At 74.9% G+C, this 227,183-nt stretch carries 198 protein-coding genes, 1 tRNA gene, 3 rRNA genes and 3 pseudogenes (2 of these 205 only partly in view); 111 read left to right on the forward strand and 94 right to left on the reverse strand.

The features are described from left to right. From ACN20G_RS25015 to ACN20G_RS25035, 5 genes are all read right to left on the reverse strand, one after another. On the reverse strand, nucleotides 1–171 hold the start of the coding sequence (locus ACN20G_RS25015; RefSeq protein WP_424215061.1) for a helix-turn-helix domain-containing protein. Its footprint begins 399 nt before the window's first position; 171 of the gene's 570 nt are visible here — the first part of the coding sequence; it begins with the start codon at nucleotides 169–171; the stop codon falls past the left edge of the window. A gap of 96 nt (nucleotides 172–267) precedes the next feature. After that, entirely contained in the window at nucleotides 268–1,092 is an 825-nt protein-coding gene (locus tag ACN20G_RS25020; protein ID WP_424215062.1) for a DUF1295 domain-containing protein, read from the reverse strand. Beyond that, nucleotides 1,089–2,402, reverse strand: a complete 1,314-nt coding sequence (locus ACN20G_RS25025) for a class I SAM-dependent methyltransferase (protein WP_424215673.1) — start codon at nucleotides 2,400–2,402, stop codon at nucleotides 1,089–1,091. The genes ACN20G_RS25020 and ACN20G_RS25025 overlap by 4 nt, the downstream gene beginning before the upstream one ends. A gap of 32 nt (nucleotides 2,403–2,434) precedes the next feature. Continuing rightward, nucleotides 2,435–3,244: a DUF1365 domain-containing protein gene (locus ACN20G_RS25030; RefSeq protein ID WP_424215063.1), complete on the reverse strand. Its 810-nt coding sequence runs from the start codon at nucleotides 3,242–3,244 to the stop codon at nucleotides 2,435–2,437. Further along, entirely contained in the window at nucleotides 3,241–4,554 is a 1,314-nt protein-coding gene (locus ACN20G_RS25035; protein WP_424215064.1) for an NAD(P)/FAD-dependent oxidoreductase, read from the reverse strand. The genes ACN20G_RS25030 and ACN20G_RS25035 overlap by 4 nt, the downstream gene beginning before the upstream one ends. A gap of 271 nt (nucleotides 4,555–4,825) precedes the next feature. Here ACN20G_RS25035 and ACN20G_RS25040 point away from each other — a divergent pair, with 271 nt between their 5' ends. The 3 genes from ACN20G_RS25040 (at nucleotide 4,826) to ACN20G_RS25050 (ending at nucleotide 8,901) form a co-directional block, all read left to right on the forward strand. Next, the gene (locus ACN20G_RS25040) at nucleotides 4,826–6,367 is read left to right on the forward strand and encodes an SDR family oxidoreductase (protein ID WP_424215065.1); all 1,542 of its coding nucleotides are present in this window, start codon (nucleotides 4,826–4,828) and stop codon (nucleotides 6,365–6,367) included. A 97-nt stretch (nucleotides 6,368–6,464) separates the two neighbouring features. Continuing rightward, the gene (locus ACN20G_RS25045; protein WP_424215066.1) at nucleotides 6,465–7,838 is read left to right on the forward strand and encodes a cryptochrome/photolyase family protein; all 1,374 of its coding nucleotides are present in this window, start codon (nucleotides 6,465–6,467) and stop codon (nucleotides 7,836–7,838) included. A 40-nt stretch (nucleotides 7,839–7,878) separates the two neighbouring features. Continuing rightward, nucleotides 7,879–8,901 (forward strand): MerR family transcriptional regulator, encoded by a 1,023-nt coding sequence (locus ACN20G_RS25050; protein ID WP_424215067.1) that lies wholly within the window; start codon nucleotides 7,879–7,881, stop codon nucleotides 8,899–8,901. 24 nt (nucleotides 8,902–8,925) lie between these two features. Here ACN20G_RS25050 and ACN20G_RS25055 read toward each other — a convergent pair whose 3' ends face one another. Then, nucleotides 8,926–9,534 carry an RNA polymerase sigma factor gene (locus ACN20G_RS25055; protein ID WP_424215068.1) on the reverse strand — a complete coding sequence of 203 codons (609 nt, stop codon included), beginning with the start codon at nucleotides 9,532–9,534 and terminating at the stop codon, nucleotides 8,926–8,928. Between the two features lie 59 nt (nucleotides 9,535–9,593). Continuing rightward, on the reverse strand, nucleotides 9,594–10,112 hold the full coding sequence (locus tag ACN20G_RS25060; protein WP_424215069.1) for a hypothetical protein: 519 nt from the start codon (nucleotides 10,110–10,112) through the stop codon (nucleotides 9,594–9,596). A gap of 323 nt (nucleotides 10,113–10,435) precedes the next feature. Between ACN20G_RS25060 and ACN20G_RS25065 the strand changes: the two genes are divergently transcribed. The 6 genes from ACN20G_RS25065 to ACN20G_RS25090 all read left to right on the forward strand — a co-directional run bounded on the left by ACN20G_RS25065 (nucleotide 10,436) and on the right by ACN20G_RS25090 (nucleotide 17,663). Further along, nucleotides 10,436–11,755: a sugar ABC transporter substrate-binding protein gene (locus tag ACN20G_RS25065; RefSeq protein ID WP_424215070.1), complete on the forward strand. Its 1,320-nt coding sequence runs from the start codon at nucleotides 10,436–10,438 to the stop codon at nucleotides 11,753–11,755. Between the two features lie 5 nt (nucleotides 11,756–11,760). Beyond that, the gene (locus ACN20G_RS25070; protein WP_424215071.1) at nucleotides 11,761–13,398 is read left to right on the forward strand and encodes an ABC transporter permease subunit; all 1,638 of its coding nucleotides are present in this window, start codon (nucleotides 11,761–11,763) and stop codon (nucleotides 13,396–13,398) included. Next, nucleotides 13,398–14,312: a sugar ABC transporter permease gene (locus ACN20G_RS25075; protein ID WP_424215072.1), complete on the forward strand. Its 915-nt coding sequence runs from the start codon at nucleotides 13,398–13,400 to the stop codon at nucleotides 14,310–14,312. The genes ACN20G_RS25070 and ACN20G_RS25075 overlap by 1 nt, the downstream gene beginning before the upstream one ends. A gap of 56 nt (nucleotides 14,313–14,368) precedes the next feature. Further along, nucleotides 14,369–16,000: an alpha-amylase family glycosyl hydrolase gene (locus ACN20G_RS25080; protein WP_424215073.1), complete on the forward strand. Its 1,632-nt coding sequence runs from the start codon at nucleotides 14,369–14,371 to the stop codon at nucleotides 15,998–16,000. Between the two features lie 210 nt (nucleotides 16,001–16,210). Next, nucleotides 16,211–16,801 (forward strand): hypothetical protein, encoded by a 591-nt coding sequence (locus ACN20G_RS25085; protein ID WP_424215074.1) that lies wholly within the window; start codon nucleotides 16,211–16,213, stop codon nucleotides 16,799–16,801. Between the two features lie 52 nt (nucleotides 16,802–16,853). Continuing rightward, nucleotides 16,854–17,663 (forward strand): hypothetical protein, encoded by an 810-nt coding sequence (locus ACN20G_RS25090; protein WP_424215075.1) that lies wholly within the window; start codon nucleotides 16,854–16,856, stop codon nucleotides 17,661–17,663. 4 nt (nucleotides 17,664–17,667) lie between these two features. On the opposite strand, the gene ACN20G_RS25095 is transcribed toward ACN20G_RS25090, so the two are convergent. The 5 genes from ACN20G_RS25095 to ACN20G_RS25115 all read right to left on the reverse strand — a co-directional run bounded on the left by ACN20G_RS25095 (nucleotide 17,668) and on the right by ACN20G_RS25115 (nucleotide 22,440). Continuing rightward, nucleotides 17,668–18,714: a PHP domain-containing protein gene (locus tag ACN20G_RS25095; RefSeq protein ID WP_424215076.1), complete on the reverse strand. Its 1,047-nt coding sequence runs from the start codon at nucleotides 18,712–18,714 to the stop codon at nucleotides 17,668–17,670. A gap of 68 nt (nucleotides 18,715–18,782) precedes the next feature. After that, nucleotides 18,783–19,757: a M56 family metallopeptidase gene (locus tag ACN20G_RS25100; RefSeq protein WP_424215077.1), complete on the reverse strand. Its 975-nt coding sequence runs from the start codon at nucleotides 19,755–19,757 to the stop codon at nucleotides 18,783–18,785. 4 nt (nucleotides 19,758–19,761) lie between these two features. Beyond that, nucleotides 19,762–20,181: a BlaI/MecI/CopY family transcriptional regulator gene (locus tag ACN20G_RS25105; protein ID WP_424215078.1), complete on the reverse strand. Its 420-nt coding sequence runs from the start codon at nucleotides 20,179–20,181 to the stop codon at nucleotides 19,762–19,764. A gap of 94 nt (nucleotides 20,182–20,275) precedes the next feature. Next, entirely contained in the window at nucleotides 20,276–20,863 is a 588-nt protein-coding gene (locus ACN20G_RS25110) for a hypothetical protein (RefSeq protein ID WP_424215079.1), read from the reverse strand. Nucleotides 20,864–21,078: 215 nt separating this feature from the next. After that, nucleotides 21,079–22,440 carry an FAD-dependent oxidoreductase gene (locus ACN20G_RS25115; protein WP_424215080.1) on the reverse strand — a complete coding sequence of 454 codons (1,362 nt, stop codon included), beginning with the start codon at nucleotides 22,438–22,440 and terminating at the stop codon, nucleotides 21,079–21,081. 405 nt (nucleotides 22,441–22,845) lie between these two features. Between ACN20G_RS25115 and ACN20G_RS25120 the strand changes: the two genes are divergently transcribed. Beyond that, a complete protein-coding gene (locus ACN20G_RS25120) occupies nucleotides 22,846–24,348 on the forward strand; it encodes an FUSC family protein (protein WP_424215674.1) in 1,503 nt (500 codons plus the stop codon). An 82-nt stretch (nucleotides 24,349–24,430) separates the two neighbouring features. On the opposite strand, the gene ACN20G_RS25125 is transcribed toward ACN20G_RS25120, so the two are convergent. Then, complete coding sequence (locus ACN20G_RS25125; RefSeq protein ID WP_424215081.1) at nucleotides 24,431–25,282, reverse strand: LysR family substrate-binding domain-containing protein; 852 nt, start codon at nucleotides 25,280–25,282, stop codon at nucleotides 24,431–24,433. A gap of 137 nt (nucleotides 25,283–25,419) precedes the next feature. Here ACN20G_RS25125 and ACN20G_RS25130 point away from each other — a divergent pair, with 137 nt between their 5' ends. Beyond that, entirely contained in the window at nucleotides 25,420–25,854 is a 435-nt protein-coding gene (locus ACN20G_RS25130; protein WP_424215082.1) for a DUF5997 family protein, read from the forward strand. Nucleotides 25,855–25,964: 110 nt separating this feature from the next. Here ACN20G_RS25130 and ACN20G_RS25135 read toward each other — a convergent pair whose 3' ends face one another. After that, a complete protein-coding gene (locus ACN20G_RS25135) occupies nucleotides 25,965–28,298 on the reverse strand; it encodes a HelD family protein (protein WP_424215083.1) in 2,334 nt (777 codons plus the stop codon). Between the two features lie 340 nt (nucleotides 28,299–28,638). Here ACN20G_RS25135 and ACN20G_RS25140 point away from each other — a divergent pair, with 340 nt between their 5' ends. Next, a complete protein-coding gene (locus ACN20G_RS25140) occupies nucleotides 28,639–29,781 on the forward strand; it encodes a nitric oxide synthase oxygenase (RefSeq protein ID WP_424215084.1) in 1,143 nt (380 codons plus the stop codon). A gap of 111 nt (nucleotides 29,782–29,892) precedes the next feature. After that, nucleotides 29,893–30,990 (forward strand): lactonase family protein, encoded by a 1,098-nt coding sequence (locus tag ACN20G_RS25145; protein WP_424215085.1) that lies wholly within the window; start codon nucleotides 29,893–29,895, stop codon nucleotides 30,988–30,990. 104 nt (nucleotides 30,991–31,094) lie between these two features. On the opposite strand, the gene ACN20G_RS25150 is transcribed toward ACN20G_RS25145, so the two are convergent. From ACN20G_RS25150 to ACN20G_RS25160, 3 genes are all read right to left on the reverse strand, one after another. Beyond that, nucleotides 31,095–32,015, reverse strand: coding sequence for a sirohydrochlorin chelatase (locus tag ACN20G_RS25150; RefSeq protein ID WP_424215086.1), 921 nt, complete (start codon nucleotides 32,013–32,015; stop codon nucleotides 31,095–31,097). Nucleotides 32,016–32,221: 206 nt separating this feature from the next. Then, the gene (locus ACN20G_RS25155; RefSeq protein ID WP_424215087.1) at nucleotides 32,222–32,914 is read right to left on the reverse strand and encodes a uracil-DNA glycosylase; all 693 of its coding nucleotides are present in this window, start codon (nucleotides 32,912–32,914) and stop codon (nucleotides 32,222–32,224) included. A gap of 85 nt (nucleotides 32,915–32,999) precedes the next feature. Next, on the reverse strand, nucleotides 33,000–34,088 hold the full coding sequence (locus ACN20G_RS25160) for a WD40/YVTN/BNR-like repeat-containing protein (protein ID WP_424215088.1): 1,089 nt from the start codon (nucleotides 34,086–34,088) through the stop codon (nucleotides 33,000–33,002). 230 nt (nucleotides 34,089–34,318) lie between these two features. Between ACN20G_RS25160 and ACN20G_RS25165 the strand changes: the two genes are divergently transcribed. Further along, nucleotides 34,319–35,398: an NADH:flavin oxidoreductase/NADH oxidase gene (locus tag ACN20G_RS25165; RefSeq protein ID WP_424215089.1), complete on the forward strand. Its 1,080-nt coding sequence runs from the start codon at nucleotides 34,319–34,321 to the stop codon at nucleotides 35,396–35,398. A gap of 100 nt (nucleotides 35,399–35,498) precedes the next feature. Next, nucleotides 35,499–35,861 carry an ArsR/SmtB family transcription factor gene (locus ACN20G_RS25170; protein WP_424215090.1) on the forward strand — a complete coding sequence of 121 codons (363 nt, stop codon included), beginning with the start codon at nucleotides 35,499–35,501 and terminating at the stop codon, nucleotides 35,859–35,861. 26 nt (nucleotides 35,862–35,887) lie between these two features. On the opposite strand, the gene ACN20G_RS25175 is transcribed toward ACN20G_RS25170, so the two are convergent. Beyond that, complete coding sequence (locus ACN20G_RS25175; protein WP_424215091.1) at nucleotides 35,888–37,270, reverse strand: FAD-dependent oxidoreductase; 1,383 nt, start codon at nucleotides 37,268–37,270, stop codon at nucleotides 35,888–35,890. A 125-nt stretch (nucleotides 37,271–37,395) separates the two neighbouring features. On the opposite strand from ACN20G_RS25175, the gene ACN20G_RS25180 reads away from it, so the two are divergent. Beyond that, a complete protein-coding gene (locus ACN20G_RS25180) occupies nucleotides 37,396–37,791 on the forward strand; it encodes an Mth938-like domain-containing protein (RefSeq protein ID WP_424215092.1) in 396 nt (131 codons plus the stop codon). Nucleotide 37,792: 1 nt separating this feature from the next. Here ACN20G_RS25180 and ACN20G_RS25185 read toward each other — a convergent pair whose 3' ends face one another. The 4 genes from ACN20G_RS25185 to ACN20G_RS25200 all read right to left on the reverse strand — a co-directional run bounded on the left by ACN20G_RS25185 (nucleotide 37,793) and on the right by ACN20G_RS25200 (nucleotide 40,985). Further along, nucleotides 37,793–38,404, reverse strand: a complete 612-nt coding sequence (locus ACN20G_RS25185; protein WP_424215093.1) for a TetR/AcrR family transcriptional regulator — start codon at nucleotides 38,402–38,404, stop codon at nucleotides 37,793–37,795. 126 nt (nucleotides 38,405–38,530) lie between these two features. After that, nucleotides 38,531–39,253, reverse strand: coding sequence for a phosphatase PAP2 family protein (locus ACN20G_RS25190; protein ID WP_424215094.1), 723 nt, complete (start codon nucleotides 39,251–39,253; stop codon nucleotides 38,531–38,533). Between the two features lie 45 nt (nucleotides 39,254–39,298). Then, nucleotides 39,299–40,234 carry a M56 family metallopeptidase gene (locus tag ACN20G_RS25195; RefSeq protein WP_424215095.1) on the reverse strand — a complete coding sequence of 312 codons (936 nt, stop codon included), beginning with the start codon at nucleotides 40,232–40,234 and terminating at the stop codon, nucleotides 39,299–39,301. A 94-nt stretch (nucleotides 40,235–40,328) separates the two neighbouring features. Then, nucleotides 40,329–40,985 (reverse strand): DUF5134 domain-containing protein, encoded by a 657-nt coding sequence (locus ACN20G_RS25200; RefSeq protein ID WP_424215096.1) that lies wholly within the window; start codon nucleotides 40,983–40,985, stop codon nucleotides 40,329–40,331. Between the two features lie 195 nt (nucleotides 40,986–41,180). Between ACN20G_RS25200 and ACN20G_RS25205 the strand changes: the two genes are divergently transcribed. Beyond that, complete coding sequence (locus tag ACN20G_RS25205; protein WP_424215097.1) at nucleotides 41,181–41,723, forward strand: GNAT family N-acetyltransferase; 543 nt, start codon at nucleotides 41,181–41,183, stop codon at nucleotides 41,721–41,723. A gap of 14 nt (nucleotides 41,724–41,737) precedes the next feature. Here the strand turns inward: ACN20G_RS25205 and ACN20G_RS25210 are convergent, their stop codons facing one another. Next, nucleotides 41,738–42,322 carry a PadR family transcriptional regulator gene (locus ACN20G_RS25210; protein WP_424215098.1) on the reverse strand — a complete coding sequence of 195 codons (585 nt, stop codon included), beginning with the start codon at nucleotides 42,320–42,322 and terminating at the stop codon, nucleotides 41,738–41,740. Between the two features lie 67 nt (nucleotides 42,323–42,389). Here ACN20G_RS25210 and ACN20G_RS25215 point away from each other — a divergent pair, with 67 nt between their 5' ends. The 5 genes from ACN20G_RS25215 to ACN20G_RS25235 all read left to right on the forward strand — a co-directional run bounded on the left by ACN20G_RS25215 (nucleotide 42,390) and on the right by ACN20G_RS25235 (nucleotide 48,017). Beyond that, entirely contained in the window at nucleotides 42,390–43,511 is a 1,122-nt protein-coding gene (locus ACN20G_RS25215) for an LLM class flavin-dependent oxidoreductase (protein WP_424215099.1), read from the forward strand. Nucleotides 43,512–43,591: 80 nt separating this feature from the next. Further along, nucleotides 43,592–44,668, forward strand: coding sequence for an alpha/beta hydrolase (locus tag ACN20G_RS25220; protein ID WP_424215100.1), 1,077 nt, complete (start codon nucleotides 43,592–43,594; stop codon nucleotides 44,666–44,668). A gap of 81 nt (nucleotides 44,669–44,749) precedes the next feature. Then, nucleotides 44,750–46,147, forward strand: coding sequence for a DUF6421 family protein (locus ACN20G_RS25225; RefSeq protein ID WP_424215101.1), 1,398 nt, complete (start codon nucleotides 44,750–44,752; stop codon nucleotides 46,145–46,147). Nucleotides 46,148–46,188: 41 nt separating this feature from the next. Continuing rightward, nucleotides 46,189–46,947: an SDR family NAD(P)-dependent oxidoreductase gene (locus ACN20G_RS25230; RefSeq protein WP_424215675.1), complete on the forward strand. Its 759-nt coding sequence runs from the start codon at nucleotides 46,189–46,191 to the stop codon at nucleotides 46,945–46,947. Continuing rightward, a complete protein-coding gene (locus ACN20G_RS25235; protein ID WP_424215102.1) occupies nucleotides 46,926–48,017 on the forward strand; it encodes a threonine aldolase family protein in 1,092 nt (363 codons plus the stop codon). The genes ACN20G_RS25230 and ACN20G_RS25235 overlap by 22 nt, the downstream gene beginning before the upstream one ends. 90 nt (nucleotides 48,018–48,107) lie before the next feature. Here the strand turns inward: ACN20G_RS25235 and ACN20G_RS25240 are convergent, their stop codons facing one another. Further along, complete coding sequence (locus ACN20G_RS25240; RefSeq protein ID WP_424215103.1) at nucleotides 48,108–48,836, reverse strand: lysophospholipid acyltransferase family protein; 729 nt, start codon at nucleotides 48,834–48,836, stop codon at nucleotides 48,108–48,110. A 266-nt stretch (nucleotides 48,837–49,102) separates the two neighbouring features. Between ACN20G_RS25240 and ACN20G_RS25245 the strand changes: the two genes are divergently transcribed. The 6 genes from ACN20G_RS25245 (at nucleotide 49,103) to ACN20G_RS25270 (ending at nucleotide 53,744) form a co-directional block, all read left to right on the forward strand. After that, a complete protein-coding gene (locus ACN20G_RS25245) occupies nucleotides 49,103–49,474 on the forward strand; it encodes a TlpA family protein disulfide reductase (RefSeq protein ID WP_424215104.1) in 372 nt (123 codons plus the stop codon). A 77-nt stretch (nucleotides 49,475–49,551) separates the two neighbouring features. Further along, nucleotides 49,552–49,686 (forward strand): hypothetical protein, encoded by a 135-nt coding sequence (locus ACN20G_RS25250; protein WP_424215105.1) that lies wholly within the window; start codon nucleotides 49,552–49,554, stop codon nucleotides 49,684–49,686. Further along, nucleotides 49,683–50,267, forward strand: coding sequence for a flavin reductase family protein (locus ACN20G_RS25255; protein WP_424215106.1), 585 nt, complete (start codon nucleotides 49,683–49,685; stop codon nucleotides 50,265–50,267). The genes ACN20G_RS25250 and ACN20G_RS25255 overlap by 4 nt, the downstream gene beginning before the upstream one ends. A gap of 201 nt (nucleotides 50,268–50,468) precedes the next feature. Beyond that, entirely contained in the window at nucleotides 50,469–51,254 is a 786-nt protein-coding gene (locus ACN20G_RS25260) for an electron transfer flavoprotein subunit beta/FixA family protein (RefSeq protein ID WP_424215107.1), read from the forward strand. A gap of 64 nt (nucleotides 51,255–51,318) precedes the next feature. Continuing rightward, nucleotides 51,319–52,281 (forward strand): electron transfer flavoprotein subunit alpha/FixB family protein, encoded by a 963-nt coding sequence (locus tag ACN20G_RS25265; RefSeq protein WP_424215108.1) that lies wholly within the window; start codon nucleotides 51,319–51,321, stop codon nucleotides 52,279–52,281. Between the two features lie 164 nt (nucleotides 52,282–52,445). Continuing rightward, on the forward strand, nucleotides 52,446–53,744 hold the full coding sequence (locus ACN20G_RS25270; RefSeq protein ID WP_424215109.1) for a DUF6986 family protein: 1,299 nt from the start codon (nucleotides 52,446–52,448) through the stop codon (nucleotides 53,742–53,744). A 107-nt stretch (nucleotides 53,745–53,851) separates the two neighbouring features. Here the strand turns inward: ACN20G_RS25270 and ACN20G_RS25275 are convergent, their stop codons facing one another. Further along, nucleotides 53,852–54,838 (reverse strand): LacI family DNA-binding transcriptional regulator, encoded by a 987-nt coding sequence (locus ACN20G_RS25275; RefSeq protein WP_424215110.1) that lies wholly within the window; start codon nucleotides 54,836–54,838, stop codon nucleotides 53,852–53,854. A 281-nt stretch (nucleotides 54,839–55,119) separates the two neighbouring features. Between ACN20G_RS25275 and ACN20G_RS25280 the strand changes: the two genes are divergently transcribed. Beyond that, on the forward strand, nucleotides 55,120–56,118 hold the full coding sequence (locus ACN20G_RS25280; protein WP_424215111.1) for an NUDIX domain-containing protein: 999 nt from the start codon (nucleotides 55,120–55,122) through the stop codon (nucleotides 56,116–56,118). Between the two features lie 65 nt (nucleotides 56,119–56,183). Here ACN20G_RS25280 and ACN20G_RS25285 read toward each other — a convergent pair whose 3' ends face one another. Next, on the reverse strand, nucleotides 56,184–57,548 hold the full coding sequence (locus ACN20G_RS25285) for a dipeptidase (RefSeq protein ID WP_424215112.1): 1,365 nt from the start codon (nucleotides 57,546–57,548) through the stop codon (nucleotides 56,184–56,186). A 286-nt stretch (nucleotides 57,549–57,834) separates the two neighbouring features. Here ACN20G_RS25285 and ACN20G_RS25290 point away from each other — a divergent pair, with 286 nt between their 5' ends. After that, nucleotides 57,835–59,034 carry a geranylgeranyl reductase family protein gene (locus ACN20G_RS25290; protein WP_424215676.1) on the forward strand — a complete coding sequence of 400 codons (1,200 nt, stop codon included), beginning with the start codon at nucleotides 57,835–57,837 and terminating at the stop codon, nucleotides 59,032–59,034. Between the two features lie 342 nt (nucleotides 59,035–59,376). Then, nucleotides 59,377–60,348, forward strand: a complete 972-nt coding sequence (locus ACN20G_RS25295; protein ID WP_424215113.1) for a spherulation-specific family 4 protein — start codon at nucleotides 59,377–59,379, stop codon at nucleotides 60,346–60,348. 4 nt (nucleotides 60,349–60,352) lie between these two features. Here the strand turns inward: ACN20G_RS25295 and ACN20G_RS25300 are convergent, their stop codons facing one another. After that, nucleotides 60,353–60,637: a DUF6332 family protein gene (locus ACN20G_RS25300; RefSeq protein WP_424215114.1), complete on the reverse strand. Its 285-nt coding sequence runs from the start codon at nucleotides 60,635–60,637 to the stop codon at nucleotides 60,353–60,355. A gap of 58 nt (nucleotides 60,638–60,695) precedes the next feature. Here ACN20G_RS25300 and ACN20G_RS25305 point away from each other — a divergent pair, with 58 nt between their 5' ends. Together ACN20G_RS25305 and ACN20G_RS25310 are read left to right on the forward strand one after the other, a co-directional pair. Further along, a complete protein-coding gene (locus tag ACN20G_RS25305; RefSeq protein ID WP_424215115.1) occupies nucleotides 60,696–61,391 on the forward strand; it encodes an alpha-ketoglutarate-dependent dioxygenase AlkB family protein in 696 nt (231 codons plus the stop codon). A gap of 42 nt (nucleotides 61,392–61,433) precedes the next feature. Then, the gene (locus ACN20G_RS25310) at nucleotides 61,434–62,729 is read left to right on the forward strand and encodes an ROK family protein (protein WP_424215116.1); all 1,296 of its coding nucleotides are present in this window, start codon (nucleotides 61,434–61,436) and stop codon (nucleotides 62,727–62,729) included. 18 nt (nucleotides 62,730–62,747) lie between these two features. Here ACN20G_RS25310 and ACN20G_RS25315 read toward each other — a convergent pair whose 3' ends face one another. Further along, complete coding sequence (locus tag ACN20G_RS25315) at nucleotides 62,748–63,206, reverse strand: ATP-binding protein (RefSeq protein ID WP_424215117.1); 459 nt, start codon at nucleotides 63,204–63,206, stop codon at nucleotides 62,748–62,750. A 206-nt stretch (nucleotides 63,207–63,412) separates the two neighbouring features. On the opposite strand from ACN20G_RS25315, the gene ACN20G_RS25320 reads away from it, so the two are divergent. After that, nucleotides 63,413–64,531, forward strand: a complete 1,119-nt coding sequence (locus ACN20G_RS25320) for a PLP-dependent cysteine synthase family protein (RefSeq protein ID WP_424215118.1) — start codon at nucleotides 63,413–63,415, stop codon at nucleotides 64,529–64,531. A 299-nt stretch (nucleotides 64,532–64,830) separates the two neighbouring features. Beyond that, nucleotides 64,831–65,850, forward strand: a complete 1,020-nt coding sequence (locus tag ACN20G_RS25325) for an acyltransferase family protein (RefSeq protein ID WP_424215119.1) — start codon at nucleotides 64,831–64,833, stop codon at nucleotides 65,848–65,850. A 9-nt stretch (nucleotides 65,851–65,859) separates the two neighbouring features. Here ACN20G_RS25325 and ACN20G_RS25330 read toward each other — a convergent pair whose 3' ends face one another. From ACN20G_RS25330 to ACN20G_RS25355, 6 genes are all read right to left on the reverse strand, one after another. Continuing rightward, entirely contained in the window at nucleotides 65,860–66,381 is a 522-nt protein-coding gene (locus ACN20G_RS25330; protein WP_424215120.1) for an SRPBCC family protein, read from the reverse strand. 79 nt (nucleotides 66,382–66,460) lie between these two features. After that, nucleotides 66,461–68,992, reverse strand: a complete 2,532-nt coding sequence (locus tag ACN20G_RS25335) for a right-handed parallel beta-helix repeat-containing protein (RefSeq protein WP_424215121.1) — start codon at nucleotides 68,990–68,992, stop codon at nucleotides 66,461–66,463. Between the two features lie 190 nt (nucleotides 68,993–69,182). After that, complete coding sequence (locus ACN20G_RS25340; RefSeq protein ID WP_424215122.1) at nucleotides 69,183–69,806, reverse strand: Rv1733c family protein; 624 nt, start codon at nucleotides 69,804–69,806, stop codon at nucleotides 69,183–69,185. A gap of 125 nt (nucleotides 69,807–69,931) precedes the next feature. Further along, nucleotides 69,932–70,810: an MOSC domain-containing protein gene (locus ACN20G_RS25345; RefSeq protein ID WP_424215123.1), complete on the reverse strand. Its 879-nt coding sequence runs from the start codon at nucleotides 70,808–70,810 to the stop codon at nucleotides 69,932–69,934. A gap of 54 nt (nucleotides 70,811–70,864) precedes the next feature. Continuing rightward, nucleotides 70,865–71,485, reverse strand: coding sequence for a DUF6643 family protein (locus ACN20G_RS25350; RefSeq protein WP_424215124.1), 621 nt, complete (start codon nucleotides 71,483–71,485; stop codon nucleotides 70,865–70,867). Nucleotides 71,486–71,671: 186 nt separating this feature from the next. Further along, nucleotides 71,672–72,895 carry a glycosyltransferase gene (locus ACN20G_RS25355; protein ID WP_424215125.1) on the reverse strand — a complete coding sequence of 408 codons (1,224 nt, stop codon included), beginning with the start codon at nucleotides 72,893–72,895 and terminating at the stop codon, nucleotides 71,672–71,674. 100 nt (nucleotides 72,896–72,995) lie between these two features. Between ACN20G_RS25355 and ACN20G_RS25360 the strand changes: the two genes are divergently transcribed. The 5 genes from ACN20G_RS25360 to ACN20G_RS25380 all read left to right on the forward strand — a co-directional run bounded on the left by ACN20G_RS25360 (nucleotide 72,996) and on the right by ACN20G_RS25380 (nucleotide 79,651). After that, nucleotides 72,996–73,802 (forward strand): glutamate racemase, encoded by an 807-nt coding sequence (locus tag ACN20G_RS25360; RefSeq protein ID WP_424215126.1) that lies wholly within the window; start codon nucleotides 72,996–72,998, stop codon nucleotides 73,800–73,802. Between the two features lie 646 nt (nucleotides 73,803–74,448). After that, nucleotides 74,449–75,972, forward strand: a 16S ribosomal RNA gene (locus ACN20G_RS25365). Nucleotides 75,973–76,257: 285 nt separating this feature from the next. Beyond that, nucleotides 76,258–79,377: ribosomal RNA gene (locus ACN20G_RS25370) — 23S ribosomal RNA — on the forward strand. A 76-nt stretch (nucleotides 79,378–79,453) separates the two neighbouring features. Further along, nucleotides 79,454–79,570: ribosomal RNA gene (gene rrf / locus ACN20G_RS25375) — 5S ribosomal RNA — on the forward strand. The 16S, 23S and 5S rRNA genes sit together here with 1 tRNA gene alongside, the layout of an rRNA operon. 5 nt (nucleotides 79,571–79,575) lie before the next feature. After that, nucleotides 79,576–79,651: transfer RNA gene (locus ACN20G_RS25380), tRNA-Thr, on the forward strand. Nucleotides 79,652–79,693: 42 nt separating this feature from the next. On the opposite strand, the gene ACN20G_RS25385 is transcribed toward ACN20G_RS25380, so the two are convergent. Further along, on the reverse strand, nucleotides 79,694–80,272 hold the full coding sequence (locus ACN20G_RS25385; protein WP_424215127.1) for a TetR/AcrR family transcriptional regulator: 579 nt from the start codon (nucleotides 80,270–80,272) through the stop codon (nucleotides 79,694–79,696). Nucleotides 80,273–80,358: 86 nt separating this feature from the next. On the opposite strand from ACN20G_RS25385, the gene ACN20G_RS25390 reads away from it, so the two are divergent. The 4 genes from ACN20G_RS25390 (at nucleotide 80,359) to ACN20G_RS25405 (ending at nucleotide 84,174) form a co-directional block, all read left to right on the forward strand. Continuing rightward, nucleotides 80,359–81,444 carry an FAD-dependent oxidoreductase gene (locus ACN20G_RS25390; RefSeq protein ID WP_424215128.1) on the forward strand — a complete coding sequence of 362 codons (1,086 nt, stop codon included), beginning with the start codon at nucleotides 80,359–80,361 and terminating at the stop codon, nucleotides 81,442–81,444. 70 nt (nucleotides 81,445–81,514) lie between these two features. Further along, nucleotides 81,515–82,042, forward strand: a complete 528-nt coding sequence (locus ACN20G_RS25395) for a hypothetical protein (protein ID WP_424215129.1) — start codon at nucleotides 81,515–81,517, stop codon at nucleotides 82,040–82,042. A gap of 31 nt (nucleotides 82,043–82,073) precedes the next feature. After that, a complete protein-coding gene (gene lnt / locus ACN20G_RS25400; RefSeq protein ID WP_424215130.1) occupies nucleotides 82,074–83,678 on the forward strand; it encodes an apolipoprotein N-acyltransferase in 1,605 nt (534 codons plus the stop codon). Nucleotides 83,679–83,688: 10 nt separating this feature from the next. Then, nucleotides 83,689–84,174 carry an NUDIX hydrolase gene (locus ACN20G_RS25405; RefSeq protein ID WP_424215131.1) on the forward strand — a complete coding sequence of 162 codons (486 nt, stop codon included), beginning with the start codon at nucleotides 83,689–83,691 and terminating at the stop codon, nucleotides 84,172–84,174. Between the two features lies 1 nt (nucleotide 84,175). Here ACN20G_RS25405 and ACN20G_RS25410 read toward each other — a convergent pair whose 3' ends face one another. Together ACN20G_RS25410 and ACN20G_RS25415 are read right to left on the reverse strand one after the other, a co-directional pair. Next, the gene (locus ACN20G_RS25410; protein WP_424215132.1) at nucleotides 84,176–84,958 is read right to left on the reverse strand and encodes a trypsin-like serine peptidase; all 783 of its coding nucleotides are present in this window, start codon (nucleotides 84,956–84,958) and stop codon (nucleotides 84,176–84,178) included. A 73-nt stretch (nucleotides 84,959–85,031) separates the two neighbouring features. Next, a complete protein-coding gene (locus tag ACN20G_RS25415; protein WP_424215133.1) occupies nucleotides 85,032–86,570 on the reverse strand; it encodes a glycosyltransferase family 39 protein in 1,539 nt (512 codons plus the stop codon). A 355-nt stretch (nucleotides 86,571–86,925) separates the two neighbouring features. Here ACN20G_RS25415 and ACN20G_RS25420 point away from each other — a divergent pair, with 355 nt between their 5' ends. After that, nucleotides 86,926–87,258, forward strand: a complete 333-nt coding sequence (locus tag ACN20G_RS25420; RefSeq protein WP_424215134.1) for a DUF6191 domain-containing protein — start codon at nucleotides 86,926–86,928, stop codon at nucleotides 87,256–87,258. Further along, nucleotides 87,255–87,788 (forward strand): N-acetyltransferase family protein, encoded by a 534-nt coding sequence (locus tag ACN20G_RS25425; RefSeq protein ID WP_424215135.1) that lies wholly within the window; start codon nucleotides 87,255–87,257, stop codon nucleotides 87,786–87,788. The genes ACN20G_RS25420 and ACN20G_RS25425 overlap by 4 nt, the downstream gene beginning before the upstream one ends. Before the next feature lie 5 nt (nucleotides 87,789–87,793). Here the strand turns inward: ACN20G_RS25425 and ACN20G_RS25430 are convergent, their stop codons facing one another. From ACN20G_RS25430 to ACN20G_RS25450, 5 genes are all read right to left on the reverse strand, one after another. Then, nucleotides 87,794–88,555, reverse strand: a complete 762-nt coding sequence (locus ACN20G_RS25430) for a hypothetical protein (RefSeq protein ID WP_424215136.1) — start codon at nucleotides 88,553–88,555, stop codon at nucleotides 87,794–87,796. Beyond that, nucleotides 88,552–90,225 carry a serine/threonine-protein kinase gene (locus tag ACN20G_RS25435; RefSeq protein ID WP_424215137.1) on the reverse strand — a complete coding sequence of 558 codons (1,674 nt, stop codon included), beginning with the start codon at nucleotides 90,223–90,225 and terminating at the stop codon, nucleotides 88,552–88,554. The genes ACN20G_RS25430 and ACN20G_RS25435 overlap by 4 nt, the downstream gene beginning before the upstream one ends. Before the next feature lie 123 nt (nucleotides 90,226–90,348). Next, the gene (locus tag ACN20G_RS25440) at nucleotides 90,349–91,593 is read right to left on the reverse strand and encodes a Tm-1-like ATP-binding domain-containing protein (RefSeq protein ID WP_424215138.1); all 1,245 of its coding nucleotides are present in this window, start codon (nucleotides 91,591–91,593) and stop codon (nucleotides 90,349–90,351) included. 58 nt (nucleotides 91,594–91,651) lie between these two features. Continuing rightward, entirely contained in the window at nucleotides 91,652–92,182 is a 531-nt protein-coding gene (locus ACN20G_RS25445; protein ID WP_424215139.1) for an NUDIX domain-containing protein, read from the reverse strand. A gap of 43 nt (nucleotides 92,183–92,225) precedes the next feature. After that, nucleotides 92,226–93,299 carry a cation diffusion facilitator family transporter gene (locus ACN20G_RS25450; protein ID WP_424215140.1) on the reverse strand — a complete coding sequence of 358 codons (1,074 nt, stop codon included), beginning with the start codon at nucleotides 93,297–93,299 and terminating at the stop codon, nucleotides 92,226–92,228. A 154-nt stretch (nucleotides 93,300–93,453) separates the two neighbouring features. On the opposite strand from ACN20G_RS25450, the gene ACN20G_RS25455 reads away from it, so the two are divergent. From ACN20G_RS25455 to ACN20G_RS25465, 3 genes are all read left to right on the forward strand, one after another. Then, a complete protein-coding gene (locus ACN20G_RS25455; protein WP_424215141.1) occupies nucleotides 93,454–95,832 on the forward strand; it encodes an FHA domain-containing protein in 2,379 nt (792 codons plus the stop codon). Between the two features lie 5 nt (nucleotides 95,833–95,837). Further along, on the forward strand, nucleotides 95,838–96,587 hold the full coding sequence (locus ACN20G_RS25460) for a hypothetical protein (protein ID WP_424215142.1): 750 nt from the start codon (nucleotides 95,838–95,840) through the stop codon (nucleotides 96,585–96,587). A gap of 86 nt (nucleotides 96,588–96,673) precedes the next feature. Next, nucleotides 96,674–97,684 carry a serine/threonine-protein kinase gene (locus tag ACN20G_RS25465; RefSeq protein ID WP_424215677.1) on the forward strand — a complete coding sequence of 337 codons (1,011 nt, stop codon included), beginning with the start codon at nucleotides 96,674–96,676 and terminating at the stop codon, nucleotides 97,682–97,684. A gap of 18 nt (nucleotides 97,685–97,702) precedes the next feature. Here the strand turns inward: ACN20G_RS25465 and ACN20G_RS25470 are convergent, their stop codons facing one another. Then, entirely contained in the window at nucleotides 97,703–98,995 is a 1,293-nt protein-coding gene (locus tag ACN20G_RS25470) for a streptophobe family protein (protein ID WP_424215143.1), read from the reverse strand. A gap of 116 nt (nucleotides 98,996–99,111) precedes the next feature. On the opposite strand from ACN20G_RS25470, the pseudogene ACN20G_RS25475 reads away from it, so the two are divergent. Together ACN20G_RS25475 and ACN20G_RS25480 are read left to right on the forward strand one after the other, a co-directional pair. Beyond that, a pseudogene (locus ACN20G_RS25475) lies at nucleotides 99,112–100,452 on the forward strand (DUF6777 domain-containing protein); the annotation flags it as partial. Between the two features lie 398 nt (nucleotides 100,453–100,850). Beyond that, on the forward strand, nucleotides 100,851–102,995 hold the full coding sequence (locus ACN20G_RS25480) for a SpoIIE family protein phosphatase (RefSeq protein WP_424215144.1): 2,145 nt from the start codon (nucleotides 100,851–100,853) through the stop codon (nucleotides 102,993–102,995). On the opposite strand, the gene ACN20G_RS25485 is transcribed toward ACN20G_RS25480, so the two are convergent. The 3 genes from ACN20G_RS25485 to ACN20G_RS25495 form a co-directional block, all read right to left on the reverse strand. Then, nucleotides 102,985–104,994, reverse strand: coding sequence for an ABC transporter permease (locus ACN20G_RS25485; protein WP_424215145.1), 2,010 nt, complete (start codon nucleotides 104,992–104,994; stop codon nucleotides 102,985–102,987). The genes ACN20G_RS25480 and ACN20G_RS25485 overlap by 11 nt on opposite strands. 217 nt (nucleotides 104,995–105,211) lie before the next feature. Then, nucleotides 105,212–106,042, reverse strand: a complete 831-nt coding sequence (gene modA / locus ACN20G_RS25490) for a molybdate ABC transporter substrate-binding protein (protein WP_424215146.1) — start codon at nucleotides 106,040–106,042, stop codon at nucleotides 105,212–105,214. A 125-nt stretch (nucleotides 106,043–106,167) separates the two neighbouring features. Further along, nucleotides 106,168–106,563 carry a TOBE domain-containing protein gene (locus tag ACN20G_RS25495; protein WP_424215147.1) on the reverse strand — a complete coding sequence of 132 codons (396 nt, stop codon included), beginning with the start codon at nucleotides 106,561–106,563 and terminating at the stop codon, nucleotides 106,168–106,170. Nucleotides 106,564–106,722: 159 nt separating this feature from the next. On the opposite strand from ACN20G_RS25495, the gene ACN20G_RS25500 reads away from it, so the two are divergent. Then, a complete protein-coding gene (locus tag ACN20G_RS25500) occupies nucleotides 106,723–107,124 on the forward strand; it encodes an RNA-binding S4 domain-containing protein (protein WP_424215148.1) in 402 nt (133 codons plus the stop codon). A gap of 59 nt (nucleotides 107,125–107,183) precedes the next feature. Here the strand turns inward: ACN20G_RS25500 and ACN20G_RS25505 are convergent, their stop codons facing one another. From ACN20G_RS25505 to dhaK, 3 genes are read right to left on the reverse strand one after another with little or no spacing between them, the layout of a single operon-like run. After that, nucleotides 107,184–107,594: a PTS-dependent dihydroxyacetone kinase phosphotransferase subunit DhaM gene (locus tag ACN20G_RS25505; protein WP_424215149.1), complete on the reverse strand. Its 411-nt coding sequence runs from the start codon at nucleotides 107,592–107,594 to the stop codon at nucleotides 107,184–107,186. Further along, nucleotides 107,591–108,226, reverse strand: a complete 636-nt coding sequence (gene dhaL, locus ACN20G_RS25510) for a dihydroxyacetone kinase subunit DhaL (protein WP_424215678.1) — start codon at nucleotides 108,224–108,226, stop codon at nucleotides 107,591–107,593. The genes ACN20G_RS25505 and dhaL overlap by 4 nt, the downstream gene beginning before the upstream one ends. A gap of 5 nt (nucleotides 108,227–108,231) precedes the next feature. Then, the gene (gene dhaK, locus ACN20G_RS25515; RefSeq protein ID WP_424215150.1) at nucleotides 108,232–109,230 is read right to left on the reverse strand and encodes a dihydroxyacetone kinase subunit DhaK; all 999 of its coding nucleotides are present in this window, start codon (nucleotides 109,228–109,230) and stop codon (nucleotides 108,232–108,234) included. A 264-nt stretch (nucleotides 109,231–109,494) separates the two neighbouring features. Between dhaK and ACN20G_RS25520 the strand changes: the two are divergent. After that, nucleotides 109,495–110,166, forward strand: a pseudogene (locus ACN20G_RS25520) (NADPH-dependent F420 reductase); the annotation flags it as partial. Between the two features lie 67 nt (nucleotides 110,167–110,233). Here ACN20G_RS25520 and ACN20G_RS25525 read toward each other — a convergent pair. Then, nucleotides 110,234–111,814 (reverse strand): MFS transporter, encoded by a 1,581-nt coding sequence (locus ACN20G_RS25525; protein ID WP_424215151.1) that lies wholly within the window; start codon nucleotides 111,812–111,814, stop codon nucleotides 110,234–110,236. 255 nt (nucleotides 111,815–112,069) lie between these two features. Here ACN20G_RS25525 and ACN20G_RS25530 point away from each other — a divergent pair, with 255 nt between their 5' ends. The 5 genes from ACN20G_RS25530 to ACN20G_RS25550 all read left to right on the forward strand — a co-directional run bounded on the left by ACN20G_RS25530 (nucleotide 112,070) and on the right by ACN20G_RS25550 (nucleotide 117,970). Continuing rightward, nucleotides 112,070–113,203: a GNAT family N-acetyltransferase gene (locus ACN20G_RS25530; protein ID WP_424215152.1), complete on the forward strand. Its 1,134-nt coding sequence runs from the start codon at nucleotides 112,070–112,072 to the stop codon at nucleotides 113,201–113,203. Nucleotides 113,204–113,296: 93 nt separating this feature from the next. Continuing rightward, nucleotides 113,297–114,508, forward strand: coding sequence for an RNA ligase (locus ACN20G_RS25535; RefSeq protein WP_424215153.1), 1,212 nt, complete (start codon nucleotides 113,297–113,299; stop codon nucleotides 114,506–114,508). A gap of 5 nt (nucleotides 114,509–114,513) precedes the next feature. Then, a complete protein-coding gene (locus tag ACN20G_RS25540; protein WP_424215154.1) occupies nucleotides 114,514–115,443 on the forward strand; it encodes an AAA family ATPase in 930 nt (309 codons plus the stop codon). Between the two features lie 89 nt (nucleotides 115,444–115,532). Beyond that, a complete protein-coding gene (locus ACN20G_RS25545) occupies nucleotides 115,533–117,110 on the forward strand; it encodes a hypothetical protein (RefSeq protein ID WP_424215155.1) in 1,578 nt (525 codons plus the stop codon). Nucleotides 117,111–117,382: 272 nt separating this feature from the next. Continuing rightward, the gene (locus tag ACN20G_RS25550) at nucleotides 117,383–117,970 is read left to right on the forward strand and encodes a TMEM165/GDT1 family protein (RefSeq protein WP_424215156.1); all 588 of its coding nucleotides are present in this window, start codon (nucleotides 117,383–117,385) and stop codon (nucleotides 117,968–117,970) included. Between the two features lie 26 nt (nucleotides 117,971–117,996). Here the strand turns inward: ACN20G_RS25550 and ACN20G_RS25555 are convergent, their stop codons facing one another. Both ACN20G_RS25555 and ACN20G_RS25560 read right to left on the reverse strand, forming a co-directional pair. Further along, nucleotides 117,997–118,317 carry a hypothetical protein gene (locus ACN20G_RS25555; protein WP_424215157.1) on the reverse strand — a complete coding sequence of 107 codons (321 nt, stop codon included), beginning with the start codon at nucleotides 118,315–118,317 and terminating at the stop codon, nucleotides 117,997–117,999. 23 nt (nucleotides 118,318–118,340) lie between these two features. Further along, nucleotides 118,341–119,681: an STM4012 family radical SAM protein gene (locus ACN20G_RS25560; protein ID WP_424215158.1), complete on the reverse strand. Its 1,341-nt coding sequence runs from the start codon at nucleotides 119,679–119,681 to the stop codon at nucleotides 118,341–118,343. Nucleotides 119,682–119,998: 317 nt separating this feature from the next. Here ACN20G_RS25560 and ACN20G_RS25565 point away from each other — a divergent pair, with 317 nt between their 5' ends. The 4 genes from ACN20G_RS25565 to ACN20G_RS25580 all read left to right on the forward strand — a co-directional run bounded on the left by ACN20G_RS25565 (nucleotide 119,999) and on the right by ACN20G_RS25580 (nucleotide 123,637). Beyond that, nucleotides 119,999–120,226, forward strand: coding sequence for a FeoA family protein (locus ACN20G_RS25565; RefSeq protein ID WP_424215159.1), 228 nt, complete (start codon nucleotides 119,999–120,001; stop codon nucleotides 120,224–120,226). Continuing rightward, on the forward strand, nucleotides 120,223–122,400 hold the full coding sequence (gene feoB / locus ACN20G_RS25570; protein ID WP_424215160.1) for a ferrous iron transporter B: 2,178 nt from the start codon (nucleotides 120,223–120,225) through the stop codon (nucleotides 122,398–122,400). The genes ACN20G_RS25565 and feoB overlap by 4 nt, the downstream gene beginning before the upstream one ends. Then, nucleotides 122,397–122,723, forward strand: coding sequence for a hypothetical protein (locus ACN20G_RS25575; protein ID WP_424215161.1), 327 nt, complete (start codon nucleotides 122,397–122,399; stop codon nucleotides 122,721–122,723). Before feoB ends, ACN20G_RS25575 begins: the two co-directional genes overlap by 4 nt. A gap of 161 nt (nucleotides 122,724–122,884) precedes the next feature. Continuing rightward, nucleotides 122,885–123,637: a class I SAM-dependent methyltransferase gene (locus tag ACN20G_RS25580; protein ID WP_424215162.1), complete on the forward strand. Its 753-nt coding sequence runs from the start codon at nucleotides 122,885–122,887 to the stop codon at nucleotides 123,635–123,637. A gap of 21 nt (nucleotides 123,638–123,658) precedes the next feature. On the opposite strand, the gene ACN20G_RS25585 is transcribed toward ACN20G_RS25580, so the two are convergent. After that, on the reverse strand, nucleotides 123,659–124,615 hold the full coding sequence (locus tag ACN20G_RS25585) for an alpha/beta hydrolase fold domain-containing protein (RefSeq protein ID WP_424215163.1): 957 nt from the start codon (nucleotides 124,613–124,615) through the stop codon (nucleotides 123,659–123,661). Between the two features lie 193 nt (nucleotides 124,616–124,808). On the opposite strand from ACN20G_RS25585, the gene tdh reads away from it, so the two are divergent. Together tdh and ACN20G_RS25595 are read left to right on the forward strand one after the other, a co-directional pair. Next, nucleotides 124,809–125,837 (forward strand): L-threonine 3-dehydrogenase, encoded by a 1,029-nt coding sequence (gene tdh, locus ACN20G_RS25590; protein WP_424215164.1) that lies wholly within the window; start codon nucleotides 124,809–124,811, stop codon nucleotides 125,835–125,837. Nucleotides 125,838–125,944: 107 nt separating this feature from the next. Continuing rightward, entirely contained in the window at nucleotides 125,945–127,147 is a 1,203-nt protein-coding gene (locus ACN20G_RS25595) for a glycine C-acetyltransferase (RefSeq protein ID WP_424215165.1), read from the forward strand. 22 nt (nucleotides 127,148–127,169) lie between these two features. On the opposite strand, the gene ACN20G_RS25600 is transcribed toward ACN20G_RS25595, so the two are convergent. Next, nucleotides 127,170–127,841: an MSMEG_1061 family FMN-dependent PPOX-type flavoprotein gene (locus tag ACN20G_RS25600; RefSeq protein ID WP_424215166.1), complete on the reverse strand. Its 672-nt coding sequence runs from the start codon at nucleotides 127,839–127,841 to the stop codon at nucleotides 127,170–127,172. Nucleotides 127,842–127,911: 70 nt separating this feature from the next. Here ACN20G_RS25600 and ACN20G_RS25605 point away from each other — a divergent pair, with 70 nt between their 5' ends. The 3 genes from ACN20G_RS25605 (at nucleotide 127,912) to ACN20G_RS25615 (ending at nucleotide 130,710) form a co-directional block, all read left to right on the forward strand. Next, nucleotides 127,912–128,826 carry a LysR family transcriptional regulator gene (locus tag ACN20G_RS25605; protein ID WP_424215167.1) on the forward strand — a complete coding sequence of 305 codons (915 nt, stop codon included), beginning with the start codon at nucleotides 127,912–127,914 and terminating at the stop codon, nucleotides 128,824–128,826. A gap of 142 nt (nucleotides 128,827–128,968) precedes the next feature. Beyond that, nucleotides 128,969–129,877 (forward strand): SIS domain-containing protein, encoded by a 909-nt coding sequence (locus tag ACN20G_RS25610; RefSeq protein WP_424215168.1) that lies wholly within the window; start codon nucleotides 128,969–128,971, stop codon nucleotides 129,875–129,877. Continuing rightward, a complete protein-coding gene (locus ACN20G_RS25615; protein ID WP_424215169.1) occupies nucleotides 129,874–130,710 on the forward strand; it encodes a class II fructose-bisphosphate aldolase in 837 nt (278 codons plus the stop codon). The genes ACN20G_RS25610 and ACN20G_RS25615 overlap by 4 nt, the downstream gene beginning before the upstream one ends. 77 nt (nucleotides 130,711–130,787) lie before the next feature. On the opposite strand, the gene ACN20G_RS25620 is transcribed toward ACN20G_RS25615, so the two are convergent. After that, the gene (locus tag ACN20G_RS25620; protein ID WP_424215170.1) at nucleotides 130,788–132,089 is read right to left on the reverse strand and encodes a sulfite oxidase; all 1,302 of its coding nucleotides are present in this window, start codon (nucleotides 132,087–132,089) and stop codon (nucleotides 130,788–130,790) included. Between the two features lie 245 nt (nucleotides 132,090–132,334). On the opposite strand from ACN20G_RS25620, the gene ACN20G_RS25625 reads away from it, so the two are divergent. Continuing rightward, nucleotides 132,335–133,510: an LLM class flavin-dependent oxidoreductase gene (locus ACN20G_RS25625; protein WP_424215171.1), complete on the forward strand. Its 1,176-nt coding sequence runs from the start codon at nucleotides 132,335–132,337 to the stop codon at nucleotides 133,508–133,510. Then, a complete protein-coding gene (locus ACN20G_RS25630; protein WP_424215172.1) occupies nucleotides 133,507–134,601 on the forward strand; it encodes a zinc-binding dehydrogenase in 1,095 nt (364 codons plus the stop codon). The genes ACN20G_RS25625 and ACN20G_RS25630 overlap by 4 nt, the downstream gene beginning before the upstream one ends. Here ACN20G_RS25630 and ACN20G_RS25635 read toward each other — a convergent pair. Further along, complete coding sequence (locus ACN20G_RS25635) at nucleotides 134,552–135,088, reverse strand: GNAT family N-acetyltransferase (RefSeq protein ID WP_424215173.1); 537 nt, start codon at nucleotides 135,086–135,088, stop codon at nucleotides 134,552–134,554. The two genes, ACN20G_RS25630 and ACN20G_RS25635, sit on opposite strands and share 50 nt — an antisense overlap. A 189-nt stretch (nucleotides 135,089–135,277) precedes the next feature. On the opposite strand from ACN20G_RS25635, the gene ACN20G_RS25640 reads away from it, so the two are divergent. From ACN20G_RS25640 to ACN20G_RS25655, 4 genes are all read left to right on the forward strand, one after another. Then, a complete protein-coding gene (locus ACN20G_RS25640; RefSeq protein WP_424215174.1) occupies nucleotides 135,278–136,468 on the forward strand; it encodes an acyl-CoA dehydrogenase family protein in 1,191 nt (396 codons plus the stop codon). A 113-nt stretch (nucleotides 136,469–136,581) separates the two neighbouring features. Then, nucleotides 136,582–137,568 carry an oxygenase MpaB family protein gene (locus tag ACN20G_RS25645; protein ID WP_424215175.1) on the forward strand — a complete coding sequence of 329 codons (987 nt, stop codon included), beginning with the start codon at nucleotides 136,582–136,584 and terminating at the stop codon, nucleotides 137,566–137,568. Beyond that, nucleotides 137,550–139,775: a protein kinase domain-containing protein gene (locus tag ACN20G_RS25650; RefSeq protein WP_424215176.1), complete on the forward strand. Its 2,226-nt coding sequence runs from the start codon at nucleotides 137,550–137,552 to the stop codon at nucleotides 139,773–139,775. The genes ACN20G_RS25645 and ACN20G_RS25650 overlap by 19 nt, the downstream gene beginning before the upstream one ends. A gap of 103 nt (nucleotides 139,776–139,878) precedes the next feature. Next, entirely contained in the window at nucleotides 139,879–140,274 is a 396-nt protein-coding gene (locus tag ACN20G_RS25655) for a hypothetical protein (protein ID WP_424215177.1), read from the forward strand. A 25-nt stretch (nucleotides 140,275–140,299) separates the two neighbouring features. Here ACN20G_RS25655 and ACN20G_RS25660 read toward each other — a convergent pair whose 3' ends face one another. Further along, a complete protein-coding gene (locus ACN20G_RS25660; RefSeq protein ID WP_424215178.1) occupies nucleotides 140,300–142,207 on the reverse strand; it encodes a serine hydrolase in 1,908 nt (635 codons plus the stop codon). Nucleotides 142,208–142,354: 147 nt separating this feature from the next. Here ACN20G_RS25660 and ACN20G_RS25665 point away from each other — a divergent pair, with 147 nt between their 5' ends. From ACN20G_RS25665 to ACN20G_RS25675, 3 genes are all read left to right on the forward strand, one after another. Beyond that, nucleotides 142,355–143,476: an NAD(P)H-dependent flavin oxidoreductase gene (locus tag ACN20G_RS25665; RefSeq protein WP_424215179.1), complete on the forward strand. Its 1,122-nt coding sequence runs from the start codon at nucleotides 142,355–142,357 to the stop codon at nucleotides 143,474–143,476. Next, entirely contained in the window at nucleotides 143,473–145,038 is a 1,566-nt protein-coding gene (locus ACN20G_RS25670) for an acyl-CoA synthetase (protein WP_424215180.1), read from the forward strand. Before ACN20G_RS25665 ends, ACN20G_RS25670 begins: the two co-directional genes overlap by 4 nt. A gap of 271 nt (nucleotides 145,039–145,309) precedes the next feature. After that, on the forward strand, nucleotides 145,310–146,434 hold the full coding sequence (locus ACN20G_RS25675; protein WP_424215181.1) for a calcium:proton antiporter: 1,125 nt from the start codon (nucleotides 145,310–145,312) through the stop codon (nucleotides 146,432–146,434). 85 nt (nucleotides 146,435–146,519) lie between these two features. Here ACN20G_RS25675 and ACN20G_RS25680 read toward each other — a convergent pair whose 3' ends face one another. After that, entirely contained in the window at nucleotides 146,520–149,012 is a 2,493-nt protein-coding gene (locus tag ACN20G_RS25680; RefSeq protein WP_424215182.1) for a penicillin acylase family protein, read from the reverse strand. A gap of 167 nt (nucleotides 149,013–149,179) precedes the next feature. Here ACN20G_RS25680 and ACN20G_RS25685 point away from each other — a divergent pair, with 167 nt between their 5' ends. After that, the gene (locus ACN20G_RS25685) at nucleotides 149,180–150,697 is read left to right on the forward strand and encodes a fatty acyl-CoA synthetase (protein ID WP_424215183.1); all 1,518 of its coding nucleotides are present in this window, start codon (nucleotides 149,180–149,182) and stop codon (nucleotides 150,695–150,697) included. Between the two features lie 13 nt (nucleotides 150,698–150,710). On the opposite strand, the gene ACN20G_RS25690 is transcribed toward ACN20G_RS25685, so the two are convergent. From ACN20G_RS25690 to ACN20G_RS25700, 3 genes are all read right to left on the reverse strand, one after another. Continuing rightward, nucleotides 150,711–151,478, reverse strand: a complete 768-nt coding sequence (locus tag ACN20G_RS25690; RefSeq protein WP_424215184.1) for a ribonuclease BN — start codon at nucleotides 151,476–151,478, stop codon at nucleotides 150,711–150,713. Nucleotides 151,479–151,582: 104 nt separating this feature from the next. Continuing rightward, entirely contained in the window at nucleotides 151,583–152,965 is a 1,383-nt protein-coding gene (locus tag ACN20G_RS25695; RefSeq protein ID WP_424215185.1) for an AMP-binding protein, read from the reverse strand. Nucleotides 152,966–153,094: 129 nt separating this feature from the next. Continuing rightward, nucleotides 153,095–154,726, reverse strand: a complete 1,632-nt coding sequence (locus ACN20G_RS25700; protein WP_424215186.1) for an acyl-CoA synthetase — start codon at nucleotides 154,724–154,726, stop codon at nucleotides 153,095–153,097. Nucleotides 154,727–154,901: 175 nt separating this feature from the next. Here ACN20G_RS25700 and ACN20G_RS25705 point away from each other — a divergent pair, with 175 nt between their 5' ends. From ACN20G_RS25705 to ACN20G_RS25740, 8 genes are all read left to right on the forward strand, one after another. Then, the gene (locus ACN20G_RS25705; protein ID WP_424215187.1) at nucleotides 154,902–155,705 is read left to right on the forward strand and encodes a crotonase/enoyl-CoA hydratase family protein; all 804 of its coding nucleotides are present in this window, start codon (nucleotides 154,902–154,904) and stop codon (nucleotides 155,703–155,705) included. Between the two features lie 36 nt (nucleotides 155,706–155,741). Beyond that, the gene (locus ACN20G_RS25710; RefSeq protein WP_424215188.1) at nucleotides 155,742–156,731 is read left to right on the forward strand and encodes a Zn-ribbon domain-containing OB-fold protein; all 990 of its coding nucleotides are present in this window, start codon (nucleotides 155,742–155,744) and stop codon (nucleotides 156,729–156,731) included. Further along, nucleotides 156,731–157,813 carry a thiolase domain-containing protein gene (locus ACN20G_RS25715; RefSeq protein WP_424215189.1) on the forward strand — a complete coding sequence of 361 codons (1,083 nt, stop codon included), beginning with the start codon at nucleotides 156,731–156,733 and terminating at the stop codon, nucleotides 157,811–157,813. Before ACN20G_RS25710 ends, ACN20G_RS25715 begins: the two co-directional genes overlap by 1 nt. After that, complete coding sequence (locus ACN20G_RS25720) at nucleotides 157,810–158,976, forward strand: thiolase domain-containing protein (protein ID WP_424215190.1); 1,167 nt, start codon at nucleotides 157,810–157,812, stop codon at nucleotides 158,974–158,976. Before ACN20G_RS25715 ends, ACN20G_RS25720 begins: the two co-directional genes overlap by 4 nt. Before the next feature lie 148 nt (nucleotides 158,977–159,124). Continuing rightward, complete coding sequence (locus ACN20G_RS25725) at nucleotides 159,125–159,379, forward strand: DUF397 domain-containing protein (RefSeq protein ID WP_424215679.1); 255 nt, start codon at nucleotides 159,125–159,127, stop codon at nucleotides 159,377–159,379. Nucleotides 159,380–159,720: 341 nt separating this feature from the next. Continuing rightward, nucleotides 159,721–162,606: an ATP-binding protein gene (locus ACN20G_RS25730; protein ID WP_424215191.1), complete on the forward strand. Its 2,886-nt coding sequence runs from the start codon at nucleotides 159,721–159,723 to the stop codon at nucleotides 162,604–162,606. Further along, nucleotides 162,603–162,974: an NTP pyrophosphohydrolase gene (locus tag ACN20G_RS25735; protein WP_424215192.1), complete on the forward strand. Its 372-nt coding sequence runs from the start codon at nucleotides 162,603–162,605 to the stop codon at nucleotides 162,972–162,974. The genes ACN20G_RS25730 and ACN20G_RS25735 overlap by 4 nt, the downstream gene beginning before the upstream one ends. A 79-nt stretch (nucleotides 162,975–163,053) precedes the next feature. Further along, nucleotides 163,054–163,554: a hypothetical protein gene (locus ACN20G_RS25740; protein WP_424215193.1), complete on the forward strand. Its 501-nt coding sequence runs from the start codon at nucleotides 163,054–163,056 to the stop codon at nucleotides 163,552–163,554. 193 nt (nucleotides 163,555–163,747) lie between these two features. On the opposite strand, the gene ACN20G_RS25745 is transcribed toward ACN20G_RS25740, so the two are convergent. Then, nucleotides 163,748–164,872, reverse strand: a complete 1,125-nt coding sequence (locus tag ACN20G_RS25745; protein WP_424215194.1) for an aminoglycoside phosphotransferase family protein — start codon at nucleotides 164,870–164,872, stop codon at nucleotides 163,748–163,750. Between the two features lie 235 nt (nucleotides 164,873–165,107). Between ACN20G_RS25745 and ACN20G_RS25750 the strand changes: the two genes are divergently transcribed. Further along, nucleotides 165,108–166,595 carry a hypothetical protein gene (locus tag ACN20G_RS25750; RefSeq protein ID WP_424215195.1) on the forward strand — a complete coding sequence of 496 codons (1,488 nt, stop codon included), beginning with the start codon at nucleotides 165,108–165,110 and terminating at the stop codon, nucleotides 166,593–166,595. 95 nt (nucleotides 166,596–166,690) lie between these two features. Here the strand turns inward: ACN20G_RS25750 and ACN20G_RS25755 are convergent, their stop codons facing one another. Beyond that, the gene (locus ACN20G_RS25755) at nucleotides 166,691–168,166 is read right to left on the reverse strand and encodes a PP2C family protein-serine/threonine phosphatase (RefSeq protein ID WP_424215196.1); all 1,476 of its coding nucleotides are present in this window, start codon (nucleotides 168,164–168,166) and stop codon (nucleotides 166,691–166,693) included. A gap of 294 nt (nucleotides 168,167–168,460) precedes the next feature. On the opposite strand from ACN20G_RS25755, the gene ACN20G_RS25760 reads away from it, so the two are divergent. The 4 genes from ACN20G_RS25760 (at nucleotide 168,461) to ACN20G_RS25775 (ending at nucleotide 173,559) form a co-directional block, all read left to right on the forward strand. Next, the gene (locus ACN20G_RS25760) at nucleotides 168,461–168,685 is read left to right on the forward strand and encodes a hypothetical protein (RefSeq protein WP_424215197.1); all 225 of its coding nucleotides are present in this window, start codon (nucleotides 168,461–168,463) and stop codon (nucleotides 168,683–168,685) included. Nucleotides 168,686–168,790: 105 nt separating this feature from the next. After that, a complete protein-coding gene (locus ACN20G_RS25765; RefSeq protein ID WP_424215198.1) occupies nucleotides 168,791–171,046 on the forward strand; it encodes a molybdopterin cofactor-binding domain-containing protein in 2,256 nt (751 codons plus the stop codon). A 23-nt stretch (nucleotides 171,047–171,069) separates the two neighbouring features. Then, entirely contained in the window at nucleotides 171,070–171,540 is a 471-nt protein-coding gene (locus tag ACN20G_RS25770; RefSeq protein ID WP_424215199.1) for a (2Fe-2S)-binding protein, read from the forward strand. 72 nt (nucleotides 171,541–171,612) lie between these two features. Then, nucleotides 171,613–173,559, forward strand: a complete 1,947-nt coding sequence (locus tag ACN20G_RS25775) for an APC family permease (RefSeq protein ID WP_424215200.1) — start codon at nucleotides 171,613–171,615, stop codon at nucleotides 173,557–173,559. On the opposite strand, the gene ACN20G_RS25780 is transcribed toward ACN20G_RS25775, so the two are convergent. Continuing rightward, nucleotides 173,560–174,261 carry a response regulator gene (locus tag ACN20G_RS25780; RefSeq protein ID WP_424215680.1) on the reverse strand — a complete coding sequence of 234 codons (702 nt, stop codon included), beginning with the start codon at nucleotides 174,259–174,261 and terminating at the stop codon, nucleotides 173,560–173,562. Next, nucleotides 174,261–175,532, reverse strand: a complete 1,272-nt coding sequence (locus ACN20G_RS25785; RefSeq protein WP_424215201.1) for a histidine kinase — start codon at nucleotides 175,530–175,532, stop codon at nucleotides 174,261–174,263. The genes ACN20G_RS25780 and ACN20G_RS25785 overlap by 1 nt, the downstream gene beginning before the upstream one ends. 168 nt (nucleotides 175,533–175,700) lie before the next feature. Between ACN20G_RS25785 and ACN20G_RS25790 the strand changes: the two genes are divergently transcribed. Then, complete coding sequence (locus tag ACN20G_RS25790) at nucleotides 175,701–175,943, forward strand: hypothetical protein (RefSeq protein ID WP_424215202.1); 243 nt, start codon at nucleotides 175,701–175,703, stop codon at nucleotides 175,941–175,943. Here ACN20G_RS25790 and ACN20G_RS25795 read toward each other — a convergent pair. Further along, nucleotides 175,868–176,218 (reverse strand): LysR family transcriptional regulator, encoded by a 351-nt coding sequence (locus ACN20G_RS25795; protein ID WP_424215203.1) that lies wholly within the window; start codon nucleotides 176,216–176,218, stop codon nucleotides 175,868–175,870. The genes ACN20G_RS25790 and ACN20G_RS25795 overlap by 76 nt on opposite strands. 101 nt (nucleotides 176,219–176,319) lie before the next feature. Here ACN20G_RS25795 and ACN20G_RS25800 point away from each other — a divergent pair. The 6 genes and pseudogenes from ACN20G_RS25800 to ACN20G_RS25825 form a co-directional block, all read left to right on the forward strand. Next, nucleotides 176,320–176,577: pseudogene (locus ACN20G_RS25800) on the forward strand (helix-turn-helix domain-containing protein); the annotation flags it as partial. 233 nt (nucleotides 176,578–176,810) lie between these two features. Next, on the forward strand, nucleotides 176,811–177,248 hold the full coding sequence (locus tag ACN20G_RS25805) for a hypothetical protein (protein ID WP_424215204.1): 438 nt from the start codon (nucleotides 176,811–176,813) through the stop codon (nucleotides 177,246–177,248). Next, on the forward strand, nucleotides 177,245–178,036 hold the full coding sequence (locus ACN20G_RS25810) for a transcriptional regulator (protein ID WP_424215205.1): 792 nt from the start codon (nucleotides 177,245–177,247) through the stop codon (nucleotides 178,034–178,036). Before ACN20G_RS25805 ends, ACN20G_RS25810 begins: the two co-directional genes overlap by 4 nt. Nucleotides 178,037–178,101: 65 nt before the next feature. Then, on the forward strand, nucleotides 178,102–178,518 hold the full coding sequence (locus ACN20G_RS25815) for a roadblock/LC7 domain-containing protein (RefSeq protein WP_424215206.1): 417 nt from the start codon (nucleotides 178,102–178,104) through the stop codon (nucleotides 178,516–178,518). Nucleotides 178,519–178,570: 52 nt separating this feature from the next. Continuing rightward, nucleotides 178,571–178,945, forward strand: a complete 375-nt coding sequence (locus tag ACN20G_RS25820; protein ID WP_424215207.1) for a hypothetical protein — start codon at nucleotides 178,571–178,573, stop codon at nucleotides 178,943–178,945. 147 nt (nucleotides 178,946–179,092) lie between these two features. Beyond that, on the forward strand, nucleotides 179,093–179,584 hold the full coding sequence (locus tag ACN20G_RS25825; RefSeq protein ID WP_424215681.1) for a VOC family protein: 492 nt from the start codon (nucleotides 179,093–179,095) through the stop codon (nucleotides 179,582–179,584). A gap of 45 nt (nucleotides 179,585–179,629) precedes the next feature. Here ACN20G_RS25825 and ACN20G_RS25830 read toward each other — a convergent pair whose 3' ends face one another. Beyond that, nucleotides 179,630–180,358, reverse strand: a complete 729-nt coding sequence (locus ACN20G_RS25830) for an SIR2 family NAD-dependent protein deacylase (RefSeq protein WP_424215208.1) — start codon at nucleotides 180,356–180,358, stop codon at nucleotides 179,630–179,632. A 184-nt stretch (nucleotides 180,359–180,542) separates the two neighbouring features. Between ACN20G_RS25830 and ACN20G_RS25835 the strand changes: the two genes are divergently transcribed. Then, entirely contained in the window at nucleotides 180,543–180,797 is a 255-nt protein-coding gene (locus ACN20G_RS25835; protein WP_424215209.1) for a hypothetical protein, read from the forward strand. A gap of 200 nt (nucleotides 180,798–180,997) precedes the next feature. Here the strand turns inward: ACN20G_RS25835 and ACN20G_RS25840 are convergent, their stop codons facing one another. From ACN20G_RS25840 to ACN20G_RS25850, 3 genes are all read right to left on the reverse strand, one after another. Next, entirely contained in the window at nucleotides 180,998–181,477 is a 480-nt protein-coding gene (locus tag ACN20G_RS25840; RefSeq protein ID WP_424215210.1) for a subtilase-type protease inhibitor, read from the reverse strand. 233 nt (nucleotides 181,478–181,710) lie between these two features. Next, nucleotides 181,711–182,175 (reverse strand): Crp/Fnr family transcriptional regulator, encoded by a 465-nt coding sequence (locus tag ACN20G_RS25845; protein ID WP_424215211.1) that lies wholly within the window; start codon nucleotides 182,173–182,175, stop codon nucleotides 181,711–181,713. 186 nt (nucleotides 182,176–182,361) lie between these two features. Further along, nucleotides 182,362–183,348, reverse strand: a complete 987-nt coding sequence (locus ACN20G_RS25850) for a PfkB family carbohydrate kinase (protein WP_424215682.1) — start codon at nucleotides 183,346–183,348, stop codon at nucleotides 182,362–182,364. A 512-nt stretch (nucleotides 183,349–183,860) separates the two neighbouring features. Between ACN20G_RS25850 and ACN20G_RS25855 the strand changes: the two genes are divergently transcribed. Beyond that, entirely contained in the window at nucleotides 183,861–184,934 is a 1,074-nt protein-coding gene (locus ACN20G_RS25855; protein WP_424215212.1) for a methyltransferase, read from the forward strand. On the opposite strand, the gene ACN20G_RS25860 is transcribed toward ACN20G_RS25855, so the two are convergent. Further along, complete coding sequence (locus tag ACN20G_RS25860) at nucleotides 184,931–185,458, reverse strand: NUDIX domain-containing protein (protein WP_424215213.1); 528 nt, start codon at nucleotides 185,456–185,458, stop codon at nucleotides 184,931–184,933. The genes ACN20G_RS25855 and ACN20G_RS25860 overlap by 4 nt on opposite strands. Before the next feature lie 47 nt (nucleotides 185,459–185,505). Then, entirely contained in the window at nucleotides 185,506–186,516 is a 1,011-nt protein-coding gene (locus ACN20G_RS25865; protein WP_424215214.1) for an Lrp/AsnC family transcriptional regulator, read from the reverse strand. 372 nt (nucleotides 186,517–186,888) lie between these two features. On the opposite strand from ACN20G_RS25865, the gene ACN20G_RS25870 reads away from it, so the two are divergent. From ACN20G_RS25870 to ACN20G_RS25880, 3 genes are all read left to right on the forward strand, one after another. Beyond that, nucleotides 186,889–188,364: an MFS transporter gene (locus ACN20G_RS25870; protein WP_424215215.1), complete on the forward strand. Its 1,476-nt coding sequence runs from the start codon at nucleotides 186,889–186,891 to the stop codon at nucleotides 188,362–188,364. After that, entirely contained in the window at nucleotides 188,361–189,617 is a 1,257-nt protein-coding gene (locus tag ACN20G_RS25875) for a M20 family metallopeptidase (RefSeq protein ID WP_424215216.1), read from the forward strand. The genes ACN20G_RS25870 and ACN20G_RS25875 overlap by 4 nt, the downstream gene beginning before the upstream one ends. A gap of 317 nt (nucleotides 189,618–189,934) precedes the next feature. After that, nucleotides 189,935–192,643 (forward strand): LamG-like jellyroll fold domain-containing protein, encoded by a 2,709-nt coding sequence (locus ACN20G_RS25880; protein ID WP_424215217.1) that lies wholly within the window; start codon nucleotides 189,935–189,937, stop codon nucleotides 192,641–192,643. A 109-nt stretch (nucleotides 192,644–192,752) separates the two neighbouring features. Here the strand turns inward: ACN20G_RS25880 and ACN20G_RS25885 are convergent, their stop codons facing one another. Beyond that, entirely contained in the window at nucleotides 192,753–193,130 is a 378-nt protein-coding gene (locus ACN20G_RS25885) for an ArsR/SmtB family transcription factor (protein ID WP_424215218.1), read from the reverse strand. An 87-nt stretch (nucleotides 193,131–193,217) separates the two neighbouring features. Between ACN20G_RS25885 and ACN20G_RS25890 the strand changes: the two genes are divergently transcribed. Next, nucleotides 193,218–195,398, forward strand: coding sequence for a heavy metal translocating P-type ATPase (locus tag ACN20G_RS25890; protein ID WP_424215219.1), 2,181 nt, complete (start codon nucleotides 193,218–193,220; stop codon nucleotides 195,396–195,398). Nucleotides 195,399–195,422: 24 nt separating this feature from the next. On the opposite strand, the gene ACN20G_RS25895 is transcribed toward ACN20G_RS25890, so the two are convergent. Continuing rightward, entirely contained in the window at nucleotides 195,423–195,779 is a 357-nt protein-coding gene (locus tag ACN20G_RS25895) for a hypothetical protein (RefSeq protein WP_424215220.1), read from the reverse strand. A gap of 208 nt (nucleotides 195,780–195,987) precedes the next feature. On the opposite strand from ACN20G_RS25895, the gene ACN20G_RS25900 reads away from it, so the two are divergent. After that, a complete protein-coding gene (locus ACN20G_RS25900; protein ID WP_424215221.1) occupies nucleotides 195,988–196,347 on the forward strand; it encodes a hypothetical protein in 360 nt (119 codons plus the stop codon). On the opposite strand, the gene ACN20G_RS25905 is transcribed toward ACN20G_RS25900, so the two are convergent. Then, nucleotides 196,262–197,527, reverse strand: a complete 1,266-nt coding sequence (locus tag ACN20G_RS25905) for an MFS transporter (protein ID WP_424215222.1) — start codon at nucleotides 197,525–197,527, stop codon at nucleotides 196,262–196,264. The two genes, ACN20G_RS25900 and ACN20G_RS25905, sit on opposite strands and share 86 nt — an antisense overlap. Nucleotides 197,528–197,640: 113 nt before the next feature. On the opposite strand from ACN20G_RS25905, the gene ACN20G_RS25910 reads away from it, so the two are divergent. Both ACN20G_RS25910 and ACN20G_RS25915 read left to right on the forward strand, forming a co-directional pair. After that, nucleotides 197,641–198,969, forward strand: coding sequence for an aminotransferase class I/II-fold pyridoxal phosphate-dependent enzyme (locus ACN20G_RS25910; RefSeq protein ID WP_424215223.1), 1,329 nt, complete (start codon nucleotides 197,641–197,643; stop codon nucleotides 198,967–198,969). Nucleotides 198,970–199,319: 350 nt separating this feature from the next. Beyond that, nucleotides 199,320–200,306, forward strand: a complete 987-nt coding sequence (locus ACN20G_RS25915) for a DMT family transporter (RefSeq protein ID WP_424215224.1) — start codon at nucleotides 199,320–199,322, stop codon at nucleotides 200,304–200,306. On the opposite strand, the gene ACN20G_RS25920 is transcribed toward ACN20G_RS25915, so the two are convergent. After that, nucleotides 200,291–201,718, reverse strand: coding sequence for an STM4012 family radical SAM protein (locus ACN20G_RS25920; RefSeq protein ID WP_424215225.1), 1,428 nt, complete (start codon nucleotides 201,716–201,718; stop codon nucleotides 200,291–200,293). The genes ACN20G_RS25915 and ACN20G_RS25920 overlap by 16 nt on opposite strands. Before the next feature lie 291 nt (nucleotides 201,719–202,009). Between ACN20G_RS25920 and ACN20G_RS25925 the strand changes: the two genes are divergently transcribed. After that, entirely contained in the window at nucleotides 202,010–203,173 is a 1,164-nt protein-coding gene (locus ACN20G_RS25925; RefSeq protein ID WP_424215226.1) for a DUF1152 domain-containing protein, read from the forward strand. A gap of 6 nt (nucleotides 203,174–203,179) precedes the next feature. Here ACN20G_RS25925 and ACN20G_RS25930 read toward each other — a convergent pair whose 3' ends face one another. Both ACN20G_RS25930 and ACN20G_RS25935 read right to left on the reverse strand, forming a co-directional pair. Continuing rightward, complete coding sequence (locus tag ACN20G_RS25930) at nucleotides 203,180–203,689, reverse strand: NUDIX domain-containing protein (protein ID WP_424215227.1); 510 nt, start codon at nucleotides 203,687–203,689, stop codon at nucleotides 203,180–203,182. Then, the gene (locus ACN20G_RS25935) at nucleotides 203,686–204,366 is read right to left on the reverse strand and encodes a hypothetical protein (RefSeq protein WP_424215228.1); all 681 of its coding nucleotides are present in this window, start codon (nucleotides 204,364–204,366) and stop codon (nucleotides 203,686–203,688) included. The genes ACN20G_RS25930 and ACN20G_RS25935 overlap by 4 nt, the downstream gene beginning before the upstream one ends. 344 nt (nucleotides 204,367–204,710) lie before the next feature. On the opposite strand from ACN20G_RS25935, the gene ACN20G_RS25940 reads away from it, so the two are divergent. After that, complete coding sequence (locus tag ACN20G_RS25940; protein WP_424215229.1) at nucleotides 204,711–205,976, forward strand: choice-of-anchor A family protein; 1,266 nt, start codon at nucleotides 204,711–204,713, stop codon at nucleotides 205,974–205,976. A gap of 88 nt (nucleotides 205,977–206,064) precedes the next feature. Further along, nucleotides 206,065–206,835, forward strand: coding sequence for a peptidoglycan-binding protein (locus tag ACN20G_RS25945; RefSeq protein WP_424215230.1), 771 nt, complete (start codon nucleotides 206,065–206,067; stop codon nucleotides 206,833–206,835). A gap of 31 nt (nucleotides 206,836–206,866) precedes the next feature. On the opposite strand, the gene ACN20G_RS25950 is transcribed toward ACN20G_RS25945, so the two are convergent. Next, a complete protein-coding gene (locus tag ACN20G_RS25950; RefSeq protein WP_424215231.1) occupies nucleotides 206,867–207,619 on the reverse strand; it encodes an SDR family NAD(P)-dependent oxidoreductase in 753 nt (250 codons plus the stop codon). A gap of 94 nt (nucleotides 207,620–207,713) precedes the next feature. Between ACN20G_RS25950 and ACN20G_RS25955 the strand changes: the two genes are divergently transcribed. Next, nucleotides 207,714–208,700, forward strand: a complete 987-nt coding sequence (locus tag ACN20G_RS25955; RefSeq protein WP_424215232.1) for an aminoglycoside phosphotransferase family protein — start codon at nucleotides 207,714–207,716, stop codon at nucleotides 208,698–208,700. A gap of 95 nt (nucleotides 208,701–208,795) precedes the next feature. On the opposite strand, the gene ACN20G_RS25960 is transcribed toward ACN20G_RS25955, so the two are convergent. The 15 genes from ACN20G_RS25960 to ACN20G_RS26030 all read right to left on the reverse strand — a co-directional run bounded on the left by ACN20G_RS25960 (nucleotide 208,796) and on the right by ACN20G_RS26030 (nucleotide 226,699). After that, nucleotides 208,796–210,124, reverse strand: a complete 1,329-nt coding sequence (locus ACN20G_RS25960; protein WP_424215233.1) for a radical SAM protein — start codon at nucleotides 210,122–210,124, stop codon at nucleotides 208,796–208,798. A gap of 139 nt (nucleotides 210,125–210,263) precedes the next feature. Then, nucleotides 210,264–212,642, reverse strand: coding sequence for an RNA repair domain-containing protein (locus ACN20G_RS25965; RefSeq protein ID WP_424215234.1), 2,379 nt, complete (start codon nucleotides 212,640–212,642; stop codon nucleotides 210,264–210,266). After that, nucleotides 212,642–214,471: an RNA ligase family protein gene (locus ACN20G_RS25970; protein WP_424215235.1), complete on the reverse strand. Its 1,830-nt coding sequence runs from the start codon at nucleotides 214,469–214,471 to the stop codon at nucleotides 212,642–212,644. The genes ACN20G_RS25965 and ACN20G_RS25970 overlap by 1 nt, the downstream gene beginning before the upstream one ends. Nucleotides 214,472–214,585: 114 nt before the next feature. Next, the gene (locus ACN20G_RS25975; RefSeq protein WP_424215236.1) at nucleotides 214,586–215,167 is read right to left on the reverse strand and encodes a hypothetical protein; all 582 of its coding nucleotides are present in this window, start codon (nucleotides 215,165–215,167) and stop codon (nucleotides 214,586–214,588) included. 169 nt (nucleotides 215,168–215,336) lie between these two features. Continuing rightward, entirely contained in the window at nucleotides 215,337–215,582 is a 246-nt protein-coding gene (locus ACN20G_RS25980) for a ferredoxin (protein ID WP_424215237.1), read from the reverse strand. A gap of 5 nt (nucleotides 215,583–215,587) precedes the next feature. Continuing rightward, on the reverse strand, nucleotides 215,588–216,781 hold the full coding sequence (locus tag ACN20G_RS25985) for a cytochrome P450 (protein WP_424215238.1): 1,194 nt from the start codon (nucleotides 216,779–216,781) through the stop codon (nucleotides 215,588–215,590). A 121-nt stretch (nucleotides 216,782–216,902) separates the two neighbouring features. Continuing rightward, on the reverse strand, nucleotides 216,903–218,264 hold the full coding sequence (locus ACN20G_RS25990) for an MFS transporter (RefSeq protein WP_424215239.1): 1,362 nt from the start codon (nucleotides 218,262–218,264) through the stop codon (nucleotides 216,903–216,905). Continuing rightward, the gene (locus ACN20G_RS25995; RefSeq protein ID WP_424215240.1) at nucleotides 218,261–218,923 is read right to left on the reverse strand and encodes a helix-turn-helix domain-containing protein; all 663 of its coding nucleotides are present in this window, start codon (nucleotides 218,921–218,923) and stop codon (nucleotides 218,261–218,263) included. Before ACN20G_RS25995 ends, ACN20G_RS25990 begins: the two co-directional genes overlap by 4 nt. 111 nt (nucleotides 218,924–219,034) lie before the next feature. Then, on the reverse strand, nucleotides 219,035–220,231 hold the full coding sequence (locus tag ACN20G_RS26000) for an LLM class flavin-dependent oxidoreductase (protein WP_424215241.1): 1,197 nt from the start codon (nucleotides 220,229–220,231) through the stop codon (nucleotides 219,035–219,037). Nucleotides 220,232–220,320: 89 nt separating this feature from the next. Then, the gene (locus ACN20G_RS26005) at nucleotides 220,321–221,715 is read right to left on the reverse strand and encodes an NtaA/DmoA family FMN-dependent monooxygenase (RefSeq protein WP_424215242.1); all 1,395 of its coding nucleotides are present in this window, start codon (nucleotides 221,713–221,715) and stop codon (nucleotides 220,321–220,323) included. A 104-nt stretch (nucleotides 221,716–221,819) separates the two neighbouring features. Then, nucleotides 221,820–223,097 carry an LLM class flavin-dependent oxidoreductase gene (locus ACN20G_RS26010; RefSeq protein ID WP_424215243.1) on the reverse strand — a complete coding sequence of 426 codons (1,278 nt, stop codon included), beginning with the start codon at nucleotides 223,095–223,097 and terminating at the stop codon, nucleotides 221,820–221,822. A gap of 73 nt (nucleotides 223,098–223,170) precedes the next feature. Then, nucleotides 223,171–223,320, reverse strand: a complete 150-nt coding sequence (locus ACN20G_RS26015; RefSeq protein WP_424215244.1) for a putative leader peptide — start codon at nucleotides 223,318–223,320, stop codon at nucleotides 223,171–223,173. 207 nt (nucleotides 223,321–223,527) lie between these two features. Continuing rightward, entirely contained in the window at nucleotides 223,528–224,106 is a 579-nt protein-coding gene (locus ACN20G_RS26020) for a TetR family transcriptional regulator (RefSeq protein WP_424215245.1), read from the reverse strand. Further along, the gene (locus ACN20G_RS26025; RefSeq protein ID WP_424215246.1) at nucleotides 224,103–225,608 is read right to left on the reverse strand and encodes an MFS transporter; all 1,506 of its coding nucleotides are present in this window, start codon (nucleotides 225,606–225,608) and stop codon (nucleotides 224,103–224,105) included. The genes ACN20G_RS26020 and ACN20G_RS26025 overlap by 4 nt, the downstream gene beginning before the upstream one ends. A gap of 167 nt (nucleotides 225,609–225,775) precedes the next feature. Further along, nucleotides 225,776–226,699 carry a LysR family transcriptional regulator ArgP gene (locus ACN20G_RS26030; protein WP_424215247.1) on the reverse strand — a complete coding sequence of 308 codons (924 nt, stop codon included), beginning with the start codon at nucleotides 226,697–226,699 and terminating at the stop codon, nucleotides 225,776–225,778. 66 nt (nucleotides 226,700–226,765) lie between these two features. On the opposite strand from ACN20G_RS26030, the gene ACN20G_RS26035 reads away from it, so the two are divergent. Then, nucleotides 226,766–227,183 carry the 5' portion of a LysE/ArgO family amino acid transporter gene (locus tag ACN20G_RS26035; RefSeq protein WP_424215248.1) on the forward strand. Its footprint extends 209 nt past the window's final position, so the window shows 418 of its 627 coding nt (coding positions 1–418); the start codon lies at nucleotides 226,766–226,768; its stop codon lies beyond the right edge, outside the window.

Consider the following 227,183-nt stretch of genomic DNA (forward strand, 5'->3'; position numbering starts at 1 on the left):
GCGGCCCGTCTCCCAGGAGCGCACGGTGGACGCGTGCACCTCGAACGCGTCGGCCACCTGCGCCCGACTGAGCCCCCAGGCCGCCCGCAACCGCTCGCGTTCGGCGGGCGCGGGGAGCGCCGGCGCGCGACCGGGGAGACGGAACGAACTGCGTACCGGTGTAGTCGTCATACCCGTACGACAATCGGCGCCGACCTCCGTTTCGCGCCGGCCCGCACATTCATCCGGATGGCGGGACGGATGTGCGAGCCGGTGCGGGAGCGGGGCTCAGCGCACGGCGTCCCCCACCGGTCCCCGGCGCGGCGGCCGGGGGAAGAACCCGCTGGTCCGCGCCCGGTACTCGGCCCAGCCCGGCCGGTCCGCCATGTGCCGCTCCAGCAGTGCCTTCCCGCTGCCCGCCGTCAACAGGAAGGTCATGAGCAGCGGGGCGGCCACCGAGATCAGCGCCGGCTCCCACCCCGCGTCCGCCGCCACCAGCCAGATCCCCCACCAGACGCAGAAGTCCCCGAAGTAGTTCGGGTGCCGGGTCCAGGACCACAGCCCCCGGTCCATGATCATCCCGCGGTGCGCCGGATCCGCCTTGAACCGGGCCAGTTGCCAGTCCCCCACCGCCTCGAAGACCACCCCCAGAGCCCACACCCCGACCCCGACCCAGGCCAGGACCCCCGGGCCGGCGCCCTCGGCCACCGCCCCGACCTGGATCGGCGCCGAGACGAACCACACCAGCGCCGCCTGCAACAGGTACACCTTGCGCAACGCGTAGCGGGTACGTCGTCGCGCCGGCACCCGTCCCAGCATCCGCTCGTAGCGCGGATCCTCCCCGTGCCCCCGGCTCCGCCACGCGATGTGCGCCGCCAACCGCACCCCCCACACCGTCGGCAGCGCCCACAACAACCAGCGCCGCCCCGGATCCCCCGCCCCCGCCGAGACCGCGAACACCACCCCCGACACGGCCGCGAACGCGAGCCCCCAGGCCACGTCCACCACCCGGTGCAGCCCCCGCGCCGCCCCCACCGCGAACGCGCCCAGCAACACCACGAGCGCGGCCCCCGCCGCCCACGCCGTCACCGCGCCCAGGGCCGCGCCGGTCACGACCCGCCCCCCGCCCCGGCCGCGAACTCCGCCGGCCGCGCGAACACCAGATGGTGCACGTCCAGGTACCCCGAGGCGAACCCGGCCTCCGAATAGGCCAGGTAGAAGGTCCACATCCGGCGGAACGTCGCGTCGAAGCCCAGGGCCGCGACCCGCTCCGCCCGCTGCCCGAACCGCTCCCGCCACAGCGCCAGGGTCCGGGCGTAGTGCGGCCCGAACGCCGTGCACTGCACCGGCCGCAGCCCCGTGTGCTCCCGCGCCGCCTCGGTCAGCGCCCGCACCGACGGGATCATCCCGCCCGGGAACACGTACTTGTGGATCCACGTGTGGTTGCGCCGGGTCGGCAGCATCCGCTCGTGCGGCATCGTGATCGCCTGCACCGCCACCCGGCCCCCCGGCGCCAACCGCCGGTCCAGCACCCGCAGGTACTCCTCCCAGTACTCCGCCCCCACCGCCTCCACCATCTCCACGCTCACCACCGCGTCATAGGACCCCGACACCTCCCGGTAGTCCTCGATCCGCACCTCCACCCGGTCCGCGAACCCGGCCGCCGCCACCCGCTCCCGGGCCAGCGCGGCCTGCTCCCGCGACAGGGTCACCGAGACCACCGAGGCCCCGCGCCCGGCCGCCCGCAGCGCCAGCTCGCCCCAGCCGGTGCCGATCTCCAGCACCCGCGAACCCGCCCCGACCCCCGCCGCGTCCAACAGGGCGTCGATCTTGCGCCGCTGGGCCGCCGCCAGCTCCCCGAACCCGCGCGCCGTCAGCGGACGGTCCGGCTCCGGCGGGAACAGGGCCGCCGAATAGGTCATCGTCTCGTCCAGGAACTCCGCGAACAGCTCGTTCGACAGGTCGTAGTGCCGGCGGATGTTCTCCCGCGCCCCGCGCGGGGTGTTGCGCTCCGCCGCCGGCGGCCGGGGCGCCCACCAGCCCCGCAGCCGCTGCAACGGCGCCGGCACCAGCGTCGCCACGTCCCGCGCGAACACCGTGAGCACCCCGGGCAGGTCCTCGGCCTCCCACTCCCCGGCCAGATAGGACTCCCCGAAACCGATCAACCCGGTGGTCGCGATCCGCCGGACGAAGGCCCCCGGATCCCGCACCCGCAACACCGGCCCGCCCAGCCCCAGCGTCTCCCGCCCGCCCCAGCGCACCGTCAACGGCAACCGCGCCAGCGCCCGCCGCACCACCAGCGCCCCGATCCGGGCCCGCGCCGCCGAACACGCCGGCACCCGCGCCACGTCCGGCCACAGCTCCGCGTCCACCACCACCGCGCGGGACCCGCCCCGCCGGTCCCGGGGCACGGGCATCGTCATCGGCGCACCGGCCCGGCCGGTCTGTTCCACGGTCACTTCAGACCCTCCTGCGTCGTGTGTCGAGGTCGAGGGCGCACGGGGATCCCGCGCGCCCAGAGCCGGACGCCGTGGAAGCGGATGCCCAACGGCACCGAGACCGCCGCCCACGGCCCCGCCGGCAGGGCCCGGGCCAGCGCGGCCCGCCCGCCCGGGGTCCGCCCGCCGCGCACCGTGGCCGTCAGCCGGTGCCCGTCCGGGGTGTCCAGCCGCACCGCCAGCGCCAGGCGCTCACCGGGCAGCGGCAGACGCATCCGGTAGCCGCCGGCGAGCGGCAGGAACGGCGAGACGTAGAACTCCTTCGGAACCGGAACCGGAACCGGAACCGGAACCGGCGCCGGCGGGCCCGCCCCGGCCCCGGCCTGCCCGGGGTCCAGCAGGTAGCAGTGCCGCTCGCCGTGGGTGTTGCGCACCTCCGCCAGCACCCAGCGCAGCGCCCCGTCCGCGTCGTGGCACCAGAACACCGTCAACGGGTCGAAGACCCGCCCCAGCACCCGCGCCTGCGCCAGCATCCGGATCGGCCCCGAGACCGGCTCCAGGCCCCGGGCCCGCAGGAAGCGGTCCACCGCCGACCGCAGGTCCGGCCCCCGCCGGTCCAGGTGATCGCGCGGGTCGAAACCGATCAGCCGGCCCAGCGGCCCCGGCAGCCGGGGCGGCCGGTCCACGTCCACCAGCCACAGGGTCAGCCGCTGCCGCAGCCGGTAGGGCACCCGCTCCGCCGGCCCCGTCCGCACGTGCACCACCTCGGCCGGGTACCGGTACGAGACCCCCGCCCGCGACGGCCGGGCGGCCCGCGCCGCGCTCACCACCGCACCCCCAGCGCCTCGGCGGCGGCCACCCCGGAGCGACAGCCGTCCTCGTGGAAACCCCATCCGTGGTAGGCGCCCGCGAACGCCACCCGGGGCCCGGAGAGCCCCGGCAGCGAGACCTGCGCGGCCACCGACTCCGGCGTGTACACCGGGTGCTCGTACTCCATCCGGGCGATCACCGTCCCCGGGTCGATCTCACCGGGCCGCGCGCCCAGCGAGACCACGTGGGTCCGCGGACCGTCCAGGCCCTGCAAGAGGTTCATGTCGTAGCTGACCCGCACCTGCCCGGAATCGGGCAGACAACCCGGCAACAGCAGATTCCAACAGGCCCGCGCCCCCGCCGAACGCGGCAGCACCGAGTCGTCGGTGTGCAGGACCGTCACGTTGCGCGAGTACCCGAACGCGCCCAGCGTCCCCCGCTCGGCCGGCGTCGGATCCGCCAGCAACTCCAGCGCCCGGTCCGCGTGCACGGCGATCACCACCGCGTCGTACCGGGCCACGGCCCCGTCCGCCGTCCGCACCTCCACCCCGTCCGGCGCCCCCGGCCCGCCGAGCCGGGTCACCGACCGCACCGGGGTCGCGGCCCGCACCGAGGGCAGCTCCCGCCGCAGCCGCTCCACGTACGCGGCCGAACCGCCCACCACCGTCCGCCACCGCGGCGAACCCGTGATCGACAGCAGCCCGTGGTGGTCCAGGAAGCGGAACAGGTAGCGGGCCGGATAGCGCAGCGCCGTGCCCGCCGGACAGGACCACACGCAGGCCACCAGCGGAGCCGCGAAATGCGCCGTGAAATGCGCGTCGAAGCCCTCCGCCCGCAGGAACTCCCCGAGCGTGACCTCCGGGCCCCCCGGCGCCGCCGGCCGGGCCAGCAACCGGCGCGCGGCCCGGTGGAAGGCAGGCACCCGCGCCAGCATCCGCAGGTACGCCGCGTCCACCACCGACCGGGGCCGGGTGAACAGCCCGCGCGGCCCCTTCGCCCCCGCGTACTCCAGACCGCACCCCGGACACCGCACCGACATGCTCATCACCGTGTCCCGCACCGTCACCCCCAGCTCGCCGAAGAGCCGGTTCAGCAGCGGGTACGTGCGGTCGTTGTGGACGATGAACCCCGAGTCCACCGCCCGCACCTCCCCGTCCGGCCCCTTCACCTCGTGGGTGTGCGCGTGCCCGCCCAGCCGGTCCGCCGCCTCGTACAGCGTCACGTCGTGCGCCCGCCGCAGCACGTACGCCGCCGTCAGCCCGGACACCCCGGCGCCGATCACCGCCGTCCGCGGCCGTCCGCCGGACCGCCCCGCGTCCCCGCTCATCCCCGACGCTCCCCTCATCCCGTCTCCCTGGTCACTCGCGACCCCTCACCCGTCCCTTCGGAGCCGGTGGGCCGAACGGATGGGCCGCAAGCCCGTTCGTCCGCGCCCGCCCGGGTGTGAGGGCGTGCCGGGTGTGATCGAGTGGGAGTTCGGCCGGTCCACCGGATCCGGATGCGGACCCCCGCATCCGGGCCGGCGACCCGGCGGGAAACCCGGACAGACCGTCCGACAGCACGCGCCGGCCCGCCCCGGCCGCCCGAGGGGAGCCCCGATGCCCGCAGCCGACGACCCGCACCCCACCCCCCGGAAGGCCCCCGCCCCGGGCGCCCTCTGCCTGGTCACCGGCGCCACCGGCTACATCGGCGGCCGCCTGGTCCCCGAACTCCTCGCCGCCGGCTTCACGGTCCGCTGCCTGGTGCGCGGACCCGAACGGCTCCGCGACCACCCCTGGGCCGACCGGGTCGAGATCGTCGACGGCGACGTCACCGACCCCGTCGCCCTCGGCGCCGCCATGCGCGAGGTGGAAGTGGCCTACTACCTGGTCCACTCCCTGACCGGCGGCCGGGGCTTCGAGGCCCTCGACCGGGCCGCCGCCCGCGTCTTCGCCGACCAGGCCCGCGTCGCCGGGGTCCGCCGCATCGTCTACCTCGGCGGACTCACCCCCCGCGACGTGCCCGCCGACCGCCTCTCCCCGCACCTGCGCTCGCGCGCCGAGGTCGGCGAGATCCTGCTCGCCGGCCCCGTCCCCACCACCGTGCTCCGCGCCGCCGTCATCATCGGCTCCGGCTCGGCCTCCTTCGAGATGCTCCGCTACCTCACCGAACGCCTCCCCGTCATGGTCACCCCCAGCTGGGTCGGCACCCGGATCCAGCCCATCGCCGTCCGCGACGTGCTGCGCACCCTCGTCGGCTCCGCGACCATGCCCCCCGAGGTGCACCGGGCCTTCGACATCGGCGGGCCCGACATCGTCACCTACGAGCAGATGATGCGCCGCTACGCCGTCGTCGCGGGCCTGCCGCACCGGCTCATCCTGCGCGTCCCCATGCTCACCCCCCGCCTGTCCAGCCACTGGATCGGCCTGGTCACCCCCGTCCCCCGGGCCCTGGCCCGACCGCTCGCCGAGTCCCTGCGCCACGAGGTGGTGTGCGCCGAACACGACATCGACCGGTACGTCCCCGACCCGCCCGGCGCCCCCCTCGGCCTCGACGACGCCATCGCCCTGGCCCTGCGCCGGGTCCGCGACGCCGACGTGGCCACCCACTGGTCCTCCGCCGCCCTCCCCGGAGCCCCCAGCGACCCCCTGCCCACCGACCCCGACTGGGCCGGCGGCAGCCTGTACACCGACCTGCGCTGTCGCGACGTGGAGGTGGACACCGAGACCCTGTGGACCGTGGTCGAGGGCATCGGCGGCGAGAACGGCTGGTACTCCTTCCCCCTGGCCTGGGCCGTGCGCGGCCGGCTCGACCGGCTCGTCGGCGGGGTCGGCATCCGACGCGGCCGGCGCGACGCGGGCCGGTTGCGGGTCGGCGACGCCCTCGACTTCTGGCGGGTCGAGGAGATCCGCCCCGGCCGACTGCTGCGGCTGCGCGCCGAGATGCGCCTGCCGGGCCCCGCCTGGCTCGAACTCGTCGTGGAACCCGACCCCGAGCACCCCCACACCCGCTCCCGCTACCGCCAGCGCGCCCTGTTCCACCCGCGCGGCCTCGCCGGACACCTGTACTGGTGGAGCGTGTCCCCCTTCCACGCCGTCGTCTTCGGCGGCATGGCCCGCAACATCAGCCGCACCGCCGAACGCGCCGCCCAGGCCCACTGACCGGCCCGCGCCCGGGCGGCCCGCATCCGAAACCCGCCCCGGCGCCGAATCCCGCCCGTCAGCACCCGCCACCCGAGCCGCCGGAGCGAGAACCCCCATGAACGTCGCGTGCGTCCTGTACACCTCGGACCTGCGGGTCCACGACCACCCGCCGCTGCGTGCCGCCCTCTCCTCCGGCGACGCCGTCGTCCCCCTCTTCGTGCGCGACGACGGGATCGACGCCGCCGGCTTCGCCGCGCCCAACCGCCTCGCCTTCCTCGCCGACGCCCTCGCCGACCTCGACGCCGCCCTGCGCGACCGGGGCGGCCGGCTCGTGCTGCGCTCCGGGGACCCGGTGGCCGCCGTACTGGCCGTGGTCCGCGAGGTCGACGCCGACGAGGTGCACACCGCCGCCGGCGTCACCCGCTACGCCCACGCCCGCGAGGAACGCCTGCGCCGCGCCCTGGAGGCGGAGGGCCGGCGGCTCTACGTGCACGACGCGGTGGTCACCGCCGTCGCCCCCGGCGCCGTCACCCCGACCGGCTCCGACCACTTCGCCGTGTTCACCCCCTACCTGCGCCGCTGGGCGGAGACCCCCGCCCGCGCCCCGCTGGCCGCGCCCCGCACCGTGCGCGTCCCCGACCAGCTCTCCTCCGACCCGCTGCCCCGCCGCTCGGCGCTCTCCGGGGTCTCCCCGGGCCTGGCCAAGGGCGGCGAGAGCGCGGGCCGCTCGCTGCTCACCTCCTGGCTGCGCGGGATCGACCGCTACGAGGAGATCCACGACGACCTCGCCGGCGACGCCACCTCCCGGCTCTCCCCGCACCTGCACTTCGGCACGGTCTCGGCCGCCGAGGTGGTGGCGCGGGCCCGCGCCAAGGGCGGACCGGGGGCGGAGGCGTTCGTCCGGCAGGTCTGCTGGCGCGACTTCCACCACCAGGTCCTCGCGGCCCGCCCCGACGCCGCCCGCGCCGACTACCGCGCCCGGGGCGACCACTGGCGCACCGAGGGCGAGGCCAAGGAGGACATCGCGGCGTGGCGGGAGGGTCGCACCGGCTACCCGCTGGTGGACGCCGCGATGCGCCAGCTCGCCCACGAGGGCTGGATGCACAACCGGGGCCGGCTGGTCACGGCCGGGTTCCTCGCCAAGACGCTGTACGTGGACTGGCGGATCGGCGCCCGGCACTTTCTGGACCTGCTGGTCGACGGGGACGTGGCCAACAACCAGATGAACTGGCAGTGGGTGGCCGGCACCGGCACCGACACCCGCCCCAACCGGGTCCTCAACCCGATCCGTCAGGCCCACCGCTACGACCCGGACGGGGACTACGTGCGCCGCTGGGTGCCGGAACTGGCCGGGCTGGCCGGGCCCGCCGTGCACGAGCCGTGGAAGCTGACCGGCCTGGACCGGGCCGCGTTCGACGACTACCCCGACCCGATCGTGGAACTCGCCGAGGGCCTGGAGCGGTTCCGTCGGGGACGGGGCGCCGCGTGAGCGCGCGGGCGGGGCGAGGGGGCGCCGTATCGTGGGCGGCGTGACCCCCGACCTGCCCGCCGGCGCGGCCCTCACCACCGGCGCGGTCGCGCGCCGGCTGGGCGTCTCCCCGACCACCCTGCGGTCCTGGGAGCGGCGGTACGCGATCGGGCCCGCCGACCGCGAGGACGGCCGGCACCGCCGCTGGACCCCCGCCGACATCGCCCGCCTCGAACTCATGTGCCGACTCACCTCGCAGGGGGTGCCGCCCTCGGCCGCCGCCCGGGCCGCGCTGGCCGTCGACCCCACCGACCCCGGGGCCCTGGCCGAACCCGCCCTCGCCGAACCGGCCCCCGCCGGCCCGGGGCCCGCGGGCGGCCGGGTGCCCGGCGGCCCCAACGCGCTGCCGCTGGGCGAGGCGGTCCGCCAGGAGTGCCGGGGGCTGGCCCGCGCGGCCGTCCGCCTCGACGCCCCGGCCGTCGCCGACCTGCTGGCCGCCGCCGTCGCCGAGCACGGACTGATCCGGGCCTGGGAGGAGGTGATGGCCCCCACCCTGCACGCCGTCGGGCGCAAATGGGCCTCGGCGGGAGAGCGGTACGTGGAGGTGGAACACCTGCTGTCCTGGCACGTGTCCACCGTGCTGCGCGGGGTGCGCCCGGGGCCCGAGGCGCCCGGCACCGCGCCGGTGCTGCTCGCGTGCATGCCGGGGGAGCAGCACAGCCTGCCCATCGAGGCGCTGGGCGCGGCCCTCGGTGAACGGGGGGTGCCGGTGCGGATGTTCGGCGCGGCCCTGCCGGCCGACGCCCTGCGGGACGCCGTGCGCCGTCTGGGCCCCAGCGTCGTCACCCTGTGGTCCCAGGGACGCGGCACCGCCGACCGGTCCCTGGTGCGGGCGGTCGGCGGCATCGAGTGGGGGGTGCGCGGGGCCCGGGCCCAGAGCGCGCTGCTGCTCGCGGGACCGGGCTGGTCCGGTGCGGCCCCGGAGCGGACGGGGGGCCCGCGGGTGGAGCGCCTGCACGGCCTGCGGTCGGCCGTGGAGACGATCACGGGCCTGCTGACCCCGCTCACCCCGCTGCCGGTCTGAGGGCCCGGCCCCGCCCCACGCGCCTCAGGAGAGGGCGGCCAGGGCGGGTTCGGAGGGTCCGAGGGTCTCGCGCAGACAGCGCAGGGCGCGGCGCATGTGGCTCTTGACGGTGCCCAGCGGCAGCCCGGTGCGGTCCGCGATCTGGGTCTGGGTGAGGTCCGCGTAGAAGGCCAGCCGCAGCACCCGCTGTTGCGCCCCCGGCAGCCGGTCCAGTTCCCGCTGCAACAGCACCCGGTCCACGGCCTGTTCGGGGCCGGGTCCGGGGCAGGCGCCCAGGGTCCGGCAGGGTTCGGCCAGGGTGCCCACCGACATCCGCAGCAGGCGGGCGCGGCGGGTGCGGGCGGCCAGCGCGTCCGCGATCTTGTGCCGGGTGATGCCCGTCAACCAGGCGCCCATGCCCCCCGGGCCCGGCCGGTAGCCCTCACGGCCGCGCCATGCCGCGAGGAAGACCTGCTGCACGACGTCCTCGGCCTCGCGCTCGTCCCCCAGGCTCCGGCGGGCCAGGGCGAGGACCAGGGGCCGCCAGCGGCGCCAGATCCGCTCCACCGCGCGTTCGTCACCGTCCCGGAAGGCCGCCGCCCAGAACTCGTCCTCCGCGTCCGTCCCCGTGCCTCGTGCCACGTCCACGTCCATGGCCCCAGGGTGCGGACGGGCTCAGGCGCGCTCAACTCGCACTGTTTCCGCAGCGTTTTTCACGCGGTCTCCGCGTCCGCCCCGGCGGTGTCCGCACGGCCCTCGCCGGCCATGAACCGCCACACCAGGGCGTGCCCGATCACCACGAGCAGGATCAACAACAGGGCCTCGGCCTGGATCGGTTTGACGTGGACCACCCGGGCCAGTTCGGGGGCGGCGCCGATCACCGCGATCGCCAGGTAGAGCAGCACGCTCGCGCCCCGCGCCCAGCCCAGGGCCCGGTCCCGGGGGGTCCGGGAGCCGCGCGAGGCGGTCAACAGCCGGGTGGTGGACACGCAGCCCACCAGGGCCACGACCACGAAGGAGGCCCGCCACACCTGGGGCGTCTCCACCCCGCCGACCTGTGCGAACAGGCCCATCAGGGCGGGCAGCAGGAAGGAGAGGTAGATCCCGCCGACGGTGCGCCGCCGGTCCGGCTCGGCGAGCCACTCGGGGTGGCTCTGCACGACGTTCCACCAGAGCCCGACGAGGGTGAAACAGGTGGCGGAGAACAATGCGTAAAAGGTGCTCACGTCCATGGGGAACGAGCGTGGCACGGGGGGTCGCGGCCCTCGGTGAGGCGCACCGAAATGTCCGTCCGGAATTGATTGTCCGGGAATCGAAATACCTCTCGCCAGAGTCCAAGGTCCCTTGTTCCGGAGGGTGTCCTCGCTGCTCAGGGCCCATCCTGGAAGGGAGTTGGGATGGCTGAAAGAAGCTTGCAAGATCTTGCAGCAAGAACCGCAACCTCTGATACATTTCCTTCCCAAGAAACCCTCATGGGTCGTGGTCGGTCCTCGTCGATCCAGGTCCGGGACCGTTATTCGAAACCCCGCACAAAGCCGTGCGGAAGGGAGCCCTCGTGGAGAAGTACAGGGGACGCGCGCCCCGCCGGCGCCGCCGGTGGACCGCGCTCGCCGCGGTGGTCGCCGGAGCCCTCGTCGTCACGGGCTGCGCGGGCGGCGGAGCCGGGGCCGACAAGGCCGGAGCCGCCGCGAAGGGTCGGCCCACCCTCACGATCTGGGCCGACGACCAGCGCGCCGCCGCCCTCAAGGGCTTCGCCGCGAGCTTCGGGAAGAAGTACGGCACCGAGGTGTCGGTGCAGGCGGTCTCCAAGGAACTCCAGGCCACCTTCCTCACCGCCTCCCAGGCGGGCACCGGACCGGACGTCGTGGTCGGCGCCAACGACTGGATCGGCAACCTGGTCCAGAACGGCGCCATCGACCCGGTCCGCCTGAGCGGCGAGCAGAAGGCATCCCTCCACGAACGCTCCGTGCAGGCCGTCACCTTCAACGGCCAGACCTACGGCATGCCGTACGCCCTGGAGAACGTGGCCCTCCTGCGCAACACCGACCTCGTGCCCGAGGCCCCCGCGACCTTCGAGGAGGCCGTCGAGATCGGCAAGCGCCTCAAGGCCGAGGGCAGGACCAGCGAGATCATGTCGGTCCCGGTCGGCCAGCCCGGCGACGCCTACCACGGCTACGCCCTCTACTCCTCCGCCGGCGGCTACCTGTTCGGGCGGGACAAGGCCGGCGAGTACCTCCCCGAGGAACTGGGCCTGGGCACCGAGGCGTCGATCCGGGCCTTCGAGAAGTTCCGCGAACTCGGCGAGAAGGGCGAGGGCGCCCTCAAGCGCTCCATCGGCCAGGACAACGCCATCCCCACCTTCGCCTCCGGCAAGGCCCCCTTCCTCCTCTCCGGCCCCTGGTCGGTGCCGGACGTCAAGAAGGCCGGGGTCAACTACGAGATCCAGGCCGTGCCCCCCTTCGCCGGGCACGAGGCCGGCGGTCCCTTCATCGGCGTCCAGGCCTTCTACGTGGCGGCCAAGAGCCACAACAAGGCCCTCGCCCAGGAGTTCGTCGCCGAGGTCGGCGGCAGCCCGGAGGCGTCCATCGCCCTCACCGAGGCCAACCCGAGGCCCCCGGCCCTCAAGGTCGCCCTCGACCACTTCAAGGACTCCAACCCCGACCTGCGCAAGTTCCTCGACGCCGGGAAGAACGGCGTGGTCCAGCCCGCCATCCCCGAGATGAACGTGGTCTGGGACCCGTTCGGCAAGGCCCAGGCCGCCGTCATCGGCGGCGCCGAGGTCCGGCCGACCGTGGAGGCCCTCGCCAAGGCCGTCGCCGACCAGCTCGGCATCGAACCCCCCGTCGCCCGGCCCGACGCGGACCAGAAGGACTGAGGGAGATGACCGTGAACACCCCCGCCCCCGAACGGGACCGGGACCGCGCCCGCGCGACCACGCCCCCGACCGGGGAGCCGGACCCCGGGGCCGGCCCGCGCCGCCCCCGCAACCCCTTCGCCTCCCGCGAGGACCGGCCCACCTCCGCCGCCGCCCTCCTCGGCAAGGCCCTGCTGCTCGGCGCGGCCCTGGCCCTGGCCGTCTGGGGCGCCTTCCCCCTCGCCGAGGCCCGCAACTGGTTCGGCCTGGGCGTCCTCGCGGTCGCCACCGGCCTCATCTTCTGGGTCTACCTCTCTCGCCGACTGCTGCCCGCGAAGTACCTCGTGCCCGGCACCGTCTTCCTGATCGCCTTCCAGATCGTCCCGATCCTGTACACGGTCTCCACCGCCTTCACCAACTTCGGGGACGGTCACCGGGGCACCAAACAGGAGGCCGTCGCCACGATCGAGGAAGCCTCCATCGCGCAGGTCCCCGGCACCCCCGACTACCGGCTGAAGGTCGCCGTCCCCCGGGGCGCCGACCCCGCCGAGGGCCCCCTCGCGCTCCTCCTGACCGACCCGGCCGCCCCCGCCGGCGAGCGGGTGGCCCGACCCGGTGAGGGCATCGCCCCCGTCACCGACCCCGGCGCCTTCACCCCGCTGACCCCCGAACAGGCCGCCCGACGCGGCGGCGAACTCGCCGACCTGCGCGTCGAGGTCGAGGGCGGCGTGCTGCGCGCCGAGGGCTTCACCCGCGCCCAGATCACCGCCCCGGCCCGCTTCCACGACGAGAAGGCCGACGCCATCCGCGAACCGGCCACCGGCCGGGTCTGGACCGCCGACGAGAGCACCGGCAACTTCGTCACCGCCGACGGCGAGAAGCTCGGCAACGGCTGGAAGGTCAACGTCGGCCTCAAGAACTTCGCCGACACCCTCACCAACCCCACCATCAGCAAGTACTTCGGCCAGACCCTGGTGTGGAACCTCGCGTTCGCCGTCACCACCGTCCTGATCACCTTCGGCCTCGGACTCTTCGTGGCCCTCGCCCTGCACCACCCCCGGATGCGCGGCAAGAAGATCTACCGGTCCCTGCTGATCCTCCCCTACGCCATGCCCGCCTTCGCGATGCTGCTGGTCTGGGCGGACATGTTCAACCAGGACTTCGGCCTGGTGAACCGCCTCCTCGGGCTCTCCGTCAACTGGCTCGGCGAACCCTGGACGGCCCGCCTCGCCGTCCTCGTCGTCCAGCTCTGGATGGGCTACCCGTACATGTTCCTGGTCTCCACCGGAGCCCTCCAGTCCGTGCCCGGGGAACTGAAGGAAGCCGCCCAGATCGACGGCGCCGGCCGCTTCACGGCCTTCCGCAAGGTCACCATGCCGCTGGTCCTCGTGGCCCTCTTCCCGCTGCTGGTCGCCTCCTTCGCCTTCAACTTCAACAACTTCAACGCCATCTACCTCACCACCGGCGGCGGACCCTTCCCGCCGGACAGCCCGATGGCCGGCGCCACCGACCTGCTCATCACGTACACCTACCGGCTCGCGTTCGGCGGCCAAGGCGCCCAGTACGGCCTGGCCGCGGCGATCTCCCTGTTCATCTTCGTCATCGTCGCGGTGATCTCCCTGGTCAGCTTCCGCCGCGCCCGCGCCATGGAGGAGGTCAACTGATGGCCACGCTCACCCCCACCCCGCCCAAGACCCGGGCCGGCGCGAAGCCCAGGCCCGCGGGCCACACCGGATCCGGCCGCCCCGCCGAATGGTGGCGCCACCTGATCGCCGTCGTCTGCGTGGTCTTCTCCCTGGTCCCGATCGTCTTCGTGGTCTCCGCGGCCTTCAACCCGCAGGGCACCCTCGGCTCCACCACCCTGTGGCCGAGCGACGCGGGCCTGGTGAACTTCGAGAAGCTGTTCACCGAGACCGAGTACGGCACCTGGTTCGCGAACTCCCTGATGATCTCCGCCATCGCCGGCGGGCTCTCGATGTTCGCCTCCGCCTGCGGCGCCTACGCCTTCTCCCGGTTCCGCTTCCGCGGCCGCCGGGCCGGCATGACCGCCCTGCTGCTGGTGCAGATGTTCCCGCAGTTCCTCGCCGTGGTCGCCCTGTACCTCATGTTCACCTGGATCAGCACCCACTACCCCGGGCTCGGCTTCAACACCCCGTGGGCCCTGGTGCTCCTCTACATGGGCGGCGCGCTCGGCGCCAACACCTGGCTCATGAAGGGCTTCTTCGACACCGTCCCCAAGTCCCTGGACGAATCGGCGAAGGTCGACGGCGCCTCCCACAGCCAGGTCTTCTTCACCATCATGCTGCCGCTGGTCGCCCCGGTCCTGGCCGTCACCGGCCTGCTGAGCTTCATCGGCACCATGAACGAGTTCCTGCTCGCCAACATCTTCCTGACCGACCCCGAGTCCAAGACCCTCGCCGTCGGCCTCTACGGAATGATCCAGGAAGGCCAGCGCGACGCGAACTTCGGCCTCTTCTGCGCCGGATCCCTCCTCATGGCGATCCCGATCGTGGCCCTCTTCCTCTACCTCCAGCGCTTCATCGTCTCCGGACTCACCTCCGGCGCGGTCAAGGGCTGACCCCGCGCACCCCACGCACCCCTCCCCACACACCTCCCCGAAAGGCGGCAACTCCCATGGCTCAGCACACCCCGTGGTGGCGCGACGCGGTCATCTACCAGGTCTACATCCGCAGCTTCGCCGACGGCAACGGCGACGGCATCGGCGACATCGCGGGCCTGCGCACCCGCCTGCCCTACCTGCGCGACCTCGGCGTCGACGCCCTGTGGATCAACCCCTGGTACGCCTCCCCGCAGATCGACGCCGGCTACGACGTCTCCGACTACCGCGCCATCGACCCCGGCTTCGGCACCCTCGAAGAGTCCCGCGTCTTCCTCGACGAGGCCCACGCCCACGGCCTGCGCGTCCTCGTCGACCTCGTCCCCAACCACACCTCCGACCAGCACGTCTGGTTCCAGGAGGCCCTCGCCGCCGGACCCGGCTCCGCCGCCCGCACCCGCTACCACTTCCGCGAGGGCAAGGGCGAGCACGGCGAACTCCCGCCCAACAACTGGCAGTCCATCTTCGGCGGCCCGGCCTGGACCCGCGTCGAGGACGGCCAGTGGTACCTGCACCTGTTCGCCTCCGCCCAGCCCGACCTGAACTGGGAGCACCCCGAGGTCCGCTCCGAGTTCCTCGACATCCTCCGCTTCTGGCTCGACCTCGGCGCCGACGGCTTCCGCATCGACGTCGCCCACGGCCTCACCAAGCACCCCGACCTCCCCGACATGGCCGAGGCCGACGCCGAGATGCTCGGCTCCGCCCAGTCCGAGGACCACCCCTACTTCGACCGCGACGAGACCCTCGCGATCTACGAGGAGTGGCGCGAGGTCACCGACGCCTACGAGGGCGACCGCACCTTCGTCGCCGAGGCATGGGTCTCCTCCCCGGAGCGCATGGCCCGCTACCTCACCCCCGGCCGGCTGCACACCGCCTTCAACTTCGGCCTGCTCGGCTGCGCCTGGAACGCCGCCGCCCTGCGCACCGAGATCGAGGGCACCTTCACCGCGCTGGCCCCCGCCGGCGCCCCGCCCACCTGGGTCCTCTCCAACCACGACGTCATCCGCCACGCCACCCGCTACTCCCGCGAGGCCACCTCCCTCGGCGAGGCCAAGCAGGCGTACGGCACCCCCGCCGACCTCGACCTCGGGGTCCGCCGCGCCCGCGCCGCCGCCCTCCTCAGCCTGGGCCTGCCCGGCGGTGCCTACGTGTACCAGGGCGAGGAACTCGGCCTCGAAGAGGTCGAGGACCTGCCCCGCGAGGTCTGGCAGGACCCCTCCCGCCTGTGGGCCGCGCACACCGACCCGGTCCGCGACGGCTGCCGCGTCCCGCTCCCGTGGTCCGGCGACGAGGCCCCCTTCGGCTTCTCCCCGGACGGCGCCGGGACCGCCCCGTGGCTGCCCCAGCCCAGCACGTGGAAGGACCGCACCGTCGAGGCCCAGGCCGGCGACCCGGGCTCCGTCCTCGGCCTGTACCGCGCCGCCCTCGCCGCCCGTCGCGCCCACCCGGCCACCCCGGGCACGGAACTCGACTGGATCGAACTCGGCCCGGACACCCTCGCGTTCCGCCGCACCGAGGACACCCTCGTGGTCGTCAACCTCGGCACCGAGCCGGTCGCCCTCCCCGAGCACCGCGAGGTCCTCGTGGCCTCCGGTCCCCTCGACGGCGCCGCGCTCCCCGCCGACACCGCGGTCTGGCTCACCGTCTGAGCCCACCCGCGCACCCCGCCGGCGTCCGCCGGCCCCCCGACAGCCCCACGTCGCGCATCCAACCCCCGCCGCGCGACGTGGGGCTCGCGCGCGTCCCGTCAACTCCCGCGCGGCACGCGCCCGTTTCGGGTCGACGACACCGGGCAGGCGCACGGTCACCGCACGGGCCGATCCGAAGCGGGCCGATCCGAAACCCCCCGGGAGGAACCCATGGCCAACGGCACGATGGCAGCCCTCGCGATCCTGCTCGTCCTGCTGATCGCCCTCGCCGCGCTCCTCGCCCGCCCGCTCCTGCGCCGCCGGCGCCTGCGCACCCGCTTCGGCCCCGAGTACGACCGGGCCGTCGAACGGGCCGGCGGACGCACCGAGGGCGAACGCGACCTGCTCGACCGCGAACGCGAACACCGCGACCTGCCCCTGCGCGAACTGACCCCCGAGGCCCGCGCCCGCCACACCGCCGAGTGGGAGGCCGTCCAAGAGGAGTTCGTGGACCGGCCCGAGGCCGCCGTCGCCCACGCCGACGACCTGGTCACCCGCGTGATGCGCGACCGCGGCTACCCCACCGACGGCCCCGAGGCCCGGCTGCGGATCCTCTCCGTGGAACACGCCCACACCCTCGACGGCTACCGGCACGCCGCCGCCGTCCGCACCGGCGGCGCCGCGGCCGGACCCGAACAGACCGAGGACCTGCGCGCCGCCCTCCTGCACTACCGGACCCTGTTCCGCGAACTGACCGCCACGAGCGGCCCGGCGCACGCCGAGAAGCACGCGCCGCGCGCCGACCGCCCGCGCGCGGCCTGACCGGGGCCCCGCCCACCCGTACCCGCACACCGACCCGACCGAGGTGAACCGGATGCCGTACGACCGAGAACGCGACGCCGCCCGAGACAACACCCGGGCAGCCGACCCGCACACCCCGTACCCGCACGCCCAGCCCCCGCACGCCCAGCCTCCGCACGCCCAGCCCCCGCAGGACCGGCGCTCCGAGCCGCAGACCGCCCCGCACACCGACCGGCCGCGCCCCGGCCCCCGGCCCGGCACCCGCGAGCCCCGACCCGACGGGCCCCGACCCGAGGGCGTGCGCCCCGACGGATCCCGTCCCGCCCCGCGCTCCGCCACCGCCGCCCCGCCCGCCCCCGTCCACCCCCCGACCCCCGGGCCGAACCGCCTGGACTCCATCCCGCCCCAACAATCCCGCCGCGCCGCCGAGGCCGCCCTGCACCACCCGGCGCCCACCGCTCCCGAACAGGCCCCCGCCGACCCCTACCGGGAGCCGCCGCGCCACACCCCCGACGCCTCCGCCGGGCCCGGCCACGAGGCCCCCGGGGTCGGCGTCACGGAGGCCGGGTCCCGGCACGGCGTCGTCGAGGGCGAACCGCACGGCCCCGCGCCCCTGCTGGACGAGGGCGACGCCCGGAACTTCCGAGGCTCCTGGCACGAGATCCAGGGCCGCTTCGTCGACGACCCGCAGGAGGCCGTGCGCGCCGCCGACGCCCTCGTCGGCGAAGTGGTCCGCGCCCTGACCGGGTCCTTCGCGCAGCACAAGCGGATCCTGGAGGCCGAGTGGCACGAGCAGGCCCCCGGCGAGGACCCGGCCACCGAGGAACTCCGGCTCGCGCTGCGCAGCTACCGCTCCTTCTTCGACCGGCTCCTGCACACCTGAGCCGTCAGGGATCGGCCCGTGCCCCCGGCCGGGCCGCCCACGCCAACAGCTCCTCGGCCGACCGGGTGTTCACCACCCGGTCGGCCGGCACCCCGCACTCCTCCGCCCGCGCGCACCCCCGGATCTGCCACGCCAACTGGCCCGGGGCGTGCGCGTCGGTGTCGATCGCGAACCACACCCCCGCCGCCACCGCCTCCCGCAACAGCCGGCGCGGCGGGTCCAGCCGTTCGGGCCGGCTGTTGACCTCCACCGCCGTCCCGTGCTCGGCGCAGGCCGCGAAGACCTCCGCCGCGTCGAACTCCGACTCCGGCCGGGTCCGGCCGGTCACCAGCCGTCCCGTGCAGTGCCCCAGCACGTCGGCGCGCGGATCGCTCACCGCCGCCACCATCCGCCGGGTCATCGCCCGCCGGTCCATCCGCAGCTTCGAGTGCACCGACACCACCACCAGGTCCAGCCGTTCCAGCAGCTCGTCCTCCTGGTCCAGGGACCCGTCGTCGAGGATGTCGCACTCGATCCCGGTCAACAGCCGAAACGGCGCCCAGTCCGCGTTCAGCGCGGCCACCACGTCGAGCTGCTCCCGCAGCCGCTCCGGCGACAGGCCCCGGGCCACCGTCAGCCGGGGCGAGTGATCGGTGAGCACCGCCCACGCGTGCCCCAGTTCGATGGCCGCCCGCCCCATCTCGGCGATGTCGGCGCCGCCGTCGCTCCAGTCGCTGTGCAGGTGGCAGTCCCCCCGCAGCGCCTCCCGCAGGGCCCGCCCCCGCCCCTGCGGGTCCGCCGCCGGCCCGAAGGACTCCTCGGTCTCCCGCTCCAGTCGCGCCAGGTACTCGGGGATCCGCCCCGCCAGCGCCTCCACCACCACGGCCGCCGTCTTCGGCCCCACCCCCGGCAGGTCCACCAGGGTGCCGGCGGCGGCCCGCGCCGCGATCTCGTCGGGGGGCAGCGCGCCGACCCGCTCGGCCGCCGTCCGGAAGGCGCGCGCCCGAGGGCCGGGATCCTGGGACCGCTCCAACAGGAAGGCGATCCGCCGCAACGCGGCGACCGGGTCCATCCCCCGAGCGTAGCCGGCCCCCACCACCCCCGCCCGTCGGACCGGCGCTCACATGCGACGGGGCCCTCCTAGACGGGCGCCGCGCGCAGGATCAGGAAGAGGGTGACCGCCGAGTTCGCCGAGGCCAGGGCCGAGGCCGTGGTGCCCACCGCCGCGCCCCACGCCGCCACCCCGGCCACCGTGAACGCCGCCGGCCACCACATCGCGGGCGGCGCCGGCGACAGCAGCGCCGCGACCCGGCGCGGCACCGGCCCGGCCCCCGCCGGCGCCCCGCGCCGAAGCGGCCGCGCGAAACCCGCGACCCCGGCCGCCAACGGGCTTGGACCGCCCCGGGCCACCAGCGCCGCCTTGCCGATCGCCCCGGCCACCACCCGCCGGCTGCCCACCGCGCGCGCCGCCTCCTCGTCCGCCCACCGCTCCACCGTGTAGCGCACCATCTCGCGCAACGGCCGCAGGAAGGGATTGGCCCGCGCGGCCAGCTCCACCACCAGCAGGTACCGGTCGTGCCGGCCGCGCAGGTGCGCCCGCTCGTGCGCGAACAGCGCCCGCCGCTCGCCCGCCCCCAGCACCGCCAACAGGCCCGAGGTCACCACGACCCGACCGGGCGCGCCGGAACCCGGCGGCAGCGCGTACGCGTACGGGTCCGGGTCCGGGAGCACCGCCACCGTGCGGCCCGCCGGCAGTCCGCGCAGCGCCCGCCGGCAGCGCCGCCGCAGCCGCACCGCCCGCACCCCCGCCCAGCCGCAGGAGCCGAGCACCGCGAGCAGCGCCGGGATGGCCGCCTTGCCGGCGACCTCGTCGTAGGGCACGGCCGCCCGCACCTCGGGATCCGACCAGGCGTCCGGCAGCGGATTGCCAGGCAACTGCGCCGTCCCCACCACCATCAGCAGGCCCAGGCACAGGGTGCTGCACACCGCGAGGGTCGCGGCGGCCACCGACAGCAGCCGGGTCGCCGCGCGCGGGTGCAGATGGTGCTCGGCCAGCCGAGCCAACGGCCAGGCGGTCAGGGGGAGCACCAACGGCAGGAAGACGAACACCCCCATGAGGTCAGCGGTCCTCCGGCTCGGCGGGATCGGTCAGCAGCTCCCGCAGCAGCCGCTCGTCCCCCGGGGACAGGGCCGTCACGAAGCTCGCCAGCACCGCCTCCCGGTCGCTCTCCGCGTCCAGCACCCGCCGCATCCGCAGCGCCGCCAACCCGGCCTCGTCCGAGGTCGCCGTCCACCGGAACGAACGCCCGGCCCGCTCCCGGGTGACCGCGCCCTTGGCGTGCAGGCGGGTCAGGATCGTCATCACCGTCGTGTACGCGAGGTCGCCCCCGAGCCGCTCGCGCACCCAGGCGGCCGTCACCGGGCCCTCGGCGGCCCGCAGCGCGGCCACCACCCCGATCTCCAACTCGCCCTGACCGCGGCGTCGCCCCCCGGCCTCCCCGGCCGTCGACTCCCCGTGCTCCTCCGCGCGCCCCGTCATCGGCGTCGCCCTCCCGTCCCGGGGGCGTCGCGCACGCCCCTGCCGGCGATTCTCGCAGGCCGCGCCGGGGCGGCGGGGGCAGGGGCGGCCGGGGTCAGGAGGGCTGGACGCAGGGCGGGCCCACGGGGGGCTTCGCCGAGCGGGCCGTGTGCCGCACCCACCGCTCCACCGAGGCCGCGCCGATGGGCTTGGCGAACAGCGCCCAGCCGGTGCCGTAGGAGGGGTCGGGCCGGTACCCGAAGACGTAGCTCTTGCCGGGTTCCAGCGTGTGGTAGAGCGGATCCTCCGCCCGGACCCCGCCCCGCCCGTCGCCCAGGACGCGCTGCCCGAGGACCACCTCGGTGGGCACCTCGCCCCGGAACACCCGCTCCACCCGGATCCGCACCCGCCGCACCCCGCCGCCGGCCTGCACGGGGGCCTGGGCCCGGGTCCCGGTGTCCGCGCCGACCTCGCCGCCCGCCGCCGGCGGCCCGGCCGCGCCGGCCGCGAAGGTGAGCTCGCGCTCCACCGTCCCGTACGCCAACCGGCCCAGGGAGGCCGGCACCCACTCCTCGCGCGACAGGTCGAGGGTGCACGGGGCGGCGACCGGGGCCCCGTCCGCCGGTTCCCACGCTCCCCAGCCCACGGCGCCCAGGAGCAGCGCCCCGGCCGCGGTCCATCCGACGATCCTCGTGCGGTTCACTGGCCCCTCGCTTCCCCGGCCGCGGGGCCCGGTCGGCCCGGCCGATTGCGTGGGGACGTTATCGGGTCATAGGGGTTGAATGTCGTCATACCGCGCCGAGGCTCATCCGAACGAACGACGGCGCTCGGGGGCGTGCGGACCCGAAGGTCACACGCCCCCGAGCGCCGTTCGGGGCATCGGGAGGGGTGCGCGCGGTGGGCCCGCGCGCGGTGGGCTCAGGCCCCGCTCGCCTTGAGCATGTCCTCGCGTTCCACGATCTTCACCCGGTCGCGGGCCTGCGCGGCGCCGAGCTCCTTCTCCGCCGCGTCGAGCCGGTACCAGCCCTCCCACGTGGTGTAGCGGACCCCGCGCGCGGCCAGGTGGGCCTCGGTGGCCTCGGGCTCGGGCGTGGCCGGGGCGGGCAGCCGCCCGGCCGCGTGGTCGGCCAGCAGGCTCGCGACGGTCTCGTTGGCGTCGCCCTTGGTGTGGCCGATGAGGCCGATGGGGCCGCGCCGGATCCATCCGGTGACGTAGGCGGAGGTCAGGTGCTCGCCGCCGGAGATCACCCGACCGGCCTCGTCGGGCACGGTCCCGGTGGTCACGTCCCAGGGGAGCTTGGCCAGCTCGTCGGAGAGGTAGCCGACCGCGCGGTAGACCGACTCCACCTCCCAGTCGCGGAACTCGCCGGTGCCCTCGACGTTGCCGGTGCCGTCCAGTCGGGTGCGCTCGGTGCGCAGCCCGACGACGGAGCCGTCCTCGCCGAGGATCTCGGTGGGCGACTCGAAGAAGTGCAGGAACAGCTTGTGCGGGCGGTCGCCCACGTCCCGGATCGCCCAGTTCTCCAGGGTCTTGGCCACCATGTCGACCTGCTTGTTGGCGCGGCGGTCGGTGATCGAGCCCGCGTCGTAGTCGATGTCCTCGGGGTCGACGATGACCTCGATGGTGGGGGAGTGGTCGAGCTCGCGCAGTTCCATGGGGCTGAACTTGGCCTGGGCCGGGCCGCGCCGTCCGAACACGTGGATCTCCACGGCCTCGTTCGCCTTGAGCCCGTCGTACACGTTCGCCGGGATCTCGGTGGGCAGCAGCTCGTCGGCGGTCTTCGCCAGGATGCGGGCCACGTCCAGGGCCACGTTGCCGACGCCGAGGACGGCCACCTTGCGGGCGGTCAGCGGCCAGGTGCGCGGCACGTCGGGGTGGCCGTCGTACCAGGAGACGAAGTCGGCGGCGCCGTAGGAGCCGTCGAGGTCGATGCCCGGGATCGACAGCTCGCGGTCGGCCGTCGCGCCGGTGGAGAAGATCACCGCGTCGTACAGCGAGCGCAGCTCGTCGAGGTCGATGTCCTTGGGGTAGTCGACGTTGCCGAACAGGCGCACCTGCGGCTTGTCGAGCACCTGGTGCAGGGCCTTGACGATCCCCTTGATGCGGGGGTGGTCGGGGGCGACGCCGTAGCGGATGAGCCCGAAGGGCGCCGGCATCCGCTCGAAGATGTCGATGGAGACGCCGGGTTCCGCGGCGGTCTCGGACTTCAGCAGAGCGTCGGCGGCGTAGATGCCGGCGGGGCCGGCGCCGACTATCGCGACCCGGAGCGGGCGGGACATGGCAGGTTCCCTTCGAGTGGTGCAGCACTGATCTTAGGGCACCCTAACGAAGCTCCGGACCGGAACGGTATTCACACCGCTTTATGTATGCATAAGGCTGCCTTATGGGTACTCAAAGTCCCCCTTGACGTGACGCGGTCGGGTCGAGCGCACGCCACCGGCCCCGCCAGTGGCCGAAATCACGGGCCCGCCGACCCGAAAGAACCGGGCGGGCTTGAGCTACCGGCACCCGTGATGATTATCTGTGGTGTATCCACGTACTTCGGCGCCGTCCAGCGCCGGCCCGGCGACGAAGCCGGCCCGGACCCGCGGCGCCTTTCGTCGTGTCCGCGTGCCCCACCACCCCCGGGCGACCACGCGACGCGGCGGAAGCATCACAGGGGGGCGGCCACCGCCGTGAAGAAGATGTTCATCGCCCCGGACCCGGGCTTGCTCCGGCTCCGGATCGCGTCCCGGGCGGTCATCGGCGTCGGAGCCGCCGTGGCCCTGTCCGAACTGTGCGGACTGTCCTTGGTGGCCTCCATCACCAGCGGCCTCGCCGCGCTCCTGGCCCTGTTCACGGTCACCGACACGAGCGTGACCGCCCAGCGGCTCACCACCGCCCTGCTGCCGGCGGCCGGCTTCCCGGTCCTCGCCCTGGCCACCACCCTGCACGGCATCCCGCTCCTGCGCGACATCGCCTTCATCGCGATCGTGTTCGCCGGGGTCTACGCCCGCCGCTTCGGCCCGCGCGGGCACGCCCTGGGCATCTTCGCCTTCATGCAGTTCTTCGTCACCCAGTTCCTGCACGCCGCGCCCGCGCAGCTGCCCGAGCTCTTCGCCTCCGTGACCCTGGCCCTGGTCGCGGCCGGCCTCGTGCGCTTCGTGCTCTGGCCCATCGAACGCCGCACCCCGCCCGCCCCCCTGCCGGCCCCGTTGCCGGGGGTCCGGCTGGCCCGGGCCACCACCCGACAGGCATTCCAGGCCACCGCCGCCTGCGCCGCCGCCCTCGCCGTGGGCCAACTCCTCTCCAGCGACCGCTGGTACTGGGCCGTCGGCACCGCCTGGTGGATCTTCGTCAACACCTCCTCGCGCGGCGAGACCCTGGTCCGGGGCTTCCGCCGGGTGCTCGGCACGGTGGTCGGCGTCATCGCCGGCGTGCTCGTGGCCATCCCCCTCGACGGCGCCGGATGGCCCACCGCCGTCCTCGTCGCGCTGTGCGTGTTCGGGATCTTCTACACCGCCCCGGTCTCCTACTCGTGGATGATGCTCGCCGTCACCCTGATGGCCGGACTCCTCTACGGGCTCCTCGGCGTCCTCGACCACGACCTGCTCGTGCTGCGCCTGCTGGAGACCGGCGTCGGGGCCCTGTTCGCCGGGCTCGCCGTGATCGTGGTCCTGCCCGTCACCACCCACGCCACCAACGAGGCGTGGATCCAGCGGGCCCTGCGCTGCGTGCACGCGGCCACCACCGAGGCCGGCGCCCGACTGGCCGGCTCGCCCACCGCCGACCCCTCCCCGCACGTGCTGGAACTGGAACTGCTGCTGGGCCGGGTCCGCCCCGCCCTGGCCCCCCTGGTCCACCCGCTCAGCCCCTTCCGGGCCCGCAAGGCCCGCGCCCGCCAGGTGCTCGCCCTGCTCGACGCCTGCTCCCGCGAGGTCCGCGCCCTGGCCGCCGTCGCCGCCGACCCGGCCGCCTCCCACGACGAGCGCCTCGCCGCCGCCTGCCGCCGGGTCGAGCACGCCGTGGCCGACCTCACCGCCGGCGAACGCGCCCGCCACGCCCCGGCCCCCGCCCACCACGCCCATCAGGAGGCCCCGGCCGAGCCCGCCCTGCGCCACCTGCACGGACTGGAGCGGGCCCTGGCCGAGCTCACGGTCCCGCTGCGGCCGGCGCCCCCGCGCGGCTCCCTCGTCGGCGCGGCCTGAGCCCCCGTACGAGGAACGGGCCCGCCGACACCGGATGGTGTCGGCGGGCCCGTCCCGTTCTCCCGCGACGCGGCGGCGGCCCTCAGCCCCGCCGGCGCCCGCGGCCCGTGTTCTTGCCGCCCTGCCCCGAGCGCCCGCCGCCCGCGCGACCCGAGGCCCCGCCGGCGCGCCGGCCGCCCTGACCGGCCTGGCCGCCCTGGCCCTGGCGTCGCCCGCCGGCGGCCGGCTTGGCCCCCTTGGCCCCGCCGCGCGCGCCCTTCGCCTCCTTCGTCTCCTTGCCCGCGTCCCGGCCCTCCTCGGTCCGTCGCCCCCGCGAGCTGTTCACCGTGCGCCCGCGCACGATCCCGATGAAGTCCTCCACCGCGTCGGTGGTCCGCTCCTCCGGCCACGCCAGCGCCACCCGCGACTGCGGGGCGTCGGTGACCGTCCGGTACGTCACGTCCCGCCGGTGGTACAGGCGCGCCAGGGACTGCGGCACCACCAGCACGCCCACGTTCGCCGCCACCAGCTCGATCGCGTCCACCGTGGTCTCCGGCCGCTGGAACCCCGGGGTCCCCGGCAGCTCCGCCTCCGACCAGCCCAGCACGTCGTCCAGGGGCAGGAACACGACCTCCTCGGCGAGGTCCGCGAGCACGACCTCCTCGGCGGCCGTGATCACGTGGTCCTTGGGCACGACGACCACCGAGGTCTCGGTGTACAGCGGGATCGCGCTGAAGTAGGGCTTCTCCACCGGCAGCCGCACCAGCCCCGCGTCCGCCCCGCCGGCCCGCAACAGCCCCGGGGCCTCGGCCGCCGGCACCGACAGCAGCTCCAGGTACGCGTCCGGCATCCGCTCGCGCCAGATCCGCGCCCACTTCGCGGGAGTGGCGCCCGGCACGTAGGCCAGGCGGAACGCCGGCTCCGGCGAGTCGACGGCCTCCGGCGCGTCCGTCACGTCCGGCGCCTCCGGGGCGTCCGGGGCGTCCTGAGGGGTCGGGGGAACGGGGGAGGGGGAGCTTTCCGAGCCTGTCACCGGGCCAGATTACCGGCCGTGGTCACGACCGGCCGCCCGCGCTCGATATCCTGGACGGCATGACGTCGCACCGCAGCACCCAGTCCATGAAGCCCGCGACCGCGGCCAAGAAGTTGGGTGTGTACCTCGAAGCCACCCCCGCAGAGTTCCGGGAGGGTGTCGTCACGCGCGACGAATTCAACGCCCTTCAGGCCGAGCCGCCCGCGTGGCTGGTCGAACTCCGCCGCAACGGGCCGCACCCGCGCCCCGTCGTCGCGGCCCGCCTCGGCGTGTCCATCTCGGGCCTCGCCCGCGGCGGCATCACCGACGCGCTCACCACCGAGCAGATCGACGCCCTGCGCGACGAGGACCCCGAGTGGCTGCGCGCCGAGCGCGCCACCCAGGCCGAGGTCCGCAAGGAGACCGTCCGGGTCAAGGAGCTGCACGCCGCCAAGGCCGAGAAGGCCGAGAAGGCGGCGCGGGCCGAGGCCGAGAAGGACGGCCGCACCCGCTGACCCCTCCCCACCCCGCGGGCCCGGATCCGTCCGTCCCGCCGCACACCCCGCCGGCCCCGCGCCGCCACCGCCCTCCCGAGGGCGGTGCGCGGTCCGGGGCCGCCCCGTGCTCAGCGCGCCCCGGCGTGCTCCGGCAGCGTCTCCAGCCCCGCCGGCAGCGGCGCCGCGTGCACGACGCCCAGACTCCGGGTGGCCCGGGTCAGCGCCACGTACAGGTCGCTGGGCGCGAACGCGGCCGGTTCGACCACCACCACCGCGTCGAACTCCAGGCCCTTCGCCGCCCGGGGCTCCAGCACCACCACGGGCCGGGTCAGATCCGGCTCCGCCCCCGCCCCGGCCCCGACCAGGTCCGCCGCGAGCGTCGCGTGCAGCTCCGGGGGAGCGATCACCGCCAGCCGCCCGTGCTCCGTGCGCAGCTCGGTCACCGCCCGCGCCACCGCCGCCGACCACCCGGCCGGCTCCGGCCCCGAGTCCCCGCCCGGCACCCGCAGGGCCCACGGCCGCACCCCGGTGGACCGCACCGAGGCCGGCGGCTCGAACCGCGGGTCCCGGGCCCGCAGCACCCCCGCCGCGACCTCCATCAGCTCGGCCGGGGTCCGGTAGTTCACCCCGAGCCGCACCAGCTCCCAGCGGTCCTCCACCCACGGCGCCAGAATCTCCGCCCAGGAGCCGATCCCGGCCTCGTCCCCGGTCTGGGCCGGATCCCCGACCAGGGTCATGGAGCGGGTCGGACTGCGCCGCATCAGCAGCCGCCAGGCCATCGCCGACAGCTCCTGCGCCTCGTCCACGATCACGTGCCCGAAGGCCCAGGTACGGTCCGCCGCCGCCCGCTCCGCCGTCGTGCGGTGGTCGGCCTCCTCGTGCCGCTCCGCCATCCGCTCGGCGTCGATCAGGTCGTGCGCGGCCAGCAGCTCGCTCTCCTCGTCCTCGAACTCGTAGGACTCCGAGCCCGCCGACAGGTCCAGGACCCCTTGCGCGTAGGCGATCCGCCGCTCCCGTTCGCGCTGCTCGGCCGCGTGCCGCGCGGTCTCGTCCACGCCCAGCAGCTCCGCGGCCTCGTCCAGCAGCGGCACGTCCGAGGGGGTCCACGGCGCGCCGGCGGGGCGCCGGATCAGTGCGGCGTCGATCGCCGAGAGGTGCGTGGGCTCGGCGAGGAAGTCCGTCACCAGCTCCTCCGGGGTGAGCTCGGGCCACAGCTCGTCGACGGCCGCGTGCACCGCCGGGCTCGTGGCCACCTCCTTGCCGAGCTGGGCGGCGTCGTCGGGCCCCAGCAGGTTCGGGCCCCCGTAGGGGTCCGCGCCGAGCCGGTCCACGAGTTGTTCGGTGAGCGCGTCGATCACGGCGAACGCGAAGTAGGGGCGCGCGAGGTTGTGCGGCAGCCCGGTGCCGCGCGCCCGGTCCCGGGCGGCGTGCGCCATGGTCCGGTGCAGCAGCAGGGTGCCGTACTCCTCGTGGTCCACCTCGACGGCCGGCTCCGGCAGCACGGGCCGGCCGTCCGCCCCCAGGCTCTCCTCGCCGCAGTCGGCGGGCACCGTCTCGGGCAGTCGCTGCCGGTCGCGGACCACGGCGGCCAGCACCCCGGCGAGTTCCGCGCGCCCCTTCACCTCGGCCGCGCCGGGCCCCTCGGCGGCGGTCGCCCGCACCCCCGGGTACAGCTCGCCGATCGAGGCGAGCAGCACCCCGGTCTCGCCCAGGGCGGGCAGCACCTCCCCGATGTAACCGAGGAACGCGGGGTTGGGGCCCACGATCAGCACCCCGCGCCGGGCCAGGCGCTCGCGGTGCGCGTACAGCAGGTAGGCGGCCCGGTGCAGGGCCACGGCCGTCTTCCCGGTGCCGGGTCCGCCCTCGACCACCAGCACGCCCCGGTCGGGCGCGCGGATCACCCGGTCCTGTTCGGCCTGCACGGTCTCGACGATGTCGTGCATCCGGCCGGTGCGGGCCGAGTCCAGGGCGGCCAGCAGCACCGCGTCGGCGGTGGCGCCCTCGTGCCCGGTGCGCTCCGGGTCGGTCAGGTCGAGGATCTCGTCGTGCAGGGCGGTGACGGTGCGCCCGGAGGTGGTGATGTGACGTCGGCGGCGCAGGCCCATCGGGTGTCGGCCGGTGGCCAGGTAGAAGGGCCGGGCCCGGTCGGCCCGCCAGTCCAGGACGAGCGGGGTGCGCTCGGCGTCGTCGCGTCGGACCCCGATCCGGCCGATGTGGTGATCGGCTCCGTCGGCGAAATCCAGGCGCCCGAAGCAGAGCCCGTTCTCCCCCGCGTCCAATGCCGCCAACAGCCCCGACTGTTCGGCGACCAGGACATCTCGTTCGAGCCGGGCCTGAAATCCCGTACCGACCTCGCGCAGCGCCTCCCGGACCGCCCTTTCGGCACGTTCCCGCAGGTCGTCGAGGTGGTGGTACAGCTCCGTGACGAATTCCTGTTCGTTTCGGAATTCCTCGGTTGACAATGTGACTCCCGACGCGATAGAGTGCCCTTATAGCCTTCCGCGTATCGCCCTGAAGAACTTCGGGAAACGAAGACGCGAATCTCCCAAGATACGCTCGACACCCTGACGGGTCAATTGCCGTCGGGGTTTTTTCGTGCCCGGAATCCCCTGTGCTCCCACGACTCCGAGAGGGCGCCGGATGGTACGCGCCGGCCGCCCCGTGCGGGGCCCAACCGGTGAAGCTCACCCGTCGGAGTGAGCCGCGTCCACCTGACCCCCGACCGCCCGCCCCCGGCGGTAGAACGGGTCCCTGGTCCAGGCACGCGCATTCGGCAGGGGGTAGTCGTCCGGGATGAAGACGATGCGACAGGGTGTCATCACCACCCACGAGGTGGACCCGCGGGTGTGGGCCGAGGCGGAGGAGTTCATCCGCCTGTACCACCGCGAGATACCCGGCGCGGGCGACCCCCGCGCACGGCTCGACGCCGTCCGGGCCGAACTCGCCGAGACCGGCACCTACCGGCACACCCCGGAGGAGCTGACCCACGGCGCCCGCGTCGCGTGGCGCAACAGCAACCGCTGCATCGGCCGGCTGTACTGGAACTCGCTGCGGGTCCGCGACCGCCGCGAGGTCGCCGACGCCGACACCATCGCCGAGGAGTGCGCCGCCCACCTGACGGAGGCCGGCAACGACGGTCGGATCCGCCCCACCCTCACCGTCTTCGCCCCCGACGCCCCCGACCGCCCCGGCCCGGTGATCTGGAACGAGCAGCTCATCCGCTACGCCGGCTACGGGGACCAGGACAGCGCCTTCGTGGGCGACCCCCGCAACGCCCCGCTGACCCGAGCCCTGCGCCGGATGGGCTGGACCGGCGGCGCGGGCACCCCCTTCGACGTGCTGCCGCTGGTGGTGCAGGGCGCGGGGGAGGAGCCCCGCTGGTTCGAACTGCCCCCCGAGGCGGTCCTGGAGGTCCCCATCCGGCACCCCGACGACGACCACTGGGCGGACTGGGGCCTGCGCTGGCACGCCGTGCCCGCCATCTCCAACATGTGCCTGGAGATCGGTGGCGTGCGCTATCCCGCCGCCCCCTTCAACGGCTGGTACATGGGCACCGAGATCGGGGCCCGCAACCTCGGCGACGAGGACCGCTACAACCTGCTGCCCGTGGTGGCCCTCCGGCTCGGCCTCGACCTGTCCAGCGAGCGCTCGCTGTGGAAGGACCGGGCCCTGGTCGAGCTCAACCGCGCCGTCCTGCACTCCTTCGACCGGGCCGGGGTCACCATGGCCGACCACCACACCGAGTCCCGCCGCTTCCTCGCCCACATCGACCGTGAGGAGCGCAAGGGCCGCGAGGTAGGCGCCGACTGGGCCTGGATCGTGCCGCCGATCTCCGGCTCCGCCACCCCCGTCTTCCACCGCACCTACGAGAACCACGAGTCGGGCCCCGCCTACCGGCACCACGCCGGGGCCGCCGAACGCGCCCAAGGACACGGTCTGGTCTAGACCTTCTGCTACCGTCGCCTCACCAGGGCGAAGGCGCACCCGAGCCCGGCGCCGGCCCGCCCGCGCGCCGGCCGCGCGCCCGCCCGTCACGGCGGCGAGCGGAGGAGCCCGATGGGCCAGGCAGGAACCACGACGACGGACACCCCCGCGGGCGCCGCCCCGGCCGACCGCTGGGCCTTCATCGGCTCCTTCACCTCCGCCGGCGGCGCCGGCATCACCACCGCCGCCGTCGACCCCGCCACCGGCGCCCTCACCGCGCGCGCGAGCCACGACACCCTGCCCGACCCCTCCTGGCTCGCCGCCGGCGACCGCCCCGGCCTCCTGCACGCCGTCAGCGAGAACGACCGCGGCCTCATCGCCTCCTTCCGCGCCGACCCGCGCACCGGAGCCCTGACCCCGGTCGGCGCGCCGGTGCCCACCGAGGCCGCCGGCCCCACCCACCTGGCCCGCTTCGGCGACCGGCTGGTCAGCGCGAACTACACCGACGGCAGCCTCAGTTCGGTCGCCCTCGACCCCGCCGGCGCCCCGCGCGGCCCGGCCCGGGTCCTGCCGTACCGAGGCACCGGCCCCGACCCCGACCGGCAGGAGCGCCCGCACGCCCACCAGGTCGTCGTCGACCCCACCGGACGCCTGCTGCTCTCGGCGGACCTCGGCACCGACACCGTCCGCGTCCACGACGCCGAAGGCCCCGACGGCGCCCCGCGCGTCCGCTCCGAGACCCGCCTGCGGGCCGGCGCCGGCCCCCGTCACCTCGCCTTCCACCCCACCGCCGGACTCTTCTACGTGGCCCACGAGTTGGAGCCGCTGGTCAGCGTCTGCCGTCTCGACGCCGGCTCGGGCGAGGTGACGGTGCTCGCGGAGCTGCCGATCCCGGCCGCGGGCGCCCCCGGCGGGGCGCGGGCCTACCCCTCCGGCATCGTCGTCGACCCCACCGGCCGACACCTGTGGATCGCCGTGCGCGGCACCGACACCCTGGTCACCTGGGAACTCGCCCCCGATCCGGCCGCGCCCGCCCTCGTCGGCAGCGTGCCCTGCGGCGGGGCGTGGCCGCGCGACCTCGCCCAGGACCCGCTGACGGGCCGGCTGTACGTGGCCAACGAACGCTCCGGCGCGGTCACCTGGTTCGACACCGACCCCGACAGCGGCCTGCCGAGCGCCGCCGGCGCCCTCGCCGTCCGCGCCCCCAGCCGCGTCCTGTTCGGCCCCTGACCCCGCCCGCGACACCGAGGGGGCCCGGCACCGCGCGCTCACGCGTGGCACCGGGCCCCCTCGGTCCCCTGGGGACGAACCCGTCCGGACGGGTGACGTCCGCGTCAGCGGGCCCCGGCCGGCTGCGGGATGCCCAGCGCCGCCGCGTACTGGGCCACGGCCCGCTTGCCCAGCGCCGGGTAGGCGCCGAGGGTCTCGGCGGCCCGGCACTCGGCCTCCTTGCACGCCGTGTCGAGCAGGCCCTCGGGGGTCTCCGGGCCGATCAGGTACGGGGCCAACGCCAGGTTCGTGGAACCCGATTCGCGCAGTCGCGCCGCCACGGCCGCCACCGCGCCCTCGTCGTCGAGCGCGGCCGCGATCACCGGCACCGCCAGACGGGCCGCCAGCAGCATCCCGGTGATGCCGGCCGCCTGCACGGCCTCCTCGCCGCCGGTGGTGGCCAGGATGATGCCGTCGGCGGCGGTGGTCACGGTGAACAGGCGCGCGCGGTCCGCGCGGGCCAGCCCGGCCTCCGACAGGCGCACGTGCAGGGCCTCGGCCAGCAGCGGGTGCGGGCCGAGCACGTCGGCCAGTTCGGCGGCCGCGGTGGAGTCCATCAGGGCGCGTCGGGTGCGGCGCAGCAGGTCGGCGTCGGGGCCGGCCAGCAGGGGCACCACGACCGCGTCCGGGCCGGTGGGGCGGGGCACGTCCTGGCCGGCGGCCCGGGCGAACTCCGCGCGCGCGGTCCGCTCGGCGGCGACCGTGTCCAACACCGAGGACAGCGAGGGGAACTCGGCGTCCTCCCCGGTCCCGCCCTCCAGGTAGCCGATCCGGACCTCCAGGCCCGGCAGCTCGGAGCGCCCGATGCTGATCAGCTCCTCCGCGAGGCCGCGCGAGGCGGCCGACGGGGTCCCCGGTACGGCGAGGACCAGAGCGGGGGCACCCTGGGGAGCCGACGCGGGCTCGGGGCGGCGGTGCCGCCCGGTCTGTCGAGGTCGGGGCATTCGTACGGGCAGGCCGTTCGCAGGCCCAGTGGGGGTGCTCATGGCGCCGCATGGTACTGGTTTTCGCGCACCGGCTGTTCGGTCAGGGTTCACTCGGACGGCATCTGTCCGGATTTATCCGGCGAATGTCACATACGGTCAGCGGGCTTGTCCGGACCGTGTCGTGACCCCCGACACCCCCGACGCCCCTCCCGGAGAGCGTCGGCACCCCTCGCGACCTGCGCCGCGAGGGGTGCCGACGGCGAGGGTCAGGCGCCGGCCATCGGCGGCAGCGACCAGTCCACCGGGGTCGCGCCCTGCTGGAGCAGCAGCTCGTTGGTCCGGCTGAACGGGCGGGATCCGAAGAACCCGTTGTCCGCCGACCGGGGCGAGGGGTGGGTGGACTCGATCGCCGGCAACTCGCCCAGCAGCGGGCGCAGGTTGCGCGCCGGCCGGCCCCACAGGATCGACACCAGGGGCTTGCCGCGCGCCGCCAGCGCCCGGATCGCCTGCTCGGTGACGGCCTCCCAGCCCTTGCCCGCGTGCGAGTTGGGGCGTCGGGGGGCCACGCTCAGGGAACGGTTGAGCAGCAGCACGCCCTGGCGGGTCCAGGGCGTGAGGTCCCCGTTGGCCGGTCGCGGGTGCCCGATGTCCCGGTGCAGTTCCAGGAAGATGTTGTCCAGGCTCGGCGGGATCGGGTTCACCTCCGGGGCCACGGAGAAGGACAGCCCGACCGCGTGCCCCGGGGTCGGATAGGGGTCCTGCCCGACGATGAGGACCTTGACCTCGTCGAAGGGTTGTTGGAAGGCGCGCAGGATCTGCGCGCCCGCCGGTAGGTAGGTGCGCCCGGCGGCGATCTCGGCACGCAGGAAGTCGCCCATCGCGGCGATCTCCCCGGCGACCGGTTCGAGGGCCCGGGCCCAGTTCGGTTCGACGATCTCATTCAACGGTCGTGCAGCCACGGGTTCACTCTATCGGCCCACACCGACAACGCGGCCGGACCGAAAGGCCCGTGCGGACCTCCGCGCGGCCCCTTCGGAGGGGCCGTCAGTCGATCACCGCCGCGCGCACGCACAGCACGTCCGGCAGGTGCGAGGCGAGCAGCCGCCAGGAGTCCCCGTCGTCGGCGCTCGCGTACACCTCGCCGTTGCGGTTGCCGAAGTAGATCCCGGCGGGGTCGGCGTCGTCCGTGCACAGGGCGTCGCGGAGCACCGTGCCGTAGTGGTCCCCGGTCGGCAGGCCGTTCTCCAACGGCTCCCAGGTGCGGCCCGCGTCGCGGGTGCGGAACGGTCGGCACCGGTGTTCGGCCGGCACCCGGTCGGAGTCGGCGTTGAGCGGGAACACGTAGGCGGTGTCGGCCCGGTGCGGGTGCGCGGCCACCGCGAAGCCGAAGTCGGAGGGGAGCGGGGAGCCCACGTCGGTCCAGTGCGCCCCGGCGTCGTCGCTGCGGAACACGCCCCAGTGGTTCTGGAGGTAGAGCCGGTCCGGATCGCCCGCGTCCCGGGCCACCTTGTGCACGCACTGCCCGAACTCCGGGTCCGGGTCGGGCAGGAAGACGGCCGAGACCCCGCGGTTGGACGGAGCCCAGCTCGCGCCGCCGTCGAGAGTGCGGAAGACCCCGGCGGTGGAGACGGCGACCGTCACGGCGGCCGGGTCGCGGGGGTCGGTCAGCACGGTGTGCAGCCCCTCGCCGCCGCCGCCCGGCACCCAGGCCGAGCGGGTGGGGTGCTCCCACAGCGGGCGGACCAGGTCGAAGCTCTCGCCCCGGTCCTCGGAGCGGAACAGGGCGGCCGGCTCGGTGCCCGCGTACACCACGTCGGGGGCCTCGGGCCCGGCCGGGTGCAACTGCCAGACCCGTTCCAGCGAGGCGCCGGTGTCGGCGGGGAAGCGGACGGCCGGCGCGGTCGGCTCGTGCCAGGTCGCCCCGAGGTCGTCGGAGTGGAAGACGGAAGGGCCCCAGTGCGCGCTGTCGCCCGCCGCGAGCAGCCGGGGAACGGGCCCGCGGCGGTCCACGGCCACGGCCGAGACGGCCTGCGCGTTGAATTCGGGCGGCCGGAAGGACCAATCGCGGCCCGCGACGCGTTCACCGATGAAGAGGCCCTTGCGCGTCCCCACGAGCAACAGAACGTCGGTCATCGTGCACACCCTTCCACCGGGGGGACCGCGACCCGGCGGGCGCGGGGTCGTGAGGGTCCCGCCCCGCCAGTCTGGACCCGCCGGCGGCGAAGGGCGCGGCGACGCGCCCGCCCCGCTGGTACGAGAGTTCTCGTAGTACGAGAACTCTCGTAATACGAGGAAACTCGTAGTACGGTGATTCTCGTACCCGGCGCCGAACGGCGGCGCCGACCGACCCCCGGAGCCGTCCCATGACCGCCGCCCTGTTCGCCCCGTACACCCTGCGCTCGCTGACCGTCCCGAACCGGGTCTGGATGGCGGCCATGTGCCAGTACAGCGCCGCCGCCGACGGCCCGCTGGCCGGGGCGGTCACGGACTGGCACTTCGCCCACTACGCGGCCCGCGCCGTCGGCGGCGCCGGCCTGATCGTCCAGGAGGCCACGGCCGTCTCGCCCGAGGGCCGGATCTCCGCCCACGACCTCGGCCTGTGGAACGAGGAGCAGGTCACGGCCGCCCGCCGCCTCACCTCCTTCCTCACCGCCCAGGGCGCCGTCCCCGGCGTCCAGCTCTCCCACGCCGGCCGCAAGGCGTCCACCGCCGTCACCTGGGAAGGCGGCGGCCCGATCACCGAGGCCGAGGGCGGCTGGGCCACCGTGGCCCCCAGCGCCGTCCCCTACGACGAGGGCCAGCCGGTCCCGCACGCGCTGACCGAGGAGGAGATCGCCGGCGTCGTCGCCGACTTCGCCGCCGCCGCCCGCCGCGCCCTGGACGCCGGCTACCGGGTGGTCGAGGTGCACGGCGCCCACGGATACCTGATCGGCCAGTTCCTCTCCCCGCACAGCAACCGCCGCACCGACCGCTACGGCGGCTCCTTCGAGAACCGGATCCGCTTCGCCGTCGAGGTGGTCGACGCCGTGCGCGCCGTCTGGCCCGAGGACCTGCCGGTGTTCTTCCGGATCTCCGCCACCGACTGGCTCGACGAGGAGGGCTGGACCGAGGACGACACCGTCCGCCTCGCCCCGATCCTGCGCGAGCACGGCGTGGACCTCCTCGACGTGTCCACCGGCGGCCTCGCCCCGCGCGTGCGCATCCCCGTCTTCCCCGGCTACCAGGTCTCCTTCGCCGCCCGCGTCCAGCGCGAGACCGAGCTGCCCGCCGCCGCCGTCGGCCTGATCACCGAACCCGCCCAGGCCGAGAAGATCCTCGCCAACGGGGAGGCCGCGGCCGTGCTGCTCGGCCGCGAACTGCTGCGCGACCCGCACTGGGCCCGCCGCGCCGCCCGCGAGCTCGGGGCCGAGATCGCGATCCCGAACCAGTACCACCGCTCCTGACCCGAAAGCGTCGGGCCGGCGGAAAACCGCCCGCCGGCCCGCGCCTGTCCTACGATGCCCCTCGTACGAACACGCATCCGACGAGGGAAGGAGGTGCGGCATGACCAGGATCCCCGTGACCCCGGGCGCCCCCTCGCGCGTCCCCGCGCACCCCGAGGCCGCCGACATCCGCCTCGAAGCCGTGCTGCACGCCCTCGCCGACCCCATGCGACTGGCCGTCGTGTACGAACTCGCCGTCCGCGAGGAGGCCCTCTCCTGCTCCTGGTTCGGCCTGCCGGTCACCAAGTCCACCAGCACCCACCACTTCCGGGTGCTCCGCGACAGCGGCGTGATCAGCCAGTCCTACCAGGGCACCGCCAAGCTCAACGCCCTGCGCCGCACCGAACTCGACGCCCTCTTCCCCGGCCTCCTCGACAGCGTGCTGCGGGCCGTCGAGGCCGAACGGGCCCGCGAGAACGCCTGAGCACGCCCGACCCCGGCCGGTCGCCCTCAGCCCCCGGCCGGCCGATCCCCGGCCGCCCCGGCCGCCGCCAGCAGCCCGGCCCAGTCCGCGATCTTCACCGGCCCCCGACCCGAACGCCGGCCCAGCGCCGCCTCGGCCGCCTCGATCGCCAACCACCCCGGCCACAACACCGGCCGCAGCCCCGCCGCCCGCAACACCGGCAGCGGATCCTCCGACCGCCCGCCCCGGGCCACCAGCGCCCCCGCGTCCGCGAGCAGCGAGGACACCGTCTCCTTCGCGCACGGCCGGTTCGTCCCGATCACCCCCGTCGGCCCGCGCTTGATCCACCCCGCCACGTACTCCCCGAGCGAGGCCCGGCCCGCCCGCACCACCCGCCCCGCCGCGTGCGGCACCGTGCCCCGCCCCGCGTCGAAGGGCAGGCCCGGCAACGGCACCCCCCGATAGCCCACCGCCCGCAACACCAACTCCGCCGGCACCACCTCGAAGGACCCCGTGCCCCGCACCCCGCCCCGCCCGTCCGGCTCCGTCCGCTCGAAGCGCACCCCGGCCGCCGCCCCCGACCCGTCGTCCACGATCTCCACCGGACGCCGGTAGAACCGCAACCCCAGCCGCCGCTCCCCGCCGGCCGGGGCCCGCCCGGCCCACCCGCGCAGCACCTCCAGATTCCGCCGCGCGCCCGCCGGCAGCCCCGCCGCCACCCCGGGATCCGACCACGCCGGATCCACCGCGCACTCCGCCGCGTCCACCGTGCTCACCACCCCCGACAGCGCGCCCAGCTCCCGCAGCTCCTTCGTGGTGAACCGGCCGTCCGAGGGCCCCCGGCGCGCCACCATCGACACCGCACGCACCCCGCTGCCCGCCAGCGCGCCCAGCGCCCCGTCCGGGATGTCCGTGGACGCCAGCTCCCCGGCCTCCCGCACGAGCAGCCGCGCCACGTCCACCGCCACGTTCCCGGCCCCGATCACCACCGCCGAGCGCACCCCCGACAGGCCGAAGGAGGCCCCGGCCGCGTCCGGGTGGGCGCTGTACCAGGAGACGAAGGAGGTGGCCGAGCACACCCCCGCCAACTCCTCCCCGGGCACGTCGAGCAGCCGGTCCCGGGCCGCGCCCACGCAGTACACGACGGCGTGGTACAGCCGCCCCAACAGCGCGGCGTCCAGCGGCGCGGGCCCCACCTCCACGTTGCCGAGGAAACGGATCCGCTCGTGTTCGAGCACCGTCCGCAGGCTGCCCTGGAGGGACTTGATCTTCTCGTGGTCGGGGGCCACGCCGTAGCGCACCAGACCGTACGGGGCGGGCAGCCGGTCGAACACGTCCACGTGGACGCCCGGCACCTCCCGCTGGGACACCAGGGCCTGGGCGGCGTAGACCCCGCTGGGGCCCGATCCGATGACGGCGACGCGAAGCACGAGCGCGCTCCTTCCCGCGAGTGGCCCCCAGGATGGCACCGCGTGCCCCAGGAGTCTGCACCCCGTCCGCGATCGATCGCCCCCGGGCGTGTCGGGATCCCTCCCGGCCCTGTCATGATCACCGCATGACCGACGCCGAGCGCTCCGCACAGCCGCCCCGCACCCCGCGCGTCCTGAGCCTGGCCTGGGGCGAGATGACGATCGAGGGGACCGCCCCCGGCAAGGACTTCGTCGTGTACCCGGGCGGCGCCCACCCCTGGGACTGGGCCGCGCACGGCACCCGGCACGAGCCCGGGATCCTGCCCGGGGACGTCCGCGAACTCCTCGACCGGGGGGCCCGGGTGATGGTCCTCGGCCTCGGCATGGACAGCCGGCTGCGGATCGCCCCCGAGACCCGCGACCTGCTCCGCGAGAGCGGCGCGGAGGTCCACGCGCACGACACCCGGACGGCCGTCGAGGTCCACCACGCGCTGATCACCGGAGACCGACCCGTGGGCGCCCTCTTCCACTCCACCTGCTGAGTCAGCCCCGGGTCGGGTCCGGACCCGGCGGGGCGCCGCACTCCCAGGGCAGGGCGAAGCGCTCGAACAGCTCGGCCCGCAGCCGGGCCACCGGCATCGGCGCCCCCGGCAGCACGGCCGCGAACACCGCGCCCATGAGCAGGGCCCGCAGCATCGGGTAGTCCCGGTCCACATCGGTCGAACCCCACCGCTCCACCGCCCCGCGCAGCAGCTCCGCGAGCCGCTGCTGCTCCGGGCAGCGGACGAAGCCGTCCGCCGTGAGGATCCCCGCCATATGGCTCCGCATCACCGTCGGCCGGTCCCGGGCCAGCCCCAGGATCGCGTCCACGGCCCGGGCCAGCGCGTCCTGCGGACAGGCCCCCACCGGCTCCCGTTCCAGGGCCTCCGCCAGGGTCAGGTGCATCAGCCGGTGCACGGCGGACTGCACCAGGTGCCGTTTGCTCGGGAAGTAGTACGAGATCAGCCCCCGGGCCGTGCCCGCCCGGTCGGCGATCTGCCCGAGGGTCGTGGCCTCGTACCCGTGTTCGGCGACGAGCTCGACCGCCGCCCTCAGCAGGCGCTCGCGGGAGCGCCTGCGCAATTCCTCATTGACCGACGCGCTGCGCGGGGACATGCTTACTCCTGCGTTGACTGGCTGCCGGCCAATATACTCAGCGCGGATTCCGGTTCTGGGCGACGCGGGGGATCGTCCAGAACCGGTTTCCTCATGCCCGGGACGGCCCGACACACCGCGTCGGCGTCACCGGTGCCGCGCGGCTCTCGCCCCGGCATCCGCCGCGTCCCGCGCCGCCCCGCCCCGCACCCGTGCCAGCCCCGCCGCGCGCGGCGCCGGCGCCTCCGGCCCCAGCAGCGCGACCGCCGCCACCAGCGCCACCCCGAGCGTCCAGCCCGCGAGCACGTCGGTGCCCCAGTGCACGCCCAGGTACAGGCGGGTCAGACCCACGCCCACCACCGAGACCACCGCCGCCGTCCACGCCCACCACGGGGCCCGCCGCCCCACCTCCGGCAGGGCCCACAGCAGCAGCCCGCACACCACCGTCGCCGTCATCGCGTGCCCGGAGGGGAACGCCGCGAAGTGCGCGCTGTCCACCGGGTGAGTCCACTGCGGCCGGTCCCGGTCCACCGCCGCCTTCATGCCCTGCCCCACCCCGGCCGCGACCACCGTCGCCCCCGCGCACCACGCGGCCGGCCGTCGCCGGCCCCGCGTCCACAACCACACCACCACGGCGGCCATCAGCAACCGGAAGGTCCACGGATCCCACAGCCAGTCGCTGAGCAGCCGGTTCACCGTCACCCACCCGGGATGCGCCAGCGCGTGCCCGTGCAGGGCGCGGGCCAGCGACTCGTCCCCGTCGAGCACGGATCTGACCCGCAGGGCCACGCACACCGTGAGCGCGAGCGCCACGAGCCCGCACCCCACGCCGATCCCGCCGATGGTCCGTCCCGCTCGCTCGCCTCGCATCCCCCGATCCTGCCACCGGCACACGGATCGGGCACCCGTCCGCGCTCAGGACAGCGCGGACAACCCGGGCACGAACGCCACCACCAGCGGCACCGCCGGCACCAGCGCCGCCAGCGCCGTGAGCCGCAACCGCTGCCGCGCCGGCAGCCGGGGCGTCGCCGACAGCAGCCGCCGCACCCGGCGCGGCACGTGCGCCTGCGGGGTCGGGCAGGGCCCGAACACCCCCCGGTCCTCGTTCAACCCCACCAGCGCCAACGCGATCGTCAACCGGCCGTAGCGCCGCGAGGCCACGTCGTCGGCGGCCAGCTCCACCAAGTGGTGGATCTCCGCCTCGAAGGCCGCGAACACCGGAACCTGCGGGAACCCGCGCGCCAAGGCCCGCGAGCAGTGCAACAGCCAGTCGTGCCGGGCCGTCGCGTGCCCCCGCTCGTGCGCCAGGACCGCGTCCAACTGCCGCCCCTTGAGCCGCCGCAACGCCGCGGTGGTCACCACCAACCGGGGCGTGGCCCCCGCCATCCACCAGGCCGCGGGACGCTCCTCCTCCAACACCACCAACCGCTCCGGACCCGCCTCCTCGCCCGGCAACAGCGGGGCGCGCAACAGGAGTTCACGCCGCCGAGCCCGTCGGCGGACCCCCGCGCGCCACACCTCCCGCACCAGCATCGCGCCCGTCCACACCCCGCCCGCCGCCAACAGCAGCGCCACCCAGCCCGACCACGAGCCCTGGGCCACCGGCCCGTACGCCTCCGCCACCCCGTGCGGGGCCGAGGCGAAGACCCGGCCGTGGACCGTCCGCCACGACAGCGCGGCGCTCAACACCAGGGCCAACGCGGGACACAACAACACGGCACCGACCACGCACTGCCACACCCACAGGGCCACCACCGGTTCCCGCTCGGGCCACTGGGCACGCGCGAGCAGACGGGGGGCGAGGAAGGCGGTCAGGGCGCCGAGCAGCAGGAGAGCGGCGGGGACCATCATGTCGGTCACCCTATTTCGCGGGCGCCCGACCCGGGTACGCCCCCGGGTCAAGGGTGACGCAGACCACGCCCGCGCCGACCGCCGGGGGACCCGCTCACATCGTCAGCAGCATCGCGAACATGCCCAGGCCCATGGCGAGTCGGCACGCGCGCGGCACCGCGCCCCCGTCCTCGCCGCCCGCGCCGAACCGGACCCGGGAGACCACCGGGCCCGCCCCCGCGCCCAGGACCCCGGCCCCGCCCGCGCCACCGGCCGGGACCGGCGGCGCGATCAGCCGGGCCCCGCCCACCAGCACGTATCCGGCGTAGTACAGCAGCAGGGCCCCCGTGGCCCACGCGAGCACCCCGCCCGAGTCGCCGGCCGCCCCCATCGTGTGCCCGGCCATGGCCCCGCCCGGCATCGCGGGCATCGACCCGCCGCCGGCGCCGACCACCATCGTCCACGCCATCCCCGCCATCACGGCCGTGCCGACCAGGTGGTGCAGGTGGTGGGCGCCCCGCCGCAGCGACCACAGGGCGTGCCCGGTCGCGGCCGTCAACAGCGTCAGCAGGGCCCAGCCCACCGGGGCCGCGCCCATCGCCCCGGGCACCGCCATCACCGCCATCACCAGCGCCATCACCCCCTCGGCCACCCCGGTCTCCCGGGCCCGCCGGTCGGCGCCGCGCACCCGCGCCAGACAGAACAGGCCGCTCACCGCGCACAGGGCGACGAGGAGCCAGGCGAGCGGAGCCGGAGTCGTGAATGCGTGCACGGTGAAACCTCCCGAGGCGGGGGTACGGCGACCACGTGCGGCGACCGGCCCCCCGACCGGTCCCCGGGGAAGACATGCCCGCGCGACGGGACCCACACGCCGGCGGGTTACGCTGCGAGGAATCACCCGGAGCGGGCGAGACCGGCACGCGCCGAGCGCGCGCCGGAGTGCGCCCCCCATGGATCGGAGAACCGCATGGCCACCCCCACGCTCACCTACCGCACCGCCGTCGCCGCCGACGTGCCGGCCCTGGTGGAGCTCGTGGAGTCGGCCTACCGGGGCGACGCCAGCCGGGCCGGCTGGACCACCGAGGCCGACTACCTCGACGGACAGCGCACCGACGCCGAGGCCGTCACCGCGCTCCTGGACCGCCCGGACGGGGTCCTGCTCGTGGTCGAGGACGCCGGCGCGCTGGTCGCCTGCTGCGACCTGGAGCACCGGGGCGACCACGTGTACTTCGGCATGTTCGCCGTCCGCCCCGGCCTCCAGGGCGCCGGCCTCGGCAAGCTGATCATGGCGGAGGCCGAGCGCATCGCCCTGACCCGCTGGGAGGCCCGCGTGATGCGCATGACCGTCGTGAACGTCCGCGACGAGCTCATCGCCTACTACGAGCGCCGCGGCTACCGGCGCACGGGGCGGACCCAGCCCTTCCCGTACGGCGACGAGCGCTTCGGCGTCCCCCGCCGCACCGACCTCGAATTCGTGGTCCTCGACAAGCCCCTCGCCCCCCTCGCCTGATCGACCCCGCCCCGTCAGCCCGTCGGGGGAGTCGGGCGGGGCGGGCCGTCGAGTTCCGACAGGTCGGCCAAGAGGGCGTCGGCCAGGTCGAGTTCGGCCAGCATCCGGCGCTCGCTCCAGCGCAGGGTCAGGGTGGGGAAGGACCATTCCGGGACGGACGCGGCGTGGTCGGCGGCGGCCCGCAGCGCGGTGAGCTCGGCCAGCACCCGTTCCTGGTGCTCCACGACCATGGCCCGCAACAGTTCGGGCCGCGACAGGTGGCCCAGCCACACCCGCAGCATCAGCCCGTGCTTGAGGATCGGCGGACCGGCCTCCGCCGTGTCGGCGGCCCAGGTCATCAGGGCCTCCCGCCCGGCCTCGGTGATCGCGTACCGGCGCTTGCCGCGCGCGCTGCCGGGCTCCGGTTCGGCGGACCGGGCGTACCCCAGCTCCTCCAGCCTGCGCAACTCGGCGTAGATCTGGCTGATCGCCGGCGACCAGTAGAAGAAGCGCAGCGAGGAGTCGGCCCACTTCTTCAGTTCGTAGCCCGTGCGCTCGCCGGGGAAGGACAACAGTCCGAGAACGGCCCACGCGGTGGGTGGCAGGTCTTGCCGTGACACGCTATGACTACTAGTCATATTGCGGATCGAAGCAAACCCGGACGTGGGACGCACTCCTGGAGGCACCGTGGAATTCTCCGTGATCTTCGAGGCTCAACTCGCCGACCCGACCGTCGAACGCGAACATCAGGTCATCCGGGACTGCGTGGAGCAGGCCGTGCTCGCCGAGCGCGTGGGCTTCGACCGGATCTGGGCCGTCGAGCACCACTCCCTCAAGTGGTACGCGCACATGAGCGCCCCGGAGATCTTCCTCACCTGGGTCGCGGCCAAGACCACCACCATACGCATCGGCCACGGCGTGGTCTGTATGCCCTTCAACTTCAACCACCCTGTCCGCGTCGCCGAACGCGCCGCCATGCTCGACCTGCTCTCCGGCGGCCGGGTCGACCTCGGCGCCGGCCGCGGCGGCACCGCCCAGGAGACCTCCCTGTGCCAGGTGGACCCGGCCCGCACCACCGCCGAGGTCGAGGAGGCCCTGCGGATCATCGGCCGGGCCTGGCAGGAGGAGGAGTTGGAGTACCACGGCGAACTCCTCGACATCCCCCCGCACCCGATCCTGCCCCGCCCCCGACAGACCCCCCACCCTCCCCTCTTCCTCGCCTGCTCCCGCGCCGACACCCTCCGCCAGGCCGCCGCGCTCGGCGTCGGCGCCCTCGTGATGGGCTTCGCCGGCCCCGAGTCCGTCGCCGAGATGCGCGCCGTCCACGACCGGGCGGTGGCCGAACGCGACGGCAAGCGCCTGGTCTCCACCGTGGTCAACGACCATTTCGCCGTGCTCTGCCCCACCATCGTCCTCGACGACGCCGAACGCGCCCGCGCCGTCGGCACCCGGGGCCAGCGCTTCTTCGCCCAGTCCATCGGCCACTGGTACGGCGGGGCCGGCGTCCCCGACGAGGCCGTGGTGCCCGGCGCCGACGAGGCCGCCGCGATGCGCCGCGCCGCCGAACAGGTCGTCGCCCGCCTCCACGAACAGGAGGTCCCGGTCCGGCCCACCGCCACCGCCACCTTCAACGCCGCGCACGCCTACGGCGACGCCGACGACGCCATCCGGTACGTCGAACGCCTCCGCGACGCCGGTGCCGACGAGGTGATGTGCCTGATCCAGATGGGCACCGTGCCCCAAGAGGTCTGCCTGGAGACCCTGCGCCAGTGGGGCGAGAAGGTCATCCCGCACTTCCGCGCCTCCTGAACGCCGCCCCGGCGCCCCGCGCGCCACGGCCGGCCCGATCCCTTACTCGTGTACACCCCGCACCGAAAGGCACCCCACCCGTGAACGACCCCGCGCTCGACGAGACCACCGTCGTCCCGCCCCACCTGCTCGCCTCCGCCGGTGCGCCCGCCCCCGTCGGCCCCGACCGGCTCGACCCCGGGGCCCGCGCCGTCGTGGACGCCCTCACCGGGATCTTCCCCGACCTCGGCGGCGCCGTCACCGACGCCGCCACGGCCCGCCGGATCCTGGCCGCCGCGCCCCCCTCCCCGGTCCCGCCGCCCCCGGTCGGCGCCGTCACCGAACGCCTCGTGCCCGGCCCGGCCGGCGCGCCCCCGCTGCGCGTGCGGATCTACCGCCCCGACTCCGGACGGGCCACCGGGCCCCGGCCCACCGTCGTCTTCCTGCACGGCGGCGGATTCGTCCTGTGCGACCTCGACACCCACGACACCACCGCCCGCCGGCTCTGCCTGGCCGCCGACGCCGTCGTGGTCTCCGTGGACTACCGGCGGGCGCCCGAGCACCCGGCCCCGGCCGCCGCCCTCGACGCGTACGCGGCCCTGCGCTGGGCCGGCGAGCACGCGGCCGACCTGGGCGGGGACCCGGGGGCCCTGGTGGTCGCGGGCGACAGCGCGGGCGCCAACCTGGCCGTCGCGGCCCTGCTGCTCGCGGTCGAGCACGGCGGCCCGGCCGTGGCCCTCCAGGCCCTGGCCTACCCCGCCCTCACCGCCGATCTCGACCTGCCCGCGCACCGCGAGAACGCCGTCGGCTACTACCTCACCACCGCCCACATGGCCTGGTTCTGGGAGCAGTACCTCGGCGCCGAGGGAGACCCCGCCGACCCCCTGATCTCCCCGCTGCGCGCCGCCCCCGAGGCCCTGTCGGCGCTGCCGCCCGCGCACGTGGTGGCGGCCGGCTGCGATCCGTTGCGCGACGACGCGGTGCGTTGGGCCGAGCGGCTGCGGGCCGGGGGAGTGAGGGCCGAGCTCGACGTGCGGCCCGGCATGTTCCACGGTTTCCTGGCGGTGGCGGGACTGTTGCCGGCGGCCACGGAGGCCCTGGCGGAACTGGGCGAAGCGATCGCCGCAACGGTCGAAAGCCGCAAGAATTCCCGTCTCACCCCGGGTGGCGCAGGATAATTTCCTCTGGTCCCTCTTGAGCAGGAGAGCCTCGTCCCCATACGCTGTCTTGACGTGAGGTTCTCCTGTGGAGGAAGTGACATGACGGAAACTCTTGTGTCGGGTGCGGCGGTCAGCGGGACAACCGCCGGTGCGCGGGTGGTGGACCACCCGGCGTGGCCCGTTCTCAAGGCCGCCGTGGAGGAGATCCGCCCCTGGCAGTCGGCCGACGGCGCGATCGACCTGGCCGCCGACGGCGCCCCCGGCCGCGCGGACGTGGACGCCGCCGTGCTGCGCGCGATAGCCGCGGTCGAGGAGCTCTCGCCCCTCCTGCCGCACGCCGCCGAGTACCACCGGGCCCTGGTGGCCGACCTGCGCAAGTGGTCCGCCCAGGACTACGGCGTCCCGGACTTCCTCGACTCCCTGCTGGCCTTCCACCCGGCCGCCGAGCGCGCCGACGGCCTCCAGCACCTCGTCGTGTTCCCCATGTACACGCAGAACGGCAACCCGGACCGCAACCTGGAGGCCGTGGCCCTGCGCATGGTGTGGCCCGAGTGGCTGGCCGAGCTGGAGCGCACCCGCTACGACAACCCGCTCTTCCTCGGCATCACCTTCGAGGACTTCACCGCGGGCTACGACACCAACTCGGCGGTCCTCTTCCCCGAGACCATCGCCGTCCGCGAGGCCCCCGAGCGCTTCACCTGGGGCGGCATCTTCTGCGACCGCGAGGCCGCCCGCTTCCGCCGGGTGACCGCCGCCGCCGTCGAGACCCTGGGCCTGGAACTGCCCGAGGACATCGCCGCGATGGTCACCGACCAGGCCCGCTGCGAGCAGGCGTTCGTGCTCTGGGACATGGTCCACGACCGCACCCACAGCCACGGCGACCTGCCCTTCGACCCGTTCATGATCAAACAGCGGCAGCCGTTCTGGATGTACGGCCTGGAGGAGCTGCGCTGCGACCTCACCGCCTTCAAGGAGGCCGTGAAGCTCGACGCCGAGGGCAACGCGCACGGGCGCGACGTGCAGTACGCCGTGCTCTTCGACCGGATGTTCCGCTTCCCCGTCTCCGGCGACCGGGTCCGCAACTACGACGGTCTGGGCGGCCAGTTGCTCTTCGCCTACCTGCACCGTCACGACGTGGTGCGCTGGACCGACAACCGGCTGAGCATCGACTGGGAGCGCGCCCCCGAGATCACCAACCGCCTCTGCGGCGAGATCGAGGAGCTCTACCGCGCCGGCATCGACCGCCCCAAGCTCGTCCACTGGTTCAAGGCGTACGAGCTGGTCTCGGAGTACCTCGCCCCGCACCCTGGCTCCACCTGGGCCAAGGGCCCCGACGCCCTGGACCTCACGCAGCCCCCGCGCAAGCTCGTCGACGACGTGCTGCCGGACGAGTTTCCGCTGAGCATGTTCTACGAGGCCCTCGCCAAGAAGCTCAAGGGCGTCATCGCCTCCACCAAGGGCATCACCGCCCACACCGCCGAGCGGGCCGCCGCGTGAGCGACTCCCCGCCGTCCACCACGACCCGGGAGAACGCGCTCATGAACGGCACAGGCAACGGCGGACCCCTCTCCGGCGCGGTGGTCGCGGTCGCGGGCGCGGCCGGACCGGCCGGCCGGGCCACCCTGCTGCGACTGGCCGAGGCCGGCGCCACCGTCGTGGCCGCCGACGCCGACCCCGCGCGCCTGGCGGAGGCCGTGGACGCGGCCCGGTACGCCCACGGCGGGGCCACCGTCACCGGCGACACCGTGGACCTCCTCGACCTGGAGGCCACCCGCGAGTGGGCGGCCCGCACGGAGAAGGAGTTCGGCCGCGTCGACGGCCTGGTGCACCTCGTGGGCGGCTGGCGCGGGGCGAAGTCCTTCACCGAGGCCGACCCGGCCGACTGGGAACTGCTGGAGAAGCTGCTGATCCGCACGGTCCAGCACACCTCCCTGGCCTTCCACGACCCGCTGCTGCGCGGCGACCGCGGCCGCTACGTGCTCGTCAGCCAGTCCGGCGCGCACAAGCCGGTGGCCACCAACGCCGCGTACAACGCCGGCAAGGCGGCCGCCGAGGCGTGGACCCTGGCCCTGGCCGACTCCTTCCGCAAGGCGGGGGGCGAGGACGGGCCGCGCGCCGCGGCTGCGATCCTGGTCATCAAGGCACTGGTGCACGAGGCCATGCGGGCCGAACGCCCCACTGCGAAGTTCGCGGGCTTCACGGACGTCGACGAGCTGGCCGAGGCCGTCGTCGGCGTCTGGGACCGACCCGCCCCCGAAGTGAACGGACAGCGTCTGTGGCTCACCCCGCAACCGTAGGACCCGAGGGCGGGGACGCCCGCCGCCGGCACGACCCCGCGACGCGCGGCTTCGCCAGCGACAACTACGCGGGCGTCCACCCCGAGATCCTCGCCGCCCTGGCCCTGGCCAACGAGGGCCACCAGGTCTCCTACGGCGACGACCTCTACACCGAACACCTCCAGGAGATCGCGCGCCGTCACTTCGGGCCGCGCGCCGAGTTCTTCCCGGCGTTCAACGGCACCGGCGCGAACGTCACGGCCCTGCAGGCCATGACCGACCGCTGGGGCGCGGTGGTCTGCGCGCGCAGCGCCCACATCAACGTGGACGAGGGCGGCGCCCCCGAGCGGATGGCCGGCATCAAGCTGCTCGCCGTGGACACCCCCGACGGCAAGCTCACCCCCGAGCTGATCGACCGGGAGGCATGGGGCTTCGACGACGTGCACCGGGCCATGCCCCAGGTCGTCTCGATCACCCAGAACACCGAACTGGGCACCGTGTACACGGCCGAGGAGATCCGGGCGATCTGCGAGCACGCCCACGGGCTCGGCATGAAGGTGCACCTGGACGGCGCCCGGCTGTCGAACGCGGCCGCCGCCCTCGGACTTCCGTTCGCGGCGTTCACCGCCGACGCCGGAGTGGACGTGCTCTCCTTCGGCGGCACCAAGAACGGGATGATGCTCGGCGACGCCGTGGTCGTGCTGAACCCCGACGCGGTCCGCAACGTCGGTCACGTGCGCAAGATGTCCATGCAGCTCGCCTCCAAGATGCGCTTCCTGTCGGCGCAGTTCGAGGCCCTGCTCGGCGGCGACCTGTGGCTGCGCAACGCCCGGCACGCCAACGCGATGGCCGCGCGCCTCGCCGAGGGGGTCCGGGGCCTGGACGGGGTGGAGATCCTCTACGCGGTGGAGGCCAACGCGGTCTTCGCCCGGCTCGACCACGCCGTCACCCGGCGCCTGCAGGAGCGTTTCCGCTTCTACTTCTGGGACGAGGCGGCCGGCGACGTGCGCTGGATGTGCTCGTACGACACCACCGAGGCCGACGTGGACGCCTTCCTCCAGGCCCTCAAGGAGGAGCTGGCGGCCGGCTGACGGCCCGAACGCGGGCGGGGCGGCCCCGGGAGACCCTTCGAGGTCCCCGGGGCCGCCCCGTCGGCGTGCACGGGCCCGCCCGCGCGCCGCTCAGACGTCGCCGCGGGCCTTGACCTCCTCCGGGGTCGGCGCGGTGCCGCCCAGGTGCGCGGGCTGCCACCAGGAGTCCTCGGGGCCCTTGGGGCGCGCCGGGTACGCCTTCTGCGCCGACTCCAGCAGGTCCTGGATCCGGTCGCGGACCCGTCGGGTCAGCGCCCCCGCGTACTGGTCGGTCGGGGCCTCGATGGGCTCGCCCACCCGGATGGTCACCGGGATGTGGCTGCGCCGCAGGTCCTTGGGCCGCCCCTTGGTCCACAGCCGCTGGGTGCCCCACAGGGCCACGGGGATCATCGGCACCCCCGCCTCCTGCGCCATCCGGGCCGCGCCCGACTTGAAGCTCTTGAGGGTGAAGGACTGCGAGATGGTGGCCTCGGGGAAGACCCCGATGATCTCCCCGCCGCGCAGCGCCGCCAGGGCCTGCCGGTAGGCGTCCTCGCCCTGGGAGCGGTCCACCGGGATGTGCTTCATCGCGCGCATCAGCGGCCCGGAGACCTTGTGCCGGAACACCGACTCCTTGGCCATGAAGCGGACCAGGCGCTTGGAGGGGCGGGCGGTGAGGCCGGCGAAGATGAAGTCCAGGTAGCCGATGTGGTTGGAGACCAGCACCGCCCCGCCGGACCGCGGGATGTGCTCGGTGCCCTTCATGTCGGTGCGGATGTCCAGCGCCTTGAACAGCGTGTGCGCCGCGCCGATGATCGGCGGGTAGACGAGTTCAGCCATGGGGAGACCCCGCTTTCTGCCTGGGGGACGTTCACCCGGCCGGAAGTTACGCCCACGTAGGTACGTGTGACCATGGGGATCGTGCCCGAATCCCGACGTTCTGGCCAGTTCGGCGGGCGGTTGTGGAGGAGATTCTCGTCACTCCGGGAATGCGGACGATGACCCGGAGGGTTTTCGAGGGGACGAGGACCCGGTGCCGGGGCCGCCGGACGGAACGGGCGGGCCGGCGGGGCGGGTCGCCGACGGGGCGCACACGAGGGGCGGACATGACCGGGACGACGCGTGAGGCGCACGGCGCGGGGGAGCGGGAGGGTCCGGACGCGGGTCCGGACGGCGTGCTGACCGACCGGGAACTCGGCGCGGAGCGCGGCGAGCGGGCCACGCTGGTGCACTTCTCCACGGCCTTCTGCCAACCCTGCCGGGGCACCCGACGGGTGCTGTCGGAGGTGGCCGGGCTGGTGCCCGGGGTGCGGCACGTGGAGATCGACGCCGAGGCCCGGCTCGACCTCGTGCGCGCCCTGGACGTGGCCCGCACCCCGACCGTGCTCGTGCTGGACGCCGGGGGCCGGATCGCCCGCCGGGCCGAGGGCATGCCGCGCAAGGCCGACGTGATCGCGGCCCTGGGGGCGGTGCTGTGACCGGGGCCGGCGTGACGCGTCCGACATCGGAGCGTGCGCGCTTGACGCCGCGCGCGCGGGCTGGACAGGCTTTGGCCATGCCGAAGGAACTCCTGCTGTACGGACGGGTGCACGTGGACCTGGTCCGGTGCGCGAGCGCGCGCTGTCGTCGCGCGAGCGCGTCCCCGGCCCCCGTCCCGTCCCGACAGCAGAAGAAGGCGAATCGACGATGACGACCCCGAGCACCCGCGTCGCGACCGCGTCCCCCGAGGCCCCCGCCGGCGTGCCCGCCCAGGGCGGCCGCGCCGCCTCCGGCGCCCACCGGCCCGGCTCCCCCGATCTGCTCCGCGCCGCGTTCCGGCAGCACGCCGCCGGCGTGGCCGTGATCACCGGTACTCACCCGGTGACCGGGGTGCCGGTCGGTTTCACCGCGACCTCCCTCAACTCCGTCTCCGCCGAACCCCCCTTGCTGTCCTTCTCGATCGGCACCGGCTCCTCCAGCTGGCCGGCCGTCTCGGAGGAGGGCTCGGGGCTGGTCGGCGTGCACGTGCTCGGCGAGGAACAGGGCGCCTTGGCGGGCCTGTTCGCCCGCAGCGGCGCGGACCGGTTCGGCCCCGGGACCGGGTGGGCCCCCGGGCCGCACGGGGTGCCGGTGCTGGCCGGGGCGCAGGCGTGGCTGGTGTGCCGGATCCGGTCCCGAATAGCCGCCGGCGAACACCGGGTGATCATCGCGGAGGTGGTTGCCGGGGCCGCGCGCGGGGAAGGTCGCCCGTTGTTGTACCACCAGGGCCGCTTCAACGCGCTGCGCGATTGAATCGTCCCTGTTGGCGCCGGGCGCGCGGCGTTGGCAAGGTCACAGTGCGGATGGCTTGCACCGTTGACGGCGGCACGCTGTACTGACGAGTAACATCTCGTTCGGGAGCGCGGGCCGCCCCGTCGGGGAACCGCCCGAGAAGGCGCCTATGCTGCCTGCACAAGGCAGCTCGGAAAAGACGATGCAGGTAGGAGAGCCGGCGTGAGCTTGAGGATCGTTGTCTGTGTGAAGTACGTGCCCGACGCCACCGGTGACCGGCACTTCGCCGATGACCTGACCGTCGACCGCGACGACGTCGACGGGCTGCTGTCGGAGCTCGACGAGTACGCCGTCGAGCAGGCGCTGCAGATCGCGGAAGAGGCCGACGACGCGGAGATCACCGTCCTGACGGTGGGCCCCGAGGACGCCAAGGACGCCCTGCGCAAGGCCCTGTCCATGGGCGCCGACAAGGCGATCCACGTCGAGGACGACGACCTGCACGGCACCGACGTGATCGGCACCTCCCTGGTGCTGGCCAAGGCCGTGGAGAAGGCCGGGTACGACCTGGTCATCACCGGCATGGCGTCCACCGACGGCACCATGGGCGTGCTGCCCGCCCTGCTCGCCGAGCGCCTGGAGATCCCGCAGGTCACCCTGCTCTCCGAGGTCTCCGTGGAGGACGGCGTGGTCACCGGTCGGCGCGACGGCGACACCGCGAGCGAGACCCTGCGGGCATCGCTGCCCGCCCTGGTCTCCGTCACCGACCAGTCCGGCGAGGCCCGCTACCCCTCCTTCAAGGGCATCATGGCCGCGAAGAAGAAGCCGGTCACCGCCTGGGACCTGGGCGACCTGGACCTGGAGGCCGAGGAGGTCGGCCTGGAGGGTGCCTGGACCGCCGTGGACTCGGCCACCGAGCGCCCCGCGCGCACCGCGGGAACGATCGTCAAGGACGAGGGCGAGGGCGGCCGTCAGCTGGCCGAGTTCCTGGCCGGCCAGAAGTTCATCTAGGACTCCGACCGTCCCGGTCCCGCCCCCGCAGTCGCTCACCCTTCGCAATCGCTGGAGAAGTCCCATGGCCGAAGTCCTCGTCTACGTCGACCACGTCGACGGAGCCGTCCGCAAGCCCACCCTCGAACTGCTCACCCTCGCCCGCCGCATCGGCGAGCCCGTGGCCCTCGCCCTGGGCGCCGGCGCCGCCGACACCGCCGCGGTCCTCGCCGAGCACGGCGCGGTCAAGGTCCTGACCGCCGACGCCCCGGAGTTCGCCGAGTACCTCGTGGTGCCGAAGGTGGACGCCCTCCAGGCCGCCCACGCGGCCGTCTCCCCGGTCGCCGTGCTGGTCCCGTCCTCCGCCGAGGGCAAGGAGATCGCGGCCCGCCTCGCCGTCCGCATCGGCTCGGGCATCATCACCGACGCCATCGACCTGGAGGCCGGTGACGAGGGCCCGGTCGCGACCCAGTCCGCGTTCGCCGCCTCCTTCACCACCAAGTCCCGCGTCTCCAAGGGCACCCCGGTCATCACCGTGAAGCCCAACTCCGCCCCCGTCGAGGCCGCCCCGGCCGCCGGCGCGGTGGAGGAGCTGGCCGTCACCTTCGGCGCCCTGGCCACCGGCACCAAGATCGTCTCCCGCACCCCGCGCGAGTCCACCGGTCGCCCCGAGCTGACCGAGGCCGCGATCGTGGTCTCCGGCGGCCGCGGCGTCAACGGCGCCGAGAACTTCGCGATCATCGAGGCCCTGGCCGACTCCCTCGGCGCGGCCGTCGGCGCCTCCCGCGCCGCCGTCGACGCCGGCTGGTACCCGCACTCCAGCCAGGTCGGCCAGACCGGCAAGTCCGTCGCCCCGCAGCTGTACATCGCCTCCGGCATCTCCGGCGCGATCCAGCACCGCGCCGGCATGCAGACCTCGAAGACCATCGTGGCCGTCAACAAGGACGCCGAGGCCCCGATCTTCGACCTCGTGGACTACGGCGTCGTCGGCGACCTGTTCCAGGTCCTGCCGCAGCTGACCGAGGAGATCACGGCGCGCAAGGGCTGACCTGCCCGTAAGCCGAGACCCGGGGCCGTGTGGTGAACCTCACCACACGGCCCCGGGTCGTTCGCGCACCTGTCCGGAGGGACCATTGACTGAGCGGAATGCCCTGACTAAATTCTGCTATGCGGATCAATGCTTCCGTGAAGCGGAAAAGAGGAGAGTGCACGATGGGTCAGCAGGAGAAGGTGGCTACGAGCCTCGCGGGTGCGGTCAGCGAGGGCATCAGCGCCTCCCTCAAGCCGGTGGACGCGCAGCTCGCGCGCCGCTACCCGGGCGACCCCGGCACGCGCCAGCCGATCCACACCGTCTACGTCCCCGGTGACGTCTTCACCCCCGAGACCATCCGGTCCTGGGGCGACCAGGCCCTCGCGATGCTCGACGAGCACGCCCCCGACGCCGCGACCCTCGCCAAGGTCCTCGGCATCCCCGACGAGCTCGCCGGCCCCGTCTACGACCGGGTCCGCGCCAAGCTCGCCACCGAGCCCATCGAGGACCTGCGGATCGACTTCGAGGACGGCTTCGGCGTCCGCTCCGACGAGGAGGAGGACCAGGCCGCCGCGCGCGCCGCCCGCCTGGTCAACGAGGCGTACGCCAACGGCACCAACGCCCCCTACATGGGCATCCGCATGAAGTGCATGGAGTCCAACGTCCGCGACCGCGGCATCCGGACCACCGACGTGTTCCTCTCCGGCCTGCTCGCCCACGGCGGCCTGCCCGAGAACCTCGTCCTGACCCTGCCCAAGGTGACCTACGCCGAGCAGGTGTCCGCCTTCGTCGAGCTGCTGGAGGCATTCGAGAGCAGCCGCGGCCTGCGCCCCGGCCGGATCGGCTTCGAGATCCAGATCGAGACCAGCCAGGCCATCCTCGGCCCCGACGGCACCGCCACCGTGGCCCGCATGCTGGACGCCGCCAAGGGCCGTGCCACCGGCCTGCACTACGGCACCTTCGACTACAGCGCCTGCGTCGGCGTCTCGGCCGCCTACCAGTCCAGCGACCACCCGGCCGCCGACCACGCCAAGGCGATCATGCAGGTCGCCGCCGCCGGCACCGGCGTGCGCGTCTCCGACGGCTCCACCAACGTGCTGCCCGTCGGCACCACCGAGAAGGTGCACGAGGCCTGGCGCCTGCACTACGGCCTCACCCGCCGCGCCCTGGCCCGCGCCTACTACCAGGGCTGGGACATGCACCCGGGTCACCTGCCGACCCGCTACGCGGCCGTCTTCACCTTCTACCGCGAGGGCCTGGAGACCGCCGCCGCCCGGCTGAAGGCGTACGTGGCCAAGGTCGAGGGCGACGTGATGGACGAGCCGGCCACCGCCAAGGCCCTCGCCGGCTACCTCGTGCGCGGCCTGGACTGCGGCGCCGTCGGCATCGAGGAGGTCACCGCCCTGACCGGCCTGACCCGCGCCGAGCTGGACGCGTTCGCGATCCCGCGCCGCTCCGCCACCCTCACCGCCGGCGCCTGATCCCCGAGCGGCACCCCGCCGGGCCCGGCCGCCCGCGCGTCCCCGTGACGCGCGCGGCGCCGGGCCCGGCGGCGTTCCCGGGCCCGCGCCGGCGCGACGGGGCGCGCTCAGGGCGCGGGCGGCAACTCGCCCGAACCGCGCTCGATCAACCGGGTCGGCAGCTCGATCCGCTCCGGCCTCAGCGGCGTGCCCGACAGCCGCCGGAACAAGCGGTCCGTGGCCACGCGTCCCAGCGCCGCCGCGTCCTGCGCCACCACGCTCACCCCCGGGCGCAACAGATCGGCCAGCTCCAGGTCGTCGAAGCCCACCAGGGCCACCGCCCGCGACTGCCCCGCCAACACCCGCACCGCCGTCACCGTCACCCGGTTGTTCCCGGCGAACAGCGCCGTCACCGGCTCCGGACCGGCCAGCATCGGCCCGGCCGCGGCCGCCACGCTCGCGGGCGCCGTCGACCCCAGCGCCACCCACTCCTCGCGCACCGGCAGTCCCGCGTCCGCCATCGCCGCCCGGTACCCGCGCAGCCGCTCCACGGCCGTGTGGATGCGCGGCTGGTCCCCGATGAACCCGATCCGCCGGTGACCCCGCGCGATCAGGTGCGCCACCCCCGTCCGGGCCCCGCCGAAACTGTCCGAGAGCACCACGTCCGCCTCGATCCGCCCGGCCGGCCGGTCCACGAACACGGTCGCCACCCCGGCCCTGATCTCCGGCTCCAGATAGCGGTGGTCGTCCCCTGCGGGGATCACGATCAGCCCGTCCACCCGCCGCGCGCACAGGGCCAGGGCCAGCTCGCGCTCCCGCTCGGGGTCCTCGGCGCTGGAGCCGTTGATCAGCAGCGCACCGTGGGCCCGCGCGACCTCCTCCACCGCCCGGTTCAGCGGTCCGTAGAAGGGGTCGGCCAGATCCTCCAGCACCAGCCCCACCGTGGCCGTGCGCCCCTTGCGCAACACCCGGGCGCTGTCGTTGCGACGGAAACCCAGGGCCGTGATGGACTCGCGCACCCGCGACTCGGTCTCCGGGGTCACCCCCGGCTCCCCGTTGACCACCCGGGAGACCGTCTTGAGCCCCACCCCGGCGTGCGCCGCCACGTCCTTCATCGTCGGCCGGATGCCGTACCGCGGTTCGGGGGGAGGGGCGGGCCGGGCCGGTTCGGACGGGCGGGGGCGACGCGGCTGCGGCACGACGGGGAGACCTCCCAGGTGGGTGCGGAACGGACGGGTCGGACATGCCGACCGGTCCCGACACGAGCATAAGCACTCCGCGGACAACGGGGTTTCCGTGACGGGGTGTTGCGGGCAAGCCACCCTGGGGCGTCGCCCGGGGCCATCCGGGGCGCTCGCCCGGACCCGGACGACGTCTTACGTGGAGGGGGAACACCGTGATCGTCTGGATCAACGGGGCCTTCGGCGCGGGCAAGAGCGGCACCGCCCGCGAACTGGTGGACCTGCTGCCCGACAGCGCCCTGTTCGAACCCGCGCTCGTCGGCGACGCGCTGGGCCGGCTGCTGCCGGCCGAACGGCTCGCCGAGGTCGCCGACCACCAGGACCTGCCGAGTTGGCGGCGCCTGGTGGTGGACACGGCCGCCGCCCTGCTCGCCGAGCTCGGCGGCACCCTGGTGGCCCCCGCGGGCCTGCTGCGCCAGGAATACCGGGACGAGATCTTCGGCGCCCTGGCGGCCCGCCGGATACCCGTCCGGCACGTGCTGCTGCACCCGGGGGAAACGATCCTCCGCGAGCGGACCCGAGCGCACCCCGAGCGCCTGACCGCCTACCGGCGGGCCCTGGACTGGCTCGTCGAGGACGCGTACGTGGTGGACAACTCGACACTGAGCCCGCGCGCCGCGGCCGAACGCGTGGCCGCCGCCGTACGCGACGACACCGCCGGGGTCTGCGCCATCGTCCAGACCCCCGAACCGCGCGCCGAGACCGTCGCCGCCGGGGTGCTGCTCTTCGACGAGCGGGACCGGGTCCTGCTCGTCGACCCCACCTACAAACCGGGCTGGGAGTTCCCCGGCGGGATCGTCGAACGCGGCGAGGCCCCGGCCCGCGCCGGGATCCGCGAGGTCGCCGAGGAACTCGGGCTCGCCCTGGCCGAACGGCCCCGGCTGCTCGTCGTGGACTGGGAACCGCCGGCCCCGCCCGCCCACGGCGGCCTGCGGCTGCTCTTCGACGGCGGACGCCTCACCGCCGACCGGGCCCGCGCGCTGCGCCTGCCAGGTCCCGAACTGCGGGCCTGGCGCTTCGTCACCGAGGCGGAGGCGGCCGAACTGCTGCCGCCGCAGCGGCACACCCGACTGCGCTGGGCCCTGCGGGCCCGCGAACGCGGCACCGTGCTCAACCTGGAGGCCGGCGACCCCGGCCCCGATCCCCTGCGATGACCGCCCGTGCGGGGGCCGACCCATCGGCCGGCCCCCCGCACCGGGCCCCGCAGGAGGCCGCGCGGTCAGCCGCGCGCGGCCCGGGCGTAGTTCTCCAGGAACAGCGCCTCCGTCACCGACAGGCGCTCCAGCTCCTGCGGCGAGACGCTCTCGTCCACGGCGTGGATCTGCGCGGCCGGCTCGCTCAGCCCGATCAGCAGCATCTCGGCCGCCGGGTACAGCTCGGTCAGGGTGTTGCACAGCGGGATCGACCCGCCCATCCCGGCCGCCTGCATCTCCTGGCCCGGGTAGGCCACCGCCATCGCGTCCGCCATCGCCGCGTACGCCGGGCTGGTGGTGTCCGCGAGGAACGGCTGCCCCTGGCCCACGACCTCCAGCTCCACCTTCGCCTTCCACGGCACGTGCGCCGCCAGGTGCGCGGTCAGCAGCTCGATCGCCCCCGACACGTCGGTGCCCGGCGGCACCCGCAGGCTCACCAGGGCCGCGGCGCTCGCGTGCACCGAGGGGGTCGCGCCGAGCACCGGCGGGCAGTCGATGCCCAGGACCGTGACGGCCGGCCGGGCCCACAGCCGGTCCGAGATCGTGCCCGAGCCGATCAGCTCGACCCCGTCCAACACCTTCGCGTCGGCCCGGAAATCGGGCTCCGGGTACTGGAGCCCCTCCCACACGCCGTCCCCGGCCAGCCCGTCCACCACGGTCGAGCCGTCCTCCGTGCGCAGCGAGTCCAGCACGCGGATCAGCGCCGCCAGCGCGTCCGGCGCGGCCCCGCCGAACATGCCCGAGTGCAGGTTGCCCGCCAGGGTGTCCACCTTGATCCGCACCAGGGTCATGCCGCGCAGACAGGCCGTCACGGTCGGCAGGCCGGTGCGGAAGTTGCCCGCGTCGCCGATCACGATCGCGTCCGAGGCCAGCAGCTCGGGGTGCGCCTCGGCGTACCGCTGCAGGCCGCCGGTGCCCTGCTCCTCCGAACCCTCCACGATCACCTTCAGCGACACCGGCACCCCGTCACCGGCCTTCAGCGCGCGGATCGCCAGCAGGTGCATGATGAACCCGCCCTTGCAGTCCGCCGCCCCGCGCCCGTACCAGCGGCCCTCGCGCTCGGTCAGCTCGAAGGCCGGGGAGGTCCAGGCCGCGTCGTCCAGCGGGGGCTGCACGTCGTAGTGCGCGTACAGCAGCACGGTCGGCGCGCCCTCGGGACCGGGCAGATACCCGTACACCGACTGGGTGCCGTCCGGGGTGTCCAACAGGGCCACGTCGGTGAACCCCTCCGCCCGCAGCGCGTCGGCCACCCAGTTCGCCGCGCCCTCGCTCTCGCTGCGCGGGAACTGCGCGAAGTCCGCGACCGACCGGAACGCCACGAGCTCGGCCAGTTCGGTCCGGGCCCGCGGCATCAGCGCGGCGACGGTCTCGGCGATCGGGGTGGAGGACATGCGGGACACGCTCCTGTCGGGGTGTGACGGTGGGTCGACCGGAAGCCGCCCGGTGGGGCGGCGGGACGTGATCGATCCTCCCACAGCGAGCCGGCGGGGCGGCTCACCGTAGGATTTGCCCGGCATCGGCAACCCATCGCGCGAGCAGGAGCAGCGACACATCGTGAGCACCGACGACGTACACAACGACGCCCCCGAGCCCGGCCGCCCCGCGCCGGAGTCCGAGCCCGCGTCGACGCACGCCCCCGGGGCCCAGGCGCCGGAGGACGCGGAGGTCTGGGACGTCGTGGTGGTCGGCGCCGGCCCGGCCGGCGCGAGCGCGGCGTACGCGGCGGCCGGCGCGGGCCGGCGCGTGCTGCTCCTGGAGAAGGCCGAACTGCCCCGCTACAAGACCTGCGGCGGCGGCATCATCGGCCCCTCCCGCGACAGCCTCCCGGCCGGGTTCAGGCTGCCGCTCCAGGACCGCGTGCACGCCGTCACCTTCACCCACAACGGCCGCCTCACCCGCACCCGCCGCTCCAAGCGGATGCTGTTCGGCCTCGTCAACCGCCCCGAGTTCGACGCGGCGCTGGTCGCCGCCGCCGAGAAGGCCGGCGCCACCCTGCGCACCGGCACCGCGGTGTCCCGGGTCGAACAGCACGGCTCCGCCGTCCCGGACCGGCGCACCGTCGCCGTGGTCCTCGCCGACGGCGAGACCGTCCTGGCCCGCGCGGTGGTCGGCGCCGACGGCAGCGCGAGCCGGATCGGCGCGCACGTCGGCGTCGAACTCGACCAGGTGGACCTGGGCCTGGAGGCCGAGATCCCGGTCCCGCCCACCGTCGCCGAGGACTGGAAGGGCCGCGTCCTGCTGGACTGGGGCCCGCTGCCCGGCAGTTACGGCTGGGTCTTCCCCAAGGGCGACACCCTCACCGTCGGGGTGATCGCGGCCCGCGGGGAGGGCGCCGCGACCAAGCGGTACCTGGAGGACTTCATCGCCCGGCTTGGCCTGGCCGGCTTCGAACCGAGCGTCTCCTCGGGTCACCTGACCCGCTGCCGCACCCAGGACTCCCCGCTCTCGCGCGGCCGGGTCCTGGTCGCCGGCGACGCCGCCGGCCTGCTGGAGCCGTGGACCCGCGAGGGCATCTCCTTCGCGCTGCGCTCGGGCCGGCTGGCGGGGGAGTGGGCCGTGCGCATCGCCGAGGCCCAGGACGGGGTCGACGCCCGCCGACAGGCCCTGAACTACGCCTTCGCCGTCAAGGCCGGACTCGGCGTGGAGATGGCCGTGGGCCGCCGGCTGCTCGCCGTGTTCTCCGCCCGCCCCGCCCTCGTCCACGCCGCCCTCACCGGCCTGCGCCCGGCCTGGCGGGCCTTCGCGGGCATCACCCAGGGCTCCACCAACATCGCCGAGATCGTCCGCACCTCCCCGATGGCCCGCAAGGCGCTCGCCGCCCTCGACAAGCGCCAGGGCGCGAACGCGACGCCGGCCGCGCCCGACGCCGAGGGCTGAGCCCCCGTTCGCCGCAGCGCGCCGCGCACCCCCGACCACCCCCGGCTGGTGGTGCGCGTGTGACGGCGGAGAAGCCTGATGCCTCCCGGGACCGGCCGTGCGCCCGCCCCGGGAGGTTCACATGATGAGGTGACCGGTCGCTGATCTGTTCGTCATACGAAAGCTCGCCAAAGCCACCGCCCCACCCCCCACCCCCGTCTACTGTTCCTCGCACCGAAGCCGCCCGGCGCGGGAGGCACCGGGGCCGCTCACGGGAAGCACGAACGGCGCGCGAGCGTCGTCCGCACGCCCCACGTCCCGAAGCCTCCCGCCCCACGGCCCCAGCCAGTGCCGGAGGAACCCGTGCCCTCGAAGCGCGTCGTGAAGGCCCTCGTCACCGCGGTCCTGCTCGTCGGCGTCCTCGCCGCACCCGCCCCGGCCGGCAGCGCCGGCGACGCCCGCGCGGAGCCCGCCGGCGCCGCGATACCCGGCCGCCCCGGGACCCCGGCGCCCTACCCGCGCAAGGCCCCCACCGGGCAGCGCGGCCTGGAGATCGCGGTCCCCGCCTACGTGCACGCCGACGACCCCGTCCTCGCGACCCTCGCCGAGACCGACCCGGCCCCCTCGATCGTCGTGCTCAACCCCAACAACGGCGACGCGCCCTTCGACGAACCCTGGCAGGAACGCGCCGACGCCCTGCGCCGCGCCGTCACCGCCACCGGCGAACACACCAAGGTCCTCGGCTACGTGCACACCGACCACGGCAACCGCGACCCCGCCGCCGTCCGCGCCTCCGTCGACAACTACCTGCGCACCGCCGACGGCGAACTCCACGTGGACGGCATCTTCTTCGACGTGGTCGCCCGCGACTGCGGCCCCGACAACAGCACCCGCGACCGCTACGCCTCCTACCGCGCCTACGTCCAGGAGGTCGTGCACTCCCTCGACCCCGAGGCCCGCGACCTCGTCGTCAACAACCCCGGCACCGCCATCGCCGACTGCTACCTCGAACCCGGCCGGCGCACCGCCGACGTGTTCGTCACCTACGAGGCCCCCTACGCGGCCTACACCGCCGGCGGCTGGCTCGGCGGCAACGTCTTCAACGCCGCCGGCGGCTACCGCCCCGGCACCGAGTACGACCCCTCCGGCACCGCCTTCTGGCACCTGGTCCACGAGGTCCCCGACGCCGCCGCCATGCGCGCCACCCTGCGCACCGCCTTCGACCGCGGGGCCGGCTACGCCTACGCCACCGACACCACCATGCCCAACCCCTGGGACCGAGGCCCCCGCTGGACCTTCCGCGCCCAGACCGTCACCGCCGCCGACATCGGCTGAGCGCTCACCGCCGGGACGGATCGAACCGCCACAACACCCGCACCACCCGCCACACGCACACCAGCGCCGCGATCCCCACCGCCGTCCACGTCCACACCTGCTCCGCCGCCACGCTCCCCGGCTGCCACCGCAGCATCGGCGCCAACAGCACCAGCAACACCAATCCGCCGAGCAGCACCCCGGTCACGAGCGCGAACCCGATCTCCACCGTCGCCGCGTCCCGCCGCGCCTGCCGCTCCTCGGCGTCCGTGACCGCGACCGCCCCGTCCGTCCCGTGATCTCCCGTCATGTCCGCCAGTGTGCGCACCCCGGCCCCGCCGGGCAAGCGCCCGCCCGATACTGGACCCATGACCGACGACGGCCTCTTCCCCCGCAACGCGCTGCCCCCCGGCCCCGCCCGCACCCCCGTCGCCTTCGCCCCCGGCGCCGTGCACCTCCCCGACTGGCTCGACCCCGCCGCCCAGGCCGAACTCCTCGCCCACTGCCGTCGCTGGGCCACCGGCCCCGCCGGCCTGCGCACCGTCCACACCCCCGGCGGCGGCACCATGAGCGCCCGCCAGGTCTGCCTCGGCAACCACTGGTACCCCTACGGCTACGCCCGCACGGCCGTGGACGGCGACGGGGCCCCGGTCAAACCCATGCCCGCCTTCCTCGCCGCCCTCGGCGCCCGTGCCCTCACCGCCGCCCACGCCCTGGCCCCCGAGGACCTCCCGGCCCACGCCCCGGCCCACGACACCGCCCTGATCAACTTCTACGGCCCCGGCGCCCGCATGGGCATGCACCGCGACGCCGAGGAACGCGATCCGGCCCCCGTGGTCTCCCTCAGCCTCGGTGACGACTGCGTGTTCCGCTTCGGCACCCCCCAGGCCCGCGGCGGCCCGCACACCGACCTCACCCTGCGCAGCGGCGACCTCGTCGTCTTCGGCGGACCCTCCCGTCTGGCCTACCACGGAGTGCCCAAGGTCCTGCCCGGCACGGGCCCGGGGTCCCTCGGTCTCACCGGCCGGCTGAACATCACCCTCAGGGTCGCCGACCTGGGCTGATCCGTGCCCGCCGACCCCTCGGATCATGCGAGGATCGCTGACATGAACGGCGACGCGACCCCGGAGCGGACGGCACCGACCGCAGGGACCACGGCACCCACCCGCACCACCCCCCCTCCCTCGGCCGCCCCGCCCGCCCGCACCCGCCTCGACCGGGGCCGGGGAGCCCTCGGCCCGGCCCTGGAGCTCGTCCACACCGGCCGCGCCCCCACCCGCGCCGTCCTCACCGCCGAACTCGGCGTCACCCGTGCCACCGCCGGGGCCGTCGCCGCCGAACTGGAGGCCCTCGGCCTGATCCGCGTGGACTCCCGCCCCGGCGGCGCGGGCGGCGCCCAGGGCCGGCCCTCGCACCGGCTGGCCATCGACGAACGCGGCCCCGTGGTGCTCGCCGGTCAGGTCCACCCCGACGGCTACCGCACCGCCCTGGTGGGCCTCGGCGGCCGGATCCTCGCCACCGCCCCCGGCCAGGTCACCGTCTCCGCCGACCCGGCCCAGGTGCTGCGCGCCGTGGTCCGCACCGGCGCCGAACTGCTGCGGGCCACCGGCCGGCGCTGCGTGGGCGCCGGACTCGCCGTGCCCTCCGCCGTCGCCGAACCCGAGGGCACCGCCCTCAACCCGCTGCACCTGGCCTGGGAGCCCGGCGCCCCGGTCCGGTCCGTGTTCGCCGACTGCGTGGCCGAGGCCGGCATCCCCGGCCCCGCCCTCACCGGCAACGACGTCAACCTCGCGGCCCTCGCCGAACACCGGCACGGCGCCGGGCGCAGCGCCGCCCACCTGCTGTGCGTGGCCACCGGACACCGGGGCGTGGGCGGGGCCCTCGTGCTGGACGGCCGCCTGCACAGCGGCAGCTCCGGCCTCGCCCTGGAGGTCGGGCACCTCACGGTCAACCCCGAGGGCCGGGCCTGCCACTGCGGCGGCCGCGGCTGCCTCGACGTGGAGGCCGACCCGCTGGCCCTGCTCACCGCCGCCGGCCGGACCCCCGGCCCCGAGGTCTCGCTGCTCCAGCAGGCCCGGGAACTGCTCCGCGACGAGTACGAGGACCCGGCCGTGCGGGCCGCCGCCGAGGAGATCGTCGACCGTCTCGGCCTGGGCCTGGCGGGGCTGGTGAACATCCTCAACCCGGACCGGATCATCCTGGGCGGCCTGCACCGCGAACTGCTGCGCGCCGACCCGGCGCGGCTGCGGGCCGTGGTCGCCGACCGCAGCCTGTGGGGCCGCAGCGGCAGCGTCCCGATCCTGCCGTGCACACTGGAGCACAACAGCCTGGTGGGCGCCGCCGAACTCGCCTGGCAGCCGGTCCTGGACGACCCGCTGGGCGCCCTGGCCGTGGCGGCCTGAGGGGTCGGCGGGCCCGGCTCAGCGGGCCCGCGGCCGGGAGCCGGCGGGCGTCGCGGCCCGCTCGGCGTCCCCCGTGCGCAGCGAGAACCAGATCACCTTCCCGGCCCGCCCGGCCCCGTGCCGCGCGCCCCAGCTCTCGCTGACCGCCTCGATCAGGGCCATGCCCCGCCCGCAGGTCCGCAGGGCGGAGGGATCGGCCGCGCGCAGCACCGGCAGCCGCGGGTCGTTGTCGGAGACCGACACGATCAACCGCCCGTCGCGCACCTCGACGCCCACCGTGCAGCTCTTGTCGGGGCGGGCGTGCCGGTGCACGTTCGTCAGCAGCTCCGTCAGCCCCAGCGCGGCCCGGTCCACCAGGGGGTCCAGACTCCACTCCCGCAGCCGGTCGCCGAGGATCCGACGGGTCTGCGCGATCCGCGCGGGCAGGGCCAGAAGCTCCACCGTGTACTGCCTGCTGTTGTCCGAAATCTCGCTCACGGTGGCGACTCCAGGACGGTGAGGGCAACGCCGCGCCACCCCGGGCCCGGCCTCCCTCACTGTCGCGCGCCCGCCCGGAGCCCGCAACACACACCGGTCCCCAAGCCATCCTCATGGACCCCCAAAGAGACTGTTTGCGCAGGTGAGAGGGGTACATTGAGGGGAGTGAGAAGCCCGGCGAACACCCAGCGCGAGGAGCGGAACGGATGAGCACCACCCCGGTCACGATCGATGTGGACCGCAGCGACGCGAGCTACCGAAGCTGGCTGAAAGAAGCCGTCCGAAAGGTGCAGGCGGACGCCAACCGCTCGGCCGACACCCACCTCCTGCGCTTCCCGCTGCCCGAGGAATGGGGCGTGGACCTCTACCTCAAGGACGAGTCCACCCACCCGACCGGCTCCCTCAAGCACCGGCTGGCCCGCTCCCTGTTCCTGTACGCCCTGTGCAACGGCCGGCTCCGCCCCGACCGCCCCGTCATCGAGGCGTCCTCCGGCTCCACCGCCGTCTCCGAGGCGTACTTCGCCAAGCTCATCGGCGTCCCCTTCGTCGCCGTGATGCCCCGCACCACCAGCCCCGAGAAGTGTCGGCTCATCGAATTCCACGGCGGCACCTGCCACTTCGTGGACGACCCGATGAGCATGTACGCGGAATCCGCGGCCCTCGCGGCCCGCACCGGCGGCCACTACATGGACCAGTTCACCTACGCCGAGCGGGCCACCGATTGGCGCGGCAACAACAACATCGCCGACTCGATCTACCAGCAACTGCGCCGCGAACGCCACCCCGAACCCGCCTGGATCGTCGCCACCGCCGGCACCGGCGGCACCTCGGCGACCATCGCCCGCTACGTGCACTACATGCAGTACGACACCCGCATCTGCGTCCCCGACCCCGAGAACTCCGTCTTCTTCGACGGCTGGGTCCGCGACGAACCCGACCTCGTCGGCACCTGCGGCTCCCGCATCGAGGGCATCGGCCGCCCCCGCATGGAACCCAGCTTCCTGCCCGCCGCCATCGACCGCATGATGCGCGTCCCCGACGCCGCGAGCGTCGCCGCCTGCCGCGCCCTGGAGAACGCGCTGGGCCGCAAGGCCGGCGGCTCCACCGGCACCGGCCTGTGGAGCAGCCTGCGGATCGTCGCCGAGATGATCGCCGAAGGCCGCCAGGGCAGCGTCGTCACCCTCTTCTGCGACCCGGGCGACCGCTACCTCGACAAGTACTACTCCGACGCCTGGGTCGCCGCCCAGGGCCTCGACCTCGCGCCCTACGCCAAGACCCTGGAGACCATGCTCACCACCGGCGTCTGGCGCGAACCCACCCCCTGACCCACCCCGCCGGCCCGACCACGGCCGGGCCGGCGGCACGGGTGCGCCAACCTGGGGGCGCCGTGGTCCTTCGAAGATTTGGGGCATTCGGGGAGAGGCGCTTTAGAGTGTCCGGGGCCTCGCCGTATCGGGATTCTTCGTGTGCGCGGCTTTCATGAGCCCGTAATTCTCCCGATCGCATCGATTCCCAGAGGTCTTTCGTCATGCTTGGAAGCGCACCCCTCGCGCCCGTCGGCTCCGGGGTTTTCGGAACGTCGCCGACGGCGGCCCCCGCCCCTCCCGCCGCGCGGCCCCGGCGCATGCACGTGCTCGACGGGCTGCGGATCCTCGCCGCGCTCGCCGTCGTCCTCTACCACTACACGGCGGTCGTCGGCGCCTGGAGCGTGAACGGCAGGACGAAGTTCCCCACCCTCTTCCCCTTCGCCGCCTACGGCTGGCTCGGGGTACAGCTGTTCTTCCTGATCAGCGGGTTCGTCATATGCATGAGTTGCTGGGGCAAGCCGCTCCAACACTTCTTCGTCTCCCGCGTGGTGCGCCTCTTCCCCGCCTATTGGTTCGCCGTCCTGGCGACCACCGCGGTCGTGGCCCTCATCGCGGGCGGAAAGCGGCCCCTGCAACTCACCGACGTGCTGGTCAACCTGACGATGCTCCAAGAGCCGATGGGCGTGCGGTCCGTCGACGGGGCCTACTGGACCCTCTTCGTGGAACTGCGCTTCTACGTGCTCTTCGCCGTCATGGCCTGGTGGGGCCTCACCTATCGCAGGCTGGTCTTCTTCTGCTGGGCGTGGATCGTGGCCGGCGCGCTCTTCGCCTCCGCCCCGGAGGGCGGGCCGCTCCAGATGCTGGTGATGCCCCGCTACGGCTGGTACTTCATCGCGGGGATCGCCTTCTACCTGATGCACCGCTTCCGGCCGTCGCTCATGCTGTTCGGCATCGTGCTGGTCTGCTTCTGCGGATCCCTGCCGACCAGCCGGACGACCTGGCGCAACACCGCCGACTACATGGGCAGCCACGTCCCCTACTGGCCGGTGCCCCTCGTCGTCGCGGCCTGCTTCGGCGTCATGGCCCTGGTCGCCCTGGGGAAGTTCTCGTGGGTGAACTGGCGGTGGCTCCCGTTCGCGGGCTCCCTCACCTACCCCCTCTACCTGTTGCACGAGAACATCGGGCACGAGCTGTTCCACCTGTTCGAGGACCGCGTGCCCACACACCTCCTGCTGGGCTCGGTGCTCGCGGGCATGCTGATCGCCGCCTGGCTCGTGCACCGCTGGGTGGAGCGACCGGTCGGCCGCCTGCTCAAGCGGGGCCTCGCCGGCCTGTGACCCCTCCCGTCAGCCGCCGGCAGCCAGTCGGCGGTCCAGGGCCCGCACCGCGCCCCGGAACGAGAGGCCCAGGCCCGGCCGGGCCAGGAGCAGTCCGCGGCGCAGGGCCGGCGGGCCGTCCGCCGCGAAGGTCCAGCGCACGAGACTGCCCGCCGCCCGGGGGTTCGGCAGCAGCCGCCACTCCTCCACCAGCGCCGACAGGCCCGGCACGTTCGTGGTGTCCACCCGGTAGGCGTACCGCCGCTCCGGCTCCGCCGCGAGCACCGTCTCCGCGAACCACACCCCGCCCCGCAACACGACCTCCCGCCCGGCGCCGCCGTCGGTGGCCCGAGCCTCCCGCAGCGCCGAGAACCACCCGGGCCACCCGGCCACGTCCCGCGCCAGCGCCTCGTACACCGCCGCCGGCGGGGCCGCCGCACGCGCGGTGAACACCAGCCGCACGGGAGCCCGCGTCGTGAACTCCACGGGCTCGGCCCGCAGCACCCGAGCCGAGGCGGAGGGGGCGGGGGAAGGGGAGGGGGAAGCCGACACGAAAACCTCCGACGGACTCGTGGCCGACCCGGACGTCGGCCCGCCCACCCTAATCGACTGATTGACGAACCGTCAGGCGTCAGCCGTCGTGACCCAGCACCGCCGAGGCCGGCAACGGCGGCAGGTCCTCCGGGAACAGCCGCGTCAGATCCTCCGTGTCCGGGTCCCGGACCTGCGCCACCCGACCCGCGTGCCGCTCCACCATCGCCTCGAAGGTCTGCCGCGCGGTGCGCCCGTTGCCGAACGCCGGCCCCTTCGGCAGCTCCGTGAAGTACTTCCCCAAAGCCTGCGCCGTCTCCGGACCGATCCGGTACTCGTGCTCCTCCGCCTGCTGTTCCACGATCCGCAGCAGGTCCTCCGGCCCGTAGTCGTCGAAGGTGATCGTCCGCGAGAACCGCGAGGCCACCCCCGGGTTCACGGTCAGGAACCGCTCCATCTCCGCCGTGTACCCGGCCACGATCACCACGACCGCGTCCCGGTGGTCCTCCATCAGCTTCACCAGCGTGTCGATCGCCTCGCGCCCGAAGTCCCGCCCCGAATCCTCCGGCGCCAGCGCGTACGCCTCGTCGATGAACAGCACCCCGCCCCGGGCCCGCTCGAACACCTCCTGGGTGCGGATGGCCGTGGACCCGATGTGCTCCCCGACCAGGTCCACCCGGGACACCTCCACCAGATGCCCCCGCTCCAGGACACCCAGCGCCACCAGGATCTCCCCGTACAACCGGGCCACCGTGGTCTTCCCGGTCCCCGGGGAGCCCGTGAACACCAGGTGCCGGCGCACCGACGCCGCCTTCAGCCCGGCCTGCTGCCGGCGCCGCCCCACCTCGATCATGTCGGTGAGCGCGCGCACCTCCCGCTTGACGCTCTCCAACCCGACCAACGCGTCGAGCTGCCCCAGTACCTCGTCCGCCTCCCGATCGGCATCCGCCCCGGCACCGAGACCCGCGCCCGAACCCGCCGCGCCCGAACCCTCGGAGGGCCGCGCGGGACCCGGCACCGTCACCGCCGGCGGCACCGGCGCCGCCGAGACCACCCCCGCCGCCGGAGCCGAAGCCGCGGGCACCACCGGGGACACCACCGCCGGCGCGACCGGCGCGGACCCGACCGGAGCCGAACGCGCCCCCGCCCCGACCCCGGCCCGCACCCCGTCCTCGTCGCTCGTGCACTCCAACGTCGTCGGCCCGTCCTCCGTGAACTCGTACCCGCCCCGCGCGCACCGCTCCGTGTGGCAGCGCCGCAACGAGGTCAGGCTCCCGTCGATCACGTGGAACCCGAACCCGGAACTCCCCTCCACCCGGCACGAGGTGAACGTGCCCCGCCCACCGGCCGACACGTAGAACCCGGCCTCCGAAGGCCCCGACACCGTCACCCGCTCGATCACCGGATCGGCGCCCTTCGTGACGATCACCCCGGTCTGCACACCCTCGATCACACAGTTCGCGAGCGTGCCCCCACTGCCGTGGTCCCGGAACCAGGCACCCGTCGCGGCCTCCGAGATCCGACAGTCGTCCAACTGCGCCCCGGCCCCGTCGCTCACCGACACCGCCGTGTTCCGCACCCGCGACAGGTCCCCGTCCACCATGTCCACCCGCGACCCGCGGTCCAGCACGAACAACGCGTCCGGCACGTCGTGCACCCGGCACGCCGTCAACGAGGCGGTGGCCCCGTCGCTCACCCACACCGCCGGATAGTCACCGGTGCTGTCGTGGATCTCGCTCGCCTCGGCCTCCACCCGCGTCCCCGGATCCCACACCGACAACCCGTTGCGCCCGAACCGCCCCACCCGCGTCCGGTGCAGCGTCAACACCGACCGCGACCGCAGATCGATCGCGTTCTCCGGCACGTCGTGGATCTCGCACCCGGTCAACGTCAGCACCGCGTCCGTGTCCAGGGTGATCCCGTCGGCCGTCGTCGACCGCACCACGCAGTCCGTCAGCCGCGCCTGCGCCCGCTGCGCCACCCGCACCCCGGTGCCCTTGACCTCGGACACCTCGCACCCGATCGCCTCCAGCGAGGACCCGTCCCCGGTCACCGCGAAGCCCGCGCTCCCGCTCTGCCGCACCCGACAGCGCTCCAGCCGCGGCCGCCCACCCCCGCGCACCTCGATCCCGGCCTGCCCGGCCGCGTTCACCTCACACTCCTCGAACACCCCGCCGGCCCCGTCGAGGACCGCGATCCCCACCCCGGCCGGATTCTCCACGGGACACCGCCGCACCACCGGCCGCGCGCCCCCGCGCACCTCGATGCCCACCGACGACAGGGTCACCACCCGCACGTCGGTCAGCTCCGGCGTCCCCTCCTCGATCAACAAGGCGGGCGCCGACCGGTCCTGACCCTCCACGTGCAGGTCCCGCACCACCGCCGAGGCCGCCAGGGTCAACGCCACCCCGTCCGGCGGCGCGATCCGCACCGACCCCGGAGAACCCTCCGCCCCGCGCAAGGTCACCGCGTGCCGCACCACCAGGTTCTCGCGGTACGTCCCCGGGGAGATCGTCAGCACGTCCCCGTCACCGGCCGCCTCCAGGGCGGCCGTCAGCGTCGGATAATCCCCGGAGCGGCGCCGCCACCGGGAAGCCCCGCCGTGCGTCACCTGGACCGTGCCCTGAGCCATGGTGCTTCTCGTGCCCCCACCCTCGTCCTCGTGCCGTCCGCTCGGAGCGACGGATCCGGCCGCCCCACCGTAGCGCGACCCACCCCTCCCGTGTGCCCGCTCCGCCCCGCGACCCCCCACCCGGTGACCCCGCCCCCACCCCCGGAACCGAACGCACGCTCGCCAGGGGAGCGCCGGTCCGCGCGCCCGCTCAGGTGCCCGCGTCCGTACGCCCCCAATCCGGGCCCACCGCCGCCCACGCCCGGTCCCAGGCCCGATGCCGGTGCACGGTCAACCGCCGCACGCACACCCGACGCGCCACCGCCACCAACCCCGCCGCGGCCAACCCGGCGGCCACCCCCGCCGGCACCGCGTACGTCCCCGTCCCCGCCGGATCCAACGGAGCCGGCACCAACCGACCCGAACGGTCCGTCCACACGAGGAACCGGTCACCGGGCCGCACGGCCGCCCCCACCGAGGTCACCGTCCCCGTGTGCCGCGCCCCGTCCGCACCGAACCACACCGCCCGCACCAACGGCCGCTCCGGCCCCTGCGCCCGCGCCGCCGGCTCCGTCTCCGCCCCCGCCAACGGCACGTCCGCCGGCCCCGACACCACGGCGGGCCGCCGTACCCGCTCCGCGGCCTGCGCCACCGCCGCCCGCTCCAGCGCCGCGTCCACCCGCCCCGCCGCCGACCACCCGCACACCACCGGCAGCACCACCAGCGCCACCCCCGTCACGGCGGCCCACCACATCTCGATCCGATCGGTGCGCCGCAGCAACGGACTGCGCCGACGCCGCCACAAACCCCAGCCCCAACCCAGACCCGTACCCATGCCCCTGGCCATCCTCAACCCCCCACCGCCGACGTCCCTGCCGCCGACCACGACTCGACTCTCCTCATCCCACCGACGCACCACGCGCCGCCCACACCCTGCCCGCCACACCGGGCCCGCACCCCTCAACCCGGCAGAACCCGCACCGCGTCCCCCCGCCGCACCGTGCCCCGACCCAAGGGCACCAACAACCGACCGAACACCAACGACCGCCCCCGCCGCCGGTGCACACCCAGGGTCCGCAACGGCTCCCGACCCCGCTCCGCCGTCAGCTGGTCCACCGTCGTCACCACGCACCGCCCGCACTCACGCGCCCCGCGGAACTCCACCCCACCGATCCGCAGCAACCCCCACCCGTCCTCCGCCCACGCCTCGGCACCGGTCACCACCAGGTTCGGCCGGAACCGCGACATCGGCACCGGCCCCTCCTCGGCCCGCCCGCCCTCCGCGATCAACACGTTCAACGCCGCCAGCGAGGCATCGGAGGTCAGCAGCACGGGATAGCCGTCGGCGAAGCTCACCGTCTCCCCGGGCCGCGCGTACTCCGGATCCACCGGACGGCGCACCGCCGGATCGTCCATCCACATCAACCGCACCGGCGTGCCCAGCGCCGCCGTGAACCAGGCGTCCGCGACCGCACCCGCCGGCACGGCCTCCACCTTCTTCGAGAACAGCGTCACCGTCTCCGTCGGACCCGGCGCCGGCGGCGACACCGTCAGCTCGGGCACACCGGGCCCGGACAGCACGACGGCGCCGCCCCGGGCCGGTCGGGCCCGCAGCAGCGCCAGTCGAGGCAGTTGTCGCTGGGTGACGGCGGTACCGGACGGGTCCACCGGCAACCACCGTCGGTCACCCGCGAACCCCCAGGGCTCCACCTCCACCGCGTCGGGACCGACCCCCGCCAGGGACTTCACCGGATGGACGTACAACGCCCCGACCCGGATCCCGTCCCCTTGTCCCTCCGCGCCGGGACCGCGCGCCCCGGCATCCGCCGCATTCACCATGACGGCATCCTGCCGGCCGGGGCTCGCGTCCCGGTCGGCAGGCCCTCGTGAGGATCAGTAGGCACGCCCCTGCTGCGGACGCCCATAAGGGTCTTCGTACCCGGACATCACCGGCAGATTGGTCATGGTCCCCGGCATCGCCGTCGGCCCGGTCGAGGTCAACTGCACCGCCACCGGAACCGGCGTGGGCATCGGACTCGGCCCGGAGGGCAGGGCCGCGACCGGACGCATCGACTCGTACCCGGTCGAACCCATCGGCAACGGACGCGGCTGCTGAGGCATCGGCATCGGCGCCTGCTGCGGCACGTACGGCGCCGGGGCCTGCGGCAGCGGTGCGGGCTGCTGCGCCATCGGCTGGTACGGGTACCCGTAGGCCGGCCCCTGCTGCGGGACCTGACCCGGGTACTGCCCGGGCATCGACCCACCCATCGGCATCTGCGTCGGCATCTGCATCGGCGACGGAGCCGAGGGCAGCGCCGGCAACGCGGCGGGCAGGGCGGGGAGATGGCCGGAACCGGAATATCCGACCGGGGCGGGCTCCCAAGGGGCGGGGACCCGGATGGGGGCGATCTGAGGGGTGCCCCGTTCCGCGACCAGCGAGTCGTAGATCGGGGTGTCCGGGAACGAAGGCGCGGAGTAGTGGCCGCCGCCATACGTGGAGCGGGGGGAGGTCATGCGGACTAAGTTAAGCCCACGACTTCACCCGGTCCAGAGCAAGGATTCGTCAACACCGCGCTGACCAGCCCCTCCGCGAGCCCGCCCACACCCCGCCGGCCCCCACCCACCTGGCCGTTTCGCCCCGCTCCACCCTGACTCGCGACCCCCCGAACCACCCCGAAACACCCACCATCTGACCCTTTGTCAGATCACGCCGCTCCCGGCACCCTCCCCGGACCTCCCCGCCCCCGGCCCCGCGTACGTCCGCCCCTTCCACGCCGCCCCCCGCCCCCGGTGGTGCCGAACCGCCGAGTCCACCGTCATCAACAGGTAGAGCAACGCCACCCCCGGCAACAACGGAACCACCACGAGAGAAGCCCGGTGATGCCGGACCATCGGCACGAAACACCCCGCCATCAACCCCCACGCCACGGCCCCCACCGCGCACAACACCCCATCCCCCCGCCACACCCCGACCACCACGGCCACCGGCGGCACCAAATACACCAGCACCAGGCCCAACACCGTCCCCACCAGCAACTCCGGCCGCAGCCGCAACTGCGTGTACGCGCTGCGCGCCACCATCGCCCACAGGTCCGCCAGCCGCGGATAGGGCCGCACCGACTCCACGTCCTGCGCCAGCCCCAACCAGATCCGCCCGCCCGAGCCCTTCATCGCCCGCGCCAAGGCCACGTCGTCGATCACCGCGTGCCGGATCGCCCCCGGCACGTCCGCCCGCGCCGCCGCCTCCGCCCGCAGCAGCACGCACCCCCCGGCCGCCGCCGCCGTCCGCCCCCCTACCCGCCGCACCCACCGGAACGGGTACAGCTGCGCGAAGAAGAACACGAAGGCCGGCACGATCAACGCCTCCCACGCCGTGACCACCCGCAGCCGCGCCATCAACGACACCAGGTCCAGCCCCCCGGCCTCCCCGGCCGCCACCAGGTCACGCAGGCTGTCCGGCCCGTGCGCGATGTCCGCGTCCGTCAGCAACAACCACCGCGGTCGCGACCCCGGACCCCCGGCGCCCGGCACCCCGCGTCCCGCGACCTCCATCCCGTGCCGCACCGCCCACAGCTTCCCCGTCCACCCCGGGGCCGGCGCCCCGGGCGACACCACCACCAGCGGCAGCCCCCCGGACCGGGCGGCCAGCTCCCGCGCGAGGTCCCCGGTGCCGTCCCCACTGTCGTCGTCCACGAACACGATCCCGGCCTCGCCCGGATAGCGCTGAGCCAACAGCGACGGAAGGGACAGGGGCAGCACCCCGGCCTCGTCCCGCGCCGGCACCACCACCGCGACCGCCGGCCACCCCCCGGCCGGGGGCCCGGACCCGCCCGGCGGCAACCGCACGTCGGTCCGCCAGAACCCGCCCCGGAACAGCACCAGCCACAACCACACGAGCAGCGAAACCCACGCGAGCACGGTCACGTCCCGAGTCTGCCGGAAACCCCCGCCCCCGCCCACGGACTCGACCCCGGCGGGTCGCGGCGGCCCGGGCCCGGACGGGCACGTCGATTAAGGTGACCAGGTGAAGATCGCGCTCATGGACTCGGGAATCGGCCTCCTGGCGGCAGCCGCCGCCACACGCCGGCTGCGCCCGGACGTCGACCTCGTCCTCTCCTCCGACCCGGACGGCATGCCCTGGGGACCCCGTACGCCGGAGGACCTCACGGAGCGGGCCCTGCGGGTGGCGCGGGCGGCGGCCGAGACGGCCCCGGACGCTCTGATCGTCGCCTGCAACACGGCCTCGGTGCACGCCCTGCCGGCCCTGCGCGCCGCCCTGGAGCCGCGCATCCCCGTGATCGGGACCGTCCCGGCGATCAAGCCGGCCTCGGCCCGCGGCGGCAAGGTCGCGATCTGGGCCACCCCCGGCACCACGGGCAGCCCCTACCAGCGCGGACTGATCGAGGAATTCGCGGCGGTCGGCCAAGAGGTCACCGAGGTGCCCTGCCCCGGCCTGGCCGACGCCGTACAGAACGCGGACGCGGAGGCCGTCGCCCGGACGGTCGCGGCGGCCGCCGAGCTGACCCCCGTCGACATCACCGACCTGGTGCTCGGCTGCACCCACTACGAACTGGTGGAAGAAGCGATCCGGGCCGCCCTGCGCGCCCGCACCGGCGGCCCCCTCCCCGAGTTCCACGGTTCGGCGCTCCCGGTCGCGACCCAGGCACTGCGCAGGATCGGCGCCGACCCGGCCCCGGAAGCCCGCGGCACGGGCGGCCTGACCGTCCTGCTGAGCGGCCGCGTCGGCACCCTGCCGGCGGCGGCCCTCAGCTACGCGGAAGGGCGCCTGCTGACGGGCGCCGAGACCCCTACGCGCGCCCTCACGGTCTGAGTCGCCGGGCCGCACGTGCCGGGCGTCGAACACACCGGCGGTCGGATTTGCGGTCCGGCCCCGGGCTCCAGTACCTTGGCTCACCCACCCCCCGTACGGACACGGCGCAGAGATGCGTCCGACGGTTCGTCATGGGTCGGTTGTGGGAATTCCGGATCGGCCAGGGAAACCTGATAGTGTCCGGACGCCTCGAAAGAGGAAACAAGCCCTTCCGATGGGCATTGGAATTCGATTCCGAACCGGAAACGGTGCGGAAAGGATCTGATAGAGTCGGAGCCGCCGGAAAGGAAATCGCGAAAGCGAGGAACTGGAAAGCGCCGAGGAAATCGGGCCGGAAACGGTGTGATAGAGTCGGAAACGCAAGAACGAAAAACAAGAGCAAGAACGAAGGAAGCGCCCGGAGGGCCCGGAAACGGGAACGAAGGAAGCGTCCGCACCTTGAGAACTCAACAGCGTGCCAAAAATCAACGCCAGATATGTTGATACCCCGTCTCTTCGGAGACGAGGTTCCTTTGAAAAGTCCTCGGACGATCCTCTTCGGATCGTGTGAGGCAACCACACAGCGAGGACGCTGTGAACAGACGGCCACATTCCGGCCTATGTCTGTTCCGCTCAACGCGAGTGGGCACCGGATTACCGGTAAACATTCACGGAGAGTTTGATCCTGGCTCAGGACGAACGCTGGCGGCGTGCTTAACACATGCAAGTCGAACGATGAAGCCCTTCGGGGTGGATTAGTGGCGAACGGGTGAGTAACACGTGGGCAATCTGCCCTTCACTCTGGGACAAGCCCTGGAAACGGGGTCTAATACCGGATACGACTCGGGAAGGCATCTTCTCGGGTGGAAAGCTCCGGCGGTGAAGGATGAGCCCGCGGCCTATCAGCTTGTTGGTGGGGTGATGGCCTACCAAGGCGACGACGGGTAGCCGGCCTGAGAGGGCGACCGGCCACACTGGGACTGAGACACGGCCCAGACTCCTACGGGAGGCAGCAGTGGGGAATATTGCACAATGGGCGAAAGCCTGATGCAGCGACGCCGCGTGAGGGATGACGGCCTTCGGGTTGTAAACCTCTTTCAGCAGGGAAGAAGCGAAAGTGACGGTACCTGCAGAAGAAGCGCCGGCTAACTACGTGCCAGCAGCCGCGGTAATACGTAGGGCGCAAGCGTTGTCCGGAATTATTGGGCGTAAAGAGCTCGTAGGCGGCTTGTTACGTCGGATGTGAAAGCCCGGGGCTTAACCCCGGGTCTGCATTCGATACGGGCAGGCTAGAGTTCGGTAGGGGAGATCGGAATTCCTGGTGTAGCGGTGAAATGCGCAGATATCAGGAGGAACACCGGTGGCGAAGGCGGATCTCTGGGCCGATACTGACGCTGAGGAGCGAAAGCGTGGGGAGCGAACAGGATTAGATACCCTGGTAGTCCACGCCGTAAACGTTGGGAACTAGGTGTGGGCGACATTCCACGTCGTCCGTGCCGCAGCTAACGCATTAAGTTCCCCGCCTGGGGAGTACGGCCGCAAGGCTAAAACTCAAAGGAATTGACGGGGGCCCGCACAAGCGGCGGAGCATGTGGCTTAATTCGACGCAACGCGAAGAACCTTACCAAGGCTTGACATATACCGGAAACGGCCAGAGATGGTCGCCCCCTTGTGGTCGGTATACAGGTGGTGCATGGCTGTCGTCAGCTCGTGTCGTGAGATGTTGGGTTAAGTCCCGCAACGAGCGCAACCCTTGTCCTGTGTTGCCAGCATGCCCTTCGGGGTGATGGGGACTCACAGGAGACCGCCGGGGTCAACTCGGAGGAAGGTGGGGACGACGTCAAGTCATCATGCCCCTTATGTCTTGGGCTGCACACGTGCTACAATGGCCGGTACAATGAGCTGCGATACCGTGAGGTGGAGCGAATCTCAAAAAGCCGGTCTCAGTTCGGATTGGGGTCTGCAACTCGACCCCATGAAGTCGGAGTCGCTAGTAATCGCAGATCAGCATTGCTGCGGTGAATACGTTCCCGGGCCTTGTACACACCGCCCGTCACGTCACGAAAGTCGGTAACACCCGAAGCCGGTGGCCCAACCCTTGTGGAGGGAGCTGTCGAAGGTGGGACTGGCGATTGGGACGAAGTCGTAACAAGGTAGCCGTACCGGAAGGTGCGGCTGGATCACCTCCTTTCTAAGGAGCACAGTACCGATTGCAGGCGAATGTTCTGCACGGTCAGCTCATGGGTGGAACGTTGATTAGTTGGCACGGTCCGGATGGATCCCTCACCAGTACTGCTTCGGCGTGGAACGTGATGAGGTCCGTGAAGGGTCGTGCTTGGCACGTTGTTGGGTCCTGAGGGTACGGCCGGTTGGTCGAACCTTCGGATTCCGGCCCCAGTGAACTCGAACCGTTTGGTTTGGGGTGGTGGGTGGCTGGTCGTTGTTTGAGAACTACACAGTGGACGCGAGCATCTGTGGCCAAGTTTTTAAGGGCGCACGGTGGATGCCTTGGCACCAGGAACCGATGAAGGACGTGGGAGGCCGCGATAGGCCCCGGGGAGCTGTCAACCGAGCTTTGATCCGGGGGTGTCCGAATGGGGAAACCCGGCAGTCGTCATGGGCTGTCACCCGCTGCTGAACACATAGGCAGTGTGGAGGGAACGAGGGGAAGTGAAACATCTCAGTACCCTCAGGAAGAGAAAACAACCGTGATTCCGGGAGTAGTGGCGAGCGAAACCGGATGAGGCCAAACCTGTGATGTGTGAGACCCGGCAGGGGTTGCGTCATGGGGGTTGTGGGAATGAGCTTTCACGATCTGCCGGTCGTGAGGCGAGTCAGAAACCGTATGGATAGGCGAAGGACATGCGAAAGGTCCGGCGTAGAGGGTAAGACCCCCGTAGCTGAAATCTGTACGGCTTGCTTGCTCATCTCCCAAGTAGCACGGGCCCCGAGAAATCCCGTGTGAATCTGGCGGGACCACCCGCTAAGCCTAAATATTCCCTGGTGACCGATAGCGGATAGTACCGTGAGGGAATGGTGAAAAGTACCGCGGGAGCGGAGTGAAATAGTACCTGAAACCGTGTGCCTACAAGCCGTGGGAGCGTCGGAACGAGGCTTGCCTTGTTCTCGTGACTGCGTGCCTTTTGAAGAATGAGCCTGCGAGTTAGCGGTGTGTAGCGAGGTTAACCCGTGTGGGGAAGCCGTAGCGAAAGCGAGTCCGAACAGGGCGTTTGAGTTGCACGCTCTAGACCCGAAGCGGAGTGATCTAGCCATGGGCAGGTTGAAGCGGAGGTAAGACTTCGTGGAGGACCGAACCCACCAGGGTTGAAAACCTGGGGGATGACCTGTGGTTAGGGGTGAAAGGCCAATCAAACTCCGTGATAGCTGGTTCTCCCCGAAATGCATTTAGGTGCAGCGTCGTGTGTTTCTTGCCGGAGGTAGAGCACTGGATAGGCGATGGGCCCTACCGGGTTACTGACCTTAGCCAAACTCCGAATGCCGGTAAGTGAGAGCACGGCAGTGAGACTGTGGGGGATAAGCTCCATGGTCGAGAGGGAAACAGCCCAGAGCATCGACTAAGGCCCCTAAGCGTACGCTAAGTGGGAAAGGATGTGGAGTCGCAGAGACAACCAGGAGGTTGGCTTAGAAGCAGCCACCCTTGAAAGAGTGCGTAATAGCTCACTGGTCAAGTGATTCCGCGCCGACAATGTAGCGGGGCTCAAGCGTACCGCCGAAGTCGTGTCATTGCAGCAATAGGGCCAACGCCTGCTGTGATGGGTAGGGGAGCGTCGTGTGCCGGGTGAAGCAGCACCGGAAGGTAGTTGTGGACGGTTCACGAGTGAGAATGCAGGCATGAGTAGCGATACAAGAGTGAGAAACTCTTGCGCCGATTGACTAAGGGTTCCTGGGTCAAGCTGATCTGCCCAGGGTAAGTCGGGACCTAAGGCGAGGCCGACAGGCGTAGTCGATGGACAACCGGTTGATATTCCGGTACCCGCTTTGAAACGCCCAATATCGAATCCTCTGATGCTAAGACCGTGAAGCCGTCCTGGAGCCTTCGGGCAAAGGGGAGTGGTGGAGCCGTTGATCCAAGGTGGTAGTAGGTAAGCGATGGGGTGACGCAGGAAGGTAGTCCAGCCCGGGCGGTGGTAGTCCCGGGGTAAGGGTGTAGGACGCACGGTAGGCAAATCCGTCGTGCACATAGTCTGAGACCTGATGCCGAGCCGATTGTGGTGAAGTGGATGATCCTATGCTGTCGAGAAAAGCCTCTAGCGAGTTTCATGGCGGCCCGTACCCTAAACCGACTCAGGTGGTCAGGTAGAGAATACCGAGGCGTTCGGGTGAACTATGGTTAAGGAACTCGGCAAAATGCCCCCGTAACTTCGGGAGAAGGGGGCCACGTCTGGTGATGAGTCTTGCACTCTGAGCTGGGGGTGGCCGCAGAGACCAGCGAGAAGCGACTGTTTACTAAAAACACAGGTCCGTGCGAAGCCGTAAGGCGATGTATACGGACTGACGCCTGCCCGGTGCTGGAACGTTAAGGGGACCGGTTAGTGACCTTTCGGGGTTGCGAAGCTGAGAACTTAAGCGCCAGTAAACGGCGGTGGTAACTATAACCATCCTAAGGTAGCGAAATTCCTTGTCGGGTAAGTTCCGACCTGCACGAATGGCGTAACGACTTCTCGACTGTCTCAACCATAGGCCCGGTGAAATTGCACTACGAGTAAAGATGCTCGTTTCGCGCAGCAGGACGGAAAGACCCCGGGACCTTTACTACAGTTTGATATTGGTGTTCGGTTCGGCTTGTGTAGGATAGGTGGGAGACTGTGAAGCGGCCACGCCAGTGGTTGTGGAGTCGTCGTTGAAATACCACTCTGGTCGTGCTGGATGTCTAACCTCGGTCCGTGATCCGGATCAGGGACAGTGTCTGATGGGTAGTTTAACTGGGGCGGTTGCCTCCCAAAGAGTAACGGAGGCGCCCAAAGGTTCCCTCAGCCTGGTTGGCAATCAGGTGTTGAGTGTAAGTGCACAAGGGAGCTTGACTGTGAGACCGACGGGTCGAGCAGGGACGAAAGTCGGGACTAGTGATCCGGCGGTGGCTTGTGGAAGCGCCGTCGCTCAACGGATAAAAGGTACCCCGGGGATAACAGGCTGATCTTCCCCAAGAGTCCATATCGACGGGATGGTTTGGCACCTCGATGTCGGCTCGTCGCATCCTGGGGCTGGAGTCGGTCCCAAGGGTTGGGCTGTTCGCCCATTAAAGCGGTACGCGAGCTGGGTTTAGAACGTCGTGAGACAGTTCGGTCCCTATCCGCTGTGCGCGTAGGAATATTGAGAAGGGCTGTCCCTAGTACGAGAGGACCGGGACGGACGAACCTCTGGTGTGCCAGTTGTCCTGCCAAGGGCATGGCTGGTTGGCTACGTTCGGGAGGGATAACCGCTGAAAGCATCTAAGCGGGAAGCCTGCTTCGAGATGAGTATTCCCACCTCCTTGAGAGGGTAAGGCTCCCAGTAGACGACTGGGTTGATAGGCCAGATGTGGAAGCCCGGTAACGGGTGAAGCTGACTGGTACTAATAGGCCGAGGGCTTGTCCTCAGTTGCTCGCGTCCACTGTGTTAGTTCTGAAATAACGAACTCCCGTTTGCCGGTTGAGTTCAGAATTTCATAGTGTTTCGGTGGTCATAGCGTTAGGGAAACGCCCGGTTACATTCCGAACCCGGAAGCTAAGCCTTTCAGCGCCGATGGTACTGCAGGGGGGACCCTGTGGGAGAGTAGGACGCCGCCGAACAACCCGCCCTTTTAGCTCAGTCGGTAGAGCGTCTCCATGGTAAGGAGAAGGTCAACGGTTCGATTCCGTTAAAGGGCTCCATGTGAGAAGGCCCCCACCATTCGGTGGGGGCCTTTTTCGCGTTCAGGGGCAGATCGTGTCCAGCAGGTCGCGGGCGAAGGCGTCCGGGTCGGTGAGGCCCGCGGCCCGGAGGGTTTCCGGGGCCCCCGTCAGCAGGTGCCACAGGGCTCCGTGCAGGGCCAGGGTCAGGGCCCGGACCCGGCCGGGATCCGCGGGCAGGCCCGCCGCGCGCAGCAGGTGTTCGTGCGTCGGCACATCCGCCGCGGAGACGGGGTCCAGCAGCTCCGCGAGCCACGGGCGTCGCCCGGCCTCGGCCCGCAACTCGGCGAAGGCTGCCATCCGTTGCCGCCCGGGCCCCGCGACGTCCCGCAGCAGGCCGCCCAGCAGCGCGGCCAGACCGGCCCGGTCCGCCGGGGGAGGGCCCGCGGCCGCGAGTTCCGCGGCCGTCGCCCGATACCGCTCCACGCAACGCTCCGCCGACGCCCGCAACAGCGCGTCCCGCGTCGGGAAGTAGTTCTTCGTCGTGCCCAGCGGCACCGAGGCGACCGCGTCCACCGCGCGGTGCGTCAACCCGCGCCCGCCGACCGTCGCCAACACCTCGATCGCCGCGTCCCGCAGCCGATCCCGTCGATCCATGTTCACGCGTGACATCCTAACCACGGATGTGGTACCACGGGTGTGGCACCCCACCTGTGGTGGTGGGGGAGTGGTTCGACGAGGGGGTCGTCGTGGGAGTCGAGCAGGGTGCGCACGGAGTGCGTGCGGGGGAGGCCGTGATCGTCGGGGCCGGGGTCGGTGGGTTGGCCGTCGCCATCGGGCTGCGGGCGGCCGGATGGCGGGTGCGGGTCATCGAAGGGCGTGACCGGCCGGAGCGGTACGGGACCGCTTTCGGCCTGCACCCCACGGCGCAGACCGCGCTCGACCGCTTGGGGCTCGGGCCCGCCGTCCGGTCAGGCGGGGTGCCCTACCTCCGGGCCGGGATCCGCCGGCCCGACGGACGGGTCCTCGCCGCGCTGCCCCTGGAGCGGATCGCCCGCAAGGCCGGGCGGCCCGAGCTGTTGATCTCGCGACCCCGGCTGATCGACCTCCTCGTGGAGGCACTGAAGGACGCGGGGACCGAGATCGAGTACGGGACACGGCTGACCGAGGCCGAGGTGGCCGACCTGGCCGCGCGAGCCGATCTGCTCGTCGGGGCCGACGGCATCAACAGCCGGGTGCGCGCCGCTCACATCGGCGCCGCGTCCGGGCCCCGGGAGATCGGGACCCTCGCGTGGATCGGCATCGCCGACATCGAGGTGGACGCGTACGGGGAGACCTGGGGCGACGGGCGCTTCTTCGGCGTCACCCCCGTCGAGCCGGGACGCACCAACTGGTACGCGACCGTTCCCGAGGGGACCGGGGCCGAAGAGCTCGACGGGCTGTTCGGGGACTGGCACGACCCGGTGCCCCGGCTGTTGGCCGCCACCCCCGCCGCCGCGCGGATCCGCTACACGATGCGGCACCTGTACCCGCCGCTGCCGGCCTTCACCCGGCAGGACCCGGGCCGGGCCGTCGCCCTCGTCGGGGACGCCGCCCACGCCATGACCCCCAACCTCGGCCAGGGCGCCTGCACCGCGCTCCTCGACGCCGAGGCCCTGACCCGTTCCGTCGCCGAGCACGGCGCGGACGCCCTGCCCGCCGCGCTCGCCGCGTACGACCGCGAGCGGCGCGGGCCCGCCCGGCGGGTGGCCTGGGGATCGCGGAACCTGCACCGGTTCGTCACCCGCGTGCCCGTGCCCGTCCGTGACGGCCTGGTGCGGCTGCTGCCCTCCTGAGGGAACGGGCACCACCCCGATCGGAGCGGACACGGTGGCGACGGGGCCCGGCGCGAGTAGGCTGCTGAGCATGACGGATCACCCCCCGGGTCCGCTGTGGTCGGGCCGGGCCTCCAATCGGATCCAGTGGCTCCTCGCCCTGGTCGGCGCCGCCTGCGTGGCGCTCGGGATCGAGCTGGCCGTGGCCGGGTCCTGGGCCTCCGGGATCGCGCCGCTGCTGATGTCCGTGGTCGGCTGCCTCGCCGCCGGGCTGCTCATCCTCTACGGCACCCTCGCCTTCGTGCACGTGGCCGTCACCGTCGACTCCCGCAGCCTCGAAGTGCGCTGCGGCCACATCGGGCTGCCGCGCCGTCGGATCGACCTTTCCGAGGTGGCCGCCGCCGAGTTCGTGCCCCGCATCACCCCGCACCAGTGGGGCGGGTGGGGTTACCGCTGGCGGCCCGAGCGGGGCACGGCCGTGGTCGTGCGGCGCGGCGAGGGCGTGGCCCTCACCCTGGGCGACGGGCGGCGGTTCACCGTGACCGTCGACGACGCCGAGAACGCGGTCCTCGTGATCCGCGCCCACCTGCGGGCTCTGGCCGGACCCCGGGCCGTCTGAGGGCACAGGGCCGGCGCGTACACTCCGGCGAATGAGCACCGCCACGACCCCGCCGGTCGAGAACGACCCCGACGGCCCCGGTCCCCGCCTCCACAGCCCCACCCCGTCGCCCCGGTGGGCCGCGTTCGCCCGCGCGGCGGCGGCCGTCGCCGGCGGGCTCGTGCTGTTCGCGAGCTTCCCGCCCCGACCGCTGTGGTGGCTGGCGCCCGTCGGGATCGCCCTGCTGGCCGGTGCCTGGCACGGCCGGCGGGCGCGCGCCGGTTTCGGGCTCGGACTGATCGGCGGGCTCGCGTTCACGCTGCCGCTGCTGGTGTGGACGGGCGAGGACGTGGGCCCCGTGCCCTGGATCGCGCTCGCCCTCGCCGAGGCCCTGTTCATCGCGCTCACCGGGCTCGGTGCGGCCCTGGTGTCCCGGCTCCCGGCCTGGCCCCTGTGGGGCGCGTTGGTCTGGACGGCCGGGGAGGCACTGCGGGCACGGGTCCCGTTCGGCGGGTTCCCGTGGGGGAAGCTCGCGTTCGGACAGGCGGACGGGATCCTGCTGCCCGTGGCCGCGCTCGGCGGCACCCCGCTGCTGAGCTTCGTCGTCGCCCTGTGCGGCTTCTCCCTGTTCGAGCTGGTGCGCCTGGTGCGCAGGCGGCCCCGGCCCGCGGGGGCCGTGCTCGCCGCGGTCGGGGTGTTGGCCCCGGTGGGGCTGGGGCTCGGCTCGCGGGTCCTGGTGTCCGACGAGGCCGAGGACGGCAAGGTCGTGGCCGCCGTCATCCAGGGCAACGTGCCGCGCGCCGGCCTCGACTTCAACTCCCAGCGCCGGGCCGTCCTCGACAACCACGTCCGCCGCACCGAACAGCTCGCCGCCGACGTGAAGGCCGGGCGGGTCGCCAAGCCCGATTTCGTGGTGTGGCCGGAGAACTCCTCCGATCTCGACCCGTACTCCGAACCCGACGCGTACGCGGTGATCGACCGGGCCGTGAAGGCCATCGGGGTGCCCGTCGCGATCGGCGCCGTGGTCTCCCCGCCCACCGGCCCGCTGCGCAACACCATGATCCTGTGGGACCCGGTCAAGGGCCCCACCGTCACCTACGACAAGCGCAAGATCCAGCCCTTCGGCGAGCGGATCCCGATGCGGGCGGTCGCCCGCCTGTTCAGCGAGGACGTGGACCGGGTGCGGCGCGACTTCGGGCCCGGCAAGGAGCCCGGTGTGTTCGACATGGCGGGCAGCCACGTCGGCATGGTCACCTGCTTCGAGGCCGCGTTCGACGACGCGGTGCTGTCCACCGTCCGCGCCGGTGCCCAGGTCATCGCCGTGCCCAGCAACAACGCCACCTTCGGGCGCACCGAGATGACCTACCAGCAGCTCGCCATGGACCGGGTGCGGGCCGTGGAGCACAGCCGCACCGTGCTCGTGCCCGTCACCAGCGGGGTCAGCGCCGTGATCCGGCCCGACGGGAGCGTGGTGTCGCAGACGAAGATGTTCACGCCCGACGCTCTGGTGGAGGAGATCCCGCTGCGCTCCACCCGGACCCCCGCCACGATCATGGGCCCGTGGCCCGAGTACGCGCTGGTCGCGGGCGCCGTCGCCGGCCTGGTGTGGGTGGGGCTGCGCCGGTACCGGCCCCGGGGCGGGGCGGGCGGTCGATAGGGTCGAGGGCATGCCCACTCCCGATTACATCCGTGACCTGAGGTCCGCCGGCGTCGGACACTCCCTGCTCCTGCTGCCCGGGGTGACCGCCCTCGTCTTCGACGACACGGGCCGGCTGCTGCTCGGTCGGCGCGTCGACACCGGCGGCTGGGCGCTGATCGGCGGGATCGCCGAGCCCGGGGAACAGCCGGCGCAGACGGCGGTGCGGGAGGTGTGGGAGGAGACCGCGGTGCGGTGCGTGCCCGAGCGGGTCGTGCTGGTGGAGATGCTGGCGCCCATCACCTACCCCAACGGGGACGTGTGCCAGTTCTCCGACGTGACCTTCGCCTGTCGGGCCGTCGGCGGGGAGGCCCGCGTCAACGACAGCGAGTCCCTGGAGGTCGGCTGGTTCGCGCTCGACGCGCTGCCGGCCGGGCTGACCACGTTCGCCCTGGAGCGGATCGCGCGCTGGCGCCGGGACGAGCCCACCTGGTTCGCCGTCCCGGAACAGCACTAGGTCAGCACGGGGCGCTGGTGGTCGTGTCGACGCGGGCGTAGAGGGCGCGGGCCGTGGGGCCCAGGACCGCGCTGTAGGAGATCTCCGGCACCGTGCCGCCGCCCTCGTACCCGCCGAGGACGCCCACCAGGGAGCCGTCCGAGGCGATCCAGGGGCTGCCGCTGGTGCCGCCCGTCAGGTCGGGGCAGGCGATGCGACGCTGGGTGTCCGAGATCGAGTCCGTGGCGTTCGTGCAGGTCAGCGGGGTGTCCTGGGAGCGGGGGTAGCCGATGACGGTGACGGTGGGATCGGTGGGGTCGGTGTCGGCGAGGGGGAAGCCGCCCACCACGTCCTCGACCTCGCGGCCGTCCACCGGGGCCACCGTCGCGAAGGCCACGTCGGCGTCCGGGTCCTGACCCGCCGACCAGGCGGGGTCCGTGACCACCGCCGTCAGCGGCCACACCCCGTACGGGGTCGCGCCGTCGCGGAAGCCGGGGGCGAAGAGCATCCCGGAGGGGTCGCCGTCGAGACAGTGCGCCGCCGTCACGATCACGTCCCGGCCGGCGCTGCGGACCACCGAGGCGGTGCAGTGGTGACCGGCGTCCAGGTCCCCCGCGAACAGGGCGCCCACCCTGGCCGTCGACGGAGTGGCCGCCGCCTCCCGCGTGACCCCCGCCGGCAGGCCCGTCGCGGCCGCGGCGGGCCCGGTCAGCGACACCAGGCCGGCCACGGCCAGGAGGGCGGCGGCGGAGCGGACCGCGCGGCGGGCACGAGGGCTTCGATGGCTGAGGGCTCGGTCGATCATGCAACCGAGCCTGTCCGGGAAAGCTGTGCGCACACCCCCCGGTTTGCCGGCAATCAGCTGTGAATCCGTCGGGTCAGTGCCCCGGGAGCCGCTCCCACACGCTGACCCGGCGGCCCCGGGCCGACTCGTCCGAGACGAGACGGAAGTGCTCGCGCAGCGTCGTCAGCTTCACCCGGTCGCGTTCGGCGCCCGCCGGTCGCGCCGCCGCCTTCCCCGCGTCGGAGACGAGCACGACCCGCTGCCGGGCCAGGAGGGCCCGGCGGATCTCGGCCGGCGCCGACTCCTCGCCCTTGAGGGTGCCCGAGGCGATCGGCGAACGGGCCAGGGCCACGTCGGCCAGGCCGCGGAACGCGGCGGGCGAGACCAGGGCGGTGTCCCGGCGGGCGGCCGGCACGAACAGCACGGCGTCCCCCGGCCGCTTCACCCGCGCGACCCGCTCGGCCGCCGAGAACACGTCGTCCACCCGGCTCGCCGGGGAGCGGTTCGCGAGCTGCGTCGGCAGCATCGCCGCGAACACGAGCAGTACGACCACCGGCACCAGGAGACGGGCCGTGAGCGGGTGGCGGCGGGCGACGGTCCGGGCCGCCGCCGCGAGCAGCGCCCCCAGCGACAGGGCCAGGCCGACCATCGTGAAGAGCACGTAGCGGTCCAGGAACACCGGCTGCACGAGGGAGACCAGGGCGAGCAGCGCGAACGGCACCGTCAACAGGGGCAGCGCGAACGCCGCCAGGCTCGGCCCGCCGGCCGGCCGGGCCCCGGGACCGGCCGGGCCCGCACGCCGCGCCCGCCCGTCCGCCCACGCGCCGAAGGCCCCGAGCGCGCACAGCGCCGCCGGGCCGAGCAGCGCCTGCCAGGTCAGGGCCGGTATCCACGAGACCTGGCCGGACTGGGTGCGGGAGAACCAGACGAGCGGGGCCGCGCCCGCGCCCGCCGCGGCCGCCGCCGCGCACCAGCGCGTCCACACCGCGCGCGGGGCCCGGGCCAGGGCCAGGGTCAGCGCGTGGGCGGGCAGCACCAGCAGCGAGAGCCAGTTCAACAGGGCCGCGACCAGTACCAGGGCCGCGTACCCGGGCCACAGCGACCAGTGGGCGCACCGGCGTCGGGACGGGCTGGGGGAGGAGCGCGGGGGGCGGCGCAGGGCGGTCACGAGCAGCAGCCCGGCGGCCGTGACGCACGCCGTGACCAGCGCGTACGCGCGGCCCTCCTGGAGCTGGAACTGGACCGCCGGCAGCAGTCCGAGCAGCAGGCCCGCGGCCAGGCCGGTCGCCCGGCCGGAGAGCCGTTGGCCCAGGACGGTCACGAGGCCCGCCGTCACGCAGAACGCGAGCACGGAGGGCAGGCGCAGGGCGGTGGTGCTCGGGCCGAAGACCTCGAAGACGGCGTGCACGAGCAGGTAGTGCAGCCCGTGGACGGCGTCGACCTGCCCGAGCAGGTGGGTTATCTCCCCGGTGGGACGCAGCGCGACCTGCCAGGTGGCGGCCTCGTCCCGCCACAGGCTGTGCCCGCGGTCCAGCCCCCACAGCCCGAGGGCGAGGGTCCACAGGACCGTGACCGGCCACAGGGGCGGCCGGTACGGGAGGCGTCGCGCGCGGGCGGGGGGAGCGGGAGTCATGGGGGGCGCGGAACCTCGCTGAGCCGTTCGAGTGGAGCACACCAGTCTAAGGAGGGCGGACGGGGGCCCGAGGACGCGTGTGGCCCGCGGTCACTCCCCAAAGCGACCGCGGGCCTTCCGCCCGGGGTACGGGCGGAACGGTCACGCTCCGTTGGGGTGTTTCGCCGGCTGGAACGTGACACGCGATGACGCCGGAGGTCCCTGATTCCTCTCGGCGACATCTCCGAGTAAACCGGTGCGCACCCACCCGTCGCTTCGGCCGCCCGGCCCCATCCGACTCGGCTCTCGGACGGATCGTGACGGGATGCCGGCTCCGCCGTTCGGGGGAGGGGGAACGCGGCGTATGGTCGGGGGCATGGGTTTCGCCATCTTCCTGACGCTGCCGGGGCTGGCCCTGGTGCTCACGGCACTCGCGTTCCTCGACTTCGCGCTCGCCCGCGCCGGCCGGGCCGGACTGCTGCCCTGGCGGCGCGCCGGCAGCGGCGGACAGGTCGCGGCCACCGGGTTCGAGCAACTGCACGCCGGATTCTCCCCGGGCAAACAGCACGAGCTGCGCGAACGCCAGAGCTCGCTGGTCATGCGGGACGACGAGGAGGACGGGGCGCCGCCGCTGGGCCCCGTGGACCTCGACAGCGGGCGGGCCGTCATCCGGCTGACCCGGCCCGCGACGCCCGGGGGCGGGGCGTGAGCGGAACGCCGGCCTGGGTACGGCTCGAACTGGACGTGGCCGCGTTCGACCCGGCGCCGTTCGTGGGCGCGCTCGCGGCGTGCGCCGAGGCCGGAGTCCTCGTCACCACCCTCGCCGAACTCGGGGACACCCCGGAGCACCGGCGGGACCTGTACGAGCTGAACCGGGAGTGCTCCGCCGACATCCCCGGCCGGGGCCCCTTCCACACCTGGGAGGAGTACCGGCGGCTGCGGCTGGAGGTGCCCTGCTTCGACGCGGCCGGGGTCGTCCTCGCCGTCGACGGGGACCGGTGGTGCGGGATGTCCGCGAGCTCGGACCACCGGGCCGCCGGGTTCGCGTTCAACGAGATGACCGGGGTCCGGGCCGGATACCGGGGGCGCGGGCTCAGCCTCGCGATGAAGGTGCGCGGGGTGGCGTACGCCCGCGCGCTGGGCGTGGGGGTCGTGCGGACCGTGCACCATCCCGGGAACGCCGTCGCCATCGCCATGAACCGGCGCCTGGGCTATCGGGACGCCGGCCCCTGGGACTGAGCCCGTCAGCGGGCGCAGCGGTAGGCGAATGCGGCGGAGGCGGGCGGGTGGGCCGGGTCGAGGAGGCGGAGTTCGGCGCGGGCCGCGTAGGAGCCCTCGCCCCGGAAGGTCCAGAGCATCCGCAGCGTGGCCCGGTCCTGGCCGCGCGCGAGGCGTTCGGTCAGCACCTCGGAGGCGGTGCCGTCGTTGCGGACCCACTGGTAGCGGACGGTGCCGGGCCGGCCGTCGGTGGCGAGCACGGCGGTGATCTCCGCCGTGCCCCCGCAGCCCGGATCGCCCGCCGGGACGCCGACCGTCACCGATCGCACGGCGGGCCCGGGGCCGAAGCGGTCCCAGCCGAGCCACAGCAGCACGGCGAGCAGGACCGCCCCGGCCAGGGCGTACCGGCGCAGGCCCCGCAGTCGGCCGCCGCGACGGGGCGGCGGCGGGGTGACGGGGAAGGGGACGGGCGCGGAGGCCGTCACCCCGGGGCCGAAGCGCAACAGCGAGCCCTCGACCCGGTCCGGGGGCACGTCCGTGAAGGACGCCGTGTCGGACGGGGGCGCCGGGAGGGTGGCCGTGGGAGTGGGGGCGGCGAGGACCGGGAGGGTGAGGGTCTCGGCGGTGTCGGGCGGGTCGGGGGCGGGGCCGGCGATCGGGCCGCCGCTGAACCAGTGGCTGCCGAGGACGGTCGCGCTGTAGTCGGAGTCCGCCGGTGCCCGGCCCTCGGGCCCGGGCTCGTGGGTGCGGCGCGGGTCGACGGGGTCGGTGTCGCGGGGCCGGGTCATGCCTCGCCTCCCGTGCAGTCGGCGGTGAGGGTCCGCACGACGGGGCCGTCGGCGGAGGGCGGGTTCGTGGTCACGCGGACGGCCCAGCGGCAGGTGGGGCTGTAGGTGAAGGTGTGGCCGAGGGTGATCGGCGCGAGGCTGCGGGCGCCGGCTTGGGCGGTGAACCCATCCGTTCCGTCCGGGGTGGTGCCCGTGCGACCGGCGAGCCATTCGACTGTGCCGGTGACCGGGCCGGCGCCGTCGGCGGTGATCGTGATGGTGACCTCCCCCGTCGTGCCCGAGACCTGCCGGAGGGACACGGCCACGTCGCGCACCACGACCGGAGCGCGGGACGGACTCGGTGAGCCGCTCGGGGACGGGCGGGTGGTGGGGCGGGCGGAGCGGCTGGGGGAGGGGCTCGGCGGGGTGCCGGGGCGGGTGCCGGCGGAGGCCGAGGGGGTGGGCGGGCGCGAGGTGGGGGAGGCGGTGGGGCTCGGGGTGTGACTCGGTGTCGGTGTCGGTGTCTGCGTGGGTGTCGGGCTCGGGGGTGACGACGAGGGCGGTGTGGCCAGGGTGGCGGTCGGGCTCGGTGGGGCGGTGGGGGAGAGGACGGTCGCGGCCAGGTCGTCGAGGGTGCCGGGGCGGTCCCCGGTCTGCCCGGCGGCGGCCTGCGTGGCCAGCACCAGCAGGGCCCCCGCGACGGCGGCGGCCGCCGCGGCCACCCAGCCCGAACGGCCCGGCGCCCACCCGGAACCGGGATCCGCGGCGGGCGGCAGTTCGGTCGAGGCCAAGGCCGTGGTGCCGGCCGGGGGTTCGCCGGCGGACGGGAACAGCAGGGGCGCGAGCGCGGCGAGCGCGGCCAGCTTGCGCTGCCCGCGCTCCTCCCAGTGCGGCCCGTAGGCCCCGACCGCGACCGTCTCCAGTTCGGCCACGAAGGACTCGGCGTCCGGGGGCCGGTCCCCGGGGTGCTTGGCCAGGCCGCGCAGGACGAGCGGCCGGACCGCCTCGGGCACCTCCTCGGCGGGGATCGGGGCCTCCACGTGCCGGACGGCGAGCTCGGCGAAGTTCTCGCCGGCGTACGGCTTGTGGCCGGTGAGGAACTCGAAGAACGTCGCGGTCGCCGCGTACACGTCACCGGCCGGGGTGGCGGGCGCGCCCTGCCACTGCTCGGGGGCCATGTACGCGGGGGTGCCGGCCACGCCCGGGGTGTCGCCCCGGCGGGCCGCGATGCCGAAGTCGACGAGCCGGGAGGAGCCGTCGGCCGTGACGAGCACGTTCTCCGGTTTGTAGTCGCGGTGCACGACGCCCGCGTGGTGGGCGGCGGCCAGCCCGAGCAGGGAGCCCTTGAGGAGGGCCAGGGCCGCCTCGGGTTCGCCGGGGCCGTCGCCGCGGGCGCGCAACAGGGCGCGCAGGGCGGGTCCGTCGACGAGTTCCATGACGATCGCCGCGCCGTGCGGCCCCTCCACGTACTCGAACAGCCGCACCACCCACGGTGAGCGCAGCGCCCCCAACAGGCGCGCCTCGGCCCGGAACTCGCGCACGAACGCCGGGTCCGTGCGCAGGTCCTCGGCCAGGTACTTGACCGCGACCGGCACCCCGGTCGCGGTGTGCACGGCCAACACCACGCGGCCGCTGCCGCCCGAGCCCAACGTCCTGGTCTCCGTGTAGCCGGGGACCGTCCACGTGTTCATCCGCCGCCCCCTCGTGGTCCTCGACCCGCCCGTCCCGGCCGTCCGGGTCCGCACGGCCACCAGCGGGGACGACGGCGGGGACCGCGCGGTTCCCCGCCCCGGAGGGCCGCCGTCCGGGACGGGTCAGGCGACGGCCCGGGCGCCCGCGATCAGGTGGTGCAGCCGGTCGGCGGTGGCCCGGCCGAACACCGGGTCGTTGACGTGGGTGTCGTGCACCTGCACCGGCACCGCGCTGCCCCGCAGCCCCTCCCGCAGCGCCCGGAACAGCGCCCGGTCGCAGTGCGGTTCGTGGTACGGGCCGCCCGGGGCGCCGAGCGCGGACAGGCCGCGCGCGGGCACGCACACGGCGGTGGGGCCGGGGGCCGCCCGCAGCCGGTCGGCGATCAGCCGGCCGAGCCGCGCCGACTCCGCCTCCGAGACCCGCACGACGGTGCGGGTGGGGCCGTCGGGGCGGATGCGGCGGTGCCGGACCCGGTCGGGGAGGGTGGCGGCGGGCCCGAAGGTGGCGGTGTCGAGGCCGCCGAGACCGATCACACGGGGCACCGGCAGCGAGCCGGCCGCCGTCAACCGGCCCGGCCCGGCACCGGCGACGGCGCCGCACGCCTCGTCGGCGAGTTCGCCCAGGCTGAGGTCGAGGACCCCGGCGAAGCGGCCCTGCGCGGCGAGGGCCTCCAGGGTGCGGACGGCGTCGGCGCCCCGGAACGGCAGCACCTCGTAGCCGAGTTCGCGCAGCCGGTCCCGGGCCGCGCGCACCCCGACCTCGGTGGCGCCGGCGGTGCTCGCCGCGATCAGCGGGCGGCGCGGCGGTTCGGCGCGGCGGGCGCGGGCCCGGCCGGAGACCAGGCCGAGGAGGGCGTCCACGGCGGCGTCGAGGACCGGGGCCGTGAGCCGGTTGACCCCGGTCAGCGGCACCGGCGCGGGCACCAGCAGGGTCCCCGACTCGGCCGCCAGCCGGGTGGTGTCCGCGGTGGGGGCCCACACCAGCAGCACCTTCGGGAGCTCCGGGGGCAGACCGGTCAGGGCCCGTCGCGCGGCGCCGGACGGGCCGTCGAGGGCGAGGACCCCGTCGAGCCGGCCCTGTGCGCGCAGCCGGGCCAGGATCCGGCCGGTGCCCTCGGCGACGAGGTCCAGCACGGCGTCCCGGTCGGTGATCGGGTGCGGCCGCCCCGGGTCGAGGCCGGCCGCGCGGGCCACCTCGGCGCGGGTGATCCCGGCGCGGCGCGGGGCGTCGCCCGCGGCCCGGGGGTCTCCCGGCAGCCCGGTGTCGACGGTCGTGACGTGCGTTCCGGCCCGGCGCAGCCGCGTCCGCAGCCGGTCGTACTCCCCACCCTCGTGGTCGAGGGCTCCCACCAGCACGACATGGGTCATGCCGCCAATGTCGACGCGAAGCCGGCAAAGGGACAAGACGCGCCGGGTCAAACCCGGGTCAATCCGCGTCCCCGGCGAGGAGTTCGGCGAGCCGCGCCGGGAACGCGGCCTGCGCGCGCACCAGCAGGGTCTCGGCCTCGGCCGGCGTGCACCAGGCCACGCGGTCGAGTTCGGGGAACTCGGCGGTCCGGCCCGAACGGGGCGGCCACTGCATGGTGAAGGTGCCCGGACGGAACAGGGCCACGTCCACCTCGCCCGCCAGCGCCCACACCGTGACCACCTTCCCGCCCGACTGGCGCACCGAGCCCAGCGATCGGGGCGAACCGGCCGGCGGCGCCAGCCCCAGCTCCTCCTCGAACTCGCGACGGGCCGCCGCCAACGGCTCTTCCTCCGGGCCGTGTTCGCCCTTGGGGACCGTCCACGCGCCCGCGTCGCGGGACGCCCACAGGGGGCCGCCCATGTGCCCGAGGAGCACCTCGAACCCGGCCGGTCCGGGGGCGGGACGGTACAGCAGCAGACCGGCGCTGGTCCGGTGCCGGGGGGTCGGGCGCGCGGCCGGTTCCGGTGGGGGCGCGGACGGGTCGGGCACGGGGGCCTGCCTCTCGTCGACGGGCGGACTGGGTGCGTCCGGGTCAGTGGGCGTGCGGGCCCTCGCGGTGCACGGGGCCGTGGGACTCGGCGCAGTGCCCGTCGGCGTCCGGATCCTCGGGACCCGCGCCCACCGTCAGCAACTCCTCGTCCACGTGGTCCACCTGGAGGGTGGTGTGGGTGACGCCGTACTCCTCGCGCAACCGCCGCTCCAGCTCCCGGCGCACGGCGTGACAGTCGCCCGCCGGTCGCACCAGCACGTGCGCGGAGAGGGCCGCCTGACCCGAGGTGATCTCCCAGACGTGCAGGTCGTGGATCTCGGTGACGGCGTCCAGGGCCACCAGCCGGTCCCCGATCACGTCCGGGTCCAGGTGGGCGGGGGCCGCCTCCAGGAAGATCCGGCCGGACTCGCGGACCAGCCCGTACCCGGCCTTCCACATCAGCGCGACCACCACGAGGGTGGCGATGGCGTCCGCCTGCACGAACCCGGTCAGCAGCACGACCGCGCCCGCGACGGCGGTCCCGATGAACGCGAACAGGTCGTTGAGGATGTGCTGGTAGGCGCCTTCCACGTTCAGCGAACTGCGGTTGGCCCGCGAGATGCACAGGGCCGCGCCGATGTTCACGACGATGCCCGCCAGCGCGGTCACCAGCACCAGCCCGCCCTCGACGGCCGGCGGATCGATCAACCGGCGCACCGCCTCGTACGCCAGCCACGCCCCCAACAGGAGCAGGGTCAGGCCGTTGACCTGCGCCGAGAGTATCTCGGCACGCTTGAGGCCGTAGGTGAACCCGCCCTTGGCCGGGCGCGCCGCCAGCCGCATCGCGATCAGGGCCAGCACGATCGAGACCGCGTCGGTCAGCATGTGCGCGGCGTCCGAGATCAGGGCCAGGGACTGCGCGAGCACCCCGATGACCACCTCGATCGCCATGAACGAGCCGATCAGGACCAGGGCGAGGGTGAGCCAGCGGCGGTCGGCGTCGGCCGAGACGCCGTGCGAGTGACCGCCGGGCCCGTGCGCGTGCCCGTGGTCGTGCCCCGCCGGGTCCGCGTGCCCGTCCGGCCCGTGGTCGTGCGCCTCGTGCTCGTGCGGGTGTGCGCTCCCGTGCGCGGCCATGGCCTCGTCCCCCATTCGTTCGGTACCGACGCTGGCAGTGAAGCGCACCCGAACGGATCGCGCAAAGGCTGCAACGGGGACCGTTGTCATTCCCCTTAAGCCCGCTCTGACCTGCGCTTATGCCGAGTCGGTCGGATCGTGGGAAAATCTGCTCATGGCGCAGCGCCCCGGTGTGCCGACCGCACCCGAACTCGTCCTGCGGACCGACGGCGGATCCACGGTGATGTCCCCGCCGCACGCCTACCACGTCGGCCGCGACCCCCTCTGCGAGATCCGCCTCGACGACGCGCGGGTCTCCTGGCACCACGCCGTCCTGCGCCCCGACGGCGACCACTGGACCCTGGAGGACGAGGACAGCACCAACGGCACCTGGGCCGACGGACACCGGGTGCACGCCTGGGACGTGGGACCCGGCAGCGAACTCCGCTTCGGCAACGTCGCCGACGGCCCGCGCGTCCTCCTCGCCGCCCCGGCCCCCGGCCCGGCCGCGGTCTCCCGACCCGACCGCACCGGCACCTTCCGCGCCCCCACCCGCGTCCGGCCCCTGCCCGCCCCCGAGGCCGCGCCCGGCACCCGGATCCGGATCGGCCGGGCCGCCGACAACGACCTCGTCCTCGACGACCTCACCGTCTCCCGCCGACACGCCGAACTGCGCGCGCTGCCCGCCGGGACCGGCCCCGCCCGCTACGAGATCGTCGACCTCGGCAGCCACAACGGCACCTTCCTCGGCGGCCGGCGCGTGGACCGGGCGCCCGTGGTCGACGGCGACGTGATCGGCGTGGGGCACCACGCGCTGTGCCTGGTCGGCGACGAACTGCGCCAGTACACCGACACCGGGGAGGTCTGCCTCGACGCTCAGGACCTCGTCGTCACCGTGGACTCCGGCCGCCGTGTCCTCCTCGACCACGTCACCTTCCCCGTGGCCGCCGGCTGCCTGCTCGCCGTCGTCGGACCCAGCGGCGCCGGCAAGTCCACCCTGCTCGGCGCCCTCACCGGACTGCGCCCCGCCGACTCCGGCACCGTCCTCTACGACGGCCGCGACCTGTACCACGACTACGCCGAACTGCGCGGCCGGATCGGACTCGTCCCCCAGGACGACATCCTGCACTCCCAGCTCACCGTCCGCCGCGCCCTGACCTACGCCGCCGAACTCCGGTTCCCGCAGGACACCGCCCCCGCCGAACGCCTGGCCCGGGTCGACGAGGTGCTGCGCGAACTCGGCCTCACCGAACGCGCCGGACAAGCCGTCCACAGCCTCTCCGGGGGCCAGCGCAAACGCGTCTCGGTGGCCCTGGAACTGCTGACCAAACCCTCCCTCCTCTTCCTCGACGAACCCACCTCCGGCCTCGACCCCGGCATGGACCGCTCCGTCATGCACATGCTGCGCGGCCTCGCCGACGACGGCCGCACCGTGGTCGTGGTCACCCACAGCGTGCTCAGCCTCGACGTGTGCGACCGGCTCCTCGTGCTCGCCCCCGGCGGCCGGATCGCCTACTACGGGCCACCCGACGAGGCCCTGCCCCTGCTCGGCTTCGCCCAGTGGCCGGAGGCGTTCGAGGCGTTCGAGAACGACCGGACCCGCGACTGGGCCGGCGAGTACGAGGCATCCCCGCAACACCGACGCAACGTCGTCGAGCCCGGACCCGGGACCCCCGCCCCCGGCGGCCCGACCGGCCGCGCCCGCCCCGACGGCCGCCCGCCGACCCCGCCGCCGCGCCCCCAGAGCGCCGCCGCCCAACTCTCCACCCTGGTGCGCCGCTACGCCGCCGCCCTCGCAGCCGACCGCACCTTCCTCGTCGTCATGATCGCCCTGCCCTTCGTCATGGGCGCCATGGCCCGCGCCCTGGCCGGCTCCGCGCTCACCGCCGAGACCGCCCTGAACGCGCTGCTCATCCTGTGCGTCGGCGGGGTGCTGACCGGCGCCGCCAACGCGGTCCGCGAACTGGTCAAGGAACGCGCCATCTACGGCCGCGAACGCGCCGTGGGCCTCTCCCGCCCCGCCTACCTCCTCAGCAAGATCGTGGTCCTGGGCGCCATCACGGTCGCGCAGGCCGTCGTGCTCACCCTCGTCGGCCTCGCCGGCGTCAGGATCCCCGCCCCCGACGGCTCCGGGGTGCTGATGCCGCCCCTGATCGAGATCACCCTGGCCGTGGCCCTGTTGGCCTTCACCGCCATGATGCTGGGCCTGGTGGTCTCCGCGCTGGTCCGCAAGGAGGAGGTCACGATGCCGCTGCTGGTGCTGCTGGCCATCGTGCAGGTGGTGTTCTGCGGGGCGCTGCTGCGGCTGGACGGGGTGCCGGTGATCGAACAACTCGCCTGGTTCGTCCCCTCCCGGTGGGCGCTGGGCGCGATGGCGGGCACGATCGGGCTCGGGGCGATCGTGCCCGGCGAGACCGCCGCCGACCCGCTGTTCGCCCACGAGGTGGGGGTGTGGGCCCGCAACATGGGGATCCTGCTCGCCCTCGCCGCGCTCTTCGGCCTGCTCGTCGCCCGGCTGCTGCGCCGGCACGAGCCGACCGTGATGCGGAAGTAGCGCCCGTGCCCGCCGAGGGAGACCGGTTCGAGGACGGGTTCGCGGGCGGTGTCGGCGAGGGGTTCGACGCCGCCTTCGACAGTGGTTTCGACCCGACCCACGTCGTGCCCCGGGAGGGGCTCGCCACCTGGGAGAGCCCCGACGTGGCCCGCCCCAGCAGCCCCCTCGACCCCTTCCTCCCCGTCCGCCTCACGGCCCGGCAGGGGGACTGGGCCGAGATCAGGTGCGCCAACGGCTGGACGGCCTGGGTGGACGGGCGCCTGCTCGTGGCCGTGCCCACGCCCCCGCCCACCGCCGGCCGGCCCGTGGCCCGCGCCGAGGACCCCCGCCCCCCGCTCACCCGCACGGCCGAGGCCCTGGCCCGCTACCGGGAGGCCGCCGAGGCGCTCCTCGGCGGCCGGATCGAGGCGGGCGGCTTCCGACGCGAGACCCGCGCCCTGCGGGCCGGCGTCGTCATCGACGGCGAATCGGTGTGGATCTGGGACCCGGTGGCCGGCCGCTGGCTGTACGGGGACGGCGCCCACCTGACCGGCTGGGCCGTCCCCGACCCGCTCGAAGCCCGCCGCCCCCGACCCGACCCCGGACCGCCCGAGGACGGGGACGAGGGCGGGGACGCGGGCGGGGCCGAGGACGAGAACGCGGGCGAAGGGGAGGTCGGGCGGCACGGTACGGCGGCCGAGCGGCCGCTCGGGTTCGCGGCCGACCCCGGCGAACACCCGGCCACCCGGCTCGACGTGCCCAGGGACCCCGCGTGACCCCCGCCGAGCACCCCGCGGACCGCCCGGGCACCCCGCCCGAGGACCCTCCCCCCGACCCGCGTGTGGGCCCGCGCGCCGGCCCGGTGGCCGGGCCGGCCACGCCCTTCGCCGGCCGCGCCGTCGACCCGCGCGGCCTGCGGATCGCCGGGTACGCGGTGGAGGAGGAGATCGGACGGGGCGGGATGGCGGTGGTCTACCGGGCCCGCGACACCCGACTCGACCGGATCGTCGCCCTCAAGCTCCTCGCCCCCGAACTCGCCCGCAACGACACCTTCCGCCGCCGCTTCGTCCACGAGTCACGGGTCGCCGCAGCCATCGAACACCCCCACATCGTGCCCGTCTTCGAGGCCGGCGAGATCGACGGGCTGCTGTACATCGCCATGCGCTACGTGCCCGGCCGGGACCTGCGCGCCCTCCTCGACCGCACCGGCCCCCTCGCCCCCGTCGACGCCGCCCGGATCGCCGGACAGGTCGCCTCCGCCCTCGACGCCGCCCACGCCCACGACCTCGTCCACCGGGACGTCAAACCGGGCAACATCCTCGTGGCCGAGGGCACCGACGAGGACCACCCCGAACACGTCTACCTCACCGACTTCGGCCTCACGAAGAAATCCCTCTCCCTGACCGGGTTCACCAGCGTCGGCCAGTTCGTCGGCACCCTCGACTACGTCGCCCCCGAGCAGATCTCCGGCAAACCCGTCGACGGCCGCTGCGACGTGTACAGCCTGGGCTGCGTGGTCCACGAGATCCTCACCGGCGGGCCCCCGTTCCGCCGCGACGACGACATGGCCCTGCTCTGGGCCCACCAGTACGACCCGCCGCCCCCCGCCTCCTCCGGCCGCCCCGGGCTGCCGGAGGCCGTGGACGCGGTGCTGGCCCGGGCCCTCGCCAAAGCCCCCGAGGACCGCTGGGACACCTGCCTGGAGTTCACCGGAGCCCTGCGCCGCGCCGCCGGCGCACCCGCGCGGGGCACCGGGGGCGCCGCCGGCCGGGCTCGGGGCCGAGGCCGGGTCGCGGCCTCCGGGGGCTCCGCACCGCCCCCGCCACCGCCCGGCTGGGCCCTGCCCGTCTTCCGCCCCGCACCCCGCGCCTGAGACGGCCGAGGCCGCTCGTCAGCGAGGGCCCCGGCGGGGCCGACCCACACGCCCGCACCAGGCCCCGACCACACCACCGACCAGCCCCGCCACCGCCGCCACACCCACCGTCCGCGCCAAGGACGGCACGAACCGCACCACCGCGCCCAGGGCCCCCGCGTCCCCCGTGTCGCCGATCCCCAACAACGACAGGCCCACCCGGGCCTCCACCCCCGACACCAGACACACCACCAACGTGCCCAGGGCCAGGGCCACCGCGAACCGCAGCCCGTGCCGGTACGCCGGCACCCCCGCCGGCGACCGAGCCACCATCAGCAACCCGGCCGCGCACACCGACACCACCGCCGCCGGCACCAACCACCACACCCAACCCGCCTGCCCGGACAGGCTCGCCAGATCCACCCGCGACAGGTCCGGGGCACGCAGCACCCGGTCCAGGGCCGAGGGCACGGGCAGCCCGAACGGGCCCTGCGCCCGCCCCTCCCAGGCCCCGCCGAACCCGACCGTCAGCGCCGCCCATGCCAGGTTCGGCACGCCGAGCAACACCAGCGCCAAGGTCGCCGCCGCGTGCCCCCGCGTCACCGCCACCACCACCCCGGCCAGCGCACCCACCAGCGCCCAGCCGAGGAACAGGGCCACGACGGCCGACGCGGCGGGCCGCAGCGCCGTGTGGAAACGGATCAGCGACGGGGGCAGCGGGGCCCGCCGGGACATCAGCAGGGCCACCGTCAACAGCCCGCCGATCCACAGCAGTCCCCACCCCAGAGAGGGCCACACCTCCGCCCGGAACCCCACCGTCGGACCGCCGCCCCCGTCCCCGGCGCCCCCCAACACCCCCTGGAGCAACTCGCCCTCGGGCTCCGAGGAGCCCGGCACGGCGCCCGAGACCACGAAGGACCGCCGCCCGAACCACGCCAACAAGCCGACACCGACCAGCCAACACACCGTCAACGGCAGCGCCCGGGCGGCCAGTTCCCGGGCCCCGGCCACCGCGTGATGGTGCAGCGGACGCAGGAACAGCATCCCCGTCACCACCGCCCCCACCAGAGACACCGACAACGGCATCGCCGAGATCGTGCCCTCGGCGCCGCCCAGGAACCCGGCGTCGCCCACCACCCGCACCGTCCCGCCGGCCGCCGCCACGACCACCGCCGCCACCACCCGGGGGAAGGCCCCGGGCGGCAGATCGGCCGCGCCCGCGAACGCCAGACCGGCCGCCGCCACCGCCGTCATCGCGACCAGACCGGCCACGACGGCGAGCAGGGCGGAACGCCAGATCCCCGTGGTCAAACCCTCGGAGGAAGCCTTCACCCAGCCACCGTAGGCAGGCTCCGCTTGCGGCCACCACCCGAACGGCGCACACAATGGGTGCTCGGGGGGCAGCTCCAACGACCACCAGCAGTCGAAGCCCGGGAGGACGAGCGCCCGTGACCACGCAACCCGCCGGTTCACCGCCACCGGAGCGCCCCACCGGCCCGCCCTCCGGACCCCCCTCCGGGCCACCCTCGGGCCCCCTCTCCGGTCGGCAGGGAGCCCCGCCGCCGCCCCCGCCGCCCGGTTCCGGTTCCGGCGCGTGGGCCGGCGGGCCCCCGTCCTCCGGGACCGGCGGACCGGGCCGCCCCAGCGACCCCGGCGACCCCGGCGGCACGGGCGGATCCGGAGAGGCGAGGGGCGGCGGTCCCTGGTGGCGGTCGGTGCCCAAACTCGCCGCGATCGCGGTGGCCGTGGCCGCCGCCGTCACCGTCGGCGTCGTCCTCACCCGCCCCGACGGGGCCCCCGCCAACGGCGCCGAGGTCTTCCTGCAACCCGCGGCCGCGGCCGGTCAGGACCCGTTCACCGAGTCCACCGCGAACGCGGCGGCCGTGAGCGAGGCCACGGCCCCCGCCGAACCCGGGGTCGCCCCCGCCACCACGGCCGCCCGCACCCCCGAGGCCACCGCCACCCGCGTCACCCAGGCCGTCAGCGGCGCCGCGCCCGGACTCTACGGCGGCAGCCGCAACGTGGCCGCCTGCGACGTGGAGAAGCAGATCCGGGTGCTCGGCGCGACCCCCGCCAAGAACGCGGCCTTCGCCTCCGCGCTCGGCATCCAACCGGGCGGCGTGCCCTCCTACCTGCGGTCCCTGACCCCCGTGCAACTGCGGGCCGACACCCGCGTCACCAACCACGGCTACCGGGACGGCCGCCCCACCTCGTACCAGGCCGTGCTCCAGGCCGGCACGGCCGTGCTCGTCGACGACCGGGGCGTGCCCCGCGTGCGGTGCGCCTGCGGCAACCCGCTCGGCGGGCCGGTGGCGCTGGGCGCGGACGCGAAGCGGTACGGGCAGCCGTGGACCGGCTACAAGCCGGCGAACGTGGTGGTCATCGCCCCGTCCGTGACCGTGATCAACAACTTCGTCATCTACGACCGCAAGGACGGGCACTGGTACGAACGCGACCGGGGCGACCACCACGGGCGCCACGACAAGCCCGTCCCGCCCCCGCCCACCCCGACCCCGAAGCCCACCCCGAGCCCCACGAAGCCGACGCCGACGCCGAGCCCCACGAAGCCGACGCCCACCCCCACGCCCACTCCCACGCCGACGCCGAGCCCGACGCCGACGCCCACCCCGACACCCACGCCGAGTCCCACGCCCAGTCCGACCGAGTCCGTGACGCCGACGCCCACGCCCACCCCGACGCCTTCGCCGTCGGAGTCCGTGACGCCCTCGGACTCGCCCTCCGAGTCGGCCTCGCCGAGCCCGAGCCCGAGTCCCAGCCCGACACCGACGCCCACGCCGAGCCCGACGAGCGCCTCGCCCACGCCGCAGGTGCGTTCGCAGGCCGCCACCGAGGGCCCCGAGACGCCGCCGCCCGCCACCGAGACGGTCCCGGCCCCCGAGCCGCCCGCCCCGCCGCCGCCCGTCGTCACCACCGAACCGGCCCCCGAGCCGCCCCCGCCCCCGGCGACGACGCAGGCCCCGGTCCCGCTCGTGACCCCGACCCCGGACCAGCAGCTCCCGCCCCCGCCGTCGCCGACGCTCCCGCCCGTCGGGCCCGGGACGGGCGCGGGCACGGACGCCGGACAGGGACAGGGCGGCGCCGGATGACCCGCCCCGACGGATCCGCCGCCCCCGGCGCGCGGATCCGTCGGGCCGCGCCCGGCACCGATCGGTGAGACCCTTCGACCATGGCCCCCGCCCGCGGGCCCGTCCCGCCCTCGTCACCGCCCGACCCCGCGCCGGGTGAGTGGCCGGCGCGCCCGGACCTGAGCCTGGCCCTCAACCGGATGGGCACCTTCGACTGGGACCTCGACAGCGGGCGCCTGCACCTGGACCCGGCGGCCCACCTCGTGCTCGACCTGTCACCGGAGGAGTTCGACGGCCGGGCCGGTGGGCTGCGGGCCCGGATCCCGCCCGACGAGGACGCCCGTCTCGACGCCCGGGTCGCCCAGGCACTCAAGGACGGTCGCACGGTGTACGGGGCCTACTTCCGGATCCGGCGGCGCGACGGGTCGACGCACTGGACCCACACCCAGGGCCACATCCTGCGCGACGCCGCCGGCCGCCCGCACCGGGTGATCGGCATCGTGCGGGACGCCGAGCACGATCCGCGGGACGTGGGCGCCGAGGCCCGCGCCGACGACGAACGCTCCCGCATGACGGCCGTCGTGGAGCGGACCACCGCGATCCTCGCGCACGCCCGCACCGTGCACGACGTCACCGAGATCCTGTCCGACCCTGCGGCGCTGGGACACCTCGGCGCCGTCTCGATCATGCTGGGGGTGGTGGACGGGGCGCGGATCCGGCTGGTGGCGGAGGGCCGGCTCGGCAGCTACGTGCCGGAGATCGAGTACACGCGGGTGGACTCGGGTTTTCCGATGAGCGAGGCCGTGCGCACCCTGACCCCCGTCCGGCTGGCCTCGCGTGAGGAGTTCCGCCGCCGGTATCCGCTGCTGTGGCCGTACATCGCGCCGTTGGAGGTGCGCAGCGGGATCTATCTGCCGTTGATCGTGCAGGGACGGGCGATCGGGGCGCTGGGCCTGCTGTACCACCGGGAGGGGGAGTTCACGCCCGAGGAGGACACCCTGCTGGTGGCTCTCGGCAGCGGCATCGCCCAGAGCCTCCAGCGCGCGATGCTGCTGGAGCAGGAGCACGACCTGGCCGAGGGACTGCAACGGGCGATGCTGCCGCGGACGGTGCCGAAGGTCGAGGGCCTGCGGATCGCGGTGCGCTACCGGGCGGCCCGGCCGGGGCGCGACATCGGCGGGGACTGGTACGACGTGGTCCCGCTCGGGTCGGGGCGGGCGGGGGTGATGGTCGGCGACGTGGAGGGGCACGACACGGCCGCGGCGGCGCTGATGGGGCAGATCAGGATCGTGCTGCGGGCCTATGTGACGGAGGGGCACGCGCCGGGGGTCGCGATGGCCAAGGCCGCGACGTTCCTGCGGGAGTTGGCCTCGGGGCGGGTGGCGACCTGCGTGTACGCGGAGGTGGACCCGGTGGTCGGGCGGGCCCTGGTGGTGCGGGCCGGGCACCCGGATCCGGTGGTGCGGCGCGGGGACGGGGGCTGCCGCTTGCTCGCCGTGCCGCGCGGGCCCGCGCTGGGCCTGCCGGTGCCGGACGGGGGCGCGGTCGGGTGGGCGTACCCGGTGACGGCCGTGGACCTGCACCCCGGGGACACGCTGGTGATGGCCACCGACGGGCTGCTCGCGGGCGTGGCGGAGGACGGGGGATTCGACGAGGCGGCGGCGACCCGGGCCCTGGCCGCGGCCGTCGCGGCCGGGCCGCGCGCGGTGGAGGACCTCGCCGACCACCTGTGTCTGCCGCTCGCGGCGGCCGGGGGCGGGGAGGACGACATGGCGCTGCTGGTGGTGTGCCGGGAGGGCGGGCCGGGGGCGCGGAGCGCGGGCCCGTTGCGGCAGCGGCTCACGGCCGGGGACCCGAGCGGGCCGAGCCTGGCCCGGCACCTGATCCGGGCGGCGGCCGCCGCGTGGGGGGCGCGGGAGATCGCGGACGAGATCGAGCTGGCGGCCGACGAGCTGATGACGAACGTGCTCGTGCACACCGACGGCGACGGGTGCGTGGTTCTCAGCCGGACGCCGAACGGGCGGATCCGGGTGGAGGTGGAGGACGGCTCCAGCGCCCCGCCGCGCCGCCGGGAGGCCGGGGACTGGGCCATGTCGGGACGGGGACTGGCGCTGGTGGACCGGCTGGCCGAGGCGTGGGGGGTGCTGCCCCGGGGCGGCGGGAAACGGGTGTGGTGCGAGTTCGCGGTGCCGACCGCCCCGACCGGACCGGTGCCGGCGGCCGGGGCGGTGCCGGTCACAGCGTGACGACGGTGATCTCCGTGGCCTTCACGCCGGCCCACACGCGGGCCCCGTCGTGCAGGTCCAGTTCGGCGGCGGCCCCGGGGGTGATCTCCGCGATCAGATCCGGGGTGTCGGCCGAGGTCAGCAGCACGCGCAGCCGACTGCCGGAGGCGGTGATCTCGCGGACCTCGCACTCCCACAGGTTGCGGGCGCTGCCCACCGGCCGGCGCGCGTAGAGGGAGACGGCCTCCGGCGAGATGATCGCCAGCGCCTCGGTGCCCGCCGGCACCGGCTCGGCGGTCACCAGCACCCCGCCGGTGCCCAGCGTGGAGCCTTCCGTCTCGCCGGTGCCGGTGACCGCCCACGCGTTGCGGCCGAGCATCCGGGCCACCCACGGGGAGCGCGGGTGCCGGGTGACCTCCACCGGCGGGGCGTCCTGGAGGGTGCGGCCGTCGGCCAGGACCAGCACGCGGTCGGCGAGGGACACGGCCTCCACCGGGTCGTGGGTGACGATCAGGCAGACCCCGCCGAAGTCGGCGAGGTGCCGGCGCAGGGTGTGTCGCACGTGGGCCCGGGTGGTCTGGTCCAGGGCCGCGAGCGGTTCGTCCAGCAGCAGCAGTCGGGGCCGGGCGGCCAGGGCCCGGGCCAGCGCCACCCGCTGGGCCTGGCCGCCGGACAGTTCGGCGGGCTTGCGGTGCGCGAGGTGCCCAACGCCCAGCGCGTCCAGCCGGCGCCGGGCCTCCGCCCGGGCCTCCGCGCGCGGCACCCCGTGCGCACGCAGCCCGTACGCGGTGTTAGCGAGCGCCGACAGGTGCGGGAACAGGGCCCCGTCCTGCGGCACCCACGCCACCTGACGGCGGTGCGGGGGCAGGGCCGTCACGTCCGTGTCGCCCAGCCGCAGGGCGGCCCGGGCCCGGGGGGTCAGCCCGAGCAGGGCCCGCAGCAGGGTGGTCTTGCCGGCGCCGTTCTCGCCGACCACCGCGATCGTGGTGCCGCCCGGCGCGTCCAGGGTGAGTTGGTTGAACCCCGTCACCTCGGCGTGCAGGGGCCACAGCTCGGCCGGGCCCGCGACGGGCTCGGGGGTCTTCTGCGCGGGGGTCGGGGCGGCGGGGGCCGGGAGGGGTTCGGGGGCGGTGGCGCGTGCGCGGCGCGGGGCGGGGGTGCCGGTCCAGCGGCCGCGCAGCGCGATCAGCACCGCCATCGCGATCGCCAGCAGCAGCAGGGACACCGAGGTCGCGGCCTCGGGGGAGTCCTGGAGCAGCAGGTACACCTGGAGCGGCAGGGTCTGGGTGGTGCCCGGGAGATTGCCCGCGAAGGTGATCGTGGCCCCGAACTCGCCCAGGGCCCGCGCCCAGGTCAGGGCCGCGCCGGCGATCAGGCCGGGGGCGACCATGGGCAGGGTGACGGTGAAGAACACGCGCACGGGGGAGGCGCCGAGGGAGGCCGCCGTCTCCTCGTAGCTGCGCTTGAGGCCGCCGAGGGCGCCCTCCAGGGAGATCACGAGGAAGGGCATGGCCACGAAGGTCGCGGCGACCACCGCCCCGGAGGTCTGGAACGGCAGCGTCAGCCCGAAGGTGTCCTCCAGCCAGGGGCCGAGCAGGCCGCGCCGGCCGAAGCCGAGCAGCAGGGCCACCCCGCCCACGGTCGGCGGCAGCACCATCGGCAGCAGCACCAGGGACCGCACCAGCGCCTTGCCGGGGAACTCGACCCGGGCCAGCAGCCAGGCCAGGGGCACGCCCAGCAGCAGCGACAGGCCCAGGGCCCACAGCGAGACCACCAGCGACAGGCGCAGGGCCGTCAGCGTGCCCTCGGAGGTGAGGTGCGCGCCCAGGTCCGCCCACGAGGTGCGGGTCAGGATGCCGACCAGCGGCAGCGCGAGGAAGGCCACCGCCAGCGCGGCGGGCAGGGCCAGGGCGAGCGGGGCCCGGGTCCGGCGCCCGTCCCGGCCCGGGCGCGGGGGAGCGGGCGCGGTGGTGCCGGTCCCCGGGGGTCGCCCGGCGGCTCCGGTGGGATCACTGCTCATGGGTGTTCGGTTCCCTGCTGGGGCCCCGGGCATCCGGGACCCGCGTCGGTGGTGGCGCGTGGCGGTCGGGGGCGGGCACGCGGAAGGGGGACTGCCTGTCCCCCCGGATCAGGCAGTCCCCCGACGTGCGTTCTCGTGCCGGGCCCGGCACGGGGTGCGGGACGGGCGGGCGCCGGGACCTCTCACGTGGTCCCCGTGCCCGCCCGCCCCGCGCGGATCACGGCTGCTGGAAGCCGGCGTCCGCGAGGATCTTCTGCGCCTCGGGCGAGTTCAGCCACTTCACGAACGCGGCGGCGGCGTCCGCGTTCTTGGAGCCCTTCAGGGACGCGGCCGGGTAGGAGGCGACGGCGTTCTGCTCGTCGGGGATGTCCACGGCCTCGACCTTGTCGCCGGACTTGGCCGCGTCCGTCTTGTACACCAGGCCCGCGTCGGCCTCGCCCAGCTCGACCTTCGAGAGCACGGCGCGGACGTTCGGCTCCTGGGAGACCGGCTTCACGGTGACGCCGGCCTTGTCCAGGATCTGCTTGCTGTAGCGGCCGACCGGGACCTCGGGGGCGGCCAGGACCACCTTCAGGTCGGACTTGGCGAGGTCGGCGAGGGTCTTGACGTTCTTCGGGTTGCTCTTCGCGGCGGCGATCACGAGACGGTTCTTGGCGATGATCGCCGGGTCGTTGACCTCGGCCTTCAGCCCGTCCATCGTCTTGGTGTCGGCGGTGACCAGGGCGTCGGCGGGGGCGCCCTGCTTGACCTGGGCGGCCAGTTCCTGGGAGCCGGCGAAGGAGAAGGTGACCTTCGTGCCCGGGTTGGCCTTCTCGTAGGCGGCGCCCGCCGTCTTGAACACGTCGGTCAGCGAGGACGCGGCGAGCACGGTCAGCGCGGCCGGCTTCGCGGCGCCGCCCCCGGTGCTCGCGGAGGAGGACGGGGCGGCCTGGGAGGGCGCCGGGTCCGACTTCTTGTCGTCACTGCCACAGGCCGACAGCGCCGGCACGAGCAGTGCCGCGGTCAGGGCGGCGGCAGCGGCACGGCGGCCGGTCAGGGTGGGGAACATGAGGGACTACTCCTCGGGTCGGCGACCGGCGCCGGCAGGGCGACGATCGCGCGGAACGGAAGCCCCCGGACCGGTGACGGGCGGTGTGGGGGAGGTGCGGGGCGGTGCGGGTGGGGCGGTGGGGCTCAGGTGCGGTCGATGTGCACGCTGGTGGACTTCACGCGGGCCGTGGCCTGCATGCCGACCTCCAGCCCGAGCTCCTCGACGGCCTCCCGGGTCAGCAGGGACACCAACCGGTGCGGACCGGCCTGGATCTCCACCTGGGCCGAGACGTCACCGAGCTTCACGGCGGTGACGATGCCGGGGAACGCGTTGCGGGCCGAGGTGTAGGGCTCCTCGTCCTCGACGTGCGCGCCCTGTCCGACCTCGACGGAGAACGCGGCCAGCGCCCGCCCGTCGACGAGGCGGCGACCGCTCTCGTCGCGGTGGGTCGCGACCCGCCCGGCGTCGGCCCAGCGGCGCGCCGTGTCGGGGCTGACGCCGAGGAGACGGGCGGCCTGACCGATGGTGTACGACTGCATGTGCGACAAGGTAGGACGCTCGGACCCGCATGTGCAATTCGGTTGGTGCGATCTCCATGGCACCTGCGATGTCATTCGTATCATCCGACCAGACGCGTTCCGGTTGACGGCCCGCCGACCCGCCCCGCCGGCCCCGTCCGCCCCCTTACGATCGGCGGCATGGCAGAGCAGCAGAAGACACCCACGGGCGGCGGTGAGGCCGGCACGGCCCGGGTGGACGTGTGGATCTGGTCCGTCCGCCTGACGAAGACCCGCTCGACGGCGGCCACCGCGTGCCGCGCGGGCCACGTCCGCGTCAACGGCGACCGCGCCAAACCCGCCCAGTCCGTCAAGCCCGGCGACGAGGTCCGCCTCTTCCACGAGGGCCGCGAACGGATCGTGCGGGTGGTCCGCCCGATCGCCAAACGGGTCGGGCCCCCCGTGGCCGTCGAGTGCTACACCGACCACAGCCCGCCGCCGCCCACCCGGGTCGAGGCCGGCGTCGTCGGCATCCGCGACCGGGGCACCGGCCGCCCCACCAAACGCGACCGGCGCACCCTCGACGGACTGCGCGGCCGCTGACCCCGACCCGCCCCTCGCCCGGTCCGAGAAGGACCGGGCGAGGGGCGGGGACGCGGCCGTCACGTCTTGCGGTAGGAGTACGCCTCCGAGGCCGCCGCCAGCACCCCGGCCAGGTCCGCGCCGGTCCCGGCCGCCATCACCGCCGCCACCGCCCCCTCCAGGAACGGGGCGTCCGCGAGCCGCGCCGTGGCCGGCAGGTCCCCGTCCTGCGCCAACGCCTTCACCGTCAGCACCGAACTCCCCAGGTCCGCCAAGAGCACCACGCCCGCGCCCCGGTCGGCCGCCGCGACGGCCGCCGTGATCAGCTCCGCGCCCGTGCCCAGCCTCCCGTCGGCCGTGCCGCCCGCCGCGCGGACCGCCGGCGGCTCCGGGGCCCCGCCGAGCAGCCCGAGGGCCAGCTCCGCCACCGAGGCCGCGACCGCCGCGCTGTGCGAGACCAGCACCACCCCCACCGGGCCCGGCCCGCTCACGCGACCACCCCGTCCGCCCGCTCGGCGGTCTCCGCCAGCGCCTCCAGCAGCAGGGCCGCCGAGGCCGCCCCGGGATCGCGGTGCCCCACGCTGCGCTCCCCGAGATAGCTGGCCCGCCCCTTGCGCGCGAGCATCGGGACCGTGGCCCGCGCCCCGTCCTCGGCCGCCGTCGCCGCCGCCCGGTAGGAGCCCCCCAGCGCGCCCACCCCGGGCAGCAGCGCGTCCAGCATCGTCTTGTCCCCCGGCGCCGCCCCGCCCAGGCGGGCCACCGCCCCGACCCCCGCCTCCAGGGCCCGGGCCAGCTCCTCGTCCGAGACCGCCGCGGCCTCGCCGAGCTCCTTGCCGGCCTGCCGCAGCAGCGTCCCGTACAGCGGGCCGGAGGCGCCGCCGACCGTGGAGATCAGCGTCCGCCCGGCCCGCACCAGCACCGCCCCGGGGGTGCCGGAGGCCGTGTCGGACGTGGCGCCCGGCGGGTCCAGTTCGGCCGCGACGGCCGTGAAGCCGCGCAGCAGGTTCCCGCCGTGATCGGCGTCCCCGATGGGGGAGTCCAACTCGGTCAGCAGGTCCGCCGACCGCTCCACCGCCGTCGCCGCCGTCCGGAGCCAGTCCCGGAAGAACTCCGCGTCCCGCATCCCGGTCACCGCCCCCACCGCAGCGCGGGCGTGGACACCGGGCTGTCCCACAGCCGCAAGAGCTCCTCGTCGACCGGACACAGACTGACCGAGGCCCCCGCCATGTTCAGGGCGGTGACGTAATTGCCCACCAGCACCCGGGCCACGGACACCCCGCGCCGCTCCAACACCCGGGCCACCTCCGCGTGGAACCCGTACAACTCCAGCAGCGGGGTCCCGCCCATGCCGTTCACCAGGGCCAGCACCGGCCCGCTCGGCATCGGCCCGTCCTCCAGCAGGGCCTCCACCACCCCCTCGGCCAATTCCCGGGCCGGCGCGAAGGGACGCCGCTCCCGGCCCGGTTCGCCGTGGATGCCCACGCCCCACTCGATCGCGTCCCGCGGCAGGTCGAAGGTGGGCCCGCCCTTCGACGGGGTCGCGCACGGGGTCAGCGCGAACCCGAAGCTGCGCGAGGACTCCGCGACCCGGCGGGCCAGCGCGGTCACCGTCTCCAACGGGGCCCCTTCCTCGGCGGCGGCCCCCGCGATCCGCTCCGTGAACAGGGTCGCCCCGGTGCCGCGCCGACCGGCGGTGTGCGCGCTGTCGCGGACCGCCACGTCGTCGTCGACCAACACCCGCGCCACCCGCAGCCCGTCCTCCCGGGCGAGCTCGGCGGCCATCTCGAAGTTCAGCACGTCCCCCGTGTAGTTCTTCACGATCAGCAGCACGCCCGCGCCGCCGTCCGAGGCCGCCGTCGCCGCCAACAGGTGGTCGGGGACCGGGGAGGTGAACACCTCCCCGGGACACGCGGCGGAGAGCATGCCGTGCCCGACGAACCCGGCGTGCAGCGGCTCGTGCCCGCTGCCACCGCCCGAGACCAGGCCCACCCGGCCGCTGTCCGGCCGCAGGTCCCGCCGCAGGACCAACCGCCTCTCCACGTCCACGACCAGGTCCGGATGGGCGGCGGCGAGGCCGCGCAGCGCGTCGGGCACCACGCTGTCGGGGGAGTTGAGGAGCATCTTCACGAGGGCGTTCCGCCTTGGGCCGGGGCGGGACGCGGGGCGCACCGCCGGGTGATCGGATCGGATGCGACAGGCCGGGGGAGCTCCCCGGGGGCCTGCTCCGCACCCTAGCGGAGGTGATCGCGACGAGGACCGGGAAAGCCCACCCGATTGGCCGAATGTCGCGGAATAGCCCGCGCCGGGGGCCGGTTGAGGAGTCTCACCGGCGCGGCACAGGCGCCGGGAACAGGCTCGTGACCGCCGAGGTCGCGAGAGGACGACGAAAGGAACGGTGCCATGCGCATCGGCATCATCGGAGCGGGCAACATCGGCGGCAACCTCACCCGCCGCCTCACCGGCCTCGGTCACGAGGTGGCCGTCGCCAACTCGCGCGGCCCCGAGACCCTCGCCGCGCTCGCCGCGGAGACCGGCGCCACCGCCGTCACGGCCGCGGAGGCCGCCAAGGGCGCGTCCGTGGTCGTCGTGACGGTCCCCCTGAAGGCCGTGCCGGACCTGCCGGAGGGCCTGTTCGCGGACGCCGCCGAGGGCTTCGTGGTCATCGACACCAACAACTACTACCCGCGCGAACGGGACGGCCGGATCGCCGGCATCGAGGACGAGGGCGTCACCGAGAGCCGGTGGGTGGAGCGGCAGCTCGGACACCCGGTGATCAAGGCGTTCAACGGGATCTACGCCCAGAACCTGATCGACCGGGCCCGCCCGGCCGGCGCCCCGGACCGGCTCGCGCTGCCGGTGGCCGGGGACGACGCGGCGGCCAAGGCGACCGTGCTGGCGCTGGTCGAGGAGCTCGGCTTCGACGCGGTGGACGCCGGCGGTATCGACGAGTCCTGGCGGCAGCAGCCCGAGACCCCCGTCTACGGCCTCGACGCCGGGGCGGACGCGGTCCGCGAGGCCCTCGCGACGGCCTCGCCCGAGCGTCCCGCGAACTTCCGGGGCTGACCTCCCGCACCCGCCGAGCGGCCCCGGGCGCGTGGCCCGGGGCCGCTCGGATCGGGAGTCGGGTGGATCAGGGGCGGGGGACGGTCCCGGTCTCCGGGGCGCCGACCGCCTCGGACGCGAGCGGCACCGCCGTGACCGCCGGTGCGGGCAACGGAGTCGGACGCGGGCCGCCCGAGGCGCGCAGCCGGTGGTCCGTGACGGCCCGCTGCCGGGGGATGAACGCGGCGCACAGGATGCCGCCGAGCACGGCCGCGCCCGCGATCAGGAACGACAGGCGGAACCCGTACCGGGTGGGGACGTCCACCCCGCCGAAGTTCGTCGCGGTGTTCGCCAGCACGATGCCGATCACCGCGCTCGACACCGAGGTGCCCACCGAACGCATCAGCGCGTTCAGGCCGTTCGCCGCGCCCGTCTCCGACGGGTCCACCGCCGCGATGATCAGGGCGGGCAGCGAGGAGTACGCCAGGCCGATGCCGGCGCCCACGATCACCGAGACGAGCACGGTCTGCCACGCGGCGCTCATCAGGCCGATCCCGACCCCGTAGCCGATCCCGATCACGACCATGCCGACGAGCAGGGTGGTGCGCGGGCCGTACCGGGCCGACATCCGGGCGTACACGGGGGCCGTCAGCATCATCGTCACGCCCAACGGGGCCACGCACAGGCCGGCCACGACCATCGACACCCCGAGCCCCTGGCCGGTGGCCACGGGGAGTTGGAGCAACTGGGGCAGGACCAGCGAGACCGCGTAGAAGGCCACGCCGATCATCACCGAGGCCAGGTTGGTCAGCAGCACCTCGCGCCGGGCCGTGGTCCGCAGGTCCACCAGCGGGGCCGGGACGCGCAGTTCGTACCAGCCCCAGCCGAGCAGCACCAGCAGCCCGGCCCCGAACAGGCCGAGGGTCTGCGCGGAGGCCCAGCCCCAGGCCGCGCCCTTGGTGACGGGGACCAGCAGCAGGACCAGACCGAGGGAGAGGCCGAAGGCGCCGGGCAGGTCGAAGCGGCCCGGCGCGCGCAGCGGCGACTCGGGCACCACCAGCGGGGTCAGCACCATGGCGACCAGGCCCAGTCCGGCCGAGAGCAGGAACAGGGCGTGCCAGTCGGCGTGTTGGGCGATCAGCGCCGCGAGTGGCAGGGCCAGGCCGCCGCCCACGCCGATGGAGGAGCTCATGAGGGCCATCGCGGAGGGCAGCCGGTCGGCGGGCAGCGCGTCGCGCATCAGGCCGATGCCGAGCGGGATGACGCCCATCGCGAAGCCCTGGAGGACCCGTCCGACGAGCATCACCGGCAGGTCGTCGGTGACCGCGCAGATCAGCGAGCCCACGATCATCACCGCGAGGCTCGCCAGCAGCATCCGCCGCTTGCCGCGCAGGTCGCCGAGGCGCCCCATGATCGGGGTGGACACGGCGCCGGCCAGCAGGGTCGCGGTCATCACCCAGGTCGCGTCGGCGGGGGAGGCGTTCAGCAGGGCGGGCAGGTCCTTGATCACCGGCACGAGCAGGGTCTGCATGACGGCGACCACGATCCCGGCGAAGGCCAGGACCGTCACGATCCGCCGCCCGGCCGCCGGTGGGGCGACCCGCGCGGCGGAGCCGGGTATGGGGGGACGGTCCTCGGGACGGGCGCGGTCCGGGGACGGCTGGCTCATCGGTGGGGCTCCTCGGGGTGGTGGGCCGCTCGGGTGGGGCGGGCGGCCGGCCGGGTCGGTCGCCGCACGGGATACGTGCATTGTGCAATCTTCTGTCGGGGCCGGCTATTTCCGATCCGGGGCACCGGAGGCAATCTTGACCGTTTCATGGGGAGCGCCAGAGGTGAAGCGGCGTGAACCGGGGGCGCTTCGCACCGATGGGGCCGGAGGGAAAGCGGTCGCGGACCTCCCGGCCGGACGCCTAGGCTCCGCGCCATGACGATCACCAACACCCCCGTCCCCGTCGGCGCGCCGACCGCCGCCCACGTGGCCGAGACCGTGGCGGTCACCGCCGCCGCCCTGCGGGCCGTGTCCCACGAGGACTGGAAGCGCCCGGCGGCGGGCCTGGAATGGAGCTGCCACGACACCGCCGAACACCTCGCGAGCGACTACGCCGCCTACGCCGGCCAGCTCACCGGCCGGGCCCGGGACGGCTACGTCCCCTTCGAGGTGACCGCCGAACCCGACACCGACCCCGAGGGCCTGATCCGCAACCTGGAGGCCACCGGCGGACTGCTGGAGGCGGTCGTGGCCCACACCGACCCGACCGTGCGCGCCTGGCACCCCTACGGGTTCGCCGGCCCCGACGGGTTCGCGGCCATGGGCATCGTCGAGGCCCTGCTCCACACCTACGACATCCACCTCGCCCTGACCGGCACCACCTGGCGACCCCCGGCCCACCTGCCGGCCCTCGCCCTCGACCGCCTCTTTCCGCACCGCCCCGCCGACGCGGAGGCCGCCGCCGACCCCTGGGCCGCGCTGCTGCGCGCCACCGGCCGCGGCGCCGACCCGGCCGTGACCCCCGGCCCGCAGACCTGGCGCTGGTACTCCGACCCGATCCGGGGCGAACGCGTCCTGCTCTGCGAGGCCGCCCCGAAGATCGCCGCCGACCTCGCCCAAGGCGGGGCCGGCGGATTCGTGTGGGCCGAGGAAGGCCCCGGCGAGGGCACCCGCAGGGCCGCCGGGATGCTCGTGGCCGCCGCCGAGAAGGAGCTGTGGCAGCCCGGCTGGGGCCTGTACGTCGTGGTCCGCGCCGAGGACCGGACCGCCGTCGGCGGCGTGGGCTTCCACGGCTCCCCGGACCCGGAGGGCGTCGTGGAGATCGGCTACGACCTGCTGCCGACCGCGCGCGGCGCCGGCCTCGCCACCGACGCGGTCCGCGCCCTCACCGCGTGGACCCTCGCCCGCCCCGGCCTGCGCGCCGTCACGGCCCGGGTCGACGCCGACAACGCCCCGTCACGCGCCGTCCTGCTCCGGGCCGACTACGCCCGCGACGAGAGCGGCGACGCGCCCGACGGGACCCTCGGCTTCCGCCGCACCGCCGACACCGCCGCACACCCCGCCGGCTGACCCCCCGCCAGGCCGCCCGACCCGGGAAAACCGCTGGTCGAAAACGTGTTCGGGCGGCCACAATGGCGGGGTCACCGAATGGGAGGACCACCGATGAGCCAGGCGTCCCTGACTCTGCACGACCTGATGCCCCGCGAGGAACTGGCCGAGGCGCTGAGCGCCGGCCACATCACCCGGCGGGCACACCCCACGCTGCCGCTGTCCCTGTACAGCTACACCCGCGGCGCCCAGTACGAACAGCTCTGGAACGCGGCCACCACCCGCTGCCGGGGCCTGGTCGTCGAGGACGCGAGCGAGCGCGTCGTGGCCCTCCCCCTGCCCAAGTTCTTCAACGTCTCCGAGCACGAGTCCGGCCGCCCCTACGCCGCCGCCCTGCCCGAGGAACCCTTCGAGATCCAGGAGAAGGTCGACGGCAGCCTCGCCGTGGTCTTCCACTACGACGGACGCTGGCACGCCGCCTCCAAGGGCTCCTTCACCAGCACCCAGGCGACCTGGGCCGGCCGGCACCTGCGCCGCGCGGACACCACCCGGCTCGTGCCCGGCGTCACCTACCTCGCCGAGATCCTCTACCCCGAGAACCGCATCGTCGTGAACTACGGCGAGCGCCGCGACCTCGTGCTGCTCGCCGCCCTGCGCCTCGACGGCACCGAACTGCCGCTGTCCGAGGCCGCCGAGCACTGGACCGGCGTCGGCTCCGCGGTCACCGTGCACCCGCCGATGCCGCTGTCGGACCTGGTCAAGCTCACCGAGACCAACACCCACCCCGACGGGACCGGGGCCACCGGCACCGACGCCGAGGGCTACGTCCTGCGCTACGCCTCCGGCCTGCGGGTCAAGGCGAAGATCGCCGAGTACGTGCGCCTGCACAAGACCCTCACCGGGGTCACCGTCCGCGACATCTGGCGCGCCCACGGCATCGAACGCTTCGCCCACCTCCCCGAGGGACGGGTGGCGCAGAACCTGGGCTGCCCCCTCTCCGAGGTCCGCGCACACGGGGGCCGGCCGCTGCGGGCCCTCCTCGGCGGAGTGCCCGACGAGTACGACGCGTGGGTGCGCGGGGTCGTCGAGGGCGTCGACGCCGCGTTCGCCGACCGGATCGCCGCCGCCGAGGCCGCCCACGCGGGCCTGGCCCACCTGGCCGGGGACCGGGGCGCGTTCGCCCGCGAGGCCGCCCGCACCGTCGCCGACCGCGAGGTACGGGCCTGGACCTTCCTGCTCCTCGACGGCAAGGACATCTCCCTGCCCGTCTACCGGGCCGTCCGCCCCACCGCACTCGACCCCTTCAGCACCGACGAGGAGAACTGATCCCCGTGCCCGTCGTCCACGTCATGACCGGTCTGCCCGCCTCGGGCAAGACCACCGCCGCCCGCGCCCTCCAGGCCGAGGGCGGCGGTCGGGTCCGTCGCGTCAACCTCGACGACCTGCGCGCGATGCTCGACCCGCGACCCGGCGAGCCGGGCGCGGCCGAGGAGCGCTCCCACGCCCACGAACAGACCGTGCTCGCCGTGCAGGACGCGGCCGTGCGCGCGGCCGTCGAGGACGGCTTCGACGTGGTCGTCGACAACACCCACCTCACCCGGTACATCCCCGGCCGGCTCAAGGCGGCCGTCGTCGGCCTCGACGTCACCTTCGTCGTGCACGACTTCACCGACGTGCCCGTCGAGGAGTGCGTACGGCGCGACGCGGCCCGCGAGGCCCCGGTCGGCGAGGCGATCATCCGGATCCTGGCCGACAAGCACGCCAAGGCCCGCAAGGGCGGGTGGCGACTGACCGCCGACTGGCTCGGCGACCGGCCGGCCGGCGGCGCGTACACCCCCGGGCCCGGCCTGCCCTCGGCCGTCCTGTGCGACATCGACGGCACCCTCGCCCTCAACGTGGACCGCAACCCCTACGACTTCTCCCGCTGCGACGGCGACGCGCTCAACACCCCCGTCCGCGAGGCCCTGGACGCGTTCCGGCAGGCGCACGGCGACAAGGTCGTGCTGCTGTCCGGCCGCAGCGAGGACCACCGGGAGATCACCGAGGCATGGCTGGAGCGCCACGGGGTCGCCCACGACGAACTGTGGATGCGGGCGAGCGGCGACGGCCGCTCCGACGACATCGTCAAGGCGGAACTCTTCGACCGGCACATCCGCGAACGCTTCGCCGTCCGCGTCTCCCTCGACGACCGCGACCGCGTGGTCGCCCTGTGGCGCCGCATGGGCCTGCCCACCTGGCAGGTCAACTACGGCAACTTCTGAGCCCGTCGCGTCGCGTGTCGGGGCGATCGCCTAGGGTCGAGGCCGGGTGCGCGGAGGGGCGGGCTCGGTCACGGACGGGGGTGTCGGGAATGGGCGGCGGACGGATCACGCGGACGCGGGCGGAGCGGGCGCGGGACGCGGTGGCGGGGCTCCTCGCCCTCGCCGAACGGGACCCGGACGGGGTGGTGTTGCTGCCCGGTCACGACGACGAGCTGTTGGACACCTGGCCCGGCACGGTGCCGGAGGCGGTGCGGATCGTGTTGCGGGCCTGCGGCGGACTGCGGGCCGGGCGCGTGGACCTGGCCTTCGGACCCCGTCGCCGTTCCGACGGCCGGTTGCTCGCGCCCTCCTTCGCCCACGGGTACTGCGCGCTCGGCGAGCCCTGGGGCGAGGAGGGCCGGCTGTTGGTCGGCGTCGGGGAACCCGGCGATCCGCGCCCGGACTGGGGGCCCGTGCTCACCGTCCGTCCCTACGAGGACGGTGAGGTGATCGTGGAGGCCCCCGAGTTCGTGGGCTGGCTCGCGGACCTCGTGGACCGGCTGACGGAGGACCCCAAGGCCCCCGTCCGGGCCGTCCCGTACGCCGACCTGCCGCCGGGCCCGCCGGCCCGTTCCGCCGTGGCCGTCGCGGAGGGCGAGGACGGGGCGGACGCCGAGCTGCGCGCCCTGGTGGGGCGCGGGGACCAGCTCGTCGACGTGGTCGACCTGCGGGCCGCGACCGCCCACCCGTGCCGGACCCCGTGGGAGCCCTACCAGTCCACCGAGTACGACACCGCCGACACCGGGGCGAGCGAGGTGCACCTGACGCTCGCGGGGGAGGGGCGGGCCCTGTTGTTGCGCAGCGAGGTCAGCGGGGACTACCTCGGCCGCCCCGTCCGCCGGCACCGGCTGCCCGCCGACGCGGCCGTCCGCGCCGTCGCCGAACTGACCGCGCTGGCGGCCGAGCGTCCGGCCCTGGTGTCCTTGGAGCCGGGTCTGGACGCGGCCGAACTCGCGGCCGTCGAGGCCGTCGTGGGCCCCTTGCCGGAGGAGGTCGCCGGGTTGCTGCGGGCGTTGGGCGGGTTCACCGCGAGCGGCCTGCCGCCCTTCCGTTTCCGTGCCGGTGTTCCCGAGCACGCCGTGGACCCCGAGGTGTGTCGCATGATGGGCGGCGAGGGCGGCCACTGGCCGATCGCCCGCGTCGACTACGGCCGTTACCACGCCCTGGCCCAGGTCCGGGTGGACCCCGACACCGGGGCCTGGGGCCCGGTGGTGTCCCTGCCGACGGGCCCCCGTGAACTGTCCGAGTTCCCCGAGCTGGTGTTCCTCGGCGCCTGCCTGCCGGAACTGCTGCTCACCCTGGCCCGGGTGCTGCGGGAGGCTGCGGAGAGCGACCCGGACGCGCCCGGTCGGCGGGTGGCCCGTGAGACCGGCTGGCTGTTCCCCAACACGGGCGAGCCCTGGCCCCGCCCCGTGCCCCTGTCCGAGTGGGCCGGGTCCGAGGATCCGGAGCGGGCCGCGTTGGCCGCCGCCCTGCCGCCCGGCACGCACGCCGCCGACCTCTCCGAGGCCCCCGTCCCCGCCGACCTGTGCTTCCACCGGGCCGCGGACTGGCCCTGGGGGCCGCGGCTGGACCGGATCGGATTCGCGGCCGGCGGCCGGATCGCGTACGCCGTGCCCCGGGGGTGAGGACCCGCACGCCCGAGCGGGCGGTTATGCTGGGACACAGCGAAGGGGAGTAGTCCCGAAACACCGCTGGTCGACACACTGGCCGTCCTCGGACGTCCCGGCCACCGGGCCTTGCGCGCCGCTCGCGGCGCGCTCGGCGGACGAGACCTTCGGCCAGGCATCACCCGTGCCCGCACGCCCGTGCGGGTACGTCGACGTGCCGTGGCCGAGTGGTCCTCCCGGCGTCGTCCGTCCGAGCCCGCTCGCCGCGGCGCCCAGCGGAAAGCACGGACATGACCCTCGACCCCTTGGCGATCCTGACCGCCTTCGGGCTGATCTTCCTCGCCGAACTGCCCGACAAGACGATGTTCGCCTCGTTGGCGATGGGCACCCGGATGCGCCCGCTGTACGTCTGGTTCGGCACCTCCACGGCCTTCCTCGTGCACGTCGGCATCGCCGTCGGCGCGGGCGGCCTGCTCGGCATGCTGCCCGCCCTCGCCGTGCAGCTCGTCTCCGCCGCCCTCTTCCTCTTCGGCGCCTGGGTGCTGCTGCGCTCCGGCGGCGACGACGAGGACGAGGACGGGAACCCGGCCAAGACCGTCACCGGCTTCTGGCCGGTCTACACCACCGCCTTCATGGCCGTGTTCATCAGCGAGTGGGGCGACCTCACCCAGATCACCACCGCGAACCTCGCCGCTTCCAACGGCATCCTGTCCACGGCGATCGGCTCCGCCGCCGCCCTGATGTCCGTCTCCGCCCTGGCGCTGCTCGCCGGCCGGTTCATCGCCAAGCGGGTCCCGCTGCGGACCGTGCAGCGGATCGGCGGCCTGTGCATGATCGGCCTCGCCGTGTGGACCCTGATCGAGGCATTCCTGGGCTGACCCGAAGCGCGGACCGGGGTCGGGGCTCAGCCCCGGGCCCGGTTCTCGCGCCCCGCGAGCTGGCCCTGCACGAAGGGGTCCACGTCCGGGTCGTAGGGGCCCCGGTGCGTGGTCAGGGTCTCCACGATCCGCTCCCACTCCTCGACCACCGGCGCGGGGTCCTCCCGGGCCCGGGCCTGCTCCAGGGCCTCCTCGGCCCGCTCGTGGTCCAGGCCCCGGGCCGTCGCCCTGACCCGGTCCACCTGGGCGTGCTCGGCGGGGCCGGGGGCCTCCAACGCGGCCTCCTGCTCCACCGCGGCCTCGGGGGCCTCGTCCGCCCCCGACGCCTCCGTGCTCGATCCGGTCATGGGATCCCGCCCTTTCGGTCGACTCAGCCGCCCGTATACCCCGCCATGGCCTCCCGCACCGCCGGCGAGAACAGCGCGGGCCCGACGGCGTCCGAATGGGCCAGACCCTCCGCCGACAGCCGCAGCCTCCCGTCCTCCTCCGGCGCCAGCCAGCCCCGGGCCGCGAACCCGGCCAGCTCGGTCGGGAAGTGCTCCCGGGGATCCGCCCCGAACCGCTCCCGGTATTCGCCCGGCGGCATCCCGGCGGCCTGGAGCAGCGACTGGAGCAGGTGCCGGCGCCGCGCCTCGTCCGGGGTGGTCCAGCGGCCGTGCTCCGCCCGCCCGAACCGCTCCCGCGAGCGGCCCGTCCACTCGTCGAGGATGGCCCGGACCCGGCGGGTGTCCACCGCCCAGTCCGCGCTGTGGTGCAGCGCCGAGGTGTACGACCGCGCCCCGCAGCCCAGGCCCACCATGCCGTCCGTCTGGCAGGCCGTGTCCGAGGGCAGGCCCGCGTCCGAGCCCGGCCGCCGGAACATCCGCATCGACACCTGCTCGTACCCCGCCGCCAGCAGGTGGTCCCGGCCCTGCCGGTAGCGCTCCAGCCGCTCGGCGTCCCACGCCGGGTCCGCGTCCACCCCGTCCCGCCGCCCCAGTCCCGTGCGCGGCCGCACGTACAGCGGGTACAGGTACAGCTCCTCCGGCTCCCAGGCCAGCGCCGCGTCCAGCGAGTACCGCCACGTGGCCGGGGTCTGGCCCGGGATGCCGTAGATCAGGTCCACGTTGAGCAGCGGGATCGAGGTCTCGCGGACCAGCGCCAGTGCCCGCTCCACCGTCTCCCGCTTCTGCGGGCGCACCGCCGTCCAGGTCTCGGACTCCACGAAGCTCTGCACCCCCAGGCTCAGCCGGGTCGTGCCCCGCTCGGCCAGCACCCGCAGGCGCTCGGCGTCCACGGTCGGCGGGGACGCCTCCACCGACAGCGGCACCGCCCGCAGGTCCGCGCCCATCCGCAGCTCCGCGATGTCGCACAGCCGGGTCAGTTCGGCCGGGGTGAGGAAGGTGGGGGTGCCGCCGCCGAAGGCAGCCGCCGCGAACCGGACCTCGGTGCCGTCCGCGTCCAGGGCCTCGCGCACCGCCTCCGCCTGCCGCTCCAAGGCGTCGAGATAGGCCGTCACCAACTCCGGCCGGGCCCCGATCCGGGTGAACAGGTTGCAGAATCCGCAGCGCACCTCGCAGAACGGGACGTGCGCGTACAGCGACAGCGCCCGCTTGTCCTCCCCGCTCCACAGATCGGCCAGGGCGGGCCGCTCGGGCAGCGGACGGTAGGCGGTCTTGTGCGGGTACGCGTACACGTACTGCTCGTACGGGGACGGGGTGGACGGGGACACGGGACTCCCTGGGGCCGGGCGGACGGAGTCCGTCCGCTGTCCCGACGGACCGGCACCCACCCCTGGGAACTCACGGGGGCGAGCCTACGCGCCCGGGGGAGGCCCCGGCACATCCCCGCGATCCGCCCGCGGGCACGGAAATCGGCCGAACGGGGGAGGCACGCGACCGGCAGGGGGCGAAGGGCCCGCGCCGGCCTGCCGAAGGGCACGCACAGAGCGGGACGTTGAGCGCGTTGCGGTCCGCCCAGGCCAACTTAGGCTTGCCTTGCCAACGGAGAATCGCAGCCGTTCTCACGAGCAGAAACGAAGGTGTGCCGGTGCCGTCGCTCAACGACAGCAGCCCAGGAACGACCGTCCGACTGATCGGGATCGCCCCGGGCGGCCCCGAGAACTCCCGCAGACGATTGCGGGAGTTCGGGTTCGTGCCCGGCGCCGACCTCACCGTGGTCACGCGCGGCGCCACCGGCGGGGTCCTGGTCGGCATCGGAGCCACCCGGGTCGCCCTCGACGCCGACACCGCCGAACGCATGCGGTGCGCCCGGTGAGCGCCTGCCACACCGCCGAGGGCGAGGGCTCCGTCGCGAGCCTGGAACGCGCCGCCGGACGCGCGCTGATCGCCCTCGTCGGCAACCCCAACGTCGGCAAGTCCACCCTCTTCAACGCGCTCACCGGCGGACACCAGCGGGTCGGCAACTGGCCGGGCAAGACCGTCGCCGTCGCCCGGGGCACCTGGCGTACCGACGAGGGCGCCGGCCGCGAACTCGTGGACCTGCCCGGCACCTACAGCCTCGTGCCCGACTCCCCGGACGAGGCCCTCGTGCGCGACGTGCTCACGGCCCCGCCCGAAACCCGCCCCGACCTGGTGCTGTTCGCCCTCGACGCGACGAACCCGGCCCGCAACCTGCACCTGCTCAGCCAGGTCCGGGACACCGGCCTGCCCGTGGTCGTCGCCCTCACCATGAGCGACCTCGCCGCCAAACGCGGCGGCGGGCCCGCGCCCGAACGGCTCGCCGCCGAACTCGGCCTGCCCGTCGTGCCCGTCGAAGGCCGCGGCCGCCGGGGACTCGACGCCCTCGACGCGACCGTCGCCCGCGCCCTCGCCGCCCCGGGCCCCGAAGCCGCTCCCGAGGACGGCCCCGACTGGGCGGCCGGAGCCCTCGCCCGGGCCCTGGCCGAACTGGCCGCCGAGGCCCGCGCCGCACTGCCCGCGCGCCCCCCGTGCTGGACGGCCGTCACCCTGCTCACCGGGGGTCGGGTCCCCGGCGCCCCCGAGGCCCTGACGCGGCGGGCCCGGGAACTCGGCACGGCCCTCCTCGCCGCCGAGACCGCCACGCCCACCGGCGCGGCCGAGGCCGACCCCGGGCTCGACCCCGCGCTCGACCCCGACGTGGACCTCGACCTGCTCGTCGCCGAGGCCCGGTTCGCCTGGGCCCACCGCGTGGCCCGCGCCGCCGACCCCGCAGCCGGCCCCGCCCGCCCCACCCGCACCGACCGCGTGGACCGGCTGCTGCTCTCCAAGGGCTTCGGCATCCCGTTCTTCCTCGCCGTCATGTGGGCCGTGTTCCAGGCCACCACCACCCTCGCCAAACCCCTCCAGGACGGCCTCGGCGACCTGGTCTCCGGCCCCGTCACCGACGCCGCGCACGGCCTGCTGAGCGCCGTGCACGCCCCCGCCTGGCTCACCGGGCTCCTCGTCGACGGGCTGATCGCGGGCGTGGGCCAACTGCTGACCTTCGTCCCCCTGATGGTCATCATGTTCGCCCTCCTCGCCCTGCTGGAGGACTCCGGCTACTTCGCCCGCGCCGCCTTCCTCGCCGACCGCGTGATGCGCGCCCTGCGCCTGCCCGGCCGCGCCTTCCTCCCCCTCGTGGTCGGCTTCGGCTGCAACGTCCCCGCCTTCGCCACCACCCGCATCCTGCCCCGCCGCGGCCACCGGCTGCTGGTCGGCATGCTCATCCCGTACATGAGCTGCACCGCCCGCCTCGCCGTCTACGCCATGATCGCCGGCGTGTTCTTCGGCCGGGCCTCCGGCACCGTCGTCTTCGGCCTGTACCTGGGCTCGGTGCTGCTCGTCGTCGGCATGGGGCTGATCCTGCGGCCCCTGCTCTTCAAGAACATGGAACGCGACCCGCTGGTCCTGGAACTGCCGCCCTACCGGCTGCCCACCCCGCGCGTGGTCGGCACCCAGGTCCTCCAGCGGGTCCTGGCCTTCCTGCGCACCGCCGGCGGGATCATCGTGGCCACCGCCGCCGGCATCTGGCTGCTGATGTCCGTGCCCGCCGCGACCGGCGCGGGCGGCTTCGGGCAGGTGGACGTGGAACACAGCGTGTTCGGCCGCGCCACCCAGGCCGTCGCCCCCGCCTTCGGCCCGGCCGGCTTCGGGGACTGGCACGCCACCGCCGCCCTCGGCACCGGCCTGATCGCGAAGGAGGGCGTCATCTCCACCCTCGCCCAGACCCACGCGGCCGACGAGGACGACACCCAGGCCCTCGGCACCGCCCTGAAGGCATCGTTCTCCGAGTCCTCCGGCGGCCACCCCGAGGCCGCGGCCCTCGCCTTCCTCGTGTTCATCCTCGCCTACACCCCCTGCATGGCGGCGCTGGCCGCGCAGCGCGGCGAGATCGGCACCCGGCTCACCGCCATCGGCTTCGTCGTCCAACTCGCCGCCGCCTGGCTCCTGGCCACCGGCGTCTTCCAACTCGCGCGGCTGCTGTGGTGACCGGTCGCGCCCTGCGCGCCTTCCCCCGCGCCCTCGCCGAGACCGAGCCCGGCGCCGGGCTCGCCGGGGTCGCCGAACGCCTCGGCATCGCCCTCGCCGAGGCCGAGGAGATGGCCGACTGGTGGGTGCGCCGGGGCCGGATCGCCCGCACCGACCTGTCCGTCACGGACTGCGCGGGCTGCGTCGCCGCCTGCCCGGTCCCCGCCGCCAAGGCGACCAACGCCGGCTGCGCGGCCGGCCCGGCCCGGCCCGGACTCACCGCGCTGACCCTGGTCCCGCCCCCGTCCGCCCCTCGCACGGACGAGGGCGTCGCCGCCGCCTGAACCGCGCGCTGTCGCCCGAACGGGTCACCCCGGCCCGGTTCGGGCGGCGCGCCCGGACGCGGGGGGCGAGGCTGGAGCCACCTCACACGGCAGGACCGACCCGGGGCGCCCCCGCCCCGGGTCGGTCGCGCCGCACCGCCCCCGGTCGGAAGGCGAGCCCCATGCGTCTGGACGACGTCCCCCGTACCTCCACCGCCCCCGCCTCCGGCGACCGCCTCGCCTTCGCGGTCGCCGACGCCCACACCCTGCGCGCCGCCCTCGACGAGCACGCCGACACCCTCACCGCCGGCGCGGTCCGCGATGGCCGGCCCGGCCCCGACCTCCTCGACCTCGTGCGCGCCGGGGAGGGCCCCGCGGGCGGCCCCGCCGACACCCCCGGCCCCGCCCCCGCCTGGTCCAGGGCCCACGCCCGGGCCGCCCGTACCCTCCGGCTCGCCGTCGACCCCACCGCCCCCGGCCCGCGGGCCCTGCCCGAGCTGCCCGCGCACGCCGCCTTCGACGCGGCCACCGCCTTCCACCTCTTCGACCTCGCCGGGGACCGGGCCGCCCTGCACGCCCTGTTCGCCGCGATCCGGACCGTGCTGCGCCCCGGCGGAAGACTGCTCGCGGTGGTCTCCAACGCGGGCGCGTTCCCGGGCGCGGACTGGACCCGCTACGGGCTGCGGGTGCGGGAGCGACTGACGGCCGGGGACGCGCCGCTGGTCCGGGTGGAGGTGCTGACCGACCCGCCGCTGCGGCGGGACCTGCGGGCCTGGTCGCACGCCGATTTCGCGGAGGCCGCCGTAGAGGCCGGGTTCGCCCGGGTCGGGTGGCGTCCGGTGCGCACGCCGCCGCCCACCGAGGAACGCGACGAGGCGTTCTGGGCCGACTACCGGGCCCGGCCGATCAGCTCCCTGATGACCGCCACCGCCTGACCGCCGCCGCCCGCGCGGGCGCTACGAGGGCTCGGGCTCGGCGAGGGAGCGGACCAGGGCCACCAGTCGGGCCCGCGCCACCCGGCCCTCGGGGACGGGCAGCAGCGGATAGCCGTGCGGCAGCCCGGGCTCCTCGTGACAGTCCACCGCGACCCCGGCCGCGCGGGCCCGCCGGGTGACCTCCCGGCTGTCGGTGACCAGCAGGTCCCGCGAACCGGTGAACACCGTCAACGGCGCGAGACCCGCGTGACTCCCGTGCAGCGGACTGACGAGCGGGTCCTCCGGCGGCAGGGTGCCCGCGTACAACCGGCCCGCCTCCCGCAGCCCCGAACGCGCGAGCACCGGGTCCACCCGTTCGATCTCGGCCTGCTCCGGATGGCTCACCGTCGCGTCCAGCCAGGGGGAGATCAGCACGATCCGGGTCGGCTGGTCCCCGGAACGGTCCCGCAGCCGCTGCGCCGCCGCCAGCGCCAGCCCGGCGCCCGCCGCGTCCCCCAACAGCAGGGTGCCGCCCCGGCCGCCGTCCGCCAGCAGCCCGCTGAGCAGGTCGGTGGCGATCGGCACGGACCGTACGGCGGTGCCGCGCGGGGCCAGCGTGTACGCCGGCACCACCACCCGGGCCCGGGCCTCGGTGACCAGGGTGCGCACCAGCGACCAGTGCGGGCGCCCCAGCTCGTGCACGTACGCCCCGCCGTGCAGGTACAACACCCGCGCCGAGGGCTCGCCCGTCAGCGGGGCCACGTCGTACACCGGCCAGGCCCCGACGAAGGTGCGCGAGACCTCCGCGACCCGGCCCAGCGAACGCGGCGGCAGGTGCGAGGGGGGTCGGACGGCCGCGCGGGCCACCGTGGCCCGGATGGCCGAGGACTCCCCGTACCGTTCCCGTCGCCGCGCCGCCGTCAGTCCGGCGGCCAGCAGCCTGGTGCGCAGGCTCGGGATCGCCGAACCGCGCCGCACCAGGTCCCGTCGTGCGTTCACTTCTCCGCGCGCGCCTGTCGCGCCCTCCCCGGTCACGTTGAGGAGCATAGGCGTGAAGGGCGCCTGTAGCCCCCCTTCAGAAATCCTCGATGGACCGGAAGCGGTCTTGATCGGCAGATTGGATCCCGACCGCACGTCGCACCCGACCCCCGGGTCGCGCCCGCCCCACCCCCCACCGCCTGGAGCCACCCCCATGAAGGCACTCGTCAAGCACAAGGCCGAGCCAGGACTGTGGCTCATGGACGTGCCGGAGCCGGAGTACGGGCCGGGTGAGGTGCTCATCAAGGTGCTGCGCACCGGCATCTGCGGCACCGACCTGCACATCCGCTCCTGGGACGGCTGGGCGCAGGGGGCCGTGAAGACCCCGCTGGTGCTCGGGCACGAGTTCGTCGGCGAGGTCGCGGCCCTGGGCGCCGACGTGCGCGACATCGAGGTGGGCGCGCTCGTCAGCGGCGAGGGCCACCTGGTGTGCGGGCGCTGCCGCAACTGCCTGGCCGGCCGCCGGCACCTGTGCCGCTCCACCGTCGGGCTCGGCGTCGGACGCGACGGGGCCTTCGCGGAGTACGTGGTGCTGCCCGCGCAGAACGTGTGGACCCACCGCACGGCCGTGGACCTCGACGTGGCCGCCGTCTTCGACCCCTTCGGCAACGCCGTGCACACGGCCCTGTCCTTCCCGCTGGTCGGCGAGGACGTGCTGATCACCGGCGCCGGACCGATCGGCATCATGGCCGCGGCCGTGGCCCGGCACGCCGGCGCCCGCAACGTCGTGATCACCGACGTCAGCCCCGAACGGCTGGAACTGGCCCGCAAGGTCGGGGCCACCCTCGCCGTCAACGTCGCGGAGTCCTCGATCGCGCACGCCCAGGAGACGCTGGGGCTGCGCGAGGGCTTCGACGTGGGCCTGGAGATGTCGGGCCGGCCCGAGGCCATGCGCGACATGATCGACAACATGACCCACGGCGGCAGGATCGCGATGCTGGGCCTGCCCGCGCAGGAGTTCGCGGTCGACTGGTCGAAGATCGTGACCTCGATGATCACGATCAAGGGCATCTACGGCCGTGAGATGTTCGAGACCTGGTACGCGATGACGGTGCTGCTCGAAGGCGGCCTCGACCTGTCGCCGGTGATCACCGGCCGGTACGCGTACACCGACTTCCAGGCCGCGTTCGACGAGGCCGCCACCGCCCGCAGCGGCAAGATCATCCTGGACTGGACGGCCTGACCGGCCCTCCCCCCGACCCCGGGCCCCGCGCGTCCCCCGCCGCGGGGCCCGGACCCCGTTCCACGCACCGCACCGCGTCCCGCACACACTTCAGGAGAGCGAACACCATGTACCAGTCCGTCCGTGAGGACCTCCGCGCCACCCTCGACGAGATCCGCGCGGCCGGATTGCACAAGCCCGAGCGGGTCATCGGCACCCCGCAGAACGCGGCCGTGGCCGTCACCGCCGGCGGCGCCCCCGGCGAGGTCCTCAACTTCTGCGCCAACAACTACCTGGGCCTGGCCGACCACCCCGAGGTCGTGACCGCCGCCAAGGAGGCCCTGGACCGCTGGGGCTACGGCATGGCCTCGGTCCGCTTCATCTGCGGCACCCAGGAGGTCCACAAGGAGCTGGAGGCCCGCCTGTCGGCCTTCCTCGGCCAGGAGGACACGATCCTGTACTCCTCCTGCTTCGACGCCAACGGCGGCGTGTTCGAGACCCTGCTCGGCCCCGAGGACGCCGTCATCTCCGACGCCCTCAACCACGCCTCCATCATCGACGGCATCCGCCTGTCCAAGGCCCGCCGGCTGCGCTACGCCAACCGCGACCTCGCCGAGCTGGAGGCCCGCCTGAAGGAAGCCTCCGACGCGCGCCGCCGCCTGATCGTCACCGACGGCGTGTTCTCCATGGACGGCTACGTCGCCCCCCTCGCCGAGATCTGCGACCTCGCCGACCGCTACGACGCCATGGTCATGGTCGACGACTCGCACGCCGTCGGCTTCGTCGGCCCCGGCGGGCGCGGCACCCCCGAGCTGCACGGGGTGATGGACCGCGTCGACATCATCACCGGCACCCTCGGCAAGGCCCTCGGCGGCGCCTCCGGCGGCTACGTCGCGGCCCGCGCCGAGATCGTCGAGCTGCTGCGCCAGCGCTCCCGCCCCTACCTGTTCTCCAACTCCCTGGCCCCCGTCATCGCCGCCGCCTCCCTCAAGGTCCTCGACCTGCTGGAGTCCGCCGGCGACCTGCGCGAGCGCCTCGCCGCCAACACCGCCCTGTTCCGGACCGCGATGACCGAGGCCGGGTTCGAGATCCTGCCCGGCGACCACGCCATCGCCCCCGTCATGATCGGCGACGCCGCCGAGGCCGGCCGGATGGCCGAACTGCTGCTGGAGCGCGGGGTCTACGTGATCGGCTTCTCCTACCCGGTGGTCCCGATGGGCGCGGCCCGCATCCGGGTCCAGCTGTCGGCGGCGCACACCACGGCCGACGTGGAGCGCGCGGTGGCCGCGTTCGTCGACGCCCGCGCCGCGCTGGCCGCCGAGCGCGCCTGACCGCGGCCGGGGCGGGGCCGGCTCATTCGTAGCGGTGCAGCAGGGACTCGCGCTCGGAGCGACGCACGTCCTCCAGCGTGAGCCCCGGCAGCGCCAGGTGGGAGAGGGTCACCTCGGCCGAGGTGGGCGCGGCGTCCTCGGCCGGCCACCGCTCCGGCCGCCAGGCGTCCGAGCGCAGGAACGCCTTCGGGCAGTGCTGGTAGACCTCCTCCACCGCCACCACGATCGCGCTGCGCGGCGGTTTGCCGACGGGCGTCAGCCGAGCCAACAGCCCCGGGTCCGCCGAGACGCAGGCCCGACCGTTGGCGCGCAGGGTGGTCGCCCGCCCCGGGATCACGAACACCAGCCCGGCCCGGCCCGTCTCCACGATGTTGTGCGAGCTGTCCAGCCGCTTGTTGCCGGTGGCGTCCGGGATCGCCAGGGTGAACTCGTCGAGCACCGACACGAACCCGGCCGGCCCGCCCCGGGGGGTCACGTCACAGGTGCCGTCCGCGCCCGCGCTCGCCACGAACACCAGCGAGGACCGTGCGATCACCGCGCGGGCCGCCCCGTGGATCCGGTCCACGACCTTGCGGCGCACCAACTCGCTCGGCGCCTCGTACAGCTCCCGCAGCTGCTCGCCCGAGCGCACGGCCCCGGCGGCGAGGGCGTCGAACAGGGTCCCGTGATCGGCCGGCGCCGAAGTCTCCGTCATGGACACGCAACCTAGCCGGGCGACCGTGAAGGCGGTCGGGCGGGGGCGGGGGGACTGCGAGAATGGGGCGGTGATCGACCCCCGCCGGCTGCGCGTCCTGCGCGCCGTGGCGGATCACCGCACGGTGACCGCCGCGGCGGCAGCCCTCTACCTCACCCCGTCCGCCGTCTCCCAGCAGCTCGCCGCGCTGGAACAGGAGACCGGCCACGAGCTGCTCACCCGCAGCGGCCGCGGGGTCCGGCTCACCGCCGCCGGCGAGATCCTCCTCGCCCACACCCACGCCGTCCTCGCCCAGCTCGAACTCGCCGAGGCCGAACTCGCCGCGTACGCCGGCGGGACCGCCGGGGAGGTGGTGGTGGCCGGGTTCGCCACCGGCATCGCCGAGGTCCTCGCCCCCGCGATCGGCATCCTCGCCCGCACCGCGCCCGGGGTCCGGGTCCTGGTCCGCGACGCCGAGGGGGACCAGTCCCTGCCGATGCTCCTGGACTCCGAGGCCGCGATCGCGCTGGCCGTCGAGTACCGGGGCGCCCCCGGGGCCTCCGACGGCCGGCTGTCCATCGTCCCCCTGTACGCCGAGCCCTTCGACGCCGTCCTGCCCGGGGACCACCCGCTCGCCGACCGGCCCGAGCTGGCCCTGGCCGAGCTGTCGACGGCCGAGTGGATCGGGCAGTCCCCGCGCAACCCCTGCTACGACGTGACCGTCGTGGCCTGCGAACGCGCCGGGTTCCGGCCCCGGCTGCGGCACGTATCCGACGACTTCCGGGCCGTGACCGCCCTGGTCGGCGCCGGGGTCGGGGTGGCGCTCGTGCCCCGCTCCGCGCTGCGCGGCACCGACCTCGGCGCGGCCGTGGTCCGCCCGGTCACCGGCGCGCCCGCCACCCGGCGGGTCTTCGCCGCCACCCGCAAGGGCGCCGAGGGGCACCCGCTGATCGCGCCCGTCCTCGCCGCCCTGGCCCGCGCGGCCGAAACCCTCGACGAGCACTGAGCCCACCCCCGACGCGCCCCGCACCGGGGCGCCGCCCCCGCGCGCCCACCGACCCCCGATTGATCGACGTGGATGCTTGAACTTGCTCCAAACGGCGCACTATCGTGCAGAAAAACGCACCACCGCCCCCGAGGGAGTCGGCGTGAGCCATGTCGCCAACGAGCTGAGCAGCCAACCGGATTGCTGGGAACGGGCGGCGGCGGCCGCCCCCGGACTGCGCTCCGCCCTCCCGCGCCGGGGCGAACGCGTCGCCGTGGTCGGCTGCGGCACCTCCTTCTACATGGCCCAGGCCGCGGCCGCCCTGCGCGAGGAGGCCGGCGAGGGCGAGAGCGACGCCTTCGCCGCCTCCGAGTTCCCCACCGGCCGCCGCTACGACCGGGTCGTGGCCCTGACCCGCTCCGGCACCACCACCGAGGTCCTCGACCTCCTCGCCGGCCTCCGCGCCGCCGGCACCCGCACCACGGCGATCATCGGCGACCCGGCCACCCCCGTCGTCACCCTCGCCGACGACCTCGTCGTCCTCGACTTCGCCGACGAACGCTCCGTCGTCCAGACCCGGTTCGCGACCACCGCCCTCACCCTGCTGCGCGCCCACGTCGGCGCCCACGGGCCCAAGGCCGTCGCCGACGCCCGCACCGCCCTGGCCGAACCCCTCCCCGAAGACCTCCTGGACCGAACCCAGTTCGCGTTCCTCGGCCGCGGCTGGACCGTCGGACTCGCCCACGAGGCCGCGCTGAAGATGCGCGAGGCCGCCCTGGCCTGGTCCGAGTCCTACCCGGCCATGGAATACCGGCACGGACCCGTCAGCATCGCCGCCGACACCACCGCCACCTGGATGCTCGGACCGGCCCCGATCGGCCTGGCCGAACAGGTCGCCGGCACCGGCGCCCGCTGGGTGGACCACGGCCTCGACCCGCTCGCCGAACTCGTCCGCGTGCACCGCCTCGCCGTGGCCGTCGCCGAACGCCGGGGCCTGGACCCCGACCGGCCGCGCAACCTCACCCGGTCCGTGGTCCTCGACGCCCACCCCGCCCCGGAAGGCGCCCGATGAGCCTCGCCCCCGCCGGCCGGCTCGTCGCCGAGGCCGTCGCCGCCGACCGCGCCGTCGCCGCGTTCAACATCATCACCCTCGAACACGCCGAGGCCGTGGTCGCCGGCGCCGAACGCGTCGGCCGCCCCGTCATCCTCCAACTCAGCGAGAACGCCGTCCGCTTCCGCGCCGGCCGGCTGCTGCCCATCGCCCGCGCCGCCCTGGCCTGCGCCGAGGCCGCCGACGTGCCCGTGGGCCTGCACCTCGACCACGTCAAGAGCGCCGACCTGCTGCGCCGCGCCGCCGACGCCGGATTCGGCTCCGTCATGTACGACGCCGCCCACCTGCCCTACGCCGAGAACCTGGAGGCCACCCGCTCCGCCGCCGACTGGGCCCACGCCAACGGCCTGTGGATCGAGGCCGAACTCGGCGAGGTCGGCGGGAAGAACGGCTCCGCCCCCCTCGACCCGCACGCCCCCGGCGCCCGCACCGACCCCGACGAGGCCCGCCGGTTCGTCGCCGACTCCGGCGTCGACGCCTTGGCCGTCGCCGTCGGCTCCACCCACGCCATGCTCACCCGCACCGCCGGCCTGGACCACGCCCTGCTGGCCCGGCTCGCCAAGACCGTGGACGTGCCCCTGGTCCTGCACGGCTCCTCCGGCCTGCCCGACGCCGAACTCGCGGCGGCCGTCGCCGGCGGGATCCGCAAGGTCAACATCGGCACCGCGCTCAACGTGGCCATGACCGACGCGATCCGCGCCCACCTGACCCCCGCCGACCCCCGGCCCTACCTCACCGCGGCCCGCGAGGCCATGGCCGAGACCACCGCGCACCTCATCACCGCGCTGGGCTGATCCTCGGGCGGGAACGGACCGTCCCCACGGCGGCCCGTCCCCGCCCGACCCGCCGACCGCCGTCGCGGGCCGGCGGCTCAGGCCACCACCGTGACCGGGTGCCGCACCACCGCGTCGAACAGGTACCCCTGCGCGTTCGCCCGCGCCACCTCCGGCTGCACCCGGCCCGAGGCGTCCGCGGCCCGCGCCAACAGTACCGCCGGCCCCGCCGCGTGCGGGGTCCACGGCACCGACCACCGCACCCACGTGCCCCGACGCGGCGCGTCGTGCAAGCGGGCCCGCCGCCACCGCAGCCCCCCGTCCACGCTCACCTCCACCTCGCGCACCGGCGCCCCGCCCGACCAGGACCGGCCCGTCAGCACGTGCGTGCGGTGCGCCGGCAGCTCCGCCCCGAGATCCAGCTCGAACGCGCTCTTGAGGCTCTGCCGGGTCAACGGCTCGCTCCCGCCCGCCGGCCACTCGGGCCCGAACATCCGGTACAGATCGGTGTTCCACGGGCTGTACAGCGGCTCCGTCGCCACCTCCACGTCCCCCAGCCACTTGATCGAGGAGATCCCGATCCACCCCGGCACCACCAGCCGCGCCGGCGCCCCGTGGTCGGCGGGCAGCGGACGCCCGTTCATCTCCCACACCACCAGCACGTCGTCCAGGGCCTTCGACACCGGCAGCGGCCGGCGCACCCGCCCCAGGTTCACCCCGTTCGTGACCACCTCCGCGTCCAGACCGCGCGGCAGCACGTCCACCGCGTGCCGCGTGATCCCCGCCGCCCGCAGCACGTCCGCGAGCCGCGCCCCGCGCCAGCGGGCCACCCCGATCGCCCCCAGGGTCCACGCCGTGCCGGACACCGCCTGCCCCTGCTGCGAGGTGTAGAAGCCGCGCCCATTGCCCGCGCACTCCACCGCCAGGGTCCGCTCCACCACCGGCAGCCGCCGCAGGTCCCGCAGCGAGAACTCCGACTCCCGCCCGCCGCGCAGCCCCGCGCCCCAGACCCGCAGCCGCCAGGCGTCCCGGTCGAGCACCGGGGTGACGGTGTGGTTGCGGACGAAGAAGCGCTCGATCGGCGTCTCGTGCCCGGTGCCGCGCAGCGCCGAGAACCGGGTCTCCGCGTTCGTGCCGCGCACCGTGAACCACTCCGGCGGCAAGGGCTTCACGGTCCCCGGCACGGTCGGCGGCGCGGGCGGCGCGGCCGCGAGCGGGGCCGGGGACGCGGCGGCCGGGCCCGCCCCGAGCACCGGAGCCGCGCCGGCCGCGGCCCCCAGGGCGAACAGGCGCAGCAGGTCACGCCGCTCCAAGCCCGCGGTCCGGGCCCGCCCCCGGGCCCACTGCCGCAACCGCGTCCGGTCGTGCTCCCACTCCCCGATGCCCTCGTCCGCGCCCATCGCGCCGTCCCCTCCGCCGTGCCGATCGGTCCACGCCGTCCCGGGGACGGCGTGACGGACGGTAGCGGGCCCCGCCGGCGCCCCGGAAGCTTCGACCGGAGGCCGCCACGGGCCCGCAACACTCCCGCAACACCCGGCCCGTCCGGGCCCCTGTCCCACTGAGCGGGAGCCCGGGCTCCCGCCCCGTTGAAAGCCCCGGGCGCGCGGTGTTGGTTGGAGCCCACCGAGCCCGGAAGGAGCCCGCGATGCGACCCCCACCCACCCTCCCCGAGCGCTTCGGGGTGTTCCTCGCCCCCTACCACCGGCCCGACGGCGACCCGGCGGTCCAACTGCGCTCCGACCTCGACCTCGTGACGGACCTGGACCGACTGGGCTACGACGAGGTCTGGGTGGGGGAGCACCACTCGGCCGGGTACGAGATCATCGGCTCGCCCGAGCTCTTCCTCGCGGCGGCGGCCGAACGCACCAGCCGCATCCGGCTGGGCACCGGCGTCAACTCCCTGCCCTACCACCACCCGCTGATCCTCGCCGACCGGATCTGCCAGCTCGACCAACAGACCCGGGGCCGGGCCATGCTCGGCGTCGGCCCCGGCCAACTCCCCTCCGACGCCGCCATGACCGGGGTGGACCCGCTGCGCTCGCGCGCCATGACCGCCGACGCCCTCGACGCCATCGTCCGGCTGCTGCGCGGCGAGACCGTCACGGCCGCCACCGACTGGTTCACCCTCGCCGACGCCCGCCTCCAACTCGGCCCCTATCGGCGCCGCGAGATGGACGTGGCGGTGGCCTCCGCGATCTCCCCGACCGGAGCCGTCCTCGCAGGCCGACACGGGCTGGGCCTGCTCTCCCTGGCCGCCGGCGACCCCGCCGGCTTCGACACCCTCGACACCAACTGGGCCGCCCACGAACGGGCCTGCGCCGAGAGCGGGCACCTCCCGGACCGCTCCCGCTGGCGCCTGGTCACCCCCGTCCACCTCGCCGAGACCCGTGAACGGGCCCTGACCGAGGCCGAGTACGGGGTCGGCGACCTCCTCGACTACGTGGAGGGCCTCACCGGCACCCGCCCCGAGGGCTGCGCCGACCCGGCCTCCGCCGTCCGCCGCTGGACCGAGGAGGGACTGCCCACCTTCGGCCGCGCCGTCATCGGCACCCCCGAGGACGCCGTGGAGCGCATCGTCGCCCTCGCCGAGAAGACCGGCGGCTTCGGCACCTTCCTCATCCTCCGGCTCGACCTCGCCGAACCCGCCGCCGGCCTGCGAAGCCTGGAACTCTTCGCCGAACGCGTCGTGCCCCGGCTCACCGGCTCCGCGCACGGCCGCGCCGAGAGCCTGGCCTGGGCCGGAGCCCACGCCGAACGCTTCGTCGGCACCCTGCGCCAGGCCACCCTGGAGGCCATCGCCCGCAAGGGAGAGGTCCGATGAGGGCCGCCGTGCTGCGCCCCGAACCCGGCCCCGACGGGCCCCTGTTCGAGGTGGTCGAGCACCCCGAGCCCACCCCCGGGCCCGGACAGGCGCTGCTCGCGGTCGAGGCATGCGGGATCTGCGGCTCCGACCTCGGGGCCGTCGCCCACACCGAGGAGTTCCTCGGCGCCGCCCGCGACTCCGGCGCCCACGGCTTCCTCTTCGACCCCACCCGCCCCCTCGTCCTGGGCCACGAGTTCTCCGCCCGCGTCCTGGAGTACGGGCCGCAGGCCGCCGGACCCGACCCGGGCGCGCTGGTGGTGGCCCTGCCCTGGGCCCTGGACGCGGCCGGACGGGTGCGCACCGTCGGCTACAGCAACGAGTTCCCCGGCGGCTTCGGCGAACGCCTCGTCGTCCAGGCCGCCGCCCTGCTGCCGGTCCCCGCCGGCCTCGACCCGGCCGCCGCCGCCCTCACCGAACCCCTCGCCGTCGGCTTCGGGAACATCGCCCGCTCCGTCGCCGGCCCCGGCACTCCGGCCGCGGTCCTCGGCTGTGGCCCCGTCGGCCTCGGCGCCGTGGCCGCCCTGCGCGAACGCGGCGCCGAACCCGTCGTCGCCTCCGACCCCTCCGCGCTGCGCCGGGCCGCGGCCCTCGCCCTCGGCGCCCACACGGTCCTCGACCCGCGCGAGGCCGACCCGATCGAGACCTGCCGCGCCCTCGCGGGCCGCGCTGCGGCCGACCGGCCCATGACCGTCGTGAACTGCGTCGGAGAACCCGGCCTGTTGGGACGGCTGCTGGAGACCGTGCCCCGGGGCAGCGAGATCCTCCAGATCGGCGCGGTCACCGGCGAGGACGTGATCCGGCCCGTCATCGGCATCCACAAGGACGTCACGATCCGGATGTGCCTGACCTACCCGCCGGCCGAGTTCGGCGCCACCCTCACGCGGCTCGCGGAGGGCCGGATCGACCCCGCCCCGCTGCTCACCGGGCAGGCGGGCCTCGGCGGGCTCGACGCGGCCTTCGCCTCCCTGCGCCGACCCGAGGAGCACGTGAAGGTGCTGATCAGGCCCGATTCCCCGGAGACGAGCCTGCGGCCGGTGCGGCGGGGCTGAGGAAGAGGTCCATGGCCGGGAACCGGGCGTCCTCGAAGCCGAGCCGCCGGTAGACCGGCTCCCCGTCCGCGCTGGCGTGCAACTGCACCAGCTCCACCCCGAGCCCCGCCAACCACGCCACCAGCTCCGTCACGATCCGCGCCCCGTGCCCCCGCCCCCGGGCCGGCTCGTCGGTGACGATCGCGTCCAGGTACCCGCGCACCCCGTCCAAGCGCCCCGGGTGCGGCAGGTGGTGGGTGAGCCACGCCGCGCCCGTCGCCAGCAGGGGCTCGCCCGGCGCGCCGCCCACCACCCGGCAGGCCCAGTCCGCGCGGTGGCCGATCCGCACCGCGAACCACTCGGCGGCCGCCGCCCGCCACGGCGCGTCCGCCGGCCCCGGGTCCACGCCCAGGGCGGCCAGGGCCACGCCCCGCAGGCGCACCAGCTCGGGTATGTCGGCGTGCGTCGCGGCCCGCACCGCGGGCCCGTCGAGTCGATCCTGCGTCATGTCCGTTGCCCTCCCGGCCTGTCGAGGGCGAATCGGGCGCCCACCCTCCGGCGCCATTCTCCCCGGGGCGATCCGCGGCCCGCCGGTCGGGCGGCACCCCTTCCGGATTTGTGGAACAGGTTCTACTCTGTCGGCCGCCGGCCCGCCCGGCACCGCCAACACCCGGACCGCGACCGACCCGGAGGGGCCGTGCACCTCGCCTACACCCCCGAACAGCAGCGCCTGCGCGAAGAACTGCGCGAGTACTTCGCCGAGCTGATCCCCGAGGACGTCCACGCCCGCTACGCCGACCCCGCGGCCCAGAAGCGCTTCTACCGCGAGACCATCCGCCGGCTCGGCGCCGACGGCTGGCTCGGCGTCGGCTGGCCCGAGGAGTACGGCGGCCGGGGCCTGTCGGCCATGGAACAGTTCATCTTCTTCGACGAGGCCGCCCAGGCCGTCGTCCCGCTCCCGCTGATGGCCCTCAACACCGTCGGACCCACGATCATGCAGTTCGGCACCCGGGAGCAGAAGGAGTACTTCCTGCCCCGGATCCTCTCCGGCGAGATCGACTTCGCCATCGGCTACAGCGAACCCTCCGCCGGCACCGACCTCGCCGCCCTCACCTGCAAGGCCGTCCGCGAGGGCGACGAGGAGACCGGCACCTACACCGTCAACGGGCAGAAGATCTGGACCACCAACGGCGACACCGCCGACTGGGTCTGGCTCGCCGTCCGCACCGACCCCGAGGCCCCCGCCCACAAGGGCATCACCATGCTCCTCGTCCCCACCAGCGACCCCGGCTACTCGTACACCCTGATCAACACCCTCGCCTCGCACGACACCACCGCGAGCTTCTACGAGAACGTCCGCGTGCCCGCCTCGCGCCGCGTCGGCCCCGAGAACAAGGGCTGGCGGCTCATCACCAACCAGCTCAACCACGAACGCGTCACCCTCGCCGCGCACGGCACCATGGCCATGCGCGCCCTCCACGACACCCAGCGCTGGGCCGCCGCCACCACCCTCGCCGACGGCCGCCGCGTCATCGACCTCGGCTGGGTCCGCGGCCGGCTGGCCCGCACGCACGCCCGGCTCGACGCGATGAAGCTGATGAACTGGCGGATGGTCGGCGAGGTCGAGGCCGGCACCCTCACCCCGCAGGAGGCATCGGCCGTCAAGGTCTACGGCTCCGAGGCCCGCCGGGACGCCTATGCCTGGCTCATGGAGATCGTCGCCGCCGCCGGCCCCCTCAAGGACGGCTCCGCCGGCGCCGTCCTCCACGGCGAACTGGAACGCGGCTACCGCTCCGCCGTCATCTTCACCTTCGGCGGCGGCAACAACGAGATCCAGCGCGAGATCATCTCGTGGATCGGCCTGGGCATGCCCCGAGTCCGCCGCTGACGGCTGAGCGCGGGCCGACCGTGCCGGGCGACCGGCCCTGTCCCTCGGCGCCCGGGCGGGGGACAATCGGGGTACCGGCCGGGCCGGCCCCGGCGGGGGACAGGGGGTCGCAGGTGAACGCGCACACGGATCCGACGGCCCGGCGACCGGGCCCCGCGCCCGCGCCGCCCGACCCCGGGCTCTACGGGCCCGGGTCCGTCACCTGGCAATGCCACGGGGACCCCGTCATGTGGATCGCCGGCGTCCGCGCCCTGTGGCTCCAGGCCCTGCACCCCCGCGCCGTGCGCGGGGTCATGGCCAACTCCGACTTCCGGCAGGACGCCTGGGGGCGACTGCTGCGCACCGCCGACTTCGTCGGCACCCTCACCTACGACACCACCGCCGAGGCCGAGGCGGCCGGGGCCCGGGTGCGTCGCGTGCACCGCTCCCTCACCGCCCGCGACCCCGTCGACGACACCCCGTACCGGCTCGACGACCCCGACCTGCTCCTGTGGGTGCACTGCGCGCAGATCTCCTCCTTCCTGGAGGTGCTGCGCCGCTCCGGGGTCCCCCTCACCGACGCGCGGGCCGACGCCTACGTGGCCGAGAACCGCGTGAACGCCCGCCTCGTGGGCCTCGACCCGACCGGTGCCCCCGGCACCGTCGCCGCACTCGACGCCCGACTGGAGGCGTTCCGCCCCGTCCTCGCCGCCGGGGCCGACGCCCGCGCCGTCGAGGACTTCCTGCGCTCCCCTCCCGTGCCCGCCCGGCTGCTGCTGCCCGCCCGGCGCGTCCTGTGGTCCCCGGTCTCGACCCTCGCCTACGACACCCTCCCGCCGTGGGCGCACGCCCTCTACGGCCGGCCCGCGCCCCCGCCCGCCGAGGTGGACCGGCGGCTGCGCCGGCTCGCCGGCGTCCTGCGCGCCGTTCCCGCAGGTCTGCGGTGGAGGCTCCCGCCAGGTCACATCTTGAGAGCAATGCGTCGCATGGGCCCCGGGAGCCGCCCCTCGTCGTACCGCCCACCCCGGTCGGCGGCCATACTGGAGCGACTGGGGAGGGCGCGCGAAGACCACGAGAACCACGACGGGGGCGACAACAGGAGATGGCGGAGTCCAGGCTGATCCACGGCCGATACCGATCGCTCGACCTGATCGGGCGCGGCGGCATGGGGGAGGTGTGGCGGGCCCGGGACGAGGCCCTGGGCCGGCACGTCGCCGTCAAGTGCCTCAAACCGCTCGGCGCGGAGCAGGACGCCCAGTTCACGCAGGTGATGCGGGAGCGGTTCCGCCGCGAGGCCCGGGTCGCCGCCTCCCTCCAGCACCGGGGGGTCACCGTCGTCCACGACTTCGGCGACGACAGCGGCGCCGGCGGGATGCTGTTCCTCGTCATGGAACTCCTCGACGGCCGCAACCTGAGCCAGCTCATGGCCGAGGCCGAGGACCGGCCGCTGCCCGTGGACGTGGTCGTGGACATCGCCGAACAGGTCGCCGCCGCCCTCGCCTACACCCACGACCAGGGTGTCGTGCACCGCGACCTCAAACCGGCCAACATCATGCGGCTCACCGACGGCACGGTGAAGATCTGCGACTTCGGCATCGCCCGCCTCGCCCACGACATCGGCTTCACCGCCAAGCTCACCGGCGGTGGCATGGCCATGGGCACCCCGCACTACATGTCCCCCGAGCAGATCTCCGGCGCCGAGGTCGACCACAGCAGCGACCTGTACTCCCTGGGCTGCGTCCTCTACGAGATCGCCACCGGGGCGCCCCCGTTCGACCTCGGCGACTCCTGGTCCGTGTTGGTCGGCCACCGCGACACGCTGCCCGTGCCGCCCCGCCGGCACCGCCCCGAACTCCCCGCCGAATTCGAACGCGTGGTGCTGTGGCTGCTCGCCAAACGCCCCGAGGACCGGCCCGCCGACGCCCGGGTCCTGCACCGCGCCCTCGTGGAGAACCGGCGGCTCGCCCAGGGCGGCGGGCCCGCGCCCGAACCCCCGCCGCCCGCCCTGCCCGGCTGGGCCCGCGAGATCCCCGCCGGACGCAAGGCCGGGGTCGAGTCCCGGCCGGCCAGCGGCGCCTGGGCGCAGCTCCACGGCACCTGGACCAAGGGTCCCGCCCCGCTCACCGCCGGCGGCGGCCCCACCGACCCCCGCCTCACCCTCATGGGACCCCTCGCCCCCGGCCCCACCCCGGGCCCGACCGGCCCGACCGGCGCCCCCGACGCACCCGACCCGTCCGAGACCCAGGACGCGGCGGCGCTGGAACACGCCCGCCGGCTCGCCCGTGCCGGTCGTCTCGGCGAGGCCCTCGCCGCCCACATCCACCTGGCCTCCGCCCGCAACGACCGGCTGGGCCCCGAACACCCCGACACCCTCGCCGCCCGACACGAGATCGGCCACTGCCTCGGCCTCCTCGGCCGCCGGCAAGAGGCCCTCGCCCTGCACCGCGAGGTCGTCGACGCCCGCGTCCGCGCCCTCGGGCCCGACCACCCCGACACCCTCCTGAGCCGACACAGCCTGGCCTGCGCCCTGGGCCGGCTCGACCGGCACGCCGAGGCGTACGCCGCCGCGCTGGCCGCCGCCGAGGCCCGCGCCCGGGTGCTGGGCGCCGACCACCCCGACACCCTCCTCAGCCGCTACGAGAACGCCTGGACCCTGGGCTGCCTCGACCGCTGGGAGGAGGCCCTGATCGAATACCGGACCGTCGCCGACGGCCGGGCCCGCGCCCTCGGGCCGGACCACGCCGACACCCTCGCCGCCCGCTACGAGGTGGGCATCGCGCTGGGCCGGCTCGGTCGGGGGGCCGAGGCCCTGGAGCTCTACGGCGACCTGGTCCGCGACCGGACCCGCGCCTACGGGGACCGCGACCCCGAGACCCTGCGCGCCCGCCACGTGTACGGCGTCAACCTCGGACGACTCGGCCGCTGGACGGAGGCGGTGGAGGAGGCCCGGGCGGTCGGCGTGCTGCGCGCCCGGGTCCTGGGGCCCGACCACCCCGACACCCTGGTCAGCCGCCGCGAGATCGCCGTCGGACTGGGCCGGCTCGGCCGCTGGGGCGAGGCTCTCACCCTGCACCGGGAGATCTCGGCCGCCCGCGAACGCGCCCTGGGCGCCGACCACCCGCACACCCTCGACGCCCTCGGCGACGAGGCCCACTGCCTGGACCGCCTCGGCCGGCACCAGGAGGCCGGGGCCCGCCGGCGCCGCGCCGCCGAACTGCGCGGCCGCGGCCACGGGCACGCCAGCGCGCTGCCGCCGGCCGACCCGCCCGCCGCCGAGGCCGCGTCCGCCGACCCGGCCGAACGTCCCGTGACCGCGGGCGGCTCCTGACCCGGACCGACCCGGACCCCGGGGGTTTGGGGCCGGCCGGCGGCGGCCAGACGCGGGGCAGGACACCGGGGCCGCGCGCCGCGCGGCCGGAGAGGAGCCCGCCATGCGTGAGCAACAGCCGGGGCACGGGGCGCCCGAGGACGCCGAGCACCGGATCGTGGTCGAGGCCGAGGCCCCGACCACCGAGTTCGCCGGATTCACGGTGACCTGCGTGGACGGGCCCGTCGGCACGGTCGACGGGCACGCCCACGAGGTGGCCGGCTCCTGGCTGGTCGTCGACATCGGCACCCGACTGACGGGACGCGTCGTCCTCGTGCCCCGGGAGGCCGTGGTGGAGGTGGACGAGGTGGCCCGGGAGATCCGCCTGGACCTCGACCGCGAGCGGGTCCGGGCCGCCGAGGAGTACGTGCGCGACGAACGCGGCCCGACGGAGGCCGACCACCGCGACGAACTGGCCCTGATCCAACGCCCGGGCCCCTTCTCCGCCCCACCCGGCTGAGCCGGCCGGGCCCGGCCCCGCGCCCTCAGTCGTGGGAGCGGGTCCAGCCGATCGCCGTGAGGCGGGCGCCGTCGGCGGGCCGGTCCTCGGAGAAGAGGAGACGGGGGCCGTCGGCGACCCGGGGCACGTCCACGTACACGCCCCGCCCCACGTAGCGGCCCCGGGCGTGGTGCCGGAACCGGATCGTGACCGGGCGGCCCGCCCAGGCCCCCAGCGGGGCCTCCAGCCGGTGCCAGACCCGGCCCGACCAGCCGGTGAGGGAGCCCTCGGGCCAGGACTCGGGGGCGCCGTCCACCCCGCGCGTGGTCGTGCACGGCAGCGGGGCCCACGAGGCGCCGCCGTCCTCGGAGACCTCCAGGGCGACCCCGCCCTCCCCGGGCACGGTGTCCCACCAGATCGCGCACCGCAGCCGGGCCGTCGCGCGGGTGGGCGTCAGCTCGGGCAGGGTCAGGGTGCCCTCGGCCCCCGGCTCCATGCCGGAGAACCAGGCCGCGCCCCCGTGCCGGGTCCTGACCGGGACCGCCCGCGCGAACGCGTTGCCGGCCGCGACCCGGGGCGCGCTCCCGGCCCGCCAGGTCCGCACCGGGTGCACCGAGTTGCCGAGCAGCACCAGGAAGGAGTCGGTGGAGGGGTCCAGGACGAGGGAGGTGCCGGTGAACCCGGTGTGCCCGGCCGAGTGCGGGCCGGCCATCGCCCCCATGTACCAGTGCTGGTACAGCTCGAAGCCCAGGCCGTGGTCGTGGCCGGGGAACTCCCGGTTGAAGTCGGTGAACAGCAGTTCCACCGAGGCCGGGCGCAGGATCCGGCGGCCCGCGTGGGAGCCGCCGTCCAGCAGGGTCCGGGCCAGGACGGCCAGGTCCCAGGCGGTGCCGAACACCCCGGCGTGCCCGGCCACCCCGCGCAGCGCCCACGCGTTCTCGTCGTGGACCTCCCCCCACACCAGGCCCCGGTCCAGCCCCGACCACGGCGGCCGTTGGACCTCGGTGGCCGCGATGGAGCGGCGCCAGGCGCGCGGCGGGTCGTAGCGGGTGCGGTGCATGCCCAGCGGGGCGGTGATCTCCTCGCGGAGCAGTACGTCCAGGGTGCGGCCGGTGACCCGTTCGAGGAGGAACTGCAGGGTGATCAGGTTGAGGTCGGAGTAGCGGTAGACGCTGCCCGGCGGGTCCTGGGGGCGGGCCGACCACAGCAGCCGCTCCTGGCCGGGCCGGCCGCTCTCCAGGTAGAAGGGGGCCCACGAGCGCAGCCCCGAGGTGTGGGTGAGCAGGTGGCGCAGGGTGACGAGTTCCTTGCCGCCGCCGGTGAACTCCGGCAGCCGGCGGACCACGGGCTCCTCCAGGGCCAGCCGGCCCCGCTCGATCTGCTGGACCGCGAGGATCGAGGTGAAGAGCTTGGTGAGGGAGGCCAGGTCGAAGACGGTGTCCTCGGACATCGGGATCCGCTCGTGCGGCGGGAACTCCCGGGCCCGGTCGGTGCGCCCGTCGTAGCCCGAGTAGCGCACGGCGTGCCCCACGGCCCGGTGCAGGGCCACCGTGCGGCCGCGACCGGCCAGCACCACGGCCCCCGCGTGGTACGGGTGCTCGGGGGAGGGGCCCAGGGCCCGGCGGGCCGCGTCCACGACCCCGTCCAGGTGACGTTCGGTCAGCCCGGCCTGGCGCGCGGAGCCGTAGCGCAGCCGCAGTCCCTGGAGATCGCGGCGTTCGGCCGGGCCGAAGGGGGCCGAGGCCGCCGCGCCCGACCCGGGCAGGGCCGCGTGCAGCAGCAGGACCCCGCCGAGGGCGAGGAGCCGGGCGCCCAGACGACGGCGGGAGAGGGCCGGCGCGGGCCCGGACTCCGGGCCGGGGCCGGCCGGGACCGGCGGGTGCGGGGCGGGCCGGCCGGGGGGCTCGGCGCCGGCCCGTGTCGTGTCCGCGCTGACCCCCGTGTGTTCGCCCATGACCGGTCCTTCCCTTCGTGTCCCGCGCACGCTACTGGGTATCTGCCCGCCCACCGGGGGACCTCGCCCCGATCACTCGGCAAAGAATCTGACGCAGCATCAGAAAACCTCTTCCCTCGCCCGTTCCGCTGCGGCATCCTGCCGCCCATGCAGACGGAGCTGAGCCAACGACTCGGGGTCGAGCACGCCATCTTCGGCTTCACCCCCTTCCCGGCGGTCGCCGCCGCGATCACCCGCGCGGGCGGATTCGGGGTGCTCGGCGCGGTTCGCTACACCGCCCCCGACGACCTGCGCCGCGACCTCGACTGGATGCAGGACCACACCGACGGGCTGCCCTACGGCCTCGACGTGGTGATGCCCGCCAAGAAGGCCGTGGACGGGGTCACCGAGGCCGACATCGAGGCGATGATCCCCGCCGGACACCGCGAGTTCGTCCGGGACACCCTCGCCAAGCACGACGTGCCCGAACTGCCCGAGGGCGAGGCGTCGGGCTGGCGGATCACCGGCTGGATGGAACGCGTGGCCCGCGACCAGCTCGACGTGGCCTTCGACTACCCCATCCGACTCCTCGCCAACGCCCTCGGCTCGCCCCCGGCCGACGTGATCGCCCGCGCCCACGAGCACGACGTGCTCGTCGCGGCCCTCGCCGGCAGCGCCAAGCACGCCCGCCGGCACGCCGAGGCCGGCATCGACATCGTCGTCGCCCAGGGGTACGAGGCCGGCGGACACACCGGCGAGATCGCCACCATGGTGCTCGTCCCCGAGATCGTCGAGGCGGTCTCCCCGCTGCCCGTCCTGGCCGCCGGCGGCATCGGCGGCGGGGAACAGGTCGCCGCCGCCCTCGCCCTCGGCGCCCAGGGCGCCTGGCTCGGCTCGCTCTGGCTCACCACCACCGAGGCCGAACTCCACTCGCGCGCCCTCACCGAGAAGCTGCTGGCCGCCGGCTCCGGGGACACCGTGCGCTCCCGCGCCCTCACCGGCAAACCGGCCCGCCAACTGCGCACCGCCTGGACCGACGCCTGGGACGACCCGGCCGGGCCCGGCGCCCTGCCGATGCCGCTCCAGGGCCTGCTGGTCGCCGAGGCGGTCTCGCGCATCCAACGCCACGAGGTCGAGCCGCTGCTCGGCACCCCGGTCGGCCAGATCGTCGGCCGGATGAACTCCGAACGCTCCGTGCGCGAGGTCTTCGACGACCTGACCCGGGGCTTCGAACGGGCCATCGACCGCGTCAACCGCATCGCCGGACGAGACACAGGAGCCGAGGCATGACCGACAACACCGCCGCCACCCCGCCGAACGGCTTCTGGTCCCAGGCCGCCGCCGACCCGCACCGGGTGGTGCTCGTGGCCCCCGACGGCGCGAGCTGGACCGCCGGCCGGCTGCACGCCGAGGTCAACCGCCTGGTGCACGGACTGCGCGCCTCGGGCCTGGGGGTGGGCGACACCTTCGCCGTGGTCCTGCCCAACGGGGTGGAGTTCCTCACCGCCTACCTCGCCGCCGCCCAGGCCGGCTTCTACCTCGTCCCCGTCAACCACCACCTGGTCGGCCCCGAGATCGCCTGGATCGTCGAGGACTCCGGCGCCAAGGTGCTCATCGCCCACGAACGCTTCGCCGAGGCCGCCGCCGGCGCCGCCGACGAGGCCGGGCTGCCGGCCGAACACCGCTACGCGGTCGGCGAGGTCCCGGGCTTCCGGCCCTTCGCCGAACTCACCGCCGGCCGGCCCGAGACCCCGCCCGAGGACCGCACGCTCGGCTGGGTCATGAACTACACCTCCGGCACCACCGGCCGCCCGCGCGGCATCCGTCGGCCGCTGCCCGGGAAGCTCCCCGAGCAGACCTACCTCGGCGGCTTCCTCGGCATCTTCGGGATCCGGCCCTTCGACGGCAACACCCATCTGGTGTGCTCCCCGCTCTATCACACGGCCGTGCTCCAGTTCGCGGGCGCGGCCCTGCACATCGGACACCCGCTGGTGCTGATGGACAAGTGGACCCCCGAGGAGATGCTCCGCCTGATCGACCGTCACGCCTGCACCCACACCCACATGGTGCCCACCCAGTTCCACCGGCTCCTCGCCCTGCCGCAGGAGGTCAAGGACCGCTACGACGTGTCCTCGATGCGGCACGCCATCCACGGCGCCGCCCCCTGCCCCGACCACGTCAAACGCGCCATGATCGAGTGGTGGGGCGGCTGCGTGGAGGAGTACTACGCGGCCAGCGAGGGCGGCGGCGCCTTCGCCACCGCCGAGGACTGGCTGAAGAGGCCCGGCACGGTCGGTCGGGCCTGGCCCATCAGCGAACTCGCGATCTTCGACGACGAGGGCAACCGGCTGGGGCCGGGCGAACTCGGCACCGTCTACCTCAAGATGAACACCGGCGGGTTCAGCTACCACAAGGACGAGGACAAGACTCGCAAGAACCGGATCGGGGAGTTCTTCACCGTCGGCGACCTCGGTCTCCTCGACGAGGAGGGCTACCTGTTCCTGCGCGACCGCAAGATCGACATGATCATCTCGGGCGGGGTCAACATCTACCCCGCCGAGATCGAGTCCGCCCTGCTCTCGCACCCCGCCGTCGCCGACGCCGCCGCCTTCGGCATCCCGCACGCCGACTGGGGCGAGGAGGTCAAGGCCGTGGTCGAGGCCGCCGAGGGCTTCACCCCCGGCCCGGCGCTGGCCGCCGAGATCCTCGGACATTGCGAACGCGTGCTCGCCGGCTACAAGCGGCCCAAGAGCGTGGACTTCACCGCCGCCATGCCGCGCGACCCCAACGGCAAGCTCTACAAGCGCCGGCTGCGCGACCCGTACTGGGAGGGTCACGACCGACCCATGTGAACGGGCCCGGCCCCCGACGGCCCTTCGGACCGGCCGAAGGACCCGAGGGCCGGGTGAGATGTGACACAGTCTCCGAACCCGCCGTCCGCACCCCCCGACCGGGGGAGCGGGCGGCGGGTTCCGTGCGCCCTCACAAGGGCGTTCGCCGGTCCGGGGCCGTTCGGGTGAACTCCCGGACCGGGCCCCGGGCAGGGCACGGAAACGCGAGTAAAAGGCACGCAAAACACACAGGTCAAGGCCGTAAGTACGGGTGTATGCCTAGACTCGTGACATGACATCGACGGCGACGAAATCAGCCCTGACCGACTGGACCGTGGTGGTCCCCGTAGTGGCACTCGCGGCCCTGGCCTTCAGTCTGGGCGGCGAACTCCCGTCCTTCGCCGTCGCCTTGGTCGCCCTCTGCCTGGCCGGAGCCGTCCTCGCCGCCGTGCACCACGCGGAGGTCGTCGCCCATCGGGTCGGCGAACCCTTCGGCTCCCTCGTCCTCGCCGTCGCGGTCACCGTCATCGAGGTGGCCCTGATCGTCACCCTGATGGCCGACGGCGGACCCGGGACCTCCACCCTGGCCCGGGACACGGTGTTCGCGGCCGTGATGATCACCTGCAACGGCATCGTCGGCATCTCGCTCCTCGTCGGAGCGCTCCGCAACCGGGTCGCCGTCTTCAACGCCGAGGGCTCCGGCGCCGCACTGGCCACGGTGGCCACCCTCGCCACCCTCTCGCTCGTCCTGCCCACCTTCACCACCAGCAAGCCGGGCCCCGAGTTCTCCACCGCCCAGCTCGGCTTCGCCGCCGTCGCCTCCCTCGCCCTGTACGGCCTGTTCATCGCCGTGCAGACCGTCCGGCACCGCGACTACTTCCTGCCCGTCGAGACCAAGCGCCCCAAGAAGGCCGTCCCCAGCGTCGACGGGGACGACGAGGACCACGCCGAGCCGCCCACCGCGCGCGCCGCCCTGATCAGCCTCGGCCTGCTCCTGGTCGCCCTTGTCGCCGTCGTCGGCAACGCCAAGGCCGTCTCGCCCACCATCGAGTCGGGCGTGGCCCGCGCCGGCCTCCCGCACGCCGTGGTCGGCGTCATCATCGCCCTGCTCGTGCTGCTCCCCGAGACCCTCGCCGCCGTCCGCGCCGCCCGCCGCAACCGCGTCCAGACCAGCCTCAACCTCGGCTACGGCTCCGCCATCGCCAGCATCGGCCTGACCATCCCGGCCATCGCCCTGGCCTCCATCTGGCTCTCCGGCCCGCTGACCCTGGGCCTGGGCCCCACCCACATGGTGCTGCTCGCGCTCACCGTGGTGGTCGGCGCCCTCACCATCGTCCCCGGCCGCGCCACCCTCCTCCAAGGCGGCGTCCACCTCGTGCTCCTGGCCTCCTACCTCTTCCTCGCCGTCAGCCCCTGACGGACCGGCAGAGAAGGACCCGCACCGGCCGGGGCGAGGGGGCTCACACCCCCACCGCCCCGGCCGGCCGCGTGTCACCGGGCGGTCAGCGCCGCTCGGTCGCGATCACCACCCGCAGCGCGGGCGAGGCCAGGATCTCCCGCTCGCAGAACCGGGCCGGGGCCCACTCCTCCCGCGAGAACAACCGGGTCTGGTCCACCGCGCGCGGCGAGGTCGGGTCCGAGGACTGCCCGTACGCGAGCAGGGTGCTCGCCACCGGGCAACCCGACCGGTCCCACCCCACGGCCTGCACGTAGCTGGTGCCGTGCGCCACGTCCGTGTAGCCGCCGCCCGTCGGGTCCCAGCGCTGCTCCACCTTGTTCCACACCCCCAGCGCCTCCGCGCCGCCGCCCACCGGCAGCCGCTCCCCGCCCCGGGTCACGAACTGGTGCTCGCCCAGCGGCGCGTCCAACGCGATCCCCGCCGCCCGCAGCTCCGCCACCGTGTCCGCCAAGGCCCGACCGAGGCTTGCCGCCCCGCGGTTGAGGGTGTTCGGGGTGCGCACCGGATCGGCCGCCGAGAACGGCACCTTCCACAGGTCCTTGGCCGGGGTCGAGGCCGTCAGCCGCCGCCAGAACCGGTCGAAGAGCAGCGCGCCGCGGCTGCCGGTGTCCGTCGTCCGGTCCCAGCGCCCGATCACCCCGCAGGCCGCCGACACGTCCACCGACCGGCCGTCGGTGCCGACCGCCGTACCCCCGGGCAGGTCGGCGCAGGCCCGCGCCACGTCCGCCGCCGCGAGGTCACCGGCCGGGGCCCGGTTCGCGTACTGCTGCCCTCGCAGGTCCGCCGGGGTCAGCCGGCCGCGCGCCGCCAGCGCCGCCACGTCCTCCAGCGCGCCCCGGGTGCGCGTCGAACGCGGCGTGGCCACGTCCCCCCACACCCGCTCGTGGCCCGTGATCGGCCGGTCCGGGTTGGCCAGCCACGCGCTGTCGTTGGAGTTCTCCACGTACGGGGCCCCGCTCAGGGTCGGGGTCCGGCCCGGGCCGAACACGCCCGGCTGCACGGCGTCCGGGTCCGAACCCGGCTCGCACGCCGCCCGTGACCCGTCCAACACGGCCACCCCGGACGCCGGGTACAGGGCCCCGCCCAGCGGTGTGGCGCAGTCGGCCACCAGCTCGTCGGTGACCCGGGGCACCACCTGGGACTGCGTGAACAGGGTGCCGCCGGCCGCGTCCGCCGCGATCGTGTTCACCCAGGGCAGGCCCTGGGTGCGGGCCAGGGCCTCGCGCAACTGTCCCACCGATTTCGCCCGCCCCATGGCCAGGGAGGAGTCGGAGGCGCGCAGGTTCTCCGCGTTCGGATCCGACAGGGCGTACGCCGCGGACCGCGTCCAGGGCAGCGGCAGACCGGGCCCCAGGGCCGAGACCACCGGCCCGTACCGGGTCCACCACTGCGTCCGCGTCACCGGCGCGCCGCCGCCCGAGACCGGCACCGTCACCTCGCGCCGGGTCATCCGCTCCGCGACCCCGTCCACCAGGTACACGGTCGGATCGGCCGGGTCCAGGGTCAACTGCCGCACGGTGAAGGGCACCCCGGTGGCCACCGTGTGGCTCCATGCCACCTTCTCGTTGAAGCCCATGTTCACCACGGCGGTGCCGAGCAGGGAGGCCCCCGAGACGTTCAACACCCCCGGGATCGTCTGCTGCGACTGCCAGAACCGCCGCCCGCCCTGCCAGGGGTAGTGCGGATTGCCCAGCAGCAGCCCCGAACCGTTCGCCGAGGTCGACCCGGCGAAGGCCACCGCGTTCGACCCCATGTCGCGCCGCGCCGCCTCGAACATCGCCCGGGCCGCCTCCGCCGCCCGCGCCGGCTCCCGCACCGGGTCGTACGGGGCCTCGGGCGCGGGAATCCCGGCCGCCGCGCGGTCCTTGGCGTCCGGCGGGGCCGCCGAGACCACGGCGTCGGCCGCCCGTCCCTGACCGCCGAGCACCGCCACCGCGAACGCCCGCGCCGCCACGTCCGTCTCGGTCACCGGACGCACCCAGGGCTTGCCCTTGCACGTCGGGTCGGTGATCCGCGCGCCGTTCTGCCGCAGCCACGCGTTGTACCCGGCGGTCCACCCCCGCATCAGCTCCCGGACCTCGGGGCCCGGGCCCGCCGGAGCCGGCCGCGCCATCAGGCGTTCCACGGTGCCCGACTCGCGCACCCCCCGGAAGAAGAGGTCGCTGGAGAGGTTCGTGCTCGCCGAGGACAGCGACCAGTCGGTGGGCGCCGTCGCGCCGAAGTGCCGCGAACGTTCACCGGCCAGGGTCACGAACCCGTCGGCCAGCACGCACACCTGGTCGGCGGCCTGCGCGAAACCGGAACCGAAGCCGAGATCGGCCCAGCTCCGGGCCAGGATGTGCGGCACCCCGTACTCGGTGTACCGGATCACCGCCGACAGGCCCCCGCCGCGCGCCGTCACCGTCGCGGACGGATCCGGGGCGGGGCCGGCGGCGGACGCGGTCAGCGGCGGCAGCACCGCGAGGGCCACGAGAGCCGCGAGGGACGCGCGCGCGGCGCGTCGTAACGAGGTGGAGCGGGTAGGGAAACGCAACATACCTCCCAGGGGTCGCCGACCGTCGGCCGGCTCCGGTCACGGGCGAACGCGACCCGGTCGCGCTCAGCCCCGGGGACGGAACGGATGCCACGCCCGGTTCCCGCCCGGGACGAATCCGCCGCCACCGCACCGTTGACCGACACACCGACCCGGGTGAGGATCACGCCATGACCGACGTGAGCGAACGGACCGTCGACGGACTGCTGCGGGCCTCCGCGCTGCGGGTTCCCACCCGCAGCGCGGTCCGGTACGCCGACCGGGACCACGACTACGCCGCGTTCGACGCCGCCGTCGGCGCGGCCGCCCACGTCCTGCGCGAGGAATGGGGCCTGGCACCCGGCGACCGGGTCGCGACCTTCGCCCACAACAGCGACGCCTACCCGCTGGCCTTCCTGGCCTGCGCCCGCGCGGGCCTCGTGCACGTCCCCGTCAACCAGCACCTGACCGGCGCCGACCTCGACCACCTCCTCGACCACAGCGGCGCCCGCCTCGTCCTCGTCGACCCCGACCTCGCCGACCGGCTCCCCGCCGGCGCCCCGCACCGCCCGCTGCGCGACGCCCCCGGCTCCCTCCTGGACGCCGCCCTCGCCCGCGCCGGCCGCCCCGGGGCCCACGACGAGCCCTCCACCGACCCCGAGGCCCTCGTCCAACTGCTCTACACCTCCGGCACCACCGCCCTGCCCAAGGGCGCGATGATGACCCACCGCGCCCTGTGCCACGCCTACGAGAGCTCCGTCGAGGCCCTGGACCTCGACGAACACGACCGGCCCGTACACGCCCTGCCGCTCTACCACTCGGCCCAGACCCACGTGTTCCTGCTGCCCTACCTGGCGGTCGGCGCGAGCAACACCATCCTGGCCGGCCCCGACGCCGACACCCTCCTCGACCTCGTGGCCCGGGGGGAGGCCGACAGCCTCTTCGCCCCGCCCACCGTCTGGATCGCGCTCGGCAACCACCCCGGATTCGCCGACCGCGACCTGAGCGGACTGCGCAAGGTCTACTACGGGGCCTCGATCATGCCCGTCCCCGTGCTCCAACGGCTCCGGGCCCACCTGCCCGGCCTCGCCTTCTACAACTGCTTCGGACAGAGCGAGATCGGCCCCCTGGCCACCGTGCTGCGCCCCGAGGAGCACGAGGCCCGCCCGGCCTCCTGCGGCCGACCCGTCCGGCACGTGACCGCGCGGGTCGTCGACGAGGACGGCCGGGACACCCCCGACGGGGTGCCCGGCGAGATCGTCTACCGTTCCCCGCAGCTGTGCACGGGCTACTGGCGGGACCCCGAGGCCGGCGAGGAGGCGTTCCGCGCCGGTTGGTTCCACTCCGGGGACCTCGCCACCCGGGACGCCGAGGGCTACCTGACCATCGTCGACCGGGTCAAGGACGTCATCAACTCCGGCGGGGTGCTCGTCGCCTCGCGCCAGGTCGAGGACGTGCTGCACACCCACCCCGGGGTGCTGGAGGTCGCGGTGATCGGGCTGCCCGACCCACACTGGATCGAGGCCGTCACGGCGGTGGTCGTGCCCCGCGACGACACCGTCACCCCCGAGGAGCTCACGGCCCACGCCCGCGAGCGGCTGGCGCACTTCAAGGCCCCCAAGCGCGTGGTCCTTGTGCCGGCCCTGCCCCGCAACGCCTCCGGCAAGATCCTCAAACGCGAACTGCGCCGCACCCTGACGGGGGAGTGAGGCCCCGGGCCGGTCAGCCGGGGCGTCGGGCCGCGAGGAGCCGGCCCACCAGGGCCCCGCCGTGCACGACGAAGCCCACGCCCACCAGCCAGGACTGCACGGCCAGCAGGGTCCCGAACGGGCCGTAGGTGACCGCGCTGGACGCGATCAGCGGCGAGAACACCAGCTGCGAGAACACCCGCAGGCCCAACAGGCCCACGGCGGTGGCCACGGCCCCCGGGAACAGGGCCCGCCACCGCACCCGGCCCGCCAACAGCAGCCACTGGGAGCCCCAGAAGAAGCCCACAGTCAACAGCAGGTCCACCCCCGCCCCCCACACCGTGCCCGGCACCAGCACCAGCACCCCGAGCCAGCCGATCACCAGCGCCAGCCACACCACGTGCCGCCACAGGGTGTGCCAGCGCGCCGGCGGCAGGTCCCAGATCCGCTCGTAGCCCGTCTGCACCGCCCCGCCGAAGGTCAGGCCGAACACGGTCAGGGCCGCGAGACCGAAGGCCGTGGTCCGCTCCAGTGCCTCGTTCCCGGCGCCGAACAGGGACTCCACACGGATCCGCGAGGGCTCGGTCACGCCCAGGGCCTGCCCCAGCCAGCGGCCGAAGCTCTCCCCGGTGCCCGGCACCGCCCCCGCGACCACGATCAACAGCGGGACCAGGGTCAGGAAGCCCAGGGCCGCGAAGCCCATCGCCCGGTGCATCAGCTCCACGTGCCGCCCGCGCCGCCACAGCGTCGCCGCCGGCGAGGACCGCAGCCGCGCGGAGAGCGAACGGGAGTCGGAGGCCATGACACCTGCCCTACCCGCCCGGCCCCTCCCACTCGCCGTCGGACCCCGCGAATGCCCCCGACGAGTGGATTCACGGACCCGGTCGGCCCGCCCGGCCGGCGCCGTCAGCGGGGTCTGAGGTCCACCACCCGGCGGATCTTGCCCACCGAACGCTCCAGGGTCTCGGGATCCACGATCTCCACCGACGCCGTCGTCCCGATCCCCTCCTTGACCGCCCGCGCCACCGCCCGCGCCGCCCGTTCCCGGTCCGCCCCGGTGGCCCCGGGCCGGGCCTCCGCCCGGATGAGCAGCAGGTCCAGCCGACCCTCCCGGGTCAGCCGGAGCTGGAAGTGCGGGGCGACCCCGGGGGTGGCCAGGAGGATCTCCTCCACGGCCGTCGGGTACAGGTTGACCCCGCGCACCACCAGCATGTCGTCGCTGCGCCCCTTGATCCGGCCCATCCGACGGAACGCGGGCCAGGCCGTGCCCGGCAGCAGCCGGGTCAGGTCCCGGGTCCGGTACCGGATCAGCGGCAGCGCCTCCTTGGTGAGGGTGGTGAACACCAACTCGCCCTCCGCCCCGTCCGGCAGCACCTCGCCCGTCACCGGATCCACGATCTCGGGCAGGAAGTGGTCCTCCCACACCGTCGGCCCGTCCTTGGTCTCCACGCTCTCCATCGCCACCCCGGGCCCCATCACCTCCGACAGCCCGTACACGTCCACCGCGTCGATCCCGGCCCGCTCCTCGATCTCCCGCCGCATCCCCTCCGTCCACGGCTCCGCCCCGAGGATCCCCACCCGCAGTCCGCTCGCGCGCGGGTCCAGCCCCTGCCGCTCCATCTCGTCGAGCAGGGTCAACAGGTACGAGGGGGTGACCATCACCACCCCCGGCCGCAGGTCCGCGATCAGCCGCACCTGCCGCTCCGTCATCCCGCCCGAAGCGGGCACCACCGTGCAGCCCAGCCGCTCGGCCCCGTAGTGCGCGCCCAGCCCGCCGGTGAACAGCCCGTACCCGTACGCGATGTGCACGAGGTCCCCGGGGCGCCCGCCGCCCGCCGCGATCGAGCGCGCCATCAGGGTCGCCCACGTGTCGAGGTCGGCCCCGGTGTACCCGACGACGGTCGGGGTGCCGGTGGTGCCGCTGGAGGCGTGCAGCCGGCGCACCTCGGAGCGATCCACCGCGAACAGCCCGTAGGGGTGCTGCGCGCGCAGGTCCGCCTTGGTCGTGAACGGGAAGCGCGCGAGGTCCCCGAGCGAGCGCAGGTCCTCCGGGCGCACCCCGGCCCGGTCGAAGGCGGCGCGGTGGAAGGGCACCCGCTCGTAGGCCCGCCGCAGCACCTCCCGCAGCCGGCGCGTCTGCACCTCCTCCAACTCCCCCCGCGAGTACCGGGGCACCGCCCACTCCTCGGCCCCGCCCGCCCGCGCCCCCGCGTCCGACCCCGTGCCCGATCCCACGCCCACCACCCCGTCCCGGCGCCACGCCGCGCCCTCGAACAACCGAACGATCATTCGGTAGTCTGCCGCGTGCCGGCCGGTCGGAGCAATGCATCGAACGAGTGAATCGATCACGAGCGAGCGGACGGCCCCGCCCGTCACCGGGGGACCGTCCGCTCGTCCTGCCGCAGGAAGGGGAAGGGGTCAGGCGGCCCCGCTCTCGGCCACCGCCTTCGCCCACCGGTAGTCGGCCTTGCCGCTCGGCGAGCGGCGGATCTCCGGCGCCAGGACCAGCCGACGCGGGATCTTGTACCCGGCGAGCTTGGTGCGGCAGTGTCGTTGGATCTCCTCCAGCGAGGGCTCGGCCGCCCCCGTCCGCACCTGCACCACCGCCGCCACCCGACTGCCCCAGGTCGCGTCCGGCACCCCCGCCACCAGCGCGTCGTACACGTCCGGATGCGACTTCAGGGCCTGCTCCACCTCCTCCGGGTACACCTTCTCGCCCCCGGTGTTGATGCACTGCGAACCGCGCCCCAACACCGTGACCAGGCCCTCCTCGTCCACCGTGGCCATGTCCCCGAGCAGCACCCACCGCTCCTCGCCCCGCCGGAAGAAGGTCTCGGCCGTCTTCGCCGGGTCGTTGTAGTACCCGAGCGGCACGTGCCCCCGCTGCGCCAGCCGCCCGGGCTCGCCGACCGGCACCGGCTCGTAGGTCACCGGGTCCACCACCGCCGTGCGCGCGTTGACCCGCAGGCGGAAGGCCCGGTCGGTGCGCTCCCCGGTCGCGGTCCCGTTGAACCCCGACTCCGAGGAGCCGAAGTTGTTCAGCAGCATCACGTTCGGCACCAGCTCCAGGAACCGGGCCCGCACCGTCTCCGACATGATCGCCCCCGAGCTGGAGACGCTGAACAGCGAGGAGAGGTCCGGCAGGTCGCCCGCGGCCTCGCGCGCGTCCAGCAGGTCGATCAGCGGCCGCAGCATCGCGTCGCCCACGAGGGTCAGCGAGGTCACCCGCTCCGCCGCGACGGTCCGCAGCACCTCCTCCGGCACGTACTTGCGGTGGATGACCACCTTCTGGCCGAAGTTGAGCCCGATGAACGCCGTCAGCGTGGAGGTGCCGTGCATGAGCGGCGGGGTCGGGAAGAACACCAGCCCCTCGCCGCCCGCCGCGACCCGCTCGGAGAGCTCCTCCGGGGACTTCACCGGCTCGCCCGTCGGGGCCCCGCCGCCCAGCCCGGCGAAGAACAGGTCCTCCCCGCGCCACATCACGCCCTTGGGCATGCCCGTGGTGCCGCCGGTGTAGATGATCAACTGGTCGTCGCCCGAGCGCGGCCCGAACCCGCGCCCGGGGGAGCCGGCCGCCTCGGCCTCCGCGTACGCCACCGGCGCGATCGCCGGCTCCGTCGCCCCGGCCGGGGCCGCGCCCACCCGCACCAGGTGCCGCAGCCTCGGGGTCCGCGCGAGCGCCCCCGCCACCCGGTCGGTGAACTCCGCGTCGAAGACCAGCCCGGCGAGGTCGGCGTCGGCGTACAGGTAGACGAGCTCCTCCTCCACGTACCGGTAGTTCACGTTCACCGGCACCAACCGGGCCTTCAGGCAGGCCAGGACGGTCTGGAGGTACTCGACGCCGTTGTACAGGTGGAGCCCGACGTGCTCGCCCGCGACCAGTCCGGAGTCCAGGAGGTGGTGGGCGATCCGGTTGGCCGCCGTGTCCAGCTCCCGGTAGGTCAGTCGGCGTACCGCGCCCGTGCCGGGGTGGTCGACGTAGACCAGGGCCTCCCGGTCCGGCACCACGTCCACGATCGACTCGAACAGGTCGGCAAGGTTGTACTCCACCGCTCCTCCTGACCCTCGACGACGCCCCCGGACGGGCCGTCCGGCCGTCATCAGAGCACCGGCGTCCGGAACTGGGAAGGGTGCGCGCCAAGAAATCTGACTGTGTGTCAGCAAACCCTTGAACTGCCGTCGGCGCTACTGCAACCTGTTCCAGTCTGGAGACGGGAGGACGACAATGGGTGGAACGGAACACCTCACCGCGGAGCGCCACGGCGCCACCCTGGTGCTCACCATGAACCGGCCCGAGGCCAAGAACGCGCTCTCGCTGCCGCTCCTGGTGGGCCTGTACGACGGCTGGCTCGAAGCCGACGCCGACGACTCGATCCGCTCGGTGGTGCTCACCGGAGCGGGCGGCGACTTCTGCGCCGGCATGGACCTCAAGGCCCTCGCCGGCCGAGGCGCCGCCGGCGAGGACCCCTACCGCGACCGCATGAAGGCCGACCCCGACCTGCACTGGAAGGCCATGCTCCGCCACCACCGCCCCCGCAAACCGGTGATCGCCGCCGTCGAGGGCTACTGCGTGGCCGGCGGCACCGAGATCCTCCAGGGCACCGACATCCGCGTCGCCGGCGAGAGCGCCACCTTCGGACTCTTCGAAGTCCGCCGCGGCCTCTTCCCCATCGGCGGCTCCACCGTCCGCCTGCCCCGCCAGATCGCCCACACCCACGCCCTGGAGATGCTCCTCACCGGCCGCCCCTACCCCGCCGCCGAAGCCGCCGCCATCGGCCTGATCGGCCACGTGGTCCCCGACGGCACCGCCCTGGACAAGGCACTGGAGATCGCCGACCGGATCAACGCCTGCGGCCCGCTCGCCGTCGAGGCCGTCAAGGCATCCGTGTACGAGAACGCCGAACGCACCGAGACCGACGGACTCGCCGCCGAACTCGCCACCGGTTGGCCCGTCTTCGACACCGACGACGCCAAGGAAGGCGCCCGGGCCTTCGCCGAGAAACGCCCCCCGGTCTACCGCCGCGCCTGACCGCCGCCCCCACCCCCGCCAGAACGGAGCCCGGCCATGACCGCCGCCCCACCGCCCGAGGTGCTGCGCGCCCCGCTCGTCGTCTCCTTCCCCTTCACCCGCTCCCTGGGCCCCGTCCAGAGCGCCTTCCTCACCGGCCTGCGCGAACGGGTCGTCCTCGGCGTGCGCACCACCGCCGGCGAGATCCTCGTGCCCCCGGTCGAGTACGACCCCGTCACCGCCGACGAACTGCGCGAACTCGTCGAGGTCGAACCCACCGGCACCGTCACCACCTGGGCCTGGAACCCCGACCCCCGGCCCGGCCAACCCCTGACCGAACCCTTCGCCTGGGTCCTGGTCCGCCTCGACGGCGCCGACACCGCTCTCCTGCACGCCCTGGCCGCCCCCGGCCCCGAGGCCGTGACCACCGGCATGCGCGTGCGGATCCGCTGGGCCGCCGAACCCACCGGCGCCATCACCGACATCGCCTGCTTCGAACCCCACGAACCCGGCGAGGCCCCCGCCGGCCCCGACACCGCGACGGACCCCCACACCGCCCGCACCCACGACGGCGCCTTCCCCGACCCCGTCACCGGCATCGTCGCCGAGGCCCGCCTCGACTACACCTACAGCCCCGGCCGCGCCCAGACCGCCTACCTGGCCTCCCTCGCCGAACACCGCACCGTCGGCGAACGCTGCCCCTCCTGCCACAAGGTCTACGTGCCCCCGCGCGGCGCCTGCCCCACCTGCGGGATCGCCACCACCGACCGCGTCGAGGTCGGCCCCGCCGGCACCGTCACCACCTACTGCATCGTCAACATCAAGGCCCGCAACCTCGACATCGAAGTCCCCTACGTCTACGCCCACATCGCCCTGGACGGCGCCGACCTCGCCCTCCACGGCCGGATCGGCGGCATCCCCTACGACCAGGTCCGGATGGGCCTGCGCGTCGAACCCGTCTGGACCGACGGCGGCCGCTACCCCGACCACTACCGCCCCACCGGCGAGCCCGACGCCCCGTACGACGCGTACAAGGAGCTCATCTGATGCCCGAGACCCCCGCCGGCCCCGCCCCCCGCGGCGAGCGGGACGTGGCCGTCGTCGCCTTCGCCCAGAGCGACCACCGGCGCCGCACCGACGACCTCAGCGAGGTCGAGATGGTCATGCCCGTCCTCCACGAGGTCCTCGACCGGACCGGACTGCGCGCCCACGACATCGACTTCACCTGTTCCGGCTCCAGCGACTACCTCGCCGGCCGCGCCTTCTCCTTCACCATGACCCTCGACGGCGTCGGCGCCTGGCCCCCCATCTCCGAGTCCCACGTCGAGATGGACGGCGCCTGGGCCCTCTACGAGGCATGGGTCAAACTCCGCACCGGCGAGGCCGACACCGCCCTGGTCTACAGCTACGGCAAGGCATCGCCCGGCTCCGTGCGCGACGTCCTCACCCGCCAGCTCGACCCCTACTACCTCGCCCCCCTGTGGCCCGACTCCGTGGCCCTGGCCGCCCTCCAGGCCCGCGCCCTCATCGACGCCGGCCACACCGACGAGGCCGCGCTCGCCGCCATCGCCGCCCGCAGCCGCGCCGACGCCACCGACAACCCGCACGCCCAGCTCACCGGCACCGTCGACCACGGCGACCACCTCGTGGCCCCGCTGCGCACCGGCGACTGCCCGCCCATCGGCGACGGCGCCGCCGCGATCATCCTCGCCACCGGCGAGACCGCCCGCCGGCTGTGCGCCCGCCCCGCCTGGATCACCGGCATCGACCACCGCGTCGAAGCCCACTCCCTCGGCGTCCGCGACCTCACCGACTCGCCCTCCACCCGCCTCGCCGCCGAACGCGCCGGAGCCTTCGACGCCCCCCTCGACCTCGCCGAACTGCACGCCCCCTTCACCTCCCAGGAGGTCGTGCTCCGCAAGGCCCTCGGGCTCGACGACTCGGTGCGCGTCAACCCCTCCGGCGGCCCCCTCGCCGCCAACCCCATGATGGCCGCCGGCCTGATCCGGATCGGCGAGGCCGCCGCCCGCGTGCACCGCGGCGAGGCCGACCGGGCCCTGGCCCACGCCACCTCGGGCCCCTGCCTCCAGCAGAACCTGGTCGCCGTCCTCGAAGGAGACCCGCGATGAGCAAGGAACCGGTGGCCGTCGTCGGGATCGGCCAGACCAAACACGTCGCCGCCCGCCACGACGTCTCCATCGCCGGACTGGTCCGCGAGGCCGCCCGCCGCGCCCTCGACGACGCCGGCCTGGACTGGGCGGACATCGACGCCGTCGTCATCGGCAAGGCCCCCGACTTCTTCGAGGGCGTCATGATGCCGGAGCTCTACCTCGCCGACGCCCTCGGCGCCGTCGGCAAACCCATGCTGCGGGTGCACACCGCCGGCTCCGTCGGCGGCTCCACCGCCCTCGTGGCCGCCAACCTCGTGGCCGCCCGCGTCCACCGCACCGTCCTCACCCTCGCGTTCGAGAAGCAGTCCGAGTCGAACGCCATGTGGGGCCTGTCCCTGCCCGTCCCCTTCCAACAGCCCCTGCTCGCCGGCGCCGGCGGCTTCTTCGCCCCCCACGTCCGGGCCTACATGCGCCGCACCGGGGCCCCCGACACCGTCGGCTCCCTCGTCGCCTACAAGGACCGCCGCAACGCCCTCAAGAACCCCTACGCCCACCTCCACGAACACGACATCACCCTGGAGAAGGTCCAGAACTCGCCCATGCTCTGGGACCCGGTCCGCTACTCCGAGACCTGCCCCTCCTCCGACGGGGCCTGCGCGATGATCCTCACCGACCGGGCCGGCGCCGCCCGCGCCCCGCACCCGGCGGCCTGGGTGCACGGCGGCGCCATGCGCAGCGAACCCACCCTCTTCGCCGGCAAGGACTTCGTCTCCCCCCGCGCCGGCCGCGACTGCGCCGCCGACGTCTACCGGCAGGCCGGCATCACCGACCCCCGCCGCGAGATCGACGCCGTCGAGATGTACGTGCCCTTCTCCTGGTACGAACCCATGTGGCTGGAGAACCTCGGCTTCGCCGGCGAGGGCGAGGGCTGGAAACTCACCGAGGCCGGGGTCACCGAGCTCGACGGGGACCTTCCGGTCAACCCCTCCGGCGGGGTCCTGTCCACCAACCCCATCGGCGCCTCCGGCATGATCCGCTTCGCCGAGGCCGCCCTCCAGGTCCGCGGACAGGCGGGCGAACACCAGGTCGACGGTGCCCGACGGGCCATGGGCCACGCCTACGGCGGCGGCTCGCAGTTCTTCGCGATGTGGCTGGTCGGGGACGAGCCGCCGACCCGCTGACCCCGACCGGCGCCCCGGCCCCCACCGCCCGGCGCCGGCCGGATCCGGGCCCGGCCCGCGGGACGATCTGTCCGCGGCCGGGCCCGCCGGCTACTCTGGGCGCGGACGACACACCGGGTCCCCCGTGAAGGAGTCGCACGTGACCGACATCAGCATCAGCACGTCCGAGACCGACCGGCAGCGGCGAGCGGTCTCGGGATGGGACAAACCCGAGTTGGACCTCACCGGGGCCGGCTGGGAGTCCGGGAGCGCCGGATCGGGCGACGTGCAGATCGCGTTCGTCGAGGGCTTCATCGCCCTGCGCAACAGCACCCGCCCCGACAGCCCCTCGCTGATCTTCGCCCCCGACGAATGGCGGGCCTTCATCCGGCGGGCCCGGGGCGGCGCCTTCGACCTGACCTGACCCGCGAGCCGACCCGAGCCGGCCGGCGGCCCGGACCGCGCCCGCCGGGGCGCCCGGTCCGGGCCGCCGCGCGCGCCGGGGCCGCCCGTCGCCCCCGGCACGCATGTGCGGACGCGAGATCCGGACCCGCCGCCGGATTCGGCCCGCTCGCCCCGAACCGCCGGCGCACGAACGGACAAGCCCACCCCCACCGGGCAGATTCGCCTCACCGGAACCACCCGTCCCACCCGTCACGCCCCTGACCTCCCGAAAGAAGTTGCGATCTTTCCCGGCCGGCGCCCCGCGCGGGCCCCCCGCGCGGCGTAACCTGAACCCCCGCAACAGCTCTGGGGGTAGCGGACATGACACAGCGACCGGCCCGGCAGCGACGCCCGCTGCTGGAACGCGAGGCCGAACTCGCCGCCGTCGACGAGGTCCTCGACGAACTCGTCGACCCCACGCCGAACGGCGCCCTGCTCGCCGTCTCGGGCCCCGCCGGCCTGGGCAAGACCACCCTCCTCGCCGAGATACGCCGACGGGCCCACGCCCGCGGCTGCACCGTCGCCGGCGCCCGCGGCGGCGAACAGGAACAGACCCAGCCCTTCCACGTGGCCCGACAGCTCGTCCAACCCCTCCTCGCCGGCACCACCGAGGAGGAACGCCGCGCCACCCTCGGCGCCTGGTACCCCATCGTCGGCCCCGCCCTCGGCCTGTGCGCCCCCGAGGAAGGCGCCCCGCCCGACGCCCTCGGCCTGCGCGACGGCCTCGACTGGGTCCTCACCTCCCTCGTCCTGGCCCGCGCCCCCATGGTCCTCGTCCTCGACGACGCCCACTGGGCCGACCCCGAGTCCCTCGGCTGGCTCGCCGGCTTCGCCGCCCGCGTCGAACAACTGCCCCTGGTCATGGTCGTCGGCTACCGCCCCGACGAACTCCCCGCCCACGCCGACGCCTTCCGCACCCTGCCCCGACGCGCCGGCGGCCGCCCCCTCGACCTCGCCCCGCTCAGCACCGAGGGCGTCACCGACCTGCTCCGCCACACCATCGGCGCCCACGCCGACGCCGCGTTCTGCCACGCGGCCTGGCAGGTCACCGCCGGCAACCCCTTCGAGGCCGTCGAACTCACCGCCAAGGTCCGCGACCGCGGCCTGCGCCCCGTCGAGGCCAGCGCCCCGCTCCTGGTGGACCTCGCCGCCGCCCAACGCGGCACCGGACTCGTCGACCGCCTCGACCGGCTCGGCCCCTCCACCGTCCGCTTCGCCTGGGCCTGCGCCGTCCTCGGCACCGCCATCCCCCGCGACCTCGCCGCCCGGGTCGCCGCCGTCGGAGCCGAGGAGGCCGTCGACGCCGCCACGCGCCTGCGCCGCGCCCGCATCCTCGCCGAACCGCCCGCCGAGGACGCCGACGCCCCGCTGGAGTTCGTCCACCCCCTCATCGCCACCACCCTCTACCGGGCCATCCCCGACGCCTTCCGCGTCGCCCTCCACGGCAAGGCCGCCGCCGCCGTCATCGACGCCGGACTCGGCGACTCCGCCGCCGCCCGCCACCTGCTGGAGACCCACCCCGAGAACGACCCCTGGGTGGTGCGCGTACTGCGCCGGGCCGCCGCCGAGAACCTCCGTGCCGGCGCCCCCGACGCCGCCCGCCGACAACTCGCCCGCGCCCTCCAAGAGCCCCCGGACTACGAGGAACGCGCCGCGGTCCTCTACGAACTCGGCTGCGCCTCCCTGCTCACCGAACCCGCCACCACCGTCAACCACCTGCGCGACGCCCTCGACGAACCCTTCGACGACCCGAACCTGCGCCAGGCCATCGTGATCCGCCTCGCCCAGGTCCTCGCCCACACCGACCGCCTCGCCGAGGCGTCCGAGGTCCTCGCCCGGGAGATCCCGCACACCCAGGACTCCCGCGACCGACTGCGCCTGCAGGCCGAACAGTTCATGTGGGACGCCTTCGACGCCGTCGAACCCGACTCCCCGGCCCGCTCCCGCCGCCTCGCCAAACTCGCCGACCACCTCACCGGCCGCGACCTCACCGAGCGCTACGTCATCGGCCTGCGGGCCTGGGACGCCACCCTGCGCGGCGAACCCGTGGAGGTCTGCCTGCACCACGCGGACCGGGCCCTGGGCGAGCACTTCAGCTGGGCCCACGCCGACCGCGGCTTCGAGGTGCCCGTCCTGGCCGCCATGTGCCACGCCTACGCCGACCGCCCCGCCCGCGCCGAGGAGCTCTTCGCCGCCGGCACCGCCGAGTTCGAGGAACAGGGCTGGCACGGCGCCCACCTCTCCTTCGCCCACGGGCTGCGCGCCCACATCCTGTTCCGGCGCGGCCGGCTCGCCGAGGCCGAGGAGCTGGCCCGCAGCGGGGTCGCCCACGGCGAACGCGTCGGCCGCCGCACCCCCGTCCACTGGTACGCGATCGCCACCCTCGTCCAGATCCTCCTCGCCCGGGGCCGGGTGGACGAGGCATGGCGCCTGGCCGGCGAGCACGAGTTCGGCGAACCCTTCCCGGCCGCCGTGGTCTTCCCCGACGCCCAGACCGTGTACGCCGAACTCCTGCACGCCCGGGGCGAGACGGCCGCCGCCGTCGTCGAACTGGAGTCGGCGGGGGAGCGGCTGAGCCGACGCGGCATCCAGAACCCCACCTGGTGCCCCTGGGCCCTGCACCTGGCCCGGGCCCTGGCCCCCACCGACCCCGTCCGGGCCCGGGAACTGGCCGAGGACGCCGTGCGTCGCGCCCGGGCCTACGGGGCGCCCTCCGGGATCGGCGCGGCCCTGCGCACCGCCGCGGAGGTCGCCGCCCCCGAGGAGCGCGAGGCCCTGCTCGCGGAGGCCGTGGACGTGCTGTCCACCTCCCCGGCCGGCCACGAGCTGGCCCTGGCCCTCGCGGCACTGGGCGCCGTCCGCGCCGACCTCGACCTGACCACCCGGGCCCACGTTCTCGCCGTCGAATGCGGCGCGGACGGCCTGGCCGCCGACACCTTCACCGCGCTGGCCGCCCTCGGCGGGCGGCCCCCGTGCCCGCCGGCGCCCGGTCCGCGACCCGAGGCGGGGCTGGAGCACCGGGTCGCGGCCCTGATCGCGGCGGGCGCGGGCGGCCCCGAGGTCGCCGCCGCCCTCGACCTGCCGGTGGACCGGGTGCCGGTGCTGCTCTCGGGGGCCTGTCGGGACCTGGGCACCGACCTCGGCGGCCTGCCCGGCCTGCTGGGGCGCGTCCCGGGCCCCGGGACGGGCGCGATACTGGGCCCATGACCCGACCCGTGATGATCGTCGACGGCGCCAACGTGGTGGGCTCCACCCCCGACGGCTGGTGGCGGGACCGCAAGGGGGCCGCCGAGCGGCTGCGGGACCGCCTGGCGGCCCGCGCCGCCGAGGCCGAGGCCGAGGCCGAGGAGATCGTGTTGGTCGTGGAGGGCGCGGCCCGTGACGTGACCCCGGTCCCGGGGGTCCGGGTCGAGTCCGCCCCCGGCAGCGGGGACGACGCGATCGTGGCCCTCGTGGCCGCCCTGGCCCCCCGCCCGTGCCGCGTGGTCACCGCCGACCGGGAACTGCGTGCCAGGGTCACCGCCCTCGGCGCATCGACCGTCGGTCCCGGACTCCTGCGACCTCCGGCCCACTGACCCGCGGACCCGTGTCCCGGCCCGGTCCCGGTCCCGGCCCGTGGGCCGCAAAGCGCTCCGGGCCACGTACCATGGCGGCATGTCCTTCCTCCGCCGCAACCGCGCCGCCACACCCGCCGGCCCGGACTTCGACGTCCTGGCCATGGACCCGGGGGACTGGCCGGGAAACCTCGGCGCCGGCCTGCTGCCCGCTCCCGACGGCACCTGCCAGGGCGTGTTCCTGCGCTACGACCTGTTCGGCGGACGCGGCCCCGCGATGATCATCGGAAACCTCCCCGAGGGCTCCCCGGCGCGCGAGCCGGCCGAGGGCCGGATCCCGTTCGAGGTCGCGCAACTGCTCGCGGCGCTGGAGAACGAGGAGGACGTCGAGGTCGTCGGCGTCGAGGACTGCCCGGTGATGCAGGGGGACAACCTCCTGATCGTCCGCAAGGTCAAGCTCAGCGAGAGCCGGATCTCCTGCGTGCAGTTCGACCGCAGCGACAACGTCCTGGTCACCATCGCGAGCTGGGACCGCCCCATCTCGGACGACCTGTACGCGCTCCTGAAGCCGCTGCCCGCCGAACTCTTCCAGCAGGGCTGAGCCCCCGGCCCGGTCCCGGGCACGCGAAAAACCCCGCACGCGGGGTGCGGGGCTTCGGGCGGCAGGATCGTTTCAGCCGGGTGTGGCCGGGCACGTCGGGCAGCCCTCGGGCGGACCGGGTCGACGGGTGCGGGGCGACGGGCACCGGCCGGGGGTTCCCGGCCGGCGACGCCCGCCCGCGAGGACCGGCACCTCAGCGGGTGCCGACCACCGCCCGCACGGCGCTGCGCGCCATGGCCACGTCGTCGTGCAGCCTGCGCAGCAGCAGCCGCTGCTCCTCGCCCGGGGTCAGCGCCCCCGAGGGCAGGGGCTGTACCGGCGCCGCGGCCTGCGCGGCCCGCTGTACCGCCGTCTCCGCCATCCTGATCTCGCGGGTGAGCACGAGCATCAGGTTGACGAGGAACGCGTCCCGCTCCGCCGGGCCGCCGGCCTGCGCCAGCCGGCTGATCTGACCGCGGGCCGCGGGGGCGTCGCCCAGCACCGCCCACAGCGTCGCGAGGTCGTAGCCCGGCAGGTACCAGCCCGCCAGTTCCCAGTCCACGAGCACCGGGCCGGTCGGCGACAGCAGCAGGTTCGACAGCAGCGCGTCACCGTGGTTGAACTGGTGCCGCACGCCCGCCAGTCGCAGGCCGTGCATCAACTTCTGCAGATCGCCCAGGTCGCGGTCGGTCAGCAGGCCGAGGTGGTGGTAGTGACGGATCCGCTCCCCGTAGGCCAGCGGGTGACCGAAGAGCTCCGGCGCGGGCCGCCACTGCCCGAGCCGGTGGATCGCGCCGAGCGCGGCCCGCACGTCGGGCCGGGGCGGGGCCTCCACGGGGTGGCGCTGGAGGGCGGCCACCCGGCCGGCCATCCGCTCCACGACCAGGACGCAGTTCTCCGGGTCGGCCGCGATCAGCCGCGGCACCCGGACCGGCGGGCGGTGCCGGACGAACGCCCGGTACGTCGCTATTTCGTGCCGGTAGCGCTCACGCCACTCCGGCGAGGAGTCCAGTAAAACCTTCGCGACGGCCGTGGTCCGCCCGGTGGTCCCGACCAGCAGCACCGAACGGCCGCTGCGCCGCATCACCTGGACCGGTGTGAACTCCGGGCAGATCCGCTGGATCGAGGCCAGCGCGGTCCGCAACTGCGCGCCCTGCGGGCCCGAGAGGTCCAGTCTGCCGCTGACCTGCTGGGGCATGGTGCCCGGGAGGCGCCGCGCCCGCACGGTCCCCGGCACCGGGGCGTGGGCCCGGGAGGGGTCGAGGTAGGGGCCGCCGCCCGCGGGGAGGGTGCGGTGCGGCCGTACGGGGGCGGACACGGAGGTGGTGGCTGCGTACATGACGGAGTGCTGTTCCCTTCGTGTGCCGACGAGTTGTCGCGCGCCGCCCGCTCCCGCTGCCCTTCGGATCACCCTGGGGAGTGCTCCGGTGGGCCGGTCGGGGAGGCGCATCACCACCACACACCCGGGCGCGGGTGGCACACCATCTGGCGCACCCTGGCGAACCCTGGCGAATAGTCGCCCGGCACCTGACGGAGGGCTACTGTCGAGGCAGCCGAGAACCTGGGGGCTTGACGTGGGCAACGGACCCAACACCCGCCTGAACGACCTGTTCGGCCTCGCCGGATGGTCCAAGGGGGAACTCGCGAGGATGGTGAACCGGCAGGCGGCGGCCATGGGCCACCACCAACTGGCCACCGACACCTCGCGGGTGCGGCGCTGGATCGACCTGGGGGAGACCCCGCGCGAACCGGTGCCCACGGTACTGGCCGCCTTGTTCACCGAGCGACTCGGTCGTGTCGTGACCATCGAGGACCTCGGGTTCACCAGGCGACGACGCGCCTCCGCACGCACACCGGACGGGTCCCCACCCAATCCCGACGGTCTGCCCTGGGCGCCGGAACGCACGGCCGCGGTCCTCACCGAATTCACGGGAATGGACCTCATGCTCAACCGACGCGGTCTCATGAGCGCGGGCGCCGCGCTGACGGCGGGTACCGTCATCACCTCCGCCATGTCCGAGTGGCTGCTCACCGAACCGGTGCGCGCCACCCCCCTGTCCCAGGGCGCCTTCGCGGTCGACACCGTCGGCCTCGACCGGTACGAGGCGGCGCCCGTCGGCTCCCAGGAGATCGAGGCGCTGGAAGCCTCCGTGGACGTGTTCCGGGCCTGGGACGCCTCGCGCGGCGGCGGCCTGCAACGCAAGGCCGTGGTGGGCCAGTTGAACGAGGTGGGCGGAATGCTCGCCTACCACCACCCGGACCACCTGCAGCGCCGGCTGTGGGGGGTGGCGGCCAACCTCGCGGTGCTCGCGGGGTGGATGTCGCACGACGTGGGCCTGGAACCCACCGCCCAGAAGTACTTCGTGATCGCCGCGCACGCGGCCCGCGAGAGCGGGGACCGGCCGCGCGCCGGCGAGGCCCTGTCCCGGGCCGCCCGTCAACTCGTGCACCTCGGCCGCCCCGACGAGGCCCTCGACCTGATGAAGCTGGCCCAACAGGGCGCCGGCGAGGAGGCCCTGCCGCGCACCCGGGCGATGCTGCGCACGGTGGAGGCATGGGCCCAGGCGGCCCTGGGCAAGGGCCAGGCCATGCGCCGCACCCTGGGCGAGGCGGAGGAGCTGTTCGTCTCGGATCGCGGTGAGCAGGACACCCCGAGCTGGATGCAGCACTTCGACGAGGCGGACCTGCACGGCATGCAGGCCCTCGCCTACCGCACCCTGGCCGACCACGACCCGGCGGCCGCGCCGATCGCCCAGCGGCACGCCAAGGAGGCCCTGCGGTTGCGGGGTTCGGGCCACCAGCGCTCGCAGATCTTCGACTACCTCTCGCTGGCCTCCGCCTGCCTGCTCGGGGACGACCCGGAACAGGCAGACCGCTACGCCCGGCTCGCGTTGGTGTCGATGGGGGAGACCTCCTCGCACCGCACCTGGGACCGGCTGCGCGAGATGTACCGGCTGACCGCGCGGTACGACGGCCACGGCACGATGGAGGCGCTGCGGCGGGACATCGCCCAGGCCCTGCCCGACAGCCCGGTCCGCCTGCCCCGCCCCGCCGGGGTCTGAGGGGGGGGCGGCCCCACCCGTACGCGCCGAGGCCCGAACCCCCGCAGAGTTCCGTGCCCCGGGGTCGGGCCTCGGTCGTTCGGTGGTACGCGGACTCAGCGGGCGCCCGGGACCCGGAGGGTCAGGACGCACGCGTCGGTCTCGCGCGCGGCGGAGCCGAAGGCGTCCGCGATCACCCGGGCCGCCTCGCGGGCACCGGTGGTCGCGGCGAGCTCGGGGGCGAGGGCCAGCAGGCGTTCCGTCACGCCCTGCGGGGCGTGCGGGTCGGCGTCCGGGCCTGGGCCGGCGAGGGATTCGGTGTGCAGGACCACCAGGTCGCCGGGGAGCAGCCGCAGGGTGCGCTGTTCGTAGGGCACCTCGGGGGCCGCGCCGAGCGGGATCCCGGCCGGGCCGGTCAGGGGGCGGGCGGCGCCGTCGCGGATCAGCACGGGGGCCGGGTGCGCGGCCCGCGCCCAGGTCAGGGTGGAGTCGGCGGGGTCGTGCCGGCAGCACAGGGCGGAGCCGAGGGCGGGTTGGGCGGAGGAGTCCAGGAGCCGGCCCGACAGGCCGAGCAGCGAGCCGGGTTCGACCCCGGCCATGGCCATGCCGCGCAGCGCGCCCAGCAGCATGGCGATGGTGGAGGTGGTGGCGACCCCGTGTCCGGCGAGGTCGCCGAGGGTCAGCAGGGTGCGTCCGTCGTCGAGGGCCTGGGCGTCGGACCAGGAGTCCCCCCGGGTTCCGGCGCCGGCGGCGGGCAGTCGCAGGCCCGCGATGTCGAGGGCGGCCGATCCGGTGTCGGGGGTGGGCTCCGGCACGTGCACGGTCGGCAGCACGGCCTCGCGGAGCTGGGCGGCCAGTCGCTGTTCGGTGCGCGCGTTCTCCTCGCGGCGGCGCAGGTCCTCGGCGGTGACCCGCTCGGCGCGTTCGCTGCGCCGCAGGTCGCTGACGTCCCGGAAGACGGCCCAGACGGAGGCGGTGCAGCCGTCGGCGTCCAGCACGGGCTCGCCGCGCATGTGCAGGGAGCGCACCAGGCCGTCGGGGCGCACGACGCGGAACTCGCCGTCGATGGGCCTGCCGTCGATCAGGCAGGCCGTCATCATCGCGGTCATCAGGGGCCGGTCCTCGGAGAAGAGGGCGGAGCCCAGTTCGTCCAGGGGCAGGGCGCCGGCCGCGCGGGAGCGGCCGAAGAGCTCGTGGGTCTCCTCGGACCAGTCGGCCTCGTCGGTCAGCAGGTTCCACTCGGCGGTGCCCACGAGAGCGGTGGGGGAGTCGAGGGCGGGGGCGCGGTCGGCGCCCGCGGCGAGTTCGGCCGCGTCGCAGCCCGCGCAGCCCTCGGGGCAGGCGATCCCCTCGGGCGGCAGCCCCTCCCGCAGCCGGCCGAGGTGGCCGCGCACGTCGTCCAGTTGGTGGACGGCGAGGTCGCACAGGGCGCGTTGCCAGCGGGCGCGCGCGTCGTCCCCGTCCGCCTCCCCGGCGTCGCGGCGCACGGCGTCCACCTCGCCGCGCAACAGGTGGGTCCGGGCGATGAGAGCGTCCACGGAACCCGGCTCCGGCGGTTGCGCGGAGTGTTCCGCGAACAGATGGGACGGCATGAGAACTCCGATGCGGGCGCGGCACGGTCAGGACTGTCCGAGGGATCGACCGGGAACGACTCTGGCACAGGCGGCGACCGGTCGTAAGGCGTTTGGCAACATCCGAACCAATGTTGCATCTGGCATATGCCAAGGGCTCCGGCGCCTCCGCTTCCCGTGCGAACGAATCCGGCCGGCTCCCTTCCCGACCTGTCCCGGACCGCCCCGACTCGTGCCGGCGCCGGGCAGGAAGTCCCGTCCGGAAGCGTTCGTTCGGCGGGTCGGGTCCGTACACACGACCGAAGTCACGGGCACGTGTGTGCTGATCCACTGGAGTCGGGCACCGACCGGGCCCGTCCCGGCCGACCGAAGGACCCCGTGCTCCGGCACCTGCTCCCCACCCTCCTCAGCGGCGGCCTCGCCCTCGCCGTCGCCCTCGGCGCGATGACCGTGCTCCGACTGCACCTGCGCCGCCGCGAACGGGCCGAGGCCCCCGAGCACGGCCCCGGCCCCGAGCGCCCGATACCGCCGAAGGGCTGACAACCCGCGCCAAGATCGTTACGCTACGTGCCGGTAATCACGGGGCGGGGGGCGGACGCGGACCACCGCGCACCCCGCCCGCGCGGCACACGAGGCGGGGAACCCATGACGGTCGACGACACCACCGGCACCACACCCGCGCCCCACCCGGGGCCCGCCGGCACCGGCCGGCGCGCCTTCCTCACCCACCTCCTGGCCGCCCCCACCCTGGCCCTCCTCACCCGGATCGGCGCCGACGCCCTCGCCCCCACCCCCGCCCACGCCCTGCCCACCCCGCCCGCGCTGCCCGACCTCCTCGACCTCGGCGACCTGTTCATCCTCGCCGGCGCCCCCACCTCCGGGCTGCTCACCCTCCGCGTGGACACCGACGGCACGATCCGCTTCCGGCTGCCCCGCGCCGAGGTCGGCCAGGGCCTCACCACCGCCGTGGCCATGATCGTCGCCGAGGAACTCGACACCCCGCTCGCCCGGGTCCACGTGGCCCTCGACGACGCCCGCCCCGAGCTCCTCTTCAACCAGCTCACCGGCAGCTCCAACGCCATCCGCTCCCTCCACGACCCGATCCGGCACACCGCCGCCGGCGCGCGCGCCCGCCTCGTGGCCGCCGCCGCCCGCGCCTGGAAACTGCCCGCCCGGGAGCTGAGCACCGCCGACGGCGCCGTGCACGCCCCCGACGGCCGGCGCGCCGACTACGGCGAACTCGCCGGGCCCGCCGCCGACCCCGCCCTCGTGGTCGCCCCCGCCGCCCCCAAACCCGCCGCCCGCCGCACCCTCGTCGGCACCCCCGTCGGCCGCGTCGACGCCCGCGCCATGGTCACCGGCGCCCAGCGCTACACCCTCGACCTCGACGTGCCCGGCGCCGCCCCCTGCGTCGTGCGCCGCCCGCCCACCCTCGGCGGCACCGTCCGCGCCGTCCGCAACGCCGCCGCCGTCCGCGCCCGCCCCGGGGTCCGCGCCGTGGTCACCGTGCCCACCGGCGTCGCCGTGGTCGCCGACACCTTCGGACAGGCCCTCGCCGCCAAGGACGCCCTCGACGTGGACTGGGGCCCCGGCCCCGCCGACCACCTCTCCGACGCCGACGTCCGAGCCCGCCTGCGGCAGGCCAACCCGCCGCACCTCCTGCCCCCGCTGCTCACCGCCCACCTCGACGCCGAGTTCACCTTCGCCCCGGTCGGCCACGCCCCCATGGAGACCAACACCGCCATCGCCGACGTCCGCCCCGACCGGGCCGAGATCTGGGCCGGGCTCAAGTCCCCGATCGTCGCCCGCCAGACCATCGCCGCCGAACTCGGCCTGCCGGTCTCCGCCGTCACCGTGCACGTGGTCCAGGCCGGCGGCTCCTTCGGCCGACGCCTCTTCTTCGACGCCGCCCTGGAGGCCGCCCGGGTCTCCCGCGCCTGCGGCCGCCCGGTCAAACTCATGTGGACCCGGATCGACGACACCCGACACGGCCGGATGCGCCCCGCCACCCACCACCGGGTCCGCGCCACCCACGCCCTGGGCGCGCTCCTCACCTTCGACCACCGCGTCGCCGCCGTCGAGACCGACTTCCGACACGGCCTCGGCGAGATCATCACCGCCACCGCCGCCCACCTGCCGCTCGGCCTGGGCAACGCGACCCTCGCCCAGACCCTCTTCCACACCACCGTGAAGTCCCCCTACCAATTCGGGGTCACCACCCACTCCCTCACCGAGGTCCCCCTCGGCATCCCCACCGGCTCCTGGCGCTCGGTCTACTCCGCCAACACCCGGGGAGCCGAGGAGATCGTCGTCGACGAACTCGCCCGCGCCCTCGACCGAGACCCCCTCGAATTCCGCCGCGCCCACCTCGCCGACCCCGCCGCCCGCGCCGTCCTCGACACCGTCGCCCGCGCCGGCCACTGGGGCCGCGCCATGGCCCCCGGCACCGCCCAGGGCCTCGGCTTCCACGAGGAGTACCGCTCCCGCACCGCCTGCCTCGTCGAGATCGACACCCGCGACCCCGACCACCCCCACGTCACCAAGGCCGTCATCGCCGTCGACGTGGGCCTGCCGATCAACCCCCGGGGCCTGCGGGCCCAGATGACCGGCGGCCTCCTCGACGCGATCTCCACCACCCTCAGCTCCGGCCTCCACCTCGACCGGGGCCTGCCCCTCGAAGGCAGCTACGGGCAGTTCCACTGGGCCCGGCAACGCGACACCCCCCGCGAGGTCGAGGTCATCGTCATGCCCCCGACCTCCGAGGAACCCGGCGGGGCCGGCGAACTCGGCGTGCCCGCCGCCGTCGGCGCCGTCGCCAACGCCTGGGCCCGCGCCACCGGCCGCGCCCCCCGCTCCTTCCCGATCCACTTCGACGTGGACTTCACGCCCTACCCCCGCTGACCCCCGCCCGGAAGGCCACCGTCGTGCCCACCCACTCCTTCACCGTCAACGGCCGCCCGGTCACCGTCGACGCCCCCGCCGACCTGCCCCTGCTCTGGGTCCTGCGCGACCTGCTCGGCATCACCGGCCCCAAGTACGGCTGCGGGGTCGACGTCTGCAAGGCATGCACCAGCCACCTCGACGGCCGGGACGTCCGCCCCTGCGTCGTGCCCGTCGCCGAGGTCGCCGGGCGCGAGGTCACCACCATCGAGGGCCTCGCCGACGGCGACCGGCTGCACCCCGTCCAGGAGGCATGGCTCGACGCCGACGTCGCCCAGTGCGGCTTCTGCCAACCCGGCCAGATCATGGCCGCCGTCGCCCTGCTGCGCCGCACCGCCGAACCCACCGACGCCGACCTCGACGCCATCGCCAACATCTGCCGCTGCGGCACCTACCCCGCCATCCGCGACGCGATCCGCGCCGCCGCCACCGCCATGGCCGCCGACCGCGACTGAAACCCCCGTCCCCTCACCCGAACGGCCCGCCCCGAAGGGCGGGCCGGCCCCACCCGCCGCGACGATCGACCAATGAGGCGCATCAACCCCAAGCGTGTGCTCGTCGGCGAACCGCTGGACACCGCCCGCCTGGGCGAGACCCTGCTCCCCAAACGTCTCGCGCTGCCCATCTTCTGCAGCGACCCCCTCTCCTCGGTGGCCTACGCCACCGAGGAGATCCTCCTTATCCTGGCCCTCGGCGGCGTGGCCCTGCTGCACCTCACCTGGTACGCGGCCGCCGCCATCGTCTTCCTGATGGTCGTCGTCATCGCCTCCTACCGGCAGACCTGCCACGCCTACCCCGGCGGCGGCGGGGCGTACGTGGTCAGCTCCGAGAACCTCGGACCCACCGCGGCCCTCACCGCCGCCAGCGCCCTCCTCGTCGACTACGTGCTCACCGTCGCCGTCTCCGTGGTCTCCGGGGTCTCCGCCATCACCTCGGCGATCCCCTCCCTGCACGACCACATGGTGGCGCTCTCGGTGGGCTTCGTCGTCGTCCTCACCCTGCTCAACCTGCGCGGGGTCCGCGAATCCGGCCGGATCTTCGCGATCCCCACCTACGGCTTCGTCCTCGTGATCTACGTGATGTTCGCCGTCGCCCTGTTCCGGCTGGTCACCGGCGACACCATCCGCGCCGAATCCGCCGAACTCCCCATCGTCGAGACCGGCACCTACACCGGCCTCGCCCTGGTCCTGCTGGCCCTGCGCGCCTTCGCCTCCGGCTGCACCGCCCTCACCGGCGTCGAGGCCATCAGCAACGGCGTGCCCGCCTTCCGCAAGCCCAAGAGCCGGAACGCGGCCACCACCCTGGCCATGATGGGCCTGCTGTCCGTCACCATGTTCGGCGGAATCACCGTCCTGGCGATGCTCTACAAGGTGCACGTGGCCGCCGATCCCACCGAACTCGGCCTGCCCCCCGGCACCGCCACCTCCACCGCCCTGGCCCAGATCGGCCGGGCCACCTTCGGCGACTGGCACGTGCTCTTCTACCTGCTCCAGGCCGTCACCGCGGGCGTCCTCGTGCTCGCCGCCAACACCGCCTTCAACGGCTTCCCGATGCTGGCCTCCATCCTCGCCAAGGACCGCTACGCCCCCCGCCAGCTCTACAACCGCGGCGATCGCCTCGTGTACTCCAACGGCGTGGTCCTGCTCGCCCTGGCCGCCATCGGCCTCATCGTCGCCTTCGACGCCGAACTGACCCGCCTCATCCAGCTCTACATCATCGGCGTCTTCGTCTCCTTCACCCTCTCCCAGGCGGGCATGGTCCGGCACTGGCGCAAGGAACTCGCCGACCCCTCCACCCCCGACACCACCCGGGGACAGGTGCACCGCTCCCTGGCCATCAACGCCGTCGGCGCCACCCTCACCGTCCTCGTCCTCGTCATCGTCCTCATCACCAAGTTCACCCACGGCGCCTGGCTCGTCGTCATCGCCATGCCCGTGCTCTTCCTCGGCATGAAGGGCGTCCGCCGGCACTACGACCAGGTCGCCCGCGAGGTCGCCGTCACCCCCGGCACCCGGCCCCGCAAACCCCCGCGCCACCACGTGGTCGTCCTCGTCGCGGCCGTCCACGCCCCCACCCTCAAGGCCCTCGGCTTCGCCCAGGGCCTGCGCGCCGACACCCTCACCGCCGTCACCGTCGCCGCCGACGAGGAGGACGACCGCCGCCTGCGCGCCGCCTGGGGCGACCTCGGCGTGGAGATCCCGCTCAAGGTCCTGCACTCGCCCTACCGCGAGGTGGTCGCCCCGGTCGTCGCCCACGTCGAGGAACTGCACGCCGAGGACCCGGCGGCCATGCTCAGCGTGGTCATCCCCGAGTACGTCGTCGGCAACTGGTGGGAACAACCCCTGCACAACCAGAACGCCCTGCGGCTCAAGGCCCGCCTGCTGTTCGCCCCCGGCGTCGCCGTCATCGACGTGCCCTACCTGCTGTCCTCCGCCGAACCGGCCGCCGACCACGCGACCCGCCCCGGACCCTGATCACCACCCGGGATCGGAGAGCCCCGCGTCGTGCACCAGCAGCGCGATCTGCACCCGGTTGCCCAGCCCCCAGCGGGTCAACAACCGCGACACGTGCGTCTTCACCGTCGGCACCGCCAAGTGCAGCTCGGCCGCGATCTGCGCGTTCGACAACCCGCGCCCCACCGCCCGCGCCACCTCCCGCTCCCGTTCGCCCAGCTCCGCCAGGCGCGCCCGGGCCCGCGCCGCCCGGTCCGCCGGCCCCGTGCCCGCCGCGACCCGTTCCATCAACCGCCGGGTCACGGCCGGCGACAGCGCCGGCTCCCCGGCCACCACCGCCCGGATCGCGGCCACGATCTCCGCCGGCGGGGTGTCCTTCACCAGGAACCCGGCCGCACCCGCCCGCAGCGCGCCCCACACGTGCGCGTCGGTGTGGAAGGTGGTCAGCACCAGCACCTCCGGCGCCCCGGACCGGGCCCGCAGCGCCGTCGTGGCCGCGATCCCGTCCACCCCCGGCATCCGCACGTCCATCAGCACCACGTCCGGGGCGTGCGCGGCCACCGCGCCCGCCACCTCGGCCCCGTCCGCCGCCTCCCCGACCACCAGCAGGTCCGGGGCCCCGCCCAGCATCAACCGCAGACCGGCCCGGACCAGCGCGTCGTCGTCCACGAGCAGCACCCGGATCCGTCGCCCGCCGAGCCCCGCAGCCCCCGTCTCCGTCATCACGCCCCCGTCCGTGCCGCGCCGTCCGCGCCCGCCTCCTCGGCCCAGGGTAGCCAGGCCCGGACCAGGAACCCGGCACCGTCCGGACCGGCCGTCAGGGTGCCGCCCGCCAACCGGACCCGCTCGCCCAGCCCCACCAGCCCGCGGCCCCCGCCGGATCCCCCGCCCGCGTCCGGTCCGGACCCGGCCGCCGGGACCGGACCGGCCGAGGCCACCTCCACCACCAGCCCGGCCCCCGGAGCCCCCGAGACCCGCACCCGCACCGCGGCCCCCGGGGCGTGCCGGCGGGCGTTGGTCAGCGACTCCTGCGCGATCCGGTACGCCGTCCGTCCCACCGTCGCCCCCGGCGCCCGGTCCCCGAGCGCCTCGACGGGCGGACCGGTCAGCTCCACGTCCTCACCGGCGTCCCGTGCCTGGGCCACCAGCCGCGGCAACCGGGCCAGGGTGGGCTGCGGCCGGTCCCCCTCGCCCCCGGCACCGCCGGGGGCCGGCCCGCCCGCGTCCTCGCGGAGCACCCCGATCACCTCGCGCAGCTCGGTCAGCGCGGCCCGCGCGTTCTCCCGGATCACCCCGGCCGCCCGCGCCACCTCCTCCGGGGCCGCCCCCGGATGGAATTCCAGGGCCCCCGCGTGCACGCCGAGCAGGGACAACCGGTGCCCGAGCACGTCGTGCATCTCGCGGGCGATCTCCTCGCGCACCGCGAGCCGGGCCCGTTCCGCCGACGCGGCCGCGCCCGCCTCCGCGAGCTCCGCGCGCTCCCGCAAGGAGGCGATCAGCTGGGTCCGGGAGCGCCGGAACAGCCCCCAGCCGAAGGCGCCCGCCAGCAGCGCGAAGTACGTGACGGCCGCGCCCGCCCGGGCCTCGGACATGCCGGGCACCCGGGCCAGGAAGACCGGCAGCGGCGCGAAGGCCACCGCCGCCGTCCACGCGGTGGCCCGCCACGGCCGGCTCGCCGCCACCGTGAACACGGCGACCAGCGTCGGCCCGGTCAGGTAGTGGGCCACGGACCCGGTCAGCAGCAGCGCCGTGGCGAGGACCACCGGGTATCGGCGGCGCAGGAACACCGCCGCGCACCCGAGCGCCCCCACCACCTGGTCCGCCACCCGCCATCCGGCGGACAGGTCGGCGGGCAGCTCGATCGCGGGGCCGCTCACGGCGGCGAAGAGCACCGCGAACGCGAACAGGGACAGATCGGCCGCCCAGTCCCGGCCGGTGCGGCCGGGCGGGGGAGCGGAGGGGGGAGCGGACAGGGCCGGGGACGACGGGCTCATGGACCGCAATCTACGAGGTCACCGGCCCCTCCGAGAGGCAGGACGGGGGCCGTCGGGCACGCGCGATACCAAAGGATGACGCCGCCCTGCCGCGCGCGATACCTCGGTCGACGCGCACGGGACCGAAGCCCGTCGCGGGCCCGGACGCGCCGCCCGTACGGTCGGGCCATGACCTCGAAACCCGCCCCCGCCTCTCCCCTCGCCCGCGTCTGCGGCGTGCTCGCCTTCGTCCTGATCGTGGGCGGCGCGAGCGGCCTGGCCCACGAGTGGTTCTCCTGGATCCGGCTCTTCGGCTTCCTGCGCTTCCTGGTGCCCGAGGGCTCGGAGGTCTTCGGCTACCTGGTGATGATCGTCTCGGGGATCGCGATCGGCGCGGCCGGCGCCGCCGCGGGCCGCCGCGCCCGGTCCTGATCGGCGAGCCGCTCCCGGTGGGCGCGCAGGGCCGCCTCGGCCGTCTCCAGCGCGCCCAGGATCGGGGTCGCGTGCGCCACGAGCAGCCGGCCCGCCTCGGTCAGCCGCACCCCGCGCCCGGCGGGCTCCAACAGTCGCAGCTCGGTCTGTTCCTCCAGCACGCCCAGCTGTCGGGAGGCCGCCGAGGCGGTGCAGCGGGCGCGCGCGGCGGCCCCGGCGATGGTGCCGGTGCGGGAGACGTCGACGAGGAGCTGCAATTTGCGCGGATCGAGCATTCACAGATCTTATGCGGCGATCGCGGCGACCGGGTGGTTTGGAGGATGTTCACCCCTTTTCGTGCGTTTGGGCTCGTCCGTCCTGAGCAAAGGGAGCGGACATGAGCATTCCCTGCACCGCTCCGGAGTTCCCGAGGCAGGATTCCGCGGGCCCTCCGGCCGGCGGTTCCGAGGCCGCCCGTCCCACCCTGATCTGCTCCGTCCAACGCGCGCTGAGACTCGTGGAGGCCCTGCATGCGGAGGGCCCGGCGACCGCCAAGCGGCTCTCGCGGGTGACGGGTATTCCCTTGCCGACCGTGTACCACCTCCTGCGCACCCTCACGTACGAGGGCTATGCGGAACGGGAAGCGGGGTCTTTCCGACTCTCCGGACATCTCTCCCTGTCCCCCTGACCTCCGCCGCCCTCGCGGGACATTCCGGTCGCACCCGGACGCGTACATACCTCATTCGGTCAACCTCTGTCAGGTACGTGGCGCATGTTCCACCGGAAAATGCCAGAACGGCCTTCCGGCTCGTGGAAAGTGAGTAAGTTCCTCTCTGCCGCCGCCGTTCGACGGTGCGTCGCACACACGCGATCGGGAGGGGAGCCCGCGTGCCGGGGATTGACGAATGTCTGCTCGAAGCCATGGCGCTGCCGGGCGCGCGCGGTGCCGCGCTCGTCGACTGGAGCAGCGGTCTGGCCCTTGGCACGGTGGGGGAGTCCCCGGTCGGGGACCACGAGACCACGGCCGCCGAGACCGCCGAACTGGCGCGCGCCGCCGCCGAGTACGAGTCCTTCGCGCCCGCTCCCGCCGGTCCGGGCCCCGCCCGGCTGGGCACCGTGCCCCCGGCCGGCCCCGGCGGCGACGAGGGACCCGCCGTCGAGGACCTCATCCTCACCACCCGCACCGGCTATCACGTCCTCCGCTTCGTCGAGACGAGCTTCGACAGCAGCGTCTTCCTCCACCTCTGGCTCGACCGGTCCGAGGGCAACCTCGCCCTCGCCCGCATGAGACTCCGAGACCTCGCCGAAGGACTGGTGCTCAGATGACCGTCTCCCTCGACGCGCCCGCCCCCGGCACGGCCGTGTCCCCCCTGCTGACCCGGCTCGCCGCCGAACGCGCCACGGGGGCCCTGCTGCGCGACCGGGGCACGCTGTTCCTGGAGGACGGGAAGATCGTCCACGCCGAGAGCCCCGCCACCCCCGGCCTCGACGTGCTCCTCACCACCGGTGGCGCCCTGGACCCCGAACGCTGGCGGGAGGCCGTGGACCGGGCCGGGGCCCGGCGCGGGGTCGCCCGCTTCCTCGTCGACAGCGGCGGCCTGACCGGCGGCGAACTGGAGATAGCCCACGTCGCGGCCGTCCACGACGCCGCGTTCTTCGCCCTCTCGCCGAACTCCGGCCCCTCCCGCTTCCGGCGCGGCGTCACCCACTGGATGGGCGCCGTCCGCCCCCTCGAAGCCGAGGCCGTCGAGCGCGAGACCCGACGGCGCGTCGAACTCCTCGACGCCGTCTGGCCCTACCCGGCCCTCGACACCGCCCCGGTCGTGCCCCGCCCGCCGGCCCCCGGTCAGACCGTCACCCCCCGCCAACGGCGTCTGCTGCGGCACGCGGACGGGGTGCGCACCCCCGCCGGCCTGGCCTGGCTGCTGGGTCGCCCCGCCTTCGACACCCTGCTGGAGGTGCGCCGACTGGCGGCCGCCGGCCTCGTCGAGACCCCCTTCGACCCCGTGCCGGCCCCGCCGCCCCCGGTCTTCCCCACCTGGGTCACCGAGGCCCAGCCCCCGGACGTGGCCCTCCTGCGCCGGTTACGCGACGCCCTGGAGGCCGGCCTGTGAGGCTCCCGCCGCTCCGACAGCGCTCCGACCGGAAGCCGCCCCCGCCAGAAAGGAGGCAGACCGACGTGACACCGACCACGACCGTTCCGGCCGAAGCGGAGGCCGAGATCCTCTCCGAACTCCGCCGGCTGCGCGCCCGTGTCCCCCAGCTCACCGGGGTGCTCGCCGCCAGCGTCGACGGCATGGTCCTCGGGCAGGACACCCCCGCCGGCGAGGCCGAGGCCGTGGCCGCCCTCACCGCCGCCGCCCTCGGCGTGGCCCAGCGCCTCACCGACACCACCGGCCAGGGCGACTTCCGCGAACTCCTGGTGCGCGGCGAACACGGCTACGTCGCCACCTACGCCGCCGGCCGCACCGTCGTCCTGACCCTGCTCGCCGAATCCCGCGCCAACGTGGGCCGGCTGCACCTGGAGGCGAGGCGCTCCAGCCTGCGCATCGGCGAACTCGTGGACGCCCTCCCGCACCGCGGCCCCGCCGCCTGACCAGACCACACCGCACGCAGCACCCGAACCGCAACCGGAAGGAAGCACCACCGTGAGCAATGTGGAGACCGCGCTCAAGGAAGCCACCACCGTCATCGAGGGCGCCCTCGGCGCGGCCCTCGTGGACTACAGCAGCGGCATGGCCCTCGGCACCATCGGCGGCGGCAAGGACCTCGACCTCAACGTCGCGGCGGCCGGCAACACCGACGTGGTCCGCGCCAAGGTCCGCACCATGGAGCTGCTCAAGCTCGACGACGAGATCGAGGACATCCTCATCACCCTCGGCACCCAGTACCACCTCATCCGTCTGATGAAGGGCCGCGGCGCCCAGGGCCTCTTCCTCTACCTGGCCCTGGACGCCAAGCGCGCCAACCTGGCCATGGCCCGCCACCAGCTCAAGAAGATCGAAGCCGAACTGGAGGTCTGACCGGACCCGGGACCTCCCGTCCCCCCCCCCCCGTTCCGCACGCCGAACGGGTGAACTCCACCGAGGTCCCGCGCCCACCGATGAGTTCCGGGCGCGGGACCGGTCTCCATGGGTGACGAGCACACCGACACCCCGGAGGCGAGCACCATGACCGCGAAGCCCTTCACCACCTGCCTGTGGTTCGACGGACGCGCCGAGGAGGCCGCGGCCTTCTACACGAGCGTCTTCCCCGACGGCTCGATCGGGCGCGTGGCCCGCTACAACGAGGCCAACCCCGAGCAGGCCGGCTCCGTGATGGTCGTCGAGTTCACGGCCAACGGCCAGAACTTCGTGGGCCTCAACGGCGGCCCCCAGTTCACCTTCACCGAGGCCGTCTCCTTCCAGGTGCACTGCGCCGACCAGGCCGAGGCCGACCACTACTGGGAGGCCCTGACCGCCGACGGCGGCGAGGGCGTGGCCTGCGGCTGGCTCAAGGACCGGTTCGGCCTGTCCTGGCAGGTCGTGCCCGACGAGGTGATCGAGCTGATCTCCGACCCCGACCCGGTCAAGGCCGCCCGGACCACCGAGGCGATGTACAAGATGGTGCGACTGGACGTGGCGGCCCTGCGCGCGGTCCACGCCGGCGCCCCGGGGGCCTGAGCCCCGTCCGGGAGCCCTCGCGGCCCAACCCTGCCCGGCCCCCGCTCAGCCCGCCGCGACGCGGCGCAGCAGGGCCGGCAGGGCGGTGCCGATCGGCTCGCGCACCACGGTGTCGGCGAGGGAGTCGTAGGGGGTCTCCTCGGCGTTCACGATGATCAGCCGGGCCCCGTGCTCCGCCGCGATCCCCACCAGCGCGGCCGCCGGTCGCACGGTGAGGGAGCTGCCGGCGGCCACGAACACCGAGGCCGCCTTGGCGATGGCCGTCGCGTCCCCGAGCACCACCGGGTCCAGGTTCTCCCCGAACATCACCGTGGTCGGCCGCAACACCCCGCCGCACTCCCGGCACGAGGGGTCGGGCTCCCCGGCCGCCACCCGCTCCAGGGCCTCGGCCATCGTGCTCCGCGCCGCACAGCGCGCGCAGCGCACCCCCTGCGCGTTGCCGTGCAGCTCCAGCACCTTGCGCGGGGACAGCCCGGCCGCCTGGTGCAGCCCGTCCACGTTCTGCGTGATCACCCGCACCGGGGTGCCGCCCCGCTCCAGATCGGCCACCGCCCGATGCGCCGCGTTCGGCTTCGGGGCGACCGCGGCCAGCCCCGCCCGCATCAGCCAGGAGCGCCGGCGGACCTCCGGATCGGCCAGGTAGGGCCCGATCGTCACCAGCTTCTCGGCATCGGGCTCCGCGCGCCACAGCCCGGCCGGACCGCGGTAGTCGGGGATCCCCGAATCGGTGGAGACGCCCGCGCCGGTCAACAGGGCCACAAGAGGTCTGCTCATGGTCGGCAAGGGTACGAACGGGCCGCGCCGCCCCGCCAGTGCTTTCCGGGCGGGCCCCGAGAGCGCCGCTCTCGCCGTCCCCGGGCCGCCGGCCGGCGCCTGAACCGGACATGGTGGGTATGCATGGGGGAGGAGCCCGGGAACCGGCCGACCGGACGGGCCGACGGTGGACAGGGGGTGTGCCGTGCCGGGGTTGCTGATCATGATCGGGGCGCTGCTCGGTGTCTCGGGGTGGGTGTACGACAACGAGGACCTGGCGGCGGCCGGGGTCTGGCCGGCCGGGGTGGGGGTGTTGGCCGCGGTGGCGGGGCGGTTGCGCGAGCGCGGCCGGGCCCGGTTCACCCGCGCGCGGCGGGATCTGGCGCGGTGGGCGGAGCGCCGGCCGGGCGGTCCGGGCGGCGCGGGCGGTCCGGGCGGAGGGCGCGTCGAGCGGCTCTGAGGCGGGCGCGGGGGCCGGGCACGTGATCGCCCCCGTCCCGCCGGTGCGGCGGGACGGGGGCGGGGAGCCCTCGGCGGGTGTCGACGGCGCGGCGGGGAGGTGCCGCGGGGCCCCGTCGTCGACGTGGGTCCGGGTCGGCCGTCGGCGTGGTCGACCCGGCGATCGGGGCGGGTGGGTCCGGGGGCCGGGGTGCGGCCCGGTCAGAACCCGAAGAGCACGCCGCTGCCGCCGCGCAGGCCGCAGCCGTTGGCGAACACGTGGTGGTAGCCCACCTGCCGGCCCTGCCAGACGCCGACGGCGGAGACCGTCACCGGGTCCCACTCCTTGGTGCAGGCGCGGTCCGACCGGCCGGTGGTGATCGCCTCGAAGGACCCCTGGGTGGCGCGCAGCTCGGCGCAGGCGGCGACGGGGTCGGGGTGGGTGCCGGTGGGTCGGGGGGCGCAGCCGAGGGTGACCGCGCGCAGCACGGTGCCCTCGGCGGGCTCCGCGCCCGTGGTGACCGACAGGACCAGGGCGGAGGGGGCGTACAGGGTGCGGGTGGCCGCGGCGGCGGCGGGTCCGGGATCCGCGGCCGGGCCGGGAGCGCCGGCCTGAGCCGTTCCGGAACCGGCGGCGGCGAGGCCGAGGGCGAGAACGGCGGCGGCGAGAGCCCGCCCCGCGACGCGAGGGAAGGACCGCATTGCGAACACTCCTCAGGGGTTGGGTTCGGATAACGGACGGGAGTCTGGCGCACCGGGGACAAGAACGCCCGTTCACGCATCTTTTTCCGTCACCCCACGTGACTGCGTGAGCACGTGCGGCTTCCGTCTCGCCCGCCCTGACCAGCGCACACTCCGAAACCGGAATCGGCCGAAGAGCGCCGCTCGCGACCCTTCCGCGCGCCCCGGGCGCCGGGTTCGTGCCGACCCGCGCCTCAGCCCTCGCGCCGCGTCAGCCGGGGCGCGTACAGGTCCAGCAGCCGGGTCCGCGTCTCGTGCAACCGGTGCGCCAGTACCCGTCCCACCCAGTGGCCCACGGCCGAACCGAACGCCGGATCGGCGTCCATCAGCATCCGGATCGCGGCCCCGTCGAACTCGTACGTCCGCACCGGGGTCATCGCCTCCGCGTCCCACTGCCACACGTAGGGCGGGAACAACCAGGACCAGCCGACCAGCTCCCCGGGACCCAGGTCCTCGATCACGGTCGAGCGCCGACCCGGCGCCGGTATGCCCAGGCTCACCGTCCCGGACCGCACGATCCAGAACGCCTCCGCCCGCGAACCCTCGGAGAAGAGCCGGGCCCCTTCCGGGAAATTCGCCTCCCGGGCCTGCGCCATGAGACGGCCCCGGTGCTCCGCTGACAGCACGGCGGCGATGCGAATGGGAGAAGGTGTGCTCACGACGGCCTCCGATCACGGCCCCCCGGGAGTGCTTCCAGTGTCGCCGACGGATCCCGTGACCGAGAGGACCGGCCCGGGGCCCCCGCCCGGATCCGTCGACGCCCTCTCCCTCCCCATCGTCGCCGACAGGGGGGAGGAAACCCCTCCGCGGATGAATTTCCGCCGGCGACCGGCCCCGCCCCGCGCTCACCGGCCCGGCGAACCCCCGCCCGCGAGACCGGCCAGGGCCGCGCGCAGCGGCTCCGCGACGGGGTCCTCCGCCAGGAACGCCAACAGCTCCGCCGTCCCCGGCCCCGTGGCCGGCCCCCGACGGGTCACCGCGCACGCCGCCGCCGCGTTCGCCCCGCGCGCCGCGAGGACGGGCGGCGCCCCCGCCGCGAGCAGCGCCAGGAACGCGCCCACGTGCGTGTCCCCCGCCCCGTTCACGTCCACCGCGACCACCGGGAACCCGGGCACGTGCTCCGGCGCCCCCGCGCCCGGCGCCGCCACCACGCACCCCTGCGCGCCCGTGCGCACCACCACCCCCGCCCCCGCCGGCAGCCGCTCCCGCAGCGCCCGCGCCGCCGCCCCCGGATCCGTCAGCCCGGTCGACAACCGGGCCTCCCGCGCGTTGCACGACAACCAGTCGGTACGCGCCAGGACGGCCTCCCAGCGGTCCACCGGGATGTCCGCGACCAGCGGCGCCGGATCCAGACACACCACCACCCCCGCCGGCGCCCCCCGCACCAGCTCCACCAGGAAGGGCCCGTTCACCGGCATCACCAGCCCGTACCCGGAGATCTGCACGAGGTCCCCCGGGCGCAGCGCCGCCGCGATCCGGTCGGCCTCGGCCGGCGTCAACCGGGCGTCCACGCCCAGGCTCGTCACGAAGGTCCGCTCACCGCCGTCGTCCACCAGCGCCACGCAGAACCCGCTGTCCCCGTCGGTCCGCGCCGGCAACAGGGCCGGCAGGTCCGCGTCGGCGAGCGCGGCCCGCACCAGGTCCCCGTACGGCCCGGTGCCGTGCCCGCCCGCGTACAGCCCCGGCAGCCCGAGCCGGCGCGCGGCGGTCAGCGTGTTGAACCCGCCGCCGGCCGTCAGCTCGGTCCGGGACCCGAGCACGTCCCCGCCGCGTTCGGGCAGGGCGGGCACCTCGATCACCAGATCGGCGATCACGTTCCCGGCCAACACCAGCCGGGGCGGACCGGCGGGACCGGGAGCGGGGACGGGGGCGGCGCCGGCGGGGTCCGGCGGGGGGAGGTGCGTCACGAGGTCTCCTCGATGGGGGGTACGCCCCGCAAGAGGGGCCGGGGACGCGCCGGGTTCCCGCCCGCCCACGCCTCCCCGCATGATCCCGACCACCCCCGCGCACCGCGCCCCCGCCGCGCCCGCGCCGGGCGAGCCCGACCCGCCGGTCGCGGCCCCGGGCCGGCGGGTCGGCGCTTTCCGGCCCAGTTCCGGGGCCGGCCCCGCCCCGCGCCGGCCCGAGCCCCACGACCGCCGACGGCCCCGCGCACCCGAGGCCGCGCCCGCCCGCCCGGCCCCCGCCCCCGGCCCGGACCCGGGACCGGAGCGCCCATCGCGCCCCGCGCGCCCGCCCCGTGCCGGCCGGGAACGCTCGCTCAACCGAACGGGGGCTGCCGCACCCGCCGCCCGGCCCGGCAGGATCGGCGCAACCATCGACGCCGTCCAGGGAGATGCACACCGTGAGCCCCGATCCCTCCGCCGTCCCCGCACCACCCGCCCCCGCCGACGCCCCCGCCGTCCCGGACCACCTGCGGCACGCCCAGGACCTCCTCGCCGACGCCATGGCCTTCGTCCACCCGGCCGCCCTGCGCACGGTCGCCGGACTCGGCGTCGCCGACCTCCTCGTGGACGGCCCCCGCAGCGCCGCCGAACTCGCCGACACCCTCGGCGTGCACCCCGGCCCCCTCTACCGCGTGCTGCGCCTCCTCGCCGGGAAGGGTGCCTTCAGTCAGGACGCCGCCGGTCGTTTCACCCTCACCGAGGCGGGTGCCCCGCTGCGCTCCGACGCCCCGGCCTCGGTCCGCGCCGCGATCACGATGGTCACCGACCCCACCTTCTGGCTCCCCACCGGCACCCTCGGCCACTGCGTCACCGAGGGCACCAACGCCTTCGAGAAGACCTTCGGCGCGAGCTTCTTCGACTGGTTCGCCAAGGACGAGGCCACCGCCGCCGTCTTCCACGTGGGCATGGCCGCCCTCTCCGACTCCGAGAACCCGCTCGTGGCCCGCGCCTTCCCGACCCTCCCGCCCGGCGCCACCCTCGTGGACGTCGGCGGCGGGCACGGCGGGCTCCTCGCGGAACTCCTGCGCGAGCGCACCGAGCTCTACGGGGTGCTCTACGACCGGGACCACGTCCTCGCCGGGCACCGGCTCGACGCCGTCCCCGAACTCGCCGGCCGTTGGAGCACCGCCGACGGGGACTTCTTCGCCTCGGTGCCGCCCGGCGCCGACGCCTACGTCCTCAAACGGATCCTGCACGACTGGGACGACGAGCAGAGCCTCACCCTGCTGCGCAACTGCCGGCGCGCCCTCGCGCCCGGCGGCCGGGTCGTCGTGGTCGACGCCGTCCTCCCCGAGGACGACACCGACCACCTGGGCAACACCATGGACCTGCTGATGATGGCCTCCCTCGTCGGCCGCGAACGCACCCGCGCCGAGTTCGAGACCCTCTTCGCCGCCGCCGACCTGCGGCTCGTCTCGATCACCCCCACCGGTGCCATGCCCTCGGTACTCACCGCGGCCGCCGCCGACTAGGGCCGCGACCGGGGACCCGCCGCGCGCCACCGGGCGAGCACCGCACCGGTCTCCGGCGTCCAGGCCCCCGGTTCGCCCGGCACCCGCGCCGCGACCTCGGCCGGGGTCGACCACCGCACCTCGGCGACCTCGGCCGGATCCGCGCGCACCGGACCGGACAGGGACACCTCGAACAGCTCCGCCCGGAACGGCCCGAACGGATCGAGCGCCACGAACACCGCGCCCAGGGGCACGGGGGCCGCCCCGCGCACGGCTGCCGCCCCCAACTCCTCCGCGAGCTCACGCACCACGGCCGCGGCCCCCGCCTCCCCGACCCCCGCCGCCCCGCCGAGCGCGAGCTGCCACGACCCGGGATACCGGCGCACGCCCTCGGCCCGCCGGGCCACCAGCACCCGGCCCCCGGCGTCGCGACAGATCGCCGAGGCGATCCGCACGGGCCGTCGCTCCCGCGCCGCCCGGGCCCGGTCCACCGTGCCCAGGACCCGTCCCTCGGCGTCCACCCACTCCACCCGCTCGCCCCGCATGCCCCGCGCCTCCCCTGTTCGGCCCGTCCGCGCGGACGGGCGGGGAATCATGACACGCGGGCCCCGCCCGGCGCCGCCCGGCCCACCGGCTCCCAGGCCCGCTTGTACGTGCGCAGCAACAACGCGGTGTCGGCCGAGACCACGTGCTCCAGGCCCGCCAGCACCCCACCGGTGAACTCCGTGAACCCGGCCGGGTCCCGGTGCGAGGAGTAGCCCAGCAGCGCCCGTTCGCCCGTCACCACCACCAGGTGCCGCACCGACGGCTCCGCCGCCAGCGCGCGGATCGTCGCCTCCAGCCCGCGCGGGGCCACCGTCAACCGGAACCGCGCCTCCAGCGGATGCCCCAACAGGGCCGGATCCGCGTACAACCGCAGGTGCAGCACGTGCGAGGCCCGCAGCCGGGCCAGCCGCCGGCGCGCCGTGCTCTCGCCCACCCGCAGCTCGCGGGCCAGCACCGAGGTCGACATGCGGGCGTCCCGCGCGAGCAGCGCCACCAGCTCCCGGTCCAGCGCGTCCACGGAGATCGGCGCCGGCAGCCCCACCCCGGTCGCGACCGCCCGCCGCACCGGCGTGGGCCGCTCGTCGTAGGGGGCCCAGTCGTTCGCCGTGAGCAACAGCCGCAGCACGATCATCGTGCGCAGGTCCACCACCCCCGGCAGCCGCCCCACCACCCCGTCCGCCAGCGCGAACAGCCCCTCCTCGTCGGCCACCGTCGCCTCGACGAACACCTCCGGCGCCCCCGTGGCCACCTCCACCGACCGCACCTCGGGCCGCCGGGTCAACGCCATCGCCGTCTCGTGCACCCGGCCCGGCGCGCACCGCACCGCGACCTCCACCGTCAGGCCCTCGCCCAGGTACTCGGGCACGAGCTGCGCCAGGAACCGCACCCGGCCGCCCTCCACGAGCCGCTCCAACCGGCGGGCCACCGTCCGCTCGTGCACCCCCGCCGCCGCCGCGACCTCCGCGAACGAGGCCCGCGGATCACGGTGCAGGGCCCGCAGCACGGCGTGGTCCACGGCGTCCGGCGCCGGCCCGTTCAGCGTCCCGTCCCTGTCCACCGCGCCTCGCCCGCTCTCCTCACCCGCACCGACCACCACCCGGGGCCGGCTCGATTTCGACGTTACCCCGCCCGGGGCCCGTGCCCGACCCGGGCACCACGCCCCGCCCCCGTGCCCGAATCCGTCGCTCCCGGGCCCGCTCCCGCCGCCTTCGCCCGACTGTGCCGACCCCTCTTGCCCGAATCCCGCCGTCGGCCGCAGATTTGGTCCGGTTCCCGCCCCCGCGACACCCGCTCGCGGCCGGCCGGACCGCCCGACACGCGCCCCCACGCGGGCCCGCCCCGGGGCCCCGCAGGCCCCGGCCCGCCCGCCGCGCGTGCCGCATCCCGCCACGGCCCCCCACCAGGGCCCCACACCGAACAGGTGGTACGTATGACGGACACGGGTACCCTGCCCGGCCCGCGCCCCGCCGGGCCCGGCGACCGCGCCCCCGGGCCGCGCGCCACCCCCGCCGGGGCGGTCATCGCCTCGGTGGTCCTCGTCGAGCTGTCCAGTGGCATCACCCAGGGCTTCCTCTCCCCGCTGCTGCGCGGGCTGACCGACGTCCTGAAGGTCTCCGCCGCCGACCTCAACTGGATCAGCATCGCCAACCTGCTCGCCAGCGTGGCCTTCACCCCGGTCCTGTCCCGCCTCGGCGACCTGCACGGACACCGGCGCGTGCTGCGCTGGAACCTGCTCATCGTGCTGCTCGGCTCGATCCTGGTCGGCCTCAGCCGCTCCTTCGGCACCCTCCTCGCCGGCCAGATCCTCCAAGGCGCCTTCGCCGGCTTCTTCCCCCTCCTCGTCGGCGTCCTGCGCAACCGCGCCGGCGCGGGCGAGGACGAGAGCAGGCGCGGCATCAGCGTCATGGTCGCCGGGCTCGTCGGCGGCCTCGCCCTCGGCCTCGTCGCCAGCGGGTTCATCGCCCGCACCGTCGACAGCCCCACCGCCGCCCTCTGGGTCCCCGCCGCCGCCGGCGCCCTCGCGCTCGCCGTCACCTGGCCGCTGCTGCCCGAATCCGCGCACCGGCCCGGCGGCCGGGTGGACTGGGCCGGCGGCCTGCTGCTCTGCGTGGGCCTGCTCGCCGTCATGCTCGGCCTCGGCCTCGGCGGCACCCCCGGCTGGGAATGGACCGCGCCGCGCACCCTGGGCTGCCTGATCGGCGGGGTGCTGGTCACCGCGGTGTGGGTGGGCGTCGAACTGCGGGTGCCCGAGCCGATGATCGACGTGCGCATGTTCGCCCGTCGCGACGTGGTCGTGGTCTCCCTGACCACCCTCACCTTCACCTTCTGCATGCTCGGCCTGCAGATCGCCAACCCGATCTTCCTCGGCACCGCCCCCGCCGAGACCGGCTACGGCCTCGGCCTGGACCCCCTGGCCATCGCCCTGGCCATGCTGCCCAACCTGCTGGCCCTGGCCCTCGGCGCGCTGCTGGCCCCGGCCGTCGCCCGCGCCGTCACCGACCGGCTCACCCTCGTGCTCGGCTCCCTGCTCATGGCCGCCGGCTACCTCCTGTGCCTCGCCTTCCACACCGAGGCCGTGCTCTTCCTCGCCGGCACCGCCGTCGCCGGCCTGGGCACCGGGCTCCTCCAGCACTCCACCCGCACCCTCGCCGTCGAGGCCGTCCCCAAGGACCGCACCGCCGTCGGCTCCGGCATCAACGAACTGCTGATCAACGTCGGCGGCTCCATCGGCGCCGCCGCCGTCCTCACGGTCTTCGCCGCCCGCACCCCCGCCGGCCGGGCCCTCCCCGAACTCGGCGCGTACACCACCGCCTGGGCGCTGTGCGCGTTCGTCTCCCTCGCCGGCGCCGCCATCGCCCTGCTCCACCGGGGCCCCGCCCCCACCGCACGAGAGGACCGCCCGTGACCGCGCCGCACCCCGACCCGACGCCCGCCGAGGCCCCCGGCACGCCCGCCGCCGAAGAGCGGGCCCGCCGGGCCGCCCGCACCGTGCTGGCCGCCCGCGAGGACGAACTGCTCGCCCTCAGCCACGCCCTGCACGCCGACCCCGAACTCGCCTACCAGGAGCACCGCGCGGCCCGACGCATCGCCGACCTCGCCGAACGCGCCGGTTTCGCCGTCACCCGCGCCTCCCACGGACTGGAGACCGCCTTCGAGGCCACCGCCGGCAGCGGCGAACTCGTCCTGGCGATCTGCGCCGAGTACGACGCCCTGCCCGGCATCGGCCACGCCTGCGGCCACAACGTCAACGGCTCCGCCGCCGTGGCCGCCGCCCTCGCCCTGGCACCACTGGCCGAGGACCTCGGCATCACCGTCAAGCTCCTGGGCACCCCCGCCGAGGAGTTCGGCGGCGGCAAGGTCGACATGATCCGCGCCGGCGCCTTCGACGACGTGGCCGCCGCCATGATGGTGCACGCCGCCCCGAGCGACTCCGTCGGCATGAGCTCGCTGGCCATCAGCAGTTGGAACGTCACCTACGACGGGGTCCCGGCGCACGCGGCGGCCATGCCGCACCGGGGCGTCAACGCCGCCGACGCCCTCATGATCGCCCAGGTCGCCATCGCCGCCCACCGCCAGCAGATGCTGCCCGGCGCCGTCGTCTCCGGTGTCGTCACCGCCGGCGGCGACGCCCCCAACGTCATCCCCGCCCGCACCGCCGCCACCTACGACTGCCGCGCCCTGAGCCGCGCCGACCTCACCGAACTCCAGGACCGGATCCGCGCCTGCTTCGAGGCCGGCGCGCTGGCCACCGGCGCCGAACTGCTGCTGGAGACCGTCGGCAACGACTACGCCGACCTGCGCCAGGACCACGCCATGGCCCGCGCCTACCTCGGCGCCGCCCGCGACCTCGGCCGCCGCGTCCAGGACTGCGACCCGACCCTGCGCGGCGGCTCCACCGACATGGGCAACGTCTCCCACCTGGTGCCCACCATCCACCCCATGATCGGCTACGACTGCGGGGACGCGATCATGCACCACCCCGACTTCACCCGCTACGGGATCACGCCCGGCGCCGACCGCGCCGTGCTCGAAGGCGGCCTCGCCATGGCCTGGACCGGCATCACCCTGGCCCTCGACCCCGAACACCGCGCCCGGCTCCTGGACCGCCGGGCCCGCCGCGCGGCCGACCCGGGGGAGGGCGCGCACCCGGCGCGCTGAACGGCCCGCGCGCCCCGATTCGGCATCCGATGGGTCAAGACCGCTGCCGGCCGCCCGAACACCCCCTAATGTGTGCGCGCGTACAGACGACGCACGGAAGACCGTTCGGCCACGTTCGGTCCGACCCGCATCCGCGCAGCACGCACCGTACTGGGGGGTTCATGCGTGACTCACGCCCGTCCGGGCAACCGAGAGCACCACACACGACCGGGGCGCCGACACCGCGGCCCACGACGGGGGACACGGGCGGCGGCGCCCCGGGCCGGAGCCGGACCCGGCCCGGCCGCCGGGCCCTGAGCTCCGGCCTCGCCCTCGCCGTGATCGCCGCCGGTACCGCCGGCGGTCTCGCCCTCGGCCTCGGCTCCGCGCCCGAGGCGGCGGCGATCACCCCGCCCGTCGCCTTCACCGCCGACAACCTGCCCACCTGGCAGCCCAACGGCGTGGTCTGGGCCGTCGCCGAGACCGGCGGCACCGTCTTCGCCGGCGGCACCTTCTCCGCCGTCCGCCCGCCCGCCGGCGCCGGCGGCGCCGAGCAGTCCGCCGTCAACTTCGTCGCCCTCGACGCCGCGACCGGCGCCCCGACCTCCTGCAAGCTCTCCTTCACGATCGGCGCCGGCACCGCCACCGTCCGGGCCCTGACCCTCTCGCCCGACAAGAAGACCCTGTACGCGGGCGGCTACTTCGGAGCCGTCAACGGGGTCGGCGTGAACAGCCTCGCCGCCATCGACGTGGCCACCTGCACCCCGAAGACCGGCTTCCGGCCCTCGTTCCCGGCCACCGTCCGGGCCCTCGCCGTCACCGCCGACACCGTCTACGTCGGCGGCGACTTCCAGACCGTCGCCGGCCAGCCCCGACAGCGCTTCGCCGCCGTCGGCGCCGCCGACGGCTCCCTCAAGCCCTTCACCGCCAACGCCGACGAACCAGGCCGCGCCGTCGAGCTCACCCCCGACGGCTCCAAGGTCCTCCTCGGCGGCGACTTCTTCACCGTCAACGGGGCCGCAAGCCACGCCCTGGCCGTCGTGGACTCCACCACCGGCGCCCTGACCAAGACCTACCCGGGGTTCATCCAGAACACCTCCGTGGTCAAGGACATCGCCACCGACTCCGGCGGCTTCTACACCGCCAACGAGGGCACCGGCGGCGGAGTCTTCGACGGACGCATCGCCCTGAACCTCTCCGATCTGAACCAGCGCTGGCGCGACACCTGCCTCGGCGCCACCCAGGCCGTCCTGCCCTACCAGGACGTGCTGTACAGCGCCTCCCACGCCCACGACTGCTCCAGCGTCGGCGAGTTCCCCGACGGCCAGCGCCACCACCTCCTCGCCCAGCCCACCACCTCGGTCGGCAAACTCGGCTGGGCCCCGGACACCAACGACGGCATCGGCGAGGGCATCGGCCCGCGCGTCATGACCATCGCGACCAAGGGCGCCGTCCGCTACCTCTGGGTCGGCGGCGAGTTCACCACCGTCAACGGCGCCGCCCAGCAGTCCCTGACCCGCTTCGCCTCCACCGGTGACGTGGGCGCCCCCACCGTGCCGACCGTCAGCGCCGCCGCCTACAAGCCCGGCCAGGTGCAGGTCCGCTGGCGCACCAGCCTCGACCTCGACGACTCGGCCCTCACCTACCGCGTGTACCGCAACGGCGGGGCCGCCCCGGTGGCCACCGTCACCGCGGACTCGCTCTTCTTCCGCCGCCCCCAGGCGTCCTGGACGGACACCACGGCCGTGGCCGGCCAGACCTACACCTACCGGGTCACGGCCTCCGACGCCGCCGGCAACACCAGCGCCCTGTCCGCGACCGCCTCCGTCACCGTCCCCGCGAGCCCGGACGCCTACCCGGACCGGGTGCGCACCGACGGCGCTCAGCTGTACTGGCGCTGGGACGACACCAGCGCCCCCTTCGTGGCCGACTCCTCCGTCACCGGACAGCAGAACGGCGTGCACGTGAACGGGCCCGCGCTGCGCCAGACCCCCGGCGCGGTCACCGGGGCGAGCACCGCCATCGGCTTCAACGGCACCACCGCCGGGGTGTACGGCGAGACCCGGCAGAACGTGGGCGCCACGTACAGCGTCGAGACCTGGTTCCGCACGAACACCACGCGCGGCGGCAAGCTCATCGGCTTCGGCAACAACCAGTCCCGCGCGAGCGGCCAGTACGACAAGCACCTGTACATGACCAACGACGGTCGGCTGACCTTCGGCGTGTACGTGGGCGGGGTCCGCACCGTCACCACCGCGGGCGCCGACCGCTTCAACGACAACGCCTGGCACCACGTGGTCGCCACCCAGGGCCCCGGCGGGATCTCGCTGTACGTCGACGGCGCCCTGCGCGGCACCCTCGACGTCACCTCGCACGAGAACTACGCCGGGTACTGGCGGGTCGGCGGGGACAACCTCAGCGGCTGGCCCGAGCGCCCCACCAGTGACTTCTTCGCCGGACAGCTCGACGAGACGGCCGTCTACCCGACCGTGCTGAGCGCCGCCCAGGTGCAGGCCCACCGCGCCCTCGCCCAAGCTCCGGCCGGCACCGTCACCACGGTCACCGCCGACGCCGACACGTACGCCAACCAGGGCGCGCCCGGCACCGCCTACGGCAGCTCCACCTCCCTCGCGGTGCGCGGGAACCCGCTGTACGCGACGTACCTGCGGTTCGCCCTGCCGGCGGCGCCGGCCGGGAAGGTCCTGAAGTCGGCGACCCTGTCGGTGAAGACCAGCACCATGGCGGGCGCGGGCACCGCCGACACGGTCTCGGTGGTCCCGGTCACCGGGTCCTGGACCGAGGCGGGGACCACGTACACCACCCGTCCGACCACCGGCGCGAGCGCGCTCGGCTCCTGGGCGGGCATCCCGGACGGCAGCGCCGTGCACACCACCGCCCTCGACCGGACGGCCGTCGCGTCGGCCCTCGGCGGGGCGTGGAACGTGGCCCTGACCGGCTCGGGCGGGGACGCCCTGTGGCTGTGGGCCCGTGAGGCGGGCGCGGCGGAGGGCACGCCGAGCCTGACGCTGACCTTCGGCGCCCCGTAGGGCGCGGCCGGGGCCGCCCGGCGACAGGGGAGGGGGTGTGCGGGTCCGCAGGGACCCGCACACCCCCTTCGTCGTGCGCGGGCGGCCGCTCGTGTGCGTGTTGGGGGGCTCAGGCGTGGTGTACGTGGGCCAGGACCTGCCGCAGCAGGGCGGAGACGTGCTCGTCGTGGAGGGCGTAGACCACGTTGCGGCCCTCCCGGCGCCCGGTGACCAGGCCCAGGTGCCGCAGCAGCCGCAGGTGGTTGGAGACGGTCGGCTGGCCCAGGTCGAGGTCCTCGGCGAGTTCGCCGACGGGGCGGGGCGCGACCAGCAGGGCGGCGAGGATCCGGATCCGGGCGGCCGAGGCCAGCGCCTGCATCACCTCGGCCACGGCCTCGGCGTCGGCCTCGGTGAGGTGCTCGGGGCGCAGCGTCGGCACCACCTCCGGCAGCGGCGCGGGGGCGGGCGGGCTCGGTTCGGGACGCGGATCGCCGGGGGAATCGCTCACGGGGATCACCCTAGTCGGGGCGGCGACGGGGTCGCGCACGGGAGATCTGGACATTGACATATTTGAATGTCTTGATATCTTGAACCCATGGATACCGAGACCGTGAACACTGTGAAGAACACGCACGTCGCGCACGGCGCGGACACCGCCCTCGCGACCTGCTCCACCTGCACCGCTCTCGCGGAGCCCCGCCCCACGCCCGAACGCCCCGGCGCCACCGCCCTGGCCCCCCGCCCCCCGACCCCGCCTACCGAGCGACCCGCGCCCGGGGGCGCCCCGGCGCGGGAGGCCCACCGGCACGGATTCCTCGGCGAGCGCGCCGAGCTGGTCAGCGCCCTCCTGGCCCTCACCGCCTACCTCGCCGGCCTCGTCCTGGACCTCACCGGGCGATCCGGCGCCCTCTCGCTCGGCCTGTTCGTCTCCGCGTACGTCTTCGGCGGTTTCTTCACCCTCCGCGAGGCCCTCGCCTCCGTCCGCCGCCGGCGCTTCGAGGTCGACTTCCTGATGCTCGTGGCCGCCGCCGGCGCCGCCGTGATCGGCCGCTGGGAGGAGGGCGCCGTCCTGCTCGTCCTGTTCAGCCTCGGCCACGCCCTGGAGGGCTACGCCATGGGCCGGGCCCGGCGTTCCATCGAGGCCCTGGGCGAACTCGCACCCCGCACGGCCCTGCGCCTGCCTCGCATTCCCGGGGCTCCCGGTGACACCGCCCCCGTCGAGGTCGACGTCACCGCGCTGGAGGTCGGGGACACCGTCCTGGTGCGCCCGCACACCCGGATCCCCGCCGACGGCTTCGTCCGCGCCGGCGCCGGCAGCGTGGACCAGTCGCCCGTCACCGGCGAGAGCGTCCCCGTCGACAAGACCCCCGTGCCCGACCCGGCGGCGGCCCTCGCCCACCCCGACACCGTCCCGGCCGAGCACCGGGCCTACGCGGGCACCGTCAACGGCGCCGGGGCGCTGGAGGTCGTCGTCACCCGCCTCGCCGAGGACAACACCCTGGCCCGCGTCGTGCGCATGGTCCGCGACGCCGGGGAACGCACCTCGCCCACCCAGCGCTTCACCGACCGCTTCCAGCGCGTGTTCGTCCCGGCGGTCCTCGCCCTCGTCGCCGTCCTCCTCGGTTGGGGGGCCCTGACCGGCGAGCCCTTCGCCGACACCCTCTACCGGGCCATGGCCGTGCTCGTGGCCGCGAGCCCCTGCGCCCTGGCCATCGCCACCCCCGCCGCCGTGCTCAGCGCCGTCGGGCGGGCCGCCCGCGCCGGCGTCCTCATCAAGGGCGGCGCCCCGCTGGAGGAGTTCGGCCGGCTGCGCACCATCGCCTTCGACAAGACCGGCACCCTCACCGAGGGCCGCCCCAGGGTCACCGACGTGGAGCCCGCCGCCGGAGTCGCCCGCGCGGAGCTGGTGCGGACCGCCGTCGCCGTGCAGCGCCTCAGCGACCACCCGCTCGCCCAGGCCGTGGTCCGCGATCTCGCCGCCGAGGCCGGTCCGGCCGCGACCCCCGTCGCGAGCGACCTGACGGCCGTGATCGGCCGGGGGGTCACCGCCCGGATCGACGGCGCGCCCGCCCTGATCGGCAGCGTCGGATTCGTCCGCGAGGAGACCGGAGCCGAGCGGTGGCCGGCGGAGACGGGCGCGACCGCCGAGCGCCTCGCCGAGGCCGGACGCACCACGATGGTCGTGGCCCGCGCCGGCCGGGTCCTGGGCACCCTCGGACTCATGGACGCGCCCCGGCCGGAGGCGGCCGGGACCATATCCCGACTGCGGGACCTGGGCGTCGAACGGACCGTGCTGCTCTCCGGCGACGACCGGCGCGTCGCCGAGGCGATCGGTCGGGCCGTGGGCACGGACGAGGCGCGGGGCGGACTGCTCCCCGAGGACAAGGTCGCCGAAGTGACCCGGCTGCGCGCCCCCGGCACCGGCCGGGGCGGGGGAGTGGCCATGGTCGGCGACGGGGTCAACGACGCCCCCGCCATGGCCGGGGCCACGGTCGGCGTCGCGATGGGCGCGGCCGGCTCGGCCGTGGCCCTGGAGACCGCCGACATCGCCCTGATGAGCGACGACCTGCGCAAGCTGCCGTTCGTCACCTCGCTGAGCCGCCGGGCGAGCCGCGTCATCCGGCAGAACCTGTGGCTGAGCCTGGGCATCGTGGCCGTGCTGGTCCCGGCGACCATCCTCGGCCTGGGCATCGGCCCCGCCGTCCTGGTCCACGAGGGTTCCACCCTCGTGGTGGTCGCCAACGCCCTCCGCCTGATGCGCCACCGGGAGGACTGATCGCCGCCGGCCCGAGCCCGCCCGTCACCCGGGGGCCTCGACCTCCAGGTGACGGCGCCGGCCCGGACCCCGGTAGCGCAGGCAGACCCACCCCATCGAGGTGAGCGCGGACTCGCAGGCGTCCCACCGGTCCGGGTCCGGGCCCGGACCCGACCACTCCACCACGGCCACCGCCGTGGGACGCGGCCCCGAGGGCCCGGCCGCTGGGGGAGCCAGGACCCGGTAGCCGGGCGCGCCGGCCTCCGGGTCGGCGGGCGGCAGCCCCGCCGCCTCCAACAGCAGGGCCACCGCCCGGACCGGCCGGGCCACCTCCCACGGAGCGGGCCCCGACACCCCCAGCACCCGGCGGATGTCCCGCAGTCCCGCCAGGGCCGCGGCCACCTCCGCCGTCCGCGTCCCCGCCCGATCGGCCCCCGGGCGGGGGCCGGTGCCCGTGGCCGGCTCGAAACCCGCCGGCCCGGACCCGCTCACCCTCGCCCCCGGAACGTGTCACCCATGCGTGCCGCCTCTCCTGATCCGAGTACCGGGTCCGCGCGCCTGAGTAGTTCACCCCATGCCCGGCACCCCCGCGGCCCACTGTAATGACGGCATGTCGACCACCGAGATCCGCGAACGGCGCCCTCTGGGACCCCTCGTTCGCCGCCGACTGACCGTCACCGGCTCCGCGCTGGCCGTCGCGGTCCTGCCGCTCGCGGTCGCCGTGCTGTGCGCCCGGGCCGCCGGCGCGGACCCGACGGCCCCGATCAACGCCCTCATCGCGGGCGGCGCCAAGCGGCCCGGCATCCCCGTCGTCGAGTGGCGCCGGCGGGCGCACACGGCCCGGGTGACCCTGCGCCGGGTGCGCGCCGGCGGCCGGGGAGCGCTCAGCGGGGGGCCGGGGCGGCCTCGTGCGACGCGGCGGGGGCCCGGGGCGGACCGGTCGGGGCGGGGGCCGACCGGGATCGGGTGAGCCGGTGTTGGGCCAGGGCCGTGACACCGAGCAGCACGCCGAGGACCGGCCAGGCCAGGGGGCCCGCCGTGACCACCGCCGTGGTCACCAGGGGGCCGGCGCTGCGCTGGGCCGAGGAGGACAGCCCGTGGACCCCGAGGAAGGCGCCCTGGGCGGTGGGCGGGGCCAAGGCGATGGAGAGCTCCCAGCCGACGGTCGACTGGAGCATCTCGGCGAGGGTGAGCAGGGTGGCCGCCAGGACCAGGGCGACGGTCGCCCACACCGGGCCTCCCCGGGCGGAGAGCCCGAGGGCGACACAGCCCAGGAGCAGCGAGAGGCCGAGCGGCAACAGGAGCCGGTGCGCGGCCCGGGTGTCCGGCGCGAACCGGGCCAGCGGCACCTGACAGAGCACGACCAGCACGCAGTTGAGCACCTGGAGCAGCGGGGACAGGCCGTGCGGCGCCTGTGTCGCGGTGACGATCCACAGGGGCAGGCCGACGCTGAAGACCGAGTCGTGCAGGGCCAGCACGGCGTCGGTGGCCGTGTACCCGAGGTAGGTGCGATCGCGCCACGGGCTCGGCGGGGTCACGGGCACGGCGGAGTCGGCGGGCGCGGCGGTTCCGGTGGCGGGTCGCCCGGGGCCGCCGGCGCGGATCTCGCGGCCGGGCGCGGCGGGTTCGGCGCACCGCGCCGTGATCAGGGCGATGACCACGAAGGACAGCGCGTCGCCCAGCAGCAGGGCCCGGTAGGCGCCGAGGGTGCCCACGGCGAGGGCCCCCGCCGCGATCAGACCGCCCGCCGCGAAGCCGACGTTCGCGAGGGTGCGGGTGTACGCCTGGTAGCGGATCCGGTCCGGGCCCGCGACCCGCGCCGCGAACAGCTTGCCCAGCACGCTCACCGAGCGTTCCGCGAAGCTCGCCACCGCCGCGTAGAGCAGCAGCAGCGCGAAGTCGTCGGTGGTCAACAGGGCCAGGGAGCAGCCGGCGCGGGCCAGTTGCAGGCCCGTGATCAGCCGGGTCAGCGGCAGCCGGTCCGCGAGCCGGCCCGCGATCGGGGAGCCGGCGATGCCGACCGCGCCCGCGAGCCCCAGCAGGAGGCCGACCTCGGCGACCCCGAGGTCGGCGACCGTCACGAAGTACAGGGCCGCCGCGCTCGACCACATGCCCGTGCCGATCTTGTCGACGAGGGCCGCCCCCAACATGCGACGCCCGTCGCGACCCCCCGGCACCCGCGATCGGGTTCTCTCGTGGCCGTTCTTCATCCGTGCCCCCCTGACACTTGACCAAGCCATTGTGTTGGTACAGAATCTGGTACGTGGCGACACAATATGCAATCACGGGTGCGAACGCCAGGGAGATCGGCGCGGCCATCGAACGGGGCGTGGCCGAGGGGGCCTTCGCGCCGGGATCCGCCCTGCCGCCGGTGCGAAGGCTGGCCGAACGGCTCGGGGTGAGCGCCGGCACGGTCGCCGCCGCCTACCAGGAGTTGCGGCGGCGCGGCATCGTGGTCACCCGGGGCCGGGGCGGCACGGTCGTGGCCGCCGCGCCCGCCGTCGGATCCCGCCGACCCCCGCGCGTGCCGGAAGGGGTCCGGGACCTGGCCGGCGGCCACCCCGACCCGGCCTTCCTGCCGACGATCCGCCCACCGCGCGAGATCCCCCCGCACGGCGGCTCGCACCGGGGCAACCCCCGCGTGCCCGAACTGGAGGACCGGGCCCGCGCCTGGTTCGCCCGCGACGGGGTGCCCGCCGACGGGGTGACCTTCGCCAACGGCGCCCTGGACTGCGTGTCCCGGTTGCTGTCCTGCGAACTGGCGCCGGGGGACGCCGTGGCCGTGGAGGACCCGGGCTTCCACCACGTGCTCGACCTGGTGCCCGCCCTCGGACTGCGCGCGGTGCCCGTGACGGTGGACGACGAGGGACTGCGGCCCGCCGAACTCGCCCGCGCCCTGCGGACCGGCGCCCGCGCCGTGGTGTGCAGTCCGCGCGGCCAGAGCCCGCGCGGCGCCCGCTTCGGACCGAAGCGGCGGGCCGAACTGCTCGCCGTGCTCGCCGCCCACCCCGAGGTGCTCGTCGTGGAGGACGACCACAACGCCGAGATCGCGGATCCCGACGGGGTGCCGCTCCACTCGCTGTGCACCGGGGGACTGCCCCGCTGGGCGCAGGTCCGCACCGTCTCCAAGAGCCTCGCCGTCGACCTGCGCTGGGCCGCCGTCGCCTGCGACCCCGTCACCCTCGCCCGGCACGACGGCAGGCTGCTGCTCACCTCGGGCTGGATCAGCCACATCATCCAGGAGAGCGTGCTGGCCCTGCTGACCGATCCCGAGACCGCGCGCCTGACGGCCGAGGCCCGCGCCGCCTACGCCGCCCGCCGGACCGCGCTCCTGACCGCCCTCGACGGGCACGGGATCACGGCGCACGGCGCGAGCGGCCTCAACGTGTGGGTACCCGTGCGGGACGAGTCCGCGGTGGTCAACGGGCTGCGCACGCGCGGCTGGTGGGTCGCGGCGGGTGCCCGCTTCCGCACCGCCACCCCGCCCGCCGTACGGATCACCACGGCCGCGCTGCCCCCGGCCGACGGCCACCGCCTCGCGGCGGACCTCGCCGCGGTCACGCAGGAGTCCGCGGGCACCTACGGGGGCTAGGCCGTCTCTTCCGGATCTTGCCTGACCCGCGCCGCCTGGCACCGCACCTCGCCGCGTTGTCGGGAACACCCACGTACCCCAGTACGAGGGCGCCCCTCCGCCTTGCGATGCACGGCACCAGACGACGCGGGCTTAACCGGCAAGATCCAAAAGAGACGACCTAGGCAGAGCGCCGGGCGTCCGGGCCGGCCAGGGCCCCGGGTTGGTGGGAACCCCCACAGTTCGCCGCCGGCGGCGGGCGAATCCTGGGGCATCGGCCCATGGGCCGGGCTCCGGCCCGCCGCTAGCGTCACCGTGCGGGCGGTCGTCCTCCGGTCACCGACGCGGCGACGAAGACGAAGGGGTGCGTGGTGGGCGGAGTGGTGCCGGTCCTGGCGGCGGCGGTGTTGTGGGGGACGGTGGGCCCGGCCCAACTGCTGGCCGGCCGGGACATCGACCCGGTGGCCCTGGGTGCCTGTCGGATGCTGCTGGGCGGTCTGGCCCTGGCCCTGGTCACCGCCCGCCCGGCGGGGCTGCGGACCCTGACGGCCCGGGCCGTGCGCGGCCCGTTGGCCGCCGGGATCCTGACCACCGCCGCCTTCCAGGTGTGCTTCCTTCAGGCCGTGGAACGCGGCGGCGCCGCCGTCGCCACCGCCGTCACCTTCGGCACGGTCCCCGTCGCCGGCGGCCTGTGCGCCCGGATCCTCACGGGGGAGCGGACCGGGCCGCGCTGGCCCTGGGGCACCGCCTGCGCGGTCCTGGGCATCGGCCTGATGCTGCTGCCGGGCAGCGGGGGCCGGGTGGACGCGGTGGGCCTGTGCTGCGCGGTCGCGGCCGGCGTCGCCTTCGGCGCGTACATCCCGGTGGTCAAACTGCTCGGCGCGCGCGGGGCCGAACTCGCCGCCGCCTCACCGGTCTGCGTGTTCGGCGCGGGCCTGCTCGTCTCCCCCTACCTGTTCGCGGTCGGCGACCCGGGACCCCTGGGCAGCGCGCGCGGGCTGGCGCTGGTGGCCTGGCTGGGCCTGGGCACCACCGCGCTCGGCTACCTCCTCTTCACCCGGGGCGTGACCCGGATCAGCGCGGGCACCGCCGGCACCCTGAGCCTGACCGAACCCCTCGTCGCCACGGGCCTGGGGGTGCTGCTGCTCGGCGAACGCCCCGGCGCGCCCGCCGCCGTCGGCGCCGCCCTGCTGCTCGGCGGGCTGATCGTGGTCTCCCTGCCCATGGGCGAGCACCCGCGCCGGCCGGCGCCCCCGCACCGACCGGCCACGCCCCCGCGGGCCCCGACCCCGCGGCCTCGAACCCCGCAGCCCCCGAACGGGACCGGTCCCGGCGAGCCCGCTCAGCGGTCCCGGTAGTCGGCCATCGCCCCGCGCACCCGCTCCGAGAAGAACAGCGGCCCCACCGCGTCCGCCCAGGCCATGCCCTCCGGCGTGAGCCCCAGCCGGCCCGGGGTCAGTTCCCGGGCCCACAGCCGGTCCCGCAGCAGCTCCCAGGGCCCGGCGAAGTCCTCCTCGAAGCGGGTGCCGAACCGACGCTCGTAGGCGTCGACGGACATGCCCCCGACCTCCAACAGGTGCTGGAGCACGAACATCCGGCGCCGCTCGCCCCCGTCCATCCGGAACGCCCAGCGGGCCCGCCGGAACCGCTCGGTGGGGGTGGCGATGTAGTCGTCGATGATCCGTCGCACCTCCGGCACGGCCACCGCGTAGTCCGTGGTGTAGTGCAGGTCGGTGGTGAAGGACCGCGCGCCGACCCCGAGGCCCACCATGCCGGCCTGCTGGTTGTACTCGCTGATGGAACTGCCGTCGGTGTCCTCCACGGCGGCCGTCCCCGGCCGCCGGAACACCCGCATCGAGGTCTGCTCGTACCCCGCCGACAGCAGCCGGTCGCGGCCGTAGCGGTACAGCCGCAGCCGCTGCTCGTCCCACTCCTCACGGGTGGTGCGGTGCCGGCCCATCAGGCCGGTCAACGGGCGCACGTACAGCGGGTACAGGTAGATCTCCTCCGGCTCCCACGACAGCGCCGCGTCCAGCGAGTACCGGAAGGTGCGCTCGGTCTGCCCCTCGATCCCGTAGATCAGGTCGATGTTGAGGATCGGGAATCCGGCCGCCTTCAGCCGGGACAGGGCCGCGTCCACCGCCGACCGCTTCTGCGGGCGCACCGCCGCGCGGGCCTCCGCGTCCACGAAGCTCTGCACGCCGATGCTGAGCCGGGTCGCGCCCCGCTCCGCGAGCACGGCGAGCCGGTCCTCGGTGGCCGTCTCGGGCGAGGTCTCCACCGTCCAGGACGCCGCCTTCAGGTCGGCGCCCATCACGTGCTCGCAGATGTCGCTCAGCTCGGAGAGCTCGGCGGCCGTCAGGTACGTGGGGGTGCCCCCGCCGAACGCGGCCAACGGGAAGCGGATCCGCTCGCCCCGGGCGGCGGCGTTCACCTCCAGCGCCTCACGGGTCACCTCGGCCTGCCGGCGCAGGGTCCGCAGGAAGTTCCCGGTCACCTCCTCCGGGGCCCCGGTACGGGTGAACAGGTTGCAGAACCCGCAGCGCATCTCGCAGAACGGGACGTGCGCGTAGAGGGAGAGGGCGTCGAGGCGCTCCCCGGCCCACAGCTCGGTCAGCGTCGGGCCCTCGTCGAGGAGCCGGTACGCCTTCTGGTGCGGGTAGGCGTACACGTACTGCTCGTACGGCGTGCCCACGTCGCCGGGGAGGTCGGCGGGGTCGGGGAGGGGGCCGTGCGTGGGGGAGGGGACGAGCGGAACGGTGACGGTCATGGGGGTGCTGGATCCCTTCGGGTCTTCACGGAGCGGCGCAGGAGGCCCTCCCGCCGGTGCGGACGAGCGCGGTCGGCGGGGTGACAGCGCGCCACACTAGGGGCCCGGTGGAAGACGGCACGAGCGCCGAATTCGACGGAATCACCCCGGGAAATCAGAGGTTCGTACGGAGTTTCCGCGCAGGCCCGGAATCCGACGTCGAAGAGCCCGAAATGGTCCCGGTTTCAACCGTTCCGGTTCCGCGGGGCACCTCTGGTGGAACCCGCGCACCCGGTGATAGCCGTGTCCCCCATGCGTCCTGCCACCCACGCTGCCGATCGGCACACCCCTGCCCCGTCCACCCCCGAACGCCCCCGGCGACTGCTCGTCGCGGCGGGCGGCGGCGGGGACGCCCTCACCGCCGCCGCCCTCGCCCACGCCCTGTACGGGCCCGACACGCCGACCCTCGTCCTGACCTGGGCCTGGGAACGCCTGGTCGTCGACCCCGTGCCCGGCCCGCGCGGCCGCGCCGACTTCACCGGACTCCGCGAACCCGCCCCCGGCGTCCTGCTGTTCACCCCCGACACCCGACCCGTCGCCCCGGCCGGTTCCCTGCTGCCCCGGCTCTCGGGCGAACTGCCCTGCGCCCTCGGCCTCCTCGACCCCCACCAGGGGGTGGCCGGCCTCACCGACACGCTGCGGGCCGCCGCCGAATGGTGCGGCGCGGAGCGGATCGACGTCGTGGACGTGGGCGGCGACATCCTCGCCCGGGGCGACGAACCCACCCTGCGCAGCCCCTTGGGCGACGCCCTGGTCCTGGCCGCCGCCCGCCGCACCGGCCTGCCCACCGACGTGTACGTGGCCGGCCCGGCCCTGGACAACGAGGTCCCGCGCGCGGAACTGCTGCCCCGGCTCGGCCCGGCCGCGCTGCGCCTGACCGCCGAACACACCGCCGCCCTGCTGCCGCTGTTCGCCTGGCACCCCTCCGAGGCGAGCGCCCTGCTGGTCGCCGCCGCCCGGGGCCTGCGGGCCCGCTGCGGCACCCGCGACGCCCCCGCCCCCGTCGACCTCGACGCGGCGAGCGCCGGCGTGCACCGGCTGCCCCTCGACGCGGCCCTCGCGCTCAACCCGCTGGCCCGCGCCCTCCTCGACGCCGACCCCGTCGACCTCCCCGGGGCCGAGGCCGTCTCGGAGAAGGTCTGCGGGTTCTCCGAGGTCGCCCGCGAACGCGAGCGGGCCGCGCGCGGCGAGGGACTGCCCCCCGCGCCCGCACCGGCGCGCGCCCCCGACGCCGGGGCCCTGACGGCCCGGTACGCGGCCTGGGAGGCCGGCCCGCGGGCCGCCGGGATCGCGTGCGTCACCCGACGCCTGGTCGTGGAGGAGCTGGGCCTGGAACCGGCCGAGCGCGATCTGCTCCTCGACCTGCTCGGCGCGGCCGACCGCCCCGAGGCCCCGCTGCTGCGCCTGCGCCCCTGACCGCGCTCAGTCCTCCAGGTACGCGGTGATCCCCGTGCGCCGGGCCCCGTCCACCGCCCGCAGCCGCGCGAAGCCCGCCGGCGGCATCAGCGGCTCCCACTCCCGCGCGGACAGCACCCGCGCCTCGGTGTGCTCGGCCGGATCCAGCCGCAGGGCGGCCAGGCGCGCCTCGCTCAGCACCCCGCCGTCGAAGACGAACCCGATGTGGTGCGCGGGCCAGGCATCGCCCCGGGGGGCTACGTGATGGGCGAGCAGGAGTCGCGTGGGCGGGCCCGTCACCCGGATCCCGGTCTCCTCGGCGCACTCCCGCACGGCCGTCCGCCACGGGGTCTCGCCGTGGTCGGCGTTCCCGCCCGGGAACTGCCAGGGCTCCACCTCCGACACCGACCGCAGTTGCAGGGGCCGGCCCCGCTCGTCGGTGAAGTACAGGCAGGCGTAGAAGGTCGTGGCCGGCAGGGTGGCCACGTACTCGCGGGGCGGCAGCCATCCGGCCACGGGCACCCCTTTCGTCGTCATCGGTCGGTCTCGGTCGGTCGCAGGCACAGGTCGAACACGGTGGGCGGCAGCGCGGGCCGGTCGGAGGCGCAGCCCTCCTCCGGGTTCCCGGGCGCCGGTGGCCCGCCGCCCTCGGCGCCGGCGGGGCTCGCGGCTCCGGAGGCCCCGGAGCCGGCGGCGCCCCGTGCGTGCGGCCGGTGGGGTCCGGCGCCCGGGCGCGGTCGGCGCTGCGGTCGGGCCCCCGCGATCGGGGGCCGGGCGACCGGGCGGACGGAGGGGTGCGGTGACGGGCGCTCCGAGGTGGCCGCGTCGGGGGCGACCGGCCCGTCGGCGGGATCGGCGGAGTGGTCGGCAGGGGTCCGCGCCGGCTGCGGACGTGGTCGCGCCGACGGGTCCGCCGCGAGCGCCGGCGGACGTCGGTCGGGGCCCTCGGGGCGCGGTCGCGGCTCGGACCCGCCCGCGCCCCCGGGCGTTCGCGCGGGCGGGGGCGCGGCCGCGTGGGTGGTGGGGCCCCGGGGCGGCTCCGGCGGGAGCGTGCTGTGCACGGCGGAGGGGTCGCCCGCGGGCTGGTCCGGATCGAGTCCGGGGGCGGGGCCGGCGCCCGCTCCGGTGGGCCCGGCGCCGCACGCGACGGCGCCGACCCCGGCCATCAGGGTCACGAGGGAGAGCGGCAGGGACAGGGCCCGGCGGGACGGCATGCCCCCACCATGCCGCACACCGGCGCCGGGGCGGGGACGTTCGTCACGCTTGGGGGTGACGGCGTTGCGCTTTCGTACCCGGTCGTCGGACCCCGGCGGGCCCGAGAGGTCCCGACTCGCCGGATATGGCCAGAACTCGGGCGAATCGTCGCAATCACGCGTTCAACACCCGTACGGGGCAGCGATTTCGGGCGTATCGGATGGCAACTCAGGCCAGAACAAACAGGACCTGACGCATCAAAAGGTGCCCTTCGGGCATCCGGCTTGACCGGGATGTTCTTCGGGCGAAAGAGTGCGCCGATCACGTACAACAGCATGACCTGCACCACTCGGAGATAGCTGTCATGTCCATACCCGTCCGCACCGCGTTCGCCCTCACGGCGGCGCTCGGCGGCTCCCTCGCCCTCGGTGCCATCGCCGCCCCCGCCGCGCTGGCCACCCCCGCTCCCACGTCCTGCGTCTCGCCCCTGGGCATCGCCAACGGCTACGGCGAGTTCATCGAGAAGGACCTCAAGCACACCCCCGACGCCGAAGGCGCGGTCGCGGTCGGCGGCAACGCCGACTTCACCGGCGGCTTCAGCGTCGCCAACGAACTCAGCCCCGCCCAGGTCACCGCCCTCCCCGGCGGCAACACCCTGGTCGTCGGCGGCGACGTCAAGGGCACCGTGCAGCTGATGAAGGGCAACGCCGTGTACGGCGGCACCCTCAGCGGCACCATCGACCCGCACGACAAGACCGCCAAGGTCGTCAAGGGCCCGTCCCCGATCGACTTCACGGCCGAGTTCGCCAAGCTGCGCGCCGCCTCCACCGCCCTGGCCGGCGCCCAGTCCGCCGGGGCCTCCTGGAAGCTCACCGGCAACGTCCTGGAGTTCACCGGCACCGACGCCACGCGCAACGACTTCGTCGTCCCGGCCGCCGAACTCGCCAAGGCCAAGGAAGTCCGCGTCAAGGTGCCCACCGGCGCCGTCACCGTGGTCAGCGTCACCGGCACGACCTACGACCAGGCGAAGGCCGGCACCTACGGCTTCTTCCTGTACGACAACGCCACCGGCAAGTACGTCAACGACGACAAACTGGCCAGCGCCGCCGACGGCAAGATCCGCGCGAAGCTGCTGTGGAACTTCCCCGAGGCCACCAGCATCGTCAAGAACAGCCCCAACGCGTGGCCGGGCAGCATCCTCGCCCCCAAGGCCGACTTCCGACTGGGCTCCGGCGGCCCCGTGAACGGCTCGGTCATCGCCAGGTCCCTCGTGGGCTCCGGCGGCGCCGAGACCCACCACTACCCCTTCGCCGGCTGCCTGCCGGAGAAGCCCGGCAAGCCCAGCGACAAGCCGAGCGACAAGCCCTCGCCGAGCACCTCCTCGCCCGCGCCCTCGACCACCCCGTCCGGCAGCGCGTCCGCGACCCCCTCGGCCTCCACCACCCCGTCCGTGACCCCCTCCGGTTCGGCGTCCACCCCGGGCACCGCCCCGAGCCCCTCGGCGTCCACGCCGGGCGGCGACCTCGCCAACACCGGCGCCGGCATGACCGGCCCGATCGCGATCGGCGGCGCCGTCGTCCTCGCCGTCGGCGCGGGCATGGTCGTCGTCGCACGCCGCCGCAGGGCCTGACCGCACCACGGTGAGCGGGGGGTCGGCGTCGGCGTGAAGCCGGCGGCGGCCCCCGCCCCCGTGTCCTGCCCCCGCACCGGAGCCCAAGGTGAACCCAGACCCCGAACACCCCCCGGACCAGGACGAGGGCCTCCTCGTCCGTCCCTACGTCCCCGATCCGATCGGCCCCCCGGCCCCCGAACCCGAACACCGCGTCCCGCCCCCGCCCGCGCCCCGCCGCGGGCACAGCGCGTCCCGGACCGCCGTCGAGACCGGGCCCCCGACCGAGCCCGCGCCCCCGTCCCGCCGCGCCGAACGCGAACGCGGCCTGCGCGCCCCGCTGCTCCTCCTCGGCGCCCTCGCCGTCCTCGCCGGCGGCACCCTCGCCGTGCTCTTCCTCGACGAGGACCCCGCACCGGCCGGCGCCGGACCCCGGCCCGCCGTGTCCGTGCCCGTGCTCCAAGGCGCCGCCCCCGCACCCGAGGACACCCCCTCGACCCGGGACTCCGGCGCCCCCAGCTCCCCGACGCCCACCCGGAGCGCGACCCCCACCCCGAGCCGGTCCGCCCCCGCATCCGCCTCCGCCTCCGCCTCCGCGGAGCCCACCCCGTCGGCGACCCCCGAGGCCCGCCCCACCCCGACGCGCCCCGGCCGCACCGCGACCGCCGAGGGCACCCTGCGCCCGGGCGACGACGGGGACGCCGTGCGCGGTCTCCAAGGGCTGCTGTACGGCCAGGGCTTCACCTACGTCGAGCGCACCGGCGAGTACGACGAGGACACCCGGCGCGGCGTCGAGCAGTTCCAACGCGACCGCGGCCTGACCGGGGACCCCTACGGCGTCTACGGGCCCACGACCCGCGCCGCCCTCACCGGAGGCTGACGCGCCGGTCGACGCGCCGGCGGGCGCACCGTCACCGCCCGCCGGCCACCCGCAGCACCGCCCCCGTCGTGTACGAGGACTCCTCCGACAGCAGCCAGGCCACCGCCGCCGCGATCTCCGAGGGCTCCCCGGCCCGCCGCAGCGGAATCCCCGGGGCCATCCGCTCCGCCCGGTCCGGCGCACCCATCGCCGCGTGCATGTCGGTGTCCACCAGCCCCGGCGCCACCGCGTTCACCCGCACCCCCTCCGGGCCCAACTCCTTCGCCAGGCCCATCGTCAGCGTGTCCACGGCCGCCTTCGACGCCGCGTAGTGCACGAACTCGCCCGGACTGCCCAGGGTCGCCGCGCCCGAGGACAGGTTCACGATCGCCCCGCCCCGCCCCCCGGCCCCGAACTCCAGGGCGGCCCGCCGGCAACACAGCAGCGTCCCCAACAGGTTGACGTCGACCACCCGGCGCAGGTCCTCGACCCGCGTCGCCGTCAACCGGCCGAGCGGCCCCGTCACCCCCGCGTTGTTCACCAATCCGGTCAACGGCCCCAGCTCCGCCACCGCCCGGTCGAAGAGCTCCTCCACGTCCTCGGGCACCGAGGTGTCCGCACGCACCGTCAGGCAGCGCACTCCGCTCGCCCGCACCTCGGCCGCCACCGACTCGGCCGCCGCCCCGTCGCTCACCCACGTGAGCGCCAGGTCGTGCCCGTCCGCCGCGAGCCGCCGGCACACCGCCGCCCCGATGCCCCGACCACCGCCGGTGACCACCGTCACCTTCCGAGCCGACTCCGCCACGACCAACCCCCTCGTCCGATTCACCGATCACCGCATCCTCGCAGGACGGCCCGGTCGCCCCCCTCCCGGGCCCCCGGGGGGTCAGGATTGACCCGTGAACGACCTCCACGAGGGCCGGCCCGCCGCCGCCTCCACCCAGGCCGCCGAACCCGCCGGACCCGCCCCGCCCGCCCCCCGCCCCCGACCCGATCACCCCGGCCCCGAACAGTCCGGCCCCGAACAGCCCCCGCCCCCGCGCTCGGGACGGACGCACACCCTGGACTTCCACGCGGACACCGTCGTCAAGACCTACGCCTCCTGGGACCGGGGCGAGGCCCGTCGCGAATGGCGCTCCCTGACCCTGCTGGCCCACCACGCCCCCGGCCACGCCCCCCGGCCGCTCGCCGCCCGACTCGACCTGCGGCCCCCGCGCATCACCATGGAACGCCTCCCCGGCACCCCGCTGCGCGGCACCGACGTGCCCCCCGAGGCCGTCGAGGCCCTCGCCGACACCCTGCGCGCCGTCCACACCGCCGTCCCGGCCGCCGCCCTCGCCCGTCAACCCGAGGCCGCCTGGCACGCCGCCCGGCTCGACGCCCGGGCCCGCGCCGGCCTCGACCACCCCGCCCTCGACCCCGCGCTCCCGCCCACCCCCGAGGGCCCCGGCCCGCTCGCCCGCCGGGCCCTGGCCGAGGCACGCGTCCTCGTCGCCCGCGAGAGCCTCGCCGAACACTCCGGCACCCGGGCCCTCGTGCCCGTCCTCGGCCTCGCCGACGGCAACCTCGCCAACCACCTCTGGGACGGCGAACGCGTCCGCCTCGTCGACTTCGAGGACTCCGGCCGCTGCGACCGGGCCTTCGAACTGGCCACGATGTGCGAACACCCCTCGGCCTGGGTCGACACCCGCTTCGACGCCGAACTGCTCCTGGCCCACCTGGCGCCGGCCGCCCCCGAGGCCGCCCGGCTGCGCCACCTGCGCCGCCTCGTGGCCGTCCTCTGGCTCGTGGCCTACCTCACCGACCCCGGCGCCATCGCCCGCAACCCGCCCGACACCGCCGAACGCGCCGCCGACCGGCTCCTGACCCTGCTCGGCGCGCACTGACCGCGCGCCCCGGACACGGGAACGGGGCGGGCCCGATGTCGGACCCGCCCCGTTCCCCGCTCACCGGCCCGCCGCACCGCGCCGGGCCGGACCGCTCAGTGCTCGTCCTGCGCGGGCAGGCTGTCCATGAACGAACTCACCGAGAACACCGCCCGACCCGGACCGGCCGGCCCGTACCCGGGAGGGGAGCTGAGCCCGTACTCGGCCATCGTCGCCGCGTACGCCTCCAGCAGCCGGATGTGGTACTCCAGCGGCGCGCCCTGCGGGTTCGCCTTGCCCAGCGGGGTGGTCGGCTCCGGGCACCAGGTCGTGAACCGGGGGGTGATGCCCCGGGACATGAAGTAGTGCAGGCCCTCCACCGTGGAGTCGATGGCCTCGCCGACCTCGGTGAACCCGAAGGGCTCGGCCATCTCCACGCCCGCCACGAAGTTCGGGATCACGTTGCGCGGCCCGAAGATCTCCGCCGAGTCCAGGATCCGGCGGTGCCACTCGTCGCGCCCCACGTAGCGCTCCTTGCCGGGGCAGTACAGCTCGAACAGCCGCCGGTCCCACACCTCGTAGTTCGGGTGGTAGATCCGCACGCCGTAGTCGTGGAAGCGCTGCACGTCCTCCTTGGGCAGCGCCTGCGCCACCACCTTGCCCGTCCAACGGCCCGGGAAGCGCTCCTCGATGGCCTTGGCGTACTGGCCGTAGAAATCGGCCTCGTCCTTGCCCGCGACCTTCGAGGTGATCGCCCCGCCGGTCAGGGTGTACGCCTTGGAGGACTTCGAGGTGTCGTACTTGTCGATGATCTCCAGCGCCTCCAGCACCTCCTCCACCGGCTTCACCCCGGTGTAGGGACGCCCGGCGGCCTTGTGCTGGCGCCAGTTGTGGTTGATGTCGCAGTACTGGCACTCCTCCTTGGCGCCGAAGTACTGGCAGACCCGGAAGACCGTCAGGTAGATCAGGTAGCCCCACTGGATCGTCGGCGCCACCTCCATCACGGACTTCCCGTTCGACAGGGTGTGCTTGTAGTACTCGGGCATCGGCGGCACGCCCACGTCCGCGATCCGCGCGCCGTCCAACCACAGGCCGAGCATCCCGTCGTCCCCGGCCGCGACCCGGTACGGGGACGAGGGGTTCACGCGCACCGACACCACCGTGCGCCGCAGGTCGTAGGGACCGCCGGTGAGCACGATCTCCTCCGGCGGCCGGCGCAGCGCGGCCTCGCCCAGCTCCGGCAGGGTGCGGTGGTCGAAGGAGAAGATGAAGTACGACTTCGGCTTGACCTCACCGGACTCGTTGTCGCTCAGCGCGGACTCGTCGAACGCGATCCCGCCCCGCAACAGGTCCTCCTTGATCACCGCCTCCCGAGGGACCTGCGGGAAGCGGCTCATCAGGGACTCGACCATGTCGGTGCGGCGAGGCTCGGTGCTGGATGTCATACGGGACACGCTAATACCGTCGCGGACCCGCCGGGACGCCGAGGTCCCGCGCACCCCCCGCCGCACGGGCCCTTCGGCCCCCGGCGTGGCACGAATCACGTCCCGGGCCCTTCGACCCGGCCCCACGGCCCCCGCCGGATCAGGGGCCGAGACGGTACGCCGCCTCCATCCCGGCCCCCGCCACCCACCGCACCGAGACCCCCGGCAGCCCCCGCAGCGGGTCCAGGGCCAGGGCCGCCAGCGCAGCCTCGCCCGGCGGCCGGGACCCGAGCCCCACCGCGTACCGCACCCGGCCCGGCCCGACCGCGCAGGGTCGCGGCCACGGGTGCGCGTCCCCGTGCCCGGCCTCCTCCAGCGCCGATCGCAGCGCCCACATCCGCCCCCGCAACCGGTCCGCGACCCCCTCCGCGTCCTCGCCCGCGACCGTGACCAGGGCCCAGGCCGCGTGCCGCCGGTACAGCGGCGGCGGGCCGGCCCAGCGCTCCGGCCCCGCCCCGCCCGCCGCGGCCTCCCACGCCCGGTACAGCTCCTCCGTGATCGCCTCCCGGCCCGCCGGGGTGACCCGGTCGCCGGTCGAGCGCACGGGCGCCGTCGGCGTCAGCACCGCCATCGCCCCGTCCCCGGCCCGCGCCGGCCCCGCCGCCGGCCCGCCCGGGGCCCCGGGCGCCCCCACCCGCAGCCCCCAGTCCCAGACCGCCCACTGGCCGAAGAACTCCGTCCAGGCATGCTCCCGGGACACCCCCGGGCCCAGCCGCAGCGCCGTGTGCGCCGCCAGCACCGTCCACGCGATCCCCGGCAGCCCACCGAACGGCGCCCCGTCCAGCCCCCGGGCCCGGGCCCACCCCTTCACCGTGCGGGCCAGGGCCCGGAACTCCTCGGCGACCCCCGCCTCCGTCACCGCCGTCGTGACCGCCACCGCGTCGTCGACGGCGCCCAGGGCGGCGGCCGTCGCCGCACCGCCCTCGGCCCGCCGCGCCAGGGCCCGCGCCGCCGGCGCCCCCGGCACCGTCGCCACCACCAGGTCCACCGCGCGGCCCGCGCACCGCAGTCGCAGCCCCGGCACCCGCGCCCCCACCACCTCCCGCACCCGCGACACCTCGGGCCCCGACGCCCGCAGCCGCTCCGCGATGGTGCCCGGGCTCAGGGCCGGATCGCCGGGCACCCCCACCAGGTCCAGGTCCGCGCCCGGCAGCGCGCACCCCCAGCGGCGCGAGCCCACGACCTCCAGCACGGACCCCGGCCCCAACGCCGCCCGCACCAGCGCCGTCACCCGCTCGTCCACCGCCCGCTCGGCCTCGTCGTCGGGCGCCTCGGCGGTCGTGGGCCGCGCGGTCCACCCGGCGACCGCCGGGTCCCGGGGCCCGTCGCCGCCCGCCTCCGGGTCCGCGGCCAGATCGACGAGGACCCCGAAGTGGTCCGAGAGGAACAATCCGTCCGGGGTCGCCGGCCGGTCCCCGTACCGCCGCGCCGCGAGCACCCGCGCCCGGTCCCCGCGCAGCAGCACCCGGTCGATCCGGCCCGCCTGGCCCGTCAAGGAGCCCACGGCCGCCAGCGGGTTCACCCCCGGATCGAAGGTCGGCGTGAGGTCCTCGGGCCCGTGACGGCGGGACCAGGCGTCCGCCACCCCCAGCACCCCGGCGGGTCCCTCGGCCCCGATCCGTCCGTCGTTGAAATCGCCCACGACCAGCGCCGGCACCGCCGGGTCCAGCCCGGCCAGGCCCTGCGCGATCCGGCCCAGCTGTACCGCCCGCACCTCCCCGCCGCCCTGGGTGTGATCACTGCTCAAGTGCGTGCAGAGCACCGTCCACGGGCCCGAGGGCGCGGCCAGGCGCACCCCGAGCACCGCCTTGTGCCGGCCCAACGAGTGCGTCCCGACCTCCGTGATCGGCACCCGACTGAGCACGGCCAGCCCCGTGTCCGACACCTCCCGACCCCGGGGGCCGTCCGAGACCGTCCACCCCGCGCGCAGCCAGGGCTCCGCCAACAGGGCCCGCCACAGCGGCTCCTCCACCTCTTGCAGGGCGATCACGTCGGCCCCGGAGGCGGCCAGCGCGGCCGGCAGCAGGGCCCGGCGCCGCGCCGTCGAGATCAGCTCGGCGTCGTACCGGTCCCACAGCGTGTTCCACGTCAACACCCGCAGCGACCCGCCCGACCCGCCCGACCCGCCCGCCACCGGGGCGGGATCCGGCACGGCCGGGGCCCACTCGCCCGCCGCCGGATCCCACCGGTGCGGCACGCGGGGCGCGAAGAACGGCGCGGCCAGCGCCCGCTCCGCACGCACCCGTCCGGGACCCTCGGCCCCCACCGTGTCCACCCCGCTCGCCCGGTCCCAGACCACGACCCCGTCCGCCTCCACGAACAGCACCCGGTGCCAGGGCACGTCCCCGCCCGGCACGAACCGCGCGAACGGCACCCGCTCGGGCTCCGCCCCGCGCTGCGCCACCCCGAAGACGAACCGGCCCTGATCCAGCCGGGCGTCCCACCGGATCCGGTGGTAGACCTCTTCGCTCGTGCGCATCACGCGATCCCCGCTCCCGTTCCCGTACCCGCGTTCCCGAACTCCTCCAGTGTCCCGACCCGGTCCACGACCGTGCCCCGCGCCCCCACCCACCACACCCGGTGCGCCGCGCCCGGTCGCGGAGGCTCGAACCGGCGCTCCTGACGGGTCAGCACCTCCGCCGGCACCGCGTGCGGCCGCGCCGCGTTGCGGCGGGCCCGTTCGGCGGCCGGCAAGGCGAACGCGACCTGCGTCACCAGCGCCCCGCGCCGGCGTGCCACCGTCACCGGGCCGGACCGCTGCCGCGCGGTCAGCCCCGTGGCGTCCCACACCACCGTGCGCCCCTCACCCCCCTCGGTCAGCGCCGCGTCCAGCCGGTCCAGGGCCAGCGCCAGCACCCGCGCGTTGTCCCCCTGATCGGCCCGGTCACCGCGCTCGCCCCGGATCCCGTCGGGCGAGACCACCGTCACCGGGCCCGGCAGCCCGGACGCGAACGTGCTCTTCCCGCTGCCCGAGGGGCCCACCAACTGGAGCAGGCGCGGGAATCCGCCCGCGCGCACCGCCCAGGTCGCGGCCAGGGCCTCGGCCGGCGACACCGCCGTGCCCCGGGCCCAGTTCTCCCGGGCCCGCGCCCAGCACAGGTCGCGGGCCCACGGGTCGAGCACCCCGGCCGCGTCCAGCCCGGCCCGCACCCCGTCGCGCAGCTCCGCCCACGGGTCCTCGCCCCACAGACCGGCCTCCTGCGCGTGCAGCCCCGACCAGTCCACCGCCTCCGCCTCCGCCGCGTCCCGCGCCCCGGCGGCGGCCACCGCGTGGGCCACCGCGAGGTCCACCGAGGCCCCGAGCCCGGCCAGCCCCGCGCGCCGTTCGGCGTCCGGGAACGGCCGGGTCAACAGCGGGGCCACGGAGACCAGATCGGCCAGCACCCGGGCCTGCCGGGGCCCGAGGGCGGGCGCGGCGAGCACACCGAGCGCGGCGGGCCGGTGCCCGGCCAGCAGGTGGGCCAGCACGCCGGTCAGCCGCGCGTCCCCGAACCGGTCCGCCGCGTCCAGCCGCCCCGTCACCTCCGCGAGCCGCCGCACGCTCTGCGATCCGGAACCCGAAACGGAATCAGGCGCCGGGCCGGAACACGGGCCGGGCTCAGGCGCGGGGCCCGGGTCGGCGGGCAGCACGGCGGCCCGCAGAGCCCCGGGATCCGGCGCGGCCCCCGACCGCACCGCCCACAACGCGGCGGCGGGGCCCAGTCCGTTGGGGACCACGGGCGCGTACATCCAGTGGGTGTCGGTGGTGACGTGGTGTGGCCGCACCCATTTCGCGACCCGCCGGCCGAACTCCGCGCGGTCGAAGCCCTCGACGACCCGCACCACGTAGCCCTCCTGCCGTGCCGGGTCCACCCGCAGCCGGCGCAGGGCCCGTTCGTCGAAGACCCCGCGCCACAGCACCGGGACCGCGGGCAGCCCGAGCCGGTGGGTCAGGCGCACGGTCTCGTCCCAGCCCAGGCAGCGTTCCCCCGCCCACACGGAGAAGGCGAGGAACCAGCTCTCCAGGTCCTCGTACGGCAGCGAGTGCCGCGCGTGCAGGTTCTCCCCGCAGATCCGGGTGCCGGCCGGAATTCGCCCCCCGACCCGGGCGGTGAGGGCCTTCACCCAGGCGCGCGAGGGGTGCGGGCCGGAGTCGACGGAGCGGGCGTGGCACCCGTCCCGGTACAGGGTGGTGTTCTCCCCGTCGAACTTCTCGGTGACCACCACCTCCCGACCCCGCAGGCCGTCGAGGTCGACCACCCGCAGGTCGTCCCCGCTCGCCCCCGGGGACCAGGGCAGATGGGGGGTGCGGGGGTAGGGGGTGCGCATGGCGATCCTGTTCGGCCGGGGGCGGGCGGCCCCACTGTAGGAAGCCGCCCGGCGGCCGGGCCACCGCTTTTGCCGGCAGCCCGGCCCCGTCGCCGGCTCGGCCCGGCCCGTCCGTCAACCGCCCCAGTGGCCCCGGCACAGGTCCACGACGGCGGGGGACACTCGCCCGTCGGCGGCCCGGCACAGTCGGACCATCTCGCGCGCGGCGTCCCCGGAGGTCGGGCGGCCGGGCCGGACCGGTCGGCCGACCGGGCGCGGGGTGGGTACCCGGGGTTCGGCGACCGGCCGGGTCCCGCCGGCGCGGGGCGCGCGCCAGGGACCGGAACGTGAACCGGAGCCCGAGGGGGCCCGCTCCCGGCGCGGCGCGGCGGCGGCCTCGGCGGCCCGCGGCGGCTCGGGCTCGGGGCCGGCGCTCGACGGGGCGGGCACGGGCAGCCCGCCCAGGGGGAGCACCGCCGGCGGGCTCGGCGCCGTGCGCGGGCCGGGGGCGGCGGGGCCGACCGGCGGCAGGGGGCGGGCGGCGCCCGCCGGGTCGGGAGCGGCCGGCGCGGACCGGTGCGGTCCGACGCTGACACAGCCGGCGAGCAGCGCCGTCAGCACGGCCGGCAGCAGGGCGGAGCCGAGGGCGCGGCGGACGCCCGGGCGCGCGGTCGGGCGACGGCGGGCGGGCGGAGGGGAGGAGGACTGCGGGTGCATGGGCCCCACCCTGCCGTCCGCCCCGGCCCGGCCCGGGGCCCCGTCGCACGGGGGAGTGAGACGGGGCACCCGGCCGGGTGAGGAGCGCGTCAGCGTGACGCCGGTCCGCGCGCCGATCGGCCCGCCGAGGAGCGGAGTTCGGCAGGAGGGGTTCGGTCGCGGGGTCCGCTCAGGCGGGTCGGACGGTGATGGCCGACACCGGGCAGGCCCGGGCCGCCTCGCGCACCAAGGGCCCGGCCGCCCTCGGCCCGTCCCCGCTCACCGGGTCGGGCAGCAGCGCGCCGAACCCGTCGTCGTCCTGGGTGAAGACGGCGGGCGCGGTCAGCGCGCACTGACCGGCCCCGATGCACCGGTCGGTGACGAAGGAGATCTCCACGAGCCCGCCGTCGGCCCGCTGTTCCTCGTGTCGCGGCATGCCGGTCACCACCGCACCGGCAGCGCCAGCATGCCCTGGACGGTGTCCCCGGGTTTGAACGGGATCTCCTCCGGCGGGGCGTCCAGGCGCAGGCCCGGGAGCCGCGCGAACAGGGTGGTCAGCGCGATCTCCATCTCGGCCCGCGCCAGGTTCTGCCCCAGGCACTGGTGGATGCCGAAACCGAACGCGACGTGGTGCCGGGTCGGCCGGTGGAAGTCGAGTTCGTCCGGCCGGGGGTACACGCTCTCGTCCCGGTTGATGACCGAGGCGGGGAAGACCACGCCCTCCCCGGCCCGGATCACCGTGCCGGCCACCTCCACGTCCTGCGTCGCGACCCGCAGGATCCCGTCCGCGATGGACAGGAACCGCATGAGTTCCTCCACCACCTCGCTCATCAGCTCCGGGCGCTCCCGCAGTTCGGCGAGGCGCTCGGGGTGGCGGAGCAGGGTGAAGGTGCCCAACGAGATCATGTTGGCGGTGGTCTCGTGACCGGCGATCAGCAGGATGGTGGCCAGCGCGACCAGCTCCGGCACGTCGATCTCACCGGGCTCCAGCCGCTGCGCGATCAACTCGTCGAGCAGCCCGTCGCCGGGTTCGACGCGCTTGGCGGCGATCAGCCCGGTCAGGTAGTCGTCGAGCCGCGCGCGGGCCTCCTGCACGTCGGAGAGGGCGGGCCCGCGCAGCAGCCGCCGGGACTGCTCCTCGAAGAACTCGTGGTCGGCGTAAGGCACTCCGAGGAGGGCGCAGATCACGATGGAGGGCACCGGCAGCGCGAAGGCCCCGACCAGTTCGGCCCGGTCGCCGCCCGCGACCATCGCGTCGATCAGTCGGTCCACGGTCTCCTGCACCCGGGGCCGCAGCGCGGCGATCCGCTTCACCCCGAAGCTCGGGATGAGCATGCGGCGTTGGGTGTTGTGCACCGGGTCGTCCACGCCCAGCAGGGCCGGGTTCGGCGTCACCAGGCCCTTGAACCGGGCGGTGGGGAAGGGGAATCCGGGCTTGGTGCGGTCCGTGGACAGTCGCCCGTCGGAGAGCAGGGCGCGCGCGACGGCGTGTCCGGTCACCACCCACACCTCACGCCCGTCGAAGAGGCTCGCCCGCGACAACGGGCGCTCCTCCCGCAGGGGTTCGTAGCCGGTCGGCGGGTGGTAGGGGCAGGTGCGGTCCTGGGGGTACGAAAGGGTCTCGGTCTGCGTCATCGGTGACCTCGCAGGAGGAGTACGCGGCGCGGGGCCGCGCCGCCGCACCCATTACATGCCTCAGGCACCTATCTTTGACGCGCGAAGTTCGGCCAAATCCCGTGACCCTCACCCGGACGGGTCAATCCGCCCGCGCGACCCCCACCCCCGCGCCCCCGGACACCGGCTTCCGACTCTCCTCGACCACCTCGCCGAGGGACCGGGAACCCCAGCTCAGCGCCGCCCCGAAGAGCAGCGCGGCGGCCGGCAGCCAGGGCCACGCCCCCGCCGGCAGCGCCCCGAGCAGCAGTCCGCACCCGGCGCCCGCGAGCTGGAGCGCCAGGGACTGCACCGACAGGGCCGTGGCCCGCGCCCCCGACCCCGCCGCCCGCCGGTGCAACAGCTCGTTCTCGTTCGGCGCGGCGGCCCCCAGCCCCAGGTACACGAGGACGAACCCGAGCACGGAGAGCACCCGGGCGCCCGTCCCCCCGCCCGTCGCGCCGACCGCGAGGGCGAGCACGCCCAGGGCGCCGGCCGACAGCCCGAACCGGGCCGCCCGCGCCCCGTCCCCGCACCGGCGGGCCAGGGCCGGGGCGAGCCGGTTGCCGAGGGCGTTGCTCAGGAACCCGGCGCAGGACAGTCCCGCGAACAGCAGCGCGCCCGTCTCGGCCGAACCCACCACCGACGCGGCCCGGCCGGGGGTCAGCAGCTCCATGGTGGCCAGGGCCCCGCCGGCCCCGACCGCCCCGATCAGCACCCGCCGCAGCACCGCGTCCCGGCCCGCCAGCCACAGCCCGGCCCGCAGGGTGCCGGTCAGGGAGGCCCGGCGCGCCCCGCCGGCGCGCTCCGGGGCGGGCGCTGGGGCGGGCGCCGGCTCCCGCAGGGCCACGGTGGCGAAGAGGCAGAAGAGCAGGTGCGCGGCCACCGCCAGGACCACCGGCGCGGCCAGCGGGGTCAGCGGCGCGATCGCCTCCCGCGCCGCCGGCGCCCGGTCCAGGGCCCAGGGCAGCACGCCGCCCAGCGCGGTGCCGGCCGCCAGCCCCAGCGAACCCGCCACCCCGCCCCGCGCCAGCCCCTCCCGCATGCGCTCCGGGCCGCCGCCGAGCCGCTCCACCGTGTCGGCCCACCACGCCTCCAGCGGCCCGCTCGACAGGGCCCGGCCGGCGCCCATCAGCACCATCGCCGCCACGAGCACCGCCCGGCCCTCGAACGCGGCCAACAGACCGGCGCAGGCCGCGTACAGCAGCCCCGAGGCGATCACGACGGCCCGCCGGCCGAACAGATCGGACAGCCCGCCGGTCGGCAGCTCCAGCAGGGCCGTGACCAGCGAGTACACCGCCAGCGTCCCGGTGATCGCGGGCAGGGACAGGCCGCGCGAGGTGAGCAGCAGCACCAGCGGGGTCGCCAGCGCCGCGACCGGCAGCCACTGGAGGGCGCAGGCGCTCGCGTACCGCCGGCGGGCCCGCGCCAACGCGGCGCCGTCGACCTCGCCGGCCGCGCTCACGCCGTGCCCCCGGAGCGCGCGTCCCCGCCCGTCCCGCCCGTCCCGTTCGCCCCGTTCGCCCCGTCGGCCCCGCTCCGGTCCGCGAACGGCAGGCCCGCCATCAGCACGGCCACGTCCCGGGCCCGCGGATCGGCCGCGTCCCGGGCCCGCAGCTCCAACACCTTCGCCTCCAGGTGCTCCCACAACTCGGCCAGGGACTCGGGGGTCAGCCGCACCAGCCAGTCCCCGACGCCCGCCGCACCCGCCCACGCGGGATCCAGTGCCCCCTCGCGCAGATCGGCCGCGTGCCGGCCCAAGGAGCGTTCCAGGTGCTCCACCTGGGCCCGCTGCATCACGTCGAGGAAGGCGCGCCCGCCGGGCCCGTCGGTCATCTGCGCGTCGTCCCACGAGGTGAGCTCGTGCACCGAGCGCCAGCGCCGTTCGCGCGCGTCCCGGTGCTCGGCCTCGACCACGAACCCGTGCCGCGCCAACACCCGCAGGTGGTAGCTGGTGGAGGCGGAGGACTCGCCGGTGGCCACCGCGAGTTCGCTGGCGGTGGCCGGCCCGTTCTGGCGCAGCAGGCCCAGCAGGCGGATCCGCAGCGGATGGGTGAGCGCTTTGACGGCGTCGGCGTCACGGGCGGGGTCGAGGACCCGCCGGGTGGGCGGTTCGAGGGTCATGGGCAACGACGGTAGGCCGACCCGCGAGATTCCCCAAGAACTTTTGCAAACATTTCTCGGGAAAACTCGGGTCGGCCTGACGCCGTCGACCGGTGGGGGTCCCGCGGGGGCTCAGTCGCCCGCGCGGCGCCGCCACTCCTCGGCGAGCAGTTCGTACGAGCGCGCCCGCGCCTCGTGATCGTGCGTCACCGTCGTCACCAGCAGCTCGTCGGCCTCCGTGGCCTCCCGCAGCCGCTCCAGGTCATCGGCCACCGACGCCGCCGTGCCCACGAACCGGGTCTCGATCCGGTCCGCCACGATCGCGTGGTCGGCGGGCGCCCACGCGGCCTCCAACTCCGCCGCCTCGGCCGGCGTCGGGTACTCGATCGCGCCCGCCCCGGTCCGGATGGACCGCACCCAGGGCCCGTACCCGGCCGCCAACTCGCGCGCCCGCTCCGCGGTCTCCGCGACCACCACGTCCGCCGACACCGTCACGTACGGCCGGTCCCGCTCCTCCGAGGGCTTGAACGCGGCCCGGTACGCGGCCACCGCCTCCAGCACCGTCGCAGGACTGACGTGGTAGTTCGCCGCGAACGGCAGTCCGTGCAGGCCCGCGACCTCCGCGCTGACCCCGGCGCTGCTGCCCAGCACCCAGACCTGCAACGAGGCCCCCTCGCCCGGCACCACCCGCAGCGGCACGCCCTCGCTGGACACGTAGGAGCCGGCGAGCAGCGCCAGCACGTCCGCGACCTGCTCCGCGTACTCCTGCTGCTCCGCGCCCGGCTGGGTGAGCAGCCGGTGCAGGGCGGCGAACCGGGGCGAGCCCAGCAGGTGCGCGAAGGAGAACACCTCGGGTATCCGCAGCCCGTTGGCCGTGTACCCGTCCACTACCTCCGGGGTGGTCACGGTGGGCTCCGGCTCGGCGTCGACGGCCGCGACGCGCTCGCCGGTGCTCGTCACCGCCCCGGCCCGCTCCCGCGTCGGCGGACGACCGGCGGACCGGCCCAGGCCCAGGTCCAGCCGGCCCGGGTGCAGGGCGTCGATCAGCCCGAACTCCTCGACCGTGGACAGGGCGGTGCGGTGGCCCATCTGCACCGCGCCCGAACCGAGCCGGATCCGGGTGGTCGCGGCGGCGGTCAGGGCGATCACCACGGCCGGCGAGGTGCCGGCGACCCCGGGGTTGAGGTGGTGTTCGGCGAACCAGTACCGGGTGTAGCCGGCGGCCTCGGCGCGCCGCGCCAGGTCCACGCTGCGGCGCAGCGCCTCGGCGGCGTTCGAACCGGTGGTGATCGGGACGAGGTCCAGGACCCCGAGCGGGACGGCGGGCATGGCCGGACCCCTTTCGTGAGGATGGTGCGTGGGGACGTGCGAGGGGGGAGTGCCGGGGGAGGGGGACCCCGGGGCGAACGGGGGAGGGATCAGCGGGCGGCGTCGGCGGGGACGGTGCCCGGCGCGCGGCGCGTGCCCCGCTCCGGGACGCTCAGGCCCAGGTGCTCGCGCAGGGTGGTGCCGGTGTACTCGGTGCGGAACACCCCACGCTCCTGGAGCAGCGGCACCACGGTGTCGGCGAAGGCGTCGAGCCCGCCCGGGGTCAGGTGCGGCACGAGGATGAACCCGTCGGCGGCGTCGGCCTGCACCAGCGTGTCGATCTGGTCCGCGATCGTGGCCGCCGATCCCACGAAGGTCTGCCGGGAACCGATCTCGATGACCAGCTCGCGGATCGACAGCTTCTTCTCCTCGGCCAGCGCCCGCCACTGGGCGGCCACGGCCAGGGGGTCGCGGAACATGCGTACGCTGGCCTGCCCCTTGGCCACGGTGTTCTCCCCGGGCAGCGGGTCGATCTCCGGCAGCGGACCGTCAGGGTCGTACGCCGACAGGTCGCGGTTCCACACGTGCTCCAGGTGGGCCAGCGCGGTGGCCCCGCTCACCTGGGCCCGACGCACCTGGAAGGCCAGTTCCTCGGCCTCGGCGTCGGTGTCCCCGAGCACGAAGGTGGCCGCCGGCAGGATCAGCAGCTCCTCCGGCCGCCGCCCGTACCGGGCCAGCCGGCCCTTGACGTCGGCGTGGAAGGCACGGCCCGCCTCCAGGGTCCCGTGCCGGCTGAAGATCGCGTCGGCCTCGGCCGCCGCGAACTCCCGGCCCTGGTCGGAGTCCCCGGCCTGGAAGATCACCGGCCGGCCCTGCGGACCGCGCGGCACGTTGAACCGGCCCTCGATCTCGAACTCCTCGCTGCGGTGCGTGAACGCGCCGGCCGCCGCGTCCCGCAGGAAACGGCCCGTGACCGGGTCGGCGAGCACCGCGTCGGGGGACCAGGAGTCGAAGAGCTCGTGCGCGGTGGCCAGGAAGTCCCGGGCCCGCTCGTAGCGGCGGTCCTCCGGCAGATACCCGCCGCGCCGGAAGTTCTCGCCGGTGAACGCGTCCCAGGAGGTCACCACGTTCCACGCGGCCCGCCCCTCGGAGAGGTGGTCCAGGGACGCGAACTGCCGGGCCACCTCGTACGGTTCGTTGAACGTCGAGTTGATGGTGCCGGTCAGCCCGAGGCGCTCGGTCACCCCGGCGAGCGCCGCCAGCACCGTGAACGTGTCCGGCCGGCCCACCACGTCCAGGTCGTGGATCCGCCCGGCCCGCTCCCGCAGCCGCAGGCCCTCGGCGAGGAACAGGAAGTCGAACTTGGCGCGCTCGGCGGTCCGCGCGAAGTGGACGAAGGAGTCGAAGTCGATGTGGCTGCCGGCGCGCGGGTCGCTCCACACCGTGGTGTTGTTGACGCCGGGGAAGTGGGCGGCGAGATGAATCTGCTTGAGCGGCTTGCTCATGGGGAGTCCTCGGGCGAAGACGGCGGGCGCGCGGCCGAAGGGGCGCGCCCGGAAACGGAAGCGGAAGCGGAAGGCGAACGGGCGGGACGGGGCGCGGGGCCGGCTCAGCGGGCGGTCGCGTACCGGTTCGCCGGCCGCTCCAGCCCCAGCAGTCCGCGCAGCGAGTCGGCCTCGTAGGCCGACCGGAACACCCCGCGCGCCCGCAGTTCGGGCACCAGGCCGCGGGTGATCGCCGGCAGGTCCTCGGCCAGCACGCCCGGCCGCAGCCGGAACCCGCCGAGCCCGGCCCGTCGCCAGGACACCAGCAGATCGGCCAGCTCCGTCGGGGTGCCCGTGAAGACCGCGGCCCGACCGCCACCGAAGCCGTCGGTGTCCTCCACCACGCCCGCCGCCTCGCGCGGCAGCACGCCGGGCCCCGCGTCACCGGTGGTGAACGCGCTGCCGGCCAGCTCGTCCAACCGGGCCAGCCGGTCCCGCGCGGCCCCCGCCGAATCGGCGAGGAACACCGTCAACTCGCCGAAGATCCCCAGGGGTTCGGCGCGTCGGCCGACCTCGGAGCGGGCCGCCCGCAGCCGGTGCACCGCCGCCCGCGTCGAAGAGGTGTCCACCGGGGAGACGAACGCCAGGTCCGCGGCCCGCGCCGCCAGCGTGTGGCTGTGCTCGGCGGCCGTCACCCCCACCGCCACCACCGGCTGCCCCTGCGGCGGGCGCGGGGTGATCGAGGGGCCGCGCACCGCGAACCACTGGCCCGCGAAGTCCACGTAGTGCAGGCGCTCGCGGTCCACGAACCGGCCGGTGGCCACGTCACGGATCTCCGCGTCGTCCTCCCAGCTGTCCCACAACCGGCGCACCACCTCGACGTGGTCGGCGGCCTCGGTGGTCAGCCGGCCCGGGGCCTCCCCGGGGGAGCGCCGGCCCACGTGCGCGACCTCGTCGGCCCGCCCGGTCCAGCGCACCCACAGTCCGGCCCGGCCCGCGGAGACGTGGTCCAGGGTGGCCACCGCCTTGGAGACGTGGAAGGGTTCGGTGTGGGTGGCGGTCACCACCGGCACCAGCCCGAGGTGCCGGGTGGCCGGGGCCACGCGGGCCGCCGTCAGCAGCGCGTCCAGCCGGCCCCGGACCCGTCCAGGGTCCCCGTCCAGACCGTCGGCCTCGGCCGACTGCCAGGCCAGGGAGTCCTCGAAGGTCACGAAGTCCAGCAGCCCCCGCTCCGCCTCCACCGCGAGGTCCACCCAGTACCGGGGGGTGAACAGCTCGGCGGGCCGGGCACCGGGAACCCGCCAGGCCGCCGGGTGCCGACCGGCCCCGTCCAGGGCCACGGCGAGCCGCAGCGGGGCGTTGACGGAACCGGGGGAGTCGAGGGACTCGGGGGAGTGGGACACGGCGAGGGGGCCTTCCTGAACGGTGCGGGGAGCCGCCGGCGGTCGGGGCGACGGCCGGGCGAGGGGACCTCGATCAGGAACGACACAGGCAGGCGGCGACGCGCTGCAGGTCGATGTGGGGCCGCGAGTGCAGCCACACCACCCGCACCGGACGCAGGGCCGGCGCCGGACGCGGCACGGCCACCGGGAAGTCGAGGACGTCCGCCCGCGATGCGCGCACCACGCCCACCCCCTCACCCGGATCGCGGCGCGCCCACGTCGGGCGTCGCCTGCCCTTCGACGCTATGCGGCCTGGTCGGGGGAATCAACGACGGCGGTGTCACAGGAATGTGTCCGGTACACGAACGAGGGCGAATCCGGGCGCAAGTCCCGTCCCGACCCCCTCGACTCCCGTGCCCCACACGCCCGTTGGCGCCCGGATCCGGCCGGTTCAGCGGCTGGTGCGGGGCCCGTCCACGAGCGCCTGGAGCACCGGCCCGTACAGGTCGGCCAGGTGCTCGGGCGAGGTCGTCGAGGAGGCCCCGCCGTCCCGGTGCAGGCTCAGCGTGGCCCCCAGGCCCAGCAGGGCCCCGGCCACCAGCTCCGCGCGCAGCCGCGCGTCCGGCCCGGTGAGCAGCCCCGCGATCCGCCCCGTCACCTGCTCCCGGAACCGCTCCCGCAGCAGCACCCTCTCGTCGTCGCCGACCAGCGCGAACACCACCCGCAGCAGGGGGTCCCCGGCGAACTCGGCCCGCAGCCGCACCAGGGTCAGCACCAGGTGCCGGCCCAGCACCGCCGGATCGGCCCCCACCAGCTCCTCGGCGGCCGGCCCGAAGTCGGCCACGGTGTGGAACAGCCGCTCCTTGCTCCCGAACCGCTTCACGATCAACGACGGGCTCACCCCGGCCGCCGCCGCGATCCCGCGCAGCGTCACCTCCGCGTACGGGCGCATCGCGAAGGCCCGCCGGGCCGCGCGCTGGATCGCGTCCCGACCGGTGCCGGGGGACGCGGGAGGTGCGGGGACGGTCACGAACTCTCCCGGACGGCGACGACGGAGGACGGCACCGCGACCGTACCTCCCTTCGCGCGCGGCCGGCCGACCCCACCCCGACCGGCGGGCAGGAACGCGGCGATCACCAAGGCTCCGACGGCCGCCACCCCGGCGCACACGAACACCGTCAGGTACGCGCCCAGGGTCGGCGCCGTCCGGCCGCCCGAGGTGAAGGTGACCCGGGAGAGCACCACCACGACCACCGTGCTGCACGCGGCCTGCCCCACCGACCGCATCAGGGTGTTCAGCCCGTTCGCGGCCCCGGTCTCGGTGACCGGCACCGCGCTCATCACCAGGGCCGGCAGGGCCGAGTAGGCCAGGGCCGTCCCGGCGGCGACCACGGTGGCCCCGGCCACGATCATGCCGAGGCTGTGGCTGGTGAAGAACCGCACCCCGTAGCCCACCGCCATCACCGCGGCGGCCAGTCCCAGGGTGGCGCGCGGCCCGAAGCGGGCGGAGATCCGGGCCGACACGGGTGAGAGCGCCACCATCGCGACCCCGCCCGGCAGCATGCACAGCCCGCTGACCACCAGCGAGGCGCCCAGCCCGTAACCCGTCCAGGTCGGCTCCTGCACCAGTTGGGCGGTGACCAGCGAGTTCGCGTAGAACGCGAACCCGATCAGCAGCGCCGCCAGGTTCGCCAACAGCACGGCGGGCCGGGCCGAGACCCGCAGGTCCACCATCGGCGCGTCCGTCCGCAGCTCGTAGCGCCCCCACAGCAGACCGAGCACGAGGGATCCGACCAGCAGCCCGAGGGTGCGGGCGGAGCCCCAGCCCCACACCGGTCCCTGGGTGATCGACAACAGCAGCCCGACCAGGGTCAGGGCCAGTCCCAGCCCGCCGAGCAGGTCCAGTCGTCCGCCCGCGCGCACCGTGCCCGCCGGCACGCAGCGGGCCACCAGCACGAGGTCCAGCAGGCCGAGCCCGGCCGAGGCCCAGAACATGGTGTGCCAGTCGAAGTGCTGCACCACCAGCGCGGCCACCGGCAGGCCCACCGCCGCGCCGATGCCCAGGGTGGAGCTCATCAACGCGATCGAGGACAGCACCCGCTCGGCCGGCACCTCGTCGCGGATGATGCTGATGCCGAGCGGGATCACCGCCAGGGCCGCGCCCTGCAAGGCCCGGCCGGTAATCAGCACTCCGATGTGCGAGGTGACGGCGCAGAGCACCGAACCGGCGGTGAGCACCACCAGGGAGAGCATCAGCACCCGGCGCTTGCCGAACAGGTCCCCGACCCGTCCCAGGACGGGGGTGAACACGGCGCCGGTGAGCAGGGTCACGGTGACCAGCCAGCCCGCGGCCCCCGGGGTGCTGCCGGTCAGCTCGGGTATGTGCGGCAGCAGCGGCACCACGAGGGTCTGCATGAGGGCGACGACCACCCCGCAGAACGCGAGCACGGGCACCGCGAGGCGGTGCCGGGAGGCGGCGGCGGTGTCGACTTCGGGGGGCTCCGCGGGATCGGTGGCGGACGGCCGGGTCATGGCGCTCCAGAGGGGGCTCGCGACGGGGTACGGGCGGCCCGTGCGACCCGGGTCCCGGTGCGGGACCGACGGGGGTGCACAGGTGTTCACCCCTCCAGGGTAAACGCCTGTGCACCCCTCGGGAACACCCGGTCCGCGAAGACTCCGCCCGGCCGCCTTCGGGTGCCTCAGCCGGGGTGTGGGCGCAGGTGCTCGGCGGCCGTGGCCGCCACCGCCTCGGCCACCGCCGACAGCGCGGGGGAGTCCAACCGCCACTGCTGCCAGTACAGGGGCACGTCCAGCGGGTCCTGCGGCGCCAGGTCCACCAGGCGACCGGCCGCGAACAGCGGCGCGGCCTGCTCCTCGGGCACCATCCCCCAGCCCAGCCCCGCGGCCACCGAGTCCCGGAACCCCTGCGAGCTCGGCACGTGGTGGCGCAGCTCGCTCGCGCCCCGCCCGTCCGGGGTCCGGGAGCGGGCCCAGGCGTCCTGGAGGTCGTCGCGCTCGTCGAAGACGATCACGGGCGCGGTGCGCAGCCCCGGCGCGAGCCCGTCGGACAGCCACCGGGCCAGGAACTCGGGGGTGGCGGCCGGTCGGTAGCGCATCAGGCCCAGTCGACGCACGGAGCATCCGGCCACCGGGTCGGGTCGGGAGGTCACGGCCGCCATCACCATTCCCTCGCGCAGCAGCTCGGTGGTGTGCGCCTCGTCCTCCCGGCGCAGCTCGAAGCAGATCGGCGGGGTCTGCGGCACCCGCTCCAGGGCGGCCAGGAACCAGCCGGCCAGCGAGTCGGCGTTCACGGCGACCTGCACCCGGGCCGGCGCCGGTCCCCCGTCCGCCGACTCCCGCGACAAGCCCAGATCGGCCCGCGCGTCCCGCTCCAGCCGCGCGAGCTGCCGCGCGAAGCGCACGAGCACCTCGCCCGAGGGAGTGGGTCGCACCGGCTTCGCGCGCACCAGCAGCACCCGCCCGGTGCGCTGTTCCAGGGCCTTGACCCGCTGGCTGACGGCGGAGGGGGTCACGTGCAGGGCGGCCGCGGCGGCGTCGAAGGTGCCGCCGTCCACCACGGCCAGCAGGGTCCGCACGTGCTCCACGGGCAATTCGTTCATCATGAACGCTGAAGATACGTAAGAAAACTTAGCTGTACTGAATCGTCTCGGGTTCCTAGGGTCGTCTTCATGAACAGCACCACCCTCGCGGCCGGCGCGGCCGGATTCGGCACCGGACTCTCCCTCATCGCGGCCATCGGGGCGCAGAACGCCTTCGTGCTGCGCCAAGGGGTGCGACGCCAGGCGGTCCTGCCCGTGGTCGCGATCTGCGCCCTGTCCGACTTCGCCCTCATCGCCCTCGGCGTGGCCGGGGTCGGCGCCGCCGTCGCCGCCTGGCCCGCCCTGCTCACCGCCGTCGGCATCGCCGGCGGGCTCTTCCTCATCGGCTACGGACTGCTCGCGGCCCGCCGCGCCCTGCGCCCCGCCCCGGAGGCCGAGGGACTGAGCCCGACCGGGACCGGCACGGGCGTGACCAAGGCCGCCGTGCTCACGTGCCTGGCCATGACCTGGCTCAACCCGCACGTCTACTTCGACACCGTGCTGCTCC

It is taken from the genome of Streptomyces dryopteridis (assembly GCF_049606955.1).
In the GTDB taxonomy this organism is placed as follows: Bacteria; Actinomycetota; Actinomycetes; order Streptomycetales; family Streptomycetaceae; genus Streptomyces.

Excerpts from the sequence above, each read along its gene's own strand:
- ACN20G_RS25025 (WP_424215673.1), bottom strand. The coding sequence starts at position 2,402 with ATGACGATGCCCGTGCCCCGGGACCGGCGGGGCGGGTCCCGCGCGGTG.
- ACN20G_RS25035 (WP_424215064.1), bottom strand. The coding sequence starts at position 4,554 with ATGAGCGGGGACGCGGGGCGGTCCGGCGGACGGCCGCGGACGGCGGTG.
- ACN20G_RS25040 (WP_424215065.1), top strand. The coding sequence starts at position 4,826 with ATGCCCGCAGCCGACGACCCGCACCCCACCCCCCGGAAGGCCCCCGCC.
- ACN20G_RS25045 (WP_424215066.1), top strand. The coding sequence starts at position 6,465 with ATGAACGTCGCGTGCGTCCTGTACACCTCGGACCTGCGGGTCCACGAC.
- ACN20G_RS25055 (WP_424215068.1), bottom strand. The coding sequence starts at position 9,534 with ATGGACGTGGACGTGGCACGAGGCACGGGGACGGACGCGGAGGACGAG.
- ACN20G_RS25060 (WP_424215069.1), bottom strand. The coding sequence starts at position 10,112 with ATGGACGTGAGCACCTTTTACGCATTGTTCTCCGCCACCTGTTTCACC.
- ACN20G_RS25070 (WP_424215071.1), top strand. The coding sequence starts at position 11,761 with ATGACCGTGAACACCCCCGCCCCCGAACGGGACCGGGACCGCGCCCGC.
- ACN20G_RS25075 (WP_424215072.1), top strand. The coding sequence starts at position 13,398 with ATGGCCACGCTCACCCCCACCCCGCCCAAGACCCGGGCCGGCGCGAAG.
- ACN20G_RS25080 (WP_424215073.1), top strand. The coding sequence starts at position 14,369 with ATGGCTCAGCACACCCCGTGGTGGCGCGACGCGGTCATCTACCAGGTC.
- ACN20G_RS25085 (WP_424215074.1), top strand. The coding sequence starts at position 16,211 with ATGGCCAACGGCACGATGGCAGCCCTCGCGATCCTGCTCGTCCTGCTG.
- ACN20G_RS25090 (WP_424215075.1), top strand. The coding sequence starts at position 16,854 with ATGCCGTACGACCGAGAACGCGACGCCGCCCGAGACAACACCCGGGCA.
- ACN20G_RS25095 (WP_424215076.1), bottom strand. The coding sequence starts at position 18,714 with ATGGACCCGGTCGCCGCGTTGCGGCGGATCGCCTTCCTGTTGGAGCGG.
- ACN20G_RS25100 (WP_424215077.1), bottom strand. The coding sequence starts at position 19,757 with ATGGGGGTGTTCGTCTTCCTGCCGTTGGTGCTCCCCCTGACCGCCTGG.
- ACN20G_RS25105 (WP_424215078.1), bottom strand. The coding sequence starts at position 20,181 with ATGACGGGGCGCGCGGAGGAGCACGGGGAGTCGACGGCCGGGGAGGCC.
- ACN20G_RS25115 (WP_424215080.1), bottom strand. The coding sequence starts at position 22,440 with ATGTCCCGCCCGCTCCGGGTCGCGATAGTCGGCGCCGGCCCCGCCGGC.
- ACN20G_RS25120 (WP_424215674.1), top strand. The coding sequence starts at position 22,846 with ATGTTCATCGCCCCGGACCCGGGCTTGCTCCGGCTCCGGATCGCGTCC.
- ACN20G_RS25130 (WP_424215082.1), top strand. The coding sequence starts at position 25,420 with ATGACGTCGCACCGCAGCACCCAGTCCATGAAGCCCGCGACCGCGGCC.
- ACN20G_RS25140 (WP_424215084.1), top strand. The coding sequence starts at position 28,639 with ATGCGACAGGGTGTCATCACCACCCACGAGGTGGACCCGCGGGTGTGG.
- ACN20G_RS25145 (WP_424215085.1), top strand. The coding sequence starts at position 29,893 with ATGGGCCAGGCAGGAACCACGACGACGGACACCCCCGCGGGCGCCGCC.
- ACN20G_RS25150 (WP_424215086.1), bottom strand. The coding sequence starts at position 32,015 with ATGAGCACCCCCACTGGGCCTGCGAACGGCCTGCCCGTACGAATGCCC.
- ACN20G_RS25160 (WP_424215088.1), bottom strand. The coding sequence starts at position 34,088 with ATGACCGACGTTCTGTTGCTCGTGGGGACGCGCAAGGGCCTCTTCATC.
- ACN20G_RS25165 (WP_424215089.1), top strand. The coding sequence starts at position 34,319 with ATGACCGCCGCCCTGTTCGCCCCGTACACCCTGCGCTCGCTGACCGTC.
- ACN20G_RS25170 (WP_424215090.1), top strand. The coding sequence starts at position 35,499 with ATGACCAGGATCCCCGTGACCCCGGGCGCCCCCTCGCGCGTCCCCGCG.
- ACN20G_RS25180 (WP_424215092.1), top strand. The coding sequence starts at position 37,396 with ATGACCGACGCCGAGCGCTCCGCACAGCCGCCCCGCACCCCGCGCGTC.
- ACN20G_RS25185 (WP_424215093.1), bottom strand. The coding sequence starts at position 38,404 with ATGTCCCCGCGCAGCGCGTCGGTCAATGAGGAATTGCGCAGGCGCTCC.
- ACN20G_RS25190 (WP_424215094.1), bottom strand. The coding sequence starts at position 39,253 with ATGCGAGGCGAGCGAGCGGGACGGACCATCGGCGGGATCGGCGTGGGG.
- ACN20G_RS25195 (WP_424215095.1), bottom strand. The coding sequence starts at position 40,234 with ATGATGGTCCCCGCCGCTCTCCTGCTGCTCGGCGCCCTGACCGCCTTC.
- ACN20G_RS25205 (WP_424215097.1), top strand. The coding sequence starts at position 41,181 with ATGGCCACCCCCACGCTCACCTACCGCACCGCCGTCGCCGCCGACGTG.
- ACN20G_RS25225 (WP_424215101.1), top strand. The coding sequence starts at position 44,750 with ATGACGGAAACTCTTGTGTCGGGTGCGGCGGTCAGCGGGACAACCGCC.
- ACN20G_RS25230 (WP_424215675.1), top strand. The coding sequence starts at position 46,189 with ATGAACGGCACAGGCAACGGCGGACCCCTCTCCGGCGCGGTGGTCGCG.
- ACN20G_RS25240 (WP_424215103.1), bottom strand. The coding sequence starts at position 48,836 with ATGGCTGAACTCGTCTACCCGCCGATCATCGGCGCGGCGCACACGCTG.
- ACN20G_RS25245 (WP_424215104.1), top strand. The coding sequence starts at position 49,103 with ATGACCGGGACGACGCGTGAGGCGCACGGCGCGGGGGAGCGGGAGGGT.
- ACN20G_RS25250 (WP_424215105.1), top strand. The coding sequence starts at position 49,552 with ATGCCGAAGGAACTCCTGCTGTACGGACGGGTGCACGTGGACCTGGTC.
- ACN20G_RS25255 (WP_424215106.1), top strand. The coding sequence starts at position 49,683 with ATGACGACCCCGAGCACCCGCGTCGCGACCGCGTCCCCCGAGGCCCCC.
- ACN20G_RS25265 (WP_424215108.1), top strand. The coding sequence starts at position 51,319 with ATGGCCGAAGTCCTCGTCTACGTCGACCACGTCGACGGAGCCGTCCGC.
- ACN20G_RS25270 (WP_424215109.1), top strand. The coding sequence starts at position 52,446 with ATGGGTCAGCAGGAGAAGGTGGCTACGAGCCTCGCGGGTGCGGTCAGC.
- ACN20G_RS25275 (WP_424215110.1), bottom strand. The coding sequence starts at position 54,838 with ATGAAGGACGTGGCGGCGCACGCCGGGGTGGGGCTCAAGACGGTCTCC.
- ACN20G_RS25285 (WP_424215112.1), bottom strand. The coding sequence starts at position 57,548 with ATGTCCTCCACCCCGATCGCCGAGACCGTCGCCGCGCTGATGCCGCGG.
- ACN20G_RS25300 (WP_424215114.1), bottom strand. The coding sequence starts at position 60,637 with ATGACGGGAGATCACGGGACGGACGGGGCGGTCGCGGTCACGGACGCC.
- ACN20G_RS25305 (WP_424215115.1), top strand. The coding sequence starts at position 60,696 with ATGACCGACGACGGCCTCTTCCCCCGCAACGCGCTGCCCCCCGGCCCC.
- ACN20G_RS25310 (WP_424215116.1), top strand. The coding sequence starts at position 61,434 with ATGAACGGCGACGCGACCCCGGAGCGGACGGCACCGACCGCAGGGACC.
- ACN20G_RS25320 (WP_424215118.1), top strand. The coding sequence starts at position 63,413 with ATGAGCACCACCCCGGTCACGATCGATGTGGACCGCAGCGACGCGAGC.
- ACN20G_RS25325 (WP_424215119.1), top strand. The coding sequence starts at position 64,831 with ATGCACGTGCTCGACGGGCTGCGGATCCTCGCCGCGCTCGCCGTCGTC.
- ACN20G_RS25335 (WP_424215121.1), bottom strand. The coding sequence starts at position 68,992 with ATGGCTCAGGGCACGGTCCAGGTGACGCACGGCGGGGCTTCCCGGTGG.
- ACN20G_RS25340 (WP_424215122.1), bottom strand. The coding sequence starts at position 69,806 with ATGGGTACGGGTCTGGGTTGGGGCTGGGGTTTGTGGCGGCGTCGGCGC.
- ACN20G_RS25345 (WP_424215123.1), bottom strand. The coding sequence starts at position 70,810 with ATGGTGAATGCGGCGGATGCCGGGGCGCGCGGTCCCGGCGCGGAGGGA.
- ACN20G_RS25350 (WP_424215124.1), bottom strand. The coding sequence starts at position 71,485 with ATGACCTCCCCCCGCTCCACGTATGGCGGCGGCCACTACTCCGCGCCT.
- ACN20G_RS25395 (WP_424215129.1), top strand. The coding sequence starts at position 81,515 with ATGACGGATCACCCCCCGGGTCCGCTGTGGTCGGGCCGGGCCTCCAAT.
- lnt (WP_424215130.1), top strand. The coding sequence starts at position 82,074 with ATGAGCACCGCCACGACCCCGCCGGTCGAGAACGACCCCGACGGCCCC.
- ACN20G_RS25405 (WP_424215131.1), top strand. The coding sequence starts at position 83,689 with ATGCCCACTCCCGATTACATCCGTGACCTGAGGTCCGCCGGCGTCGGA.
- ACN20G_RS25410 (WP_424215132.1), bottom strand. The coding sequence starts at position 84,958 with ATGATCGACCGAGCCCTCAGCCATCGAAGCCCTCGTGCCCGCCGCGCG.
- ACN20G_RS25415 (WP_424215133.1), bottom strand. The coding sequence starts at position 86,570 with ATGACTCCCGCTCCCCCCGCCCGCGCGCGACGCCTCCCGTACCGGCCG.
- ACN20G_RS25420 (WP_424215134.1), top strand. The coding sequence starts at position 86,926 with ATGGGTTTCGCCATCTTCCTGACGCTGCCGGGGCTGGCCCTGGTGCTC.
- ACN20G_RS25430 (WP_424215136.1), bottom strand. The coding sequence starts at position 88,555 with ATGACCCGGCCCCGCGACACCGACCCCGTCGACCCGCGCCGCACCCAC.
- ACN20G_RS25435 (WP_424215137.1), bottom strand. The coding sequence starts at position 90,225 with ATGAACACGTGGACGGTCCCCGGCTACACGGAGACCAGGACGTTGGGC.
- ACN20G_RS25440 (WP_424215138.1), bottom strand. The coding sequence starts at position 91,593 with ATGACCCATGTCGTGCTGGTGGGAGCCCTCGACCACGAGGGTGGGGAG.
- ACN20G_RS25450 (WP_424215140.1), bottom strand. The coding sequence starts at position 93,299 with ATGGCCGCGCACGGGAGCGCACACCCGCACGAGCACGAGGCGCACGAC.
- ACN20G_RS25455 (WP_424215141.1), top strand. The coding sequence starts at position 93,454 with ATGGCGCAGCGCCCCGGTGTGCCGACCGCACCCGAACTCGTCCTGCGG.
- ACN20G_RS25480 (WP_424215144.1), top strand. The coding sequence starts at position 100,851 with ATGGCCCCCGCCCGCGGGCCCGTCCCGCCCTCGTCACCGCCCGACCCC.
- ACN20G_RS25485 (WP_424215145.1), bottom strand. The coding sequence starts at position 104,994 with ATGAGCAGTGATCCCACCGGAGCCGCCGGGCGACCCCCGGGGACCGGC.
- modA (WP_424215146.1), bottom strand. The coding sequence starts at position 106,042 with ATGTTCCCCACCCTGACCGGCCGCCGTGCCGCTGCCGCCGCCCTGACC.
- ACN20G_RS25495 (WP_424215147.1), bottom strand. The coding sequence starts at position 106,563 with ATGCAGTCGTACACCATCGGTCAGGCCGCCCGTCTCCTCGGCGTCAGC.
- ACN20G_RS25500 (WP_424215148.1), top strand. The coding sequence starts at position 106,723 with ATGGCAGAGCAGCAGAAGACACCCACGGGCGGCGGTGAGGCCGGCACG.
- dhaL (WP_424215678.1), bottom strand. The coding sequence starts at position 108,226 with ATGCGGGACGCGGAGTTCTTCCGGGACTGGCTCCGGACGGCGGCGACG.
- ACN20G_RS25525 (WP_424215151.1), bottom strand. The coding sequence starts at position 111,814 with ATGAGCCAGCCGTCCCCGGACCGCGCCCGTCCCGAGGACCGTCCCCCC.
- ACN20G_RS25530 (WP_424215152.1), top strand. The coding sequence starts at position 112,070 with ATGACGATCACCAACACCCCCGTCCCCGTCGGCGCGCCGACCGCCGCC.
- ACN20G_RS25535 (WP_424215153.1), top strand. The coding sequence starts at position 113,297 with ATGAGCCAGGCGTCCCTGACTCTGCACGACCTGATGCCCCGCGAGGAA.
- ACN20G_RS25545 (WP_424215155.1), top strand. The coding sequence starts at position 115,533 with ATGGGCGGCGGACGGATCACGCGGACGCGGGCGGAGCGGGCGCGGGAC.
- ACN20G_RS25550 (WP_424215156.1), top strand. The coding sequence starts at position 117,383 with ATGACCCTCGACCCCTTGGCGATCCTGACCGCCTTCGGGCTGATCTTC.
- ACN20G_RS25555 (WP_424215157.1), bottom strand. The coding sequence starts at position 118,317 with ATGACCGGATCGAGCACGGAGGCGTCGGGGGCGGACGAGGCCCCCGAG.
- ACN20G_RS25580 (WP_424215162.1), top strand. The coding sequence starts at position 122,885 with ATGCGTCTGGACGACGTCCCCCGTACCTCCACCGCCCCCGCCTCCGGC.
- tdh (WP_424215164.1), top strand. The coding sequence starts at position 124,809 with ATGAAGGCACTCGTCAAGCACAAGGCCGAGCCAGGACTGTGGCTCATG.
- ACN20G_RS25595 (WP_424215165.1), top strand. The coding sequence starts at position 125,945 with ATGTACCAGTCCGTCCGTGAGGACCTCCGCGCCACCCTCGACGAGATC.
- ACN20G_RS25600 (WP_424215166.1), bottom strand. The coding sequence starts at position 127,841 with ATGACGGAGACTTCGGCGCCGGCCGATCACGGGACCCTGTTCGACGCC.
- ACN20G_RS25615 (WP_424215169.1), top strand. The coding sequence starts at position 129,874 with ATGAGCCTCGCCCCCGCCGGCCGGCTCGTCGCCGAGGCCGTCGCCGCC.
- ACN20G_RS25620 (WP_424215170.1), bottom strand. The coding sequence starts at position 132,089 with ATGGGCGCGGACGAGGGCATCGGGGAGTGGGAGCACGACCGGACGCGG.
- ACN20G_RS25625 (WP_424215171.1), top strand. The coding sequence starts at position 132,335 with ATGCGACCCCCACCCACCCTCCCCGAGCGCTTCGGGGTGTTCCTCGCC.
- ACN20G_RS25630 (WP_424215172.1), top strand. The coding sequence starts at position 133,507 with ATGAGGGCCGCCGTGCTGCGCCCCGAACCCGGCCCCGACGGGCCCCTG.
- ACN20G_RS25635 (WP_424215173.1), bottom strand. The coding sequence starts at position 135,088 with ATGACGCAGGATCGACTCGACGGGCCCGCGGTGCGGGCCGCGACGCAC.
- ACN20G_RS25650 (WP_424215176.1), top strand. The coding sequence starts at position 137,550 with ATGGCGGAGTCCAGGCTGATCCACGGCCGATACCGATCGCTCGACCTG.
- ACN20G_RS25655 (WP_424215177.1), top strand. The coding sequence starts at position 139,879 with ATGCGTGAGCAACAGCCGGGGCACGGGGCGCCCGAGGACGCCGAGCAC.
- ACN20G_RS25660 (WP_424215178.1), bottom strand. The coding sequence starts at position 142,207 with ATGGGCGAACACACGGGGGTCAGCGCGGACACGACACGGGCCGGCGCC.
- ACN20G_RS25665 (WP_424215179.1), top strand. The coding sequence starts at position 142,355 with ATGCAGACGGAGCTGAGCCAACGACTCGGGGTCGAGCACGCCATCTTC.
- ACN20G_RS25670 (WP_424215180.1), top strand. The coding sequence starts at position 143,473 with ATGACCGACAACACCGCCGCCACCCCGCCGAACGGCTTCTGGTCCCAG.
- ACN20G_RS25675 (WP_424215181.1), top strand. The coding sequence starts at position 145,310 with ATGACATCGACGGCGACGAAATCAGCCCTGACCGACTGGACCGTGGTG.
- ACN20G_RS25680 (WP_424215182.1), bottom strand. The coding sequence starts at position 149,012 with ATGTTGCGTTTCCCTACCCGCTCCACCTCGTTACGACGCGCCGCGCGC.
- ACN20G_RS25685 (WP_424215183.1), top strand. The coding sequence starts at position 149,180 with ATGACCGACGTGAGCGAACGGACCGTCGACGGACTGCTGCGGGCCTCC.
- ACN20G_RS25690 (WP_424215184.1), bottom strand. The coding sequence starts at position 151,478 with ATGGCCTCCGACTCCCGTTCGCTCTCCGCGCGGCTGCGGTCCTCGCCG.
- ACN20G_RS25695 (WP_424215185.1), bottom strand. The coding sequence starts at position 152,965 with ATGATCGTTCGGTTGTTCGAGGGCGCGGCGTGGCGCCGGGACGGGGTG.
- ACN20G_RS25705 (WP_424215187.1), top strand. The coding sequence starts at position 154,902 with ATGGGTGGAACGGAACACCTCACCGCGGAGCGCCACGGCGCCACCCTG.
- ACN20G_RS25710 (WP_424215188.1), top strand. The coding sequence starts at position 155,742 with ATGACCGCCGCCCCACCGCCCGAGGTGCTGCGCGCCCCGCTCGTCGTC.
- ACN20G_RS25715 (WP_424215189.1), top strand. The coding sequence starts at position 156,731 with ATGCCCGAGACCCCCGCCGGCCCCGCCCCCCGCGGCGAGCGGGACGTG.
- ACN20G_RS25720 (WP_424215190.1), top strand. The coding sequence starts at position 157,810 with ATGAGCAAGGAACCGGTGGCCGTCGTCGGGATCGGCCAGACCAAACAC.
- ACN20G_RS25730 (WP_424215191.1), top strand. The coding sequence starts at position 159,721 with ATGACACAGCGACCGGCCCGGCAGCGACGCCCGCTGCTGGAACGCGAG.
- ACN20G_RS25735 (WP_424215192.1), top strand. The coding sequence starts at position 162,603 with ATGACCCGACCCGTGATGATCGTCGACGGCGCCAACGTGGTGGGCTCC.
- ACN20G_RS25740 (WP_424215193.1), top strand. The coding sequence starts at position 163,054 with ATGTCCTTCCTCCGCCGCAACCGCGCCGCCACACCCGCCGGCCCGGAC.
- ACN20G_RS25745 (WP_424215194.1), bottom strand. The coding sequence starts at position 164,872 with ATGTACGCAGCCACCACCTCCGTGTCCGCCCCCGTACGGCCGCACCGC.
- ACN20G_RS25755 (WP_424215196.1), bottom strand. The coding sequence starts at position 168,166 with ATGCCGTCCCATCTGTTCGCGGAACACTCCGCGCAACCGCCGGAGCCG.
- ACN20G_RS25765 (WP_424215198.1), top strand. The coding sequence starts at position 168,791 with ATGACGGTCGACGACACCACCGGCACCACACCCGCGCCCCACCCGGGG.
- ACN20G_RS25775 (WP_424215200.1), top strand. The coding sequence starts at position 171,613 with ATGAGGCGCATCAACCCCAAGCGTGTGCTCGTCGGCGAACCGCTGGAC.
- ACN20G_RS25780 (WP_424215680.1), bottom strand. The coding sequence starts at position 174,261 with ATGACGGAGACGGGGGCTGCGGGGCTCGGCGGGCGACGGATCCGGGTG.
- ACN20G_RS25785 (WP_424215201.1), bottom strand. The coding sequence starts at position 175,532 with ATGAGCCCGTCGTCCCCGGCCCTGTCCGCTCCCCCCTCCGCTCCCCCG.
- ACN20G_RS25790 (WP_424215202.1), top strand. The coding sequence starts at position 175,701 with ATGACCTCGAAACCCGCCCCCGCCTCTCCCCTCGCCCGCGTCTGCGGC.
- ACN20G_RS25795 (WP_424215203.1), bottom strand. The coding sequence starts at position 176,218 with ATGCTCGATCCGCGCAAATTGCAGCTCCTCGTCGACGTCTCCCGCACC.
- ACN20G_RS25810 (WP_424215205.1), top strand. The coding sequence starts at position 177,245 with ATGACCGTCTCCCTCGACGCGCCCGCCCCCGGCACGGCCGTGTCCCCC.
- ACN20G_RS25825 (WP_424215681.1), top strand. The coding sequence starts at position 179,093 with ATGACCGCGAAGCCCTTCACCACCTGCCTGTGGTTCGACGGACGCGCC.
- ACN20G_RS25830 (WP_424215208.1), bottom strand. The coding sequence starts at position 180,358 with ATGAGCAGACCTCTTGTGGCCCTGTTGACCGGCGCGGGCGTCTCCACC.
- ACN20G_RS25840 (WP_424215210.1), bottom strand. The coding sequence starts at position 181,477 with ATGCGGTCCTTCCCTCGCGTCGCGGGGCGGGCTCTCGCCGCCGCCGTT.
- ACN20G_RS25860 (WP_424215213.1), bottom strand. The coding sequence starts at position 185,458 with ATGCGGGGCGAGCGGGTGGAGTGGGTGGACGCCGAGGGACGGGTCCTG.
- ACN20G_RS25870 (WP_424215215.1), top strand. The coding sequence starts at position 186,889 with ATGACGGACACGGGTACCCTGCCCGGCCCGCGCCCCGCCGGGCCCGGC.
- ACN20G_RS25890 (WP_424215219.1), top strand. The coding sequence starts at position 193,218 with ATGGATACCGAGACCGTGAACACTGTGAAGAACACGCACGTCGCGCAC.
- ACN20G_RS25900 (WP_424215221.1), top strand. The coding sequence starts at position 195,988 with ATGTCGACCACCGAGATCCGCGAACGGCGCCCTCTGGGACCCCTCGTT.
- ACN20G_RS25905 (WP_424215222.1), bottom strand. The coding sequence starts at position 197,527 with ATGTTGGGGGCGGCCCTCGTCGACAAGATCGGCACGGGCATGTGGTCG.
- ACN20G_RS25920 (WP_424215225.1), bottom strand. The coding sequence starts at position 201,718 with ATGACCGTCACCGTTCCGCTCGTCCCCTCCCCCACGCACGGCCCCCTC.
- ACN20G_RS25925 (WP_424215226.1), top strand. The coding sequence starts at position 202,010 with ATGCGTCCTGCCACCCACGCTGCCGATCGGCACACCCCTGCCCCGTCC.
- ACN20G_RS25930 (WP_424215227.1), bottom strand. The coding sequence starts at position 203,689 with ATGACGACGAAAGGGGTGCCCGTGGCCGGATGGCTGCCGCCCCGCGAG.
- ACN20G_RS25935 (WP_424215228.1), bottom strand. The coding sequence starts at position 204,366 with ATGCCGTCCCGCCGGGCCCTGTCCCTGCCGCTCTCCCTCGTGACCCTG.
- ACN20G_RS25940 (WP_424215229.1), top strand. The coding sequence starts at position 204,711 with ATGTCCATACCCGTCCGCACCGCGTTCGCCCTCACGGCGGCGCTCGGC.
- ACN20G_RS25960 (WP_424215233.1), bottom strand. The coding sequence starts at position 210,124 with ATGACATCCAGCACCGAGCCTCGCCGCACCGACATGGTCGAGTCCCTG.
- ACN20G_RS25965 (WP_424215234.1), bottom strand. The coding sequence starts at position 212,642 with ATGCGCACGAGCGAAGAGGTCTACCACCGGATCCGGTGGGACGCCCGG.
- ACN20G_RS25970 (WP_424215235.1), bottom strand. The coding sequence starts at position 214,471 with ATGCGCACCCCCTACCCCCGCACCCCCCATCTGCCCTGGTCCCCGGGG.
- ACN20G_RS25975 (WP_424215236.1), bottom strand. The coding sequence starts at position 215,167 with ATGCACCCGCAGTCCTCCTCCCCTCCGCCCGCCCGCCGTCGCCCGACC.
- ACN20G_RS25980 (WP_424215237.1), bottom strand. The coding sequence starts at position 215,582 with ATGCCGCGACACGAGGAACAGCGGGCCGACGGCGGGCTCGTGGAGATC.
- ACN20G_RS25985 (WP_424215238.1), bottom strand. The coding sequence starts at position 216,781 with ATGACGCAGACCGAGACCCTTTCGTACCCCCAGGACCGCACCTGCCCC.
- ACN20G_RS25995 (WP_424215240.1), bottom strand. The coding sequence starts at position 218,923 with ATGACCCTCGAACCGCCCACCCGGCGGGTCCTCGACCCCGCCCGTGAC.
- ACN20G_RS26000 (WP_424215241.1), bottom strand. The coding sequence starts at position 220,231 with ATGCCCGCCGTCCCGCTCGGGGTCCTGGACCTCGTCCCGATCACCACC.
- ACN20G_RS26005 (WP_424215242.1), bottom strand. The coding sequence starts at position 221,715 with ATGAGCAAGCCGCTCAAGCAGATTCATCTCGCCGCCCACTTCCCCGGC.
- ACN20G_RS26025 (WP_424215246.1), bottom strand. The coding sequence starts at position 225,608 with ATGACCCGGCCGTCCGCCACCGATCCCGCGGAGCCCCCCGAAGTCGAC.
- ACN20G_RS26030 (WP_424215247.1), bottom strand. The coding sequence starts at position 226,699 with ATGATGAACGAATTGCCCGTGGAGCACGTGCGGACCCTGCTGGCCGTG.